The sequence below is a fragment of the Pseudomonas sp. PvP025 genome (assembly GCF_017832155.1).
In the GTDB taxonomy this organism is placed as follows: domain Bacteria; phylum Pseudomonadota; class Gammaproteobacteria; order Pseudomonadales; family Pseudomonadaceae; genus Aquipseudomonas.
This window is the reverse complement of record NZ_JAFIBJ010000001.1, coordinates 2,877,277-3,107,962: the sequence shown is the minus strand read 5'-3', so window position 1 is coordinate 3,107,962 and position 230,686 is coordinate 2,877,277. Positions and strand designations below refer to the sequence as shown.

General features: G+C 60.6%; 202 protein-coding genes, 5 tRNA genes and 3 rRNA genes (2 of these 210 running past the window's edge). 125 read left to right on the top strand and 85 right to left on the bottom strand.

Annotation, left to right across the window (positions count from 1 at the left end):
* The 12 genes from JOE32_RS13215 to dksA all read right to left on the bottom strand — a co-directional run.
* A protein-coding gene (locus JOE32_RS13215) for a DUF748 domain-containing protein (protein WP_209984900.1) crosses the window boundary here: on the bottom strand, positions 1-1,645 show its 5' portion. It extends 1,289 nt beyond the left edge of the window; 1,645 of the gene's 2,934 nt are visible here — the first part of the coding sequence; it begins with the start codon at positions 1,643-1,645; the stop codon falls past the left edge of the window.
* An 87-nt stretch (positions 1,646-1,732) separates the two neighbouring features.
* On the bottom strand, positions 1,733-2,749 hold the full coding sequence (locus JOE32_RS13210; RefSeq protein WP_209984895.1) for a class I SAM-dependent methyltransferase: 1,017 nt from the start codon (positions 2,747-2,749) through the stop codon (positions 1,733-1,735).
* A 93-nt stretch (positions 2,750-2,842) separates the two neighbouring features.
* A complete protein-coding gene (gene pgi / locus JOE32_RS13205) occupies positions 2,843-4,507 on the bottom strand; it encodes a glucose-6-phosphate isomerase (protein WP_209984893.1) in 1,665 nt (554 codons plus the stop codon).
* Between the two features lie 224 nt (positions 4,508-4,731).
* On the bottom strand, positions 4,732-5,583 hold the full coding sequence (panC, locus tag JOE32_RS13200) for a pantoate--beta-alanine ligase (RefSeq protein WP_209984890.1): 852 nt from the start codon (positions 5,581-5,583) through the stop codon (positions 4,732-4,734).
* On the bottom strand, positions 5,580-6,380 hold the full coding sequence (gene panB / locus JOE32_RS13195; RefSeq protein WP_209984887.1) for a 3-methyl-2-oxobutanoate hydroxymethyltransferase: 801 nt from the start codon (positions 6,378-6,380) through the stop codon (positions 5,580-5,582). The genes panC and panB overlap by 4 nt, the downstream gene beginning before the upstream one ends.
* Before the next feature lie 351 nt (positions 6,381-6,731).
* A complete protein-coding gene (folK, locus tag JOE32_RS13190) occupies positions 6,732-7,217 on the bottom strand; it encodes a 2-amino-4-hydroxy-6-hydroxymethyldihydropteridine diphosphokinase (RefSeq protein WP_209984884.1) in 486 nt (161 codons plus the stop codon).
* Between the two features lie 2 nt (positions 7,218-7,219).
* Positions 7,220-8,626: a polynucleotide adenylyltransferase PcnB gene (locus JOE32_RS13185; protein ID WP_209984882.1), complete on the bottom strand. Its 1,407-nt coding sequence runs from the start codon at positions 8,624-8,626 to the stop codon at positions 7,220-7,222.
* Positions 8,627-9,335: 709 nt separating this feature from the next.
* A complete protein-coding gene (locus JOE32_RS13180) occupies positions 9,336-10,763 on the bottom strand; it encodes a sigma-54 dependent transcriptional regulator (protein ID WP_209984879.1) in 1,428 nt (475 codons plus the stop codon).
* Positions 10,764-10,785: 22 nt separating this feature from the next.
* Positions 10,786-13,740, bottom strand: a complete 2,955-nt coding sequence (locus JOE32_RS13175; protein ID WP_162276121.1) for a sensor histidine kinase — start codon at positions 13,738-13,740, stop codon at positions 10,786-10,788.
* Positions 13,724-13,900, bottom strand: coding sequence for a hypothetical protein (locus JOE32_RS13170; RefSeq protein WP_003176118.1), 177 nt, complete (start codon positions 13,898-13,900; stop codon positions 13,724-13,726). Before JOE32_RS13170 ends, JOE32_RS13175 begins: the two co-directional genes overlap by 17 nt.
* A gap of 62 nt (positions 13,901-13,962) precedes the next feature.
* The gene (gluQRS, locus tag JOE32_RS13165) at positions 13,963-14,850 is read right to left on the bottom strand and encodes a tRNA glutamyl-Q(34) synthetase GluQRS (protein ID WP_209984876.1); all 888 of its coding nucleotides are present in this window, start codon (positions 14,848-14,850) and stop codon (positions 13,963-13,965) included.
* Between the two features lie 81 nt (positions 14,851-14,931).
* Entirely contained in the window at positions 14,932-15,375 is a 444-nt protein-coding gene (gene dksA / locus JOE32_RS13160) for an RNA polymerase-binding protein DksA (RefSeq protein ID WP_003235002.1), read from the bottom strand.
* 318 nt (positions 15,376-15,693) lie between these two features.
* Here dksA and JOE32_RS13155 point away from each other — a divergent pair, with 318 nt between their 5' ends.
* Positions 15,694-16,866: a pyridoxal phosphate-dependent aminotransferase gene (locus JOE32_RS13155; RefSeq protein WP_209984873.1), complete on the top strand. Its 1,173-nt coding sequence runs from the start codon at positions 15,694-15,696 to the stop codon at positions 16,864-16,866.
* Complete coding sequence (gene sfsA / locus JOE32_RS13150) at positions 16,866-17,579, top strand: DNA/RNA nuclease SfsA (protein ID WP_209984870.1); 714 nt, start codon at positions 16,866-16,868, stop codon at positions 17,577-17,579. Before JOE32_RS13155 ends, sfsA begins: the two co-directional genes overlap by 1 nt.
* On the opposite strand, the gene JOE32_RS13145 is transcribed toward sfsA, so the two are convergent.
* Positions 17,576-17,893: a Rieske 2Fe-2S domain-containing protein gene (locus JOE32_RS13145; protein WP_057008752.1), complete on the bottom strand. Its 318-nt coding sequence runs from the start codon at positions 17,891-17,893 to the stop codon at positions 17,576-17,578. The genes sfsA and JOE32_RS13145 overlap by 4 nt on opposite strands.
* Positions 17,894-18,050: 157 nt before the next feature.
* Between JOE32_RS13145 and JOE32_RS13140 the strand changes: the two genes are divergently transcribed.
* From JOE32_RS13140 to JOE32_RS13130, 3 genes are read left to right on the top strand one after another with little or no spacing between them, the layout of a single operon-like run.
* Positions 18,051-18,929: an ABC transporter substrate-binding protein gene (locus JOE32_RS13140; protein ID WP_209984867.1), complete on the top strand. Its 879-nt coding sequence runs from the start codon at positions 18,051-18,053 to the stop codon at positions 18,927-18,929.
* On the top strand, positions 18,926-19,963 hold the full coding sequence (locus JOE32_RS13135; protein ID WP_209984863.1) for an iron ABC transporter permease: 1,038 nt from the start codon (positions 18,926-18,928) through the stop codon (positions 19,961-19,963). Before JOE32_RS13140 ends, JOE32_RS13135 begins: the two co-directional genes overlap by 4 nt.
* Positions 19,963-20,730: a heme ABC transporter ATP-binding protein gene (locus JOE32_RS13130; RefSeq protein ID WP_209984860.1), complete on the top strand. Its 768-nt coding sequence runs from the start codon at positions 19,963-19,965 to the stop codon at positions 20,728-20,730. Before JOE32_RS13135 ends, JOE32_RS13130 begins: the two co-directional genes overlap by 1 nt.
* 225 nt (positions 20,731-20,955) lie before the next feature.
* Here the strand turns inward: JOE32_RS13130 and JOE32_RS13125 are convergent, their stop codons facing one another.
* The 3 genes from JOE32_RS13125 to JOE32_RS13115 form a co-directional block, all read right to left on the bottom strand.
* Positions 20,956-21,228, bottom strand: coding sequence for a TfoX/Sxy family protein (locus tag JOE32_RS13125; RefSeq protein WP_209984856.1), 273 nt, complete (start codon positions 21,226-21,228; stop codon positions 20,956-20,958).
* A 193-nt stretch (positions 21,229-21,421) separates the two neighbouring features.
* A complete protein-coding gene (locus tag JOE32_RS13120; protein WP_209984853.1) occupies positions 21,422-21,766 on the bottom strand; it encodes a pentapeptide repeat-containing protein in 345 nt (114 codons plus the stop codon).
* A 92-nt stretch (positions 21,767-21,858) separates the two neighbouring features.
* Positions 21,859-23,415: a bifunctional aminoglycoside phosphotransferase/ATP-binding protein gene (locus JOE32_RS13115; RefSeq protein ID WP_209984850.1), complete on the bottom strand. Its 1,557-nt coding sequence runs from the start codon at positions 23,413-23,415 to the stop codon at positions 21,859-21,861.
* Between the two features lie 119 nt (positions 23,416-23,534).
* Between JOE32_RS13115 and mrcB the strand changes: the two genes are divergently transcribed.
* The 14 genes from mrcB to rrf all read left to right on the top strand — a co-directional run bounded on the left by mrcB (position 23,535) and on the right by rrf (position 39,137).
* Positions 23,535-25,859: a penicillin-binding protein 1B gene (mrcB, locus tag JOE32_RS13110; RefSeq protein WP_209984847.1), complete on the top strand. Its 2,325-nt coding sequence runs from the start codon at positions 23,535-23,537 to the stop codon at positions 25,857-25,859.
* Between the two features lie 17 nt (positions 25,860-25,876).
* Positions 25,877-26,608, top strand: a complete 732-nt coding sequence (locus JOE32_RS13105) for a tetratricopeptide repeat protein (RefSeq protein WP_209984844.1) — start codon at positions 25,877-25,879, stop codon at positions 26,606-26,608.
* A complete protein-coding gene (locus tag JOE32_RS13100) occupies positions 26,608-26,937 on the top strand; it encodes a YqcC family protein (RefSeq protein WP_209984841.1) in 330 nt (109 codons plus the stop codon). Before JOE32_RS13105 ends, JOE32_RS13100 begins: the two co-directional genes overlap by 1 nt.
* Before the next feature lie 432 nt (positions 26,938-27,369).
* Positions 27,370-29,094: an acetolactate synthase 3 large subunit gene (locus JOE32_RS13095; RefSeq protein ID WP_209984825.1), complete on the top strand. Its 1,725-nt coding sequence runs from the start codon at positions 27,370-27,372 to the stop codon at positions 29,092-29,094.
* 2 nt (positions 29,095-29,096) lie between these two features.
* Positions 29,097-29,588, top strand: a complete 492-nt coding sequence (gene ilvN / locus JOE32_RS13090) for an acetolactate synthase small subunit (RefSeq protein WP_003176102.1) — start codon at positions 29,097-29,099, stop codon at positions 29,586-29,588.
* 47 nt (positions 29,589-29,635) lie between these two features.
* A complete protein-coding gene (gene ilvC / locus JOE32_RS13085; RefSeq protein WP_003234988.1) occupies positions 29,636-30,652 on the top strand; it encodes a ketol-acid reductoisomerase in 1,017 nt (338 codons plus the stop codon).
* 145 nt (positions 30,653-30,797) lie between these two features.
* A complete protein-coding gene (gene pssA, locus JOE32_RS13080) occupies positions 30,798-31,655 on the top strand; it encodes a CDP-diacylglycerol--serine O-phosphatidyltransferase (protein WP_003234985.1) in 858 nt (285 codons plus the stop codon).
* Positions 31,656-31,718: 63 nt separating this feature from the next.
* On the top strand, positions 31,719-32,732 hold the full coding sequence (gene msrP / locus JOE32_RS13075) for a protein-methionine-sulfoxide reductase catalytic subunit MsrP (RefSeq protein ID WP_209984822.1): 1,014 nt from the start codon (positions 31,719-31,721) through the stop codon (positions 32,730-32,732).
* Positions 32,732-33,352 (top strand): protein-methionine-sulfoxide reductase heme-binding subunit MsrQ, encoded by a 621-nt coding sequence (msrQ, locus tag JOE32_RS13070; RefSeq protein ID WP_209984819.1) that lies wholly within the window; start codon positions 32,732-32,734, stop codon positions 33,350-33,352. The genes msrP and msrQ overlap by 1 nt, the downstream gene beginning before the upstream one ends.
* Positions 33,353-33,896: 544 nt before the next feature.
* Positions 33,897-35,433: ribosomal RNA gene (locus JOE32_RS13065) — 16S ribosomal RNA — on the top strand.
* Between the two features lie 124 nt (positions 35,434-35,557).
* Positions 35,558-35,634 (top strand) — tRNA-Ile (locus tag JOE32_RS13060).
* 10 nt (positions 35,635-35,644) lie between these two features.
* Positions 35,645-35,720: transfer RNA gene (locus JOE32_RS13055), tRNA-Ala, on the top strand.
* Between the two features lie 237 nt (positions 35,721-35,957).
* A 23S ribosomal RNA gene (locus tag JOE32_RS13050) occupies positions 35,958-38,849 on the top strand.
* Between the two features lie 172 nt (positions 38,850-39,021).
* Positions 39,022-39,137: ribosomal RNA gene (gene rrf / locus JOE32_RS13045) — 5S ribosomal RNA — on the top strand.
* Together the 16S, 23S and 5S rRNA genes with 2 tRNA genes alongside form the textbook arrangement of a ribosomal RNA operon.
* 73 nt (positions 39,138-39,210) lie before the next feature.
* On the opposite strand, the gene JOE32_RS13040 is transcribed toward rrf, so the two are convergent.
* Complete coding sequence (locus tag JOE32_RS13040; protein WP_209984818.1) at positions 39,211-42,279, bottom strand: autotransporter domain-containing protein; 3,069 nt, start codon at positions 42,277-42,279, stop codon at positions 39,211-39,213.
* Positions 42,280-42,493: 214 nt separating this feature from the next.
* Here JOE32_RS13040 and recC point away from each other — a divergent pair, with 214 nt between their 5' ends.
* Genes recC through recD form a run of 3 tightly spaced genes read left to right on the top strand, consistent with a single transcriptional unit; the run spans position 42,494 to position 51,680 of the window.
* Entirely contained in the window at positions 42,494-45,943 is a 3,450-nt protein-coding gene (recC, locus tag JOE32_RS13035) for an exodeoxyribonuclease V subunit gamma (protein ID WP_209984816.1), read from the top strand.
* A complete protein-coding gene (gene recB / locus JOE32_RS13030) occupies positions 45,940-49,614 on the top strand; it encodes an exodeoxyribonuclease V subunit beta (protein ID WP_209984812.1) in 3,675 nt (1,224 codons plus the stop codon). Before recC ends, recB begins: the two co-directional genes overlap by 4 nt.
* Entirely contained in the window at positions 49,611-51,680 is a 2,070-nt protein-coding gene (gene recD / locus JOE32_RS13025; RefSeq protein ID WP_209984809.1) for an exodeoxyribonuclease V subunit alpha, read from the top strand. Before recB ends, recD begins: the two co-directional genes overlap by 4 nt.
* Positions 51,681-51,806: 126 nt before the next feature.
* Here the strand turns inward: recD and JOE32_RS13020 are convergent, their stop codons facing one another.
* Complete coding sequence (locus JOE32_RS13020; RefSeq protein WP_209984807.1) at positions 51,807-52,754, bottom strand: LysR family transcriptional regulator; 948 nt, start codon at positions 52,752-52,754, stop codon at positions 51,807-51,809.
* Between the two features lie 131 nt (positions 52,755-52,885).
* Between JOE32_RS13020 and JOE32_RS13015 the strand changes: the two genes are divergently transcribed.
* Positions 52,886-54,403: a CoA-acylating methylmalonate-semialdehyde dehydrogenase gene (locus JOE32_RS13015; protein WP_209984804.1), complete on the top strand. Its 1,518-nt coding sequence runs from the start codon at positions 52,886-52,888 to the stop codon at positions 54,401-54,403.
* Between the two features lie 15 nt (positions 54,404-54,418).
* Positions 54,419-55,306: a 3-hydroxyisobutyrate dehydrogenase gene (gene mmsB / locus JOE32_RS13010; protein WP_209984800.1), complete on the top strand. Its 888-nt coding sequence runs from the start codon at positions 54,419-54,421 to the stop codon at positions 55,304-55,306.
* Positions 55,307-55,626: 320 nt separating this feature from the next.
* On the opposite strand, the gene JOE32_RS13005 is transcribed toward mmsB, so the two are convergent.
* From JOE32_RS13005 to JOE32_RS12995, 3 genes are all read right to left on the bottom strand, one after another.
* On the bottom strand, positions 55,627-55,971 hold the full coding sequence (locus JOE32_RS13005; protein ID WP_003230905.1) for a cupin domain-containing protein: 345 nt from the start codon (positions 55,969-55,971) through the stop codon (positions 55,627-55,629).
* Between the two features lie 130 nt (positions 55,972-56,101).
* On the bottom strand, positions 56,102-57,502 hold the full coding sequence (locus JOE32_RS13000; protein ID WP_209984782.1) for an amino acid permease: 1,401 nt from the start codon (positions 57,500-57,502) through the stop codon (positions 56,102-56,104).
* Positions 57,503-57,590: 88 nt separating this feature from the next.
* A complete protein-coding gene (locus JOE32_RS12995) occupies positions 57,591-58,499 on the bottom strand; it encodes a LysR substrate-binding domain-containing protein (protein ID WP_209984779.1) in 909 nt (302 codons plus the stop codon).
* A gap of 187 nt (positions 58,500-58,686) precedes the next feature.
* Here JOE32_RS12995 and JOE32_RS12990 point away from each other — a divergent pair, with 187 nt between their 5' ends.
* The 4 genes from JOE32_RS12990 to JOE32_RS12975 all read left to right on the top strand — a co-directional run bounded on the left by JOE32_RS12990 (position 58,687) and on the right by JOE32_RS12975 (position 62,685).
* Entirely contained in the window at positions 58,687-59,451 is a 765-nt protein-coding gene (locus tag JOE32_RS12990) for a sulfite exporter TauE/SafE family protein (protein WP_209984775.1), read from the top strand.
* A gap of 124 nt (positions 59,452-59,575) precedes the next feature.
* Complete coding sequence (locus JOE32_RS12985) at positions 59,576-60,166, top strand: NAD(P)H-dependent oxidoreductase (RefSeq protein WP_209984773.1); 591 nt, start codon at positions 59,576-59,578, stop codon at positions 60,164-60,166.
* Positions 60,167-60,197: 31 nt separating this feature from the next.
* On the top strand, positions 60,198-61,094 hold the full coding sequence (locus JOE32_RS12980) for a LysR family transcriptional regulator (RefSeq protein ID WP_209984770.1): 897 nt from the start codon (positions 60,198-60,200) through the stop codon (positions 61,092-61,094).
* 145 nt (positions 61,095-61,239) lie between these two features.
* Entirely contained in the window at positions 61,240-62,685 is a 1,446-nt protein-coding gene (locus JOE32_RS12975; protein ID WP_209984767.1) for a SulP family inorganic anion transporter, read from the top strand.
* 21 nt (positions 62,686-62,706) lie between these two features.
* On the opposite strand, the gene JOE32_RS12970 is transcribed toward JOE32_RS12975, so the two are convergent.
* Entirely contained in the window at positions 62,707-63,087 is a 381-nt protein-coding gene (locus JOE32_RS12970; RefSeq protein ID WP_209984764.1) for a lysozyme inhibitor LprI family protein, read from the bottom strand.
* Positions 63,088-63,246: 159 nt separating this feature from the next.
* On the opposite strand from JOE32_RS12970, the gene JOE32_RS12965 reads away from it, so the two are divergent.
* A complete protein-coding gene (locus JOE32_RS12965; protein WP_209984761.1) occupies positions 63,247-63,615 on the top strand; it encodes a glyoxalase superfamily protein in 369 nt (122 codons plus the stop codon).
* 92 nt (positions 63,616-63,707) lie between these two features.
* Here JOE32_RS12965 and JOE32_RS12960 read toward each other — a convergent pair whose 3' ends face one another.
* A complete protein-coding gene (locus JOE32_RS12960; RefSeq protein ID WP_209984758.1) occupies positions 63,708-65,627 on the bottom strand; it encodes a methyl-accepting chemotaxis protein in 1,920 nt (639 codons plus the stop codon).
* 252 nt (positions 65,628-65,879) lie between these two features.
* On the opposite strand from JOE32_RS12960, the gene JOE32_RS12955 reads away from it, so the two are divergent.
* The gene (locus tag JOE32_RS12955) at positions 65,880-66,497 is read left to right on the top strand and encodes an FKBP-type peptidyl-prolyl cis-trans isomerase (RefSeq protein ID WP_209984755.1); all 618 of its coding nucleotides are present in this window, start codon (positions 65,880-65,882) and stop codon (positions 66,495-66,497) included.
* A 125-nt stretch (positions 66,498-66,622) separates the two neighbouring features.
* On the opposite strand, the gene JOE32_RS12950 is transcribed toward JOE32_RS12955, so the two are convergent.
* The 3 genes from JOE32_RS12950 to JOE32_RS12940 form a co-directional block, all read right to left on the bottom strand.
* Positions 66,623-66,880 (bottom strand): hypothetical protein, encoded by a 258-nt coding sequence (locus tag JOE32_RS12950; RefSeq protein WP_209984752.1) that lies wholly within the window; start codon positions 66,878-66,880, stop codon positions 66,623-66,625.
* A 160-nt stretch (positions 66,881-67,040) separates the two neighbouring features.
* Positions 67,041-67,382 (bottom strand): zinc ribbon domain-containing protein YjdM, encoded by a 342-nt coding sequence (locus JOE32_RS12945; RefSeq protein WP_209984749.1) that lies wholly within the window; start codon positions 67,380-67,382, stop codon positions 67,041-67,043.
* 137 nt (positions 67,383-67,519) lie between these two features.
* Complete coding sequence (locus JOE32_RS12940) at positions 67,520-68,488, bottom strand: polyprenyl synthetase family protein (protein ID WP_015372944.1); 969 nt, start codon at positions 68,486-68,488, stop codon at positions 67,520-67,522.
* Positions 68,489-68,727: 239 nt separating this feature from the next.
* Here JOE32_RS12940 and rplU point away from each other — a divergent pair, with 239 nt between their 5' ends.
* The 7 genes from rplU (at position 68,728) to JOE32_RS12905 (ending at position 74,263) form a co-directional block, all read left to right on the top strand.
* On the top strand, positions 68,728-69,042 hold the full coding sequence (gene rplU / locus JOE32_RS12935) for a 50S ribosomal protein L21 (protein ID WP_003176051.1): 315 nt from the start codon (positions 68,728-68,730) through the stop codon (positions 69,040-69,042).
* A 34-nt stretch (positions 69,043-69,076) separates the two neighbouring features.
* Positions 69,077-69,334, top strand: coding sequence for a 50S ribosomal protein L27 (gene rpmA / locus JOE32_RS12930; protein WP_003176049.1), 258 nt, complete (start codon positions 69,077-69,079; stop codon positions 69,332-69,334).
* 193 nt (positions 69,335-69,527) lie between these two features.
* The gene (gene cgtA, locus JOE32_RS12925) at positions 69,528-70,751 is read left to right on the top strand and encodes an Obg family GTPase CgtA (protein ID WP_003230855.1); all 1,224 of its coding nucleotides are present in this window, start codon (positions 69,528-69,530) and stop codon (positions 70,749-70,751) included.
* Between the two features lie 113 nt (positions 70,752-70,864).
* On the top strand, positions 70,865-71,983 hold the full coding sequence (proB, locus tag JOE32_RS12920; RefSeq protein WP_209990505.1) for a glutamate 5-kinase: 1,119 nt from the start codon (positions 70,865-70,867) through the stop codon (positions 71,981-71,983).
* A 15-nt stretch (positions 71,984-71,998) separates the two neighbouring features.
* Complete coding sequence (locus JOE32_RS12915; protein WP_032869812.1) at positions 71,999-72,463, top strand: CreA family protein; 465 nt, start codon at positions 71,999-72,001, stop codon at positions 72,461-72,463.
* A gap of 100 nt (positions 72,464-72,563) precedes the next feature.
* Positions 72,564-73,046: a glutathione peroxidase gene (locus JOE32_RS12910; protein WP_209984746.1), complete on the top strand. Its 483-nt coding sequence runs from the start codon at positions 72,564-72,566 to the stop codon at positions 73,044-73,046.
* 113 nt (positions 73,047-73,159) lie between these two features.
* Positions 73,160-74,263: an NADH:flavin oxidoreductase gene (locus JOE32_RS12905; RefSeq protein WP_209984743.1), complete on the top strand. Its 1,104-nt coding sequence runs from the start codon at positions 73,160-73,162 to the stop codon at positions 74,261-74,263.
* Here JOE32_RS12905 and JOE32_RS12900 read toward each other — a convergent pair.
* Positions 74,232-75,434, bottom strand: coding sequence for a glycosyltransferase family 1 protein (locus JOE32_RS12900; RefSeq protein WP_209984740.1), 1,203 nt, complete (start codon positions 75,432-75,434; stop codon positions 74,232-74,234). The genes JOE32_RS12905 and JOE32_RS12900 overlap by 32 nt on opposite strands.
* Before the next feature lie 54 nt (positions 75,435-75,488).
* Entirely contained in the window at positions 75,489-76,253 is a 765-nt protein-coding gene (gene cysZ, locus JOE32_RS12895) for a sulfate transporter CysZ (RefSeq protein WP_209984738.1), read from the bottom strand.
* A 281-nt stretch (positions 76,254-76,534) separates the two neighbouring features.
* On the opposite strand from cysZ, the gene trxB reads away from it, so the two are divergent.
* Positions 76,535-77,497: a thioredoxin-disulfide reductase gene (trxB, locus tag JOE32_RS12890; protein ID WP_209984735.1), complete on the top strand. Its 963-nt coding sequence runs from the start codon at positions 76,535-76,537 to the stop codon at positions 77,495-77,497.
* Positions 77,498-78,151: 654 nt separating this feature from the next.
* On the opposite strand, the gene JOE32_RS12885 is transcribed toward trxB, so the two are convergent.
* From JOE32_RS12885 to JOE32_RS12860, 6 genes are read right to left on the bottom strand one after another with little or no spacing between them, the layout of a single operon-like run.
* Positions 78,152-78,493: a HopJ type III effector protein gene (locus JOE32_RS12885; RefSeq protein WP_209984732.1), complete on the bottom strand. Its 342-nt coding sequence runs from the start codon at positions 78,491-78,493 to the stop codon at positions 78,152-78,154.
* Positions 78,486-78,782 (bottom strand): DUF1244 domain-containing protein, encoded by a 297-nt coding sequence (locus JOE32_RS12880; protein WP_057007330.1) that lies wholly within the window; start codon positions 78,780-78,782, stop codon positions 78,486-78,488. The genes JOE32_RS12885 and JOE32_RS12880 overlap by 8 nt, the downstream gene beginning before the upstream one ends.
* 16 nt (positions 78,783-78,798) lie before the next feature.
* Entirely contained in the window at positions 78,799-79,170 is a 372-nt protein-coding gene (folX, locus tag JOE32_RS12875) for a dihydroneopterin triphosphate 2'-epimerase (RefSeq protein ID WP_057007329.1), read from the bottom strand.
* A gap of 2 nt (positions 79,171-79,172) precedes the next feature.
* Positions 79,173-79,733, bottom strand: a complete 561-nt coding sequence (gene folE, locus JOE32_RS12870) for a GTP cyclohydrolase I FolE (RefSeq protein ID WP_209984729.1) — start codon at positions 79,731-79,733, stop codon at positions 79,173-79,175.
* A gap of 20 nt (positions 79,734-79,753) precedes the next feature.
* On the bottom strand, positions 79,754-80,464 hold the full coding sequence (gene folM, locus JOE32_RS12865) for a dihydromonapterin reductase (protein WP_209984726.1): 711 nt from the start codon (positions 80,462-80,464) through the stop codon (positions 79,754-79,756).
* Between the two features lie 57 nt (positions 80,465-80,521).
* Positions 80,522-81,079 (bottom strand): antibiotic biosynthesis monooxygenase, encoded by a 558-nt coding sequence (locus tag JOE32_RS12860; RefSeq protein WP_209984723.1) that lies wholly within the window; start codon positions 81,077-81,079, stop codon positions 80,522-80,524.
* A 213-nt stretch (positions 81,080-81,292) separates the two neighbouring features.
* Between JOE32_RS12860 and JOE32_RS12855 the strand changes: the two genes are divergently transcribed.
* Complete coding sequence (locus tag JOE32_RS12855) at positions 81,293-82,252, top strand: MerR family transcriptional regulator (RefSeq protein WP_209984720.1); 960 nt, start codon at positions 81,293-81,295, stop codon at positions 82,250-82,252.
* Positions 82,253-82,254: 2 nt separating this feature from the next.
* Here JOE32_RS12855 and JOE32_RS12850 read toward each other — a convergent pair whose 3' ends face one another.
* Entirely contained in the window at positions 82,255-82,860 is a 606-nt protein-coding gene (locus JOE32_RS12850) for a hypothetical protein (RefSeq protein ID WP_209984714.1), read from the bottom strand.
* Positions 82,861-82,918: 58 nt separating this feature from the next.
* On the bottom strand, positions 82,919-83,386 hold the full coding sequence (locus tag JOE32_RS12845; RefSeq protein WP_209984711.1) for a PAS domain-containing protein: 468 nt from the start codon (positions 83,384-83,386) through the stop codon (positions 82,919-82,921).
* A gap of 127 nt (positions 83,387-83,513) precedes the next feature.
* On the opposite strand from JOE32_RS12845, the gene JOE32_RS12840 reads away from it, so the two are divergent.
* The 7 genes from JOE32_RS12840 (at position 83,514) to JOE32_RS12810 (ending at position 93,554) form a co-directional block, all read left to right on the top strand.
* On the top strand, positions 83,514-83,969 hold the full coding sequence (locus tag JOE32_RS12840; RefSeq protein ID WP_209984709.1) for a flavodoxin: 456 nt from the start codon (positions 83,514-83,516) through the stop codon (positions 83,967-83,969).
* Between the two features lie 179 nt (positions 83,970-84,148).
* The gene (locus JOE32_RS12835) at positions 84,149-84,931 is read left to right on the top strand and encodes a class II aldolase/adducin family protein (protein WP_209984706.1); all 783 of its coding nucleotides are present in this window, start codon (positions 84,149-84,151) and stop codon (positions 84,929-84,931) included.
* On the top strand, positions 84,931-85,839 hold the full coding sequence (locus JOE32_RS12830) for an alpha/beta hydrolase (RefSeq protein WP_209984703.1): 909 nt from the start codon (positions 84,931-84,933) through the stop codon (positions 85,837-85,839). The genes JOE32_RS12835 and JOE32_RS12830 overlap by 1 nt, the downstream gene beginning before the upstream one ends.
* Before the next feature lie 443 nt (positions 85,840-86,282).
* Positions 86,283-87,194, top strand: coding sequence for an SDR family oxidoreductase (locus tag JOE32_RS12825; RefSeq protein ID WP_209984701.1), 912 nt, complete (start codon positions 86,283-86,285; stop codon positions 87,192-87,194).
* Between the two features lie 441 nt (positions 87,195-87,635).
* Positions 87,636-89,426, top strand: a complete 1,791-nt coding sequence (locus tag JOE32_RS12820) for a DUF1302 domain-containing protein (protein WP_209984698.1) — start codon at positions 87,636-87,638, stop codon at positions 89,424-89,426.
* 26 nt (positions 89,427-89,452) lie between these two features.
* Positions 89,453-90,811 (top strand): DUF1329 domain-containing protein, encoded by a 1,359-nt coding sequence (locus JOE32_RS12815; RefSeq protein WP_209984695.1) that lies wholly within the window; start codon positions 89,453-89,455, stop codon positions 90,809-90,811.
* Positions 90,812-91,052: 241 nt separating this feature from the next.
* Positions 91,053-93,554, top strand: coding sequence for a LuxR C-terminal-related transcriptional regulator (locus JOE32_RS12810; RefSeq protein WP_209984693.1), 2,502 nt, complete (start codon positions 91,053-91,055; stop codon positions 93,552-93,554).
* Here JOE32_RS12810 and JOE32_RS12805 read toward each other — a convergent pair.
* Positions 93,551-94,423, bottom strand: a complete 873-nt coding sequence (locus tag JOE32_RS12805; RefSeq protein ID WP_209984690.1) for an AraC family transcriptional regulator — start codon at positions 94,421-94,423, stop codon at positions 93,551-93,553. The two genes, JOE32_RS12810 and JOE32_RS12805, sit on opposite strands and share 4 nt — an antisense overlap.
* Positions 94,424-94,562: 139 nt before the next feature.
* On the opposite strand from JOE32_RS12805, the gene JOE32_RS12800 reads away from it, so the two are divergent.
* Positions 94,563-95,468, top strand: a complete 906-nt coding sequence (locus JOE32_RS12800; protein ID WP_209984688.1) for a DMT family transporter — start codon at positions 94,563-94,565, stop codon at positions 95,466-95,468.
* A 338-nt stretch (positions 95,469-95,806) separates the two neighbouring features.
* On the opposite strand, the gene norR is transcribed toward JOE32_RS12800, so the two are convergent.
* Positions 95,807-97,327, bottom strand: coding sequence for a nitric oxide reductase transcriptional regulator NorR (gene norR / locus JOE32_RS12795; RefSeq protein WP_209984685.1), 1,521 nt, complete (start codon positions 97,325-97,327; stop codon positions 95,807-95,809).
* 147 nt (positions 97,328-97,474) lie between these two features.
* Between norR and hmpA the strand changes: the two genes are divergently transcribed.
* Together hmpA and JOE32_RS12785 are read left to right on the top strand one after the other, a co-directional pair.
* The gene (hmpA, locus tag JOE32_RS12790) at positions 97,475-98,656 is read left to right on the top strand and encodes an NO-inducible flavohemoprotein (RefSeq protein WP_209984682.1); all 1,182 of its coding nucleotides are present in this window, start codon (positions 97,475-97,477) and stop codon (positions 98,654-98,656) included.
* 211 nt (positions 98,657-98,867) lie between these two features.
* Complete coding sequence (locus tag JOE32_RS12785) at positions 98,868-99,374, top strand: disulfide bond formation protein B (RefSeq protein WP_209984679.1); 507 nt, start codon at positions 98,868-98,870, stop codon at positions 99,372-99,374.
* Between the two features lie 476 nt (positions 99,375-99,850).
* Here the strand turns inward: JOE32_RS12785 and JOE32_RS25170 are convergent, their stop codons facing one another.
* The gene (locus JOE32_RS25170) at positions 99,851-100,138 is read right to left on the bottom strand and encodes a hypothetical protein (protein ID WP_307496666.1); all 288 of its coding nucleotides are present in this window, start codon (positions 100,136-100,138) and stop codon (positions 99,851-99,853) included.
* A gap of 27 nt (positions 100,139-100,165) precedes the next feature.
* On the opposite strand from JOE32_RS25170, the gene cyoA reads away from it, so the two are divergent.
* The 7 genes from cyoA (at position 100,166) to JOE32_RS12750 (ending at position 106,991) form a co-directional block, all read left to right on the top strand.
* Positions 100,166-101,107: a ubiquinol oxidase subunit II gene (gene cyoA / locus JOE32_RS12780; protein ID WP_209984676.1), complete on the top strand. Its 942-nt coding sequence runs from the start codon at positions 100,166-100,168 to the stop codon at positions 101,105-101,107.
* A 3-nt stretch (positions 101,108-101,110) separates the two neighbouring features.
* Positions 101,111-103,129 carry a cytochrome o ubiquinol oxidase subunit I gene (cyoB, locus tag JOE32_RS12775; RefSeq protein WP_057007311.1) on the top strand — a complete coding sequence of 673 codons (2,019 nt, stop codon included), beginning with the start codon at positions 101,111-101,113 and terminating at the stop codon, positions 103,127-103,129.
* A 3-nt stretch (positions 103,130-103,132) separates the two neighbouring features.
* Positions 103,133-103,765, top strand: coding sequence for a cytochrome o ubiquinol oxidase subunit III (locus tag JOE32_RS12770; protein ID WP_209984673.1), 633 nt, complete (start codon positions 103,133-103,135; stop codon positions 103,763-103,765).
* Positions 103,765-104,100, top strand: a complete 336-nt coding sequence (gene cyoD / locus JOE32_RS12765; RefSeq protein WP_003176003.1) for a cytochrome o ubiquinol oxidase subunit IV — start codon at positions 103,765-103,767, stop codon at positions 104,098-104,100. The genes JOE32_RS12770 and cyoD overlap by 1 nt, the downstream gene beginning before the upstream one ends.
* Before the next feature lie 11 nt (positions 104,101-104,111).
* Positions 104,112-104,999, top strand: coding sequence for a heme o synthase (gene cyoE / locus JOE32_RS12760; RefSeq protein WP_209984671.1), 888 nt, complete (start codon positions 104,112-104,114; stop codon positions 104,997-104,999).
* A 116-nt stretch (positions 105,000-105,115) separates the two neighbouring features.
* Positions 105,116-105,811 carry a 7-cyano-7-deazaguanine synthase QueC gene (gene queC, locus JOE32_RS12755; protein WP_209984669.1) on the top strand — a complete coding sequence of 232 codons (696 nt, stop codon included), beginning with the start codon at positions 105,116-105,118 and terminating at the stop codon, positions 105,809-105,811.
* An 85-nt stretch (positions 105,812-105,896) separates the two neighbouring features.
* Positions 105,897-106,991: a pyridoxal phosphate-dependent aminotransferase gene (locus JOE32_RS12750; RefSeq protein ID WP_209984666.1), complete on the top strand. Its 1,095-nt coding sequence runs from the start codon at positions 105,897-105,899 to the stop codon at positions 106,989-106,991.
* A 204-nt stretch (positions 106,992-107,195) separates the two neighbouring features.
* On the opposite strand, the gene JOE32_RS12745 is transcribed toward JOE32_RS12750, so the two are convergent.
* From JOE32_RS12745 to JOE32_RS12710, 8 genes are all read right to left on the bottom strand, one after another.
* Positions 107,196-107,900 carry a hypothetical protein gene (locus JOE32_RS12745; protein WP_209984663.1) on the bottom strand — a complete coding sequence of 235 codons (705 nt, stop codon included), beginning with the start codon at positions 107,898-107,900 and terminating at the stop codon, positions 107,196-107,198.
* An 86-nt stretch (positions 107,901-107,986) separates the two neighbouring features.
* Positions 107,987-109,240, bottom strand: coding sequence for an aspartate aminotransferase family protein (locus tag JOE32_RS12740; RefSeq protein ID WP_209984660.1), 1,254 nt, complete (start codon positions 109,238-109,240; stop codon positions 107,987-107,989).
* A gap of 103 nt (positions 109,241-109,343) precedes the next feature.
* The gene (locus JOE32_RS12735) at positions 109,344-110,357 is read right to left on the bottom strand and encodes a sensor domain-containing diguanylate cyclase (protein ID WP_209984656.1); all 1,014 of its coding nucleotides are present in this window, start codon (positions 110,355-110,357) and stop codon (positions 109,344-109,346) included.
* 194 nt (positions 110,358-110,551) lie between these two features.
* Positions 110,552-112,453, bottom strand: a complete 1,902-nt coding sequence (locus JOE32_RS12730; RefSeq protein WP_209984641.1) for an alkaline phosphatase family protein — start codon at positions 112,451-112,453, stop codon at positions 110,552-110,554.
* Between the two features lie 103 nt (positions 112,454-112,556).
* The gene (locus JOE32_RS12725; protein WP_209984638.1) at positions 112,557-112,736 is read right to left on the bottom strand and encodes a hypothetical protein; all 180 of its coding nucleotides are present in this window, start codon (positions 112,734-112,736) and stop codon (positions 112,557-112,559) included.
* 139 nt (positions 112,737-112,875) lie between these two features.
* Entirely contained in the window at positions 112,876-115,104 is a 2,229-nt protein-coding gene (locus tag JOE32_RS12720; protein ID WP_209984635.1) for an ATP-binding protein, read from the bottom strand.
* Entirely contained in the window at positions 115,101-115,715 is a 615-nt protein-coding gene (locus JOE32_RS12715; RefSeq protein ID WP_209984633.1) for a biliverdin-producing heme oxygenase, read from the bottom strand. Before JOE32_RS12715 ends, JOE32_RS12720 begins: the two co-directional genes overlap by 4 nt.
* A 195-nt stretch (positions 115,716-115,910) precedes the next feature.
* Positions 115,911-116,291: a response regulator gene (locus JOE32_RS12710; protein WP_209984630.1), complete on the bottom strand. Its 381-nt coding sequence runs from the start codon at positions 116,289-116,291 to the stop codon at positions 115,911-115,913.
* Positions 116,292-116,494: 203 nt separating this feature from the next.
* Between JOE32_RS12710 and JOE32_RS12705 the strand changes: the two genes are divergently transcribed.
* Positions 116,495-116,869 carry a cytochrome c family protein gene (locus JOE32_RS12705; RefSeq protein WP_209984612.1) on the top strand — a complete coding sequence of 125 codons (375 nt, stop codon included), beginning with the start codon at positions 116,495-116,497 and terminating at the stop codon, positions 116,867-116,869.
* A gap of 72 nt (positions 116,870-116,941) precedes the next feature.
* On the opposite strand, the gene JOE32_RS12700 is transcribed toward JOE32_RS12705, so the two are convergent.
* From JOE32_RS12700 to JOE32_RS12685, 4 genes are all read right to left on the bottom strand, one after another.
* Positions 116,942-117,424 carry a hypothetical protein gene (locus JOE32_RS12700; protein ID WP_245229022.1) on the bottom strand — a complete coding sequence of 161 codons (483 nt, stop codon included), beginning with the start codon at positions 117,422-117,424 and terminating at the stop codon, positions 116,942-116,944.
* 4 nt (positions 117,425-117,428) lie between these two features.
* On the bottom strand, positions 117,429-117,716 hold the full coding sequence (locus JOE32_RS12695; RefSeq protein ID WP_209984608.1) for a colicin E3-like toxin immunity protein: 288 nt from the start codon (positions 117,714-117,716) through the stop codon (positions 117,429-117,431).
* A gap of 14 nt (positions 117,717-117,730) precedes the next feature.
* Positions 117,731-118,894 (bottom strand): S-type pyocin domain-containing protein, encoded by a 1,164-nt coding sequence (locus JOE32_RS12690; protein ID WP_209984605.1) that lies wholly within the window; start codon positions 118,892-118,894, stop codon positions 117,731-117,733.
* 325 nt (positions 118,895-119,219) lie between these two features.
* Positions 119,220-119,591: a PH domain-containing protein gene (locus JOE32_RS12685; protein ID WP_057007296.1), complete on the bottom strand. Its 372-nt coding sequence runs from the start codon at positions 119,589-119,591 to the stop codon at positions 119,220-119,222.
* A gap of 154 nt (positions 119,592-119,745) precedes the next feature.
* Between JOE32_RS12685 and JOE32_RS12680 the strand changes: the two genes are divergently transcribed.
* A complete protein-coding gene (locus JOE32_RS12680; protein ID WP_209984602.1) occupies positions 119,746-120,381 on the top strand; it encodes a LysE family translocator in 636 nt (211 codons plus the stop codon).
* Positions 120,382-120,390: 9 nt separating this feature from the next.
* On the opposite strand, the gene JOE32_RS12675 is transcribed toward JOE32_RS12680, so the two are convergent.
* The gene (locus tag JOE32_RS12675; protein WP_209984600.1) at positions 120,391-120,720 is read right to left on the bottom strand and encodes a hypothetical protein; all 330 of its coding nucleotides are present in this window, start codon (positions 120,718-120,720) and stop codon (positions 120,391-120,393) included.
* A 234-nt stretch (positions 120,721-120,954) separates the two neighbouring features.
* On the opposite strand from JOE32_RS12675, the gene JOE32_RS12670 reads away from it, so the two are divergent.
* On the top strand, positions 120,955-121,851 hold the full coding sequence (locus JOE32_RS12670) for a hypothetical protein (protein ID WP_209984597.1): 897 nt from the start codon (positions 120,955-120,957) through the stop codon (positions 121,849-121,851).
* Positions 121,852-122,010: 159 nt separating this feature from the next.
* On the top strand, positions 122,011-122,259 hold the full coding sequence (locus tag JOE32_RS12665; protein ID WP_209984593.1) for a hypothetical protein: 249 nt from the start codon (positions 122,011-122,013) through the stop codon (positions 122,257-122,259).
* 82 nt (positions 122,260-122,341) lie between these two features.
* Here the strand turns inward: JOE32_RS12665 and JOE32_RS12660 are convergent.
* Positions 122,342-122,426 (bottom strand) — tRNA-Leu (locus tag JOE32_RS12660).
* A gap of 108 nt (positions 122,427-122,534) precedes the next feature.
* On the opposite strand from JOE32_RS12660, the gene queA reads away from it, so the two are divergent.
* The 6 genes from queA to JOE32_RS12630 all read left to right on the top strand — a co-directional run bounded on the left by queA (position 122,535) and on the right by JOE32_RS12630 (position 128,613).
* Positions 122,535-123,584, top strand: a complete 1,050-nt coding sequence (gene queA / locus JOE32_RS12655) for a tRNA preQ1(34) S-adenosylmethionine ribosyltransferase-isomerase QueA (protein ID WP_209984590.1) — start codon at positions 122,535-122,537, stop codon at positions 123,582-123,584.
* A 5-nt stretch (positions 123,585-123,589) separates the two neighbouring features.
* Positions 123,590-124,705 (top strand): tRNA guanosine(34) transglycosylase Tgt, encoded by a 1,116-nt coding sequence (tgt, locus tag JOE32_RS12650; protein WP_209990501.1) that lies wholly within the window; start codon positions 123,590-123,592, stop codon positions 124,703-124,705.
* Between the two features lie 44 nt (positions 124,706-124,749).
* The gene (gene yajC, locus JOE32_RS12645) at positions 124,750-125,088 is read left to right on the top strand and encodes a preprotein translocase subunit YajC (protein WP_003238439.1); all 339 of its coding nucleotides are present in this window, start codon (positions 124,750-124,752) and stop codon (positions 125,086-125,088) included.
* A 62-nt stretch (positions 125,089-125,150) separates the two neighbouring features.
* A complete protein-coding gene (gene secD, locus JOE32_RS12640; protein WP_003238441.1) occupies positions 125,151-127,022 on the top strand; it encodes a protein translocase subunit SecD in 1,872 nt (623 codons plus the stop codon).
* A 9-nt stretch (positions 127,023-127,031) separates the two neighbouring features.
* Positions 127,032-127,946, top strand: a complete 915-nt coding sequence (gene secF / locus JOE32_RS12635; protein ID WP_057007285.1) for a protein translocase subunit SecF — start codon at positions 127,032-127,034, stop codon at positions 127,944-127,946.
* A 124-nt stretch (positions 127,947-128,070) separates the two neighbouring features.
* The gene (locus JOE32_RS12630) at positions 128,071-128,613 is read left to right on the top strand and encodes a glycine zipper 2TM domain-containing protein (protein ID WP_003238445.1); all 543 of its coding nucleotides are present in this window, start codon (positions 128,071-128,073) and stop codon (positions 128,611-128,613) included.
* 217 nt (positions 128,614-128,830) lie between these two features.
* On the opposite strand, the gene suhB is transcribed toward JOE32_RS12630, so the two are convergent.
* On the bottom strand, positions 128,831-129,646 hold the full coding sequence (suhB, locus tag JOE32_RS12625) for an inositol-phosphate phosphatase (RefSeq protein WP_209984587.1): 816 nt from the start codon (positions 129,644-129,646) through the stop codon (positions 128,831-128,833).
* Between the two features lie 145 nt (positions 129,647-129,791).
* Here suhB and trmJ point away from each other — a divergent pair, with 145 nt between their 5' ends.
* The 21 genes from trmJ to JOE32_RS12520 all read left to right on the top strand — a co-directional run bounded on the left by trmJ (position 129,792) and on the right by JOE32_RS12520 (position 148,613).
* Positions 129,792-130,562, top strand: a complete 771-nt coding sequence (gene trmJ, locus JOE32_RS12620; RefSeq protein ID WP_209984585.1) for a tRNA (cytosine(32)/uridine(32)-2'-O)-methyltransferase TrmJ — start codon at positions 129,792-129,794, stop codon at positions 130,560-130,562.
* A gap of 2 nt (positions 130,563-130,564) precedes the next feature.
* A complete protein-coding gene (gene cysE, locus JOE32_RS12615) occupies positions 130,565-131,350 on the top strand; it encodes a serine O-acetyltransferase (RefSeq protein WP_209984583.1) in 786 nt (261 codons plus the stop codon).
* A gap of 300 nt (positions 131,351-131,650) precedes the next feature.
* The gene (iscR, locus tag JOE32_RS12610) at positions 131,651-132,142 is read left to right on the top strand and encodes a Fe-S cluster assembly transcriptional regulator IscR (RefSeq protein ID WP_057007282.1); all 492 of its coding nucleotides are present in this window, start codon (positions 131,651-131,653) and stop codon (positions 132,140-132,142) included.
* Positions 132,143-132,192: 50 nt separating this feature from the next.
* Entirely contained in the window at positions 132,193-133,407 is a 1,215-nt protein-coding gene (locus tag JOE32_RS12605; RefSeq protein ID WP_209984576.1) for an IscS subfamily cysteine desulfurase, read from the top strand.
* A 100-nt stretch (positions 133,408-133,507) separates the two neighbouring features.
* On the top strand, positions 133,508-133,894 hold the full coding sequence (gene iscU, locus JOE32_RS12600; protein ID WP_003175965.1) for a Fe-S cluster assembly scaffold IscU: 387 nt from the start codon (positions 133,508-133,510) through the stop codon (positions 133,892-133,894).
* 28 nt (positions 133,895-133,922) lie between these two features.
* Positions 133,923-134,246: an iron-sulfur cluster assembly protein IscA gene (gene iscA, locus JOE32_RS12595; RefSeq protein WP_003175963.1), complete on the top strand. Its 324-nt coding sequence runs from the start codon at positions 133,923-133,925 to the stop codon at positions 134,244-134,246.
* An 8-nt stretch (positions 134,247-134,254) separates the two neighbouring features.
* Positions 134,255-134,776: a co-chaperone HscB gene (gene hscB / locus JOE32_RS12590; protein WP_169896443.1), complete on the top strand. Its 522-nt coding sequence runs from the start codon at positions 134,255-134,257 to the stop codon at positions 134,774-134,776.
* A gap of 53 nt (positions 134,777-134,829) precedes the next feature.
* Positions 134,830-136,692, top strand: a complete 1,863-nt coding sequence (gene hscA / locus JOE32_RS12585) for a Fe-S protein assembly chaperone HscA (RefSeq protein ID WP_209984574.1) — start codon at positions 134,830-134,832, stop codon at positions 136,690-136,692.
* Between the two features lie 3 nt (positions 136,693-136,695).
* Positions 136,696-137,037: an ISC system 2Fe-2S type ferredoxin gene (gene fdx / locus JOE32_RS12580; protein ID WP_209984570.1), complete on the top strand. Its 342-nt coding sequence runs from the start codon at positions 136,696-136,698 to the stop codon at positions 137,035-137,037.
* Positions 137,038-137,051: 14 nt separating this feature from the next.
* Positions 137,052-137,252 (top strand): Fe-S cluster assembly protein IscX, encoded by a 201-nt coding sequence (gene iscX / locus JOE32_RS12575; protein ID WP_209984567.1) that lies wholly within the window; start codon positions 137,052-137,054, stop codon positions 137,250-137,252.
* 91 nt (positions 137,253-137,343) lie between these two features.
* Positions 137,344-137,769 carry a nucleoside-diphosphate kinase gene (gene ndk / locus JOE32_RS12570; RefSeq protein WP_003175956.1) on the top strand — a complete coding sequence of 142 codons (426 nt, stop codon included), beginning with the start codon at positions 137,344-137,346 and terminating at the stop codon, positions 137,767-137,769.
* Between the two features lie 29 nt (positions 137,770-137,798).
* Entirely contained in the window at positions 137,799-138,947 is a 1,149-nt protein-coding gene (rlmN, locus tag JOE32_RS12565; protein ID WP_003238464.1) for a 23S rRNA (adenine(2503)-C(2))-methyltransferase RlmN, read from the top strand.
* 12 nt (positions 138,948-138,959) lie between these two features.
* A complete protein-coding gene (gene pilW / locus JOE32_RS12560; protein ID WP_209984563.1) occupies positions 138,960-139,718 on the top strand; it encodes a type IV pilus biogenesis/stability protein PilW in 759 nt (252 codons plus the stop codon).
* Positions 139,718-140,704 carry a RodZ family helix-turn-helix domain-containing protein gene (locus JOE32_RS12555; protein WP_209984560.1) on the top strand — a complete coding sequence of 329 codons (987 nt, stop codon included), beginning with the start codon at positions 139,718-139,720 and terminating at the stop codon, positions 140,702-140,704. The genes pilW and JOE32_RS12555 overlap by 1 nt, the downstream gene beginning before the upstream one ends.
* A gap of 2 nt (positions 140,705-140,706) precedes the next feature.
* Complete coding sequence (gene ispG, locus JOE32_RS12550; RefSeq protein WP_209984557.1) at positions 140,707-141,816, top strand: flavodoxin-dependent (E)-4-hydroxy-3-methylbut-2-enyl-diphosphate synthase; 1,110 nt, start codon at positions 140,707-140,709, stop codon at positions 141,814-141,816.
* Positions 141,817-141,839: 23 nt separating this feature from the next.
* Positions 141,840-143,129: a histidine--tRNA ligase gene (gene hisS, locus JOE32_RS12545; protein WP_209984552.1), complete on the top strand. Its 1,290-nt coding sequence runs from the start codon at positions 141,840-141,842 to the stop codon at positions 143,127-143,129.
* A 42-nt stretch (positions 143,130-143,171) separates the two neighbouring features.
* Positions 143,172-143,813 (top strand): tetratricopeptide repeat protein, encoded by a 642-nt coding sequence (locus JOE32_RS12540; protein WP_209984551.1) that lies wholly within the window; start codon positions 143,172-143,174, stop codon positions 143,811-143,813.
* Entirely contained in the window at positions 143,806-144,957 is a 1,152-nt protein-coding gene (gene bamB, locus JOE32_RS12535; protein ID WP_209984548.1) for an outer membrane protein assembly factor BamB, read from the top strand. The genes JOE32_RS12540 and bamB overlap by 8 nt, the downstream gene beginning before the upstream one ends.
* Positions 144,958-145,091: 134 nt before the next feature.
* Positions 145,092-146,561 (top strand): ribosome biogenesis GTPase Der, encoded by a 1,470-nt coding sequence (gene der, locus JOE32_RS12530; RefSeq protein WP_209984545.1) that lies wholly within the window; start codon positions 145,092-145,094, stop codon positions 146,559-146,561.
* Between the two features lie 124 nt (positions 146,562-146,685).
* Complete coding sequence (locus JOE32_RS12525) at positions 146,686-147,834, top strand: pyridoxal phosphate-dependent aminotransferase (protein WP_209984542.1); 1,149 nt, start codon at positions 146,686-146,688, stop codon at positions 147,832-147,834.
* A complete protein-coding gene (locus tag JOE32_RS12520; protein ID WP_209984539.1) occupies positions 147,822-148,613 on the top strand; it encodes an amidohydrolase in 792 nt (263 codons plus the stop codon). The genes JOE32_RS12525 and JOE32_RS12520 overlap by 13 nt, the downstream gene beginning before the upstream one ends.
* A 162-nt stretch (positions 148,614-148,775) precedes the next feature.
* On the opposite strand, the gene leuA is transcribed toward JOE32_RS12520, so the two are convergent.
* The 5 genes from leuA to xseA form a co-directional block, all read right to left on the bottom strand.
* The gene (leuA, locus tag JOE32_RS12515; RefSeq protein WP_209984536.1) at positions 148,776-150,455 is read right to left on the bottom strand and encodes a 2-isopropylmalate synthase; all 1,680 of its coding nucleotides are present in this window, start codon (positions 150,453-150,455) and stop codon (positions 148,776-148,778) included.
* Positions 150,456-150,827: 372 nt separating this feature from the next.
* Positions 150,828-153,374: a membrane-targeted effector domain-containing toxin gene (locus JOE32_RS25015; RefSeq protein ID WP_245229021.1), complete on the bottom strand. Its 2,547-nt coding sequence runs from the start codon at positions 153,372-153,374 to the stop codon at positions 150,828-150,830.
* The gene (locus JOE32_RS25010; protein WP_245229020.1) at positions 153,371-154,762 is read right to left on the bottom strand and encodes a DUF6543 domain-containing protein; all 1,392 of its coding nucleotides are present in this window, start codon (positions 154,760-154,762) and stop codon (positions 153,371-153,373) included. Before JOE32_RS25010 ends, JOE32_RS25015 begins: the two co-directional genes overlap by 4 nt.
* 369 nt (positions 154,763-155,131) lie before the next feature.
* Complete coding sequence (locus JOE32_RS12505; RefSeq protein WP_209984533.1) at positions 155,132-155,953, bottom strand: M23 family metallopeptidase; 822 nt, start codon at positions 155,951-155,953, stop codon at positions 155,132-155,134.
* A gap of 3 nt (positions 155,954-155,956) precedes the next feature.
* The gene (xseA, locus tag JOE32_RS12500) at positions 155,957-157,336 is read right to left on the bottom strand and encodes an exodeoxyribonuclease VII large subunit (RefSeq protein WP_209984530.1); all 1,380 of its coding nucleotides are present in this window, start codon (positions 157,334-157,336) and stop codon (positions 155,957-155,959) included.
* Between the two features lie 98 nt (positions 157,337-157,434).
* Between xseA and JOE32_RS12495 the strand changes: the two genes are divergently transcribed.
* From JOE32_RS12495 to JOE32_RS12475, 5 genes are all read left to right on the top strand, one after another.
* On the top strand, positions 157,435-158,202 hold the full coding sequence (locus tag JOE32_RS12495) for a sulfite exporter TauE/SafE family protein (protein ID WP_209984528.1): 768 nt from the start codon (positions 157,435-157,437) through the stop codon (positions 158,200-158,202).
* Positions 158,203-158,343: 141 nt separating this feature from the next.
* The gene (locus tag JOE32_RS12490; RefSeq protein ID WP_209984525.1) at positions 158,344-158,892 is read left to right on the top strand and encodes a sugar ABC transporter ATPase; all 549 of its coding nucleotides are present in this window, start codon (positions 158,344-158,346) and stop codon (positions 158,890-158,892) included.
* A 105-nt stretch (positions 158,893-158,997) separates the two neighbouring features.
* Positions 158,998-160,467: an IMP dehydrogenase gene (gene guaB / locus JOE32_RS12485; protein WP_003238496.1), complete on the top strand. Its 1,470-nt coding sequence runs from the start codon at positions 158,998-159,000 to the stop codon at positions 160,465-160,467.
* A gap of 126 nt (positions 160,468-160,593) precedes the next feature.
* Positions 160,594-162,171, top strand: coding sequence for a glutamine-hydrolyzing GMP synthase (gene guaA / locus JOE32_RS12480; protein WP_003238499.1), 1,578 nt, complete (start codon positions 160,594-160,596; stop codon positions 162,169-162,171).
* Positions 162,172-162,315: 144 nt separating this feature from the next.
* Positions 162,316-166,938: an ATP-binding protein gene (locus tag JOE32_RS12475; RefSeq protein WP_209984522.1), complete on the top strand. Its 4,623-nt coding sequence runs from the start codon at positions 162,316-162,318 to the stop codon at positions 166,936-166,938.
* A 499-nt stretch (positions 166,939-167,437) separates the two neighbouring features.
* Here JOE32_RS12475 and JOE32_RS12470 read toward each other — a convergent pair whose 3' ends face one another.
* The 3 genes from JOE32_RS12470 to JOE32_RS12460 are packed head-to-tail and all read right to left on the bottom strand — an operon-like array spanning position 167,438 to position 169,171.
* A complete protein-coding gene (locus JOE32_RS12470; protein WP_209984520.1) occupies positions 167,438-167,806 on the bottom strand; it encodes a hypothetical protein in 369 nt (122 codons plus the stop codon).
* A 10-nt stretch (positions 167,807-167,816) separates the two neighbouring features.
* A complete protein-coding gene (locus JOE32_RS12465; protein ID WP_209984517.1) occupies positions 167,817-168,665 on the bottom strand; it encodes an RNase A-like domain-containing protein in 849 nt (282 codons plus the stop codon).
* A gap of 11 nt (positions 168,666-168,676) precedes the next feature.
* Complete coding sequence (locus JOE32_RS12460) at positions 168,677-169,171, bottom strand: type VI secretion system tube protein Hcp (RefSeq protein WP_003421943.1); 495 nt, start codon at positions 169,169-169,171, stop codon at positions 168,677-168,679.
* A gap of 584 nt (positions 169,172-169,755) precedes the next feature.
* Here JOE32_RS12460 and JOE32_RS12455 point away from each other — a divergent pair.
* Positions 169,756-170,001 carry a helix-turn-helix transcriptional regulator gene (locus JOE32_RS12455; RefSeq protein ID WP_209984513.1) on the top strand — a complete coding sequence of 82 codons (246 nt, stop codon included), beginning with the start codon at positions 169,756-169,758 and terminating at the stop codon, positions 169,999-170,001.
* Positions 169,994-171,229, top strand: a complete 1,236-nt coding sequence (locus tag JOE32_RS12450) for a type II toxin-antitoxin system HipA family toxin (protein WP_209984509.1) — start codon at positions 169,994-169,996, stop codon at positions 171,227-171,229. The genes JOE32_RS12455 and JOE32_RS12450 overlap by 8 nt, the downstream gene beginning before the upstream one ends.
* A 16-nt stretch (positions 171,230-171,245) precedes the next feature.
* Here the strand turns inward: JOE32_RS12450 and treR are convergent, their stop codons facing one another.
* Positions 171,246-171,950, bottom strand: a complete 705-nt coding sequence (treR, locus tag JOE32_RS12445) for a trehalose operon repressor (protein ID WP_209984507.1) — start codon at positions 171,948-171,950, stop codon at positions 171,246-171,248.
* Positions 171,951-172,203: 253 nt separating this feature from the next.
* Here treR and treP point away from each other — a divergent pair, with 253 nt between their 5' ends.
* The 5 genes from treP to JOE32_RS12420 all read left to right on the top strand — a co-directional run bounded on the left by treP (position 172,204) and on the right by JOE32_RS12420 (position 179,549).
* Positions 172,204-173,646, top strand: a complete 1,443-nt coding sequence (gene treP, locus JOE32_RS12440) for a PTS system trehalose-specific EIIBC component (RefSeq protein ID WP_209984504.1) — start codon at positions 172,204-172,206, stop codon at positions 173,644-173,646.
* 119 nt (positions 173,647-173,765) lie between these two features.
* A complete protein-coding gene (gene treC / locus JOE32_RS12435; RefSeq protein ID WP_209984501.1) occupies positions 173,766-175,424 on the top strand; it encodes an alpha,alpha-phosphotrehalase in 1,659 nt (552 codons plus the stop codon).
* Between the two features lie 60 nt (positions 175,425-175,484).
* Positions 175,485-176,705: a carbohydrate porin gene (locus JOE32_RS12430; protein WP_209984497.1), complete on the top strand. Its 1,221-nt coding sequence runs from the start codon at positions 175,485-175,487 to the stop codon at positions 176,703-176,705.
* A 34-nt stretch (positions 176,706-176,739) separates the two neighbouring features.
* Positions 176,740-179,271, top strand: coding sequence for a phosphoenolpyruvate--protein phosphotransferase (gene ptsP / locus JOE32_RS12425; protein WP_209984494.1), 2,532 nt, complete (start codon positions 176,740-176,742; stop codon positions 179,269-179,271).
* A 2-nt stretch (positions 179,272-179,273) separates the two neighbouring features.
* Entirely contained in the window at positions 179,274-179,549 is a 276-nt protein-coding gene (locus JOE32_RS12420) for a PTS transporter subunit EIIB (protein ID WP_209984492.1), read from the top strand.
* Positions 179,550-179,631: 82 nt separating this feature from the next.
* Here the strand turns inward: JOE32_RS12420 and mltF are convergent, their stop codons facing one another.
* Complete coding sequence (gene mltF, locus JOE32_RS12415; RefSeq protein ID WP_209984488.1) at positions 179,632-181,092, bottom strand: membrane-bound lytic murein transglycosylase MltF; 1,461 nt, start codon at positions 181,090-181,092, stop codon at positions 179,632-179,634.
* Positions 181,093-181,379: 287 nt separating this feature from the next.
* Between mltF and purL the strand changes: the two genes are divergently transcribed.
* The 3 genes from purL (at position 181,380) to JOE32_RS12400 (ending at position 186,740) form a co-directional block, all read left to right on the top strand.
* Positions 181,380-185,276, top strand: coding sequence for a phosphoribosylformylglycinamidine synthase (gene purL, locus JOE32_RS12410; protein ID WP_209990499.1), 3,897 nt, complete (start codon positions 181,380-181,382; stop codon positions 185,274-185,276).
* A 4-nt stretch (positions 185,277-185,280) separates the two neighbouring features.
* Complete coding sequence (locus JOE32_RS12405) at positions 185,281-185,592, top strand: NGG1p interacting factor NIF3 (protein ID WP_209984485.1); 312 nt, start codon at positions 185,281-185,283, stop codon at positions 185,590-185,592.
* Positions 185,593-185,801: 209 nt separating this feature from the next.
* Positions 185,802-186,740 carry a pectate lyase gene (locus JOE32_RS12400; RefSeq protein ID WP_209984484.1) on the top strand — a complete coding sequence of 313 codons (939 nt, stop codon included), beginning with the start codon at positions 185,802-185,804 and terminating at the stop codon, positions 186,738-186,740.
* A gap of 22 nt (positions 186,741-186,762) precedes the next feature.
* Here JOE32_RS12400 and nagE read toward each other — a convergent pair whose 3' ends face one another.
* From nagE to JOE32_RS12365, 7 genes are all read right to left on the bottom strand, one after another.
* Complete coding sequence (gene nagE / locus JOE32_RS12395) at positions 186,763-188,463, bottom strand: N-acetylglucosamine-specific PTS transporter subunit IIBC (protein ID WP_209984480.1); 1,701 nt, start codon at positions 188,461-188,463, stop codon at positions 186,763-186,765.
* A 25-nt stretch (positions 188,464-188,488) separates the two neighbouring features.
* On the bottom strand, positions 188,489-191,002 hold the full coding sequence (ptsP, locus tag JOE32_RS12390; protein WP_209990496.1) for a phosphoenolpyruvate--protein phosphotransferase: 2,514 nt from the start codon (positions 191,000-191,002) through the stop codon (positions 188,489-188,491).
* 29 nt (positions 191,003-191,031) lie between these two features.
* Positions 191,032-192,054: an SIS domain-containing protein gene (locus JOE32_RS12385; protein ID WP_209984477.1), complete on the bottom strand. Its 1,023-nt coding sequence runs from the start codon at positions 192,052-192,054 to the stop codon at positions 191,032-191,034.
* Positions 192,035-193,141, bottom strand: coding sequence for an N-acetylglucosamine-6-phosphate deacetylase (nagA, locus tag JOE32_RS12380; RefSeq protein WP_209984475.1), 1,107 nt, complete (start codon positions 193,139-193,141; stop codon positions 192,035-192,037). The genes JOE32_RS12385 and nagA overlap by 20 nt, the downstream gene beginning before the upstream one ends.
* Positions 193,142-193,151: 10 nt before the next feature.
* On the bottom strand, positions 193,152-193,910 hold the full coding sequence (locus JOE32_RS12375; RefSeq protein WP_209984470.1) for a GntR family transcriptional regulator: 759 nt from the start codon (positions 193,908-193,910) through the stop codon (positions 193,152-193,154).
* A gap of 262 nt (positions 193,911-194,172) precedes the next feature.
* Positions 194,173-194,676, bottom strand: coding sequence for a L,D-transpeptidase family protein (locus JOE32_RS12370; protein ID WP_209984468.1), 504 nt, complete (start codon positions 194,674-194,676; stop codon positions 194,173-194,175).
* A 24-nt stretch (positions 194,677-194,700) separates the two neighbouring features.
* Positions 194,701-195,252 (bottom strand): NUDIX hydrolase, encoded by a 552-nt coding sequence (locus JOE32_RS12365; RefSeq protein WP_209984465.1) that lies wholly within the window; start codon positions 195,250-195,252, stop codon positions 194,701-194,703.
* 147 nt (positions 195,253-195,399) lie between these two features.
* Between JOE32_RS12365 and JOE32_RS12360 the strand changes: the two genes are divergently transcribed.
* The 5 genes from JOE32_RS12360 to purT all read left to right on the top strand — a co-directional run bounded on the left by JOE32_RS12360 (position 195,400) and on the right by purT (position 198,633).
* Positions 195,400-196,002 carry a CoA pyrophosphatase gene (locus JOE32_RS12360; protein WP_057007247.1) on the top strand — a complete coding sequence of 201 codons (603 nt, stop codon included), beginning with the start codon at positions 195,400-195,402 and terminating at the stop codon, positions 196,000-196,002.
* Between the two features lie 35 nt (positions 196,003-196,037).
* Positions 196,038-196,562 carry a gamma carbonic anhydrase family protein gene (locus JOE32_RS12355; protein WP_209984462.1) on the top strand — a complete coding sequence of 175 codons (525 nt, stop codon included), beginning with the start codon at positions 196,038-196,040 and terminating at the stop codon, positions 196,560-196,562.
* Positions 196,559-196,774, top strand: coding sequence for a DUF1289 domain-containing protein (locus JOE32_RS12350; RefSeq protein ID WP_209984459.1), 216 nt, complete (start codon positions 196,559-196,561; stop codon positions 196,772-196,774). Before JOE32_RS12355 ends, JOE32_RS12350 begins: the two co-directional genes overlap by 4 nt.
* Positions 196,775-196,914: 140 nt before the next feature.
* Positions 196,915-197,382 carry a preQ0 transporter gene (locus JOE32_RS12345; protein WP_209984456.1) on the top strand — a complete coding sequence of 156 codons (468 nt, stop codon included), beginning with the start codon at positions 196,915-196,917 and terminating at the stop codon, positions 197,380-197,382.
* A 69-nt stretch (positions 197,383-197,451) separates the two neighbouring features.
* Positions 197,452-198,633 (top strand): formate-dependent phosphoribosylglycinamide formyltransferase, encoded by a 1,182-nt coding sequence (gene purT / locus JOE32_RS12340; RefSeq protein WP_209984453.1) that lies wholly within the window; start codon positions 197,452-197,454, stop codon positions 198,631-198,633.
* 104 nt (positions 198,634-198,737) lie between these two features.
* Here purT and JOE32_RS12335 read toward each other — a convergent pair whose 3' ends face one another.
* The 3 genes from JOE32_RS12335 to ccsA form a co-directional block, all read right to left on the bottom strand.
* Positions 198,738-200,048 carry an MFS transporter gene (locus tag JOE32_RS12335; RefSeq protein ID WP_209984450.1) on the bottom strand — a complete coding sequence of 437 codons (1,311 nt, stop codon included), beginning with the start codon at positions 200,046-200,048 and terminating at the stop codon, positions 198,738-198,740.
* 152 nt (positions 200,049-200,200) lie between these two features.
* A complete protein-coding gene (locus tag JOE32_RS12330) occupies positions 200,201-201,439 on the bottom strand; it encodes a transporter associated domain-containing protein (RefSeq protein ID WP_209984447.1) in 1,239 nt (412 codons plus the stop codon).
* A gap of 12 nt (positions 201,440-201,451) precedes the next feature.
* A complete protein-coding gene (gene ccsA / locus JOE32_RS12325) occupies positions 201,452-202,255 on the bottom strand; it encodes a cytochrome c biogenesis protein CcsA (protein ID WP_209984444.1) in 804 nt (267 codons plus the stop codon).
* 243 nt (positions 202,256-202,498) lie between these two features.
* On the opposite strand from ccsA, the gene ffh reads away from it, so the two are divergent.
* The 9 genes from ffh (at position 202,499) to thrC (ending at position 210,951) form a co-directional block, all read left to right on the top strand.
* The gene (gene ffh / locus JOE32_RS12320; RefSeq protein WP_003193965.1) at positions 202,499-203,875 is read left to right on the top strand and encodes a signal recognition particle protein; all 1,377 of its coding nucleotides are present in this window, start codon (positions 202,499-202,501) and stop codon (positions 203,873-203,875) included.
* A 251-nt stretch (positions 203,876-204,126) separates the two neighbouring features.
* On the top strand, positions 204,127-204,378 hold the full coding sequence (gene rpsP / locus JOE32_RS12315) for a 30S ribosomal protein S16 (RefSeq protein ID WP_003238923.1): 252 nt from the start codon (positions 204,127-204,129) through the stop codon (positions 204,376-204,378).
* A gap of 5 nt (positions 204,379-204,383) precedes the next feature.
* Entirely contained in the window at positions 204,384-204,920 is a 537-nt protein-coding gene (rimM, locus tag JOE32_RS12310) for a ribosome maturation factor RimM (protein WP_057007239.1), read from the top strand.
* Entirely contained in the window at positions 204,902-205,675 is a 774-nt protein-coding gene (trmD, locus tag JOE32_RS12305; RefSeq protein ID WP_209984441.1) for a tRNA (guanosine(37)-N1)-methyltransferase TrmD, read from the top strand. Before rimM ends, trmD begins: the two co-directional genes overlap by 19 nt.
* 43 nt (positions 205,676-205,718) lie before the next feature.
* The gene (gene rplS, locus JOE32_RS12300; protein WP_003175895.1) at positions 205,719-206,069 is read left to right on the top strand and encodes a 50S ribosomal protein L19; all 351 of its coding nucleotides are present in this window, start codon (positions 205,719-205,721) and stop codon (positions 206,067-206,069) included.
* Positions 206,070-206,269: 200 nt separating this feature from the next.
* Positions 206,270-207,166, top strand: coding sequence for a site-specific tyrosine recombinase XerD (xerD, locus tag JOE32_RS12295; protein WP_209984434.1), 897 nt, complete (start codon positions 206,270-206,272; stop codon positions 207,164-207,166).
* 142 nt (positions 207,167-207,308) lie between these two features.
* Entirely contained in the window at positions 207,309-208,040 is a 732-nt protein-coding gene (locus JOE32_RS12290; protein WP_209984432.1) for a thioredoxin fold domain-containing protein, read from the top strand.
* Positions 208,041-208,169: 129 nt separating this feature from the next.
* Positions 208,170-209,474 carry a homoserine dehydrogenase gene (locus JOE32_RS12285; RefSeq protein WP_209984430.1) on the top strand — a complete coding sequence of 435 codons (1,305 nt, stop codon included), beginning with the start codon at positions 208,170-208,172 and terminating at the stop codon, positions 209,472-209,474.
* Positions 209,475-209,541: 67 nt separating this feature from the next.
* The gene (gene thrC, locus JOE32_RS12280) at positions 209,542-210,951 is read left to right on the top strand and encodes a threonine synthase (RefSeq protein WP_209984428.1); all 1,410 of its coding nucleotides are present in this window, start codon (positions 209,542-209,544) and stop codon (positions 210,949-210,951) included.
* A gap of 84 nt (positions 210,952-211,035) precedes the next feature.
* Here thrC and JOE32_RS12275 read toward each other — a convergent pair whose 3' ends face one another.
* Both JOE32_RS12275 and JOE32_RS12270 read right to left on the bottom strand, forming a co-directional pair.
* Entirely contained in the window at positions 211,036-211,257 is a 222-nt protein-coding gene (locus JOE32_RS12275) for a hypothetical protein (protein ID WP_209984426.1), read from the bottom strand.
* A gap of 64 nt (positions 211,258-211,321) precedes the next feature.
* Positions 211,322-211,552 carry a hypothetical protein gene (locus JOE32_RS12270; protein ID WP_209984424.1) on the bottom strand — a complete coding sequence of 77 codons (231 nt, stop codon included), beginning with the start codon at positions 211,550-211,552 and terminating at the stop codon, positions 211,322-211,324.
* Between the two features lie 290 nt (positions 211,553-211,842).
* Here JOE32_RS12270 and JOE32_RS12265 point away from each other — a divergent pair, with 290 nt between their 5' ends.
* Complete coding sequence (locus JOE32_RS12265; protein WP_209984422.1) at positions 211,843-212,127, top strand: DUF3509 domain-containing protein; 285 nt, start codon at positions 211,843-211,845, stop codon at positions 212,125-212,127.
* 179 nt (positions 212,128-212,306) lie between these two features.
* Here JOE32_RS12265 and JOE32_RS12260 read toward each other — a convergent pair whose 3' ends face one another.
* Complete coding sequence (locus JOE32_RS12260; RefSeq protein ID WP_209984420.1) at positions 212,307-213,506, bottom strand: CaiB/BaiF CoA-transferase family protein; 1,200 nt, start codon at positions 213,504-213,506, stop codon at positions 212,307-212,309.
* A 152-nt stretch (positions 213,507-213,658) separates the two neighbouring features.
* On the opposite strand from JOE32_RS12260, the gene JOE32_RS12255 reads away from it, so the two are divergent.
* Positions 213,659-214,201, top strand: a complete 543-nt coding sequence (locus tag JOE32_RS12255; RefSeq protein ID WP_003238901.1) for a YaeQ family protein — start codon at positions 213,659-213,661, stop codon at positions 214,199-214,201.
* Positions 214,202-214,267: 66 nt separating this feature from the next.
* Positions 214,268-215,977 (top strand): single-stranded-DNA-specific exonuclease RecJ, encoded by a 1,710-nt coding sequence (gene recJ, locus JOE32_RS12250; RefSeq protein WP_209984417.1) that lies wholly within the window; start codon positions 214,268-214,270, stop codon positions 215,975-215,977.
* An 82-nt stretch (positions 215,978-216,059) separates the two neighbouring features.
* On the opposite strand, the gene JOE32_RS12245 is transcribed toward recJ, so the two are convergent.
* The 4 genes from JOE32_RS12245 to JOE32_RS12230 form a co-directional block, all read right to left on the bottom strand.
* Positions 216,060-217,340, bottom strand: coding sequence for a virulence factor family protein (locus JOE32_RS12245; protein WP_209984413.1), 1,281 nt, complete (start codon positions 217,338-217,340; stop codon positions 216,060-216,062).
* Complete coding sequence (gene mprF / locus JOE32_RS12240) at positions 217,340-219,982, bottom strand: bifunctional lysylphosphatidylglycerol flippase/synthetase MprF (protein ID WP_057007228.1); 2,643 nt, start codon at positions 219,980-219,982, stop codon at positions 217,340-217,342. The genes JOE32_RS12245 and mprF overlap by 1 nt, the downstream gene beginning before the upstream one ends.
* A 279-nt stretch (positions 219,983-220,261) precedes the next feature.
* A tRNA-Met gene (locus JOE32_RS12235) sits at positions 220,262-220,338 on the bottom strand.
* Positions 220,339-220,598: 260 nt separating this feature from the next.
* A tRNA-Met gene (locus JOE32_RS12230) sits at positions 220,599-220,675 on the bottom strand.
* Between the two features lie 279 nt (positions 220,676-220,954).
* On the opposite strand from JOE32_RS12230, the gene dinB reads away from it, so the two are divergent.
* Positions 220,955-222,013, top strand: coding sequence for a DNA polymerase IV (gene dinB / locus JOE32_RS12225; RefSeq protein ID WP_209984412.1), 1,059 nt, complete (start codon positions 220,955-220,957; stop codon positions 222,011-222,013).
* Positions 222,014-222,143: 130 nt separating this feature from the next.
* Here the strand turns inward: dinB and JOE32_RS12220 are convergent, their stop codons facing one another.
* From JOE32_RS12220 to JOE32_RS12205, 4 genes are all read right to left on the bottom strand, one after another.
* Positions 222,144-223,097, bottom strand: a complete 954-nt coding sequence (locus JOE32_RS12220; protein ID WP_003238890.1) for a hypothetical protein — start codon at positions 223,095-223,097, stop codon at positions 222,144-222,146.
* A 20-nt stretch (positions 223,098-223,117) separates the two neighbouring features.
* Positions 223,118-224,833: a proline--tRNA ligase gene (locus tag JOE32_RS12215; protein WP_209984409.1), complete on the bottom strand. Its 1,716-nt coding sequence runs from the start codon at positions 224,831-224,833 to the stop codon at positions 223,118-223,120.
* 194 nt (positions 224,834-225,027) lie between these two features.
* Positions 225,028-226,560 (bottom strand): AmpG family muropeptide MFS transporter, encoded by a 1,533-nt coding sequence (locus JOE32_RS12210; RefSeq protein WP_209984406.1) that lies wholly within the window; start codon positions 226,558-226,560, stop codon positions 225,028-225,030.
* A gap of 44 nt (positions 226,561-226,604) precedes the next feature.
* Complete coding sequence (locus tag JOE32_RS12205) at positions 226,605-226,919, bottom strand: MGMT family protein (RefSeq protein ID WP_245229295.1); 315 nt, start codon at positions 226,917-226,919, stop codon at positions 226,605-226,607.
* A 194-nt stretch (positions 226,920-227,113) separates the two neighbouring features.
* Between JOE32_RS12205 and JOE32_RS12200 the strand changes: the two genes are divergently transcribed.
* From JOE32_RS12200 to groL, 5 genes are all read left to right on the top strand, one after another.
* On the top strand, positions 227,114-228,121 hold the full coding sequence (locus JOE32_RS12200) for a DUF481 domain-containing protein (protein WP_209984400.1): 1,008 nt from the start codon (positions 227,114-227,116) through the stop codon (positions 228,119-228,121).
* 114 nt (positions 228,122-228,235) lie between these two features.
* Positions 228,236-228,967 carry a DUF2470 domain-containing protein gene (locus JOE32_RS12195; protein ID WP_209984397.1) on the top strand — a complete coding sequence of 244 codons (732 nt, stop codon included), beginning with the start codon at positions 228,236-228,238 and terminating at the stop codon, positions 228,965-228,967.
* 66 nt (positions 228,968-229,033) lie between these two features.
* Positions 229,034-229,510 (top strand): FxsA family protein, encoded by a 477-nt coding sequence (locus JOE32_RS12190; RefSeq protein WP_209984393.1) that lies wholly within the window; start codon positions 229,034-229,036, stop codon positions 229,508-229,510.
* Between the two features lie 242 nt (positions 229,511-229,752).
* Positions 229,753-230,049: a co-chaperone GroES gene (locus tag JOE32_RS12185; protein ID WP_003175874.1), complete on the top strand. Its 297-nt coding sequence runs from the start codon at positions 229,753-229,755 to the stop codon at positions 230,047-230,049.
* 50 nt (positions 230,050-230,099) lie between these two features.
* Positions 230,100-230,686, top strand: the 5' end (the start) of a protein-coding gene (groL, locus tag JOE32_RS12180) for a chaperonin GroEL (RefSeq protein ID WP_057007219.1). The gene runs 1,060 nt beyond the window's last position; the window shows 587 of its 1,647 coding nt (coding positions 1-587); it begins with the start codon at positions 230,100-230,102; the stop codon falls past the right edge of the window.

Below are 230,686 nucleotides of genomic sequence, written 5' to 3'. Positions count from 1 at the left end.
TGGTGCGGTCATCGTTGATCATGAAGCGCGCATAGGGTTGCAGCAGGTTGACCTTGTCGATCGACAGGCTGTCGCCGTGCTGATAATTCACACCTTCCAGCACCAGGCGCTGCCATTTGAGAAAATCGCGGGTTTTGAGAGTGTCGAGCGTGTGCAGTTGATCGACCTGCGCCCGGCCGGTGACCTGCAGCTTCAGCGGATCGGTGCTGGTGAGGTTTACATCCAGGTTGCTGCCGAGCATGCCGCTGCGCAGTTCCAGGCGGATGAACGGGCTGATGTAGGACTGCGCCACCCGCAGGTCGATATCCTGGGTGTTTACCTTCAACTTCGCGCTGACCGGGTTGAGATTCACCTCACCGCTGGCCTGGAGTTTGCCCTGCTTGCCCAGACCGCTGTCGAGCTTGAGTGTGAAGGGTTTCTGGTTGAGGCTGTCGAAGTTCTGCACATCGACGTTCAGCGGGCCCAGCTCCAGCGCGACGGCGGGTTGAGCCTGACGGTCAGCCAGATGCACCTGGTAGTTGCGCAGTTGCACATCCTTGAGCAGCACTTGCCACGGTTTGCTCGGTGCTGCAGGGGCAGGCTTGGGCGAGTCGGCCGTCGCCGGAGCGCTGGCGGGTTCCGGCGCCCTGGCCGGTTTGTTCGGCTGGCTGGCGAACAGTTTCTGCCAGTCCAGTTGCCCGTCGGCTTCGCGGGCGGCCCAGGTTTCCAGCTTGTTGCTGCGGATTTTGCCAACCACCACTTGCTGCCTGGCCAGGTCGACCGTGGTGTCACTCACGTCCAGACGCTCCAGGCGCACCAGCGGCCGGCCATCCGGTGCTTTGATGGCAAATGGCGCGATGCTGGCCGTGGTGTTGGTCAGTTTGAGTTCAGTTTCCTTGGCCAGGCTGAAGGTGTAATGCGTGTTGAAATTCAGCACCCCGTCTTCCAGCACCAGCGGCAAGGCATCACGCACATAGGGCCACCAGGCTTTCATCTTGCCATCGGTGACTTTCAAGGTGCCTTCAGAGGTGATGGGCACCAGGCTGAAATTGCCCTTCCAGTCGATTTGCCCGCCCGCAGGGCCGGCGGCCACCAGGGTCATGTCGGCATTGTCTTCAGGCAATGTGCTGAGGTTTTTCAGCTCGAAGTCGAGCTTGTCGTAGAGGAATTCGATGGGCTCGCTGGGACGCAGGTCCTGAAAGTGCACGTAGCCACCGGCCAGCTTGACGCTGTCGATACGCAGCGGGAAGGGCTTGGCGTCCGGGTCTGTCGGGGTGGGCTCGCTGGGCGGCAGTTTGAACAGCTGCGCCAGGTTCAATGTGCCGGACTTGTCGAACAGCAGCTCGGTCTTGGGCTGGTCCAACTGCACATCCGCCAGGTGCAGCGCGCGGGTCCACAGGCTGTCGAGTTGCAGGTTGGCATAGAGGCGTTCAAAACCGACCTGCTCCTTACCCGGTTCGCCGACTTTCAAGCCCCAGGCCGTCACTTCCAGGCTGAACGGGTTGAGTTCGATACGCTCCAGTCTTGCCGGCACCGTGGCGTAATGGGCCAGTTGCTGGTTGGCAATACGAAGCGCGATGCCCGGCAGAATCAGAAAACCCAGCAAGCTGTACAGAGCCAGTGCGGTCAGCAGTGCGCCAATGGCGCGGATCAATCCTTTGGACATGGGCGACGCCATCTATATCGAACAGGAGTGCCTTGGAGTATGGCACGGGTTATCGGTTCCGAAGCACCGAGCCTATTGGGAAAAGGACTACAACTGCAGGATCAGGGTCTTCAGGGGTGGCTGTTGATCCTGCGACGGAAAGTCGGCTCCCGGCGTCATGATTTGCCAGTCGCGTACCGGTCGCCCGGCTTTTTCGGCACAGCGCAGCACCTGCTCACGCCAATCGTCCATGCCCACTTTTGCCAGGTTGTTGCAGCAGATCAGCACGCCATTGTCGGCGGTTGCCAGCAACGCCGGCTTGAGCAGGCTCTGGTAGTCGCGCAGCAGATCGACCGTGCCGAACGCACTCTTGGCCCAGGCGGGCGGATCGAGCAGCACCAGGTCGTACTGGCGTTGCTCCAGGCGCGGGTAAGCTGGCAGTGTGTGGCCGCGCCGCTGGGCGATGGGCAGGCCGGCCAGTTGGCGAATCGCCGGAAAGTAATCGGACTGCACAAACGCCATGGTCGGCAATTGCGGGTTCAGCAGACCGTTCTCGCGACCGACCGCCAGGTTGCCCTCGGCAAAGTCCAGGTTGCACACCTCGCGGGCACCGCCGGCCGCCGCGCTCAAGCCAACACCGCAGGTGTAGGCGAACAGGTTCAGCACGCTTTTGCCGGCGCTGTGCGCCTTGACCCAGCCACGGGTGTTGCGCAGGTCCAGGAACAACAGCGGGTCCTGCCCGGCGTGGCGCCCGCGTACGCGATAATTGAGGCCCCATTCGTGGCCGACCAGGTCTTCCAGCGCCGCCGGCTCGGCGCGATACACCGTATCGTCACGGTCGATGCGCGAGTTGCCACGGGAGCGGTCGTTATACACCAGCAGCAATTCCAGGCCCATGAACTGATTGATCTGTTGATGCAGGTCCAGCAGGTCTGCGGTGTCCAGCGACTGGTGAAAGCTTTGCACCAGCAATTGCGGGCCATAGCGGTCGATAGTCAGGCCGCCGGCGCCTTCCTGGCTGCCGTGAAACAGCCGATAGCAGTCGGTGCCCTGGGCGTGCAGTTCGTTGATCAGGTCTTGGCGATGATCTAGGGCGGCGCGCAGCGCCTGGTTCAGGGGGGACATGGAGCGCGCCTTGCTGTAAATGAGGAAAACAGGGGCGGGGAGTTTAACAGCTAACCCCGGCCTGAGCAGGCCGGGGTCGCGTTGAGGCAGGTATCAGCCACGATGACGACCGCGGAAGTAGTTGATCAGGCCTTGGGTGGACGCGTCCTCGGCCGAGGTTTCTTCGGCGCCGGTGAGGCGGTTGTAAACACCCTTGCCCAGCTCCTTGCCCAGCTCCACGCCCCATTGGTCGAAGGCGTTGATGCCCCAGATCACGCTCTGCACGAACACCTTGTGCTCATACATAGCCACCAACGCGCCGAGACGACGCGGGCTGATGCGTTCGACCACAATGGTGTTGCTCGGACGGTTGCCCGGGATCACCTTGTGCGGGGCCAGCTTCTGCACTTCGTCCTCTGCGATGCCTTTGTCGCGCAACTCGGCTTCGGCTTCACTGCGGGTCTTGCCGAGCATCAGTGCCTGGCTCTGCGACAGGCAGTTGGCATAGAGCCATTGATGGTGGTCGGACACCGGGTTGAAGCTGACAATCGGCACAATGAAGTCGGCCGGAATCAGTTGGGTGCCCTGGTGCAGCAACTGGTGGTACGCATGCTGGCCGTTGCAGCCCACGCCGCCCCAGATGACCGGGCCGGTGTCGGTGGCCACGGGTGTGCCGTCCTGGCGCACGCTCTTGCCGTTGGATTCCATGTCCAGCTGTTGCAGGTGTTTGGTGATGTTGCGCAGGTAGTGGTCGTACGGCAGGATCGCATGGCTTTGCGCTCCCCAGAAGTTGCCGTACCACACGCCCAGCAGGCCCAGCAGCACCGGCATGTTCTGCTCGAACGGTGCGGTCAGGAAATGCTGGTCCATGGTGTAGGCACCCGACAGCAGTTCCTTGAAGTTGGACATGCCGATGGCGAGGGCGATGGGCAGACCAATGGCCGACCACAGCGAATAACGGCCGCCGACCCAGTCCCACATCGGGAAGATGTTTTCTTCGCGGATACCAAAGGCCACCGCCGCCGCGTTGTTACTCGACACAGCGATGAAGTGGCGGTACAGCTCGGCTTCCGAGCCACCCTGGGCCAGGTACCAGGCGCGGGCGGCCTGGGCGTTTTTCAGGGTTTCCAGGGTGTTGAACGATTTTGACGAGACGATAAACAGCGTGGTCTCGGCGCGCAGCTTCATGGTCAGCTCGTGGAACTCGCTGCCGTCGATATTCGCCAGGTAGTGGCAACGCACGCCCTTATGGGCGTAAGACAACAGCGCCTCGGAGACCAGCTCCGGGCCGAGGAACGAACCACCGATGCCGATGTTCACCACGTCGGTGATCGGCTTTTCGGTGTAGCCACGCCACAGACCGTCGTGAATGCGGCCGACCAGGTCAGTGATCTGGTTCAACACCTTGTGCACGTCCGGCATGATGTTCACGCCGTTCACCGACAGCTTGTCGCCTACCGGGCGGCGCAGGGCGGTATGCAGGGCAGGGCGGCCTTCGGAGGAGTTGACCGGTTCGCCGGCATACAGCGCGTTGATCGCGTCCTTGAGGCCCACTTCATCGGCCAGGCCCACCAGCAGGTCACGGGTTTGGCTGGTGATCAGGTTCTTCGAGTAATCGAGGAAAAGCCCACAGCTGCTCAGGGTGAACTGGGAAAAGCGCTGCGGATCGGCATTGAAGGCTTCGCGCATGCTGAAATCCTGCATGGCTTGGCGATGTTGATTGAGCGCTTGCCAGGCGGGCAGCGCGGTAACGTCATGAGGAGTGCGGTAGTACGCCATCGCTGCGGGTTTCCTTTTATTACGGGGACTGCCTTTAGGACACTTCAAAGCCCGGAACGTCCAGTCTTGTCGCAACAATTGGGTTGCGGACAGCGCTAACCTTAGCGCCGGGCGATTACATTAAACCTAGCGTGTCGATATGTCTTGGCTTTGTCTGCGCCGTGGCCGGTACTTTTTTATACCGGCACGGCGATCAGGGCAACAGGCGTGCAGCCTGGGCGGGGTCAGTTGAGGTTCAAATGCAGGTTATCGATCAACCGGGTGCTGCCCAGGAACGCCGCGACCAGAATCACAATGTCCTTGTCCTGCGTCGTGGCGGGGCGCAAATGCTCACCCTGGCGCACTTCGAGGTAATCCAGGCGCAACCCGGCGGCTTCGATCTGCCTCATTTGTTCGGCACGCAGGCTGGCGAAGTCATGGTCGCCGGCCTTGATGGCCACAGCGATGCGGCTGAGGCTGCGATACAGCACCGGGGCGATGGCGCGTTCCTGCTCGGAGAGAAAACCGTTGCGCGATGACAGCGCCAGGCCGTCTTCGGCGCGCACGGTGGACTCGCCGATGATCTGGATCGGCATGTTCAGGTCATGCACCATGGCGCGGATGACCGCCAACTGCTGGTAGTCCTTCTGGCCAAACACGGCGATATCCGGCTGCACCATGTTGAACAACTTGCTGACCACCGTGGCGACGCCTTCGAAGTGCCCGGGACGGCTGGCGCCACAGAGGCCTTCGGAGAGGTGCGGGACGCTGACGCGGGTCTGGCCGGTCATGCCGCCCGGGTACATCTCCTCCACGGTCGGTGCAAACAGCAGATTGCAGCCGGCCTGCAGGAGTTTTTCCTGGTCGGCGGCGAGGGTGCGGGGATACTTGTCCAGGTCTTCATTGGCGCCGAATTGCAGCGGATTGACGAAGATACTCGCGACCACGAAGTCGGCTTGCTGCACGGCCTTGGTCACCAGGGTGGCATGGCCTTCGTGCAGGTTGCCCATGGTCGGCACGAAGCCGATGCGCTTGCCGGCGCTGCGGGCGTGAGTTACGGCAGCGCGCAGTTCACGCAGGGTTTTTACGGTGTTCATGCAGAAAATCCGTGTTCGGCGGCGGGGAAGGTCACGCCTTTGACTTCGGCGACGTACGCGCTCAAGGCTGCGTGAATGCTGTCCTGGCCGGCCATGAAGTTCTTCACGAACTTGGGCACGCGACCGGTGATCGACAAGCCGAGCATGTCGTGCAACACCAGCACCTGGCCGTCGGTGGCGCAGCCCGCGCCAATGCCGATGACCGGCACGCTGACAGCCTGGGTGATTTCCGCGGCCAGTTCGCTGGGCACGCATTCGAGCAGGATCATGGCAACGCCGGCTTGCTCCAGGGCGATGGCATCGGCCCGCATCTGGCGCGCCTGGGCCTCGTTGCGACCCTGCACCTTGTAACCGCCGAGGAGGTTCACCGACTGCGGCGTGAGGCCCATGTGAGCGCACACCGGTACGCCGCGCTCGGCCAGCAGGCGGATCGACTCGGCGAGCCACAGCGCGCCTTCGACCTTGACCATGTGCGCACCGGCGCGCATCAACTTGCCGGCGTTGAGGAACGTCTGTTCGACGGTGGCGTAGTCCATGAACGGCAGGTCAGCGATGATGAACGCGCCTTTGTTTCCGCGCTTGACGCTGGCGGTGTGGTAGGCGAGTTCATCGGTGGTGACGGGGAGCGTGCTGTCATTCCCTTGAAGAACCATGCCCAGGGAGTCACCTACCAGCAACACTTCGACGCCTGCCTGGCAGCAGGCGTTGGCGAATGTGGCGTCATAGCAGGTCAGCATGGTGATTTTTTCACCTTTGAGCTTGAGGCTCTGCAAGGTGGTCAGGGTAATGTCTGGCATCGAAAGGGTCCTCGTTCAGGCGCTTGGAAACAGCGAGTAACGCGCGTGAGTCTTCGTTTATACAGGCGCACTGTCTTGAGAGCAGTGCTTATAAGGCCTGGATTGCGCCCTTCATTGCCGGGTTGGCGGCAGCGGGACGCCTATAGTCGTGAGGAGGACACGGGAAGTCAATTGGATGTGTTACCGCATTGTTACGAGGGCGGTGTTACCCCTGTTACTGACGCGATTCAGCAGGTTGAAGGCCGTGAAGATCACGTGTGGGAGCTGGCTTGCCTGCGATGCAGGCACCTCGGTGTTCCGTTGGGCCGGGTCGATGCCTTCGCAGGCAAGCCAGTTCCCACTTTGACCGCGTCAGTTCTGGGGAATGCGTTCCAGGCCTTCGAACGGGCAAGTTGCCAGCAACTGGCTTAAAGGCTGGCCGTCCGGTAAATGGAAATTTGCCGGGGCCAATTCGGCCAGCGGATACAGCACAAACGCCCGCAGGTGCATTTGGTAATGCGGCACCTTGAGGCGAGGCTCATCGATCAGGTGATCGCCGAACAGCAGGATGTCCAGGTCGAGTGTGCGTGGCCCCCAGCGCTCAAGGCGCTCGCGGCCCTGATCGTTCTCGATGGCTTGCAACGCATCCAGCAGTTCCAGGGGCGCAAGGCTGCTGTTCAGGGCTGCTACCGCGTTGGTGTAGCGCGGCTGGCCGGGGAGCAGGGAGTCACTTTGGTAGAAGGCGGAGACACCGGCGACGGTGGTGTCTGGCAACTGCGCCAGCGCCTCGATAGCGCTGCGCAATTGCTGATCCGGGGCAGCGAGGTTGCTGCCCATGCCAATGTAGATACGTTCCACGTTTATTCGCCTGCGGCGCCCGAGGCATCGGCGCCGCTGCGTTTGCGCTTGCTGCTGCTACTGCGCCGACGTTTTTTGGGCGCAACGCCTTCGCCATCGCCTTTGCTGCCCAGGTCACGAATCATGTCGCGGCGCCCGCTGTCGTTGGCGTCCTGGTAATCGGTCCACCATTCGCCCAGGCCGTCGGTCTGCTCGCCGGCGCTTTCGCGCAGCAGCAGGAAGTCGTAGCCGGCACGGAAGCGCGGGTTGTCCAGCAGCATGTCGGCGCGTTTGCCACTGCGGCGTGGCAGGCGCTCCTGCATGTCCCAGATCTCGCGGATGGGAATGGTGAAGCGTTTCGGAATCGCGATGCGCTGGCATTGCTCGGTGATCAGCTCGTGAGCGGCTTCCTGCATCGCCGGAATGGGCGGCATGCCACGGTCCTGCAGGCGCAGTACGCGTTTGGGCAAGGCTGGCCACAACAGCGCGGCAAACAGAAACGCCGGGGTGACCGGTTTGTTCTGCTTGATGCGCAGGTCAGTGTTGGTCAACGCTTCGCTGATCAGGGTGTGGGTGTACGTCGGGTTGTATTCCAGGGCTTCGGCGCTGGCCGGAAACAGAGGATCGAACAGTTGCAGGTCGACGAGCATCTCAAAAGTGTCGGCCGCATAACCCGAAAGGAACAGCTTGAGCACTTCTTCGAACAGCCGCGCCGAAGGGATTTCGCGCAGCATCGGGGCCAGCTCGCGAATCGGTGCGGCGGTGTGTTTCTCGATGCCGAAATTCAGCTTGGCGGCAAAGCGCACGGCCCGCAGCATGCGCACCGGGTCTTCCTGGTAGCGCTGCGTCGGTTCACCGATCAGGCGGATCAGGTTGTTGCGAATATCGGGCACGCCATTGGCGTAATCGAGGATGCGCTCGCTGACCGGGTCGTAATACAGGGCATTGATGGTGAAGTCGCGGCGCTGCGCGTCTTCTTCCAGCGTGCCATAGACGTTATCGCGCAGGATGCGCCCGCTTTCGTTGCGGGAGGACTGGTTGGTGTCTTCCTCTTCATCGTTTTGCGGATGACCGGCACGGAAGGTCGCGACCTCGATGATTTCGCGGCCGAAGTGAATGTGCACGAGCTTGAAACGGCGACCGATGATGCGCGCATTGCGAAACTCGGCACGCACCTGCTCCGGCGTGGCGCTGGTGGCGACGTCGAAATCCTTGGGCGTGATATTAAGCAGCATGTCACGTACGCAGCCGCCCACCAGATAGGCCTGGTAGCCGGCGTTCTGCAAACGTTCGACGATGTTCACCGCGTAGCGGCTGAACTGAGCGCGCTGCAATGAATGCTGATTGCTGTTAAGCACTTCAGGCGTGCTGCGAATGTGTTGCGTACGACGCACGGGAGAACGGAATGACTGGAACAACTTCTTCAGCATGGGATGCACTGTTTGAAGGAATGTTCGGCCATAACGAAGAATGACCGCATGATGGGCCGGGATTCTAGCATTTAGTCAGGGGATGGTGTAGGAACAAGCTGCAAGCGTTGCTTTGAAAGCTTCAAACGAATGCCTCAGGGGGTAAAACGCAGAAACTACAAGGGGAGCCGAAGCTCCCCCAGAAGTAGTTGCGTACTCTATTTTTATTATGGGTGTCGGGCTTTTTGTTTTTATTGATCGCCCTCGTCAGGAAGCTTCACCTTCATGACACTCCCAATCGGGAGCCAAGAGCAAACGGATTGCTTTGGTCGCTGTGTTGCTGATCTACGATCCAACCAGTTCAGGCTCTGCCTTAGGGCAGTTTTTGTTGTTCTCGGCCTGGTTGCGGGGCAAGCCCCAAATGCAACGCCTCTCCAAAAGAATCAGTTAGCTGCGCCTCCGCCGTGTTGTTTTTGTTATGCGTGAGTCGATTCGTCTTATTTTTATTGTCTTGTTCAGAGCTTGTTATTGTTTTTGTACTAAGCATATAGCAGGGTGCGTGCCAACTTTTGCGCCGCCCAGTAAAATCAGGGGGTTGAGGCGATTTCAGGGTTTTGGCGGACGAAAAAAAGCCGGGGCTTCGTTACCTTAAGCCCCGGCTTTTGTTACGCGAAATATCCGCGGTAACAGTTTTTTCACATCTGAGGGTGTTACCTGTGAGGGCGCCCCCTCAACTCTCGCTGGCAACGCCGGTCTTGCGCCGCGGAATACCCAGGCGCTGACGCCGTTCCCACAGGCATTTGCGGCTTACACCCAGCTTGCGCGCCAGTTCAGTCTCGGTCATGTGATCCTGATGCTCGAGCACGAAATGCTGAAAGTAATCTTCCAGTGACAGATCTTCAGTCGGTTCATGACTGGTGTTGCTCGCGCCCGATTGCGGCGCCAGACCGATGAAGTCGTCATCCTCCAGATCACTGAGTTCGATATCGATACCCAGCAGCTCGGCGGAAATTACCGGGCTCTCCGACAGGATGACCGCACGCTCCACTGCGTTCTCCAGTTCGCGCACGTTACCTGGCCACGAGTAGTGCCGAATCGCCTGCTCGGCGTCCGGGGCAAACGTCAGGTCGGTACGGTTGATGCGCGCACTCTGGCGCAGCAGGAACGCATTGGCGATCTCGTTGACGTCGGCGCCACGCTCACGCAGGGCCGGCAGCTTGAGGGCGATCACGTGCAGGCGGTAATACAGGTCTTCGCGGAACTGGCCGATCTTGGCCAGGCTCTTGAGATCGCGGTGGGTCGCGGCGATCAGGCGCACATCGACCTTCTGCGACTGCACCGAGCCGACGCGGCGAATCTCGCCTTCCTGCAATACCCGCAGCAACCGCGCCTGTGCTTCCAGTGGCAGCTCGCCAATCTCGTCAAGGAACAAGGTGCCGCCATCCGCAGCTTCCACCAGGCCCGCACGCCCGGCGCTGGCGCCGGTGAAGGCGCCTTTTTCGTGGCCGAACAGTTCGGACTCGATCAGGGATTCGGGGATCGCCGCGCAGTTCACCGAGATCATCGGCGCCTTGGCGCGCCTGGACAGGTTGTGCAGTGCACGGGCCACCAGTTCTTTACCGGTACCGGACTCGCCCTGGATCAACACGTTGGAGTCGGTGGGCGCCACTTTACGGATCTTGCTGTACAGATCCTGCATGGGCGGGCAGGAGCCGATGATGCCGATCTCGCCGTTGCTGTTGTCGACGCCCGGTTTTTCGGCGGTTTTGCCGGCAGGGCGCGGTTCGGCCGGTGTGCTGCCGGCCGACTGGCGGTCACGCAGGATACGCGCCACGGCCTGCAGCATCTCGTCGTGGTCGAACGGCTTGGCGATGTAGTCCACCGCGCCCATCTTCATGGAGTCTACGGCCGAACGCAGGCTGGCGTAGCTGGTCATGATCAGCACCGGAGTGCCCTGGCCCAGCTTGATCAGCTCGGTGCCCGGTGCGCCGGGCAGGCGCAGGTCGCTGACAATCAGGTCGAACGTGGGAATGCTGAATCGCTCCTGCGCTTCCTGTACCGAGCCGGCTTCGCTGACCTGATACTGATTGCGCTCGAGCAGGCGACGCAAGGCAGAGCGGATGATGGTTTCGTCTTCGACGATCAAAATGTGCGGCATTGATTCAATTCTCTCGACGGTCTCAGTTCACAGCGGACGTCGCTTCGACATGACGCGGCAAGGTCACCCGTATACGGGTGCCGCGTTGGCTTTCAAGGTCAGCCGGGCTGTCGATGGTGATTTGTCCATAATGCTCTTCAACGATGGAATAGACCAGCGCAAGGCCCAGACCGGTGCCTTCACCGGGGTCCTTGGTGGTGAAGAAAGGTTCGAACAATCGGTCCATGATGTTCTGTGGAATGCCGCTGCCTTCGTCCTCCACGATCAGGTCGACCGTATGCTCGAAAGCTTCGGTCTTGACCCGCACCGCGCCGCCGGCGGGCGTTGCATCGCGGGAGTTGGACAGCAGGTTGATCAATACCTGGGCCAAACGTTGTGAATCGCCGTCGACCCAGTGTTCCGGGTCGCACAGGTTAAAGAACTGTACCTCGAAATTGCGCCGGTTCAAGGCCAGCAGCCCAATTGCATCCTGGGCTACTTTGGCCAGGCACACCGCCTCGTCCTGATTCTGATGGGCGCCGGCATGGGCAAAGCTCATCAGCGACTGCACGATGCGCGACACGCGCTTGGTCTGCTCAAGGATCTGTCCGCTGATCTCGGTGATTTCGCCGTCTTCCTCACGCTCTTCGCGCAGGTTTTGCGCCAGGCACGCGATACCGGTAATCGGGTTGCCGATCTCGTGGGCCACGCCGGCGGCCAGGCGACCAATGCTGGCCAGGCGCTCGGAGTGCACCAGTTTGTCTTCGAGCATCTGGGTGTCGGTCAGGTCTTCCACCAGCAGCACCAGGCCGCTGTTGCCGGGGGCCAAGGGCTCGTCGATGGCGGCCTTGTGCAGGTTGAGCCAGCGGGTCTGGCCGTCGAGGGCCAGGTGCTGCTTGTGCAAGTGCTCGTCGGGCAGGTTGATAAAACCCTGCAACAACTCTTTCCACGGATCGCCGAGCGTATTGAGGCGCGAGCCCACCACCCGTTGCGCGGCAATGCCGGTGAGTTCTTCCATGGCCTTGTTCCACATCAGGATTTCCTGATCCTTGGCCAGTGAGCACACGCCCATTGGCAATTCCTGCAAGGTCTGGCGGTGGTAACGGCGCAGGGCATCGAGTTCGGCGGCAAGGCCCGTTAAACGCGAGTGGTAGTCCTCCAGCCGGCTCTCGATGAAGTGGATGTCTTCGGTCACGTAGTTTTCGCCGCCGGCCTTGTAGGGCAGGAAGGTTTCCACCATGTCCTGGGACACGCTGGGGCCCATCAGGCCGGACAGGTTGGCCTCGATACGGTCGCGCAGGCGGCGCAAGGCATAGGGGCGGCGTTCGTCGAAGGGCAGATAGAGGTCGCGCAACGCCTGTTCGACTTCCTTCTGCGCCGCCTTGGCACCCAGCGGCTTGGCCAGTTGGGTGGCGAACTCCTGGGGCGAGGCCGCGTGCAATTCGCGGCGTTGCGGGCGGCGTACGTTGTCCACCGCGCAGGCTTCGGCGGCGCTGGTTTCTTCGGGGCTGGCATTGGTGAACAGCGAGATCAGCGTGAACATCAGCACGTTGGCCGCCAGCGAGGCAATCGCCGCCATGTGCCAGCTGGTGTCGTCGAGCACGTAGATCATGTTCAGCAGCGGGATGTAGAAACCCTGCAGGTTGCCGACCAGCGGCAGCAGCATGGTCACCACCCACACGAGGATGCCCGCCAGCAGCCCGGCGATAAAACCGCGACGATTGGCGGTCGGCCAGTACAGTACCGACAACACGCCCGGCAGGAACTGCAAGGTGGCGACGAAGGCAACGATGCCCAGGTTGGCCAGGTCCTGGCCGGCACCCAGCATCAGGTAGAAGCCATAACCGGCCATGATGATCGCGACGATCAGCGCGCGGCGCGTCCACTTGAGCCAGCGGTAGATATTGCCTTCGGCCGGCGGCTGGTACAGCGGCAGCACCAGGTGATTGAGCGCCATGCCCGACAGCGCCAGGGTGGTGACAATGATCAGCCCGCTGGCCGCCGACAGGCCGCCGACATACGCCAATAACGCCAGTGCCGGGCTGTTGGCGGCGATGCCGATGCCGAGGGTGAAGTATTCCGGGTTGGTGGTGGCCCCAAGCTTGAGGCCGGCCCACAGGATCAGCGGCACCGCCAGGCTCATCAGCAGCAAGAACAGCGGCAGGCCCCAGCTGGCGCTGACCAGCGAGCGCGGGTTGAGGTTTTCGGTGAAGGTCATGTGGTACATGTGCGGCATCACAATCGCCGAGGCGAAGAACACCAGCAGCAGCGTGCGCCACGGGCCTTCCTGCAGCGGCGTGTGCAGGGCGGCGAGGGCGGTCTGGTTTTGCAGCAGCCACAGTTCCAGCTGTTGCGGGCCGTCGAATACGCCGTAGAGCGCGTACAGGCCGACACCGCCGATGGCGATCAGCTTGATCACCGACTCGAAGGCAATCGCAAACACCAGGCCTTCATGTTTCTCGCGGGTGGCGATATGCCGTGAGCCGAAGAAAATCGTGAACAGCGTGATCAGCGCACAGAAGGCGAGAGCCACGCGGTGCTGCACCGGCTCGCGGGTGAGAATGCTGATGGAGTCGGCTACCGCCTGGATCTGCAGGGCCAGCAAGGGCAGCACGCCGATCAGCATGAAAATGGTGGTGAGCGCGCCGGCCCAGGTGCTGCGAAAGCGGAAGGCGAACAGGTCGGCCAGGGACGACAGCTGGTAGGTGCGGGTGATTTTCAGGATCGGGTACAGCAGCACCGGCGCCAGCAAAAAAGCCCCGGACACCCCCAGGTAGCTGGAGAGAAACCCATAGCCGTACTGGTAGGCCAGGCCGACGGTGCCGTAGAACGCCCAGGCGCTGGCATACACGCCCAGGGACAAGGTGTAGGTCAACGGATGGCGAATAATCGCCCGCGGAATCATTCCGCGCTCACTGATCCAGGCGACGGCGAACAGCGCGGCCAGGTAGGCGGCGCTGATCAGCAGCATCTGGGTGAGGCTAAAGCTCATCGGCATCTTTTTGGCTCTGCAGGATGAAAGTCACGACGATCAGGATCAGCCACAGCAGATAAGGGCGATACCAGGCGCCCGTGGCGTCGATCCACCAATCCATGATGGCGGGGGAAAACAGGTAAATCCCGACGACCAGCAGCAGGACCAATCGATAGATGTACATGTTGGCCTCTGATTAAAAAACTGTCGCGATGGTAACGGATGCCGGGCCGGCTGCAAGCGCCTTCAACTCAATTGCGCTTCGGCCAGGGTGAGCGTGCGCGGGATCAGCAGCGGATCCCAGTGCCGGATGCCCCAATCCAGCAGTTCCCGTGGGCTGGCGTGAAGCAGTTCGTCACCGGGTTGCTGGCCGAGGGCGCGCAAGGCGCGCAGCAGCAGCGGCGTTGCCTGGTCTTGCGTCAGCGGCGGTGAACGGTAGGATTTACCCAGCTTGTTGCCGTCCGGCTGCACGATCAGCGGCACATGCAGGTAGCGCGGTTGGCGCAGGCCCAGCAGTTCCTGCAGGTACAGCTGGCGCGGCGTGGAATCGAGCAGGTCGGCGCCGCGCACGATGTCGGTCACGCCCTGCCAGGCATCGTCGAGCACCACCGCCAGTTGATAGGCGTACAGACCGTCGCGGCGGCGGATGACGAAATCGCCAGCCTCGCGGCCCAGGTGCTGTCGGAATTCGCCTTGAACGCGGTCGGTAAAATGGTAGGCAAGCTCGGGCACGCGCAGGCGGATCGCGGCGTCCTGCTGGTCGTGCCCGGCGTTGCGGCACAGGCCGGGGTAAATCCCGTTGTAGGGTTCCAGCTGTTTGCGTGAGCAGGTGCACGCGTACGCCAGGCCATGGTTGAACAGGTCGTTCAGCACCTTGGCGTAGGCTTCGTGCCGCTCGCTTTGTCGGACCAACTCGCCATCCCATTCGAAGCCATAGCTTTCCAGCGCATACAGGATCGCGGCCTGGGCGCCAGGTTCTTCGCGGGGAGGGTCGAGGTCTTCCATGCGCATCAGCCAGCGACCATGGTTGGCGCGGGCATCGAGGTAGGAGGCGAGGGCAGCGACCAGGGAGCCGAAATGCAAGTGGCCGCTGGGCGTGGGGGCGAAACGCCCTATATAGGTAGAGGCTGTCATGGGCCGGATACTACTGGAAACAGGAACGCCAGATACACAAATGGGGCGTTTGCACGCCCCATTCGTTCAGTTCGGCAGCAATTACTTGCCGACCTGTTTTTCCTTGATTTCAGCCAAGGTCTTGCAGTCTACGCACAGGTCCGCGGTTGGGCGGGCTTCCAGACGGCGAATACCGATCTCGACGCCGCAGGATTCGCACCAGCCGTATTCCTCGTCCTTGATCAGTTGCAACGTTTTGTCGATCTTTTTGATCAGCTTGCGCTCGCGATCACGGGCGCGCAGCTCCAGAGCGAACTCTTCTTCCTGGCTGGCACGGTCGGCCGGGTCAGGGAAGTTGGCTGCTTCGTCCTTCATATGGTCAACGGTACGGTCAACCTCCTGCATCAAGTCCTGTTTCCATTTGTTCAGGATCTTGGTGAAGTGCTCGCGCATGGGCTCGCCCATGTACTCCTCGCCCTTTTTTTCCACATAAGGGTCGAAGCCGCCGAGGCCTTGAGTCTGCTGTTGCTTTGCTTGGGTGGACATGAATAGACCGCCTCTCACTCTTCTAATCCATTGCGCAGGATTGCAACGTCACCGACACCTGCCGGCCCTGCGGCTGCAAGCGGGCGAACTTACCAGATAGATTCGGGGTGCGCCACTCCCGGTTGTCGAGGCATCTCGACAGGGCTGCCAACCGCTGCAGCCCGCCATGGTAAGGCGTGGAGCGCCTCGAAGGTTGATTTTAGTCGTTTTGCTGGCATGTGCTGGCCCATCTTGGGTGGCCGAACAGGCAATAGAGCATGTATTAACGCAAGGGTTCGGTAGAATCCTGACTTTGTTCTCACGCTTTAAGGAAGGCTAATGGCCCAGCCCTACAGTGCGCGCAGCCGCGCCATCGAACCGTTTCATGTCATGGCGTTGCTGGCGCGAGCCAATGAGCTGCAGGCGGCGGGCCTGGATGTGATTCACCTGGAAATCGGTGAGCCGGATTTCACCACTGCTGAGCCCATCATCCAGGCCGGCCAGGCCGCGCTGGCCAATGGCAAGACACGCTATACCGCCGCCCGTGGGTTGCCCGAGTTGCGTGAGGCCATCAGCGGGTTTTATCAGCAGCGCTACGGATTGAACGTAGACCCTGAGCGCATTCTGATTACGCCCGGTGGCTCCGGCGCCTTGTTATTGGCCAGCAGCTTGCTGGTCGATCCTGGCAAGCACTGGCTGTTGGCGGACCCCGGCTACCCCTGCAATCGACACTTTCTGCGCCTGGTGGAGGGTGCCGCTCAACTGGTGCCGGTTGGGCCGGACGTGCGTTATCAACTGAACGCCGAGCTGGTGGCCAAACACTGGGACCAGGACAGCGTAGGTGCCCTCGTCGCATCGCCGGCCAACCCGACCGGCACCCTGCTCACGCGGGATGAGCTGGCCGGGCTGTCCAGTGCGATCAAGGCGCGCAATGGGCACCTGGTGGTGGATGAGATCTATCACGGCCTGACCTACGGCACCGATGCCGCCAGCGTGCTGGAAGTTGATGATGAAGCATTTGTCCTGAATAGTTTTTCCAAGTATTTCGGGATGACCGGCTGGCGCCTCGGTTGGCTGGTGGCGCCGCCCGATGCGGTGGCGGATTTGGAGAAGCTGGCGCAAAACCTCTACATCAGCGCGCCGAGCATGGCCCAGCATGCTGCGCTTGCCTGTTTTACCCCGCAAACCCTGAGCATTCTGGAAGCGCGCCGCGCCGAGTTCGGCCGCCGCCGTGATTTCCTGCTACCGGCCCTGCGCGAACTTGGCTTTGGTATCGCAGTGGAGCCGGAGGGGGCGTTCTATTTGTACGCCGATATCAGCGCATTCGGCGGCGATGCCTTTGCGTTCTGCCGGCATTTCCTTGAGACCGAACACGTGGCGTTTACGCCCGGACTGGATTTCGGCCGCTACCAGGCCGGTCATCATGTGCGTTTTGCCTACACGCAAAACCTCGGTCGCCTGCAGGAGGCGGTGGAGCGCATCGCCCGTGGCTTGCGGAGCTGGCAAGGCTGATGCGCTTTTATCCTCCCCTTGAAGAAGCGCGGCTGATTCGCCGCTACAAGCGTTTTCTCACCGATATCGAGACCGTTACCGGCGAGTTACTCACTATTCACTGCCCGAACACCGGTTCGATGCTCAATTGCATGGTCGAGGGTGGGCAGGTCTGGTTCAGCCGCTCCGATGACCCCAAGCGCAAGTTGCCGGGCACCTGGGAAATCGCCGAAACACCTCAGGGCCGGCTGGCGTGCGTGAATACGGCGCGTGCCAATCAATTGGTCGAGGAAGCGCTGCACGCCGGGGTGATCAGCGAGCTCAACGGGTTTACCGCGCTGAAGCGAGAGGTGCCGTACGGTCAGGAGAAAAGCCGGATCGACTTTCGACTGGAGTACCCGGAGGGGGCGGCGTATGTCGAAGTCAAAAGCGTCACCTTGGGCTTTGACGGTTCGGCGGTAGCGGCGTTTCCCGACGCGGTGACCCAGCGTGGCGCGAAGCACTTGCGCGAACTGGCACACCTGGCTCGCAGCGGGGTGCGTGCGGTGCAACTGTATTGCGTGAATCTTTCCGGGATCGAAGCGGTGCGGCCTGCCGTGGAAATCGACGCCGGCTATGCTGGCGCCCTGCGTGAGGCCAAGGCGGCGGGCGTCGAGGTGCTGGCCTACGGGGTGAGGGTGACCCACGAAGAAATCGTGGTGGACCGCAGACTCCAGGTGCTGCTCGGCGATTAGAGTTGCACCCACAGGCCGTGTTCGTCTTCGCGGCCGGGCAGCGCTGTGAGGCTTTGACCTGCACAAGGCCCGGCGATGCACTCGCCACTTTCGATGAGGAATAATGCACCGTGGGTGGCGCACTGGATCAAGCTGGCGCTCTCGTCGAGGAAGCGATCAGGCTGCCATTCCAGCGGGATGCCGCGATGAGGGCAACGGTTGATATAGAAGTAGGCGATGCCATCGCGGCGCACGGCCAACAGCTTGCAACCGTCTATTTCAAAACCGAGGCTGCTGTCGGGTGCGAGGGTATCGGAGGGGCAGACGAACTTCATTTCAATTCTCAAGTGCCTTGACGTCCAAATGAAAACAATTATCAAATGCCGGCTTCGTCCGTCAGTTGATCTTGCGCTCAGTACGATGCCCGGCAGTGGTTATCTGTCACATCAACGAGTGCCGGAGCGGCTTCGTCCCTTGGAAGGAAACCCTGTTATGCGCCTGTGTACCAGCGCTATCGCGCTTGTTGTCGGACTGCTGGTCAACCCCGGGGCGCACGCCTCGGAACTGCCACAACGCTGGGTGAGTGCCGGTGGCGCGCTGACCGAGTGGGTGGCCGCCCTGGGTGGCGAGTCGACACTGGTGGGGGTGGACACTACCAGTCAGCATCCCGAGTCGGTCAAGGCGCTGCCCAGTATCGGTTATCAGCGGCAATTGTCGGCTGAAGGCATTCTGAGCTTGCGCCCGCAGGTACTCATCGGCACCGAAGAAATGGGCCCGCCGCCGGTACTGGCGCAGGTACGCGGCGCGGGTGTGCAAGTGGAGATGTTCTCCGCGCAGGCGGATTTGCCGACCCTCAAGGGCAACCTTGAGCATTTGGGCAAGTTGCTGGGCAATGAGGCCAAGGCTCGCCAATTGTTTAGCGGATACGAGCAGGCACTGAATCAGCAGAAAAGCGCGGTCGTCAAGGCGCAGACCACGCAACAGGCGCCAGGTGTATTGCTGCTGCTCGGCCACGCGGGGGGCAAGCCGCTGATCGCCGGCAAGGACACGGCGGCGGATTGGCTGTTGCAACAGGCGGGCGGGCATAACCTGGCGACCCACACCGGTTACAAGCCGTTCTCGGCCGAGTCGCTGGCGGGTTTGAGTCCGGATGTGCTGGTGTTTGCCGATCGGGCCCTGACCGTCGAGGCGGCGCGTGCGGCGTTGTTCAAGGAAAATCCGATCCTGGCCGCAACGCCTGCCGCCAAAAATGGCCGCGTGGTTGAACTGGATCCAACCCTGTTGGTGGGCGGGCTCGGACCGCGTCTGCCGCAAAGCCTGGTGAAACTGTCTGCCGGGTTTTATCCGTCTCAGGCTGAATCCGCCCCATGACGACATTGGTCAGACCCAAGACCCTGTTTATTGGCTTGGCATTGTTATGTGTCCTGGCGATCTGGCTTTCGTTGGCCCTGGGCCCTGTCAGCCTGCCGTTGCTGGATACGCTCAGGGCCGCTTTGCGTTTGATGGGCTTGCCGATTGACCCTCAAGGGTTGGAGCAGGCGGAGCTGATCCTTGGGCAGATCCGTTTGCCGCGCACCTTGCTGGGCCTGGCGGTCGGTGGCGTGCTGGCCTTGTCGGGCGTGGCGATGCAGGGTTTGTTTCGCAACCCGTTGGCCGATCCCGGGTTGGTGGGTGTGTCCAGCGGTGCTGCGCTGGGCGCGGCGGTTGCGATTGTTGGCGGTTCGTTGTTCGGCGGCTTGCCGGATGCGGTCGGCCCTTATCTGTTGTCGTTGTGTGCATTCCTCGGCGGTTTGGGCGTGACGGCGCTGGTTTACCGTCTGGGCCGGCGAAACGGGCAGACCCATGTGGCGACCATGCTGCTGGGCGGCATCGCCCTGACCGCATTGGCCGGTTCTGCGGTAGGCCTGTTCACTTATCTGGCGGACGACGCCACCTTGCGCACCTTGACCTTCTGGAACCTGGGGAGCCTGAACGGCGCCAGTTATTCTCGGTTGTGGCCTTTATTGCTGGTGAGCGCGGCGGTGGCGCTGTGGCTGCCGCGCCGCGCGAAGGCGTTGAATGCGCTGTTGCTGGGCGAGTCCGAGGCTGGGCACCTGAGTATTGATGTCGAAGGGCTCAAGCGTGAACTGGTGTTTTGTACGGCGCTCGGCGTAGGCGCGGCGGTGGCGGCGGCGGGGATGATCGGGTTTGTCGGGTTGGTGGTGCCCCATCTGGTGCGATTGCTGGCCGGTCCCGACCATCGGGTGTTGCTACCCGCCTCGATATTGGCGGGTGCGAGTCTGCTGTTGTTTGCCGATCTGGTGGCTCGCCTGGCGCTGGCACCGGCTGAATTGCCGATCGGGATTGTGACGGCGTTTATCGGCGCGCCGTTTTTTCTTTATCTCTTGTTGCGGGGTCGCGCCTGATGCTGCGAGTAGAGGCGCTGCAGGTTCGTCGGGGTCGCACAACCGTATTGGCGAATGTCACCCTGGCGCTGTTGCCGGGTGAGGTGCTCGGTGTACTTGGCCCGAATGGCGCGGGCAAAAGTACCTTGCTCGGTGCATTGTGCGGTGAGTTGCAGCCCGACCAGGGCAAGGTGTGGCTGGACCAGCAGGAGTTGAAGCACTGGAGCGGCGCGCAACGCGCCCAGCGCCTGGCCGTGCTGCCCCAGTCCTCGACCCTGGATTTTGCCTTTCGCGTCGAAGAGGTGGTTGGCATGGGGCGCCTGCCCCATCAAACCGGGCGAGTACGTGATGATGAAATCATTGAGGCCGCGTTGCAGGCGGCGGATGTCGGGCACTTGATCGGTCGCAGCTACCTCTCGCTGTCCGGCGGCGAGCGTCAGCGTGTGCACCTGGCGCGGGTTTTGGCGCAGTTATGGCCGGGTGAGACGGGGCAGACGTTGCTGTTGGACGAGCCGACATCAATGCTTGACCCACTGCACCAGCACACTGTCTTGCAGGCGATACGCACTTTTGCCGATCAAGGCGCGGCAGTGCTGGTGATTCTGCATGACTTGAACCTGGCCGCACGTTATTGCGACCGAATTCTGCTGCTGGAAAAGGGACGTCCTCATGCGTTGGACACGCCGGCGCAGGTCTTGCGGCCCGGCCCGCTCAAAGCCGTATTTGGCCTTGATGTGTTGGTGCAGCCGCACCCGGAACGTGGACATCCGCTGATAATCGCTCGCTAGCAGGACTTTCTTACGGGCAAAAAAAGACCCGGCAAGAGCCGGGTCAAATAACCGTGATTAGCCTGATGAGGAGATAATCTGAGAGTCCGAACCAATGGTCTTTCAGTTATCGGCTGATCTCGCGACCAGTTGTGATAATCATAACGATTCTCATTTGAGAGTCAACAGCTGATTTTGAACGACGCTGTGTTTTCCTCAAACGCTTGTTCGAAACAGCCCCGCGACTTAATTCTTCTGGCGCGCTGCAATGGCGTCCAGCTGGCGATTCAACGCTTCCTTGCGTTCGGCAGGGATGTCATTCCAGTGAACATTCAGCAACGCCCCCTCGATGGCATATAACAACACTTTCGAGGCACGGAAGCCGCGCGTGCGCACGGCGCGGTATGCGTCGACCGCACCCAGGCGGCGCAGGTCGGAGGCACTGTGGATGCCCACCGCATGCAGCCATTGCGCCGACGTCTTGCCAAGATTTTTCAGGAGTTGCAGCTCATCGTTCATCAAGCCTCCTTGCGACGGCCGAATGGTGCGGTGGGTATCGTGACCAGGCAAGCCTGAAAAGGAGTGTAGCGCTCAGCAGGAAAAGCGTGATTCTTTACGAGGAAACGGCCGAATGCTTATAAGAATGGCGCGAAAATTTTGACGGCAGCGTCCGTGCCACGCGTCCTGCGTGGCCGGGCGTAATAAAAGGGCGTTATCTGGTGCGATAGCGCAGGCGCGTTCCGAAGTTGACCGACATAAGGATCTCATCGGCAGTCAATTGCGGCGGAAAGTAAGTCCCGGAGATCTGCGCGTGGGCCAGGCTTGCACCTTCCAATGGGCAATCGCGCAGATCCAGGCCGCGCAAATCAGCGGAGCGGAAATACGCGTCAGTGAAATCCACACCCGCGGCGTCCAGTTCACGCAGGTCCAGCCCACGGAAATCGCCACCGCGCATGTCGATCACGCCGTCTTTGGGGCGTTCCTGATTGAAGCCGCGAATATCGTCTTTATGCAAAAGCGAGTAGAGCGGGGTATCGAGAAGCTTCGGCTGACTCATGATGGCAATACCAGCTGGAGGTAGTAAGCCATTATAGTGCCACTATTTCTGGGTCGTGCGACGAAGCCGACGACACGACCAAGAAACTTTTCTTACAGGCCCGGCAAGCGCTGACGAATATGCGCAACCAACGCATCCAGCGTGCCGCTTTCATTGGTTTCTACCCGTTGGCTGAGGATCAACTCCTCGGCTGTCAGCGGATCGCGATTGGCGTGCTGTTCGCCGATAACCGCCAGCGTAGCGTCGGAAGGATCGCTCTTATCTGCCTGACGCTGCGCCAACCAGTTGGCGATAACCGCTTGCGGTGCGTTGCAATCCAGAATCAGAAACGGCGCGCCTGTGGCTTCGGCGACCTTGGCGGCGGCTTCGCGCTGCTCGCGTTTCAGAAAGGTAGCGTCCAGCACCACCGGGAAGCCGGCGCGCAGCACGGTGTCGGCGATTTCGTTCAGGCGCGCGTAGGTTTTCGCGCTGGCATCTACCGCATAAATGCCCGCCTGTGGCGCGTTTTCAACCTGCTGCTCACCAAACAGGCGCTTGCGCTCCACGTCTGAACGCAGGCGCACGGCGCCCAGCGCTTCGACCAGACGCATGCTGACGGTGCTCTTGCCCACCGCCGACACACCGTGGGTAATCGCCAGGAAGCGCGACGGAATGGTGCTGTAGCTCTCCGCCAGGTTGGCGTAGTTGCGGTACTGGCGCAGCGTGGTGGCGCGTTGCACCGCGCTTGCTTCGCTCGGCATGCTGAACAGCGCGACCTTGGCGCGTACCAACGCGCGGTAAGCCTTGTAGAAATTCAGCACTTCCAGGCCCTGATAGTCGCCCGTCAGTTCCAGGTACTGGCTGATAAAGCGCCGTGCCAGCGACTTGAGCCCACGGTCTTCCAAGTCCATGGCCAGGAAGCCGGTGTCGGCGTACACGTCGGTGAAACGAAACGGCTCGTTGAATTCGATGCAGTCGAAAATCACCACCTGGCCATCAATCACGGTGACGTTGCCCAAGTGGATATCACCGTGACACTCACGGGTAAAACCCTCGGACTTGCGCCGGGCCAGCAGTGGCTTGAGGCGATCGAAGCTGCTTTCGGCCCAGGCTTGCAGCGCTTCGAGCTGCAGAAGGTCGGCCTTGTCGCTGAGGAAGGGACGAATTTGTTCGAAGTTCTGCCGCACTGGCGCCATCACTTCGTCCGGCGTGCCGGCCGCATGCTCCTGTGGGACTTTTGGCGCGGTGAGGTGAAAGTGCGCGATCTGCCTGGCCATCTCGTCGATGTGTGCACTGGTCAGCTCACCATTGGCCTGCAAGGTGCTGAGCATCTGGCTTTGCGGGAACTGGCGCATTTTCAGCGCGTATTCGATCACCGGTCCGTCGCCGCCCACCTGTGGAGATTCGGCAGTGCCGGTAATTGGCAACACCTCAAGATACAAATCTTTGGTCAGGCGCCGGTTGAGGCGCAATTCTTCATTGCAGAAGTGACCGCGCTTTTCCAGATCGGTGAAATCCAGGAAGCCGAAGTTCATCGGTTTCTTCAATTTATAGGCGTAGGGGCCGGTGAGGATGACCCAGGAAATATGGGTCTCAATGACGTGGAACGCTTCAACCGGATGCGGGTACAACGCCGGGTTTTGCAGGGCAGCGATCAGGGACTGGCTCACGGGCGATCCTTCAGAGTCTGGAAAAATTCATGGCGGGCATTATGGCCGCTACGGGCGGTCGTGCAAACCGCTGTCCGGCTCATGTTGATCATCAAACAAAGTGCGTATAATCCGCCGCCATGACTCGATCCCGATCTCCCCGTTCCCGTAAAAAACCTCCTTCCCGTGGCCTGCGCCCATGGCTTGGCTGGGCGCTCAAGCTCGGCCTCGTGGGCCTGGTAGTGCTCGCCGGCTTCGCGGTGTACCTCGATGCGGTGGTGCAGGAGAAATTCTCCGGCAAGCGCTGGACCATTCCGGCCAAGGTCTACGCCCGCCCGCTGGAGCTGTTTACCGGCCAGAAGCTGAGCAAGGACGACTTCCTCACCGAACTCGATGCTTTGGGCTATCGCCGCGAGCCCGTGAGCAATGGCCCGGGTTCTGCGGCGGTCAGCGGCAATACCGTGGACTTGAACACGCGCGGCTTCCAGTTCTATGAAGGGCTGGAAAAAGCCCAGCCGGTTCGCGTGCGGTTTTCTGGTGACTACGTGGCCGAGCTGTCGTCGCTCAACGGCTCGAAGCTGCCGGTGGTGCGCCTTGAACCGCTGATGATCGGTGGGATTTATCCTAAAAACCTGGAAGACCGCATCCTGATCAAGCTCGATCAGGTGCCGCCTTACCTGTTGGAAACCCTGGTCGCCGTGGAAGACCGCGATTTCTACAGCCACTGGGGCGTGTCGCCGAAGTCGATTGCGCGTGCCATCTGGGTCAACACATCCGGCGGCAAGATGACTCAGGGCGGCAGTACGCTGACGCAACAATTGGTCAAGAACTTCTACCTCACCAGTGAGCGCAGCCTGACCCGCAAGCTCACCGAAGCCATGATGGCCATGTTGCTGGAGCTGCACTACAGCAAACAGGAAATTCTCGAGGCGTACCTCAACGAGGTCTTCGTCGGCCAGGATGGCCAGCGCGCGGTGCACGGTTTCGGTCTGGCCAGTCAGTTCTTCTTTGGCCAACCGTTGTCCGAGTTGAAGCTGCATCAAGTCGCGCTGCTGGTGGGCATGGTCAAGGGGCCGTCCTACTACAACCCGCGGCGCAACCCGGAGCGCGCGTTGGAGCGCCGCAACCTGGTCTTGGATGTGCTTGAGCAGCAGGGCGTTGCCACCGCTGAACAGGTTGCCGCAGCGAAGAAAATGCCTCTGGGTGTGACGACTCGCGGCAAGCTGGCGGACAGCTCCTTCCCGGGCTTTATCGACCTGGTCAAACGCCAGTTGCGTGAAGACTACCGCGACGAAGACTTGACCGAAGAGGGCCTGCGCATCTTCACCAGTTTTGACCCGATTCTGCAGATGAAAGCCGAGGCGTCCGTCAACGACACCTTCAAGCGTCTGACCGGGCGTAAAGGCTCCGATGAAGTGGAAGCGGCCATGGTCGTGACCAACCCGGAAACCGGTGAAGTTCAGGCGATGATCGGCAGCCGTCAGGCCAGTTTTGCCGGCTTCAACCGCGCACTGGATGCGGTGCGGCCGATTGGCTCGCTGGTCAAGCCGGCGGTCTACCTCACTGCGTTGGAAAAACCGAGCAAATACACCCTCACCAGTTGGCTCTCCGATGATCCGTTATCGGTCAAGGGGGCTGATGGCCAGGTGTGGACGCCGCAGAACTTTGATCGACGCTCCCATGGCACGGTGTTCCTTTATCAGGGGCTCGCGCATTCCTACAATATCTCGACCTCGCGGCTGGGCCTCGAAGTGGGCGTGCCGAATGTGCTCAAAACGCTGGCGCGGCTGGGTATCACCCGCGAATTCCCGGCGTTCCCGTCGATCCTGCTGGGGGCGGGTGCGATGACCCCGATGGAAGTCGCGACCATGTACCAGACCCTTGCCAACGGGGGCTTCAACACGCCGATGCGGGGGATTCGCAGCGTGCTCACGGCTGACGGTGAGCCGCTCAAGCGTTACCCGTTCCAGATTCAGCAGCGCTTCGATGCAGGCTCCATTTACCTCATCCAGAACGCCATGCAACGCGTGATGCGTGAAGGTACGGGTAGCTCGGTCTATAAAGTCCTGCCATCGAACCTCACACTGGCGGGCAAGACCGGTACCAGTAACGATTCGCGTGACAGCTGGTTCGCCGGCTTCGGCCAGGATGTGCTGGCGGTGGTGTGGCTGGGCCGCGACGACAACGGCAAGACGCCGTTCACCGGCGCGACCGGTGCGCTGCAGGTGTGGACCAGTTTCATGCGCAAGGCCGATCCGCTGCCGCTGAATATGCCGCAGCCGGACAACATCGTGCAGGCCTGGATTGATCCGCACAGTGGGCAAGGTTCTGATGCCAACTGTCCGGGGGCGGTGCAGATGCCGTATATTCGCGGCAGCGAGCCACCACCCGGTCCCGCATGCGGTGGCAGTGCGCCTGCGGATGCGGATTCGGTGATGGATTGGGTCAAGGGCTGGATGCATTAAGCAAACGAGGGTTTCAAGTGAACAAGTTGTGGATTCCAGCTATTACCGTCCTGGCCTTGCTGGGCGGTTGCTCCAGCGTGCAGCGCGGCTCGATTCCCGTGGTGGATGCGAGCAGCAACGCTTCCAGCAATGACCGGATCTCGGCCAATGGCGGGTTCCGCCAGACCGTGACCAACCGCCCGGCGCAGGCCAAACCTCAGGCAATGCCTCAGGATTCCGGCGTGGTGGTGATGGTGCCGGGCAGCGGCGCCGCCACTGCGGCGCCGATCAGTGCCGAACCGTGGACACCCGGTCCGAGCAGCTCCGCACCGATCGACACCGCGCCGGTTCAGGCGGCACCGATCAATCAGGGGTCGTACAGCATGCCTTCGTCGCCCAGCGGCGTTCCGTCCTCCTCCGGCGGTGGCTTGTCTGCTGACGAACAACTGGATGGTCCGGTACTGGCCTTGCTCACCACCGCCCAGCAACAGCAGGCTGGTGGCGATTTGAACGGCGCATCCTCAAGCCTTGAACGCGCCCAGCGTGTGGCGCCGCGTGAACCGCAAGTGCTGTATCGCCTGGCGCAAGTGCGCATGGCCCAGGGCGATGCGCCGCAAGCCGAACAGTTCGCCCGTCGTGGGCTGAGTCTGGCCAACGGTCGTCCCGACCTGCAAGCCAGCCTGTGGGCCTTGATCGGTGATGCGCGTGCGGCCCAGGGCGACGCCGCCGGCGCTGCCCAGGCCCGCCAGAAAGCCAAGGTCAGCCTCTGATGGATGGGCGTTTTCCAGCGATTGCCGAACAGTTATTGCTGATTGAGCGCGAGTTGCGTGTGCAAGGCTGGTGGGATGAGCAATCCCCCAGCATGGAGGCGCTCAGCAGTGTCGAGCCTTTCTCGGTCGACACCCTGGACTTTCACCAGTGGCTGCAGTGGATCTTCCTGGTACGCATGAAGCAGATTCTTGAACAGGATCTGCCATTGCCCAACGCTTCAGGGATCCTGGAGATGGCCGAGATGGTTTATGCCGATCGGCCACGGGAAAGCCTTGGATTGCGCAATGCGCTGAAAAAGTTCGACCAATTGATCGTCGACGCTCGTTAATTGCCTGGCTGTCGGGTTTTTCGGCAGTCTTGCGCATATTTCTACCGCTTGACGACATTCAGGCGAGTTTTATCCCTCATCAAACGCCTTTCTTCTGCGTTCTCATGCGCTTAGTTGGAAAAAAGCGCAATTATTGCTTGACTTGAACGGCCTGAAACAGAAGAATCCAAAGTCCGCTGTATCGGGACTGCCAGAAGCAGGCCCGCTCGGCAGATCATGAGGCGCATATCCGCGCCGACCTGTTACACCCGCAACGCGTTACCTCGCGCTGGGTGGGAAAATCCCGCAACACTTGGGACGATCCCAATACTTGCTCAGTCAGTGCTGACGTAGTCGGCGACCACCGTCGCTCATGCTCTGTTGAGAAGTAAACCTATTAAGACCCGTCGGTTTTTCAACGGACGGTATTCTGGCGTTTTAGAGGTGAACAACGTGGAGCTTTTATCTGGCGGTGAGATGCTCGTCCGCTTTTTGCGTGACGAAGGCGTCGACTATATCTACGGGTACCCAGGTGGTGCTCTGCTTCATGTTTATGACGCACTGTTCAAGGAACCGGCTGTTACCCACATCCTGGTTCGCCACGAACAGGCCGCGACCCATATGGCTGACGGTTATGCCCGTGCCACCGGTAAAGCCGGCGTGGTCCTGGTAACGTCCGGCCCAGGCGCAACCAATGCCATTACCGGCATCGCGACTGCGTATATGGACTCCATTCCGATGGTGATCATCTCCGGCCAGGTGGCCAGCACCCTGGTGGGCACCGACGCATTCCAGGAAACCGACATGATCGGTATCTCCCGGCCGATCGTGAAACACAGCTTCATGATCAAGCACGCGTCGGAGATCCCGGAAGTCATGAAGAAGGCGTTCTACCTCGCACAGTCCGGTCGCCCGGGCCCTGTGGTGGTCGATATCCCGAAAGACATGACCAATCCGGCTGAAAAATTCGAATACATCTTTCCGAAGAAAGCCAAGCTGCGTTCCTACAGCCCGGCCGTGCGTGGGCACTCGGGGCAGATCCGCAAGGCGGCAGAAATGCTCCTGGCGGCCAAGCGCCCTGTGCTTTATTCCGGTGGTGGCGTGATTCTGGGCGGCGGCTCCGCGCAGTTGACTGAGCTGGCCAGGCTGCTCAACCTGCCGGTGACCAACACCCTGATGGGCCTCGGCGCCTTCCCGGGCACCGACCGTCAGTTCGTCGGTATGCTCGGCATGCACGGCAGCTACACCGCCAACCAGGCCATGCACCACGCTGACGTGATCCTGGCCGTGGGCGCGCGGTTCGATGACCGAGTGATCAACGGCGCGAGCAAATTCTGCCCAAATGCCAAGATCATCCATATCGACATCGATCCGGCATCCATCTCCAAGACCATCAAGGCCGACGTGCCGATCGTGGGACCTGTGGAGAGCGTATTGACCGAAATGGTCGCTGCACTCAAGGATATTGGCGAAACGCCGAACAAGGAATCCGTCGCCAGTTGGTGGAAGCAGATCGACGAGTGGCGCGGTGATCGCGGCCTGTTCCCTTACAACAAGGGCGACGGCAGCATCATCAAACCGCAAACCGTGATCGAAACCCTGTGCGAAGTGACCAAGGGCGATGCCTTTGTAACCTCCGACGTGGGCCAGCATCAGATGTTCGCGGCGCAGTACTACACCTTCGACAAGCCCAACCGCTGGATCAACTCCGGTGGCCTGGGCACGATGGGTTTTGGTTTTCCTGCGGCCATGGGCGTGAAACTGAGCTTCCCGGATGCCGACGTCGCCTGCGTCACCGGCGAGGGCAGCATCCAGATGAACATTCAGGAATTGTCGACATGCCTGCAGTACGGCCTTCCGGTGAAGATCGTCTGCCTGAACAACGGCGTGCTGGGTATGGTTCGTCAGTGGCAGGACATGAGCTACGGCAGCCGTCACTCCCATTCCTACATGGAATCGTTGCCGGATTTCGTCAAGTTGGTTGAAGCCTATGGCCACGTCGGCATGCGCATCACCGATCTGAAAGATCTGAAGCCGAAGATGGAAGAGGCATTCGCCATGAAGGACCGCCTGGTGTTCCTCGATATTCAAGTGGACACCAGTGAGCACGTCTATCCGATGCAGATCAAAGACGGCTCCATGCGCGACATGTGGCTGAACAAGACGGAGCGTACTTAATCATGCGGCACATCATCTCCCTGCTTCTGGAGAACGAACCCGGCGCTCTGTCTCGTGTTGTCGGCCTGTTTTCGCAACGCAACTACAACATCGAAAGCCTGACCGTGGCACCGACCGAAGACCCGACGCTGTCGCGCCTGACGTTGACTACTGTTGGCCACGATGAGGTGATCGAGCAGATCACCAAGAACCTCAACAAGCTGATCGAGGTGGTCAAGCTGGTCGACCTGTCTGAAAGTGCCCACATCGAGCGCGAGCTGATGCTGGTCAAGGTCAAGGCTACGGGTGCCCAACGTGCCGAGATCAAGCGGACCACCGACATTTATCGCGGGCAGATCGTCGATGTGAGCGCCAGCGTTTATACCGTTCAACTGACCGGTACCAGCGACAAGCTGGACAGCTTCATCCAGTCGATCGGGACGGCCTCGATTCTGGAAACCGTACGCAGTGGTGTCACCGGGATTGCCCGTGGCGACAAAGTACTCAGCATCTAACCCAAATTAGCGAATGGCCTTACGGCCTGGATATATAGAGGAACCTCATGAAAGTTTATTACGATAAAGATTGTGACCTGTCGATCATCCAGGGCAAGAAAGTCGCCATCATCGGCTACGGTTCCCAGGGGCACGCGCAAGCTTGCAACCTCAAGGACTCCGGCGTTGACGTCACCGTTGGCCTGCGCAAAGGCTCGGCTACCGTTGCCAAGGCTGAGGCCCACGGCCTGAAAGTGACCGACGTGGCTTCCGCTGTGGCGGCTGCCGACGTGGTCATGATCCTGACCCCGGACGAGTTCCAGTCCGCGCTGTACAAGAATGAAATCGAGCCGAACATCAAGAAGGGCGCCACCTTGGCCTTCTCCCACGGCTTTGCGATTCATTACAACCAGGTTGTACCGCGTGCCGACCTCGACGTGATCATGATCGCGCCGAAAGCACCGGGCCACACCGTGCGTTCTGAATTCGTCAAAGGCGGCGGTATCCCTGACCTGATCGCGATCTATCAGGACGCGTCCGGCAACGCCAAGAACGTTGCGCTGTCCTACGCCTCCGGCGTGGGTGGCGGTCGTACCGGCATCATCGAAACCACCTTCAAGGACGAGACCGAAACCGACCTGTTCGGCGAACAGGCCGTGCTGTGCGGCGGCACCGTCGAGCTGGTCAAAGCCGGTTTCGAAACCCTGGTTGAAGCGGGCTACGCGCCGGAAATGGCCTACTTCGAATGCCTGCACGAACTGAAGCTGATCGTTGACCTCATGTACGAAGGCGGTATCGCCAACATGAACTACTCGATCTCCAACAACGCCGAATACGGCGAGTACGTGACTGGCCCGGAAGTGATCAACGCCGAGTCTCGTCAGGCGATGCGCAACGCTCTGAAACGTATTCAGGACGGCGAATACGCCAAGATGTTCATCAGCGAAGGTGCTACCGGCTACCCTTCGATGACCGCCAAGCGTCGCAACAACGCCGCTCACGGTATCGAAGTCATCGGCGAGCAACTGCGCTCCATGATGCCGTGGATCGGTGCCAACAAGATCGTCGACAAAGCCAAGAACTAAGTCGTACGTATCAAGGGAAAACGCGGCCTAGGCCGCGTTTTTTCGTTTGGGAGGCGTGTTCTGGTATAAAGCTGCATCGTTTGCGGGCGAACACTCGCCGCAAGTATTTGTCGAATTTTTTTCACACCGTTGCAAGGTAAAGTCCATGAGCGAACGTCCCGAAGAGCCAAACCAGGCTTACGACGCCGAAAGCATGCTGCCCATCGATGAACATGTCGAAGAAGGGCATGACGCTGAAGGCCGCAAGGTCCGGCATCGTGGCATCTATCTGCTGCCGAACCTGTTCACCACGGCGAACCTGTTTGCCGGCTTCTATTCCATCATCAATTCCATGAGTGCCCAGAGCGCGCTGGCGGCAGGTGACGCGGCAAGTGCCAGCAAGTATTTCGGTTTTGCCGCCATCGCCATTTTCGTGGCCATGGTGCTGGACGGCCTTGATGGTCGTGTAGCGCGAATGACCAATACCCAGAGTGCCTTCGGCGCCGAGTACGACTCGCTGTCGGACATGGTTGCCTTTGGTGTGGCGCCCGCGCTGCTGGCATTTGCCTGGGCGCTGGGTGACATGGGCAAGGTGGGCTGGATGGTTGCCTTCATCTATGTGGCAGGCGCCGCGTTGCGCCTGGCGCGTTTCAATACGCAAGTCGGTACTGCCGACAAGCGCTACTTCATCGGCCTCGCCAGCCCGGCAGCTGCCGGCGTGGTTGCGGGGATTGTCTGGGCATTCAGTGACTACGGCATCCAGGGTTCGAAAATGTCGTTCCTGGTGGCGCTGATGGTAGCGGCTGCCGGGATGCTGATGGTCAGCAACATCAAGTACAACAGCTTCAAGGAGTTTGACCTCAAGGGTCGGGTGCCTTTCGTGGCCATTCTGGTAGTGGTGCTGGTGTTTGCAGTGGTATTCAGCGATCCGCCGCGCATCTTGCTGCTGGCTTTCCTGGTCTACGCGGCTTCCGGGCCGGTTCAGTATCTGCTGCATATGCGTCGGGACAAAACATTGTCTTAATGTAATTTCCCCCATACTCCGCAGTCTATTGGTGCATCTGTCCTCCAATGCTGCGGAGTTGCCATGTTAATCAAACTGCCTAAAGCGTCCGATTGCCACGAATCGGATGTCACGCCTGAATCCTTTTACCTCTCTCGCCGCAGCATACTCGGCGGTGCGCTTGCCGGTATGGCTGCAGCCAGCCTGCCGCGTTGGGCGAGTGCCGAGGACGCGGCCCGCTATGCCGATGTCGAGCCGGGCAGGGCGCCGAGTTGGTTCACCGAAAAGTTGCCTGGTACGCAATGGAATGCGGTCACCGTCAAGGACGAGGCCATCACACCGTTCAAGGACGCGACCCATTACAACAATTTCTATGAGTTCGGTACCGATAAGGGTGACCCGGCGAATAACGCGGGTTCACTCAAGACCGAACCCTGGAGTGTGGTGATCGATGGTGAAGTCGGCAAGCCAGGGCGCTATGCTCTGGAAGACTTCATGAAGCCCTATCAGTTGGAAGAGCGAATCTACCGTCTGCGCTGCGTTGAGGCGTGGTCGATGGTCATTCCCTGGATCGGTTTTCCAATTTCGGCCTTGCTCAAGCAGGTCGAGCCTACGTCCAAGGCCAAGTACATTCGTTTCGAAACCCTTCAAGATCCAAAAAGCATGCCTGGGCAGCGCTCGAATTTCGGCCTGATCGACTGGCCCTATGTAGAAGGGTTGCGCCTGGATGAGGCGATGAACCCGCTGGCGATTCTTGCCGTCGGCATGTATGGGCGTGAGTTGCCCAATCAGAATGGTGCGCCTTTGCGCTTGGTGGTGCCGTGGAAGTATGGCTTCAAGAGTGTGAAGTCCATTGTGCGTATCAGTCTGGTGAGTGAGCAGCCTAAGACGACTTGGCAGAGTATCGCGGCCGATGAGTACGGCTTTTATGCGAACGTGAACCCTACGGTTGACCATCCACGCTGGACACAGGCCCGGGAGCGGCGGTTGCCGAGTGGCCTGTTCAGCCCGAATGTTCGGGAGACTCAGATGTTCAACGGCTATGGGGATGAGGTCGCTTCTCTATATACCGGTCTGGATTTGCGGAAGAACTACTGATGCGCTATCCCATCTGGCGCATCGGCGTCTTTATTGCAGCGGGTGTATGGCCGTTGTTCTGGCTCTATGAGGCGTGGAGTTCTGCGCTCGGTCCGGATCCGGGTAAAGTCCTGGTTGATCGGCTTGGCCTGGGCACCTTGATTCTGTTGCTGATCACCCTGTGCATGACGCCCCTGCAAAAACTGAGTGGCTGGGCGGGGTGGATAGCCGTGCGCCGGCAATTGGGGTTGTGGTGTTTCGCTTACGTGGTGCTGCACCTGGCAGCTTATTGCGTTTTCGTGCTGGGGTTGGATTGGTCGCAGCTGGGCGTTGAGTTGCGCAAGCGGCCATACATTATTGTTGGAGCGTTGGGCTTTCTGTGTTTGCTGGTGCTTGCGGTCACGTCGAATCGCTATAGCCAGCGGCGACTGGGTAGTCGTTGGAAAAGGCTGCACCGGCTTGTGTATGGCGTTCTCGGGCTTGGGTTGCTGCACATGTTATGGATCGTACGAGCGGATCTGAAGGAGTGGGCGATCTATGCCTCTATAGGCGCGTTGCTTCTGGTACTGCGAATTCCGCCTGTGATGCGCCGTATTCCCCGGCTTATTGCAAAAAAACCAGCTTCTGCAACAAAAGTGTAATTAGTGCTTGACGGCAGATTATGGAAGTCTATAATTCGCCCCACTTCCGGCGCAGTCGAAACGGAAAACTCCTTGGTAAACAAGTAGTTATGCAAGATTCGACAGCGAGTTGCTTCAGTTCATCGAAGTCCAGAAGAAGTTGATAGTGCGGTGTTGTTTGGCGCTATTAACGTTTCGATCTTCTCGGTCGAAAGCGGAGAAAAAGAGGTGTTGACAGCAGCGTGTAACGCTGTAGAATTCTCCTCCCGCTGACGAGAGATCGGAAGCGCAAGTGGTTGAAGTTGTTGAAGAATTCTTCGAAAGCTTCTGAAAATAATCACTTGACAGCAAATGAGGCTGCTGTAGAATGCGCGCCTCGGTTGAGACGAAAGATCTTAACCAACCGCTCTTTAACAACTGAATCAAGCAATTCGTGTGGGTGCTTGTGGAGTCAGACTGATAGTCAACAAGATTATCAGCATCACAAGTTACTCCGCGAGAAATCAAAGAATAACCAACGATTGCTGAGCCAAGTTTAGGGTTTCTTAAAAACCCAAAGATGTTTGAACTGAAGAGTTTGATCATGGCTCAGATTGAACGCTGGCGGCAGGCCTAACACATGCAAGTCGAGCGGTAGAGAGAAGCTTGCTTCTCTTGAGAGCGGCGGACGGGTGAGTAATGCCTAGGAATCTGCCTGGTAGTGGGGGATAACGTTCGGAAACGGACGCTAATACCGCATACGTCCTACGGGAGAAAGCAGGGGACCTTCGGGCCTTGCGCTATCAGATGAGCCTAGGTCGGATTAGCTAGTTGGTGGGGTAATGGCTCACCAAGGCGACGATCCGTAACTGGTCTGAGAGGATGATCAGTCACACTGGAACTGAGACACGGTCCAGACTCCTACGGGAGGCAGCAGTGGGGAATATTGGACAATGGGCGAAAGCCTGATCCAGCCATGCCGCGTGTGTGAAGAAGGTCTTCGGATTGTAAAGCACTTTAAGTTGGGAGGAAGGGCAGTTACCTAATACGTGATTGTTTTGACGTTACCGACAGAATAAGCACCGGCTAACTCTGTGCCAGCAGCCGCGGTAATACAGAGGGTGCAAGCGTTAATCGGAATTACTGGGCGTAAAGCGCGCGTAGGTGGTTTGTTAAGTTGGATGTGAAATCCCCGGGCTCAACCTGGGAACTGCATTCAAAACTGACTGACTAGAGTATGGTAGAGGGTGGTGGAATTTCCTGTGTAGCGGTGAAATGCGTAGATATAGGAAGGAACACCAGTGGCGAAGGCGACCACCTGGACTAATACTGACACTGAGGTGCGAAAGCGTGGGGAGCAAACAGGATTAGATACCCTGGTAGTCCACGCCGTAAACGATGTCAACTAGCCGTTGGAAGCCTTGAGCTTTTAGTGGCGCAGCTAACGCATTAAGTTGACCGCCTGGGGAGTACGGCCGCAAGGTTAAAACTCAAATGAATTGACGGGGGCCCGCACAAGCGGTGGAGCATGTGGTTTAATTCGAAGCAACGCGAAGAACCTTACCAGGCCTTGACATCCAATGAACTTTCTAGAGATAGATTGGTGCCTTCGGGAACATTGAGACAGGTGCTGCATGGCTGTCGTCAGCTCGTGTCGTGAGATGTTGGGTTAAGTCCCGTAACGAGCGCAACCCTTGTCCTTAGTTACCAGCACGTAATGGTGGGCACTCTAAGGAGACTGCCGGTGACAAACCGGAGGAAGGTGGGGATGACGTCAAGTCATCATGGCCCTTACGGCCTGGGCTACACACGTGCTACAATGGTCGGTACAGAGGGTTGCCAAGCCGCGAGGTGGAGCTAATCCCACAAAACCGATCGTAGTCCGGATCGCAGTCTGCAACTCGACTGCGTGAAGTCGGAATCGCTAGTAATCGCGAATCAGAATGTCGCGGTGAATACGTTCCCGGGCCTTGTACACACCGCCCGTCACACCATGGGAGTGGGTTGCACCAGAAGTAGCTAGTCTAACCTTCGGGAGGACGGTTACCACGGTGTGATTCATGACTGGGGTGAAGTCGTAACAAGGTAGCCGTAGGGGAACCTGCGGCTGGATCACCTCCTTAATCGACGACATCAGCTGCTCCATAAGTTCCCACACGAATTGCTTGATTCATTGAAGAAGACGATAGAAGCAGCTTTAAGCTCCAAGCTGATAGCTCTTAGCTAATCAGTTACGCGCTCGAAATTGGGTCTGTAGCTCAGTTGGTTAGAGCGCACCCCTGATAAGGGTGAGGTCGGCAGTTCGAATCTGCCCAGACCCACCAATTTTGTTATGGGGCCATAGCTCAGCTGGGAGAGCGCCTGCCTTGCACGCAGGAGGTCAACGGTTCGATCCCGTTTGGCTCCACCATTAACTGCTTCTGCTGTTAGAGTTTAGAAATGAATATTCTGAAGTGAATATTGATTTCTAGTCTTTGATTAGATCGTTCTTTAAAAATTTGGGTATGTGATAGAAAGATAGACTGAACGTTACTTTCACTGGTAACGGATCAGGCTAAGGTAAAATTTGTGAGTTCTCTTAACTGAGAAATTCGAATTTTCGGCGAATGTTGTCTTCACAGTATAACCAGATTGCTTGGGGTTATATGGTCAAGTGAAGAAGCGCATACGGTGGATGCCTTGGCAGTCAGAGGCGATGAAAGACGTGGTAGCCTGCGAAAAGCTTCGGGGAGTCGGCAAACAGACTTTGATCCGGAGATGTCTGAATGGGGGAACCCAGCCATCATAAGATGGTTATCTTACGCTGAATACATAGGCGTAAGAGGCGAACCAGGGGAACTGAAACATCTAAGTACCCTGAGGAAAAGAAATCAACCGAGATTCCCTTAGTAGTGGCGAGCGAACGGGGACTAGCCCTTAAGTGGCTTTGAGATTAGCGGAACGCTCTGGAAAGTGCGGCCATAGTGGGTGATAGCCCTGTACGCGAAAATCTCTTAGTCATGAAATCGAGTAGGACGGAGCACGAGAAACTTTGTCTGAATATGGGGGGACCATCCTCCAAGGCTAAATACTACTGACTGACCGATAGTGAACTAGTACCGTGAGGGAAAGGCGAAAAGAACCCCGGAGAGGGGAGTGAAATAGATCCTGAAACCGTATGCGTACAAGCAGTGGGAGCCCACTTTGTTGGGTGACTGCGTACCTTTTGTATAATGGGTCAGCGACTTATTTTCAGTGGCGAGCTTAACCGAATAGGGGAGGCGTAGCGAAAGCGAGTCTTAATAGGGCGTCTAGTCGCTGGGAATAGACCCGAAACCGGGCGATCTATCCATGGGCAGGTTGAAGGTTGGGTAACACTAACTGGAGGACCGAACCGACTACCGTTGAAAAGTTAGCGGATGACCTGTGGATCGGAGTGAAAGGCTAATCAAGCTCGGAGATAGCTGGTTCTCCTCGAAAGCTATTTAGGTAGCGCCTCATGTATCACTGTAGGGGGTAGAGCACTGTTTCGGCTAGGGGGTCATCCCGACTTACCAAACCGATGCAAACTCCGAATACCTACAAGTGCCGAGCATGGGAGACACACGGCGGGTGCTAACGTCCGTCGTGAAAAGGGAAACAACCCAGACCGTCAGCTAAGGTCCCAAAGTTATGGTTAAGTGGGAAACGATGTGGGAAGGCTTAGACAGCTAGGAGGTTGGCTTAGAAGCAGCCACCCTTTAAAGAAAGCGTAATAGCTCACTAGTCGAGTCGGCCTGCGCGGAAGATGTAACGGGGCTCAAACCATACACCGAAGCTACGGGTATCACGTAAGTGATGCGGTAGAGGAGCGTTCTGTAAGCCTGTGAAGGTGAGTTGAGAAGCTTGCTGGAGGTATCAGAAGTGCGAATGCTGACATGAGTAACGACAATGGGTGTGAAAAACACCCACGCCGAAAGACCAAGGTTTCCTGCGCAACGTTAATCGACGCAGGGTTAGTCGGTCCCTAAGGCGAGGCTGAAAAGCGTAGTCGATGGAAAACAGGTTAATATTCCTGTACTTCTGGTTATTGCGATGGAGGGACGGAGAAGGCTAGGCCAGCTTGGCGTTGGTTGTCCAAGTTTAAGGTGGTAGGCTGAGATCTTAGGTAAATCCGGGATCTTAAGGCCGAGAGCTGATGACGAGTGTTCTTTTAGAACACGAAGTGGTTGATGCCATGCTTCCAAGAAAAGCTTCTAAGCTTCAGGTAACCAGGAACCGTACCCCAAACCGACACAGGTGGTTGGGTAGAGAATACCAAGGCGCTTGAGAGAACTCGGGTGAAGGAACTAGGCAAAATGGCACCGTAACTTCGGGAGAAGGTGCGCCGGTGAGGGTGAAGGACTTGCTCCGTAAGCTCATGCCGGTCGAAGATACCAGGCCGCTGCGACTGTTTATTAAAAACACAGCACTCTGCAAACACGAAAGTGGACGTATAGGGTGTGACGCCTGCCCGGTGCCGGAAGGTTAATTGATGGGGTTAGCTAACGCGAAGCTCTTGATCGAAGCCCCGGTAAACGGCGGCCGTAACTATAACGGTCCTAAGGTAGCGAAATTCCTTGTCGGGTAAGTTCCGACCTGCACGAATGGCGTAACGATGGCGGCGCTGTCTCCACCCGAGACTCAGTGAAATTGAAATCGCTGTGAAGATGCAGTGTATCCGCGGCTAGACGGAAAGACCCCGTGAACCTTTACTATAGCTTTGCACTGGACTTTGAATTTGCTTGTGTAGGATAGGTGGGAGGCTTTGAAGCGTGGACGCCAGTCTGCGTGGAGCCAACCTTGAAATACCACCCTGGCAACTTTGAGGTTCTAACTCAGGTCCGTTATCCGGATCGAGGACAGTGTATGGTGGGTAGTTTGACTGGGGCGGTCTCCTCCTAAAGAGTAACGGAGGAGTACGAAGGTGCGCTCAGACCGGTCGGAAATCGGTCGTAGAGTATAAAGGCAAAAGCGCGCTTGACTGCGAGACAGACACGTCGAGCAGGTACGAAAGTAGGTCTTAGTGATCCGGTGGTTCTGTATGGAAGGGCCATCGCTCAACGGATAAAAGGTACTCCGGGGATAACAGGCTGATACCGCCCAAGAGTTCATATCGACGGCGGTGTTTGGCACCTCGATGTCGGCTCATCACATCCTGGGGCTGAAGCCGGTCCCAAGGGTATGGCTGTTCGCCATTTAAAGTGGTACGCGAGCTGGGTTTAGAACGTCGTGAGACAGTTCGGTCCCTATCTGCCGTGGACGTTTGAGATTTGAGAGGGGCTGCTCCTAGTACGAGAGGACCGGAGTGGACGAACCTCTGGTGTTCCGGTTGTCACGCCAGTGGCATTGCCGGGTAGCTATGTTCGGAATAGATAACCGCTGAAAGCATCTAAGCGGGAAACTAGCCTCAAGATGAGATCTCACTGGAACCTTGAGTTCCCTAAAGGGCCGTCGAAGACTACGACGTTGATAGGTTGGGTGTGTAAGCGCTGTGAGGCGTTGAGCTAACCAATACTAATTGCCCGTGAGGCTTGACCATATAACACCCAAGCAATTTGACTACTCCTGACTTGGAAACAAGTAGAAGCATCAGATTGCGGTGTGTGAAGACGAGATGAACCGAAAGTTCGACGCTCACAAAACACCGACAGCTGTCACATACCCAATTTGCTGAAGCGAGGCCGTCTGGCCGCGACTCAGTACCCGAATTTCTTGACGACCATAGAGCATTGGAACCACCTGATCCCATCCCGAACTCAGTAGTGAAACGATGCATCGCCGATGGTAGTGTGGGGTTTCCCCATGTGAGAGTAGGTCATCGTCAAGATTAAATTCCGAAACCCCATTTGCGAAAGCAGATGGGGTTTTGTTTTGGGCGGTTGGAAAGTCAGGCTTTACGCTTAAAACGCCAATGTCAGCCGAGCATTCAACGACTGATCAGATGTATTGCTGCTCACCTGACCGTCATAACTCAACCCCACGCTCAAGGTATCGCTCAACCCCAGATCGACGCCCACGCCGATTATTGCTGCACTGCGAGCAATCGGTGCGCCGGCCAATTCGAAGGTGTCGCCGCCACTGAAAGCGGCACGGCTCTCTGGCGTCACGTCGCCATAGGCGCGACGCCAGCCCAGCATGGCGTTAGGCTTGACCGCGACGCTGCCAGCATTCAAATGAGTGGCTGCACGTAGGCCCAGGGTACTGAAGGTGATGTGATTGTCCTGGGACTTGTTCTCCAGCGTGATCAGGTTGCTGTTCTCATCGAAGGAGTCAGTGTCCAGTCGCACATGGGCAAGGTTGGCGAAGGGTTCCAGCAGCGCGTTACCCATTTCGATGGAGTAACCCAGTTCGCCGAAGACCTGGTTGGTCGCTGCCTTGTAATCTTCTTTGAAATGCTCGGAAGAGCCCGGCAAGTCCAGCGTGCGCTTGGCCGTCAGCTCGTGCCAGGTGCGCACCGCGCCCAGGCGCAGGCCCAGTTGGCCCCACTTGGCGCCTCCATAGACGCCCAGGTGATAGTTATCGCTGTCAGTGGAGCCGGATGCATGACGCAGGTCGAAACTGCTGCTGCTCACGCCAGCCAGCGCGCCCACGCGCCACGTATCATCGAGCGGTACATCAACGCCGAACAACAGCCCGCTGGTATGACTGTCGAGTCCCGAGACGTCACGGCTGCCGTCGGTTTTCCCGGTCGCGCCAATGGCTTGAGTCCACACCACGCCACGCGAAGCATCACCGACCAGTGTTTGCGCCGTGCTGCCGAATGCCTGCGCCGACTGCGATTGTTGCAAGCGATCATTCATGGCATTACGCACCAGTCGGCTGTCTTCAATCAATGCAGTCTGCGTTGAAGCATGCAGCTCATTGGACAACGCCTTGAACGTGGCTTGTGCCGTCGGCGCGTCATCCTGTACCACCTGACGCCAGAGCGCATTGCCAGCACCCGCGCTGTCCAGCCCTTGCGCGACAGCCCTGGCATTGCGGGTAGTCGCAAGGGTGGAGAAGCTCTGCGCGTTACGATCAAGCGTCAGGCCCACATCGGTAGCTGTGTAGTTCAACGTTGGGGTGAGGAATGCGAAGTTGGTTTGCACGGGAGCAAACGCACCGCTTACGCCGCCGGCTGCCGAGAGGATCGAGTAACGGCTCGCGGCCAGCCAGTGACCGCCTTCAACCAGCGACAATGTGCTGTTATTGATGTTTGCACGACCGCTGGCGACGATGCGATCAGCATTGCCGGCAGCGTCCGACTCCACCTGATAGACCGCACCCTGAGCAAGGTTGACGTCACCCTTGACGTTCAGTTGCCCGACCGAATTGCCCGGCGCCACCACGCCACCCTGAGCGACATTGATGCCGCCAACAATGCCGTTGCCACCCAGCGTTGCGCCTTGCTGCACACTGACGAGCGAGTTCCCCAGATTGCCGTTTACGGCCAGGCGCCCGGCTTGCACAGTCGTCGCGCCCGACAGACTGCTATTGCCGGTCAGGTTCAACGACCCCACCCCCCGTTTGATCAGCGCACCGTTGCCCGCCAGTGTGTTGCCGAGGGTATCGTTGGTTGACTGATCGACCACCAGTGTGGCGTCATCGGTGATCGCTCCGCTGCCGAACGCCTGGGCGTGACCGGTCAGAACCCCGCCATTGATCACCGTGCCGCCCGAGTAAGTGTTATTACCGGTCAGCAGCAGATTACCGCTGCCGTTCTTGATCAGCGCGCCACTGCCGCTGATATCGTTGCGCCAGGCGTCAATGGCGTTATAGCCACCGAGGCTGGCGTCCATGTTCACTGTGACGTTGGAATTGAACGCCGCGAAACCATCGCCCGCCGCGTACAGGTTCAATCGGCCATAGCCGCCTGACTGATCGATCACCGCATAGCCTGAGGCAATTTCAGTCGTCGCCAGAATCTCGCGGCGCTGGCTCGCGTCCAGATAAGGAAAGCGCGTTTCCAACAGCACTTCGGCGTTAACCGGCACTACCGGCGCCAGGTTGGTCGCGCCCACAGGATCGAATCCGTAAGTCATGCGCGACGTATACAGCGCCTTGTCCTGAGCGTGCTGAGAGGTACGGTCAGTGGCCGGGTCGATGGTCGCCAGGCAGTTATTAACATTGCCGCCGCATTGCGCAGTGAAATACGCCAGCGCCTGTGCCCGCGCATCGGCGCGCAGTTGAGCATTGGCCGGGTTGGACAAGTTATCGATGGCGAAATACGTTGCGGTAATGCGCCCACCGATCACGTCAAAAGGCGAATGCATGCCCGCTTCAATACGGTTGTCACCGATTTCCGACGCGCGCAGCATGAGTTCGCTGAAACGTTCGGGAATCGCGTAGGCCAGTGCGTAGGAAGACAAGTACGCAGCGTTGGTATGGCCGCTGGGGAATCCCGAATCGCTGGCCGGCGTCGTGCTCTTGGCCGGCCGCAGCGAAGGCTGCACCACGAACTCCAGGTTTTGACCGTCCAGGCTTTGCCGCCAGGGACGGGGATACAGATAGTGGGATTTGGCAGGCGTGGTAGACGCGTCATTACGCAACGCTCCGACCAGATCGACCACCTTGCCCAGCGCCGAAGAGGAGCTGCCGGCGCCGTTGCCTTTATCGTCGTACCTGACGGTTTTGTTGCTGTCGTCGAATTGCGTGATGGTCGTGAAAGCGCCAGCGCCTGCCTTGTAGGCAGCGCTCAACGAACCGAGCCCGCTGATGGCGCTGTAGCTCTGGTCACGGCGATCATCGAAGTAGGCGGCGGTTTCTTGCGCAACGGTACGAGCGTTGGCGCGGTCGAGCACGATTTGCAGGTTGCGCCTGAGCAATCCATGACCCAGCGCGGTCGGCGTGCCGGTATCCCAGGTCGCGCCGGTCGTCCACAGCGTGCCGAAGCCGGACAGCAGATCGACACCGTTGATGCTGTCGTCCCCCGCACGGCTCGCTGCCTGAACCGATACGGCAAGCAATGAAAGTAGCAATGAAGACGCCATTATCTGGGCCGTTTGGGTGTTGGATCGCATAGCCTTCGCCTTCACTCTATCGGGATAAGGCGCCGACCCTAGCAAGCAGGTTTTACACGCCCATGTATGCGCAGTGACACATTTGTGGCGGCTCCAGGGGGCCTAAACCATCTCAAGCCCGCCAATAACGGCCCACAGTGCTAAAGTCGCACCCCTCGATTGTGCTTTTCCCAAGGAAGCCGTTATGCCGGATGCGACGTCCCTCAGCGCTGGGTTCATGGTGGTTCACGGCAACCGCCTGGACGAGCTGCGCAGCCTGGTGGTCAGTTGGATGCGCCGTTACCCCTTGGCGCCCCTGGAAAACGAAATCGCTCTGGTGCAAAGCAACGGCATCGCCCAATGGCTCAAGCTGGCCCTGGCCGAAGATCCGCAGGACGACGACATGGGCGGCTGCGGTATTGCCGCCGCCATCGACGTTCAACTGCCCGGCAGCTTCATGTGGCAGCTCTATCGCATGGTGCTGGGCCGCGACGAAATCCCGCCCAAATCGCTGCTCGATAAGGCGCCCCTGACCTGGCGCCTGATGCGTCTGCTGCCGGAGCTGATCGACCAGCCACACTTCGAGCCGCTGCAGCGTTTTTTGACCGACGACACCGACCTGCGCAAACGCTACCAACTCGCCGAACGCCTGGCTGACCTGTTCGACCAGTACCAGGTCTACCGCGCCGATTGGCTGGAAGACTGGGCCGCCGGCCGCCATCAATTACGCAACGGTCGAGGCGAGTCCAAACCCCTCAATCCCGCCAATTGCTGGCAAGCCGAATTATGGCGCGCACTGCTGCTGGATGTGGGAGAGCAGGGCATGGCCCAAAGTCGCGCCGGTGTGCATCAGCGCTTCATCGAACGCATCAACAGCCTTGAGCAAGCGCCAAAGGGCCTGCCTTCGCGAGTGATCGTCTTCGGCATTTCATCACTGCCCGCCCAGGCGCTCGAAGCCCTCGCCGGCCTGGCCCGATTCAGCCAGGTGCTGCTCTGCGTGCACAACCCTTGCCGCCATCATTGGTCCGACATCGTTGCCGACAAGGACCTGCTGCGCAACGAGTACAAACGCCAGGCGCGCAAAGCCGGCATGCCCGTCACCCTCGACCCGCAAACCCTGCACCAGCACGCGCACCCGCTGCTCGCCGCGTGGGGTAAGCAGGGGCGCGACTACATCAGCCTGCTGGACAGTTACGACGACCCCAGCAGCTATCGCGCCGCGTTCCGCGACGGTCGCATCGACCTGTTCAGCGACAGCGAGCCCACCACGCTGCTCAACCAGCTGCAGGACGACATTCTCGAACTGCGCCCCTTGAGTGAAACCCGCGAAATGTGGCCCGCCGTCGACCTGCAGCGCGATACCTCAGTCCGCTTCCACATCGCCCACAGCGCCCAACGCGAAGTCGAAATCCTCCACGACCAACTGCTCCAGCGCTTCAGCGCCGACCCCACGCTGCGCCCTCGGGACATCATCGTCATGGTCCCCGACGTCGACAGCTACGCGCCGCATATTCGCGCGGTGTTCGGTCAACTCGAACGCAGCGATCCACGTTTCATTCCGTTCACGCTCACCGACCAGGGCCAGCGCGGCCGCGATCCGTTGCTGATTGCCGTCGAGCACCTGCTCAAACTGCCTGACAGCCGCTTCCCCGTCAGTGAAATCCTCGACCTGCTCGACGTGCCCGCCCTGCGCGAACGTTTCGCCATCAAGGAGCGCGACCTGCCCACCCTGCATCGCTGGATCGAAGGCGCCGGTATCCGCTGGGGCCTTAACGCCGAACAGCGCGCCGGCCTGGGCCTGCCGCCAGCGCTGGAGCAGAACAGCTGGCGATTCGGCCTGCGTCGCATGTTGCTCGGCTACGCGGTCGGCACCGGTATGGCCTGCGACGGCATCGAGCCCTACGACGAAATCGGCGGCCTCGATGCTGCCCTGATCGGCCCGCTGGTGGCCCTGCTCGACGCGCTCAATGACGCCCATCAAGCCCTGTCGCAAGCCGCGTCGCCGAGGGTATGGGGCGAACGCCTGCAGCGCCTGATGCAACGGTTCTTCCTGGCCAGCAGCGAACATGACGACTACCTGCTGGGCCAGCTCGAACAGTTGAGAGAAACCTGGCTGGAAACCTGTGAGTCCGTCGGCCTGCAGGACGAATTACCCCTCACCGTGGTGCGCGAAGCGTGGTTGGCCGGTCTGGATCAGGGCCGCCTGTCCCAGCGTTTCCTCGCCGGGGCTGTCAATTTCTGCACCCTGATGCCCATGCGCGCCATCCCCTTCAAGCTGGTGTGCCTGCTCGGCATGAACGACGGCGACTACCCGCGCGCGCAACCGCCGCTGGATTTCGACCTGATGGGCAGCGACTACCGTCCCGGCGACCGTTCACGCCGCGAAGACGACCGCTACCTGCTGCTCGAAGCCCTGCTCTCGGCCCGCGACCAGCTCTATATCAGTTGGGTGGGCCGCAGCATTCGCGACAACAGCGACCGGCCGGCCTCGGTGCTGATCGGCCAGTTGCGCGACCATATCGCCAGCGGCTGGCAAAACCTCCAGGACGCTCCATTGCTGGAGGCCATGACCCAGGAACACCCGCTCCAACCGTTCAGCGCCCGCTACTTCCACGAAGGCGACGCGCTGTTCAGTTACGCCCGCGAATGGCAGATGCTGCACCAGGCGACCGACGCCCCACCCATCGCAGACGCACTCGCACCGCATCAGCAGGAAGAACCCCTGAGCCTCGGCCAATTGCAGGATTTTTTGCGCAACCCGGTCAAACATTTCTTCAGCCAGCGTCTGAAGGTGTTCTTCGAAGCCGCCGAAGTACCGCTGGCGGACGAAGAACCTTTCGTCCTCGACGCCCTGCAACGCTACAGCCTGAGCGACAGTTTACTCAACGCCGCCCTGACCCGACCCGATCAGCTCGACCAGGCCCTCAGCGCCCAGGCCCTGCGCCTGCAAGGCAGCGGCCTGCTGCCCATGGTCGGTTTCGGCGAATGCCTGCGCAACGAGTTGATCGAGCCGTTGCCCGACTTGCTGCAGCGCTATCAACAATTGCTCGCGCTTTGGCCCACGCCCCACACCGGCGCAGAACCGATCAGCTTCGACTACCAGGGTATTCAACTGGACGGCTGGGTCAGCGGCCTGCATCGGCGCAGTGATGGCGGATTACTGAGCGTCACCACCATCCCCAACAGCATCGGCTCGATCAAGACACGCAAGTGGCATCGCCTGATTCGGCCCTGGGTTAACCATGTAGTGGCCTGCGCCTGCGGACTGCCATTGAGCACCGGCCTGGTCGCCAGCGACGACACCTTGCTGCTGGCCCCACTGGAAAAGGCCGCGGCCCAAGCCCTGCTCAACGACCTGCTGCTGGCCTGGCACACCGGCATGAGCAAGCCGCTGCCAGTCGCCGTCAAAACCGCGTTTGCCTGGCTGGGCCAAACCGACCCCGTCAAGGCGCAGGCGGCCGCCAGCAAAGCCTACGAAGGCGATGGCATTACCACTGATGGCGAGCGCCGTGAAAGCCCGGCACTCACCCGGCAATTTCCCGACTATGCCGCGCTCACCGCCAGCGAAGAGTTCGAAGGCTGGGCCGAAACCCTGTATCGCCCGCTGATCAATGCGTCCTGGCGATCACTCACCCGCGAGGAGGCCGGCGCATGACCCGCACACCCCTGGCCCTGGCGTTCCCGCTCAAAGGCAGCCAACTGATCGAAGCCAGCGCCGGCACCGGCAAGACCTTCACCATTTCGGCCCTGTACCTGCGCCTGGTGCTCGGCCACGGTGGCGAAACGTCCGGTTTTGGTCACGAGTTGCTGCCGCCGCAAATTCTCGTGGTGACCTTCACCGACGCCGCCACCAAGGAACTGCGCGAACGCATCCGCATCCGCCTGGCCGAAGCCGCACGCTTTTTCCGCGTTGAAATCGAACAGCCGGACGCGCTGATCGCCGACCTGCGCGACGAATACCCGCCCGAGCTATGGCCTGCCTGCGCCAATCGCCTGGACATCGCCGCGCAGTGGATGGACGAAGCAGCCGTCTCGACCATCCACAGCTGGTGCCAGCGCATGCTGCGCGAACATGCCTTCGACAGCGGCAGCCTGTTCACCCAGACCCTGGAAACCGACCACAGCGATCTGCTGGGCGAGGTGCTGCGCGATTACTGGCGGCTGTTCTGCTACCCCCTGCACGACGACGCACTCAACTGGGTGCGCAACCACTGGGGGGGCCCGGCCGCGCTCATGCCACGGGTGCGCGCGCTGTTCGGCAGCGAGCGGCCGACCGACGAGACCCGCGAGCCGGCCGAGCTGATCAACGCCTGCCTGCAGGAACGCCGTGAAGCGCTGATCCACCTCAAGGCGCCCTGGCAACAATGGGCAGCGGAATTGCGTGAGATCTGCCTGCAGGCCGTCGCCGCCAAAGCGGTTGACGGCCGCAAGATGCAGGCCCGTTACTTCGAGCCGTGGTTCGAAAAAATCAGCGCCTGGGCTGCCGACGAAAGCCTGGAGCAGTTGGACATCGGCACCGGCTTCACGCGGCTTACCCCGGACGGCATGGCCGAAGCCTGGAAGGGCGACCCGCCGCAGCATCCCGGCATCGAGGCCATGGCCGATCTCAAAGCCCGTCTTGATGCCTTGCCGACGCCCGACGCCGCCGTGCTGCAACACGCCGCCGGGTGGGTCGGCAAACGGTTTGAAGAAGAAAAACGTCGCCGCGCCGAAATGGGCTTTGACGACATGCTGATCCGCCTCAACGCCGCCCTGCAAGCCGAAGGCGGCGAGCGCCTGGCCAGTGTGATCCGCGAGCAGTTCCCGGTGGCCCTGATCGACGAATTCCAGGACACCGACCCGGTGCAGTACAGCATCTTCGACAGCATTTACCGTATCGAAGAAAACCACCTCGACAGCGGCCTGTTCCTGATCGGCGACCCCAAGCAGGCGATCTACGCGTTCCGGGGCGCCGACATCTATACCTACTTGCGCGCGCGCAAATCCACCCTCGGCCGCCATCACACGCTGGGCACCAATTTCCGTTCCAGCCATGCCATGGTCGAGGCGGTAAACCATGTGTTCCAGCGTGCGGAAACAGGCCGTGGCGCGTTTCTGTTTCGTGAGCCCAACGGCGATAACCCGGTACCGTTCCACGCGGTGCTGGCCCAGGGCCGCAAGGAACAGTTGCAGGTCAATGGTCAGACGCTGCCGGCGCTGAACCTCTGGCACCTGCCCACCGATCAGCCGATTTCCAACGTCATCTATCGCAAGCATCTGGCTGCTGTCTGCGCGACGCAGATTGTCGAGCTGCTCAACGGTGGGCAACAAGGCACGGCTGGTTTCCGGCAGCAGGATGACCGCTTCAATGGCGTGCTGCCGTCAGACATCGCCATCCTGGTGCGCGATGGCAAGGAAGCCCAGGCCGTGCGTGCCGAGTTGGCCGCCCGTGGCGTGCGCAGTGTGTACCTGTCCGATAAGGATTCAGTGTTCGCCGCTCAGGAAGCCCACGACCTGCTGGCCTGGCTCAAAGCCTGCGCCGAGCCCGACGTCGAGCGCCCACTGCGCGCCGCGCTGGCCTGCGTCACCTTGAACCTGTCGCTGGCGGAACTGGAGCGCCTGAACCAGGATGAACTGGCGTGGGAAACCCGCGTGATGCAGTTTCGTGGCTACCGCGCGATCTGGCGCAACCAGGGCGTGCTGCCGATGCTGCGTCGCTTACTGCATGATTTCAAACTGCCGCAAACGCTGATCGCCCGCAGCGATGGCGAACGGGTGCTGACCAACCTGCTGCACCTGAGCGAGTTATTGCAACAGGCGGCCTCGGAACTCGATGGCGAGCAGGCGCTGATCCGTCATTTGGCCGAACACCTGGCGCTGTCCGGTCAGGCCGGTGAAGAGCAGATCCTGCGCCTGGAGAGCGACGAGCAACTGGTCAAGGTGGTGACCATTCACAAGTCCAAGGGCCTGGAATATAACCTCGTTTTCCTGCCGTTCATCTGCTCGGCCAAACCGGTGGATGGCAGCCGCTTGCCGCTGCATTACCACGATCAACAGGGTAAGTCCCAGGTCAGCCTGCGTCCCACCGCCGAGCTGATCGCCCAAGCCGACGACGAGCGCCTGGCCGAAGACCTGCGCCTGCTCTATGTGGCCCTCACGCGCGCCAAACATGCGTGTTGGCTCGGCATCGCCGACCTCAAGCGCGGCAACACCAGCAGCTCGGTGCTGCACCTGTCGGCGCTCGGCTATCTGCTCGGTGCCGGCGCCGCGCTGGGCGAGTCTGCCGGGCTGGCGCGCTGGTTGCTGGACCTGGCGCAAGGTTGCCCGGCGGTGCACTACAGCGAGGTGCCCGACCCGCAGGGCAATGTCTTCCACCCGCCGCGCAACCAGGCCACCTTGCGGGCGCCGTTGCTGCCCACGCGCAAGGCGGCAGAAAACTGGTGGATCGCGTCCTACAGTGCCCTGCGCATTGGCGACAGCATGAGCGCCGCCCCCCTCGAAGCGCCGGAAAGCCCCCAGGCCCAGAAGCTGTTCGATGACGAACGCCTCGACCCCGATGCCCCGCGCGAAGTGGCAGCGTCCGGCGGCGATATTCACCGTTTCCCACGTGGCCCTAACCCCGGGACCTTCCTTCACGGGTTGCTCGAGTGGGCCGGTGAGGAAGGTTTCGACGTGACCCCACAGGCGCTCGAAAAAGCCGTCGGCGCGCGCTGCAATCGCCGCAACTGGGAAGGCTGGATCGTCACCCTCAGCAGTTGGCTGGGCCATCTGTTGGAAACGCCGCTGCCCCTGCATGACGATCAGGTCACGCTCAGCGGTCTGCAGCACTATCAGATCGAGATGGAATTCTGGTTCGCCAGTCACAAGGTCGATGTGCTCGCCCTCGACAGGCTGGTGTGTCAGCACACCCATCACGGCGTGTCGCGCGTGGCTGCCGAACCGGTATTGCTCAATGGCATGTTCAAAGGCTTTATCGACCTCACGTTCGAACACGAGGGCCGCTACTACGTGGCCGACTACAAATCCAACTGGCTCGGTCCCGATGATTCGGCCTACACCGTCGAGGCCATGGAACAGTCGATCCTCGAGCATCGGTACGACCTGCAATACGTCCTCTACCTGCTGGCCCTGCATCGCCAGCTCAAGGCCCGTTTGCCCGATTACGACTATGACCGGCATGTCGGCGGTGCGCTTTACCTGTTCCTGCGGGGCACCCAGGCCGCCAGCCAGGGCGCGTATTTCACCCGGCCACCGCGCGCGCTGATCGAGGGGCTTGACCTGCTGTTCCAGGGTAAATCGATACCGCCCAAGGCTGAGCCCGCGTGGGAACAAGGAGTGCTGTTATGAGCCTGTCGCCGCTACCGCTGGAGGCACTGGCGCCCTTGATCCGCGCCGCCGACCTGCTGCAACTGCTCGAACGTTGGGTCGAACGTGGCTGGCTGCGTGCGCTGGACAAAGCCTTCGTCGGCTTCCTGCATGAGCTTGATCCGCACGCCGACCCCCTGGTGTTGCTGGCGGCGGCCTTGACCAGTCACCAGCTTGGCCACGGCCATGTGTGCCTGGACCTGTTCGAAACCCTCAAGGCAGCGGATTTCGCCCTGTCGTTGCCACCCGAAGGCGACCTGCAGACCGGCGCCATGCTGCTGCCGTCGCAACTGCTCGACGGCCTTGACGGCGCCCATTGGTGCCAGGCCCTGGCGGCCAGCCCGTTGGTCGCGTTGGCCGTCGATGACAGCGAGTCCGCCCACAGCCGGCCGTTGGTGCTGGCCGGCAAACGCCTGTACCTGCGCCGTTACTGGGCCTATGAGCGGCGCATCGACACGGCGTTGCGCCTGCGCCTGGCCACCGAAGAAACCGTCTCGCCCGACTTGCCCCAACGCTTGAACGGCCTGTTCGAACACGCCCCGCCGGATGGCGTGATCGACTGGCAGAAACTCGCCTGCGCCCTGGCCACCCGCGGTGCGTTCAGCATCGTCACCGGCGGCCCCGGCACCGGCAAGACCACCACCGTGGTACGCCTGCTCGCGCTGTTGCAGGCGCCCGCCGTGGAGGCCGGCAGCCCGTTGCGCATTCGTCTGGCCGCGCCCACCGGCAAGGCCGCCGCGCGCCTGACAGAATCCATCAGCCAGCAAGTGTTGTCGCTCAATGTGCCGCAGGGCGTGAAGGACAAGATCCCGACCCAGGTCACCACCGTTCACCGCTTGCTCGGCAGCCGCCCAGGCACCCGGCACTTTCGTCATCACCTGGGCAACCCGCTGCCGCTGGATTTGCTGGTGGTGGACGAAGCCTCGATGATCGACCTGGAAATGATGGCCAACCTGCTCGACGCCTTGCCGTCTCACGCGCGGCTGGTGCTGCTGGGTGACAAGGACCAGCTCGCCTCGGTGGAGGCCGGTGCCGTGCTCGGCGACCTGTGCCGCGACGCCGAGGCCGGCTGGTACAGCCCACAGACGCGGCAATGGCTGCAAGCGGTCAGCGGCGAAGACCTCAGTGCCAGCGACTTGCAGGAAGACCTCGACGCCAGCCACCCGCTGGCGCAACAAGTGGTGATGCTGCGTTACTCGCGGCGTTTTGGCGAAGGCAGCGGCATCGGCCAGCTGGCGCGCTGGGTCAACCAGCAAAACGCCGAACAGGCACGTGCACTGTTGGCCGCGCGCAGCCACAGCGACCTGTTCTGCGTCAGCCTCAAGGGCGAGCACGACCACGCCCTGGAACGGCTGGTGCTGGACGGGCAGGGCGATGGCGCCCAGGGTTATCGCTACTACCTGAACCTGCTGCAGTCCGCGCGCCCGCCGCTCGATACCCCACGCGAAGACCCCGCCTGGACCCACTGGGCGCAACAACTGTTGCAAGCCTTCGACGCGTTCCAGTTGCTCTGCGCCGTGCGCAAGGGCCCCTGGGGCGTGGAAGGCCTCAACCTGCGTATCACCGCCGCCTTGCGCAAAGTGAAGCTGATCGAAGGCGACGAGCAATGGTACGAAGGGCGCCCGGTCTTGATGACGCGCAATGACTACGGCCTTGGGCTGATGAACGGCGACATTGGCATCGCCCTGAAACTGCCGGAAAGTGACGGCGGCCCGCAGGTATTGCGCGTGGCCTTTCCGCGCAACGACGGCCAGGGCGGCGTGCGCTTTGTGCTGCCCAGCCGCTTGAATGATGTGGAAACCGTGTACGCCATGACCGTGCACAAGTCCCAGGGCTCCGAGTTCACCCACACTGCGCTGATCCTGCCGGATGCGCTCAACCCGGTGCTCACCAAAGAGCTGATCTACACCGGCATCACCCGCGCCAAACGCTGGTTCAGCCTGATCGAACCGCGTGGCGGCGTGTTCGAAGAAGCGGTGCGGCGCAAGGTCAAGCGCTTGAGCGGGTTGATGCTGGAACTGGGCCAGGACACAGTAGAGGCTGACTGAACGGACCCTCCATTCTCAATCTGTAATGCAATCAAAGTGTGGGAGGGGGCTTGCTCCCGATAGCAGAGTGTCAGGCACTGATAGGTCACTGACTCACAGCCATCGGGAGCAATCCCACTCCCACATTTAATCGGCAAATCGCATCTCCCGCGTTTCCCCCATCAACAACCGCTGGTTCTGCTCCGTCACCTCACGGATGTAATCCCACAGCAGGGTGATCCGTTTGAGCTTGCGCAAATCCTCCCGGCAGTACATCCAGAACTGCCGCGTAATCGCAATCTGCTCCCCCAGCACTGGCAGCAAGCGTGGGTCCTGCGCCGCGAGAAAGCATGGCAATATCGCCAGCGACCGCCCTTGCTGCGCGGCCACGTACTGCGCGATTACGCTGGTGCTGCGCAAGCTGGCGCTGGCACCTGGCACCACGTTGGCGAGGTACAGCAACTCTGAACTGAACGCCAGGTCATCCACGTAGCTGATAAACGGATGCTCGGCCAGATCTGCCGGACGCTGGATCGGTGGGTGCCGGTCGAGGTAGTCCTGGGTCGCGTACAGCTGCAATTGGTAATCGCACAGTTTGCAGCACACATACGGCCCGTGTTCCGGGCGTTCCAGGGCGATGACGATGTCGGCTTCGCGCTTGGACAGGCTGATGAAGTGGGGCAGGGGCAGGATGTCCACCGAGATGGCGGGATAGGTGTCGACGAAATGGCTCAACTGCGGCGTGATGAAAAAACTGCCAAAGCCCTCGGTGCAGCCCATGCGCACATGGCCGGACAACGCCACGCCGGAGCCGGACACCTGCTCGCAGGCCATGTGCAACGTGCTTTCGATGGACTCGGCGTAACCGAGCAAACGCTGGCCCTCGGCGGTGAGCACGAAGCCGTTGGTGCGGGATTTTTCGAACAGCAGCGTGCCGAGGGACACTTCCAGCGAAGTGATGCGCCGCGACACCGTGGTGTAGTCCACTGCCAGGCGCTTGGCCGCAACGCTGGCCTTGCGGGTACGCGCCACTTCGAGAAAAAACTTCAGGTCATCCCAGTTCAGGGAGCCCAGTGAGGTGATGTTTTTTTGCATATTGGACCGGCTTTTATGTGCGTTCTTATTAGAGATTTGCACATCTATACTCCAAAAACAGTCCGAACGCCTCACTTCCCAAGGCGGTTCACGCGCCTTGTCTCTGCATAACTATAAGATTTGGAGACCACATGAACGCATCCACCGACATTTCCGTGCAACGGGTCAAGCTGCTGATCGACGGTGAGTGGGTCGAATCCGGCACCACCCAATGGCAGGACATCGTCAACCCGGCGACCCAGGAGGTGCTGGCCAAAGTCCCGTTTGCCACCGCTGACGAAATCAACGCCGCCATCGACGCCGCCCATCGCGCCTTCCAGACCTGGAAACTGACCCCGATTGGCGCGCGCATGCGCATCATGCTCAAGCTGCAAGCGTTGATCCGCGAACATTCCAAACGCATCGCCGCAGTCCTCAGCGCCGAGCAGGGCAAGACCATCGCTGACGCCGAGGGCGATATTTTTCGCGGGCTGGAAGTGGTCGAGCACGCCTGCTCCATCGGTACCCTGCAAATGGGCGAGTTCGCCGAAAACGTTGCCGGCGGTGTCGACACCTACACCCTGCGCCAGCCCATCGGCGTGTGCGCCGGCATCACGCCGTTCAACTTCCCCGCAATGATTCCGCTGTGGATGTTCCCGATGGCCATCGCCTGCGGCAACACTTTTGTGCTCAAACCGTCCGAGCAGGACCCGCTGTCCACCATGCTGCTGGTGGAGCTGGCGCTGCAAGCCGGTGTGCCGGCCGGCGTGCTCAACGTGGTGCACGGCGGCAAGGACGTGGTGGATGCGCTGTGCACCCATACACACATCAAGGCCGTGTCCTTCGTCGGCTCGACCGCCGTCGGCACCCACGTTTATGACCTGGCCGGCAAACATGGCAAGCGCGTGCAGTCGATGATGGGCGCGAAGAACCACGCGGTGGTGCTGCCGGATGCCAACCGCGAACACACGCTCAATGCTTTGGTGGGCGCCGGTTTCGGCGCGGCGGGTCAGCGCTGCATGGCCACTTCGGTGGTGGTGTTGGTGGGCGCGGCCAAGCAATGGCTACCGGACCTCAAGGCGCTGGCGCAGAAACTCAAGGTGAATGCTGGCAGCGAAGCGGGCACGGATGTCGGCCCGGTGATCTCCAGGCGTGCCAAGGCGCGCATCCTGGCGTTGATCGAAAGCGGCGTGAAAGAAGGCGCCACGCTGGAGCTGGACGGCCGCGATATCAAGGTGCCGGGCTTCGAGCAAGGCAACTTTGTCGGGCCCACCCTGTTCTCGGGCGTGACCACGGACATGCAGATTTACACCGAGGAAATCTTCGGCCCGGTGCTGGTCGTGCTGGAAGTCGCCACGCTGGATGAGGCCATCGCGCTGGTCAACGCCAACCCGTTCGGTAACGGCACCGGCCTGTTCACCCAGAGCGGCGCGGCGGCGCGCAAGTTCCAGAGCGAAATCGACGTGGGTCAGGTCGGCATCAACATTCCGATCCCGGTGCCGGTGCCGTTCTTCAGCTTTACCGGCTCGCGCGGCTCCAAGCTTGGCGACCTCGGCCCCTACGGCAAGCAAGTGGTGCAGTTCTATACCCAGACCAAAACCGTCACCAGCCGCTGGTTCGACGACGACACGGTCAACGATGGCGTCAACACCACTATCAACCTGCGCTGAGTGGGGGAGACGATCATGAAAATTGCATTTATCGGCCTGGGCAATATGGGCGCACCCATGGCCCGCAACCTGATCAAGGCCGGCCACGCGCTGAACCTGTTCGACCTGAATCAGACCGTGCTCAAGGAACTCGCCGAACTGGGCGGCACGATCAGCGGCTCACCGCGTGACGCTGCCCAGGGCGCCGAACTGGTGATCAGCATGCTGCCGGCCGCCGCCCATGTGCGCAGCGTGTGGCTCAATGAAGACGGCGTACTCGCCGGTATCGGCCACGGCGTGCCAGCGGTGGATTGCAGCACCATCGACCCGCAGACCGCACGCGACGTGGCGGCCGCTGCCGCCGAGTACGGCGTGGTGATGGCTGATGCGCCGGTGTCTGGCGGCACCGGCGGGGCGCAGGCCGGGACGCTGACCTTTATGGTGGGCGCCACGCCGCAATTGTTCGCCACCCTGCAGCCGGTGCTGGCGCAGATGGGCCGCAACATTGTGCATTGCGGTGAGGTGGGCACCGGGCAAATCGCCAAGATCTGCAACAACCTGCTGCTGGGCATCAGCATGGTCGGCGTCAGCGAAGCCATGGCGCTGGGCGACGCATTGGGCATCGACACCCAGGTGCTGGCGGGCATCATCAACAGCTCCACCGGGCGTTGCTGGAGTTCGGACACCTACAACCCGTGGCCGGGCGTGATCGAAACCGCGCCGTCATCACGCGGTTACACCGGCGGCTTCGGCGCCGACCTGATGCTCAAGGACCTGGGCCTGGCCACCGAAGCGGCGCGCCAGGCCAAGCAGCCCCTGATCCTCGGCGCGGTGGCCCAGCAGTTGTATCAATCGATGAGCCAGCGCGGGGAAGGGGGCAAGGACTTTTCGGCGATCATCAACAGCTATCGCAAGCCCAAATAGCAGGACTTTTGCGCCTTTGTGGCGAGCGGGCTTGCCCCGCGTTGGGCTGCGCAGCAGCCCCAATCCAGGCACCGCGATTTTCCGCAAAGATCGCGGTGAGAGATTTCAGGGCTGCTACGCACCCCCAACGCGGGGCAAGCCCTAATGCCGTTCAGTTAAGCGCAGATTCCCTGTGGCGAGCAGGCTTGTCCTGCGTTGGGCTGCGCAGCAGCCCCAAAGCCAGACGCTGAGCCGTATCAGGTACACCGCGTTTTGCTTGATTGGGGGCGCTTCGCACCCCAACGCGGGGCAAGCCCGCTCGCCACAACGCACTACGCGTATCAGGCAAACACAAAATACTTGCGCACCGTCTCCACCACTTCCCACGTGCCCTTCATCCCGGGCTCCACCACAAAGATATCCCCGGCGCGCAAGTGAATCGGCTCCATGCCCTCAGGGGTGATCACGCAGTAGCCTTCCTGGAAGTGGCAGTATTCCCACTTCACGTACTCCACGTACCACTTGCCCGGCGTGCAGATCCAGGTGCCCATGATCTTGCTGCCGTCTTCGCTGGTGTAGGCGTTGAGGTTGACCGTGTGGGGATCGCCTTCGAGCTTCTCCCATTTGCATGCGTCCAGGACCGGCAGGGGATGGGTGTCGCGCAGTACGGTGATGGGCTTGGACATGATGACTCCGAGGCAGGGAAGGGAAGGATGCACCCTAAGGCCTCGGGCGTTGCGTCAGTGGTCTGAACTCGACATCAGGATGTCTGTAAGCGCATGAGGTGTGGGAAGGGATGTCCCTTCCCACATCCAATCAGTGTGCTGGCGCAGCGTTTGCGTTTCTTATCCGCACCCGGTAGGCCAGGTAGATGATCCCCACCCACACCGGCATCGCGTACACCGACTCGCGAATTCCCGGAATCGCCAGCATCACGCTGATGATCATCACCATGAACGCCAGGCACAGGTAGTTGCTGAACGGGAACCAGAAAGTCTTGAACGACGGCGTCACGCCTTGCTCGCCCATGGCCTTGCGGAACTTGATGTGGGTGATGCTGATCAGCGCCCAGTTGATCATCAGCGAGGCAACCGCCAGTGCAAACAGCAGCTCCAGCGCACTTTTGGGGGCCACGTAGTTGACCACCACGCAGAGCAGCGTCACCAGCGCCGAAACCGCCAGCGCCCGCAGTGGCACGCCCTGCTTGTTGAGCTTCATCAGCGCCTTGGGCGCATCGCCCTGCTCGGCCAGGCCGAACAGCATGCGGCTGTTGCAGTACACGCCGCTGTTGTACACCGACAGCGCCGCGGTCAGCACCACGAAATTGAGGATGTGCGCGGCGGTGTCGTTGCCGATCAGCGAGAAGATCTGCACAAACGGGCTGCCGCTGTAGGCATCGCCCGAGGCGCCGAGGGTTTGCAGCAATTGGTCCCATGGGTACAGCGACAGCAGTACGGTCAGCGCGCCGACGTAGAAAATCAGGATGCGGTAGACCACCTGGTTGATCGCTTTGGGGATCACCTTGCGTGGCTCGCTGGCTTCGGCGGCGGTGATGCCTACCAGCTCCAGGCCACCGAACGAGAACAGGATGAACGCCATGGCCATCAACAGCCCCATGCCGCCATTGGGGAAGAACCCGCCGTGACTCCACAGGTTGCTGACCGACGCCTGCGGGCCACCGCTGCCGCTGAACAGCAGGTAGCCGCCGAGCATGATCATGCCGACGATTGCCACCACCTTGATGATCGCGAACCAGAACTCGGCCTCACCGAAGATCTTCACGTTCAGGGTGTTGATCAGGTTCACGGCGGCGAAGAAAACCAGCGCGCTGACCCAGGTCGGAATCTCGGGCCACCAGAACTGGATGTACTTGCCCACCGCCGTCAGTTCGGCCATGCCCACCAGCACGTAGAGCACCCAGTAGTTCCAGCCCGACAGAAAACCCGCGTAACCGCCCCAGTATTTATGGGCAAAGTGGCTGAACGAGCCGGCCACCGGCTCCTCGACGATCATCTCGCCAAGCTGGCGCATCATCAGGAACGCGATGAAACCGGCAATCGCGTAACCCAGGATCATCGACGGCCCCGCCGACTTGAGCACCCCGGCGGAACCGAGGAACAGGCCCGTACCAATCGCACCGCCCAGGGCGATCAACTGAATATGCCGGTTCTTCAGGCCACGCTTGAGGCCTACCGGGTTTACTGTGTCATCCGCCATTAAACATTACCTTCTACTTGTTGTTCCGCAGGATCGGTTGCACGCAGAACCCATCCCCGGACGCTGAGGGGGCAGATATTACAGAACCTTAAGTTGAATGAAGATCAAAATGTGGGAGCGGCTTGCTCAAGGCTTCCCACAGCGCCTTGGCATACCCCGGCAACTGCTCGAACGAGCGCGCGCACAGCAGCAACCGACGACGGGCCCACTCTTCCGCCAGCGCTTGAGCCTTGAAGGCACTCGGCACCGGCCCGCGCGCCAGCGCCGCCTGTGGCACGATCCCGATGCCTGCTCCACCGGCCACCATGCGCATCAACCCCTCGAAGCCATCGGCGCGGATGCGGGTTTGCAGGCGAAACCCTGCGTGCAGGGCCTGTTCCTCCAGGTACACCGCCAGCGCACTATGGGCGGCCAGGCCGACGTAGTCGTGTTGCAGGCTGTCGATAAAGCTGACCGGGGCGGCTGCCAAGGGATGATCCAGCGGCATGATCAGCACCAGCGGGTCATCGCGAAAGGGCAGGGTCTGCAAGCCATGGGTGTCGACCGCGTCGGAGATGATGCCCAGGTCCGCCGTGCCCTGGCGCAGGGCCTGGGTGATGCGCAGGCTCGGCAGCTCCTGCAGGTCGATATCGAGGTTGGGGTGTTCGCGTAGAAACGCCGCCAGCAGTTCCGGCAGGTATTCGCTGAGTGCGGTGGTGTTGCACAGCAGACGCACCTGGCCTTTGACGCCGTTGGCGTATGCCGCCAGGTCCTGTTGCAGGTGGTCGGCCTGTTGCAGCAGCAGCCGTGCATGGCGGGCCAGGGCTTTGCCGGCGGGCGTTGGCGCGACGCCACGGCGGCCGCGCTCAAGAAAGGCAATGCCCAGCGAAGCTTCCATGGCGCGGATACGGGCGCTGGCGGCGGCCAGGGACAGATGGCTACGGGCGGCGCCGGCGGTGATGTTGCCGGTGTCGAGGGTATGCAGGTAGAGGCGCAGGTCGATCAGGTCAAAGTGCATGGCTGGATTTCCGGTGACTGGGCTGACGCTATCGGGAGCAAGCCCCCTCCCACACTTGAAGGTATTCACACGTCATCATGTGGGCGGGGGCTTGCTCCCGATGAGGCCCTAAGCCTCACGCAAAACAAGAGGCAGCCTCAGTATATGCCGCATTTTCGATCCAGCCGGAAGCCCGCACAATCGCCCCATGACAACCTTCCTCGCGTTCTACCAAAGCCTCGGTCCCACCCTGACAATGCTGGTCATCGGCACTTTCCTGCTGGCCGGCACGGTCAAGGGCGTTATCGGCCTCGGCCTGCCCACCGTCGCCATGGGCCTGCTCGGTCTGACTATGTTGCCGGCGCAGGCTGCCGCGCTGCTGATCATTCCCTCCATGGTGACCAACCTCTGGCAACTGGCGTTCGGCGGCCACTTGAGTGCGCTGCTCAAGCGTCTATGGCCGATGCTCTTGCTGATTTTCCTCGGCACCGGGCTGGGCACGCTGTGGCTGGGTATGGGCGCCGAGCAATGGGTGGTGCGCGCACTGGGCGCGGCGTTGTTGATTTACGCGCTCAGCGGCCTGTGCCTGCCCACGTTCAAAATGGCGCCGCGCACCGAGCGCTGGCTGGCGCCGTTATGCGGTTTGATCACCGGCCTCATCACCTCGGCCACCGGCGTCTTCGTGATTCCGGCGGTGCCTTGTCTGCAGGCGCTCGGCCTGAGTCGCGACCAGTTGGTGCAGGCGCTGGGGTTGTCGTTCAGCGTGTCGACCCTGGCGCTGGCCGCAGGCCTGGCCTGGCACGGCACTCTTGGCACTGGCGAAATCAGCGCCTCTTTGCTGGCACTGCTGCCCGCGCTGCTGGGGATGTGGCTGGGGCAGGCGCTGCGCCAACGCATCAGTGGGGTGCTGTTCAAGCGGGCGTTCTTCATCGGCATGGCACTGCTGGGCGCCCACCTGCTGATCAGCGGATGAATTCAAGAATAACGTTCCATTCGTGCGTTCTGGTCAACTGTATTTTGCCGCGCCGCCGCTTATTCCGAGTGGGCGATATCGATAGCCTGACGGCCTGTATTGATAACCCTCAGGATCCCCTCCCATGAAAAAAGTACTCCTGCTCAACGGTGGCAAAAAATTCGCCCATTCCGATGGCCGCTACAACGCCACCCTGCATGACGCCGCCGTGGCCGTGCTCGACCGTGGCGGCCTTGACGTCAAGGTGACCCACATCGACGACGGCTATGACGTTGCCGAAGAAGTCGCCAAGTTCCTCTGGGCCGATGTGATCATCTATCAGATGCCCGGTTGGTGGATGGGCGCGCCATGGATCGTCAAGAAATACATCGACGAAGTCTTTACCGAAGGCCACGGCAGCCTCTACGCCAGCGATGGTCGTACCCGCTCCGATGCCTCGCAAAAGTACGGCAGCGGCGGCCTGATCCAGGGCAAACGCTACATGCTGTCGCTGACCTGGAACGCGCCGCAGCAGGCCTTTGACGATCCGGCCGACTTCTTCGAAGCCAAGGGCGTGGATGCGGTGTACTTTCCGTTCCACAAGGCCAATGCGTTTCTCGGCATGAGCGCCTTGCCGACGTTCCTCTGCGTGGATGTGATGAAACGCCCGGCCATCGAAGCCGACGTGGCGCGCTACGAACAGCATCTGGCGCAGGTGTTGGGCCTGTCGGTGTAAGCTTGCGTCGACCGATCACGAGGACAGCCCCTTGAAAGCCCGATCCGATGAGCTACAGATCTTCGTCAGCGTGATCGAGTGCGGCTCGATTTCCGCGGCGGCCGAGCAGGCCGGGCAGACGCCCTCGGCGGTCAGCCGCACGCTCTCGCGGCTGGAGGCCAAGCTCGACACCACGCTGATCAACCGCACCACGCGGCGCATGGACCTGACGGAAGAGGGCCGGTACTTCTTCGAACAGGCCAAGCGGATCCTGGCGCAGATGGATGAGCTGGAGGAGCACCTGTCGTCGCGCCAGAAAACCCCGGCCGGGCGGCTGCGGGTCAATGCAGCGGTGCCGTTCATGCTGCATGGGATCGTGCCGTACATTGCCGAGTTTCGAGCCTTGTACCCGCAGATCCAGCTGGAGCTCAACAGCGATGACCTGATCATCGACCTGCTGCAACACAGCGCCGACATTGCCATACGCATCGGTGCCCTGGCCGACTCGACCCTGCATGCGCGCGCCCTTGGCTGCACGCCGCTGCAGGTGCTGGCCAGCCCGGAATACCTCACGCGACACGGCACGCCGGCCAGTGTCGCCGACCTGGCGCGGCACACCTTGCTGGGCTTCAGCCAGACCGAGACCCTCAACCACTGGCCCCTGCGCCATGTGGAGGGCGACCGATGGCTGATCCAGCCGGCCATTGTCGCGTCCAGCGGCGAAACCGTGCGGCATCTGGCGTTGCAGGGGCAGGGCATTGGCTGCCTGTCGAACTTCATGACTGGCGAAGACATCAGCGCCGGGCGCCTGGTGCCGGTGCTGGAGGCGTTCAACAGTGGGTATCGCCAGCCGATCCACGCGGTGTTCTACCGCAACTCGCAACTGGCGCTGCGCATTCAGTGCTTCCTGGATTTTATCCAGGCCAAGCTGGCGCGCTATGCCTGCTGACCGGCGGTGAACACCGCCCAATGTGGGAGCGGGATTGCCCGCGAAAGGCGCGCTTTGGGGCACCTGTCGTCACACTTCACTGGCCCCTCCGAGCACATTTCCGTACCATCCCCCGCCTGATCCCCCGCAACTCCCTGGTACCTCCATGACCTTCACCCGTTTGCGCGCCGACGCCCTGGCCGGCCTCACTACGTCTTTCGCATTGCTGCCCGAGTGCATCGCCTTTGCGCTGGTGGCCCATCTCAACCCGCTGATGGGCCTGTATGGCGCCTTCATCATCTGCACCCTCACCGCGTTGTTCGGCGGTCGGCCCGGCATGGTGTCCGGTGCGGCAGGCTCGATGGCGGTGGTGATCGTCGCGCTGGTGGTGCAACACGGCGTGCAGTACCTGCTGGCCACGGTGCTGCTCGGCGGGTTGATCATGGTCGCCTTTGGCGTGTTGCGCCTGGGCAAGCTGGTGCGCATGGTGCCGCATTCGGTGATGCTGGGGTTCGTCAATGGCCTGGCGATCATCATTGCGCTGGCGCAACTGGAGCATTTCAAGCGGGGTGAACACTGGCTCAGCGGCACGCCGCTGTACGTGATGATCGGCCTGGTGGCGGCGACAATGGCGATTGTCTACCTGCTGCCACGCTTGACGCGCGCGGTACCGCCGGCGCTGGTGGCGATCCTCGGCGTGGGCCTGGCGGTGTACCTGCTCGGCCTGCCCACCCGTACCCTGGGCGACATGGCCCACATCGCCGGCGGCCTGCCGACCTTTGCGCTGCCGCAGATCCCCTGGACCCTGGAAACCCTCACCATCATCGCGCCCTATGCGTTCCTGATGGCGATGGTTGGCCTGCTGGAAACCCTGCTCACCCTGAACCTCACCGACGAAATCACCGAGACCCGTGGCTACCCGGACCGCGAAAGCGTGGCCCTGGGGGCTGCGAACATGGTCTCGGGCCTGTTCGGCGGCATGGGCGGCTGCGCGATGATCGGGCAAACCGTGATCAACCTCAGTTCCGGCGGGCGCGGGCGGTTCTCCGGGGTGTTTGCCGGGGTGATGATTCTGTTGTTCATTCTGTTTCTGTCACCCTTGATCGAGCGCATCCCGCTGGCGGCGCTGGTGGGGGTGATGTTCGTGGTGTCCCAGCAGACCTTCGCCTGGGCATCCTTGCGGGTGATCAACAAGGTGCCGGTCAATGATGTGCTGGTGATCATTGCGGTGACGGTGATCACGGTGTTCACCGACCTCGCCACGGCCGTGCTGTGCGGCATCGTGATCGCGGCGCTGAATTTCGCCTGGCAGCAGGCCCGTGAGTTGTATGCCGATGAGCACCTGGAGGCGGATGGCAGCAAGCTGTATCGGCTGCACGGCACCTTGTTCTTTGCCTCGACCACACCATTTCTGAACCGTTTCGACCCGGCCAACGACCCGGCTCAGGTGACGCTCGATTGCCGTCACCTGAGCTTTGTCGACTATTCAGCGATAGCCGCGCTGATGACCCTGCGCGAGCGCTACACCAAGGCCGGCAAGCATGTGCGGGTGCTGCACCTGTCGGAACGCTGCAAGAAGCTGCTCAAGCGAGCGAAGGTGCATCACGATTGAGCGTGTTTATGGCCCAACCCGTTATGGCCCAACCAGGCCTTCGAGTTCCTGGGCGCGGGTCTGGGTCATGTCCAGCACGCAGCCGGAGCCGTTGACCTGATCGATGGTGCCGCCGGTGGCGCTGCCGACGAAGGCGCAATTGGCGTCGCGGTACTGTATCCACAGGCGCTGCACGTCCTGCAGTTGCTTCTTGCGTTCACCTTCCTGAGCGCCCATTGCGGTCTTGTAGGCCCTGTTCAGGCGCGCATCCTGCACCTTGGTTTCCTTGACATTGCACGTGACCATCGCGAGGGTCGTTTCGGCGCTGTCCATGCATTTTTTCAACGCAGGATTGTCGGCGGCTGAAGCGGTGCCGCAAAGCGCCACAAGCAGGGCGCTGACGGCAAAGGATGTACGAATCATGATCGGGTTCCTGGGCTTGAGTGGAGTCGCAGTCTATGACTCGCAGACAGCGCTTGAGTTTCGGGCACGTCCGAGCGAGCTGTAAGCCCACCTCCTGGCGAATTTTCTTGGTGGGTTTTCGCCTCTATAGTGGGCGCTCTTTTACACGGAGCAGTCGCCATGCACTTAGGAAAAGTCATCCCCATCCTGCGCAGTTTCGACGAGGCCAAGGCGTTGGAATTCTACGTCGACTTCCTGGGGTTCAAGGTCGATTGGCAGCATCGGTTCGAAGCGAATTATCCGCTGTACCTGCAGGTATCGCTGGGGGAGTGTGTGCTGCATTTGTCCGAGCACCATGGCGATGCGTCGCCGGGGGCGGCGGTGCGGATTCAGGCGCAAGGGGTGGACGCTTACCAGCAGCAGTTGCAGGCCAAAGACTACCGTTTTGCCAAGCCCGGAATTGAGCAAACGCCCTGGGGCTCGCGGGAGATGAGCATCAAGGACCCGTTTGGGAATCGGCTGGTGTTTGTCGAGGAAGGCGAGGGCTGAGTTGTCAATAGCAGGCAATAAAAAACCGCCTTGGTCAGGCGGTTTTTTGTAGAGAGCCGCCTCGGTTAACCCAGAGGCGGCTTTTTGCATTGTTAAACGCGGAAGTGACTGACCATCTGCTGCAACTGGCTGCCCAATCGCGCCAGTTCCACGCTCGATTTGGCTGTCTCGTTGCTTGCCGTGGCGGTCTGTTCCGACACGTCGCGCACATTCACGATACTGCGGCTGATCTCTTCGGCCACCGCACTTTGCTGTTCGGCCGCCGCGGCAATCTGCTGGTTCATCGACTGAATGTTCGACACCGTGCGGGTGATGTTTTCCAGCGACACACCGGCCTTGCGCGTCAGCTCGACGCTGCTGTCGGTGAGGCTGCGGCTGTTGTTCATCACGTTGGCCACTTGCTGGGTACCGTTCTGCAAACCGGCAACCAGGCCTTCGATTTCCTCGGTGGATTTTTGCGTGCGTTGGGCCAGGCCACGCACTTCGTCGGCCACTACCGCAAACCCGCGACCGGCTTCACCGGCACGCGCTGCTTCAATCGCCGCGTTGAGTGCCAGCAGGTTGGTCTGTTCGGCCACGGCCTTGATCACGTCCATCACGCTGCCGATCTTGTTGCTCTCTTGTTGCAGGTGCGACATGGCGTCGGTGGAGCGTGCCACTTCGGCGGCGAGGCGTTCGATCTGGGCGATGGCTTCGGCCACCACCTTGTCGCCGGCGCGGGCCTGGCCATCGGCATCGGCGGCGGCCAGTGACGCCTGCTCGGCGTTACGCGCCACTTCCTGCACAGTGGCAGTCATTTCATGCATGGCGGTGGCGACCTGATCGGTCTCGATCTTCTGGCTGTTGACCCCGGCGCTGGTCTGTTCGGTCACGGCCGACAGTTCTTCGGCAGCGCTGGCGATCTGGGTCACACCGTCGCGAATGCCGCTGATCAGCTCACGCAGGGTGGTGCCCATGCGCTGGATGCCCTGTTGCAGCACCCCCAGTTCATCCCGGCGGGTGACCTGGATGTTGTGGCTCAAGTCGCCGGAGGCAATGCGCTCGACCACGGCAAGGGTTTCCTGCAGCGGGCGGGTGATCTGGCGAGTGATGACCAGCGCCGCAATGATGCCAACCAGCAGGGCCAGCAGCGTGCTGATCAACTGCAGGCTCCGGGCCTGGGCGCTTTCGGCGTCACGACGTTGCAGTTGAATCTCGTAGAGTTTCTCGCTGATCGTGACGATATCGGCGCCCTGGGTGGTCATCTCGGCGCGGGCGCTGACGATGTTGGCATTCGCTGCCTTGTAGCTTTGCACGGCGCTGCGATAGGCACCCAGCGCGGTTTCCAGGGAACTCAGCGCGGTTTGCTGGCTGCTGCCAAAGGCGGCGCTGAGGTTCTTCAGGCTGCTGATGGCCTTTTCGATCTGCGCGGCAGCACGGGCCTCGGTCTCTGCGTTGACGTTGTTGGTGTAACCACGCACTTCGTAACGCGCCTGCTGGAGTTCGGTCTTGGCGTTGACCACGGCCTGGTATTGGGTGAAGCGCTCGGGGCTGTCGGGCATCTGCTGCACGCCGGCTTCAAGGGCGTTGATCTGCGCGTTGGCGATGTCGGCCTTGTCCCCCATCATTTCGCGTGCAGCGTTGCCGTTGCGGTAGGCCTCGCGCATCTTGTTCAGCGACTGCTGGTAGGCGGTGATCACGGTTTTCTGCGCATTGAGCAGCTTGAGGTTTTCCGGGCTCTTGAAGCTGTCGAGCAGCTTTTGCTGCTGGGCGGTGAAGGCTTCCAGGCTGGTCTGCACGTTTTGTGCGACGGCCTCGTCACCATTGGCCAGCATATATTGCAGGCGCACGATGCGCAGTTTGGTCAGGGAGGCATTGAGCTGGGTGATATCGCTCATCCAGTTGCTGCGGTCGATCAGGCCGCCCAGGCTGGTCCAGCCGGTGAATGCCAGGATGGACGTGAGGACAAGCACCAGGCCGAAGCCCAGGCCGAGTTTGAGGTTTACGCTGATGTTACCGAACCAGCTGTTCATCGATTGCTCCGCAAGAAAAAATGTCTGTCTGCTGGACGATGTTGTTTTTTGAGCCAGCCAAGGTGTAGCTCTCTATCGGCGGCGAGAAAAAAATCTGTAGGGTTTTTATCTGCGATGCGAAGAAATAGCACTAAAAGGGTGCGACGATGCTCCGCCAGGGCGCATCCCCAGGTGCCCGTATTATGCTAGTCTGCGGGCCCTTTTAATTTGGACGGCGCGGCAAATCGCGTGGTCCTGCAGCGGAGCCTCTTCATGTCCGACGTTAATCTGTCCACCGACGAAACCCGTGTCAGCTACGGTATCGGCCGTCAGTTGGGCGACCAACTGCGCGACAACCCGCCACCGGGCGTCAGCCTGGACGCCATCCTGGCCGGCTTGACCGAAGCGTTCGCAGGCAAGCCAAGCCGCGTCGACCAGGAGCAAATGGCCGCCAGCTTCAAGGTCATCCGCGAAATCATGCAAGCCGAAGCGGCTGCCAAGGCTGAAGCGGCCGCTGGCGCTGGTCTGGCATTCCTGGCTGAAAACGCCAAGCGTGACGGCATCACGACTCTGGCGTCCGGCCTGCAATTCGAAGTGCTGACCCAGGGTGAAGGCGCCAAACCGACCCGTGAAGACCAGGTGCGTACTCACTACCACGGCACTCTGATCGACGGCACTGTGTTCGACAGCTCCTACGAGCGCGGCCAGCCTGCAGAATTCCCGGTAGGCGGCGTGATCGCCGGTTGGACCGAAGCCCTGCAACTGATGAATGCCGGCAGCAAATGGCGCCTGTACGTGCCGAGCGAGCTGGCTTACGGCGCTCAAGGCGTTGGCAGCATTGCGCCGCACAGCGTACTGGTATTCGACGTCGAGCTGCTCGACGTTCTGTAAGACCTGCTTTGGTTTCAAGTGGGAGCTGGCTTGCCTGCGATGGCATCACCTCGGTGCTTCAGACCGAGTTACCGCATCGCAGGCAAGCCCGGCTCCCACATAAAGCGCAGCATCCCGTGTCTGGCTCACGGATGAAACCTGCCATGCAGCTCCGTCGCCGGGCGCAATGCCCGCGCATAGCAGAACAGAAACAGGTTGCGCACCACTTCCTTCAACACACCCGGTTCACTCGAACTCAGGCCGTTTACGTCCAGGTCGCCCTGGTCCTGCAGCTCATTGAGCGCTTCTTCTTCCAGCACCGCACAGACTTCGCCGGTTTCCCGATGGAGGATTCGCAGGTAGGGATGTGGGCGGTCCAGCCAGGCATCGATCAAATAAGTCATGGTTCATTCTCCTTGATGGGTTTCAATGAGAATAATTCTTATTCGCTGAATAGCAAGGGCCTATTGGCAATTTGTGTGTTTTTCTGTGGGGGTATTGAGCTGAGTCAGCAAACAGGGCGAAACGCCATCCCGCAGTGGCTGCGGGATGGCGGCAGCAAGTTCAGACCTTGCGCACGAACTCGGACTTGAGTTTCATCGGGCCGATACCGTCGATCTTGCAATCGATATCGTGATCGCCGTCACACAGGCGGATGTTCTTGACCTTGGTGCCGACCTTGACCACCAGCGAGGTGCCCTTGACCTTGAGGTCCTTGATCACGGTGATGGTGTCGCCGTCCTGCAGGACATTGCCCACAGCATCTTTCTTCACCGTGTCATCGCTGGCCGCATCGGCTTCGCCCGTGGCGGACCACTCATGGGCACACTCAGGGCAGATCAGTTGGGTGCCGTCTTCGTAGGTGAATTCGGAATTGCATTTCGGGCAGGGTGGCAACGTGCTCACTAAAGCTCCTCAAGGGTCAGGGATGGCTAAAAGTCGCACATTATATAGGGTTTATTGGCGAGTGCGGGACAGTGAGTTGGCAATGGGATCTAAATGTGGGAGCGGGCTCCCACACAAACCCACTACGCCAATCGTCTTTAGTGCGTACGGGCTACCGCAAACTCGCTCAGCTCGACCAGGGCATCCCGGTATTCGCTGGCTGGCAGAGCTTCCAGGCACTGGATGGCACGGGCCACGTAGTCGCGCGCCAGCTGTGCGGTGTACTCCAGGGAGCCCGAGGCTTCTACCGCAGCACGGATAGCTTCGAGGTCTTCGATCCCGCCTTTCTGAATCGCCTTGCGCACCAGTGCCGCCTGTTCCGGCGTACCTTCACGCATGGTGTAGATCAGCGGCAGCGTCGGCTTGCCCTCGGCCAGGTCGTCACCGACGTTCTTGCCCAGGGTTTCAGCGTCGCCGCGGTAGTCGAGCAGGTCGTCCACCAGTTGGAACGCCACGCCCAGATGGTCTCCAAAGGTACGCAGGGCCTCGGCCTGTTCGGCTGTTGCACCACACAACGCCGCGGCGCTGTGGGTCGAGGCTTCGAAGAGCATCGCGGTCTTGCCGCGAATCACTTCCATATAGGTTTCTTCGGTGGTGCTGGCGTCGCGCACTTTGGACAATTGCAATACTTCGCCTTCAGCGATGATGCGCGTGGCCTGTGAAAGAATCTTCATCACCGGCATCGAGCCCAGCTCGACCATCATTTCGAACGAGCGCGAGTACAGGAAATCGCCCACCAGCACGCTCGGCGCGTTGCCCCACATCGCGTTCGCGGTCTCGCGCCCACGGCGCATGCCGGACATGTCGACCACGTCGTCATGCAGCAGGGTGGCGGTGTGCAGGAATTCAATAGTGGCGGCCAGCAGGCGCAGGTCATCGCCTTCGCGACCCAGCGCCTTGCCGCACAGCAACACTAATAAAGGACGCAGGCGTTTGCCTCCGGCCGACGTAATATAGTCGCCAATTTTGGAGACCAGCGGCACTTTCGAGGTGAGCTGCTGCTTGATGATGCCGTCGACGGCGCTAAAATCGTCCGCCACCGCGCGGTAGAAAGCTTGGGGTTGCATCAGCGACAGTCGCTCCAGAAGGGTTGCGCGGCATGCTAGGACCCTGACCCCCGGGTGTCAAGGCGCGATAGACGGCCCCTTGCAAGCCTCCTATAGCTTGCGTACAATCGCGCACCCTGAACTTCCTGGGCAGCACCTGCCTTACGCAATTGCATTCGGGACGTCCATCCCATGCAGCCATGCCAGCCAATACCTCTTCTTATAAAGCGCTGGGTGAGCAGGATTATCGGAGAAATACCATGTCGTACGCAGTAATTGTTACTGGTGGCAAGCAATACAAAGTCGCCCCAGGTGAATACCTGAAGATCGAAAAACTGGAAATCGCCACTGGCGAATCCGTGACGTTTGATCGCGTTCTGTTGGTCGCCAATGGCGATGACGTGAACATCGGCGCTCCAGTTGTTGCTGGCGCTACCGTTGTGGCTGAAGTGATCTCCCAAGGTCGTCACGATAAAGTCCGCATCATCAAGTTCCGTCGTCGTAAGCACCACATGAAGCGTATGGGCCACCGCCAGTGGTACACCGAGATCAAAATCACCGGTATTCAGGCTTAATTTCAGCCTAATTCCTCACTAGGAGAATTGACTCATGGCACACAAAAAAGCTGGTGGTAGTACCCGTAACGGTCGCGACTCAGAAGCCAAACGCCTTGGCGTGAAGATGTATGGCGGCCAGAAAATCATTCCGGGCAACATCATCGTGCGTCAGCGCGGCACCCAATTCCACGCCGGTTACGGTGTTGGCATGGGCAAGGATCACACCCTCTTCGCGAAAATCGAAGGCGTGATCAAGTTTGAAGTAAAAGGCGCGTTCAACCGCCGTTACGTGAGCGTTGTCGCCGCTTAATTGCGCGATCGCTGGAAAAGCCCTGTCTCGCGACGGGGCTTTTTCGTTTATGGGGTGAGTCTCTTGCAAAGCTGTTTGTGATGGGCTCCGGGGCTGGATTTGCGGTCGCTGATTGAGGTCGCTACGCTCATTTTTGCAAGAGTCTTATGTCTTGGTTTCTTAAGCTCGTCCGTGCGGCGAGAGGCGTTTTGTTATGAAGTTCGTTGATGAAGTTTCCATCCGAGTAAAAGCAGGCGACGGCGGTAACGGTTGCATGAGTTTCCGTCGCGAAAAATTCATTGAAAACGGTGGCCCAAACGGCGGTGATGGCGGTGACGGCGGTTCCATCTACATGATGGCCGACGAAAACCTCAACACCCTGGTCGACTACCGTTACACCCGGCACTTCGATGCCGAGCGTGGCTCCAACGGCGGCAGCACCGACTGCACCGGTAAAAAAGGCGAAGACCTGGTACTGCGCGTTCCGGTCGGCACCACCATTATCGACTCGGCCACCCAGGAAGTGATTGGCGACCTGACCAAAGCCGGCCAGAAGCTGATGGTCGTACAGGGCGGCTGGCACGGTCTGGGTAATACCCGATTCAAGTCCAGCACCAACCGTGCGCCGCGCCAGACCACGCCGGGCAAGCCGGGCGAGCAGCGCGACCTCAAGCTGGAAATGAAAGTACTGGCGGACGTGGGCCTGCTGGGCCTGCCGAACGCCGGCAAAAGTACCTTCATCCGCTCGGTCTCGGCCGCCAAGCCGAAAGTCGCCGACTACCCGTTCACCACCCTGGTGCCAAACCTGGGCGTGGTCAGCGTCGACCGCTGGAAGAGCTTTGTGATCGCCGACATCCCCGGCCTGATCGAAGGCGCTTCCGATGGCGCAGGCCTGGGCATTCGCTTCCTCAAGCATTTGTCGCGCACCCGGTTGCTGCTGCACCTCGTCGACATGGCGCCGCTGGATGAAACCAGTGCTGCGGATGCTGCCGAAGTGATCGTCAGCGAACTGACCAAGTTCAGCCCGGCGCTGGCCGAGCGTGATCGCTGGCTGGTGCTGAACAAGTGCGACCAGATCCTTGAAGAAGAGCACGAGGAGCGCGTCAAGGAAATCGTCGACCGCCTGGAATGGGAAGGTCCGGTCTACGTGATCTCGGCCATTGCCAAAGAAGGCACCGAGCGCCTGACCCGCGACATCATGCGCTACCTGGAAGACCGTGCCGACCGCCTGGCGGCCGATCCGGTGTTCAAGGCAGAGCTCGCCGAGCTCGATCAGCAGATCGAAGACGAAGCCCGCGCCCAGCTGCAGGCCCTGGACGACCAGCGTGCCCTGCGCCGCAGCGGCGTGAAGTCGGTCCATGACATCGGCGACGACGATTGGGACGAAGAAGACGTGGATGATGAGGACGGTCCGGAAATCATTTACGTGCGCGACTGATTCGTTGCGATAAACTTGAACGCCGCTCCTTATAGAGCGGCGTTTTAGTATCCGGGTATAACGTTATGGGCGGCGCTGGGTCGCGTGCAGCCCTCACTCTAAGGTTGAAGATGATGCGGAGCAAAGTGACAGGCGCGCAGCGCTGGGTCGTGAAGATCGGCAGTGCGCTGCTGACGGCGGATGGCAAGGGGCTGGATCGCGCAGCAATGAGCGTCTGGGTCGAGCAGATGGTGGCCTTGCATGAAGCGGGCGTGGAGTTGGTGCTGGTGTCCTCAGGCGCCGTTGCCGCCGGCATGAGCCGCCTTGGCTGGACCGCGCGACCCAGCGCGATGCACGAACTGCAAGCCGCCGCTGCCATCGGCCAGATGGGCCTGGTGCAGGCCTGGGAGTCGAGCTTTGCCGAGCACGGCCGTCATACGGCGCAGATCCTGCTGACCCACGACGACCTGTCCGACCGCAAGCGCTACCTCAACGCCCGCAGCACCTTGCGCGCGCTGGTGGAGCTCAAGGTAATCCCGGTGATCAACGAGAACGACACGGTAGTCACCGACGAAATCCGTTTCGGCGACAACGACACGTTGGCCGCGCTGGTCGCCAACCTGGTCGAAGCTGACCTGCTGGTGATCCTGACCGACCGCGACGGCATGTTCGACGCCGACCCGCGCAACAACCCTGACGCGCAGCTTATTTATGAAGCGCGCGCGGACGACCCCGCGCTGGACGCGGTTGCCGGCAGCGTCGGCGGCGCACTGGGCCGTGGCGGCATGCAGACCAAGCTGCGCGCCGCACGCCTGGCGGCGCGTTCCGGTGCCCACACCATCATCGTTGGCGGGCGCCTCGAACGCGTGCTGGATCGCCTCAAGGCGGGCGAGCGCATCGGCACGCTGCTGTCGCCGGAGCGCGGCATGCTGGCAGCGCGCAAGCAGTGGCTGGCGGGGCATTTGCAAACCCGTGGCACCCTGGTGCTGGACGCCGGTGCGGTCTCGGCGTTGTCCCAGGGCAACAAGAGCCTGCTGCCGGTGGGCGTCAAACGGGTGCAGGGCAGCTTCCGCCGTGGCGAGATGGTGGTGTGTGTCGCGCCTGACGGTCGCGAAATTGCTCGCGGGCTGGCCAACTACAGTGCCCTGGAAGCGCAGAAGATTATTGGACAATCGTCCGACGCCATTGTCGGATTATTGGGTTACATGGCCGAACCGGAACTGGTTCACCGCGACAACCTGATCCTGGTTTAACCAAAGGAATACACGATGCGTTTAATGAAGTGCGTACTCGGCTTGTTGTTGCTCACACCGCTGGTGGCCTCAGCCGAAGAAATCGCCCAGGTGTCGACGGTGTTCAAGTTTGTCGGCCCCAACGACCGTATCGTTGTCGAAGCCTTTGACGACCCCAAGGTCGACGGCGTGACCTGCTACCTGTCCCGCGCCAAGACCGGCGGCGTGAAGGGCGGCCTGGGCCTGGCCGAAGACCGCGCCGAAGCCTCGATCGCCTGCCGTCAAGTCGGCCCGATCCACTTCAAGGGCGATCTCAAGGATGGCGACGAGGTGTTCAAGGAGCGCACCTCGCTGGTGTTCAAGACCATGCAGGTGGTGCGCTTCCTCGACAAGAAGCGCAATACCCTGGTGTACCTGGTCTACAGCGACCGCCTGATCGAGGGCAGCCCGCAGAATGCGGTCACTGCGATTCCGATTCTGCCGTGGCCGACCGCTCAGTAACCGGCGGGCGAGTTTTGTCAGCGGTGTCTATGATTGCAGGCTCGCGGTCTGTAATCTCGAACCTGTGCAACGCAAAGAACATGGATATCTGGAGTTCGTCATGAGTGCTTTCCACGACCTGAAACTCAAAGCTTTGGACGGTCAAGAACTGCCGCTGGCACCCTTCAAGGGGCAGGTGGTGCTGGTGGTCAACGTGGCCTCCAAATGTGGTTTGACCCCGCAGTACGCGGCGCTGGAAAACCTTTATCAGCACTACAAGGACCTCGGGTTCACCGTGCTGGGCCTGCCGTGCAACCAGTTTGCGGGGCAGGAGCCGGGCACCGACGAAGAAATCAGCCAGTTCTGCAGCCTGAACTACGGCGTTACGTTTCCCCTGGGCAGCAAACTCGACGTGAACGGCCCCGAGCGTCACCAGTTGTATCGCTTGCTGGCGGGCGAGGGCGCCGAGTTTCCTGGGGATATCACCTGGAATTTCGAGAAATTCCTGTTGGGCAAAGATGGGCGCGTGCTGGCGCGTTTCTCGCCGCGTACCCCGCCGGAAGACCCGGCAATCGTCCAGGCCATCGAAAAAGCCCTGAGCTGAGTCACAGACTCCGCTCACTTCTGGCCCTCAATCACTCAGATCAATAGTGCTGTGCGGCGCACGCTCCGGACCATATTATCCACGTCATAAAGCCTTCTTTCGTGGAGTGTCCCGTGCCTGTCCAAGCCCTGTTCAAACCCTTCCAACTCGGTACTCTGCAACTGTCCACCCGCGTGGTCATGGCGCCCATGACCCGTTCCTTTTCGCCGGGCGGCGTGCCCAACGCCAAGGTTATCGAGTACTACCGTCGCCGCGCTGCTGCCGGCGTGGGCCTGATCATCACCGAAGGCACCGTGGTCGGTCACGTGGCCTCCAATGGCTACCCCAACGTCCCGCATTTTTACGGCGAAGCCGCCCTGGCCGGCTGGAAGCAGGTGGTCGACGCGGTACATGCCGAAGGCGGCAAGATCGTCCCGCAGCTGTGGCACGTGGGCAGTGTGCGCCGTCTCGGCACCGAGCCTGACGCCAGCGTGCCGGCTTACGGCCCGATGGAAAAACTCAAGGATGGCACGGTGGTCGTCCACGACATGACCGTTCAGGACATCAAGGACGTGATCGACGCCTTCGCTCAGGCCGCCAGGGATGCTCAGCGCATCGGCATGGATGGCGTGGAGATCCACGGCGCTCATGGTTATCTGGTCGACCAGTTCTTCTGGGAAGGCAGCAACCAGCGTACCGACGACTACGGCGGCAGCCTGGCCAACCGTTCGCGGTTTGCCATCGAGTTGATCCAGGCCACCCGCGCCGCCGTGGGCCCGGATTTCCCGATCATCTTCCGGTTCTCCCAGTGGAAGCAGCAGGACTACACCGCGCGGCTGGTGCAAACCCCCGAGGCGCTGGGTGAATTCCTCAAGCCGTTGTCCGACGCCGGCGTGGATATTTTCCACTGCTCCACCCGTCGCTTCTGGGAGCCGGAGTTCGAAGGCTCCGACCTCAACCTGGCTGGCTGGACCCGTCAGCTCACCGGCAAGCCGACCATCACCGTGGGCAGCGTCGGCCTGGATGGCGAGTTCCTGCAGTTCATGGTCAACACTGACAAGGTCGCGCAGCCGGCCAGCCTGGAAAAACTGCTCGAGCGCCTGAGCAACGACGAGTTCGACCTGGTGGCCGTGGGCCGCGCCCTGCTGGTGGACCCGGAGTGGGCGGTGAAGGTGCGTGAAGGGCGTGAGGGCGATATTTTGCCGTTCAGTCGTGAGGCGTTGACGACCCTGGTGTAAAGGGCGTGAGGACCGGCAACGGGTGCGGGTCCTTGCACACGCCGCGCAGTTGACGCTCGAACTGCTCGATAATCGCCGTCCACCCCTGGCGGCTCGCATGCTGGCGCGCGTTCAGGCGTGCCCTGCGCAAGGTCTCGCGCTCCTCCAGCAGCCAGATGGCTGCATCGCAAAACGCGCCCTCATCGCCAGGCATGGCCAGCACGCCGTTGTAGCCATGGCGAATATGCTGGGTGGCCGCCGCCTGGTCATACGCGACCACACCGAGCCCCGAGGCCATGGCTTCCAGCACCACATTGCCGAAAGTCTCGGTCAGGCTGGGAAACAGGAACAGATCGCCTGAGGCGTAATGGCGCGCCAGTTCTTCGCCTCGCCGGGTGCCGCAGAACACGGCGTCGGGCAGGTCGCGCTCCAGTACCGCGCGTTGCGGACCGTCACCCACGATGATCAGCTTCATGCGCCGGGTGGGGTAGCTGTCCTGCAGCCCCTCAAAGCAGCGCTTGAGCAGCCCGAGATTTTTCTCCGGAGCCAGGCGTCCCACGTGCAGCACGGCGATGTCGTCGCTCTCCAGGCCCCAGCTCTCACGCAGCGTGCAGTCTCGTTTGGCGGGATGGAACAGTTGGCTGTCGACCCCACGCGACAACATCCCCAGACGTTCGAAATGCCGGCGCTCCAGCTCCAGGCGCTGGCTGGCGCTGGGCACCAGGGTCAGGCTCGAGCGGTTATGAAACCAGCGCAGGTAATGCGTAACCATACGGCTCAGCAGGCTCAGCCCGTAGCGGTTGGTGTATTGCTGAAAATTGGTGTGAAAGCCGCTCACCACGCTGATGCCCAACCTGCGCGCCGCGCGCAAGGCCGAGAGCCCCAGTGGGCCCTCAGTGGCGATGTACAGCACGTCCGGGCGTTGGCGCGTCCAGCGTCGCAACAGCTTGTGCATCGACGACTGGCCCCATTGCAGGCCGGGGTAGCCTGGCAGCGGCCAGCCGCGGCACAGCAGCAGTTCGTCGTCGCTGGGTCGGCACTGGTCGACGCCCTGGCGCGGGCGAACCAGTTCGACCACGTGGCCACGGGCGCGCAAACCGTCGCACAGACGGCCAAGGGTATTGGCCACCCCGTTGATTTCCGGCGGGAAGGTTTCGGTGATCAGAGTGATGTGGAGCGAGGCTGTCGTCATGACCCACAGTGTCGCTGTGGGCCATGTCGTCAATGTGTCGCGCGGATGATGGATTTATGACCGAGTGATCTGCTGCGCCGCCATCGCCTCGGCCCCTTGCTCGCGCACCCAGAACAGCGTCGCGCCGGCCACCGCCGCCGGCATCATCAGCAGGTTCACCACCGGCACCAGCAGCACCAGATAGACGACCCCGCCAAAACTCATGCTCTGCCAGCGCTTCTGGCGCAGCCAGGCGAGCATTTCGTTCCAGCCCAGCTTGTGGTTGTCGGCCGGGTAGTCGATGTACTGGATCGCCATCATCCAAACGCCGAACAGCAGCCACAGCGGCGCTGCGATCAGGTTGACCACCGGAATGAATGACAGGATAAACAGCCCGATGGCGCGGGGCAGGAAATAGCCCAGCTTGCGCATTTCCCGGGCCAGGGTGCGCGGTACCATAGCGATCAACTCGCCCCAGCTGAATGCCGGGAAGTCATCGGTGCCGCGTACCACCACTTCGACCTTTTCCGACAGAAACCCGTTGAACGGCGCTGCGATGATATTGGCGAGCATGGTGAAGGTGAAAAACACCATCAGCACCACCAGCACCACGAACAGCGGCCACAACAGGTAATTCAGAAAGCTCAGCCAGCCGGGCAGCGTTGGCATCAGGTGATCGACCCACAGGCTGAACTGATGGCCGGCGAAATAGATCAAGCCGACGAACAGCACCAGGTTGATCGCCAGCGGCAGCAGCACGAACAGGCGCAGGCCTGGGCTCAATACCAGTTTGAGGCCTTCGCGCAGGTATTGCGGGCCGGAAAGAACAGGAGCGGGCATGGTGAACTCCGAGCAGGATGACGAACGCGCCGACCTTACCGACTTTGCACTCAAGTCGAAAGCGGCAACATCAGCAGTTACAAAGCCGTCGATGAGTCAAGTCGACTGCATAGAGACCACCTATGAGCTGGATTGTTAATGCGTATTTCCTTAATCTTGCCCCCCTCTATACGCTGCACCCATCATTTTCAGGATCTGCGAGTTCAAGCCTTCCCCAAGTGCTTCGCAGTCCTTTTTTATTCCAGCCGTCCTGTTCTGCGGGCGGTCGACAGGAGTGAGTCATGTCTGATACCCGTCATTCGCGAGTGATTATTCTCGGTTCCGGCCCTGCCGGTTACAGCGCAGCCGTCTACGCTGCCCGGGCCAACCTCAAGCCGCTGCTGATCACCGGCATGCAGGCGGGCGGTCAACTGACCACCACCACCGAAGTCGACAACTGGCCGGGTGACGTGCACGGCCTGACCGGCCCGGCGCTGATGGAACGCATGAAGGAACACGCCGAGCGCTTTGAAACCGAGATCGTGTTCGACCACATCAACAAAGTCGACTTCTCCAAGAAGCCTTACAGCCTGACCGGCGACAGCGGCGTGTACACCTGTGACGCGCTGATCATCGCCACCGGCGCCAGCGCCCGTTACCTGGGCCTGCCGTCGGAAGAAGCGTTCATGGGCAAAGGCGTGTCCGCCTGCGCCACCTGCGACGGTTTCTTCTATCGCAACAAGCCGGTCGCCGTGGTCGGTGGTGGCAACACCGCCGTGGAAGAAGCGCTGTACCTGGCCAATATCGCCAGCACCGTGACCTTGGTGCACCGTCGCGAGACCTTCCGCGCCGAGAAGATCCTGATCGACAAGCTGCACGCGCGTGTCGCTGAAGGCAAGATCATCCTCAAGCTCAACGCCACCCTGGACGAAGTTCTGGGCGACAACATGGGCGTGACCGGTGCACGCCTGAAGAACAACGACGGCAGCTTCGACGAGTTGAAAGTCGACGGCGTGTTCATCGCCATCGGCCACACCCCGAACACCTCGCTGTTCGAAGGCGTGCTGGACGCCAAAGACGGTTACCTGGTGGTGCAGGGCGGCCGTGAAGGCAACGCGACAGCCACCAACATCGACGGCATCTTCGCCGCCGGTGACGTGGCCGACCACGTCTACCGCCAGGCCATTACCTCGGCCGGCGCCGGCTGCATGGCGGCCCTGGACGCCGAGCGGTACCTCGATGGGTTGAAGGACGCGTCGTTTTAAACCTGTTGAACTGAAAAAACCGGCCGAGAGGCCGGTTTTTTTATGCCCAATCCAAATCACACCGCAAGGCAAATGTGGGAGGGAGCAAGCCCTAATGCCGTTCAGTTAAGCCAGCGTGATGCTCGAAGCAACGAGCGGTGCGACTTTTCGGTGTACCTATCGGTTTGTGCGGTAACGGCGGCTTAGGGTTCCGCCCTTACGGCGGCTCACTTTTGAAAAGCACAAAAGTAAGCAAAACGCTCTTGCCCCAACACTCGGCACCTCGCCCAGGCTCGGTGTGCCCTCACGCAGGCTTTGGAGCGTGGGCCGCCGCGATGGGCCATCCTTGGCCCAGCGCGGCTAACCCGGCGTCCTGCCGGGTTACCCACGCTCCAAAGCCTGCGTTCGGCCAGCGTGTTTGACGGGGCGCTTCCAGATCAAAAGCAAAAGCAAAAGCGTGGCGGCCTGAGAGCCGACCGAAATGTCTGCCGAACGCTGTACAAAATGTGGGAGGGGGCTTGCTCCCGATGGCGTCGGCCCAGCAAACATTGATGTTGAAGACCCACCGCTTTCGCGGGCAAGTCGAATCGTCGCACCGCCGTTCCCACAGGGGAGCGGCGCTTAACTGACTGGCATTAGGGCAAGCCCCCTCCCACATGTTGATCTATGTCTGGCTCAGGATTTGCGGGTCAGGGGCTGCGCGGTGAACTTCACCCCGGCCAGGCCATGCTCGATCAACGCCCGGATATTGCCATGGTCACTGCCCTCCGGCGTCGCCATCACCGACCGGTAATGCTCCCCAAACGCCAGCAATGCTTGCTGGTCGCTCAACCCTTCCAGCAACGCCAAACCCAAGGTCTTGCACGAACCTTCGTTCTGGCCGGCCGCATTTTCCACGTTGCCATTGGTGAAGGCTTGCGGCTGGTAGTCGTAACCGGCGGCGATAAACGCCAGGGTGTCGGCAAACAGGTGTTCGCCGCTGTTGAGGCTGGCGCGCAGGGTGTTCAGGTCAGTCATGGGTTTTTCCTTTGGCAAACGCGGCCTGCTGGTCGGCGCTGGCTTCTTGCTGGTACTGGGCTTTCCACTCGGCGTAGGGCATGCCGTACACCACTTCCCGGGCGTCATCCAGGCTCAGTTCGATCTGGCGCTCGTCGGCCTCGGCCTTGTACCACTTGGACAAGCAGTTACGGCAGAAGCCCGACAGGTTCATCAGGTCGATGTTCTGTACATCCTTGCGGCTGTCCAGGTGCGCCACCAGCCGGCGAAAGGCGGCGGCTTCGAGTTCGAGGCGTTGTTGGTCGTTCATAGGGCTCACTTCACTGTCAGCGGCTGGCCGCCAGGGTAATCGACACCGATTCGGCAAAGCGCAGCGCATGGGGCTTGTCCACTTCGACTTCGGCATACAGGACGGATTCATTGCCCATCACCAGGTCCAGCAGTTCCTGGGTGAGGCGTTCGAGCAAGGCAAAGCGGTTGCCTTCCACATGAGCAATGATCGCTTTGGTGATGGTGCGGTAGTTCAGGGCGTGGTCGATATCGTTGTCGCGCACGGCTGCCTGGGCGGCATACAGGATGGTCAGGTTGATCAGCACGTCCTGCTTGTTGAGGATTTCTTCCTCGTTGATGCCGATAAAGGTACGCAGGCACAGGTCCTTGACCCGGATGCGCGCCATGCCTGGTTGAAGTTGTGGCATTGCTACTTGCTCCGTCCAATCAGTTGCAGGAACTCCATGCGCGTGGTGCTCGACTCGCGAAACGCGCCGAGCATCACCGAAGTGTTCATGGTTGAATTCTGTTTTTCCACGCCGCGCATCATCATGCACATGTGCCGGGCCTCGATCACCACGGCCACGCCGGCGGCCTGGGTTACGCTCTGGATGGCGTCGGCGATTTGCCGCGTGAGGTTCTCCTGAATCTGCAGGCGCCGGGCGAACATGTCGACGATGCGCGCCAGCTTCGACAGGCCCAGCACCTTGCCGGTCGGAATATAGGCCACATGGGCCTTGCCGATAAAGGGCAGCAGGTGGTGCTCGCACAGCGAATACAGCTCGATGTCCTTGAGGATCACCATCTCATCGTTGTCGGACGCGAACAACGCACCGTTGACGATGGTTTCCAGGTTCTGCTCGTAGCCATGACACAGGTATTGCATGGCCTTGGCGGCGCGCTTGGGGGTGTCGAGCAGGCCTTCGCGTTCCGGGTCTTCACCCAGGCCCTTGAGGATCTCGCGATAGTGGTGGGGCAGGGATACAGTCATACAACATCCTCGAAAACGGCTTACTTGATATGCCGCCCACCGTTGACGGTCAGGGTGGTTCCAGTGACATAAGGGGTGTCCAGCAGGTAACGCACACTCTGGTAGATCACGTCGGGCCCGGGCTCGATGCCCAGGGCCGACTTGGCCAGGACTTTGTCGCGGTAAGCGGCATCGTCGCCCTCGTTGAACATCACCATCGCCGGCGCAATGCCGTTGACCTTGATCAGCGGCGCGAACTGCGCGGCAAACGACAGCGTGAGGCTGTCGAGCCCGGCCTTGGTGGCGCAATAGGCGATGTGCCGGTGGCTGCCCTTGCGTACCACGTCATCGCTGATATGCACGATATCGGCAGGTGTCGAGCGGTGCAGCAAGGTTGAACAATGCAGGTTGATCAGATACGGCGCAAGCATGTGCACACTGAACATGTCGGTAAACGCGCGGCTTTCGTCGCCCGGCGTTGGCGCGACCCAGGTCGAGGCGTTGTGGATGATTGCACGCAGGCAGTCGGTATGGGTCTTCAGCTCGGTGATAAATGCAAGAATCCCGGCCTCGCTGGAGAAGTCGGCAAACAGGCCTGTGGCACCGCGCTCGCGCAACGCGTGCACACCCGGGCGCTCGCTGCGGTAGCTGAAAATCACCGGCTGACCCGCGTCCAGCAGGCGCTCGGCACAATGCAGGCCGACGCGCTGGGCAGCGCCGGTGATCAGGATCGGGGCAAGGGGTGCGGTCATGGGAGGCTCAGGTCGCGGGCAGGTTGAAACTATACCAGCGACCGGCCTTCCCTGTACTCAGGCCGGAGCTTGCGTGGCCTTGGACGGCGGCGATGGGTGGAGCCAGTTGGCCAGCAGGTGGGTCGACAGAGGAATGAACCAGAACACCATCAACGGCGTAAGCGCCAGGGTGCTGATCAGAATGCGCGGGACCAGATCCAGCTCGCCCAGCAGCGGCCCCAGGCCAAAGTTGAACAGCAGCGACACCGGGAAAAACGCCAGCCAGATCGCCACCGCCTGTTTCCAGCGCGGCGGTCGCGCGCCCGCTGCGCCAAACCAGCCATCGATGCCGCGCACGCGGTGTTCGGACGGGTCGGCAAACAGCTCGCTGCCACGGCTCAGCCACGCACTGCGCGAGGCGGAAAACTCCCAGGCGTGCAGGGTGGTTTCATCGGCGAAGCGGAAGATGATCTGAAATTCATCGTCATGGGGCGGCGGGGCCAGTACGCCGGAGCCCAGGTAACCGGGGAAGTCCGTGGCCAGTTGCTCGCCTTCGCGCAGCCAGGCCATCAGTTCTTCATAGCGCCCTTTGGCCACACGGCGCGCAACCATCAAGGTGACGGGTGAGGTAGACATTGTGTATCTCCGAATGTACGGGTGCGCTGAACCGGGTAGGTGGCGCACAAACGAAGCTGCGGGGTGTTGCAGCTCTGTTGAAAAGGCAGGCAAGGATTATTCCTGTTTTGCGCGAATACACCAGCGACATTGGTCCGATAGGCACGGTCCTTGAAAAACCACGGTATAAAAGCGTTAAATAGGATCCAATTTCACGTACGTCGTGGCCGCCTGATGTCCGAAACCATTGCTCCTGTTCACGAAATCGCTCCGGTTGCCGACTCCGTTTCCGACCAGCTGTTTCCGATTCGTGAAGTCTCCAGGTTGACCGGCGTCAACCCCGTTACCCTGCGTGCCTGGGAGCGGCGCTATGCGCTGATCCAGCCCACACGCACCGAAAGTGGGCATCGTCTGTACTCCAGGGCGGATATCGACACGGTCAATCGCATCCTCGACTGGATCGAACGCGGCCTGGCCGTCAGCAAGGTCGCGAAGATCATCGCCCGTGATGACCAGCAGGCCGTGGTGGTGCGCGCTGAGCGAAACCCGGTCGAAGAGGGAGAATGGCCGAGTTGGCAGGCGCAGTTGATGCTTGCGATCAGCGCTTTTGACGATGCCCAGTTGGACACCCTCTACGGCCGGATTTTTGCGACTTACCCGGCCAGCGTAGCGTTCCAGGGCATCCTGATGCCGCTGTGGAGCGACCTGTTGCGCCATCAAGGCCGCTTCGGCCAGGCCAGTGAATGGTTGTTCTTCGATAACTTTCTGCGTGCCAGTACCTCAAAACGCTTGCGACTGGCCTGCGCTTCTCCGGCGCCGCGTGTGTTGCTGGCGGCCATTGCCGGAGAGTGTCGTGAGCTGGAATTGTTGGTGGCAGGGGTCTTGATGAGCAGCGATCAGCTCTCGGTCAAGGTGCTGGGCGTGGGCCAGCCGTTCGATGAGTTGACGCTGGTGTGCGAAAAGACCCGACCGCGCGCACTGGTGTTGTTTTCCAATCACGCGCCTGGCAGCGAATTGCCGCTGCGCCTCAAACGCCTGGCGCTGACCCTGGACTGCCCCTTGCTGCTGGCCGGAGACGCGTCGGACCTGGCCCGCGAAGGCCTGGTGGATTCCACCATCGGCTGCCTGGGCAATGACGGTAAGTTGATGCAGGCTCGCTTGCAGCAGTTTATCGGCGCGAAGCTGGATGCCTGAATTCAGGCGTGCATATGCGGGTGCACCCGGCGGTGTTCGTGCAGGATGAACTGGCGCAGGCGCTCGGTTTCATCCGCATCACCCTGGCTGAGGCGGTAGGCGAACAGGCCCCGCGCCGTCTCCCGCTCGAACGCACCGCGCAGCGAAATTCGCTCGTAGCCCGATGGGCTGAACCACAGCGAAAAACTCTTGGGCGGCTTGACCCGGCCACGCATCTCCACCAGCACGCCCTTGAATGACACCTGATGCACCCACAGTGCGCCGGGGGTGCCGCGGATGTTTTCCAGCGCCACCGGTGTATCCAGCGCCAGGCGCCACGGGCGGATCATCGGCCCGTCTTCGAAGATGCTCGGCACCCCGACTCGCAAATGCACCGCATTGAACTCATCCTCCTCCAGATGCAGCGGGAACGTGAGTTGCTGGTTGTCGAATTGCGCCTGCAGCGTGACGTGATCGTGAGCCGCCAGCCGGGTGAGCAGGTCGCGCAATTGCGCACCGCCATTGACCGTCAGGCTCGACGATGCATCCCTTAGATTGAGCTGGGGGTTGTGCTGCATGTTCTGAATGAAATCCAACTCATCCTGAGTCAGAAGCGCTTCGCGTGACATTGATCGGGCTCAATGAGGAAGAGTAAGGGGCGATTATCCATTCTAATGCCGACGTTTTCTAAACTTTATTCGATCCGGCCGCCGCCTTCAGCGCTGCGAGCTCAGCCTTGACCCCGGCCAGTTCCGCTTCAAGCTGCGCGACGCGCTGCTGAGCCTTGACCTGCAGCGTGACGTCCTTTTGCACACCGATGAAATACGTCAGCTTGTCGGCCTCGTTATACAGGGTAGAAAGCGACAGCTCATTCCAGAACAGCGTGCCGTCCTTGCGGTAGTTGCGCAGGATTTCGCGGCAGGGGCTGCCTTCTTGCATGGCTTTGCGAACTGCCATCAGGCCCGGCTGGTCGCGGTCACCGGTCTGCAGGAAGCGGCAGTCCTGATAGAGGATTTCATCGAGGGTGTAGCCGGTCAGACGCTCGAACGCCGGGTTGACGTAGATCACCGGCGTCTCTCGGCCTTCCCGTTCGGCGATCACGATGCCGTCGTTGGAAGCGTTGATCACCATTTGCATCAGGTTGGGGTTAATCATTAAGCGGTCCAAAGCGTGTTTTCAAAGGGCAGTTTATGGCACCGGCAGGATGTTGCACGGGGCGCACCGAACTATATGCCTCAACTGTTAATATCCCAGGCTTTCACTCAACCACAGGATCAGATTGATGAAAGTCGCCATCCTTTCCGGCTCAGTGTACGGCACGGCTGAAGAAGTCGCCCGCCACGCCGTCGGCATCCTCAATGCGGCCGGCTTCGAAGCCTGGCACAACCCTCGCGCCACCCTGGCAGAGGTGCAGGCATTTGCGCCCGAGGCTTTGCTGGCCGTGACTTCCACCACCGGCATGGGCGAATTGCCCGACAATCTGCAGCCCTTGTATTCGAGCATCCGTGACCAACTGCCCGCCGCCTGGCGCGGACTCCCGGGCGCCGTGATCGGCCTGGGCGACGCCAGCTATGGCGACACCTTCTGCGGTGGTGGCGAGCAGATGCGTGAACTCTTCGCAGAGCTTGGCGTGCGCGAAGTCCTGCCGATGCTGCGCCTGGACGCCAGCGAAAGCGTCACCCCGGAAGCCGACGCCGAGCCCTGGCTGAGCGAGCTGATAACGGCCCTGCGCGGCTGATTGCGGCTTTTCTGGCGGCGCTTCTCTGACGCCGCCGACCCCTGATCTGGACTATTCTTACAACTGACTCGCACGGTCATCAAGCTGGCTGCGAAGGCAACTCATCGCGCCAGGGTGTCTGACTAGACTGGCCCATCACTCAAAAAAATAATAAGAAATGCGCCAAGGAGGTCATCGCCGTGAGCCTATCCCCCGTTCTATCGCCACCGAATGTCAAAGACCAGGTCAGCGCCGCCGAATGGCAAGCGCGTGTCGATCTGGCGGCCTGCTATCGCCTGGTGGCGATGCACGGTTGGGACGATCTGATCTTCACCCATATCTCGGCCAAGGTGCCGGGCACCGAAGACTTCCTGATCAACCCCTATGGGCTGATGTTCCACGAGATCACCGCGTCGAGTCTGGTCAAGGTCGATCAGGCCGGCAATAAACTGATGGACAGCCCCTACGAGATCAACCCTGCGGGCTACACCATTCACAGCGCCATTCATGAAGTGCGGCATGACGTGGTGTGCGTACTGCATACCCACACCGCCGCCGGCGTGGCGGTGGCGGCGCAGAGGCAGGGGGTACTGCCGATCAGCCAGCAATCGTTGTTCGTGCTGGCGAGCCTGGCCTACCACGCCTACGAAGGCGTGGCGCTGAACCACGAGGAGAAGGTCCGCCTGCAGGCCGATCTGGGCGACAACGGTTTTCTGATGCTGCACAACCATGGCCTGCTGACCTGCGGCAGCACCATTGCCGATACATTCCTGATGATGTTCATCTTTCAGCGGGCCTGTGATATTCAGGTACTGGCGCAAACCGGCGGCGCAGAGTTAATCGCCATCGAACCGCAGATTCTCGCCGGCGCGAAGGCCATGGCCGCCGCCGTCACCCGCAGTGCTCAGGGCCTGGGCGGCGCGCTGGCCTGGCCTGCGCTGCTGCGCAAACTCGAGCTGCAAGACCCGGGGTATAAAACCTGATGCCACTCGCCGAGATCCCGTTGCGTGCCTGGCGCAAGCGCAGCCGCAGTTTTGACTTTCGCGGCCATACCATTCGTTACTGGGTGGCCGGCCAGGGTGAGCCGCTGCTGCTGATCCATGGCTTCCCCACCGCCAGTTGGGACTGGCACTACCTGTGGCAGCCCCTGGCCCAGCGCAACCTGGTGATCGCCTGCGACATGCTCGGCTTTGGCGATTCGGCCAAGCCGCTGGATCATGGCTATTGCCTGCTGGAGCAGGCCGATCTGCAACAGGCGCTGCTCCAGCACCTGGGGGTCGAGCAGCCCGTGCATGTGCTGGCCCATGACTACGGCGACAGTGTCGCCCAGGAACTGCTGGCACGGCATTACGAAGGCCGCTTCCAGATGGCCAGTTGCGTGTTCCTCAACGGCGGGTTGTTTCCCGAAACCCATCACCCGGCGCTGCTGCAAAAGCTTTTGCTCAGCCCGCTGGGGTGGATGATCAGCCGCGCCTTTGGGCGCAACGCCCTGTCCAACAGCTTCAGCCAGATCTTCGGCCCCCAGACCCGCCCCAGCGAAAGCGCTCTGGACGATTTCTGGAGCCTGATCAGCGCCAACGACGGCACGCGCATCCTGCACAAACTCATCGCCTACGTGCCCCAGCGCCGTACCCTGCGCGATCGCTGGGTGGCGGCCATGCAAGTGGGCGATGTGCCGTTGCGCGTGATCGATGGCGAGGTCGACCCGATCTCCGGCGCACACATGGTGGAGCGATACCATCAACTGGTGCCCCACGCCGATACCGTGCTGCTGACCAATATCGGCCACTACCCGCAGATCGAAGCGCCGGTGCAGGTGCTCAAACACTACCTGACGTTTCGCGCGCACATCGCACGCGTCACCGTGTGGGAGGGGGCTTGCTCGCGATGAAGCCTTGGGTAAGCCTATTTCAGCCAACCAATATCCCTGTGGCGAGCGCGCTCGCCATAGCCACAACAACCGGGCTTGCCCTAATGCCGTTCAGTTAAGGAAATTTTGATCGTTCCCACGCGTGGGAACGATCAAGAGGGCTCTTGTGGGCTTATTGTGGCGAGCGGGCTTGCCCCGCGTTGGGGTGCGAAGCGCCCCCAATCAAGCAAAACGCGGTGTACCTGATACGGCTCAGCGTCTGGTTTTGGGGCTGCTGCGCAGCCCAACGCAGGACAAGCCTGCTCGCCACAGGGAATCTGCGCCTAACTGAACGGCATTAGGGCTTGCCCCGCAATCATCCCGCTGCCTTATCGCGCACCATTCAGCCGCGGCCGTGTTCATTGTGACCGCACGCCCGGTGCCGGACACTCGAGCCATTGTCATTGTCGCCTGTGGAGTTCGGTATGAGTGAGTCAGTGCAGTTCCAGGATAAGGTCGTGATCGTCACCGGTGCCGGCGGCGGGTTGGGCCGCGCCCATGCGCTGCTGTTTGCCAGGCACGGGGCCAGGGTACTGGTCAACGATCTCGGCGGCTCCGCCCAGGGCGAAGGCGCCAACGCCTCGGCGGCCGATCGGGTGGTTGCCGAAATCCGCGAAGCCGGTGGCATTGCCGAGGCCAACCATGACTCGGTCACCGACGGTGACAGGATTGTGCAGAACGCCATGGACGCATTCGGTCGCATCGACGTGGTGGTCAACAACGCCGGCATCCTGCGCGACAAGACCTTCCACAAGATGGAGGACAGCGATTGGGACCTGGTTTACCGGGTGCATGTCGAAGGCGCCTACAAAGTCACCCGCGCCGCCTGGCCGCACCTGCGTGAGCAAGCGTACGGACGGGTGATCTTCACCGCGTCCACCTCGGGCATTTACGGCAACTTCGGCCAGTCCAACTACGGCATGGCCAAGCTCGGGCTGTATGGCCTGACCCGCACCCTGGCGCTGGAAGGGCGCAAGCACAACATTTTGGTCAACGCCATTGCCCCCACCGGCGGCACGCGCATGACCGAAGGCCTGATCCCGCCGCAGGTGTTCGAGCGCCTCAAGCCGGAGTTGGTCAGCCCGCTGGTGGTGTACCTGGGCAGCGAGGCCTGCCAGGACACCTCGGGCCTGTTTGAAGTCGGCGGTGGCTGGATCGGCAAGACCCGCTGGGAGCGCAGCCTGGGGGTGGGTTTTGATCCGCAGGCCGGCTTCTCGCCCGAGGATGTGGCGGCGCACTGGGCACAGATCTGCGACTTCGAAGGAGCCGCCCATCCGCAGGACAACATCGAGGCGCTGAAGGAGATGATGGCCAATTTGCAGAAGTACAGCCTCTGATCGTTGCGTGATCGTCCTTTAATCCCCAGGCAAAAAAAAGCCGCTGCAAACGCAGCGGCTGAAGTAAGACGTTGTACCAAGGAGCGGCAGATAAACGTCAATGAACACCGATAACCGATTGAATAAAAACATCAATCAAGTTGAATCCGGCTTTGCACCCTGGGGTGGGAGAGAGCGCAGTGCTCTTAAAGCCCGGCCAGAATAGTCGTTTGTTACAGAATGAGTAATACCTCATTGGGACAAGGACTATTACAAAATTGGTAACGATCCATCCATCCCTTTGATAAGACTCCATCCATCCGCTGCATGCCCGCGCCCGAAGCCCGGCCAGCGTGGCCGTTAATCCTTTCGAACGACAACACGAATACCTCCTTGGTGCGCTTATCGCTCCCCACGGGCGGCAGTAGGGTGAAGCCTTCTGTTACTCACCGGGGAAGACGCATGACAAAAACAACAATGCGCGCCATCTTCATGCCGCAGGCGCTGGCCGCTGCGGTTGCCTTGGGTTGCTGCGCCCAGGCGCAGGCTGTTTCGTTCAACATCGGCGAGATCGAAGGGCAATTCGATTCGTCGCTGTCGGTGGGCGCCAGTTGGGGCATGCGTGATGCCGACCGCAAGCTGGTGGGCACCGTCAACGGTGGCAGTGGCCAGGCTTCCACGGGCGATGACGGGCGGCTCAACTTCAAGAAAGGCGAGACCTTCTCGAAAATCTTCAAAGGCCTGCACGACCTCGAGTTGAAATACGGTGATACCGGCGTGTTCGTGCGTGGCAAATACTGGTACGACTTCGAACTCAAGGACGAAGACCGCGAGTTCAAGCCCATCAGCGATCACAACCGCAAAGAGGGCGCCAAATCCAGTGGCGCGCAGATCCTCGATGCCTTCGTGTATCACAACTATTCCCTGGGCGACCTGCCGGGCACCGTGCGCGCCGGAAAGCAAGTGGTCAGCTGGGGCGAAAGCACGTTTATCGGCAACTCCATCAACAGCATCAACCCGGTTGACGTCTCCGCGTTCCGCCGCCCGGGCGCCGAGATCAAGGAAGGCCTGATCCCGGTGAACATGCTGTTCGCCTCCCAAAGCCTCACCAGTCAGCTCACCGTCGAAGGCTTCTACCAACTGGAATGGGACCAGACGGTGCTGGACAACTGCGGCACCTTCTTTGGCGGCGATGTGGCGGCGGACGGTTGCACCAATAACTACACGGTCGGCAGCCCGGCGATCCGGCCCTTGCAACCGGTGGCAGCCGCATTCGGCCAGGGTTTCGGCGTGACCAATGAAGGCGTGATCGTACGGCGTGCCGGCGACCGCGATGCGCGCGACTCCGGCCAGTTCGGCGCGGCCCTGCGCTGGCTCGGCGACGACACCGAGTACGGCCTGTATTTCATGAACTACCACAGCCGCACGCCGACCGTGGGCACCCTTACCAACAACACCAGCCTTGCGACCCTCGGCGCCATTGCAGGTGCCGCCAACCGCCTGGCGCCCGGCTCCGGTGCGGGCCTGGTGCAAAGTCTGATGCTCGGCCGCGGCCAGTATTACCTCGACTATCCCGAGGACATCCGCCTGTTCGGCGCCAGCTTCTCCACCACCTTGCCCACCGGCACGGCGTGGACCGGGGAAATCAGCTACCGCCCCAACGCCCCGGTGCAACTCAACACCACCGACCTGACCCTGGCGCTGATCAACCCGATTGCCGGTAACACCGCCTCGCCCATCCGCAGCTCGTTCGGCGCCGATAACGTGGGTTACCGGCGCAAGGAAATCACCCAGATCCAGAGCACCATGACCCAGTTTTTCGACCAGGTGCTGGGCGCCGAGCGCCTGACCCTGGTGGGCGAGGCGGCGGTGGTGCACGTTGCCGGCCTGGAAGACAAAGCCAAGCTGCGTTACGGCCGCGACTCGGTGTACGGCGCTTACGGGTTTCAGGGTGACACCGATGGCTTCGTCACCTCCACCTCCTGGGGCTACCGCGCGCGGGCGATCCTGGACTACAACAACGCGATTGCCGGGGTGAACCTCAAGCCCAACCTGTCCTGGTCCCATGACGTCGCCGGCTACGGCCCCAACGGCATCTTCAACAAGGGCGCCAAGGCCATCAGTGTCGGCGTGGATGCCGACTACCGCAGCACCTACACCGCCAGCCTCAGCTATACCGACTTTTTTGGCGGCGACTACAACACCCTGACCGACCGCGACTTCCTCGCCCTCAGCTTCGGCGTGAACTTCTGATTTGGCTTAAAGAAGGACAAGAACTTATGCGTAAGACAATTGCAGCGTTGGCCCTGAGTCTGCTGGCCGCTCACGTGATGGCGGCGGTCTCGCCGGAAGAGGCCGCCAAATTGGGCACCACCCTCACGCCGGTCGGTGCCGAAAAGGCCGGCAATGCTGACGGCTCGATCCCGGCCTGGACCGGCGGCATCCCGAAAAACGCCGGCGCGGTGGACAGCAAAGGCTTTCTGGCCGATCCGTTTGCCAGTGAAAAACCACTGTTCGTGATCACCGCCGCCACCGTCGATAAGTACCAGAGCAAACTCTCCGACGGCCAGGTGGCGATGTTCAAGCGTTACCCCGAGACCTACAAGATCCCGGTGTACCCCAGCCACCGTACGGTAAACCTGCCGCCGGACATCTACGAGTCGATCAAGCGCAGCGCGTTGAACGTCAAGGCGATCAACGACGGCAACGGCCTGGAGAACTTCACCGGCAACCGCTATTACGCGTTCCCGATTCCCAAGACTGGCGTCGAGGTGCTGTGGAACCACATCACCCGTTACCACGGCGGCAACCTGCGCCGCATCATCACCCAGGCCACGCCGCAGACCAACGGCAGCTACACGCCGATCCGTTTCGAAGAAGAAGTGGCAGTGCCCCAGGCCATCCCCGACATGGACCCGGCCAAGGCGGCCAACGTGCTGAGCTTTTTCAAGCAATCGGTGACGGCCCCGGCGCGGCTGGCGGGCAACGTGCTGCTGGTGCACGAAACCCTCGATCAGGTGAAGGAGCCGCGCCTGGCCTGGATCTACAACGCCGGCCAGCGCCGTGTGCGGCGTGCACCGCAAGTGTCATATGACGGGCCGGGCACCGCTTCCGACGGCCTGCGCACCACCGACAACTTCGACATGTTCTCCGGCGCGCCCGACCGCTACGACTGGAAGCTGGTGGGCAAGAAAGAGCTGTACATCCCCTACAACAGCTACAAGCTCGATTCGCCGAACCTCAAGTACGACGACATCATCAAGGCCGGCCACATCAACCAGGACCTCACCCGCTACGAGCTGCACCGCGTGTGGGAAGTGGTCGGTACGGTCAAGCCCAGCGAGCGGCATATCTACGCCAAGCGCCACATGTACATCGACGAAGACAGCTGGCAGGTGGCGCTGGTGGATCACTACGACGGTCGCGGCCAACTGTGGCGCGTCGCCGAAGGTCATGCGCAGTTCTATTACGACCACCAGGTGCCGGCCTACACGGTCGAAACCCTGTATGACCTCATCGCCGGGCGCTACATCGCCCTGGGCATGAAGAACGAGGAGAAACGCAGCTTCGTGTTCGGCTTCGCCGCCAAGGCCGCCGACTACACCCCCGCAGCATTGCGCTCCGAAGGCGTGCGCTGAAGGTGAGGTGAAATGCAATCACTGTAGGAGGGGGCTTGCTCCCGATAGCGGTACATCAGCCACAAGCGAGCCGACTGACCCACCGCCATCGGGAGCAAGCTCCCTTCCACAGTGGAGTGTGTACACCCTGGCTTTTATGCATGGCCGTCAATCACCCCGCTGAATACTTCTTCAACAACCACCAACCCCAGGACTAGGGTACGCGTCAGGCTTCATCACAATAAAAACGCAGGATGCAGCAATGACCGCCATGACTCGCTGCCTGGACCGTCCCGGATTCATGCCACGGCTGTCCGCTCACCATCTGCTGCGGCCGCGACTGGCCCAGCCCTTGCTCGCGGCGCAGGCTCGGGTGAGGTTGCTGTGTGCGCCGGGCGGCAGTGGCAAGAGTGCGTTGTTCGCCGAGTGCGCCTTGCAGGCGCCAGCGGGGTGCCCGGTGTACTGGCTAGCGCTCAATGGGGTGGCCTTGAGCCCCGAGGGTCTTTGCCGCCGAGTGGCGCAGAGCCTGGGCCTGCCCTTCACCGATGAAGCCGCGCTGTTGCTCGACCTGAGTACCTGGTCAACGCCGGCCTGGCTGTTTCTCGATGACTTCTGCCGTTTTCCCGACCCCGAGCTGGATGCCTTGCTCGACCGCCTGCTCACCCTCGGCAGCCCGGCGCTGAGCTGGTGGCTCGGCACGCGGCGGCGCCCGGCGTGCAACTGGCCAAGGCTGTTGCTCGACGATGAACTGTGGGAGTGCAGCGCCAGTGAGCTGGCGTTCAGCGCTGGGGAAGTCCAGGCTTTGCTGGGCCCCGGCCAGAGCCTCGACAGCGTCATGCACTTCAGTGCCGGCTGGTGCGCCGGCGTGCGGATCGCCTTGCTGGGCGACGGCCATCCCGACAAGACCTTGCGCGACTATTTGCAGCACGAGCTGTTCAGCACCTGGTCCGCCGAGTGGGTCGAGGCCTGGCAGGTGCTGGCCCATCTGCCGAGGTTCAATGCGAGCCTGTGTGAACACCTGTTCGGCGCGGGCGACGGCGCCCGCTACCTGCGCGATCTGCAGGCGCTCGGTGCCTTTGTCCAGCCTTGGGAACACAGCGCCGACTGGCTGTGCATATTCGCGCCACTGGCCCACGTGGTGCGCGACGAACCGTGGCCGGCCCGGCGTTCCTGGCATCGGCGCGCCTGCCAATGGTTTACCACCGAGGGCGACTGGCAGGCCGCGTTCGAACAGGCATTGCTGGCCGAAGCGTTCGAAGTGGCGGTAAGCCTGTTGCAGCATTTCAGTTTCGAAGACCTGTTTCGCCAGCAGAACGCCGTGTTGGTGTTACGTCTGCACGAACAGCACGGTGATGAACTGCTGCTGTGTTCTGCGCAGTTGGTGGGGCTGGTGACGGCGGCGCTGCTGTTCGCCGGGCGCTTCGATCAGGCCGCGCAGTGCATCGATCAGTTGGCGCGCTTTACGCCGCAACCTGGCGCCGTACAGCAACGTCACCTGCTGGCGCGTTGGCAGGCGCAGTGGGGCTGGCTGTTGCATTTGAACGGCGATGCCGAATGCGCCCGCGCGCATTTTCTTGAAGCCCTGCAGGCCTTGCCCGACAGCGCCTGGACCTCGCGCCTGATGTGCCTGTCCGGGCTCACCCAGCAAGCCTTGCTGCGCGGCGAGCTGGACGTCGCCCAAACCCTCAATCGCGAAGCGCTGTGCCTGGCGCGCGCCGAGGGCTCGCTGCTGCTGGAGGCGTTACTTGAGCTGGATCACGCCCAGTTGCTCGAGCAGCGCGGCGCACCGCATCGGGCGCAGAGCTTGTTGGAGCAAGTGCAGGCGATGTTGCTCAAGCAGCAGATCGAGGCCGGCCCGCTGGTGGGGCGGATCGCGTTGCGCCGTGGCCACCTGGCCTTGCGCCAGGGCCAGGACGCACTGGCCGCCGAGTGTTTCCAGGCAGGCTTGGCGATGTGCCTGCACAGTCAGGACAAACGCGTGCTCTACGGCTTTCTGGGCCTGGCACTGCTGGCGGCCAACCAGGGCGACTACGCCCAGGCGTTTATCCAGCTGCGCGAGGCCGAGCGGTTGATGCAGCAGCGGCACGTCCCGCAGAGCGTTTACCGCGCGGTGCTGCTGTTGATCAGCGGGCATTTCTGGTTGCAGCAGGGGCGGGCCGACTTGACCGTGGAAGCGGTGCGCCGCGTGCTGCGTCACTTTCATGGGCCGCACGCCAGGCAGGCACCGCCGGCCACGCTGGAATTGATCCCGCGCCTTGAGTACCTGCTGGTGCTGGCAGAAGTGAGGCTCGGGTGCGCCGAGCAACCTCTTTCAAGGCTCAACGCGCTGCTGGAGGTCACCCGGCAACGCGGCATGCTCTGCCTGGAAACCGAGGTGCAATTGGTGCTTGGCGAGGTGGCGTGGCAGTTGGGCGACACCGCGCTGGCGCGGCGTGCGCTGCAAAGTGGCCTGGCCCTGGCGGCGCGTTGCCAGGTGCAGCAAGCGATCCGCGAGCTGCGCCTGCGCTCCCCCGGTGTGCTGAGTGAACTGGGCCTGGAGCCGCACACAGCCGCCATTGGCGCGGCGGACAATCCCTTGAGCCAGCGCGAGCTGGAAGTGCTGCGGTTGATCGCCCTGGGCAATTCCAACCTGCAGATTGCCGACCGTCTGTTCATCTCCCTGCACACGGTCAAGACCCATGCCCGGCGCATCCACAGCAAGCTCGGCGTGGAACGGCGCACCCAGGCGGTGGCCAAGGCCAAGACCCTCGGGCTGATGGTCTAGACGAAGGCCTGACGGTAGTCGCCAGGCGTTGCGCCCGTGGCCTGGCGAAAGCGCTGGTTGAAATGGCTGGCGCTGGAAAACCCGCACATCAGGGCGACCTCGCCCAGCGGCAGGGCGCCGCCGCGCAGCAGGCTGCGCGCACGGGCCAGGCGCCGCGCCAGCAGGTATTGATGGGGCGGCAGGCCGAAGCTCTGGCGAAACATCCGCGCGAAATGGTATTCCGACAAGGCGCACAAGCCCGCCAACAGCCCGAGGCTGATGGGATCCTGCAGGTGCTGCTCGATGTACTCCACCAACCGCCGCCGTTGGTAGGCCGCCAGCCCGCCTTTCAAACGCAGGCCATCGCGGGCGCCGACCTGGTTGAGCAGGGTGTGGCTAAGCATTTCATGGGCCAGGCTGCTGGTGAGCAGGCGTTCGGCCGGCTCGTGCCAATTGAGCGCGATCAGTTGATGAAAGCGTCGCGCCTGGCCTGGGTCTTCAAGAAAGGTCGCTTGCTGCAACGCGAGGGCACGCGGTTCGCGGTCCAGCAGGGTGACGCAACCGAGGGCGAATTGTTCCGGGCTGAAATACACATGGGCCAGGCGGATGTCGCCGTTGATCACCCAGGCCGACTGATGCTCGGCCGGCAGCACGCACAACTTGTCCGGGCCGCCCTTGATGCCTGGCTGGTCACGGCGAAACGTACCGGTGCCGCCGCCGATGTAGCAGGACAGCGTGTGATGGCTGGGCCCCTGGTAATCCTGGGCATCGTGGTGGTTGCTCCACAGCGCGGCCGACACGCCGTCACCCAGCTCGGCGCAGGCGTGCAGGCGTGCGTTGGGCGAGCGGTTGAGGGACTGAAAGATGTGCAGCGATTGCAGATCAGGCATGGCGTGTGTTCTCCGATGCCTGGCATCCTACCGCGCGAGGTCCGGGCTGTGATCCCTTCGCCCGACAAAAGCGCAAGAATGTGCAAGAGCGGTCCGTGGCTTGAGGCGGACACTGTGGCTCAACCTTCGGAGCCGCGCCATGAACCTTTCCCTGTATGTCCTTACCGTGCTGATCTGGGGCACCACCTGGATCGCCCTCAAGTGGCAGTTGGGGGTTGTCGCCATTCCCGTGTCGATTGTGTACCGCTTCGGCCTGGCCGCGCTGGTGCTGTTTGCGCTGCTGTTGTTCAGTCGCAGGCTGCAGGTGATGAACCGGCGTGGGCATCTGATCTGCCTGGCCCAGGGCCTGTGCCTGTTCTGCGTCAACTTCATGTGCTTTTTGACCGCCACGCAGTGGGTCCCCAGCGGCCTGGTGGCGGTGGTGTTTTCCACGGCTACGCTGTGGAACGCGCTGAACGCGCGGGTGTTCTTCGGCCAGCGCGTGGCGCGCAATGTGTTGATGGGCGGCGGCCTCGGTCTGCTGGGACTGGGCTTTCTGTTCTGGCCGGAACTGGCCGGGCACACCGCCAGCCCGCAGACGTTGCTGGGGCTGGGCCTGGCGCTGCTGGGAACGCTGTGTTTTTCGGCGGGCAATATGCTTTCGAGCCTGCAACAGAAGGCCGGGCTCAGACCGTTGACCACCAATGCCTGGGGCATGGCCTACGGCGCCTTGATGCTGGCGACCTGGTGCGGGGTGCGCGGCATTCCCTTCGAGATGGACTGGAGCGCGCGGTACATCGGCGCCTTGTGGTACCTGGTGATTCCGGGGTCAGTGATCGGGTTTACGGCCTATCTCACGCTGGTGGGGCGCATGGGGCCCGAGCGTGCGGCGTATTGCACCGTGCTGTTCCCGGTGGTGGCGCTGAACGTGTCGGCGTTTGCCGAAGGCTATCAGTGGACGCCGCCGGCATTGGCCGGGTTGGTGCTGGTGATGCTGGGCAATGTGCTGGTGTTCCGAAAGCCTAAAGTTATGAGCCCGACCTTTCAGACAAAACCAATCCAGTGAGGCTCCGCCAACGCGTCGATTCTGCTGCCGCCCTGTGGCAAGCCCTAATGAAGTTCAGTTAAGGAAAATGTGTGGGCTTATTGTGGCGAGCGGGCTTGCCCCGCGTTGGGGTGCGAAGCGCGCCCAATCGAGCAAAACGCGGTGTACCTGATACGGCTCAGCGCCTGGCTTTGGGGCTGCTGCGCAGCCCAACGCAGGACAAGCCTGCTCGCCACAGGGAATCTGCGCTTAGGGCAAGCCCGCTCTCCACAAGAAGCCCGCTCGTCACAACAGGCCCGCTTGCCACAACCAAGCCGCTCGCCACAACACGCCGGTACCCGCAGGGATGTGGTTGCCTGCTACTTCAGGCCCAGGCGTCTGGCCAGGCGGCCCAGGTTGGCGCGGTCCAGGCCCAGCTCGCGGGCGGCGCCGGCCCAGTTGTGCTGGTGGCGTTCCAGGCAGGCGTCGATTACCTGGCGCTGATACTGCTCGGTGGCCTGGCGCAGGTCACCGGTGACGGGGGCCGGCGCGGCTTGCGCTTCAATGACCGGGGCGTTGACCTCCGGCAGATCCAGGTCCCTGGCGCTCAGGCTGAGTATCTTCGGACGCTCGCGGCAGTTGCCCAGCGCCTTGAGCGCGCTGCGTCCGATCGCGTGCTCCAGCTCGCGCACATTGCCCGGCCAGTGCCAGGCCAGCAGCGCTGCCTGGGCATCGCCGCCAAGGCGCAGGCTGCCCAGGCCCATGCGTGAGCGGTTCTGTTCAAGGAAATAACCGGCCAGCAGCAACACATCGCGTCCGCGTTCACGCAGCGCCGGCACATGCAGCGGGTACACGCTGAGGCGATGGTAGAAATCGGCGCGGTAGCGGCCGCTGCGCACTTCTTCGGCGAGGTCGCGGTTGGTGGCGGCGATCAGGCGCACGTCCACCCGGTGTTCGCGGTCCGAGCCCAGGCGCTGCAGCTGGCCGCTTTGCAGCACACGCAGCAGCTTGGCCTGCACGCTCAGCGACAGTTCGCCGACCTCATCGAGAAACAGGGTACCGCCATTGGCCAGTTCAAATTTGCCTCGGCGTTCATTCAGTGCGCCGGTAAAGGCGCCGCGCACGTGGCCGAACAGCTCGCTTTCCACCAGCGTTTCCGGCAGGGCGGCGCAGTTGAGGCTGATCAGCGGTTTGTCGGCCCGCGTCGAGGCGTCATGGATCGCCTGGGCCACCAGCTCCTTGCCCACCCCGGTTTCGCCGGTGATCAGCACCGTCAGGTCGCTGCCGCCGACCAGGTTGATCTCTTCCACCAGGCGCTTGTGGGTTTTGCTCTGGCCGATCATTTCCTTGTGGGGCTGGCCGCCGGCCTGGCGGTAGATCTCGGCGCGCAGGGCCAGGCGTTCAATGCGTTCGGCGACATTGACGGTGGCGGCGGCGAGGCTGGCGAAGGCTTGCAGGGCGTCCAGCTCAACGCGTTCGAAACGCTCGGTGTCCAGCGCATCCAGGGTCAGCAGGCCCCAGGGCCGGTCATCGACGAACAGCGGGCAGCCCATACAGTCGTGCACTTCCAGTTGCCCGTGCACACCGGCGACCAGGCCGTCATAGGGGTCGGGTAACGCACTGTCGCTGTCGAAGCGGGTGGGGCCGGGGCTGCTCAGCAGCACGGCGAAGCGCGGGTGCTCGCTGACCTTGAAGCGTCGCCCCAGGGTGTCGGCGCTCAGGCCATCCACCGCCAGCGGCACCAGCCACTCGCCGTCCAGGCGCAACAGCGCGGCGGCGTCGCACGGCAGCAGGGCGCGCATGGCGTGCAGCAGGCGGCGGTAACGCTCGCCTTCGGGCAGGTCGCGGGAAAGGTCGGCGACCAGGGGCAGCAGGGTGGTAAGCAGCGAATGCGCAGTCATAACGACTCCTTGTAGTCGTTGTGACTATAAGGCGTAGCAAGTCATATTGACTAGGTATGTCGTAACCAGTTGAAAATATTGGATTTGTAGATTGGCACGAATACTGACTGCTTCAGGGCACTTGATTAACAAGCCCAGGAGTCTCCCATGCTGACGGCCCAAGACCGTGCCATCATCCAGTCCACCGTGCCGTTGCTGGAACGCGGCGGTGAAGCGCTGATCACCCATTTCTACCGCATGATGCTGTCCGAGTACCCGCAGGTGCGTCCGCTGTTCAACCAAGCCCACCAGGCCAGCGGCGATCAGCCCCGCGCGCTGGCCAATGGCGTGTTGATGTACGCGCGGCATATCGACCGGCTCGACCAGTTGGGCGACCTGGTGGCGAAGATTATCAACAAGCACGTGGCGCTGCAGATCCAGCCGGAGCACTACCCGATTGTCGGCGCCTGCCTGTTGCGTGCGATCTCTGAAGTGCTGGGCAGCGACATCGCCACGCCTGCGGTCATGCAGGCCTGGGGCGCGGCCTACGGCCAGTTGGCGGATATTCTGATCGGCGCGGAAAAAGCCCTTTATGACGAAAAAGCCAAGGCGCCGGGTGGTTGGCGCGGGGCTCGGTCGTTCAAACTGGTGAAGCGGGTGGAGGAGAGCGCCGAGATCATGTCGTTTCATTTTGCTCCGGTGGACAACGGCCCGATTCTCAACGCCGCGCCGGGCCAATACATCAGCCTGCGGCTGGTGCTCGACGGCGAAGAAGTGCGCCGCAATTACTCCCTGTCGGCACTGAGCGATGGCGGCGAATACCGCATCAGCGTCAAACGCGAAGCCGGGGGACGGGTGTCCAGCTATTTGCATAATCAACTGCAGGTCGGCGCGACGATTGAGCTGTTCCCGCCGTCGGGGGATTTCACGCTGGTGGCCAGCGACAAACCGCTGGTGCTGATCAGTGGCGGGGTGGGCATCACACCGACCCTGGCGATGCTCGAGGCGGCCCTGGCCACCGAGCGCCCGGTGCACTTTATCCACTGCGCGCGCAATGGCGGGGTGCATGCGTTTCGTGAGTGGGTGGATGCACTGGCGGCCAGGCATCCGCAGCTCAGGCGGTTTTACTGCTACGCCGAGGACGATGGTGTGAGTCCGGCGGCGGACAGTATTGGGTTGTTGAGCCAGGCGCAGTTGGCGGCGTGGTTGCCTGAACAGCGCGATGTGGATGCCTATTTCCTGGGGCCCAAGGGTTTCATGACCGCGATCAAACGTCACCTCAAGGCACTGGGCGTGCCGCAGGCGCAAACGCGCTACGAGTTCTTCGGCCCTGCAGCGGCGCTGGAGTAACGCGCGTCAACAGTGTGGGAGTGGGCTTGCTCCCGATGGCGGTGTATCAGTGACAGCCAAGCTGGCTGACCCACTCCCATCGGGAGCAAGCCCCTGCCACCGTTGGATCGGTATGCTGACTGATTAATCCCCCGTTAACCCCCCTCTGTTTAAACCATGCTCTGTGTGTAAACTTGCGCCCATTGGCACAACCAAACAAAGGGATACGGGGATGAGTGACGAATTGCGTTTAGGCAGGGAGCGGCGCTTTCTGGTGTTGCTGGGCATCATCTGCCTGGCGCTGATCGGCGGTGCGCTGTACATGCAGGTGGTGCTGGGCGAGGCGCCGTGCCCGTTGTGCATCCTGCAACGTTACGCCTTGCTGCTGATCGCGATCTTCGCGTTCATTGGCGCGGCGATGCGCACCAAGGGCGCGGTCACCCTGTTCGAAGGGTTGGTGATCCTCAGTGCACTCGGCGGTGTGGCTGCGGCGGGGCACCATGTGTACACCCAGTTCTTCCCCCAGGTCAGCTGCGGCGTCGATGTGTTGCAGCCGATCGTCGATGACTTGCCGCTGGCCAAGGTATTCCCGCTGGGCTTCCAGGTCGATGGCTTCTGCAGCACACCGTACCCACCGGTGCTGGGCCTGTCGCTCGCGCAATGGGCGCTGGTGGCGTTTGTGCTGACGGTGATCCTGGTGCCGCTGGGCATTTATCGCAATCGCCAGCGCACAGCCTGAACTTTTCGTAAAAAGCCCCGGTCACTCCTGAAGAAGGACCGGGGCTTTTTTGTGCGTCGGCAAATGTGAAAGGGCCGTGACGAACGGCGACAAATGGGGCGTGCGGCGTGCGACATGTTGTCACACGGATGCTGTCGCAGGCGCTTTCCATGCGTCGTTTTTGGCGTGCGGATTTGCACCAATCGGTCAGTTTGTGCTGTCAGTTCATCGTTTGAATCGTACCTTTGACAGGTCGCGGTCGTGGCCGTGAGGTGATGTCCCAATGCCTTGTTTTATGGGGACTTCGACGGCCTCGTCATGCCCTTACAACTTGTAAGGGATGGTCTGGAGGAACGAATAACGCGGTATTTTTTGTGGGTTTTATTGAGAATTGACCGCAATAAGATCGCGCATCCCGGCCCTGTCAGTGAAGAATTATTGCTGTAATCGATAAAAATTATTTCTTTATCAGACATGGTTTATACATCGCCAGCTAACTACAATCCCCCGCACTGAGTGTCCGATGCTGTGCAATATTTGAGCATCGCAGGGGTCGAGGGGCGATGGACGGCTCCGTGCGACCCAGGTTCCGGCAGCCTTTCAACTATCCGCACCAAATGGAATTGGTCTGTAACAAGGCCTTTAACCACGAAATCGAATAAGAACGCGCCGCAGGTCAGTGAAACGTACAGTTTTTTTGGTGTGGCGGGCAGGCTCTTATTCAATCGAAGAGAAATGCCAACCCTTGGCAGGGTGAAGTGTTGGCGATCAAAACCCAACTGCATTGCGCAAGCTGCTTTAGAGGTCGTGAGATGAGTAAAAACAGGTACCCCCGATTACTAGGCTTTTTGCCGCTGCTTGGCATGCTGTTAATGCTGGGAGGCTGCAAGTGGACCTTGCTCGACCCAAAAGGACAGGTCGGTCTGGATGAACGAAACCTGATCATCACCGCCACCCTGTTGATGCTGCTGGTCGTGGTCCCTGTGATCATCATGACCTTCGCCTTCGCCTGGAAATACCGCGCGTCCAACACCAACGCGACCTACGCGCCGAAGTGGTCGCACTCCACCAAGATCGAAATCGCGGTGTGGCTGGTCCCGATCCTCATCATCGTTGCCCTGGGTTATGTGACCTACAAGTCCACCCACGCACTGGACCCGTACCGTCCGCTGGAATCGGACGTCAAGCCGATCAACATCGAAGTGGTCGCGCTGGACTGGAAGTGGCTGTTCATCTACCCGGACCTGGGTATCGCCACCGTGAACCAGATCCGTTTCCCGGAGCACACCCCGCTGAACTTCAAGATCACCTCCGACGCCGTGATGAACTCGTTCTTCATCCCAGCCCTGGGCGGTCAGATCTACGCGATGGCAGGTATGCAGACCAAGCTGCACCTTATCGCCAACCAGAAAGCTGAAATGGAAGGCATCTCCGCCAACTATAGCGGCGCTGGCTTCACCGGCATGAAATTCAAAGCGATCTCGACAAGCCAGGAAGACTTCAACGCCTGGGTCGCCGAAGTCAAGGCCGCACCTAAACAGCTTGATCAAGCTGAATACGACGCCCTGACCAAACCAAGCCAGAACAACCCTGTCGCCCTGTACTCCTCGTACGAGCCGAACCTGTTTCAGAAAATCGTCGACAAGTACGAAGGCATGAAACCAGGCAAGCCGGTCAAGCACGAGAAGAAAGAAGTGGCCGCGGCTGAAGGTTCTGACACGGGCTCGAATTCAACTGCTGGGGCAGAGGAGTAAACGATGTTTGGTAAATTAAGTTGGGACGCGGTCCCATTCCACGAGCCGATCGTGATGGTGACCATCGCCATGATCGCGCTGGGTGGTCTGGCACTGTTTGCGGCAATCACCTACTTCAAGAAGTGGACCTACCTGTGGACCGAGTGGTTGACCTCCGTCGACCACAAGAAAATCGGTGTCATGTACGTCATCGTGGCCATGGTCATGCTGCTGCGCGGCTTTGCCGACGCCATCATGATGCGTACCCAGTTGGCCATGGCCACCGAGGGTTCGCCGGGCTACCTGCCGCCTGAACACTATGACCAGATCTTCACCGCCCACGGTGTGATCATGATCATCTTCATGGCGATGCCTTTCTTCACCGGCCTGATGAACCTTGCCTTGCCGCTGCAGATCGGTGCGCGTGACGTTGCCTACCCGTTCCTGAACTCCCTGAGCTTCTGGCTGCTGGTATCGGGCGTGGTGCTGATCAACCTGTCCCTGGGCGTCGGCGAATTCGCCAAGACCGGTTGGGTTGCGTATCCGCCATTGTCGGGCCTGCAATACAGTCCGGGCGTGGGGGTGGATTACTACATTTGGGCACTGCAGTTATCAGGGCTCGGGACGACATTGACGGGGGTCAACTTCCTGGCCACCGTCCTCAAGATGCGCGCCCCTGGCATGAAACTGATGGACATGCCGATCTTCACCTGGACCTGCACCTGGGCAAACGTGCTGATCGTGGCTTCGTTCCCGATCCTGGCCGCTACCATGGCGCTGCTGTCGCTTGACCGTTACCTGGATTTCCACATTTTCACCAATGAACTTGGTGGCAATCCGATGATGTACGTGAACCTGTTCTGGGCATGGGGTCACCCTGAGGTGTACATCCTGATCCTGCCAGCGTTCGGTATCTTCTCCGAAGTGATCTCGACCTTTACCGGCAAACGCCTGTTCGGTCACCACTCGATGGTCTATGCATCGGGCGCGATCTCGGTACTGGGCTTCATGGTCTGGCTGCACCACTTCTTCACCATGGGTTCGGGGGCCAGCGTCAACGCCTTCTTCGGCCTGGCGACGATGCTGATTTCCATCCCGACGGGGGTGAAGCTGTTCAACTGGCTGTTCACCATCTACCACGGTCGTCTGCGCATGACCAGCCAGGTTCTGTGGACCCTGGGCTTCATGGTGACCTTCGCCATTGGCGGCATGACCGGCGTACTGCTGGCCATTCCGGGTGCTGACTTCGTGCTGCACAACAGCCTGTTCGTGATCGCTCACTTCCATAACGTGATCATCGGTGGCGCGGTATTCGGCTACATCGCCGGTTTCAGCTTCTACTTCCCGAAAGCGTTCGGCTTCAAGCTGCACGAAGGTTGGGGCAAGGCTGCGTTCTGGCTGTGGATCTCGGGCTTCTTCGTCGCGTTCATGCCGCTCTATGCACTGGGCTTCATGGGCATGACCCGTCGTCTGAACGCCACCACCAACCCTGAGTGGGTGCCGTACCTGTACGTCGCCATGTTCGGTGCGTTGATGATCGCGGCCGGTATCGCCTGCCAGTTGATCCAGCTGTATGTCAGCGTGCGTGATCGCAAGCAGAACCTGTGCGAGTCCGGCGACCCGTGGAACGGCCACACCCTGGAATGGTCGACCTCGTCGCCACCACCGTTCTACAACTTCGCCGTGATCCCGACTGCGAACACCATTGATGCGTTCACCGAAGCCAAGGAAGACGGTACTGCGTACCAGAAACCTGCGCACTACGAGCCGATCCACATGCCGAACAACACCGCCACTGGCGTGGTGATGGGCGCGCTGTTGACCGTGTTCGGTTTCGCGATGATCTGGCACATCTGGTGGCTGGCAATCGTGGGCCTGGTGGGCACTATCGGTTACTTCATCGTCCACGCTGCACGTGACGATCAAGGCTACATGGTGCCGGTGGAAACCATCGAACGCATCGAAGCCGAGCAGCACGCTCGCCTGGTAGCCGAGAAGAAGATCCCGGCCAACCGTGTTGAAACCCCGTTGGAACAGGTTTAAACCATGTCGAACTTAGCGACCAATGCTGGACACGCCCATGTCGATGACCATGGGCACCACGACCACCACGACCACCACGACACCGGCCCGATAACCGTCTTCGGTTTCTGGCTCTACCTGATGACCGACTGCATTTTGTTTGCGTCGATCTTCGCGGTGTACGCGGTACTGGTAAACAACGTAGCGGGTGGCCCGTCGGGCCACGACATCTTCGAACTGCCTTACGTGCTCGGCGAAACCGCCTTGCTGTTGTTCAGTTCGATCACCTACGGCTTCGCCATGCTGGCCTTCTACAACGGCAACAAGAAAGGCGTGCTGAGCTGGCTGGCCCTGACCTTCCTGTTCGGCCTGGGCTTCATCGGCATGGAGATCAACGAGTTCCACCTGCTGATCTCCGAAGGCTACGGCCCGCACCGTTCCGGTTTCCTGTCCGCGTTCTTCACGCTGGTAGGCACCCACGGTCTGCACGTATCGGCCGGCCTGCTGTGGATGGCGGTGATGATGTATCAGGTCAATAAACACGGCCTGACCAACACCAACAAGACCCGCCTGAGCTGCCTGAGCCTGTTCTGGCACTTCCTGGACGTGGTCTGGATCTGCGTATTCACCGTCGTCTACTTGATGGGGACTCTGTAATGGCTAATGCACACTCCCATGACAGCCATGATGCGAGCCACGGCAGCGTAAAGTCTTACGCTATCGGCTTCATCCTGTCGGTCATCCTGACCCTGATTCCGTTCGGCCTGGTGATGTACCCGACCTTGCCGAAGTCGATCACCCTCATGATCGTGCTGGCATTCGCCGTGATCCAGGTGCTGGTGCACCTGGTGTACTTCCTGCACCTGGACCGCTCCGAAGCCCAGCGCGAGAACGTGATCGCGTTCGTGTTCGCAGGTCTTGTGATCGTTCTGCTGGTTGGTCTGTCGCTGTGGATCATGTTCAGCATCCACACCTACATGATGGCGAAGTGAGGTAAGACCCGATGTCGCTTAAGCACTTTATCCAAATCACCAAACCGGGGATCATTTTCGGTAACGTGCTTTCTGTGGCAGGCGGCTTCTTCCTGGCCTCCAAGGGGCATGTCGATCTGGCCATCTTCCTGGCGGCAATGATCGGCACTTCCCTTGTTGTGGCGTCCGGTTGCGTGTTCAACAACTGCATCGACCGTGACATCGACATCAAGATGGAGCGCACCAAGAATCGTGTGCTGGTGCAGGGGCTTATTTCCCTGAAACTGGCGCTGATCTTCGCGACCGTCCTGGGTATTGCCGGTGTGGTGTTGTTGTACAAGGTGGCCAACCCGTTGGCGGCGCTGTTTGCCGTGATCGGTTTTGTCATCTACGTCGGCCTCTACAGCCTGTACCTCAAGCGCAAGTCGGTTCACGGCACGCTGGTGGGCAGTCTGTCGGGGGCGATGCCGCCGGTGATTGGTTATGTGGCTGTGACCAATAGCTTCGACATGGCCGCGCTGGTGCTGCTGGTGATGTTCAGCCTGTGGCAGATGCCGCATTCCTATGCCATCGCGATTTTCCGCTTCAATGACTACCTGGCTGCGTCGATCCCGGTTCTGCCGGTCAAGCGTGGCATCCAGGTGGCCAAGAAACACATCCTGCTCTACATCCTGGCCTTCCTTGTGGCGACCTTGATGTTGACCTTCAGTGGCTATGCCGGCATGAGCTACCTCGCCGTTGCCGCCGCCATGGGCATGTACTGGCTGTACATGGCCTGGACCGGCTACAAGGCGGTGGATGACACCGTCTGGGCGCGCAAGCTGTTCGTGTTCTCGATTTTCACCATCACCGCGCTCAGCGTGATGATGTCTCTGGATTTCCAGGCACCCAAAGAGCTGTTGCTGACTTACGCTCACTGAGTCATCGAGCACCGGCTCTTTAGCCAAAATCAGCCCCGCCCTCGAAAGAAGCGCGGGGCTTTTTATTGAGCCACCCTTAAACTCTTCACCACTTCCAAGCAGGCAGGAACAAAAGCATGAGTAAAACAGCCGTTCTGGTCTTCAGTGGCGGGCAGGACTCGACGACCTGTCTGATCCAGGCCCTGGCGCGTTACGAACAGGTGCACTGCATTACCTTCGATTACGGCCAGCGCCATGTCGCCGAAATCGAAGTGGCCCAGCGATTGGCCAAACAGCTGGGCGCCACCGTGCACAAGGTGATGGATGTGTCGTTGCTCAATGAGCTGGCCATCAGCAGCCTGACCCGCGACAACATTCCCGTGCCCACCGAGAGTTCAGGCGATGGTTTGCCGAGTACCTTCGTGCCGGGGCGCAATATCCTGTTCCTGACATTGGCGTCGATCTACGCCTACCAGGTAAAGGCCGAAACCGTGATCACCGGCGTGTGCGAAACCGACTTCTCGGGCTATCCCGATTGCCGGGACGAATTCGTCAAGGCGCTGAACAAGGCGCTTGCGCTGGGCATGGATTACACACTGCGCCTGGACACCCCGTTGATGTGGCTGAACAAGGCCGAGACCTGGGCACTGGCCGATGACCTGGGCCAACTGGAGCTGGTGCGCCAGCAAACCCTGACCTGCTACAACGGCGTGATCGGCGACGGCTGCGGCAATTGCATCGCCTGCGAGCTGCGCGCGCGTGGTCTGAATGACTACCTGCAGAACAAGACGGCAGTCATGGGCAGTCTGAAGCACAAGTTGCAGTCGAGCTGAACCGCGGTTAAATCCACTGGCCGGCTTCTCGTCATACTTCCTTACACAGTGAGCATTCAGCACTCGCCTACAAGGAGTAGACACCATGGTCAGCGTCAGTCGTCGTTCCCTTCTCGCCTTTGGCGCCGCGTTGCCGGTGCTGGGGCATCTGAACTGGGCGCACGCCAGCCCTGCGCCGGAAACGTCTGACACCGTGCGGCTCAACTACAACGAAAGCCCCTACGGCCCCGCAGGTACCGCCCGCGATGCGATGCAGCGCGGGATTACAGCGGCGGGGCGTTATCCCTACCCGCACATGTACGCGCTGGCCGCGTTGTTCGCCCAGCAGCAGGGCATCGCCGAAGAACGGGTGGCGGTGTTTGCCGGCTCCATGGCCGCCCTGCGCTATGCCGTCCTGGCATTTACCAGCGCCACCCGTGGCCTGGTGATGGCCACGCCGTCGTACGAAGTCCCGTACCAGTCTGCGCAGGCGTGGCGTGCTCCCGTGCATGAGGTGAGCCTGAACGCCGACCACGCCCATGACCTACCCGCGATGCTTGCCGCCGACCCACAGGCGGGCATGCTGTACCTGTGCAATCCCAACAACCCCACCGGCACCCTCACGCCTACCGAGGCGATCCGCCATGCGCTGGCGAACAAACCCAAGGGCAGCGTGATGGTGGTGGACGAGGCCTACATCGATTTCTGCGACGCTCCCAGCTGTGTGGGGTGGGTGAACGACCACGACGACCTGCTGGTGCTGCGTACCTTCTCGAAAATCTACGGCATGGCTGGCGCGCGGGTGGGCTTGGCGATCGGGCATCCGGCGTTGCTGGAACGGCTGGCGGTGTTCGGCGGCGATAACGTTCCGGCGGGCGCAAGCCTGATGGGCGCGCAGGCCAGTCTGGAAGACATCAAACTGCTGCCGCAGCGCAAGGCCCTCAATGCCCGGGCGCGGGATGAGACTATCGCCTGGCTGAGGGCGCGCGGGTTCACCTGCACGGCGTCGCAGAGCAACTGTTTCATGGTCGACGTGAAGCAACCGGCGCAGCAGGTGGTTGAACGGCTGGCAGCCCATCACGTGCTGGTTGGGCGGGTGTGGAGCAACTGGCCGCAGTGGATGCGCGTGACGGTGGGCAACAGGCAGGAGATGGCGCGTTTTCGCGAGGTATTCGCAGCGCAGGTCAAACGGATCAGTTGAGACACCACAGTCTCAATTTGGCAAGCGGGCTTGTTGTGGCGAGCGAGCTTTATGTGGCGAGCGGGCTTGCCCCGCGTTGGGCTGCGCAGCAGCCCCAAAACCAGGCTCTGCGTAGTGTCAGGTACACAGCATTTTGTTCAATTGGGGGCGCTTCGCGCCCCAACGCGGGGCAAGCCCGCTCGCCACAACAGCTCCCGCGCATAGTTACTGCTGGGCGATGCTGTAACCGGCGAACGCCGTCTGCTGCTGCAGCGCGGTGATCACGCTCTTGCGGCTCAGCGGCTGTTCGGCGCCTGAGTTGTCCACAAAGCTCTCGACTTCCAGTTCGGCCTCATCGCCTTCACCCACGAAGCTGAACCCCAGGAACTCGAATGCCTCACGGTCGACATTGAGCCTGGAGCGCGGCGTGCGCAGCGGCAGGGTGACGCTGACGCCATCCTTGCTGATCACGAACACTTCAGCGTCTTTTTTGCTACGCGCGGACTTGCTCTTGCCGGCGCTCGGGTTGCTGATGGCCTGGTGCGACTGATTCAACACCTTGAGGGCCAGGCCGTACACCAGTTCCTGAAACTCGGGGTCGTCCTTGAAGCTGGACAAAATGCGGCTGATCGAGAACTTGCTGCTCAGGTCTTCCAGGGCGAGGTTGTCGGCCGCTTCAGCGTCCTTGAGTTGCTTGAGCCGGCCCATCAGGTCATAGGCCTTGTCATCGTCGAAGGCGTCGTGAGCCTGGCGGATGGCCACGCGCAACTCGCGGATCTGGTCGCTTTCCTTTGAGGTGTGAAACGCGTCCAGCACCATCTCGCTGATGATCTTGGCCGCTGGCACATGCTGTGAAAGATTGATGGCGTTTTCGTATTCAGCCTTGGCGTGCAAGGTGGCTACGGATTCTTCGAGGTGGGAATCAGGCATTGAAATTTCACTACTTCAGTAAACGGAGACAAAAAAGCGTCGGGCATTTTCAGGGGGGAGGGGGGTGAGGTCAAGGCGGATGCGTGCTACTCGTCCAGTTGCGCAAGACACGCTTGCAGAATATCCAGGCCCTCCTCCAGCACCGCAGGCTCGATGGTCAGCGGTGCCAGCAAGCGGATGATGTGCCGCGACTTGCCACTGGGCATCAGCAGCAAGCCGGCGTCTCGCGCCAAGCCCAGCAACTGGGTCAGTTGCCTGGAGGCAGGGGTGCCGTCGGCATTCGTCAGCTCGATGCCGCGCATGGCGCCGACGCCGGTAAGGCGCCCCAGGCAGGGCGACAGGTGCTGGCCCCGCCAGGTTTCATAACGGCTGACGATCGCGGCCGCCTGCTGTGCTCCCCAGCGCTGCAAATGGTCATCCGTCATCACGTCGAGGGTGGCCAGGGCCGCTGCGCAGGCGATGGGGTTGCCCGAATAAGTGCCACCCAGGCCGCCTTTGGGCAGGTTGTCCATCAGCGCCTTGCGGCCCACCACTGCACCGAGCGGCACGCCGCCGGCAATGCTTTTGCCAAGCAGAATGAGGTCCGGTTCGATACCCAGGCGTGAGAAGGCAAAGCGCTGCCCGGTACGGCCGAAACCGGACTGGATTTCATCGGCGATCAGCAGGATGTTTTTGGCGTCGCAGAAACGGCGAAGTGCCTGGGCGAACTCGATATCCAAGACCAGGAAGCCGCCCTCGCCCTGCACCGGCTCAATGATGAAGCAGGCGACATCGTTGACGTCGATTTCCACGCTGAACAGGCGGTCCATCGCCTTCAGCGCTTCGGCGCAGGTCACGCCGTTATCGGCACTCGGGTAGGGCAGGTGATACACCGGACCGGGCAGTACGCCGACCTTTTGCTTGTAGGGCGCGACCTTGCCGTTGAGGTTGAGGGTAGCCAGGGTGCGGCCGTGGAACGCGCCGTCGAAGGCGATCACAGCGGTACGGCCGGTGGCGCCCCGTACGATCTTCAAGGCATTTTCCGCCGCTTCCGCGCCGCTGTTGGTGAGCATGCCGCTGACCGGATAGCTCACTGGGATAAATGCGGTCAGGCGCTCCATCAGTTCGATATAGGGTGTATGCGGCGCGGCGTTGAAGGCGTAGTGGGTCAGCCGGGTGGCCTGCTCGCGTATCGCCTCGACCACGGCGGGGTGGCAGTGGCCAAGGTTGAGCACACCGATGCCACCGACAAAATCGATATAGCGTTTGCCGGCCGTGTCCCAGACTTCGGCGTTTTTACCGTGGCTGAGGCTAATGGGATGAACGATGGAAATCGACTGGCTGATCGGATCGTGGCTCATGAATCCTGGACTCGGCGGTGGCGGGCGTCTTTTTATCTAAGCTGCCCGCGTGCCCTTGCCGCAAACGAAATAAAGTCGCCGGGTCATTAATAAAAGTCGCGATCTACTCAGAAACCCTGTTCTTGCCCGCCGCTTTGGCCCGGTACAACGCCTGATCGGCGCGCCTCATCAACGCGGCTGCGGACTCACCCGGATGACGTTGCGCCACACCCAGGCTCAAGGTCACGCGAACGTCGTGCAAGATGGGCAATTGCGCGATGTGCTTACGAATATGTTCGGCCGCCCGTTTTGCCGCGTCCAGTGTGGTTTTGGGCAGCACCACCATGAACTCATCGCCGCCCCAGCGGGCCGGCAGGTCGCCAGTGCGCATGCACGCGTTCAGGCCCTCGACCACGATCATCAGGGTCTCGTCGCCCATGCTGTGGCCGTGCTGGTCATTGATCAATTTGAATTCATCAATGTCCATGGCTACCAGTGTCAGCGGCAGGCGAAAACGCTCGGCACGCTCGCATTCTTCCAGCAGGACTTTCTCCAAACGGTAGCGGTTGGCGATGTGCGTCAGGGCATCCTGTTCGGCGAGGATGCGGTTCTCGTCCAGTTGCAGCTGCAGTTGTTGATTGACCCGCGACAGTTCACGGGTGCGTTCGGCTACCAGCGCTTCAAGAGACTGGTTGCGCTTTTGCAGTTGTTCGATGGAGTGTTTGCGCGAATGAATATCGCGGTGCGCGCCGACCATGCGCCTTACCGAGCCGTCGGGGTTGCGCGCAATCACATAGCCCCGGTCTTCGATCCACAGATAGCTGCCGTCTTTTTTTCGACAGCGATATTCGGTCTGATAATGGGGCGCGCGCTGGTTGATGTAATCATCGAAAACAACCATCACAAGGGGGTAATCATCCGGATGGATGACGTTCTCCCAGGTAAACACGGTGTTTTCCAGCGAGTGGCGGGGGTAGCCGAGCATCTCGTACCAGCCGGGGTTGCGGTAGACGTAACCGGTGTCGGCGTTCCAATCCCAGACCCCGTCGCTGACCAACTCCATGACCGCATGCAGCAGGTCGGCGTTGAGGTCGGAAAAGTCATTGGCCAACGGGTTATTGCCGGATGTATCGTCCATCTGCGCGCTTCCCTGCATGTGCTGGCCCCCAGGCCAGGGTGTATTGGCGCCGATACTCCGTGGCAGATTTCACTCTACAGGGGGGGCTGTGGGGTTTGAATAGGAAGAGTGTGCTGCTTTAGTTTGATGGCGATTGGCTACTTATTTGGTGTGGATGCGCCTCTACTCGGTCGGAGTAGCGCGCACCCTGGCGCCTATAACGGTGGCTCCACCATCCTCGTCCGAGGCTTTCCATCCGCGTTGTGCTGGTAGATCGCCTCAGGCTGGCCCTGGGCATTGAAAAACACCTGGCCGATGCCCGCCGAGTTCCACAGCCGTTCCCCGGCTTCGGCATGTTCCGGGATGTGCGGTACCACCTGCATGGTGCGTCGACGAGTGAACCAGTTGAGTGGGGAGCGTGGTGAGTAGAGCCAGCGGTTGAGGCGGTCGAACCACTCCAGCAAACGCGGGGGAAACTGGTTCTTGATGCCGCTGCTGGTGATCTGCCAGAGCCTGGGGCCGCCGTTGCGGTGGCGAATCAGCACCTGGTAGACAAACGAATAGTGCACGTCACCGGAGAGAATCACGTAGTTACCCGGCGTGCGGGAGTGGCGGAAAATATTGAGGATCACCTGGGCCGCGCCGCGATGGGCCATCCAGTTTTCAGCGTCCACCAGCAGCGGGTAGCCGCACCAGCTGAAGACCTTCTGCACCGTCTCGATCAGCTTGACGCCGAACACCGGCGCGGGAGAGACGATAATCGCCGAGGGGTGGTCCAGCAGCGCCTGTTGCAGTTCGCACAAGGCTTCCCAGTCCAGCAGGCCGGAGGGTTGTTTGAGCGTGAATTCGCTGCGCCAGCGCCGCGTTCGGGTGTCGAGCACCACCAGGGCGGGAGACGTGGGCAACACGTAATGCCATTGCTGGAATTTCAGCAGCGCTTGCAGCAGGTCATCTTGCGCAGCGGCCTGCAGATGGTTGTTGTGCGGCTGGGCGGTGAGTGCCTGGGTTTGTTTCAACAGATCGCCAAACACATCCGGCTGGTTACCCCAGCCCTGGCACAGCAGGTAGGCCAGCAGGGCATTGCCGATGATGCGTTTGGAGAAAGGATGGCCATAGGCGGTTTCTTCCCATTGCGCGCTGAGGTTCCAGTCATCGGTGATGTCGTGGTCGTCGAAGATCATCAGCGTCGAGAGGTGAGCCAGGACCCTCGCGGCGCCGGGCAGGCCGTCGCGGAAGCGCTCAATCTGCACCTGCTCCCCGGCATACCGCCGTTGTTCCTCCGCGCTCAATTGCGGCGCATGTGGGCTGATCAGTGTCCAGGGCGTGGGCGACCAGACCAACAGGTACATCGCGACCACTTCGGCAAAGGTCACGAGGTGATTGTCGGCGGTGCTGCTGGTAAAAATCGGCTTTTTCACGCCGCCGAAAAACCGTTCGCGCAAGGTCTCGTTGCTGTCCAGTGCGGGCAGCAGATCGGCCCGGTGGTAATAGCTGGCGCGATGCCCGTAAAGGCTCGCGCTGTCATCCACCACGGCGCCTTCCAGGTATTCGTCGAACAACTCCAAACGCGCGATCAGCGCATGAATCGCCCGCAGCATCGGCCCGGCCACGTCGTCGGCGTAGATCTGGTCACCGCTCATCATCAGCAAGGCCGGGCGTTGTGCCGGTGTGTGTGCCTCGGCCAGCAAACGGTCGATGCACAGCAAGCCTTCGTCGGCACTGTGGTGCGGTTTGCGGCAGGAGCCATGCACCAACTGATGGATGCGGCTGTGTAATACGAAGGTCGGCAAATGGGCATCGGCATACAGCAAATGCGTGGCCCACTCGGCAATACCGGTGCCGTCGGTCAACAGGTCATAGCCAATCGCGACGTCCTGGGGCAGAGGGTTGCTGAGCGCTACGTCAACCAGGTGAATAAAGGCGTGGCGCCCCACCGGGATGACTTGGCAATGCGTCGCGTCGAGCGGGATGTCCAGTGTTTCGTCCCGAGGTAATTGCAACCTGAGGGTCAATTGCACGGCACGACTTGTCACCAACCAGATGTTCAGGCGCTGCGGTTCCAGGCGCCGCAGCAGCGGGCCGGCAAGCACGGCGGGCAGTGTGTCGGGTTGAGGCATGAAGAGGGCAGCTCACACAAGATAGAACTGGAAAGGGTAGCGCAGAGGATGTCAGTGTTTTGTTAACGGAGCGCAACGCGGGGCGCCGCGCCCCTGGCCAAGATCAGATCAGCCGGCCTTGCCCAAGAGAATCCAGGGACGAGGTGTTGTCCTGCTGCTGCGTGTTTTGCCTCGGTGCGTCGCCGTTGATAGGGGCGGTTTTTTCTACAGGCTTGGTGGCGTTCTGAATCGTTTGTAGGGCGTTGTTGAGGTTATAGGTGTGAAAGCTGTTACCGATAATCATGGAAGACCCCTTGCTCAAATGGACGATTGCTTCTCGCATCCCTGCTTTTGAGTGCGCACTGAGTCAGTGGCAGTGGCCGGGTTGAGCGTTCCCGGCCATGGGTGTCCGAATGTTTTGCAGGCCTGTGCCTGAGGGCGTTTCAGTTCGGTTTTGGTACCGTAAACCTGAACTCACTGCCGCGGCCCACTTCGCTTTGCGCCTCTATCCGCCCGCCGTGGGCCTGGACAATACCTTGGGTGATGTACAGCCCAAGCCCGCTGCCGCTGGGGTTGTTTTCGGTCTGGGTCCAGTAGCGATCAAACACATGCGGCAACTGTTCAGGCGCAATACCTTCACCGGAGTCGCGCACAGAGAACACGATCTCCTCGCCGTTGCTCATGGCGCTGATGCCGATATTGCCCTGGCGCGGGGTGAACTTGATGGCGTTGCCGATCAGGTTCGACAGCACCTGGAACAGGCGCTCCGGGTCGCCGTTGATCTGCAGGCCGGGCTCGGCATTGAACGACAAGTCGATGCCTTTCTCCATCGCTAACGGTGCGAGCAGGGAATAGGCCTCTTCGAACATCTGGCTGACGTCCAGTGCAACCGGTTTGACCACGTAACGCCCGGCCTCGATTTTTGAGGTGTCGAGCAAGTCTTCCAGCAACACATTCATGCGCGCGGCCGCCTGTTGCATGGTGTCGATAGCCGAAGAAATCCGCCGCGAAGTGTGCGGGCCCTCGGAGCTGAAGGCCTTTTGCATCATGCCGCAGAGCATCGAGATGACGGTCATCGGGTTGCGCAGGTCGTGGGACACCACCGCCACCAGCTCGTCACGCGCGCGCACCGCCTGTTGCTCGCGCAGTACCTGACGTGACAAGTCGTTTTCCAGGGCCGAGCGGCGCAGGTCATTGGCGGCGAACAGGTCGCCGTGGCTCCATTTGGTAGAGATGCCGGCCATCTCCACTTTCCAGATTTCAAACGAGGTGCGTGGGCGAAGGCGCATGCCGGCATCGGAGCTTTCCAGGTTGAGTGGTTTGCTCGGGTCGCCGCTCCAACTGATGTTTTCCTTCACCTCCGGGCGGAACCACAGCACGCCGTTGTCCACAGGCTTGGGCAGGCTCATGGCGAGCACGCCGCTGGCCACTTGCTGGAAGTCGGCCGCCGGCGGGTACAGCGCCGCCAGGTTGTGGCTGGCGAACACCGGCTCGCCGTTCTGTTGCAACCAGCGGTGCAGCGCACGGATCTGCGCCGGCTCCGGGCAGTTGCCGTAACGGTGCAGTTGCTTGTCTTCGATGATCGCCACGCCGCCGGACAAGGTCAGTTCCATCAGCAACTGGCCGCGTTGGGCGAGGCCATCGAACACATTATTTTCCGAAGATTTCATCGCCTGATCCAGCAAGGCCAGGGCGTCGACTTTTTCTTCGCGCTGACGGCTCAGGTCCAGGGCTTCCATGGCGCTGATCTGCAACGACAGCACCTGACCGATGGTCTGGCAGGCGCTACGCAACGCGTGCGGCACCAACAGCGGCTCACGGTTGCCGCAACTGATCAGGCCCCAGAGCGTGTCACCCTTCATCAGCGAAATGCTCATGGACGACAGCACGCCCATGTTCTGCATGTACTGGCAGTGAATCGGCGACACGCTGCGCAAGGTGGCGAAGCTCAGGTCCAGCGGCTGGTCGATGTCCGGGCGCAGTCTGGGCAGCAGTGGCACCGGTTCGTAGGCTGCATTGGGGATGATTCGCAGCCAGTTGGTGCGGTACAGCTCGCGGGCTTGCTCGGGGATGTCGGACGCGGGGAAGAACAGCCCGTTGAACAGCTCCATGGACGGCGCGGACGCTTCGGCGATTACCTGGCCGTGGCCTTCCTCTTCAAAACGGTAGATCAGCACGCGGTCGTAACCGGTCATGGCCTGGATTTCGGTCACGCTGATTTCGTACAGCGCCTGCAGGGTTTTCGCCGATTGCAGGCGTTGCAGCATCTTGCCCAGGTTACTGGTGCGACCATTGAGCGCCCGTGGTTTGAAATCCTCGAGCAGCGGTTCGAATTCCAGCACCAGCACGCGCTGATGGCGATGCAGCAAGCCTTCGAACTGCGCACCATTGAGGCAGACATGCAGGGGCGGCGCGTCGAAAAAAGTATTATGCGCGGCCATGCTGTGCACCGCCTCGGCATGCTCGGCGCCGATCAGCGTGTGCAGCGGCTGACCGAGCAGCGACTCGGGCGCATGGCCGAACAGGGTGCCCACGTTGGCACTGACCTGGATGATGTTCAGGTCGGGCTCCGACAGCGTCAGCAGCACGCCGTGGGGCTGAATCGCCCCGGGAAAGCGAATGGGCTCGTCGGCACAGTTGGCAAGCAGCTCTTCGAAATCTTCGGTTTTCATAGCAGTACCTCCTGGCGGTCGAGCCATTGCTCAAAGCCGCTGAATGTTGAACGGGCAGCGATCACGGCGCGTTGTTTGTCAGCCGCGTCCAGTGTCTGCCGGTCCAGGTAATCAAGAAATGCTTTCCAGCGCCGTCCGGTCTCGGCGCCATAGACATCAAGAAATGCGCCACCGTTGTCGGCATCCACGCCCAGGCGTTGAGCCATCTCCCGACGCAATACCTGGCCGCCGAGGGTCGCGCCTTCCAGCACATACAGGGCACCGAGGCAGGCTTCGGGGGTGTCGAAAGTCGGGAGGTCGGTCCAGCGGGGCAGGGCGCTGATGGCGGCGTCGTTCAGGCCGAGGGCGTGAAGGTCACTGACCAATGTCGACGTTTTCTCACGCAACGATGTGTCAAAACCTTCGGGGATCAAGCCGCTGTCGTACAGCGCTGCTTCAATCGGCGCATAAAAGCCGAAGTACGCCTGCAGCAGACGTCGATACCACTGGGCATCCAGGCGCTCGGAAAAAAACGGCATACGCTTTTCCAGTGCGACGTGCAGCAGGCCAGTCCCCGTGCGCAGCGCTTCCAGCAGAGGTGGCGCACCAACGTCAGGGGCCTGTGATTGCATTCAGTAAGCTCGAACTGTGGGCCTGTCGGCCATGAATGACGCGTGAAAATGGGCGACGATTCTACACAACTCATTGCCGTTAGCCGTGCGCACAAGGCGAAAAGCCTGACAGGCGGATCAGAAAAGTCGCTCCTTGCTGACTAGGTGACCGCAATAACGGGCTCGAAGTTCGGTCTAGGTGATATCGCGACGCTATCAATGCATCGAAGCACCTTGCTGAGTCAATGCCGTTTGCACGCATTCAATCAGGTGACTGGTGCTCCAGGGTTTGGGCAGGAAGCGTACCGAACCGCCCAGTTCCTCGGCGATCCTGGTATTGCCGGAGGTCAACAGCACCTGCACCTCGGGCCAGCGGTGCGCGACCACGCGGCTCAAGTCGTAGCCGTTGAGCAAACCGGGCATCTGCACGTCACTGACAATCAGGTCGACCGGCTCATCGCCCCGCTCAAGGTAAATCATGCCTTCATCCGCCGAAGGAAACGATGTCACCACCGCGCCGAAATCTTCCAGCACATCCACCATCAACGCCCGAATGATTTCGTCGTCTTCCAATACCAAAATCGATGGCTGAGCCATGATCCTTACTCCACCATCAGGGTTCAGTAAGATGGAGTGGGCAGGGGCCGATTAGGTTCGATTGGATGTTTTTTAAACGATGGGTGGTCGGTTGAAGGGTCTAGGTTGCGTGCTTGCGGGCAGAGGCGGCATCCGCATCGACCCACAGGCGGTGTGAACCGGCATGGGGCATAATCGCCGGTAACCGCCGATGTGGAGTCGCCATGAAATACGCGTTGATCGCTCTAGCCCTTTTCCTGAATGCCCCTTCAGCCTTTGCCGCCGGCGATGCCGAAGCAGGCGGCAAGCTCTTCGCCAAGACCTGCGGCGGTTGCCACAGCGTCGGGGAAGGCGCGCGGGGTGGGTTTGGGCCGGAGCTGAACGGCATCATCGGCAGGCCTGCCGGTACTACCACGGATTACCAGTATTCCGACGCGATGAAGAATTCGGGTGTGGTTTGGACGCGGGACAAACTCGCGGCCTATATCGAAGACCCGAAAGCGGTGGTGAGCGGGACGCGCATGATTTTCTGGGGGATCAGTGATCGGGAGAAGATTGAGAATATTCTGGCCTATCTGGAAACCTTCCAACCTAAATGATTACTTCCATAAACGTTGCGAGCATTTTGCGTAAAGCCAGGTCCAGGGAGGCAATTGAACGGTGGGCATTGCTCACCGTTTTCTCGATAACGGCTGTGCAAATACCACACCGTTGAAGGAGTGGGTGTAGTAGTCGGAGAAGGATTCCATGTGCTCAGGCGTCAGCAGTGGATTAACCTTTTGCAGTAGGCCCGCTTCGTCGACCCACAAGCCGCTGTAGTAGCTATTTTCATCTGTTCTCACGTACTCCTGCTTGTCGCTTTCATGTAAAGCAACCACCCAGAATATGGGCTCCGGACGATCCAGACGGGCGTTGGCTTCGCTGAAAACCTGATCCCACGGTTGACCGACTTTGGAAAGGAGAAAACGGAATAGAGGGGTGTAATCAAAACCGTGTCGATGGTGGCTGTGCATTGAGCCGCGGTTTGATGGTTTGTCTTTTTCGCTCTTGGTATGCCGCTCATACCGGTAGGCGAGACAACTGCCGTGGCGCACGCCATGGGTTCGGGTGTTGACTGAGCGGTAGAGCAGGGGCTTTTGCAGTGTGGGCTTCATTGCGTCAAGACGCCTTGTTGGGTTGCTTTGGGGGCGGTGGCCAGGAGCCTTGGTAGTGAAAAGAAATCTGAAAATAGAACAGATTTGGATCTATCACCCGCCGAAAGTGTGGCTGAAGAATCACTAGCCAACTTGGGAGAACATCAAATCCTCCAGCATAGATTTGTGGTTCCTCGTGTAAGTCGAGTTCGGTCAGAATACTGTCGCTGTCCTCAAAGTCTGCTGAGTATTCAGATGCCTCCAGGGTTTCTGTTTGTTTGTTGAACCATTGCAGCCGTATTTTCATTGCCATAGCGAACGCTCCGCTTATTTTTCTATACGTCTTTCATCTTTAGCCGGACCCCGCCGCTCACCGGTATAAGGGTCAAATGAACCTAGGTGTTTCACATCACTGTATCGGTAGACTTCCAGCTCTCCTTGTTCTGAATCCCACTCGAAAAGTTTCTTGCCTTTCGCGTCCTTCCAACGCTCCCGAAGGCCACCTCCATTACGTTTTCGCGTCTTTCTCTTCTGTTCTATCAAACCAGGGAAACCAGTAATGTCCTCGGTTTTTGGCGCCGGGTAGTAGCCAAAGTCTGGATTTTTCAATCCCTTCCGAGGCTCATTTACCACCACATACAGCGGCCGAACCCCCGACTCCACCGGGAACACCAGAATAAAATCCCGATACTGAGGTGGATAAATCGGGTTCACCAGAATCTGTGCGGCCTTCTCCGTTGGCGGATAAATCCAGATCACCGGCGCCTGCGGCGCAGCTTCCAATGCCGGAATACCTAACATGTCACTGGGATCAACCGCAGGCGTCCAGATCAGCTCCACGCCCTCGCCAAAATCCGCCACAAACTGATCGCCACGGCTTTGAAACTGCACCACATCAATCATCTGCCACGCGGCATGATTGCCCGTGTAAAACCCATACCCTTTGAGCGTGCCGTCCTCACGTTGCTCGATATGCAACCGCATCTGCGAACGCGCCCGTTGCATCGAACGCAACTGCTCCTCGCTGTACAGCGCGCTATCGCCCAGCGCCGAAGGCCAAGCCAGCGCCACCAAACCCGTCAGCAGGCCTGCGGCGACGGACCCAACGGCTGTGGCCGCCGACTCCCAAACTGCCGAACGCAATGCCAGCTGCCCCAAGCCCGCGGGCAATGGGCTGCCGCTGATCTTGCGCAAGGCGACTGCGCCCCGGCTGTCCACCTCACGTCCACCCAGCAGGCTTAAATGGCCGTACTCCTTGATCAACTCCAACGGGACATACCCGGCCGGGTTGAAGTAATGAGTGACGCCGTCAGGCAGCTGGCAAGGCTTGATGAAAACGCAGCCTGGAGGTCTGGCTGGCTCGGGTACTGGAGCAGGCGATGGCTCGAAAAAATCAACAGACGGCGAATACGGCACACGCGATGGCTGCGGGGTCAGGATCCGTCGCTTGCGTAAATCTTCTTCGGTGGGCGGGTAAAAGCGTTCTGACATGAAGGGCTCACTTCCTTGTGCGAGGGAGTGAGCCTACGAGGTAGGCAAAGAGGCGAATGTCGTCTTTGTTCGCTGCTGAGCGTGGGAAAAGTGGACTGATGCCCAGTCGGTGCCTTTTCTATCACCGCCGAATGCCTCTGTGGCGAGCGGGCTTGCCCCGCGTTGGGTTGCGAAGCAGCCCCAAACCCGACTCCACGGAGTATCTGATACACCGCATTCGTCTTTACTGGAGCTGCTGCGCAAACCAACGCAGGGCAAGCCCGCTCGCCACGATACCGCCGGCGCTCAAGCGTTCGATCAGCGTTGTGCAGATACTGCCTGCTGATCAGCCGAGCAAGTGCCTGGAAATCAGCCGGGAGATTTCCACGATGGAGGTCTTGCCGGTGAATTCGAATTTCACTTTGCCCAGCGACGAAAAGTAGATCTCCAGCTCCGAGTCCAGATCGAAGGTGCCGGAGGTTTCCACGGAGTACGCCACAATGTTTTTGTACGGCAACGAGGTGAAGTCCTTCTTGCTGCCGGTGATCCCCTGCACGTTCACCGCAATAATGCGCTGGGTGGTGAAGACCACGCCGTCGCGCATGGCCTTGTAGGCGTCGACCACTTCTTCGCCGTCCAGCAGCAGGGCTGATACGCGTTCGGCGTATTCGTTGTTTTGCTTGAGCTTGAAGAAGCCTTTGTTGTTGAAGTCGATCATCTGCCTGTCCTGGGTGGGTGGTGTTTCAAACGGGTGCCGGTGTATGGCGTTTTGCTTGTGGATCTGTATCTGACGCGCGGGATATGTACGCTCTACCATGGCGACCCTGGCGAAGGATTCCACGCCGGCAGAACAAAAATCCAGGAGCCAAACAATGCCCGATATGTCCAGCCTGCTTGCCTACGGTCTGATCTCACTCGGCATGGTGCTGACGCCCGGGCCGAACATGATTTACCTCATTTCCCGCTCGATCTGCCAGGGGCGCATGGCCGGGCTGATTTCCCTGGGCGGCGTTGCGTTGGGTTTTGTCGTGTACATGCTGTGCGCGGCGTTGGGGATCACGGCGTTGCTGATGGCCGTTCCCTTTGCCTACGACGCGTTGCGCCTTGGCGGCGCGCTTTATCTGGCCTACCTCGCGTGGCAGGCGGTCAGGCCGGGTGGGCGTTCACCTTTCCAAGTGCGCGACTTGTCCAAGGACAGCCCGCGAAAGTTGTTCACCATGGGCCTGGTCACCAACCTGCTCAATCCCAAGGTAGCGGTGATGTATGTGTCGCTGCTGCCCCAGTTCATCGACCCGAACGGCCATGGCAGCGTGCTTGCGCAGTCCCTGGTGCTGGGGTTTACACAGATCTTTATCAGCGTGAGCGTCAACGCGGTGATTGCCTGCATGGCGGGTTCGATTGCCGTGTTTTTCGTCACCCGGCCGGGATGGCAGGTGGTGCAACGCTGGGTGATGGGGTCGGTGTTGATGGGGTTGGCGGTGCGGATGGTGGTGGAGGGTCGGCGGTAGGCGACCACCTCACAGGATTGCTTTCAGGTACTGCTTGAGTGCGTCGAGCGGGGCCGTGAGTGCTTCAAACGTAGGCGCTTGGCGCACGTCCGTCGCCAGCCGTTGCAGTTCACGGCCCATTACCGTGTTGGCGCCGCCCAGCGCCACCAGGGCCAGCGCGATGCACTCGCTGATTTTTTGCTGAGTCGTAACGAGATCGCCCTTGCGTACGAGCAGCCCAAACACCTCCCGCTCATACCCATCCATCACCAGATCATCCCGCAAAACCGGGCTACCGCCGTCCGTCTCGTGCGCAAGCTTAAGTGCAAAGAGCGCGACCGCTTCCAGCGTCAATTCCATGGTTTTGGGTCCTGGGTTATGTGGAGGAGGGCGATGATCACTGTTCTGTGCCTGAAAAAAAAGACCCCGGCGCCGTACAACGGGCTCGCGCGCGCAAAGGGCAGTCCAAGGAACGATATTAATAAGCCATGCTCCAACTCGCCATGCATCCGGTTCTCAAAGGGCCGGCGTGCAGGGCTAACTCGCGCTGTCTGAACAGCGGCGCGTTCTCCTTCAGACAAGGACGCAACGACCATGCAGCCATCTCCCACCCAGGTACCTTCGGCCACCGGCGAACTGATCGCCAGCTTCCGCCACGGCAAGGGCTTTCTGATTTTCAGTTTGATAGTTGGCGTCGTGCTGTTGGGCCTCGCCGTGTTTGTGTTGTACCTGGGCACCCTCCTGCCCGCAGGCAGCGAAGGACCCATAGCTGGCGAGACCTCCCGCGGCCTGTCATTCAGCTTCAGCAGCCCGCAGACGCTGATCTACGCCACCAGCGCCTTGCTCGCGGTTATCGCGTTGGGCATGTTTGCGGTCTACGCCTGGCACAAAAAACTGCGCGCGCCGGTGTACAACGTGTTTGAGTTGGGCATAGAGCGCATCGTCAACGGTCAGCGCCACTACACCGCGTTCGCCGACATCGAAGACCTGTACCTGTTCGGCTCCGGGCAAACCGCAATGACCGGCCTGATCACCAACCTGGCCTATCGCCGCAACGCGTCCGAGCCGTTTCACCGCGTGATCGAAAGCCTCAAGGGCTTTTATGAATTCCAGCAACTGATGCGTGAGCGTCACGTACTCGCGCGCATGCCGGCGGTGGTCGCGACGCTGGAGGCGGGCGGGTCGGTGACGTTCAACTGCATCAACTCAGGGCAGGTCTGGGGCAAACGTGTGAGCGGCAACTTCCTGAAAGTCAACACCTCGCCGATTGCGGTCAGCCGTACGTTTTTGCAATACAAGGGCGAGAGCGTGTCGATGGCGTCCTTGCGCAGCGTTGATCTGAATGCCTGGACTGAAAACGTGGTGATCAAGGACGAGAGCGGCAAAGTAGTGCTGTCGACGGTTGCCACGGGGATCTTGAGCCATGATGTGTTTCTAAACACGCTCAATGCGTTGTTTGCCTCACAAGAGCCAGCGCGCGAGTTGGTCTGAGCCGTGTTGAAACAAACTTACCGACCGCTCGGCAGGGGACGGTCGGGTTCCGCCCCTCGTTGCAGCAAAAAAATGGAACGGCTCTTGGCGGCGTTCGCCTAATGATTAGCCTGTGGATAATTCCCCAGGCAGCGTGCCAATATCGGCATCCTTCGAGAGGTGGTCAACGTGGCTAAAGACGAGAAGAAAAGCAAAGGCGAGTCTTCAAAAGCCAGTAAGGAATTGAAAGACAAGACGTCATCACCGGCAAAAAAATCAGCAGCGGCGTCGACCCTTTCGAAGTTTTCTGAAAAGAAAGACAAGAAAAAGGATGCTGAACCGAAGAAGGTTGTGAAGAAGGCTGATAGCAAGCCGGAAAAGGCCAAGAAGGCAGAGAAGGCGGAAAAGCCTGCCAAGAAGAAAAAGTGACAGCTGGAAGGGTTTAAGGCCTCACGATTCACTTTCCTGCAGACGAAAAAAAGACCTTGAATTTCAAGGTCTTTTTTTAAGATGGTGCCCCGAGGGAGACTCGAACTCCCACTCCTTTCGAAAACGGATTTTGAATCCGCCGCGTCTACCAATTCCGCCATCAGGGCTCAATGGCGGCGAAGTATAGAGACGAGATTACCGTTGGTCAATCACGTTTCATGGTCAATTTTGACTAATTCCGCTAGACTTCCCGGCCCTGCTAGACGAACCCCATCATGCGCGTTGCTGACTTTACTTTTGAGCTCCCTGATTCGCTGATCGCTCGCCACCCATTGGCCGAGCGTCGCGCCAGTCGACTGCTGACCCTGGACGGGGTGAGCGGTGCCCTCGCACACCGTCAATTCACTGATTTGCTTGAGCATTTGCGCCCGGGCGATTTGATGGTGTTCAACAATACCCGGGTGATTCCGGCGCGGCTTTTTGGCCAGAAAGCGTCCGGCGGCAAGCTGGAAATTCTGGTGGAACGGGTGCTGGACAGCCATCGCGTGCTGGCCCATGTGCGTTCCAGCAAGTCGCCGAAACCGGGCTCAAGCATCCTGATCGACGGCGGTGGCGAAGCCGAGATGGTGGCGCGCCATGACGCGTTGTTCGAGCTCAAGTTTGCCGAAGAGGTGTTGCCGCTGCTGGAGCGCGTCGGCCATATGCCGTTGCCTCCTTATATAGACCGTCCCGACGAAGACGCCGACCGCGAGCGCTATCAGACGGTTTACTCGCAGCGCCTGGGCGCCGTGGCCGCACCTACCGCCGGGCTGCATTTCGATCAGCCGCTGCTGGATGCGATTGCCGCCAAGGGCGTCGACAGCGCCTATGTGACCCTGCACGTGGGGGCCGGCACGTTTCAGCCGGTGCGTGTGGATAATATTGAAGATCATCATATGCACAGCGAATGGCTGGAAGTCAGCCAGGACGTGGTGGATGCCGTGGCGGCGTGCAAGGCGCGCGGCGGGCGGGTGGTTGCCGTGGGCACCACCAGCGTGCGCTCCCTGGAAAGTGCCGCGCGCGATGGCGTGCTCAAGCCGTTCAGCGGTGACACCGATATCTTCATCTACCCAGGCCGCCCGTTCCATGTGGTCGATTGCCTGGTCACCAACTTCCATTTGCCCGAATCCACGCTGTTGATGCTGGTGTCGGCCTTTGCCGGTTACCGCGAAACCATGGCCGCCTACCAGGCCGCCATCGCCAACGAGTACCGTTTTTTCAGTTACGGTGATGCGATGTTTATCACCCGCAATCCGGCGCCAAGCGGCCCAGAGGAACAACTATGAGTCGTATGTCGTTTGAACTGCTGGCCACCGACGGCAAGGCCCGTCGTGGTCGCCTGACCTTCCCGCGCGGCACTGTCGAGACCCCGGCGTTCATGCCGGTCGGCACCTACGGCACCGTCAAGGGCATGCTGCCGCGCGACATCGTCGCCACCGGCGCCGAGATCATCCTCGGCAATACCTTCCACCTGTGGCTGCGCCCGGGCACCGAAGTGATCAAGAAGCATGGCGACCTGCATGATTTCATGAAGTGGCAGGGCCCGATCCTCACCGATTCCGGTGGTTTCCAGGTGTTCAGCCTGGGCGCCATGCGCAAGATCAAGGAGGAGGGCGTGACCTTCGCCTCGCCGGTCGACGGCGCCAAGGTGTTCATGGGGCCGGAAGAGTCGATGCAGGTGCAGCGCGACCTGGGCTCGGACATTGTGATGATTTTCGACGAGTGCACGCCGTACCCGGCCGATGAGGACGTGGCGCGGATTTCCATGGAGTTGTCGCTGCGTTGGGCCCAGCGTTCGAAAAACGCCCACGGCGACAACACCGCCGCGCTGTTCGGCATCGTCCAGGGCGGCATGCACGAAAGCCTGCGCAAGCGCTCGCTCGAAGGCCTCGACACCATTGGCTTCGACGGCCTGGCCATTGGCGGCCTGTCGGTGGGCGAACCCAAGCACGAGATGATCAAGGTGCTGGATTATCTGCCGGGCCTGATGCCCGCTGAAAAACCTCGTTACCTTATGGGCGTTGGCAAACCGGAAGATCTCGTAGAGGGTGTGCGCCGCGGTGTGGACATGTTCGATTGCGTGATGCCAACCCGTAATGCCCGCAATGGGCATCTGTTCATCGATACAGGCGTGCTGAAGATCCGTAACGCGTTCCATCGCCATGATGAATCGCCGCTCGATCCCACCTGTGACTGCTACACCTGCCAGAACTTCTCGCGTGCTTATCTGCATCATCTGGACAAGTGCGGGGAAATGCTGGGTAGCATGTTGAATACCATCCACAATTTGCGTCACTACCAAGTCCTGATGGCTGGTTTGCGCGAGGCTATTCAACAGGGTACATTGGCCGCCTTCGTCGATGCCTTCTATGCCAAGCGCGGGCTCCCTGTGCCGCCCTTGGACTGAGTTTTCCCGACCCTAAGATTCACTATTTGCAACTGGAGTGCTAAATGAGCTTTTTTATCTCTAACGCCATGGCTGACGCCGCTGCGCCTGCCGCTGCCGGCCCTATGGGCGGTGGTTTCGAGTGGATTTTCCTGGTCGGCTTCCTGGTCATCTTCTACCTGATGATCTGGCGTCCACAGGCCAAGCGCGCCAAAGAGCAGAAGAACCTGCTGGGCAGCCTGCAAAAGGGCGACGAAGTGGTGACCACTGGCGGCATCGCCGGCAAGATCACCAAGGTTGCCGATGCTTTCGTGGTACTGGAAGTCTCCGACACCGTGGAAATGAAGTTCCAGAAGGGCGCCATCGCTGCCACGCTGCCTAAAGGCACGCTCAAAGCGATCTAAGCAACAACCTTTACCAATCGACGGGGCGCGCAAGGCGCCCCGCGTTATAAGCGGGCGGCGTGATGCTGAACAAATACCCTCTGTGGAAATACGTACTGATCCTGGCGGTGCTGGCGATCGGTTTTATTTATTCCGCTCCCAATCTCTATCCTGATGACCCGGCGATCCAGATCACGGGCGCCAGCACTTCGCTGCAGGTCAATCAGGCCGATCTGGAACGCGCGAGCAAAGCGCTCAATGACGCGGGTATCCAGGTTAAGGCGGCAACATTGGCCGCGGGTGCCAAGGGCGGCTTGCTGCGCCTGACCAAATCCGAAGACCAATTGCCGGCCAAGGACGTCGTGCGCAAGGCCATGGGTGACGACTACGTTGTCGCGCTGAACCTGGCACAGACCACGCCACAATGGCTGCGCAGCATTGGCGCGCACCCGATGAAGCTGGGTCTGGACTTGTCCGGTGGTGTGCACTTCCTGCTGGAAGTCGACATGGACAAGGCCCTCGACGCGCGCCTGAAAGTCTATGAAGGCGATGTGAAGAGCCTGCTGCGCAAAGAGAAGTTGCGTTATCGCAGCCTGCCGCAGCTCAACGGTGCCATCCAGCTGGGCTTCTCTGATGAAGCGTCCCGCGAACAGGCCCGTGCGCTGATCCGCAAGAACTTCAATGACTTCGACATCGTGCCGGCCGACCTCAATGGTCAGGCGGTACTGCGTCTGGCGATGAGCCCGGCGAAGATCGCGGAAATCCGCGAATACTCCATCAAGCAGAACCTGACCACGGTGCGTAACCGTGTCAACGAGCTGGGTGTGGCCGAGCCGATCGTGCAGCGTCAGGGCGCCAACCGTATCGTGGTTGAATTGCCGGGCGTGCAGGACACCGCTGAAGCCAAGCGTATCCTGGGTAAAACCGCCAACCTGGAGTTCCGTCTCGCGGCCGAGCCGGGTGCTACCCGCGCCACCTCCGAAGAGTTCGAGTTCCGCGAAGGCAACCGCCCACCTGCGCTGATCGAGCGCGGCCTGATTATCACCGGTGACCAGGTCACCGATGCCAAGGCCGGTTTCGACTCGCAGCACGGCACTCCTGAAGTGAACATCCGCCTGGATGGCCACGGCGGCGACCTGATGAACCGCGCCACGCGCAGCAACGTCGGTCGCAGCATGGCGGTGATCTTCATCGAGCAACGCCCGGTGACCACCTACACCAAGCAGATGGTCAACGGTGTCGAGAAAGACGTGCCGGTGCAGACCTTCAAGGAAGAGAAGAAGATCATCAGCCTGGCGACCATCCAGTCGCCGCTGGGTGCTCAATTTCGCATCACCGGCCTGAACGGCCAGGGCGAATCCTCCGAACTGGCGCTGTTGCTGCGTGCCGGTGGTCTGGCGGCGCCGATGTACTTCGCTGAAGAACGCACCATTGGCCCGAGCCTGGGTGCCGACAACATCACCAAGGGTGTCGATGCAGCCTTGTGGGGCATGCTGTTCGTGTCGCTGTTCATCATCGCCATCTACCGCTTCTTCGGCGTGATCGCCACCGTGGCCCTCGCGGGCAACATGGTGATGCTGCTGGCCCTGATGTCGCTGCTGGGTGCAACGCTGACCCTGCCGGGTATCGCCGGTATCGTGCTCACCATGGGTATGGCGGTGGATGCCAACGTGCTGATCTTCTCGCGGATTCGTGAAGAGATCGCCGCCGGCATGACCGTGCAGCGTGCAATCAACGAAGGCTTCGGCCGGGCATTTACCGCGATTCTCGACTCCAACCTGACCACTCTGCTGGTCGGCGGGATTCTCTTTGCCATGGGCACCGGCCCGGTCAAAGGTTTTGCGGTGACCATGTCCCTGGGTATCTTTACCTCGATGTTCACGGCCATCATGGTGACCCGCGCAATGGTCAACCTGATCTTTGGCGGACGTGACTTCAAGAAGTTGTGGATTTAAGGGGCTGCCATGTTACGTACAATCAACTTCATGGGCGTTCGCAACGTTGCGTTCGGCGTCACCGTGCTCCTTACCGTTCTGGCGTTGTTCAGCTGGTTCCATAAGGGCCTGAACTACGGCCTGGACTTCACCGGCGGTACGCTCATCGAGCTGACCTACGAGAAGCCGGCCGACGTTACCCTGGTGCGCAACGAGCTGGTCAAGGCCGGCTATCACGAAGCCGTGGTGCAGAGCTTTGGTGCTACCACCGACCTGTTGGTGCGCATGCCGGGCGAAGACCCGCAACTGGGCCACCAGGTGGCCGAGGCCTTGCAGAAGGTCGGCGGCGACAACCCGGCGTCGGTCAAGCGCGTCGAGTTCGTGGGCCCGCAAGTGGGTGAAGAGCTGCGCGACCAGGGCGGCCTCGGCATGCTGATGGCGCTGGTCGGTATCATGATCTACCTGGCTTTCCGCTTTCAGTGGAAGTTCGGTGTCGGCGCCATTGTGTCGCTGATCCACGACGTGATCGTGACCGTGGGTATCCTGGCGTATTTCCAGATTACCTTCGACCTGACCGTGCTGGCGGCCGTGCTGGCGATCATTGGTTACTCGCTCAACGACACCATCGTGGTATTCGACCGGGTTCGTGAGAACTTCCGCGTACTGCGCAAGGCGTCGTTGATCGAAAACATCAACATCTCCACCACCCAGACGCTGCTGCGCACCATGGCGACGTCGATCTCCACCTTACTGGCGATTGCCGCGTTGATGATCTTCGGTGGCGACAACCTGTGGGGCTTCTCCCTGGCGCTGTTCATCGGCGTTCTGGCGGGCACCTACTCGTCGATCTACATCGCCAACGTGGTGCTGATCTGGCTGAACCTCAACAGCGAAGACCTGATTCCTCCGGCCAGCACTGGCAAGGAGGTCGACGACCGTCCTTGATGGGCGTTTGTTGACACGCTGTTACAAAAGAGGCACGAGAATTGAACTCGTGCCTTTTTTTTTGCTCCAAGGCTGGGTATAGCGCGGATCTTTCGGTCCGCTTGTGATGGTCAGGAGGTTCAACGTGAACAAGTCGTTGCTGGTTGGTGCGGTATTGGGTGCTGTCGGTGTGACTGCCGGGGGCGCTGTTGCCACCTACAGCCTAGTAAAAAGCGGCCCTGAGTATGCGCAAGTGCTGGCTGCACAGCCGGTAAAAACCCAGATTAAAACGCCGCGTGAGGTCTGCAAGGACGTCGCGGTGACTCGGCAGAAGCCGGTGCAGGATCAGCATCAGATCGTCGGCACCGTGGTCGGTGCGCTGGCCGGTGGCCTGCTGGGTAACCAGGTCGGTGGCGGTAACGGTAAGAAGCTGGCCACTGTAGCCGGTGCGGTCGGTGGCGGTTACGCCGGTAACAAGGTTCAGGAAGGCATGCAGAACCGCGATACTTACACCACCACTCAGACACGCTGTAACACCGTCAACGACATCAGCGACAAGGTTGTCGGCTATGACGTGCGTTACACCCTGGATGGCAAGGAAGGCACCGTGCGCATGGATCGTGATCCAGGCGGCCAGATTCCAGTGGATAAAGAGGGGCGTCTGATCCTGGGTCAGAACCAGCAGTAATTCAGGGGCAGATTCAAAGCCCCATGCAGTAAAAAATGTGGGAGGGGGCTTGCGCCCGATGGTGGTAGGTCAGTCAATACATCTGGCGACTGACAAGCCGCTATCGGGAGCAAGCCCCCTCCCACAGTTGATTTCTGTGTGACTGGCATGTGTGTTCATGCCAAATTCCAGGCATGAAAAAAGCACCCCGCGGGGTGCTTTTTTTTTGCCTGCTCGCTTAGCGCTTCAGCGAAGCCGGCAGGTGCGGCTGGATTGCTGTCAGCACGGCCTTGAAGCATTTGGTGTTGCCCGCAACCACATGGCCTTTCTCAAGGAAGTCGTGACCGCCGGTGAAGTCGCTCACCAGGCCGCCGGCCTCTTGAATCAGCAGTGCGCCTGCAGCCATGTCCCACTCGGAAAGGCCCGACTCCCAGAACGCATCAAAACGACCGGCAGCCACGTAAGCCAGGTCCAGGCTCGCTGCGCCGGCGCGGCGGATGCCGGCGGTCTGGCCGACCAGGGCGCGGAACATGCCCAGGTAGTTTTCCAGGTTATCCATCTGGTCGTCACGGAACGGGAAGCCGGTGCCTAGCAGGGCGCCGTCCAGGCTGGTGCGGCCGCTGACACGCAGGCGACGACCATTGAGTTGCGCGCCACGGCCACGGCTGGCGGTGAATTCTTCCTGGCGAACCGGGTCGAGTACGACGGCGTGTTCCAGGCGGCCACGGTATTTGCAGGCGATGCTCACGGCAAAGTGCGGAATGCTGCGCAGGAAATTGGTGGTGCCATCCAGTGGGTCAATGATCCACAGGTAGTCTTCGCCTTCGCCGCTGCCTTTGTGCAGGCCGGTTTCTTCACCGAGGATGCCGTGGGTAGGGTAGGCCTTGCGCAGAGCGTCGATGATTTTCTGTTCGGCGGCGCGATCCACCTCGGATACGTAATCCTTGGCGTCTTTTTCGTCGACCTTGATGGTATCCAGGCGCTCGATGGAGCGGAAGATCAATTCACTGGCGCTGCGGGCGGCGCGCAGCGCGATATTCAGCATGGGCTGCATGGATAGGTCACCTAAGGTTGTTAAAGAAAGCCGGGCAGTTTAGCAGAAACTTTCTTCAGGTGAAGGACGACGTTAGCTTTCATGGCATAACCTTAGGCTGTTCTGTAAGATTTGCTCCCCTTTTCCGTGTCCGAGAGCGCCTCCCTTGCTGCAAAACATTCGTGTCGTCCTCGTCAATACCAGTCATCCCGGCAACATCGGCGGGGTGGCGCGAGCCATGAAAAACATGGGGCTGACGCGCCTGGTGCTGGTCGAGCCACGGGTGTTTCCGCACCACGAGGCCGATGCCCGTGCGTCCGGCGCCAATGACCTGCTCGCGAGCGCCCAGGTGGTCGCCACCCTGGAAGACGCCTTGGTGGGCTGCAACCTTGTGCTCGGCACCAGTGCCCGTGACCGGCGCATCCCCTGGCCGCTGCTGGACCCGCGTGAGTGCGGCACCAAAGTGATCGAAGAGGCTGCCGGCGGCGCTGAAATCGCCCTGGTGTTCGGCCGTGAAGACTCCGGCCTCACCAATGAAGAGCTGCAGCGATGTCATTACCATGTGCACATTCCATCCGACCCCGAGTTCAGCTCGCTGAACCTCGGGGCCGCGGTGCAGGTACTGAGCTACGAGGTGCGCATGGCCTGGCTGGCGGCGGCAGGCCAGCCGAGCAAGGTCGAGAAGGATGAAGTGGCGTCGACCAAGAGTGGTGAGCTGGCCACCATGGACGAGCTGGAGCGTTTCTATGAGCACCTGGAGCACACCCTGGTGGCCATCGAGTTTCTCGACCCGGAAAAACCACGGCACTTGATGGCGCGCCTGCGTCGCCTGTATGGGCGCAGTTCGGTGAGCCGAGCGGAAATGAACATATTGCGTGGCATCCTCACGGAAACCCAGAAAGCGGCCCGTGGCGAGCTTCTTAAGCGGAAGGATTAACAATGTTCGAGCGTTTGCGAGAAGACATCCAAAGCGTTTTCCACCGTGACCCGGCGGCGCGCAATGCCTTTGAAGTGCTGACCTGCTACCCGGGCATGCACGCGATCTGGATCCACCGCCTGTCCGGCTTCTTTTGGGGCATGGGCTGGAAGTGGCTGGCACGGCTGGTGTCGAACTTCGGTCGCTGGCTGACCGGGATCGAGATTCATCCGGGCGCCAAGGTCGGGCGCCGCTTTTTCATCGATCACGGCATGGGCATTGTGATCGGCGAGACCGCTGAAATCGGCGACGATGTGACTCTTTACCAGGGCGTGACCCTGGGCGGCACCAGTTGGAACAAAGGCAAGCGCCACCCGACCCTGGAAAATGGCGTGGTGGTGGGGGCGGGCGCCAAGGTGCTCGGTCCGTTCACGGTGGGTGCCGGCGCCAAAGTGGGCTCCAACGCCGTGGTGACCAAGGCGGTGCCGGCTGGCGCCACGGTGGTGGGTATCCCCGGTCGCATCATCGTCAAGCCGGAAGCCGGCGACGAGCAGGAAGCCAAGCGCAAAGCCATGGCCGAGAAAATCGGCTTCGATGCCTACGGCGTCAGCGAAGACATGCCCGACCCCGTGGCACGCGCCATCGGCCAGTTGCTCGATCACCTGCAAGCGGTAGACGGCAAGCTGGAGGGCATGTGCGGCGCGCTCAAGGAGTTGGGCAGCAGCTATTGCGCCAAGGACCTGCCCGAGTTGCGCGAAGAAGACTTCGCCGAAATCAAGAGCGAAACCGCCACCACCAAGGCTGGCTGAAGATTCCCGGTCACTGCAAATCCCCTGTGGGAGCGGGCTTGCTCGCGAAAGCGGTCCATCAGTCAGCATTTTCGGCGACTGATACGCCGCTTTCGCGAGCAAGCCCGCTCCCACATTTGATCCTCATTGTGGCTGAGAGTGCTGGTTGTCCGTTCCCGCTGTTCGCCCCCACCCCATCCTGCTATGATTCGCGCGCCCTTTTTTCGGGCAATCCTGACTAAATTACTAGGTCTTATAGTTGACTTAAATACTCGGGAATCGCATACTTGCTCCCATTCTGAAACACCCTGGTACTTGTCCATGAGACTGACTACAAAAGGCCGATACGCGGTAACCGCCATGCTTGACCTGGCCTTGCACGCGCAGACCGGGCCGGTGTCCCTGGCCGATATCTCCGAGCGCCAAGGCATTTCACTGTCTTACCTCGAGCAGCTGTTCGCCAAATTGCGCCGCAGCAATCTGGTCTCCAGCGTTCGCGGTCCAGGTGGTGGCTATCAGTTGTCCCGCGAGATGCAGGGCATTCAGGTCGCCCAGGTGATCGATGCGGTCAACGAATCCGTCGATGCCACCAAATGCCAGGGCCTGGGTGATTGCCACGCCGGTGACACCTGCCTGACGCACCACCTGTGGTGTGACTTGAGCCTGCAGATCCATGAGTTTTTGAGTGGTATCAGCTTGGCTGATCTTGTGACTCGCCGTGAGGTGCAAGAAGTAGCCCAGCGTCAGGACCAGCGCCGTTGCAACACCAGGGCGCCGCGTCTGGACAAGATTGAAGCGTCCGCCGTCGAGTGACAGCCGAAGAGCTAACGGCACGCCAGCCAGCCTGATTTAGGAGAAAGTCCATGAAATTGCCAATTTACCTTGATTACTCAGCGACCACCCCGGTTGATCCGCGTGTTGCGCAAAAGATGAGTGAATGCCTGCTGGTTGACGGAAACTTCGGCAACCCGGCCTCCCGCTCCCACGTATTCGGCTGGAAAGCCGAGGAAGCGGTCGAGAACGCTCGTCGCCAGGTCGCCGACCTGGTGGGCGCAGACCCGCGTGAGATCGTCTGGACCTCCGGTGCCACCGAGTCCGACAACCTGGCGATCAAGGGCGCGGCGCATTTCTACGCGACCAAGGGCAAACACCTGATCACCACCAAGATTGAGCACAAGGCTGTCCTCGACACCATGCGCCAACTGGAGCGTGAAGGTTTCGAGGTCACCTACCTCGAGCCGACCACCGACGGTATCGTCACCCCGGCCATGATCGAAGCTGCGCTGCGTGAAGACACCATTCTGGTTTCCGTGATTCACGTGAACAACGAAATCGGCACCATCAACGACATCGAGGCCATCGGCGAGCTGACCCGCTCCCGGGGTATCCTGCTGCACGTCGATGCTGCCCAGTCCACCGGCAAGGTCGACATCGACCTGTCCAAGCTGAAAGTCGACCTGATGTCGTTCTCGGCCCACAAAACCTACGGCCCCAAAGGCATCGGCGCTCTCTACGTGAGCCGCAAGCCTCGCGTGCGCATCGAAGCGGCCATGCATGGCGGCGGTCATGAGCGCGGCATGCGTTCGGGCACCCTGGCTACCCACCAGATCGTTGGCATGGGCGAGGCCTTCCGCGTAGCCAAGGAAGACATGGCTGCCGAAAACATTCGTATCAAGGCCCTCAGCGATCGCTTCTACAAGCAGGTCGAGAACCTTGAAGAGCTGTACGTCAACGGCAGCATGACCGCCCGCGTACCGCACAACCTGAACCTGAGCTTCAACTACGTCGAAGGCGAGTCGCTGATCATGGCGCTCAAGGACCTGGCGGTGTCGTCCGGTTCGGCCTGCACCTCGGCCTCCCTTGAGCCTTCGTACGTACTGCGCGCCCTGGGCCGCAATGACGAACTGGCACACAGCTCGATTCGCTTCACCTTCGGCCGCTTCACCACCGAAGAGCAGGTCGACTACGCAGCGCAGAAAGTGTGTGAGGCGGTCAACAAGCTGCGCGTTCTGTCGCCGCTGTGGGACATGTTCAAAGACGGTGTCGACATCTCCAAAATCGAGTGGGCGGCACACTAAATTATAGAAGCCGCCACCCATACTCTGTAGGAACGTGGCGGAAAACGCAGGCGTTTCTACAGGGTTCCAGAGCGGCCCTGATGAGTGAGGATTGAGTACCATGGCTTACAGCGAAAAGGTCATCGACCACTACGAAAACCCGCGCAATGTCGGCAAGATGAACGCGGAAGACCCTGATGTGGGCACCGGCATGGTCGGCGCTCCGGCGTGCGGCGATGTGATGCGCCTGCAGATCAAGGTCAACGACGCTGGCGTCATCGAAGACGCCAAGTTCAAGACCTACGGCTGCGGTTCGGCCATCGCCTCCAGCTCCCTGGCGACCGAATGGATGAAAGGCAAGACCCTGGATGAGGCTGTCACCATCAGCAACACCCAGCTGGCCGAAGAGCTGGCGCTGCCGCCGGTGAAAATCCACTGCTCCGTACTCGCTGAAGACGCCATCAAGGCGGCCGTTCGCGACTACAAGCAGAAGAAAGGCTTGATCTAAGCATTTGGCGACGAGTAAGGAGTCAACGATGGCTATCAGCATGACAGAAGCGGCAGCGCAGCACATTCGCCGCTCCCTGAATGGGCGCGGTAAAGGTGAGGGGATTCGTCTGGGTGTTCGCACCACGGGCTGTTCCGGCCTTGCCTACGTGCTGGAGTTTGTCGACGAGGTGGTTGCGGAAGACCAGGTGTTCGAAAGTCACGGCGAGAAAGTGATCATCGACCCCAAGAGCCTGACTTACCTGGACGGCACCGAACTCGATTTCGTCAAGGAAGGGTTGAACGAAGGCTTCAAGTTCAACAACCCCAACGTACGCGGTGAGTGTGGCTGCGGCGAAAGCTTCAACATCTGAGGCTACTTGTGGGCACTCCTTGTCATTTCGCTTTATTCGAGCTGCAGCCGAGCTTTCGACTGAACCTCGAGCAGCTTGCCACGCGCTACCGAGAATTGGCGCGTGGGGTGCATCCGGACCGCTTTGCTGACGCTTCCGAGCGCGAGCAACGTCAGGCGCTGGAGCAATCGGCCAGCCTCAACGAGGCCTATCAGACGCTCAAGAGCCCTGCGAAACGCGCGCGCTACCTGCTCGCGATGAACGGTGGCGAGCTGCCCCTTGAAGTCACGGTGCACGACCCGGACTTCCTGATGCAGCAGATGCAGTGGCGCGAAGAACTCGAAGATCTGCAGGACGAAGCCGATGTGGCGGGTGTCGCGGTCTTCAAGCGTCGGCTGAAGGCGGCCCAGGAAGAGCTCAACGAAAGCTTCGCAGCCTGTTGGGATGATGCAGCGCAACGTGAACAGGCCGAACGCCTGATGCGGCGCATGCAGTTCCTCGACAAGCTCACCTACGAAGTGCGCCAGCTTGAAGAGCGCCTCGACGATTAACCCAGTGTGCTGCCCGTGATGCACGCCTGATAGACAGATAAGACCTGATTACCATGGCTCTACTGCAAATCGCCGAACCCGGCCAAAGCCCCCAACCGCACCAGCGTCGCCTGGCGGTGGGGATTGACCTGGGCACCACCAATTCCCTGGTCGCCGCCCTGCGCAGCGGCCTGTCCGAGCCGCTGCCCGACGCTGATGGCAAGGTGATCCTGCCGTCCGCTGTGCGTTATCACGCAGACCGTACCGAAGTGGGCGAGTCGGCCAAGCTGGCGGCCTCCACCGATCCGTTGAATACCGTGCTGTCGGTCAAGCGCCTGATGGGGCGTGGCCTGTCCGACGTCAAGCAACTGGGTGAGCAACTGCCGTACCGCTTTGTCGGCGGTGAATCCCATATGCCGTTCATCGACACCGTGCAGGGCCCTAAAAGCCCGGTGGAAGTGTCCGCCGATATTCTCAAGGTGCTGCGCCAGCGCGCGGAAACCACCTTGGGCGGCGAGCTGGTCGGCGCGGTGATTACCGTTCCGGCGTATTTCGACGACGCTCAGCGGCAGGCCACCAAGGACGCGGCGAAACTTGCCGGCCTCAACGTGCTGCGCCTGCTTAACGAGCCGACCGCAGCCGCCGTGGCGTATGGCCTCGATCAGCACGCCGAAGGCCTGGTCGCGATCTACGACCTGGGCGGCGGCACCTTCGATATTTCCATTCTGCGCCTGACCGGCGGTGTGTTTGAAGTGCTCGCCACCGGTGGCGACAGCGCCCTGGGCGGCGATGACTTCGACCACGCCATCGCGGGCTGGATTATCACCAGCGCCGGCTTGTCCGCCGACCTGGATCCGGGCGCGCAGCGTAACCTGCTGCAAACCGCCTGTGCAGCCAAGGAAGCGCTGACGGATGCTGCCTCTGTTGAAGTGTCCTACGGCAACTGGTCGGCCCAACTGACCCGCGAAGCCTTCGATGCGCTGATCGAGCCGATGGTTGCGCGTAGCCTCAAGGCCTGCCGTCGCGCGGTGCGCGATTCCGGCATCGAGCTGGAAGAGGTGGTGGCGGTGGTCATGGTTGGCGGTTCGACTCGCGTACCGCGTGTGCGTGATGCGGTGGCCGAAGCATTTGGCCGTCAGCCCCTTACCGAAATCGATCCGGATCAGGTGGTCGCCATTGGCGCGGCGATTCAGGCCGACACTCTGGCCGGCAACAAACGCGAGGGTGGCGAACTGCTGCTGCTCGACGTGATTCCGTTGTCCCTTGGGCTGGAAACCATGGGCGGTCTGATGGAGAAGGTGATTCCGCGCAACACCACTATCCCCGTCGCCCGCGCCCAGGACTTCACCACGTACAAAGACGGCCAGACGGCCATGATGATTCATGTGCTGCAAGGCGAGCGTGAACTGATCAGCGACTGCCGCTCCCTGGCACGCTTCGAGTTGCGCGGCATTCCAGCGATGGTCGCCGGCGCAGCGAAAATCCGCGTGACCTTCCAGGTCGACGCCGATGGTTTGCTCAGTGTGGCTGCGCGTGAACTCGGCTCGGGCGTTGAAGCCAGCATCCAGGTCAAGCCATCCTACGGCCTCACCGACGGCGAAATTGCCAAAATGCTCAAGGACTCGTTCCAATACGCCGGTGACGACAAGGTCGCCCGCGTGTTGCGTGAGCAGCAAGTCGACGCTCAGCGCCTGCTCGAAGCAGTGCAGGGCGCCCTTGAGGCTGACGGCGAGCGCCTGCTGGACGCCGAGGAGCGCATGGTCATCGACTTGCAGATGCAGGAACTGGCCGAACTGATGAAAGGCACCGATGGCTATGCCATCGAGCAGCAGACCAAGCGTCTGTCGCAAGTGACCGACGCCTTCGCCGCCCGCCGCATGGACCAGTCGGTAAAAGCCGCCCTGGCGGGCCGCAACCTGAATGAAATCGAGGAATAATTAATGCCGCAGGTCATTTTTCTGCCACACGCCGAGCATTGCCCGGACGGTATGGTTGTTGAGGCTGAGACCGGCAAGTCCATCCTCGACGTTGCCCATGACAACCACATCGAGATCGAAAGCGCCTGCGGCGGTGTCTGCGCCTGCACCACCTGTCACTGCATCATCCGCGAAGGGTTCAACTCCCTGGAAGAAGCGGACGAGCTGGAAGAGGATTTTCTTGACCGTGCCTGGGGCCTGGAAGCGCATTCGCGCCTGAGCTGCCAGGCCAAGGTCGGGACTGAAGACATCACTGTCGAAATTCCGAAATATTCCCTCAACCATGCAGCCGAAGCGCCGCATTGATTCAAGGAAATGTCATGAGCCTGAAATGGGTTGATGTACAAGAAATCGCTATACAACTTGCCGAAGCCTATCCTGAGGTCAATCCTCTTACGGTGAACTTCGTCAAGCTGCGCAATCTCGTAATGGAGCTGCCGGATTTTGACGACATCCCGGACCGGGGTGGCGAAAAGGTCTTAGAGGCGATTCAAGGCCTGTGGATCGAAGAAGCAGACTGAGTTGCCTTTTACGCAGTTAGGCAATACCTGATAACCCGCGTATAATTCGCGGGTTTAATTTTTCGTAAATTACCGTTTCTGGAGTTACACCATGGCTGTTCAACGTACTTTCTCCATCATCAAGCCTGACGCTGTTGCAAAAAACGTCATCGGCGAGATCACCACTCGTTTCGAAAAAGCCGGCCTGAAGGTTGTAGCTTCGAAACTCAAGCAACTGTCCAAAGCCGAAGCTGAAGGCTTCTACGCTGAGCACAGCGCTCGTGGTTTCTTCGGCGACCTGGTTGCTTTCATGATCTCCGGTCCTGTTGTTGTTCAGGTTCTGGAAGGCGAAAACGCCATCGCTCTGAACCGTGAGCTGATGGGCGCCACCAACCCTAAAGAAGCGGCTGCCGGCACCATCCGTGCTGATTTCGCTGAGTCCATCGACGCCAACGCCGTACACGGTTCGGACTCCGAAGCCGCTGCTGCTCGCGAAATTTCGTACTTTTTCGCAGCTACTGAAGTAACCGCTCGCTAAGCATCGGCTTAAAGAGTGAGGGTGAATCCATGACGACATCGACTGTTAAAACCAACCTGCTGGGTCTGACTCAGCCGGAAATGGAGAAATTCTTCGACTCAATCGGGGAGAAGCGTTTCCGTGCCGGTCAGGTAATGAAATGGATTCACCACTTTGGCGTCGATGATTTCGACGCCATGACGAACGTCAGCAAGGCCCTGCGCGACAAGCTCAAGGCCATTGCCGAGGTTCGTGGTCCGGAAGTGGTCAGCGAGGACATCTCCAGCGACGGCACCCGTAAATGGGTGGTGCGCGTGGCGTCCGGCAGCTGCGTCGAGACCGTTTACATCCCCCAGGGCAAGCGCGGCACCTTGTGCGTTTCGTCCCAGGCAGGCTGTGCCCTGGACTGCAGTTTCTGCTCCACCGGCAAGCAAGGCTTCAACAGCAACCTCACCGCCGCCGAAGTTATCGGCCAGGTATGGATTGCCAACAAATCCTTTGGCAGCGTCCCGGCAACTGTCGACCGTGCCATCACCAACGTGGTGATGATGGGCATGGGTGAGCCGCTGCTGAACTTCGATAACGTGATTGCGGCCATGCACCTGATGATGGACGACCTGGGCTACGGCATCTCCAAGCGCCGTGTAACCCTGTCGACCTCCGGCGTGGTACCGATGATCGATGAGCTGGCCAAGCACATCGACGTCTCTCTGGCGTTGTCGCTGCACGCGCCCAATGACGCATTGCGTAACCAATTGGTGCCAATCAACAAGAAGTATCCGCTTAAGATGCTGCTCGAATCCTGCCAGCGTTACATGGCGACCCTGGGCGAGAAACGCGTGCTGACCATTGAGTACACCATGCTCAAGGACATCAACGACAAGGTCGAACACGCCGTCGAGATGATCGAGTTGCTCAAGAACACCCCGTGCAAGATCAACCTGATTCCGTTTAACCCGTTTCCACATTCCGGCTACGAGCGGCCGAGCAACAACGCCATCCGCCGTTTTCAGGATCAACTGCACCAGGCCGGCTACAACGTCACCGTGCGCACCACCCGTGGTGAAGACATCGACGCCGCCTGTGGCCAATTGGTAGGGCAGGTGATGGACCGCACCCGCCGCAGCGAACGTTACATCGCCGTGCGTGAATTGAATGCCGCCGACGATCTGCCGCAAATCGCTGTGAATCGAATCTGAGAGAGGATCTCTATGCCCTTGCGCCTTGCGCTGCTGTTACTGTTTACCGGTCTTGCGGCCGGTTGTGTTTCATCGGGCCATGACAGCCCCTTGCAAACAGACAAAGGCCGTGACGAGGCGCGAGTGGCGTATGTGCAGTTGGGCCTGGGTTACCTGCAGCAAGGCATGAGCGAGCAGGCCAAGGTGCCGTTGAAAAAGGCCCTTGAGCTGGATAGCGATGACGCCGATGCCAATGCAGCGTTGGCATTGGTGTTCAAGGCTCAGGCCGAGCCTGAACTGGCCGACCGGTATTTTACCAAGGCGCTGTCCGCGCGGCCTGCTGATCCCCGGCTTTTGAACAACTACGGCAGCTTCCTGTTCGAGCAGAAACGTTATGCCCAGGCCGCCCGTTATTTCCAGCAAGCCAGCACCGATACCCTGTATCCGGAACGTTCGCGGGTATTCGAGAACCTTGGGGTCACCTCGATGCACCTCGGGCAGCGCGATTTGGCGCGCCAGCAATTGGCAAAAGCCCTGCACCTGAACGGTCACCAGCCTCGCGCATTGCTCGAAATGGCTGAGTTGTCCTACGAAGACAGGCATTATGTGCCGGCACGTGACTATTACGAGCGTTTTAGCCTGCTCAGCGGGCAAAATGCACGTAGTCTATTGCTCGGTGCGCGCCTGGCGACGGTTCATGAAGAACGCGACACGGCCGCACGTTTTGGCCAGCAACTCGAACGACTCTATCCCGGTACGCCGGAATATCAGCAATACCTGTCGGAGCAATGATGAAAGCGGCGCACCCGGAAGTTGTAGCAGCTAATCGCGTAAACCCAGGCGACACCTTGCGTCAGGCCCGCGAAAGCAATGGTTGGTCGCTGGCGGAAGTGGCCCTCAAGCTCAATTTGACGGCCACGTCCCTGGGCAACCTTGAGGCCGGCGCGTTTGACAAGCTGCCGGGGCACACCTTTGCCCGGGGTTATATCCGTGCTTATGCCAAGTTGCTCGGCATCGATCAAACCGTGCTGGTCCAGCAGTTCGATCAGTTCACCGGCACCGACTCCCAGGGCAGCAACGTCCATGGTCTGGGGCGTATCGAAGAGCCGACGCGGGTCTCCCACACGATTTTGCGGATTGTCAGCCTGCTGCTGCTGATCGCGGTGATCGGCGGTGGTTTTGTCTGGTGGCAGGACCAGGCGGCCCAGCGCACCAAGGACATGACCAGCAACGCCATGGAGCACGTCGAAGTCGAAAGCGCCGACGGCACCACCCAGATTCATCCGCTGGATGAGCCCGAAGACCAGGCCGTTGTGCAAAGCCAGACCGCGCCTGAAACGCCGCCAGCCAACGAGCAGCCGGCGGCGCAAACCTCCCCGGCTGCAACCGCTGCTGTGCCTGCGCCTACCACTCCGGCTGCGCCCGCCGCCCAGGCCCACACGCCGGCCGCTCCTGCCCAGGCACCGGCGACCACGGCTCCGGTTACGCCAGCAACTCCCGCTATTTCGGCCCCTACGACCCCCGCTTTGATCGCCGGTGACGGGCACGTACAGGTTACCTTCATCGCCGACTGCTGGACGCAAGTCACCGATGGCAACGGCAAAGTGCTGTTCAGCGGCCTCAAGCGCAAGGGCGACACGCTTGACCAGGGCGGCAAGCCTCCTCTGACGCTGCGTCTGGGCTATGCCCGTGGCGCGCAAGTGGTCTACAACGGCCAGCCTGTGGACGTGGCGCCGTTCACCAGTGGCGAGACCGCTCGCCTCAAGTTGGGACAATAGTCATGCACGGCGAATCTCCAATCAAACGTCGCGTATCGCGCAAGATCTGGGTCGGCTCCGTACCCGTGGGCGGCGATGCCCCCATTGCCGTACAGAGCATGACCAACAGCGACACCAATGATGTGGCCGCCACCGTGGCCCAGATCAACCGTCTGGAAGCAGCCGGCGTCGACATCGTACGCGTTTCCGTGCCGGACATGGACGCCGCCGAAGCCTTCGGCCGCATCAAGCAACTGGTCAAGGTGCCGCTGGTTGCCGACATTCACTTCGACTACAAAATCGCGCTGCGCGTGGCCGAACTCGGTGTGGACTGCCTGCGCATCAACCCGGGCAACATCGGTCGCGAAGACCGCGTGCGCGCCGTGGTGGATGCTGCCCGTGATCGCGGCATTCCGATCCGCATCGGCGTCAACGCCGGTTCCCTGGAAAAAGACCTGCAAAAGAAATACGGCGAGCCCACCCCGGCGGCGCTGGTCGAGTCGGCGCTGCGCCACGTTGAACACCTCGAACGCCTGAATTTCCAGGACTTCAAGGTCAGCGTAAAGGCTTCCGATGTGTTCATGGCGGTAGAAGCCTACCGCCTGCTGGCCAAGGAAATCGTACAACCGCTGCACCTGGGTATCACGGAAGCGGGCGGTCTGCGCTCAGGCACAGTGAAATCTGCGGTGGGTCTCGGTATGCTGCTCGCCGAAGGGATCGGCGACACTATCCGCATCTCCCTGGCGGCAGACCCCGTAGAGGAGGTGAAGGTCGGTTACGACATTCTCAAATCCCTGCGTTTGCGTTCCCGTGGCATCAACTTCATTGCCTGCCCGAGCTGCTCGCGGCAGAACTTCGACGTGGTGAAAACCATGAACGACCTGGAGTTGCGCCTCGAAGACCTGCTGGTGCCGCTGGATGTTGCGGTGATCGGCTGCGTGGTCAACGGGCCGGGCGAGGCCAAGGAGGCGCATGTCGGCCTTACCGGTGGTACGCCGAACCTGATTTACATCGACGGCAAGCCGTCGCAGAAATTGACGAATGACAATCTGGTGGACCAGTTGGAGAAGCTGATCCGCGAGAGAGCGGCCGAAAAGGTCGCCGCTGACGCAGCGCTGATCGCTCGCGGCTGATTGAACGAATTTAAGGATTTGATGTGAGCAAGTCTCTGCAAGCCATTCGTGGCATGAACGACATCCTGCCGGAGCAGACGCCATTGTGGCGTTACTTCGAAAGCACGGTCGCGCGCCTGTTGGATAACTACGGCTACAAACAGATCCGCATGCCGATCGTCGAGTTCACCGAGCTGTTCAAGCGCTCCATCGGTGAAGTGACCGACATCGTCGAAAAAGAGATGTACACCTTCGCAGACCGTAACGGCGACTCCCTGACCCTGCGTCCGGAAGGCACTGCCGCCTGCGTGCGTGCGGTGCTCGAGCACGGCCTCACCGGTGGCGGTCAGCCGCAGAAGTTGTGGTACATCGGCCCGATGTTCCGTCACGAGCGTCCACAGAAAGGCCGTTATCGCCAGTTCCACCAGATTGGTCTTGAGGTGTTCAACCTTGACGGCCCGGACATCGACGCCGAGCTGATCGTGATGACCTGGCGCCTGTGGGGCCAGTTGGGCATCCGTGACGCGGTCAAGCTCGAACTCAACAGCCTGGGCACCAGTGAGTCCCGGGGCCGCTACCGCGAAGCCCTGGTCGAGTACCTGTCCGCCCATCTGGATAAACTGGACGAAGACAGCCAGCGCCGTCTGAAAACCAACCCGTTGCGCGTGCTTGATACCAAGAACGCCGACACCCAGGCCGTGCTGGTAGACGCGCCGAAGATGGCCGACTACCTGGACGACGAATCCCGCGTGCATTTCGACGGCCTCAGGGCGCGTCTGGATGCCGCCGGGATTCCCTACGTCATCAATCCTAAACTGGTGCGCGGCCTCGATTACTACAGCAAGACGGTGTTCGAGTGGGTCACCGACAAGCTTGGCGCCCAGGGCACCGTGTGCGCGGGCGGCCGTTACGACGGGCTGGTCGAGCAAATGGGCGGCAAGCCCACCACCGGCGTAGGCTTCGCCATGGGCATCGAGCGCCTGATCCTGCTGCTGGAAACCCTGGAGCAGGTCCCGGAAGAAATCGCCCGGCAAGTCGACGTGTACCTGTGCGCCTTTGGCGAGGCCGCCGAACTGGCAGCCCTGGCCTTGAGCGAACAGGTGCGTGACCAACTGCCAAACCTGCGCCTGCAGATCAATGCCGGCGCAGGCAGCTTCAAGAGCCAATTCAAGAAGGCCGACAAGAGCGGTGCGCTGTATGCGCTGATCCTCGGCGATGACGAGCTGGCCCAGCAAGTGATAGGTTTCAAACCCCTGCGTGGCCAGGGCGAGCAACAGAACATTGCCTTTGATGCGCTCGCCGCGCACCTGGCCACCTGCGTTGTGCAGGGTTGAAGCTGTCGAACAGCCGAATTTAGCGATTTAAGGAGTATTGGGGTGTCGAGTATTGATGATGATCAAATGACCGAGTTCAAGGACTGGTGGCAGCGTAACGGCAAGCCTCTGGTTACTGGCGGTCTGCTCGCTTTGGTGGTGGTGTTCGGCTGGCAGGCCTGGCACAAATATCAGGCCAACCAGTCCCAGGGCGCCTCGGTTCTGTATCAGCAGTTGCTGGAAACCACGCTGACGCCGGACGGCAAGCCTGACCCGGCTCAGGTTGCAGACCTGGCCGGCAAGCTGAAAAGCGAATTTGGCGGCACCACCTACGCTCAATACGGTAGCCTGTTCGTCGCCAAGGTGGCGGTCGATACCGGCAAGCTGGACGATGCTGCGGTTGAACTGAAGGCCATCGCCGACAAACCGACCAACCCGACTCTGGGTGAAATCGCCCGTCAGCGCCTGGCTCAGGTACTGGCGGCACAGAACAAGGCCGACGAAGCACTCAAACTGCTCGACGGCGATGCGGACAAGGCATTTATAGCCACTCGCGAAGAGCTCAAGGGCGACCTCCTGGTCCAATTGGGTCGTACCGACGAAGCCAATGCTGCGTACAAGAAGGCCAAGGCTGCGCTGTCTGATGAAGCGGCGGTCGGTGGCTTACAAATCAAGCTCGACGACTTGGCCAAAGGGGATGCGTGACGTGATCCGTTGGAAACATGCAGCATTGCTGGCTCTGGCCATTCTGGCCGCGGGTTGCAGCAGCAATAGTAAAAAAGAACTGCCTCCGGCCGAGCTGACCACCTTCAAGGAAGAAGTGGTTTTGCAGAAGCAGTGGAGCCGCTCCATCGGTGACGGCCAGGGCGACACCTACAACATGTTGGTGCCGGCAATTGACGGCGAAAACATTGTGGCCGCTGACGTGACCGGCGTGGTCGTGTCCATGGATCGCATGACCGGCGACGTGAAGTGGAAAAAAGACCTTGAGTTGCCTGTGTCCGGCGCCGTCGGTGTGGGTTATGGCATGGTCATGCTCGGCACGCTCAAAGGCGAAGTCGTGGCGCTGGATTCCAGCACCGGTGAAGAGAAATGGCGCGCTCGCGTGACCAGCGAAGTGCTCGCACCGCCTGCCACCAACGGCGATATCGTCGTGGTGCAGACCCAGGATGATCGGGTGATCGGCCTGGACGCCAGCACCGGCGAGCAGCGCTGGTTGTATGACAGCACGCCGGCGGTACTGACCCTGCGCGGCACCAGTGGTCCGATTGTCACTAACAATCTGGCCGTTGCAGGCCTGTCGACCGGTAAAGTGGTCGCCCTGAACACCCAGAACGGCGTGCCGGCCTGGGAAACTCGAGTGGCCATCCCGCAAGGTCGTTCCGAGCTGGATCGCGTAGTGGACATCGACGGCGGCTTGCTGCTGTCGGGTGAAACCCTCTACGTCGCCACTTACCAGGGCCGTGTGGCCGCACTGGACCTGCAGAGCGGTCGCGTCAACTGGCAGCGTGATGCTTCCAGCTACGCCGGTGTCGCCCAAGGGTTTGGCAGCGTCTACGTAAGCCTGGCGTCCGGCACCGTTGAAAGTGTCGACGAGCGATCCACCACCGCGCTGTGGAGCAACGATTCGCTGGCTCGCCGTCAACTGTCGGCACCGGAAGTGTTCTCCAGCTACGTGGCGGTGGGCGACTTTGAAGGCTACCTGCATCTGTTGAGCCAGGTGGATGGTCGTTTCGTAGGTCGTGAGCGTATTGACAGCGACGGCCTGCGTGCACGTCCGCTGGTCGTGGGTAACATGCTTTATGTGTTTGGCAACAGCGGCAAGCTGGAAGCCCTGACCATCAAGTAAGAATCATGCTTGGGGTAACACCCAGGCGGCCCCGCTTCGGCGGGGCATGCGGCATCTGACGATGCTGCCCCGAGCACCAGCCGCTGCCTTGCAGCGGCTTTTGTATTTTCTGAAATAACGAAGTGGAGAGCCGCATGGTTCCCGTAATCGCCCTGGTGGGCCGACCTAACGTCGGCAAGTCCACCTTGTTCAACCGCCTGACCAGGACTCGCGACGCCATCGTCGGCGACTTGTCCGGTCTGACCCGTGATCGCCAATACGGTGAGGCAAAGTGGCAGGGGCGCTCCTACATTATTGTCGACACCGGTGGTATCTCCGGTGACGAGCATGGCATGGACGAAAAGATGGCCGAGCAGTCGCTGCTGGCCATTGAAGAAGCCGATGTCGTGTTGTTCCTGGTGGACGCCCGCGCGGGCTACACCGCTGCCGACCAGATGATTGGCGAGCACTTGCGCAAGCGCAACAAGCGTTCCTATCTGATCGCCAACAAGATCGACAACATCGATCCTGAGGCCGCCCGCGCTGAATTCAGCCCGATGGGCCTGGGCGACGCGATCCCGGTCGCCGGTGCCCACGGTCGCGGCATCACCCAGATGCTGGAAATCGCTCTGCGCGACTTCCCGAAGGATGACGACGGGGAAGAAGAGGGCGAAGAAGAGATCGTCGGCGAAGGTGAGGAAGCCAAGCGCATTCCGGGCCCGAGTGAAAAAGACGGTATCAAGATTGCCATCATCGGCCGCCCTAACGTGGGCAAGTCGACCCTGGTCAACCGCATGCTCGGTGAAGACCGGGTCATCGTCTACGACCAACCCGGCACCACCCGCGACAGCATCTACATCCCGTTCGAGCGTAATGACGAAAAGTACACGCTGATCGACACCGCCGGTGTGCGCAAGCGCGGCAAGATCCACGAGGAAGTTGAAAAGTTCTCCGTGGTGAAAACCCTGCAAGCCATCAAGGACGCCAACGTGGTGATCTTCGTGATGGACGCCCGCGAAGGCGTGGTGGACCACGACCTCAACCTGCTGGGCTTTGCCCTGGAGGCCGGTCGGGCATTGGTGATCGCGATCAACAAGTGGGACGGTATGACGCCCAGCGAGCGCGACTTCGTCAAGATCGAGCTGCAGCGTCGGCTGTTCTTCGTCGAGTTCGCCGATATCCACTTTATCTCGGCCCTGCACGGCACTGGCGTGGGCAACCTCTACGCGTCCGTGCAGAACTCGTTCAAGTCCGCCGTCACCCGCTGGCCCACCAACCGCCTCACCCAGATCCTGGAAGATGCGGTGGGCGAGCACGCGCCGCCGATGGTCAACAACCGCCGGATCAAACTGCGTTACGCCCACTTGGGTGGTGCCAACCCGCCGATTATCGTGATCCACGGTAACCAGATCGAGAAGGTGCCCAAGTCTTACGTGCGTTACCTGGAAAACACCTACCGTCGTGTCTTGAAGCTGGTCGGTACGCCGATTCGTATCGAGTTCAAGGGCGGCGAGAACCCATACGAAGGCAACAAGAACACGCTGACGGACCGTCAGGTGAACAAGAAGCGTCGTTTGATGACTCATCACAAAAAAGCCGACAAAAAGCGCCGCGACAAGAAATAACGCAGCGTTGAGTGGTGGCGAGAGAGGGCTCCTTTGGAGCCCTTTTTTGTGCCTGACGGTTTGCTTGCTTGACCTGCTTGCAGCTTGCAGCTTAAAACTGGCAGCTCACCCGAAGGGGGCTTCCATGATCACCAGCAAGTTGCCGAACGTCGGCACCACCATTTTCACCACGATGTCGCAACTGGCTGCCGAAACCGGCGCGCTCAACCTGTCCCAGGGTTTCCCCGACTTCAACGGCCCGCAAGCGTTGCTCGATGCGGTGGGCCAACACGTTGCCAACGGGCATAACCAGTATTCACCGATGACCGGCTTGCCGGCCCTGCGCCAGCAAGTGGCAGCGAAGATCGCCCGCAGCTATGGCGTTTCGGTCGATCCCGACAATGAAGTGACCATTACTCCGGGGGCCACCGCGGCGATTTTCTGCGCGATCCAGGCGGTGGTTCGTCGGGGCGATGAAGTGATCATCTTCGATCCCTGCTACGACAGCTACGCACCTTCGGTGGAACTGGCCGGTGGCCGTTGCGTGCATGTGCAACTGAGCCTGCAAGGCTTCGCGCTGGACTTCGAGAAGATCAAGGCGGCACTGTCACCGCGCACGCGCATGATCGTCCTCAACACGCCGCACAACCCTACTGGCGCACTGATCAGCCGCGCCGAGCTGGACCAATTGGCCGACCTGATCCGTGATCGCGATATCTACCTGCTCAGCGACGAGGTCTACGAGCACCTGGTGTTCGATGGCGTGCCCCATGTCAGCGTGCTGGCCCATGCAGAGCTGTACTCGCGCGCCTTTGTCGTCAGTTCCTTCGGCAAGACCTACCACGTCACCGGCTGGAAAACCGGCTACGTCGTCGCGCCACCCGCGCTGACGGCCGAATTGCGCAAGGTGCACCAGTACGTCAATTTCTGCTGCGTCACCCCGTTGCAGTTCGCGCTGGCTGACTTCATGGCCGCCCACCCGGAGCACGTTGACGAACTGCCGGCGTTCTACCAGGCCAAGCGCGATCTGTTCTGTGACTTGCTGGCGCCGTCGCGCTTGAGTTTCACTCGGGTGGCCGGCACCTACTTTCAACTGGTGGATTACTCACAGATTCGTCCGGACCTGGATGACGTCGCCATGTCGCTGTGGATGACCCGCGAACACGGCGTGGCGAGCATTCCCATCTCGGTGTTCTACCAGCACCCACCTCAAGGCCAGCGCCTGGTGCGCCTGTGCTTTGCCAAACGCGAGGAAACGCTGCAACAAGCAGCCGAAAAACTATGCGTGATCTGACTGCATTGCCGGACCTGAACATCGCTCTGGTCCAGACCAGCCTGGCCTGGCACGACCGCCAGGCCAACCTTGACCATTTCGAGCTGTTGCTGGAGCAGGCCAAGGGTGCCGACCTGATTGTGTTGCCGGAAATGTTCACCACCGGTTTCTCGATGGAATCGCACACCCTTGCCGAGCCGGAAAGCGGCCCCACCCACCGCTGGCTCCAGGCCCAGGCCAGAAAGTACGCTGCGGTCATCACCGGCAGCGTGATCATCCGGGCGGCCGACGGCAGCCATCGCAACCGCCTGCTGTGGGCGCGGCCCGATGGTGAGGTGCTGCACTACGACAAGCGCCATCTGTTCCGCATGGCCGGCGAACACGACCACTACACCCCGGGCGAACGCCAGGTGCAGTTCGACTGCAAGGGCTGGCGCATTCGTCCGTTGATTTGTTACGACCTGCGCTTTCCGGTGTGGAGCCGTGATGCCCAGGACACCGACCTGCTGCTGTACACCGCCAACTGGCCGGGCGCGCGGCGTCAGCACTGGAACCGTCTGCTACCGGCGCGGGCCATCGAGAACCTGTGCTACGTGGCGGCGGTGAATCGGGTGGGTACGGATGGCAAAGGTTTTGGCTACACCGGTGACAGCCAGGTGCTGGACTTCCAGGGCGAGACCTTGCTGAGTGCAGGGGAGGCGGACGGGGTGTTTCAGGTGTGCCTGGATGCGGCGGAATTGGCGGCGTATCGCACCAAATTCCCGGCGAACCTGGATGCCGATCGCTTTCAGTTTGTCTGATACACCGCTATCGGGAGCAAGCCCCCTCCCACAGGGAAATGCATTCCAAATGTGGGAGGGGGCTTGCCCCCGATGAGGCCCTCACCGACACCACAAATATAAAGCCCAACAAAAAGCCCCTGAGTTCTCACCCAGGGGCCTTTTGCATTTCAGCGATAGGCGTTACGCCGCTTTCGCTGCCTGTTGGCTCAGCGAGCGGTTCAACGCACTGAACAACGCCTTGAAGCTGGCGGTGGTGATGTTTTCATCAATCCCCACCCCATGCACCGGACGCTCCCCGTTCACTCGCAGCTCAATGTAAGCCGCCGCCTTGGCATGGGTGCCCGCGCCAATCGCGTGTTCGTTGTAATCCATGATCTCCACACCAATCGGCAGGCCGGCCACCAGGGCTTCCAGTGCGCCATTGCCTTTGCCTTTCCAGTGCAGGTTGGTTTCGCCCTGACCCTTGCCCGAGACTTCCACCTCGACATAACTGTTGCCGTTCTCTTCCTGCAGGCGATGGCTGACCAGCGCGTACGGGGTGTTGGCCTGCAGGTATTCCCGTTGCAGCAACGCGTAGATCTGCGGCGCGGTCATCTCCAGGCCCACGCGGTCGGTTTCGGCCTGTACCACCTGGCTGAACTCGATCTGCATGCGGCGCGGCAGGCTGATGTCGTATTCCTGCTCCAGCAGGTAGGCGATACCGCCCTTGCCCGACTGGCTGTTCACGCGGATCACCGCCTCGTAGCTGCGGCCGATATCGGCCGGGTCGATCGGCAGGTACGGCACTTCCCACAAGGCATCGTCTTTCTGCTGGGTAAACCCCTTGCGGATCGCGTCCTGGTGCGAGCCGGAGAACGCGGTGTGCACCAGGTCGCCTACATACGGATGACGTGGGTGCACCTGGATCTGGTTGCACTCCTCGACGACCTTGCGCACGCCGTCGATGTCGGAGAAGTCCAACTGCGGGTCGAGGCCCTGGGTGTACATGTTCAGGGCCACGGTGACCAGGTCGACATTGCCGGTGCGCTCGCCGTTGCCGAACAGGCAGCCTTCGACACGGTCGGCGCCGGCCATCAGGCCCAGCTCGGTGGCGGCCACGCCGGTGCCACGGTCGTTGTGGGTGTGCAGGCTGATGATCACGCTGTCACGGCGATTGATATGGCGACCGAACCACTCGATCTGGTCGGCATAGATGTTCGGCGTGGCGCACTCGACGGTGGCCGGCAGGTTGAGAATCATCTTGTGCGCGGGCGTCGGGTTCCACACCTCGATCACGGCGTCACAGACTTCCTTGGCGAACTCCAGCTCGGTGGCGCTGAAGGTTTCCGGCGAATATTCGAAGGTCCACTGGGTTTCCGGCTGCTGCGCGGCGTATTTGACGAACAGCTTGGCCGCGTTGACCGCGATGGCCTTGATGCCGTCCTTGTCCTGGTTGAACACGATGCGGCGAAACGACGGCGACGTGGCGTTATACAAGTGCACGATGGCCTTTTTTGCGCCGCGCAGGGATTCGAAGGTGCGTGCGATCAAGTCTTCACGGCCCTGGGTCAGCACCTGGATGGTAGTGTCCTCCGGGATGTGGTTGTCCTCGATCAGGGTGCGCACGAAGTCGAAGTCGGTTTGCGAAGCGGCCGGGAACGAGGCTTCGATTTCCTTCACGCCGACGGCCACCAGGGTCTTCCAGAAGCGCAGTTTCTTGGCGGCGTCCATCGGCTCGATCAGCGACTGGTTGCCATCACGCAGGTCGGAACTGCACCAGATCGGCGCGCTGGTGATGGTTTTCGACGGCCAGGTACGATCCGGAATATCGATGGTCGGGAACGCGCGGTATTTCGAAGACGGGTCTTTGAGCATGCTCATCGGGAAATCCTTGGTTGAGGGGCCGAAAAAAGGCGGCCTGCCGTGAAACTGTTATTGGGAATAAAGCTTTGGACGAGGCAGATCGATTCAGCCTGGCAGTCGTGCGCTGACAAGGCACAGGCTGCGGTGCTGGCGGAGCTGAATGAGGGTGTGAGAGGTTTTCATGTGCTCAACCCTAACCGCGGGGGTGAAAGATGGCAAGTCGGTGAAAAAAATTGATGGAATTACTCTTTATTTGCTTTTTTGTGATGCTTTAAAGCTGTTTTTTGTATTTTATTGATCTTTTTTTGCGGCAAGTATTCTGCGGTCGCAATTTTAATTGCAAGCGAAAGGGAAGGGCGCCATGGCGCACCTTCCCGAACCCTCCATACGTTATGCCTTCAGGTACTTATCCACAGTGTGTTCAATCTGCACGTCCCCTCCCCATAACTCCATCTCTTCAGTAAAGTCGTGGGTATGTGCAGGCACCCTGGTAGTGCTGCCGGCTCCTTTGGCCGCGTCACGTACTGAAACGCCCAACCCGCCTGTAAGCTCCGCGATACCAGGGACGGCGCCTCCGGTATAGTCGTCAACGTAAGTGTTCGTATGATTGTTGCCGACCAGCGCTACCCACTTCTCTCCTTTGGGCGTTTTTTCGATCAATTTAGTAGCGAAGTAGTTGAGTTCTTCCAGACGATCAATAGAAGAGTTTTCTCTTTGGAGGTTGGCCTCAAAATCGCGTCTGTGCACGGTCAACTCGGCGTGTTCAAGCCCGATCACCTTGAGGCCATGTTTATCCGCCGCTGCCAGTACATCGGTCATGCTCAGCGCATTGTTGCGGTATTTATCAGTGAGATGGCGCGGGAACAGGTAGTGCGCGTCGTCTGCTGTGTAAGCTGTGCCGGCAAGTGTAGGCGAACGTTCCAGGAAATAAGCGTTCTCCAGATAAAGCGTGGTAACCCCAGCGTTTTTGAAGTGCTCCATATTGGTGACCAAAAAATCCAGGCTCGCGACTTGATCATGGGGTTCCCCTATCACCCAGCCGTTGACATCAGGACGGGAAAGCGTGTTTTTAATCAGTTCACTTGCGGCTATGTCGACACTGACGGGCTCTATTGCCGGGCGTGGTGCCGGTTGCCTGGCGAAAAAAGAGTCATAAAATTCATCCATGTCACGCCTGAACCATTCCGTCAGCCTGTTGATGTCGGCCGGATCGTCGAAGTCATTTGCTGCTTCGCCCTTCAATATCCTGTCCATATAATCGTCCAGGGGCAGATCGGTTTCTCCACCTTTCAGTTTATTGAGCCTCCATTCTCCTGTGCCGGTGGATACCAGAGAAGCGAATTGTTTTCCGGAAATTGCATCGATAGCTCTGACTGAGCCGCCTTCAAGCTTATAGATCGGGCTGATTTTATAAGCGCGCTCCACGCCAGTACCGTCAGTGAAAGGAATATAGAAGTCGTCGCCGACTTGAAACGTGCCATCCGCTCGTTTTGCTCCATCAAGTACGCTTTGCGGGGCGGCGTGCTGACTGAAGTCCGGCAGGCGCGGCGGCCGTGTCTGGTTGCCGCTGATGGCCACCGTTAGTTTGCCCGCGCCGGCAGACGTTGAGGGCACGTTCAACTGAACTTGATTTGCAACGGCGCTGTTTGACGGCGCAGGAATTACCCGCGTAGCCCGGCCGGACGGCACTGCCGGGGCGCCTGTGCCAGGCGTCAGGGTTTGCGCCTGCGCGTATGGCTTGAACACGGGACGTGAAATCGGACTGGTGGGAATACGTTGGCCGGTGGCAACGACGGTGAAGTCGGAGAATGCTCTGGACAGATGGCCGGGTTTGCTGAGGGTTTTTCTAAGAGAGTTTCCCGGCATCCGCATTATCTTAATCGCTGCTTTCGTCAGCCTGGAAGCTGTCGAGACCCCTTTGCCAATGACCGGCACCAGGTCCAGAAAGACCCCCGCCAGTTCGATGCCAAACATCACTTTGTTATAACGCGATTCCTTGGCCACCTCGGCATTGCTGACCGAGCTCAAATCGGCGTTCTTGATCAGGATATCCGACACTTGCTGGTACATTGCATCTCGAAGATCCCCCTCAACGGGTCTTAGATAGGCGATTTTCGGTTCAAGCGCTTTCTGGGCGTTTTCCAGGGTGGCGATGATTTTTTTGTTGCGATAGTCTTCAATCGTTTTTTGTAGCGACTCCAGCGGTGTCGAGTTGACGCGCGCGCGCGAGTAGGCTTGCCACTCTGGTTTACTCATCAATGTCTCCAGCTCCTGCTGGCTGGCCAGCGCGCGCCATGCTATGCCGTCAGGCGCATCGGGACTGTACAAGACTCGAGATAAGTGGCTGTGGTCGCTGATCACGGTGACGCCCTGAACTGGAGCGCCGTAGAACGACATCGTGTTGGCGATGATGGTTTTCCCATCGACCTTCGGGCGTGTGGCCGGGTCGGGATGATCGATCACTGCCCTGACCCACTGGGGCGCCAGTGGTTTGCCCGCGCTGTCTGTTTCTGAAGCCGAATAGGCCGTTGGGCTCAATTTTGCCAGATAGGCATGCTTGTTCATGGTGCTGCGCAGGGCGTGTTTCCATGCTGAGCGCAATTTATGCGGCTCACCGTTGCTGGCATCCGGTGCCAATTGCGAGTGGAGCATGTCGAGGTATTTGCCCCCTACATCCGCGTCTTCCACCAATGCCAGGAGTTCTGCGGTTTTCAGCACGATGGGGTTGCCGTCACGGTCCTGCACCGGCTTGCCTTGGGCATCAAGAAGCTTGGCTTGCAGAGTGTCCTGGACGTGCTGGTTGCTGTCGCCTGCGGGAAATGCCGTCGGGTTTTTCAGTGACAGGTCGGTTAACGATACCTCCTCGGTTTTGTAGTCGGCCGGGGTGTACGCTCCGTGTCTGAAGCGTGTATGAATGCGCGACTTCGTCGTAGTCACAACTTTTGTCTTCTGGGCGTCGACGGTCGCCCCAGGGTGTTTTTTTGCAGGGCCAGGTTTAATTGCTGGTTGGCGAACTGATGCAGCGCGGGGATTTTTTCGAGCATCGGCGCCAGCCTCCCAACGCTCTTTTGCTCTACACGTTCAAGATACTGATAACCCCGGATCTGAACCGGCGTGAGACTTTTTAGCCACTGCGGCTGTTTTTTGTCGGCCAGTCGTTCGTAACGGGCGAGCATTGCGTTGTTGCCATCAAAATGCGCTGACCAGTCTGCCGCTTCATCGATAGCCGCGCCTATATCGGCGTCTTGCAGAGGCGTCGGGTGCAGGATCTGGTTTTCCGGGTAGAGGGTCTGCATGAGGGTCGCTTGAACCGCATCGGCCTGGCGCTTCAGCAATTGGGTAAACGCATCGGCAATCACGTCGCCCTCAATGGGGACAAGGCTTGCAATCAGGTCCTGGCCCTTTAAAGGGCTGTGAGTCTTTTGTGCCGACAGAGGCAGACCCTCTACGAGCAGGGTTGCGGCTGTGCCCCGTGCATTCAACCGTTGAGCCAGCGCCTGGAACGCTTGAGCGCTGTTCTCGAAGGGTTCGAGGCCCTCACTTGGCGTGCACAGCACCACAGGCCCATCGTCGTTCCCAGGTGCAGAACCTTCCTTGCTGGTGACTAGCCATGCCCCCGCCAAGCGTGCACCGCTGGCGCTGTTGTCATTGATCAAGAGCGGGTAGACGCCTGGCCTTGATTCTGGCGCGAACGCCTGGCTGCGTTCTTCACGCGTGGGGTACTGGAGTCCGGTATCCACCAGGCGTTTGGCTTGCGAACTCAGATAGCCATCCTGTTCGCCCAGTGCCGCCAGGGTTGACAGCTGTTCCTTGTGTAATGACAGCAACTGATCCTGGGGTGCGTCTTTGAGGATTTCTGTTGGATTCGGTTGGGTCCAGAAGTTTTTCACGGTTTCTGGGAACTGGGTCGCAATACGCCTGGCTATTGTGTGCAGTGAATCAGCGGCGGTGACGGACCGGGCGGCTTCGGTCGGCGCCGTCTTGAGCATGAATCGCGATGTGACGCCTGGCTCGTCGATAAAGTTTTTATCCGGGTAGGCGTAGATTTCCTGAATCGCCCGTGTCAGTGCATCCAGAAGCGATTCTTTGGACACTGCAACGGATGTGCTGCCGTCATCGGCCAGTCTGGATCGCTCGAACGACATGGTGGAGGGATCAAAGGATGTGAGCTGGGGAAATGCCTGTTTAATCTGAGCGTTTACGAAGTCTCTGAATGCAGGCTGTTTTTCTTGCAGTCGGGCCATCTTGAGGCTGAGATTGTCGTATTCAGAGGTGAGAAACTCGACGGGTCCGACTTTGAAGTGTCTTGAGAACTCGTTGGACAAGCTCGCTGGCTCTACGGATATTACCGTAGGTTTTATCAGCGCATTAAGACCGTTTCCCGAGTGCCGCGAATCAGGTTCCGAGGGCGGTTGATCTGTCTCTCTTTCGGTTGCAGGACGTGTATCAGCAAGCGTCAGAGCCGGTGCTGGCGCAGGGGGAAGTAACTGGATAGGTTGTGAACTGAGGGACGTAAGCACGGAACATGTCTCCAACTAGCCTGAAAGGATGTGGGTCACGTTCCCTGTAACTTGCTGGATAAGTGAGCTCTCGGCGTGTCGGGGTTCCGCAGTAAATGTAAGAGCATGCTGAAGCACTCCGTAGTCTGGAGAGCCCTGCTGCTTCAAGGGCTAAAAAAATGTCTCGCAGGCTGACTACGGCTCAAAGGCACCGATAAAGATCGCCGGGTCTACCCGCGCATCGTTGAGGCTGACATTCCAGTGCATATGCGGCCCGGTCGCCCGGCCCGTCGCCCCGACCTTGCCCACCACCGCCCCGCGCACCAGTTGCTGGCCGACTTTCACATCGATCTTCGACATATGGCAGAACATGCTGATAAAGCCCTGACCATGGTCGACGAACACGGTGTTGCCGTTGAAGAAATAGTTGCCCACCAGAATCACCTTGCCATTGGCGGGCGTCTTGATCGGCGTGCCGGCCGGTACGGCGAAGTCCAGGCCCGAATGGGGGTTGCGTTCTTCTCCATTGAAGAAACGGCGCACGCCGAACCGGCTGGACAGCGGCCCGTTGACCGGTTTGTCCAGTACCAGATTGCTCGGCACCGTGGGGCTGAAGCTGCGATAGGCCTTGAGCTGCACCGCCAGTTCACCCTCGATGCGCTTGAGCTGCGCGGGTTCGGGGTTGACCTGGCTTTTGTTTTTCAGGGTGATGCGCTGTTCCGGGTACTTCTTGTAACCCACGATGAACGGCAGGCTGCGCCCACCGCTGCTGATGCGCTCGTTGCCCGGCTTGACCGTCAGCGGGATGCCGACAATCGCCAGCCAGTTGTCCTGCTCCTTCACCACCAGCACCGGCTTGCCCTGGTAGCTGGCTTTCGGCGCGGCGGCCGCAGGGCCGAGGTCGACCACCGCAACGCCGCCGGGCACCGGTTTGTTCAGAGTTCGGGTGATGTAGCTGTCGGCGTGGGCGTTGCACGCGAGGCACAACAGCATCAGCAGGCTCAGAAGACGTGGCATCGATCAATCCAGTAGCGAAAGGGTGACAGGGGTGAGGTGGTTGTCTTCCACCCGCACTTGCAATTGGCCTTCACCGAGGCGTGCGGTCAGGCGCTGGCCGGTGTGGGTTTGCGCGGCATTGCGAATGGCTTGGCCGCGCTCGTCCAGAAGAATGCTGTAGCCGCGGCCCAGCGTCGCCAACGGGCTGACCACCTGCAGCGTCTGCACCTGGCTTTGCAACTGCAGACGGCGTGCCTTGAGGCCTTCGCGCATGGCGCGGGGCAGGCGTTCGGCCAGGCTGTCCAGGCGTTGGCGCAGCAGGGCCAGTTGGCGGCCCGGGTGCTGGCCGGCCAGGCGCGTCTCCAGGCGAATCAGGCGCTCGCGGCGGGTATTGAGGCTGCGCTCGAAGGCGCGCCGCAGGCGCATATCGAGGTCATCCAGACGCTGGGCCTGCTGACGCAGGCGTTCGCCGGGATGGCGCAGGCGTCGGGCCATGCCCTCAAGGCGCAGGCGGTCATGGCGCAGGCGGTTGCGCATCAGCATCACCAGGCGGCGATGCAGGTTTTCCACCTGACGCACCAGGTGGCTGGCGTCGGGGGCAAGCAATTCGGCTGCGGCGGAGGGGGTAGGGGCGCGCACGTCCGCGACGAAGTCACAGATCGACACGTCGGTTTCATGGCCGACCGCGCTGACGATAGGTGTGACGCATGCGTCCACCGCGCGTGCCACGGCTTCTTCGTTGAAGCACCACAGGTCCTCCAGCGAACCGCCGCCCCGGGCCAGGATCAGCGCGTCAAACCCGCGTGCGTCCGCGCGCTTGAGTGCACGCACAATCTGCGGGATGGCTTCGCGACCTTGCACGGCGGTGGGAATCAGGGTCAGCTCGATGTTCGGCGCCCGGCGGCGGAACACGCTGATAATGTCGCGAATCACCGCGCCGGTGGGTGAACTGATAATGCCGATGCGCCGTGGATGCATCGGCAGCGGTACTTTGCGCTCGGCACTGAACAGGCCTTCGGCGCTGAGCTTTTCCTTCAGCGCATCGAACGCCAGGCGCAACGCGCCGTCGCCGGCCGGCTCCACCGTGTCGAGAATCAACTGGTAGTCGCCACGGCCCTCGAACAGCGAGACCTTGCCGCGCACCTTCACCGCCAGGCCATCCTTCAATGCCTGGCGCACCCGCGCGGCATTGTTGCGAAACAGCGCGCAACGCACCTGCGCGCCGCTGTCCTTGAGGGTGAAGTACACATGGCCGGAGGCCGGGCGGGCGAGGTTGGAGATCTCGCCCTCAACCCAGATGTTGGTGAACACGTCTTCCAGCAACACGCGTGCGCGGCCGTTGAGCTGGCTGACAGTCAGGACTTCGCGGTCCAGGCCCAGGCGGGCAAACGGGTCTTTAATCATGGGCGGCAGTTTATAGGTATTCCCGGGGCAATCACCACGGCCTTGTGCACATGAGCGGCTGCACTATGCTGAGGGACGGCGATGAGCAAGGAGCCTGCATGACTGCAATCGAACTGTTGAACCACTGGTCTTTTAACGGGATGGACTGGTTGGTCATTGGCCTGGGTGTGGTGCTGGCCTACGTCGTGTTCGGCATCGCCGGGTTCGGCACGGCGCTCATCGCGGGGCCGATTCTGCTGCTGTTCATGCCGTTGTCGAAGATCATCCCGCTGCTGGTGCTGCTGGATTTTGTCGCCGCGTTCGGCGGTCTGCTGCACACCCGGCGCGAGGTGAACACGGCGGAGCTGTTGCGGCTGCTGCCGTGCATGGCTATTGGTTGCACACTGGGTGTGGTGTTTTTGCTCAACCTGCATTCGGATTTATTGCTGCTGTTGATGGGGCTGTTCATCAGCGCCTACGCGATTTACAGCCTCCTGGTAAAGGCGCGTCCGACGCAACTGGCGGCGGGCTGGTCGGTGCCTATGGGCACTGTCGGTGGGCTGTTCGGCGCGTTGTTCGGCAGTGGCGGCTTTTTATATGCCATCTACCTGAACAGCCGGCTGCCCAAGGAACAGGCGCGGGCCACTCAACGTGCGCTGATCAGCGCGAGTACGCTGGTGCGCTTGAGTCTGTTTCTGCTGGCCGGGGTCTATGCGGATTGGCCGCTGTTGCTGTTGGCGCTGTGTCTGTTGCCCGCGATGGGATTGGGGCTGTGGTTCGGGCGCCGGTTGACCATGCGCCTGTCCCGCGAGGCGTTTGTGAGGGGGGGGACGTGGCTGGTGCTGGCGAGCGGCCTTGCGTTGATCGGGCGGTATTTGAGCACTTGACCTGTGCGGGGCAGGGATTAAGCTGCCTGCCTTCAGGGCCTCATCGGGAGCAAGCCCCTCCCGCATTTGAATGCATTTACCGATCAACAGGTGGAGGGGGCTTGCTCCCGATGGCGTCAGCCGCCACACCGCAGGACTCCAATGAACTCCCAAAGCATCCTTGTCCCGAAAATCTCCACCTTGCCCGTCCACGAACCCCGCGCACGGGCGATCGTGCGCTGGCTGGTGCGCAAGAACATCATCAAGGAAGAACTCACCACCTGTGGCCGCACCGGCAACCGCATGGCTTACGGCCTGGCCGACGGCGCCCGCGCCGTGGTGCTGCACCCCGAAGCGCTGCCGTTCAACGAGCCGATCAACGGGCTGGAGATCATCTACAAGCGCTGTATCTATACCCCGGCCAAGGGCTTTCTCGAAGAAGCCGGTTGCCCGCAATGCCTCAAGGAAATCGGCGAGGCGCTGTTCGAGAGCCTGGAAGACTGGATGCCCGGCCACACCGACAACTTCACCTGCCCGCTGTGTGGGCATGAAGATGACATCAACGGCTTTCTGTTCCTGCAGGAATGCGGGTTTTCCAACCTGGGTTTCATCTTCAACAACTGGGCGGAGGCGGGGTTTAAACAGAGCTTTATCGATGAGTTCGCCGATTGGCTGGACCAGAAGATCGCCTGGGTCAGGGTCGAGCTGTAACCCCTCCTATCCGTATTCCCAAATATGTCAGAGTTTTACATTGAGACCTGAGGGGTGTCTGAGTATAATGGCGCGCTTCCATTTTCCCGCTCGGGAGCCCCCGCGATGCTGCGTATCAGCCAAGAAGCTCTGACATTCGACGACATTCTCCTAGTGCCCGGTTATTCCGAGGTGCTTCCTAACGAAGTCAGTCTCAAGACCCGCCTAACCCGTGGCATCGAGCTGAATATTCCCCTGGTTTCCGCTGCCATGGACACCGTCACCGAAGCCCGTCTGGCCATTGCCATGGCCCAGGAAGGCGGCATCGGCATCATCCACAAGAACATGACCATCGAGCAGCAGGCTGCCGAAGTGCGCAAGGTCAAGCGTTACGAAGCCGGCGTGGTGAAAGATCCGATCACCATCGAAGCCGACGCCACCGTGCGTGACCTGTTCGACCTCACCCGCATGCACAACATCTCCGGCGTTCCGGTGCTGCACGATGGCGACCTGGTCGGTATCGTCACCTCCCGTGACGTGCGTTTCGAGAACCGTCTTGAAGTCACCGTCCGTGAAGTGATGACGCCTAAAGAGCGCCTCGTCACCGTCAAGGAAGGCGCCGACAAGAACGATGTGCGCGAGCTGCTGCACAAGCACCGCATCGAGCGCGTGCTGATCGTCGACGACAAGTTCGCCCTCAAGGGCATGATGACCGTCAACGACATCGAAAAAGCCAAGGCTTACCCGCTGGCCAGCAAGGATGACCAGGGTCGTCTGCGTGTTGGCGCGGCGGTCGGTACCGGTAAAGACACCGGCGACCGCGTCTCGGCCCTCGTAGCTGCCGGCGTTGACGTGGTGGTGGTCGACACCGCCCACGGTCACTCCAAAGGCGTGATCGACCGCGTGCGCTGGGTCAAGCAGAACTTCCCTGACGTGCAGGTGATCGGCGGCAACATCGCCACCGGCGCTGCGGCCAAGGCCCTGGCCGAAGCCGGCGCCGACGCGGTCAAGGTCGGTATCGGCCCTGGCTCGATCTGCACCACGCGGATCGTCGCCGGTGTGGGCGTGCCGCAGATCAGCGCCATCGCCAACGTCGCCGCAGCCCTCGAAGGCACTGGCGTCCCGTTGATCGCCGACGGCGGCATCCGCTTCTCCGGTGACCTGTCCAAGGCCATCGTGGCCGGTGCGTCCTGCGTGATGATGGGCTCGATGTTCGCCGGTACCGAAGAGGCCCCGGGCGAGGTTGAGCTGTTCCAGGGCCGTTCCTACAAGGCTTACCGCGGCATGGGTTCGCTGGGCGCCATGTCCCAGGCGCAGGGCTCGTCCGACCGCTACTTCCAGGACTCCTCGGCAGGCGCCGAGAAACTCGTCCCGGAAGGTATCGAAGGCCGTGTGCCGTACAAGGGCAGCCTGAGCGCGATCATCCATCAACTGATGGGCGGCCTGCGTTCCTCGATGGGCTACACCGGCAGCGCCGACATCGAAGAAATGCGCACCAAGCCAGAGTTCGTACGGATCACCGGCGCCGGCATGGCTGAGTCCCATGTCCACGACGTGCAGATCACCAAGGAAGCGCCGAACTATCGGGTCGGCTGATGCCGACAGCTAAAAGCCACAAGTTATAAGCTGCAAGCGGGGCTGTGTTGATGCAGCTTCCGCGCAGCCCCCGATTACTTGCAGCTTGCAGCTTGAAGCTTGCAACTGCTCTTCAGAGTTTCTCCTATGGCCCTCGACATTCACGCCCACCGCATCCTGATCCTCGACTTCGGTTCCCAGTACACCCAACTGATCGCCCGCCGCGTGCGTGAAATCGGCGTGTACTGCGAATTGCACCCGTTCGACATGGATGACGACGCGATCCGCGCCTTCGCGCCCAAAGGCGTCATCCTCGCCGGTGGCCCCGAGTCCGTGCACGAAGCCGACAGCCCGCGCTGCCCGCAAGCGGTATTCGACCTGGGCGTGCCGGTTTTCGGGATCTGCTACGGCATGCAGACCATGGCCGAGCAGTTGGGCGGCAAGGTGGCAGGGTCCGAGCTGCGTGAATTCGGTTATGCCCGCGTCGACGTGGTCGGCAAGAGCCGCCTGCTGGACGGCATCGAAGACCACATCGACGCCGACGGCCTGTTCGGCCTCGATGTATGGATGAGCCACGGTGACAAGGTCACCAAACTGCCGGAAGACTTCCACATCCTGGCCAGCACCCCGAGTTGCCCGATTGCCGGCATGTTCAACGACGAACGCGGCTACTACGGCGTGCAGTTCCACCCGGAAGTGACCCACACCAAGCAGGGCGGGCGCATCCTGTCGCGCTTCATCCTCGACATCTGCCAGTGCGAAGCCCTGTGGACCCCTTCCAAGATCGCTGAAGACGCCATCGCCAGCGTGCGCGCCCAGGTCGGCACCGACAACGTGCTGCTCGGCCTGTCCGGTGGCGTCGACTCCTCCGTGGTTGCCGCACTGCTGCACAAGGCCATCGGCGACCAACTGACCTGCGTGTTCGTCGACAACGGCCTGCTGCGCCTGCACGAAGGCGAGCAAGTGATGGCCATGTTCGCCGAGAACATGGGCGTCAAAGTGATTCGCGCCAACGCCGAGGACCAGTTCCTCGACAACCTGGCTGGCGAGTCCGACCCGGAGAAGAAGCGCAAGATCATCGGCCGCACCTTCATCGACGTCTTCGATGCCCAGGCCAAGCACCTGGACAACATAAAGTACCTCGCGCAGGGCACCATCTATCCTGACGTGATCGAGTCGGCTGGCGCCAAGAGCGGCAAGGCCCACGTGATCAAGTCCCACCACAACGTGGGTGGCCTGCCCGAGGAAATGAACCTCAAGCTGGTCGAGCCGCTGCGCGAACTGTTCAAGGACGAAGTCCGCCGCCTCGGCCTGGAACTCGGCCTGCCGTACGACATGGTCTACCGCCACCCATTCCCGGGCCCGGGCCTGGGCGTGCGTATCCTGGGTGAAGTGAAAAAGGAATACGCCGACCTGCTGCGTCGCGCCGACCACATCTTCATCGAAGAACTGCGCAAGGCTGACTGGTATCACAAGGTGAGCCAGGCATTCGTGGTGTTCCAACCGGTGAAATCGGTGGGCGTGGTAGGCGATGGCCGTCGTTATGCGTGGGTTGTGGCACTGCGTGCAGTGGAGACGATCGACTTCATGACCGCGCGTTGGGCACACCTGCCGTATGAGCTGCTGGAGACGGTCAGTGGGCGGATCATCAATGAGATTGAGGGTATCTCGCGCGTGACGTATGACGTGTCGAGCAAGCCGCCGGCGACGATTGAGTGGGAGTGAGCCCACAGTGAGGCATGAAAAAACCGGCTTTTGCCGGTTTTTTCATGCCCGAGCGAATGGCTTATTCTCGCTATTGAAAGAGCCGCATTGTGTTAGTGGCAGCTCTCGTCGGTAGCTGGATATTTTCAAACACGGAAGACCAGAATGAAACTCCTCACAGATGATGAGATTGACGTTGCATACGCTCACGTCGAAGCCTTGGACGAAGGGCGCGTGGGACCAGATAGAGCAAATTATCTTGCGTTAACGGACGCTGATTTTGAGCTCCTCCTGTACAGCATCTATAGAGGGCGTGCGTCTGATTTGCCGTGGTACAGCAATGCTCGTTTGATGGTCACAGGAGCTGACCAGGGGCGGGATGTTTGGCTCACGAAGGATGAGCTGCCGGTTGGGCTTATTCAGTGCAAAAAGGTTAAAGCTGGTTTCACTCGGCCGGACACGCTCCGTGAGGTAATCAAGTTCCTTCTGAATGTCGTTCTTGAGCCGGCGCTTATGCCGGACCCGGCCGGTTTCCGATTTATTCTTGCTCTTGCTTCGGATCCTGCCAGCACTACAACCGATTTTTTCGATGCGCCACAGACTTGGCTAACCGCCAATGAAACAGAGCTTTTAGGTCTGGCTACCGATGTAATTAAAAAGTATGAAGCATTCTCGATGCTGAAGATCGAGGCTGTCATGCCAGGCATCAGGACGGCCCTGAAGAACCTGAAATATGAGCTTCTTAGACCAGTTGACCTCGACGCGTTACTTGAGTGCATCCCTGCTGTCCGTCAGCGGTTTTTCAAAGTTCAACTTGTCGTGGCTGTGGAGGATGCCGAGGCCATGATTGAAGCTAGGTTCGCTGCAGTTGGCTTGGTCTCAAAGAGCACACAAACATTCACCAGAGCTGATGTTGAGGAAGACATCACGCGCGGGTCGCGCGGTCTGGCCGACTGGCCTCAACTGATTTGGGGGCAGCATATAGAGCGACCAGAGTTCGACGATCTGATCCAGCGGATCAATCGGCATCCTTCAGGCTCCACGCTGGTCGTGGGAGGAGCAGGGACTGGGAAGTCAGCACTTCTCGCTGAGCTGTATTGTGCCCTCAAAGCCCGCGGCCAGATTGTGCTAGCGATAAAGGCCGACATGCTTAGCCCTAATATTGTGAATTTCGTCGACCTCGCTCGCGATCTTGGTATGTCAGGTGATATCGAACAGGAGCTTCTCTCGCTGGCGGTTGAAGCCCCGGTTGTGCTGATCATTGATCAGCTTGACGCTGTCAGTGAAGTGATGGACCAGAGTTCACAGCGCATGCAGGTCTTACTTCGTCTTGCGTCTCGGCTACAGGAGGCAGACGGTCAAGAGGGTAATAAACTTCCCATTCACGTCATCGTTTCTTCGCGACCATTTGAGGCGAAGTTCGACGCTCGATTTAGGTTGCTTGATGCGGATGAATTACTACTTACTCTTCCTCCGTTCGAGCGGATATCCACACTGCTTGGTGAGCTCGGTATCGACTCCAGTGTCGTGCCGGATAGTCTCAAAGAGGCGCTGCGTACACCTTTTGCTCTCGGTATATACGTTGATCTTGCCAAATCTGGCTTGAGTCCTGCGGATTTTACGGCAGCAAACTTACTTGATCGATGGCTCGACAAAAAACTACCTGTAGGGCCCGCGCGTGCTTCGTGTCTGGCGTTCTTGCGCCAGCTCGCGGCTGACATGACGCAGTATGAGAGCCTCTGGCGGCCGGCCGCTTACTATGACCCGGACTACAGCGAGATGCTGCGTTGGGCCGAGTCGATTGGCATCGTCATCCGTGAAGACGCCAGCATTGGATTCAGTCATCAGTCATGGCTCGATGATTTCCAGGCTAAGACACTCCGAACCGCACAGGAGTTGGCTGATTACGCATGGAGTCGCCAGGAAGGGTTATTTGCGCGGGGAACAGTTTTGCGCGGCCTTGAGCATATGCGACGGGTTGATATGGCTTCCTATGAGGTGTCTATTCGCTTGTTGCTACCAAACCCCAAGACACGCAGACATCTGCGCCATCTTGTGGCCGATTATTTGGCGAGTGCTGATGATCCGAGCGTAAGTGATATTGCTTGGGTCGATTGGATGGCGCGTAACGATCATGCACTTGCGAATCGGGCATTCAGGCAGGTAGCGATAAGATGGCCATGCTGGAGGTCAGGGATACTGCCGCTCCTTCCTTTTCTTCTACAGGACGAAAAGCATCGCTGGAATGCGACCATGCTGCTCGTTCGAGAAGTTGCTGAGGACTCGAGCCAAGTTATGGATCTGGTCGACCGCTATTGGTCGGATACTTCACATGACGGAGACGTGTTTAGTCTCTTTGAGCGTTCTGGTATTGCGACCGACCGTGCAATCGCCCATGTCCGTACGATCTTTAATCGAACGACGTTGGCAGATTGGGCGATATCCCATTACGCCAAGACTTTGCATGAGAACGGTAATACCCGCGTTGCTTTGGATCTCATCTCATTTTGGGCTGAGCAGCAGCCTGCGGATCGGCACAATGGCATCAAGGTGTATGGTGTTGAAAAGATTGCGGCAGCCGCACCGCTCTATTGTGCCGAACGACTCCTGCCTTGGTTTGTCGGGGTGGTATCGCGAGAGGTTGGTGATGGGCGGCCCGGGCATCGGTATCCGCAATCGATATCTGGTCCATACGATTGGAAATATGATTCTGGCGAGGGGCATTTGACGCAGCTTCTGCGGAGTGTGCTCGAAGAGTCAGCAGTTTCTGACCCGCCAGGTGTGCGCACCTTGCTTGCTACTTTTGTTGCTGTAGAAATTGACGAGGTCCAGTCGCTAGTGGCCGATACCCTGGCGGCGAACTCGGTTGTATTTGCTGAGTATGCGTTCGCGTTTCTCCTGGCCGATCAGCGGCGTCTTCATCTAGGTAGCGACACGTTCGACGATGAAAGAAGTGTCGGCCACGTGATCTGCGGTTGGTCGTCAAGCACACTGATTGCCCAGATCACTCCCTACCTCTCTCTCGCTGATATTGAGCGGATTCGCGATTACATCGAGGCTTGGGAGCCTTGGGGGGAAGAATTACAGGAAGAGCAAGATCCTGCCCATAGAAGGCAATTGCTCCGTTGGTCTGATGAGCGGAGGTTGCGTTTACTTGCCGAACTACCTGTGCACGTGCTGACGCCCCGTCGTCGTAGGCAAGTTGAGGAGTGGCAGGTCGAACAGCCCACGCTAAAAGCAAAGCGTGGCGGTCGGAGGATGGCGCAGTTCGTTGGATCACCCATGAGCCACGATCAGATGGCGAAAGCCAGTGACGATGCGATTATCAAAATGTTCGTTGCAGTAAACGACCATACTGGCCGTCATGAGCACCCGAAACACTGGCTGAAGGGCGGTGTTACTGAGTTGTCTCGGGCTTTTGCCGCGTTTGCGAAGTCGTTCCCAGATCGTGTTCTTCGTATCATTCCGCGTTTACAACCAGGTCTGCACGAGCGGGTTACGGGCGCCGCGATTAGGGAGTTGTCGGCGGTTGAGGCAGTTGACGCTCAGACACAAAAAACTTTGATTTGGGATGCCCAATCCCGTGGTTTTTCGTCGACTAGCTTTCGCCACGATGTTGCCAGCGCCATGGAGGTACTCGCTAAACGCCTGAAAGGTCTTGAGGGTCGTGACATCGAGTTGCTCAAGGGCTGGCTGCAGCGCGACCCCAATGTGCTGGCTGCAGAAACAGTACGTCATGCCGAGTTAAACAAATCCAATCGTGAGCGGAATGAGAAACCAGATCAACGCCCTGAGGCCATGCTATTCGGCCGGGGCGGCGGGCTGCATTTTCTCCCTCAGCGCAATTTCACCCTGCTGTCAGCGATCGCAGCGGGATATCTCCATCGTGACGGCGTGGATTGTGATGGTTGGCTCGCGGAATTGGAGCTACACGTTACTCATCCTGAAGATCCCGAGGTTTGGAGTGCGATCCTAATGTTCAGGTCGCATGAACTTTGGTGGGCGGACGCGGCAAGAGTGGGCGAACTGATTGAGGCGATTTGGCGGAGGTTTCCAGCGGCGTTTGAAGATGCAGCTGTAGTCCAGTCGTTGTGGCGCCTGCGCGTTCGCATGCATACGAGCGTACAGCAGGAAATTGTCAACTTCTGGCTCAGTCATAGAGATCATAAGCTTAGGCAGATTGGTGGTGAGTTCTCTGCTGCTAGCGTGATTGTCGATAGCGCTGCTTCTTGTGGGATGGGCGAGATAGTCGAAGCGGTGATGGCCGGGAATGATATTTCTGCCAGGTCTGGCGTGTTATTTGCGGCTGCAGCGGGGTGGGGTGAACTTGATCTCGATATTCGAAGCCGCTCGCATGCCTACCTCATTTATGTCGCCAGCATTGTCAGTGGGTTCGAGGCTCATGCTCTATCTACAGCTGTAGATCGTGGCGAGCGATTACCTCCCGATGAGATGACGCGAGCCCTGCTGGCTTCTGTTGCAGTAAATATTGATCTGCTCAGAGAATCGATGGGGCTGCTGTTTGTACGCTCGCTTCAGCACCTGTTGCTTTATCCAGGCTTTGAAATGCTGGTGCTTGAAATCGCAGAGGCTGCAACTGAGCTTGCACGTACATCGCCAGATAGGACCATTGGAGGGTTGTACGACGGCGAATTTATAGGGCTTGTGATTGCACTTCAGCGTTCACCAATAGAGATCAAAACTCGTGCGATGACGGTCTACGAGCGCCTGCTTGACGCTGAGGTTCACGGCGCAGAGGACGCTGCAGCATTTGCGCTGCGCTGTTAAGGCCCAAGCCGTATCCGCTCAACCCGTCCGCTTCCTGGCCTCCCACAGCTTGGATGAGACGATATCCCAATCGGTCGCCCGATTCGATTATGGGCTGATGTTCTCCGGATTCCGGTGTTGATGCGGCAGCTTTATACCGGCGTTGCCCTGGGTAGGTGTTTCCTAGCGATATCACCCTCAAGAGAGTTTCCCGTATGGTATTTCTCATGGTCTCGAAATAGAATTTTCTTTAAAAAGTGCGGTTCCAAGGGTTTATATGTGCCTATTGATAATAGAGTGGGAGTAGGGCTTATTGTCATCTATTTGATTTTTTGTGAAAAATAAAACTAGATAGTGATGCTTACTAGGTCATCAATCTCGTTTTTCATGGTGCGCATGGTTGGTATCAGCAGAGAAGTGCCTCGATACCATGTTCGGCATTAGTAATGCCGGCATGGTATCGAGAGTGTTAATTTTGCAGATGTGGTCAGGAGCTGAATTGCCGGTATGGAACACTTTCTCAACCCTGCCTTGTAAATTTTGATAAAAATTTTTGTGCGCGGACTTCGTATTCTTTATCAAACAAACTTACAACATTCGTTAAAAATACATGCAGATCTCCATCAAAATAATCTTCAACGAAAGATGTTTCTTGCCCGAACGGGGGGTCTACATATTCCAAACCTTCCGAGGTCATGTGATTTTTGATATATCTTTTGATTTGTCTCTTTAGGAAGAAGACATTAAGCAGGTTGCGTTCATCAATGTAGCTCTTAACTATTTGGTCCAGGCTCAAAGGCGTAAACTGCGCCTTCTCATCATCTGGTAGGAACTCCCCGACACCCTCACCCACATCATAAATGAAGTCAATTATTAACCCGTATGCCATAACTCTAGTCTCATATTGATGGAAAGGCAGTTACTATGAAGTATGGCATATGGTTGTACTCAACAAATTTAATCACTACTGTTACTTTTGACATGTTTATTGTGGTGTTGGGCGCTTCTCTTTTTATACCCCAGCCAATGGGTTTTTCCAAAGTTGTCGAAAGCTCAAGTCGCTTTTCTTTAAGGATAAGCCTGGCTTTAGATTGCATTAATATTTTAAGTCTGTTTCTTTGTAGAACTTGGCTTACCGCCCACTCTGCCGTTTCTAGATCATAAAATGTAGATGAGATGTGAACTTTTTTTGATGCAAATCGTGTTTTCAAATTTTCTATATTTTTATCGACGTGCTTTAAGATTGTATGCCCACCGCCCAGTTTTTTAGGCGCTTGAAGTGGTTTTTCACTAGTAATAACGGATATGCGTCCTGCTCTTACTGATGAAGCTCGAAAAGCGTTATAAAGCGAAGCAGTGGTAAGAGGAACCGCAAACTCGGTGGCCAAGCCAATTACTTGACCAGTTGTTCTTGAAGCCCCCAATACCTCTGCAACAGTTGCCCCGGCTTTGAATGCATATGAATCGGTTTGCCTGCCCGTAACGATTTGCGTGGTAGCTGCAGAAAGCTGGTCAGATGCATGAACGCCCATGGCCACGCACCCGACTTTTGAAATCATCGTTGGCTCAGGTAATGCACATAATACGCCAGAACCAGCAAGTTCAATGATTCCGCCGACCAGCCGAAGGCTTCCAAATATACGATTTGACCTTATCTCCGCAGGCGTAAGCGACTCTTGCGTTAAGATAGCAGCTAGTTGTGCGAAGCTGAGGGCAACGCGAAAATCTCCATCCTCAAAGTCAGACATGACGCGTTTCCTTACGCAAAAGGCTTTTTAGCGGTCCGGTCCCAACCGCCCGAGACGATACCGGCACTGCCGCCATCTGAACGTCTTTGCTGCGTGTATTCGAATTTAATGCGCCCGTAATTCAGGGTTACGACTTCGACAGGGAAGCCGGAGTTTTCTGCGCCTTGTCCGCTGACCAATGCGATCAGCACCTCTTCAAGCACGATGTCCAAATACTTGAATTTTTCTGTTCCTGCCCGATGGACTCGAATTGTCACGGTTTTGATATGCGAGCCTGTGCAGCAAAGCTCAAATATCTTAGGAGTGGCACGGTCAATGTACTTGCTGATCTGAAAATCCCCGAGGGAAACACCTCCAGCGGTAGCACCGCCACTGGAGCTGGCTGTCTGACTGATGGACTGCATGGCGTCGTAGTGATAGGAAAGCAGCTCAATCCAACCTTTGTGCCCATCGTCCAGCGACTCACCCTCAACCCCATCAACCTTCATAAATGCATCAAATGACATGCTTAGCTCCCTGCTTTTCAAAAAATCAGGTCAGAACACTAACTGAATTTCAGCTCGAACTGCCAGCCCGGCATGTGCTTGGGCTGTCGGACGTTGAAGGGTGATCATGAGCCTTGCCAATCGACCGGCGTTTCTGATTTGGAGACGTGCGAGCATCATTCATACACTGGATGGTATATTTCATGGTGTGTGAATTTTATTTATTTATAACTGGTTGATTTAAATGGGATTTAATCTTCCATTGATAATAGAGTGGAAATGATCCTGCGCTAGCAGGTGAGTGTTGATGACAAAACCCCGGTCTGGTGCCGCAATGCTGTTCACTTAAGCCACAGACCGAAGGTTTTTGATCTTTGGTACTGAGGTGAAGCTCAAGAAAACGGCGCTTTCCCATTTCGGGGTAAGCGCCGTTTTTTCTTAAGTGAACAGCATTGCGGCCTGGTACCGGGGTTTTGTATTTTCGGGATGTCAGCCTTCAATCGAGAAGCGTATCAACATAAAGCGCTATTCGAAGTTTTTTGCATCGTATATAGTGCATTAACTCGCTATTTTTTATTTTTGCATTGTATGGGATGCATTTTGATATGGCCGATTTAGGTACGCTGATCAAAAGTCTGCGCAAGGCCGCCGGTCTTTCACAGGCCCAACTCGCGCAGCGGCACGGCATGAGTCGCGCCACTATCTCGGGAATCGAGAACGACACCATCCCGGAAGTCGGGATTCGTAAGGTCGCGGCGATCCTGGAGGGATTGGGCTATGAGTTGACTGCCGTACCAAGGCATCATCGCAAGACTCTCGATGAACTGAAATCAGGGGGCATCCATGACTAGTCAACGTGACCGGTTGTATATCGGCGCTGGTGGCATGTCTGCTGGAACGCTCGGGCGCGGTGAAGAAGACCGGCGTGATTCAGTGTTCTCGTATAACGAAGAGGTTGCTCAAGAGAATGCTGTTTCCTTGACCATGCCCGTGCGCTTGGAGAGCTACAACTGGAAGTATGGAGTCCACCCGTTGTTCGAGATGCATATCCCCGAAGGGCATCTCAAGAACGAACTTGTGCGACGTTTCAACAAGTCGGTACGCGGCTTTGACGACTTTACCCTGCTGGGTATCGTGGGTCCGCACCAGCTTGGTCGTATCAGCGTTGCCCACGGTGCGGGTGACGAGTCTCTGCCTGGGGTCAAGCTCTCAGAGTTGCTGGTCTATGACGGGGCGAAAGACCTGTTTGATGATCTTCTGAAAACCTATGCGGCCTATTCCGGGGTGTCGGGTGTTCAACCCAAGGTGCTGGTACGTGATTTTGACGATACAACCTCTGGCATTGAGCGTCTCACGCACAAGGGCGCCACGCATCTGGTGAAGGCGTTCAATGAATCTGACTTTTCACAATTGGCTGCCAATGAGTTTTTCTGCATGCGGGCCGCGTTTCATTGCGGCCTGGAGGTGCCTGAGTTTCAGCTCAGCCAGCAGGGGAAGTTCCTGGTGGTGAAACGGTTCGACATTGGTGCAAGCGCCTACCTCGGATTTGAGGACATGTGCGTTCTATCGGGATGGGGAACCGCCAGGAAATACGACGGCAGCTATCAGGGGTGTGCGAAGCTGATCAGGTCATTTGTCACGCCCAGTCGTGTCACCAGGGCACTGGAAGATTTCTTTCTGATGGTGGCGCTTTCTGCCGGGATCCAGAACGGCGATGCGCCCCTGAAAAACTTCGGTCTGTTGTATGAGAATTGCGCCGAGGACGCGGACGTTTGGCTCGCCCCTGCTTACGATCTGGTGACCACCACGGTGTACAGCAACAACGACATCATGGGGTTGCTGCTCGGCGGTTCCAAGGCCTGGCCAAAGCGCAAGATGCTGGTCCAGTTCGGGCGAAGTTCGTGCGGGCTGACAGAGTCTCGGTGCAACCAACTGTTGGCCAGGGTGCATGACGGCATGACCCGCGCGATGTCGGAGCTTTCCGAATACCGACGCACTCACCCAGAGTTCGAGGTGGTAGGGGAGAGGATGAGCGCTGCCTGGGCAGCAGGACTGGCGAAGAGTATCGCAGTGCAGTGATCCTCCCGGGTTACGCTCACCGCCGCGCCACATCCGAAAAATAAAACTTATCCAACGTATGCCGCGACTCGGTGTACTCAAACTGCCGCCCATCCTGCAAAAACGTCTGGTTACTCACCACAATCACATGACTCTGCCCATCAAGGTCCAGGTGCGCCTGGTCGTCCTTGCTGCGGGGCAGGGCTTCGATGGTGCGCTGCGCGTAGCTGATCTGCAGCTGTAACTTTTCTTCGATAAACGCATAGATCGACTGTTCGGCAATCGAGCGATCCAGCCCCGGGATCAGGTCGGCGATGAAGTGGTTGATATCGAGGATCACCCGTTTGCCGCCGATGCGCCGTACCCGTTTGATGCGGGTGATCAACGTGCCGGGTTCGGCTTCGAAGTGTTGCAGCAGTGAGCCTTCAAGCGGCAACTGGGTGAACTCGACGACGTCGGTGTGCACGTCATCGCCCAGATCGGCGTGGGTTTCATGGAAGCTGACGATGCCGCCCAGTTGAAACTCGATGGGGTTGGGCGAGAGCACGAACGTGCCCTTGCCGTGGATTTTTTGCGCGAATCCGCGCTCCTGCAATTGCTCGATGGCGCGGCGCACGGTACCTCGGCTGGCCTGGTAGCTGTCCATCAATTCGGTTTCGGAGGGAAGGCGCGTGCCGCGCTGCAGGCGTTCGGTGGTGATGCTGGCAAGCAGATCCGTATAGATCTGGTTGTATTTGCTCATGGGGATGGCTCTGTGCCGGCTTTATGAAGATGAACGGCGCGTTCAAGGCAGGAACCTTAGTGGCAGAGGTGGGGTTTGTCCATTGGGCGCGGGCGGATGATCAGAAATGCCTGACTACAAATTCGGAAAATCAAACATTATGTAACTCGTACAGACGAGTTATTGCTATAACTCGTCTGTACGAGTAGGTTTGTTCTCGGCGTGCTGCCAATGGCTGCCCCCCAATAAAAAAATCAAAGTGGATACCACAAGCATGAGCCACGACTATTCCAGCATCGCCCGCGAGATCCTCGACAACCTCGGCGGGCGCGACAATCTTGAGCAAGCCGCCCACTGTGTGACGCGCCTGCGCCTGGCGCTCAAGGACCCCGCCCTGGTCAAGGTCAGCGCCTTGAACCAGGTCGATCTGGTCAAGGGGTCGTTCTTCACCGGCGGCCTGTTCCAGGTGGTGATCGGCCCCGGCGAAGTGGAAAAGGTCTACGCCGCCCTGCGCGAACTGACCGGCCTGGCGGCGTCGACCATCGCCGACGTGAAGAAGGCCGGCGGCGACAAGACCAACCCCATGCAGCGTCTGGTGCGGGTGTTCTCCGATGTGTTCATGCCGATCCTGCCTGCGCTGATCATCGCCGGTCTGCTGATGGGCATTAACAACCTGATGGGCGCCAAGGGCATGTTCATCGAGGGCCAGACCCTGCTCGAGGCCTACCCGAACCTGGACGGGCTGTGGAGCCTGATCAACCTGATGGCCAACACCTCGTTCGTGTTCTTGCCGGCGCTGGTCGGCTGGTCGGCGGCCAAGCGGTTCGGCGGCAGTGAAATTCTCGGCATCGTGCTCGGCCTGATGCTGGTGCATCCCGATCTGCTCAACGCCTGGAACTACGGCAAGGCCGTCGCCGGGCTCGACGGCCAGAGCCTGCCGTACTTCGATATTTTCGGCTGGTTCCGGATCGAAAAGGTCGGTTACCAGGGGCAGATTCTGCCGATCCTGATGGCGGCCTTTGTGATGAGCGTGATCGAAAAATGGCTGCGCGCGCGGGTGCCGAATGCCATTCAACTGCTGGTGGTGCCGATCACCACCATCGTGGTGACCGGCGTGCTGGCCCTGGCGATCATCGGCCCGGTGACGCGTCACCTCGGCATCCTGATCACCGAAGGCCTGGTCACCCTGTTCGAGATCGCGCCCATGCTCGGCGGCGCGATTTTCGGCCTGCTCTATGCGCCGCTGGTGATCACCGGCATGCACCACATGTTTCTCGCCGTCGACCTGCAGCTTATCTCCACCCAGGGCGGCACCTTTATCTGGCCGATGATCGTCATGTCCAACCTGGCCCAGGGCAGCGCCGCGCTGGCCGTGTTCTACATGACCCGCAACGCGCGAGACAAAAGCATGGCCTCGACCTCGGCGATTTCCGCCTACTTCGGCATCACGGAGCCGGCGATGTTCGGTGTGAACCTGCGCTTCAAGTTTCCGTTCTATGCAGCGCTGCTGGGCTCGGCCCTGGGCAGCATTTTCCTCGCGCTGAACAAGGTCCAGGCGTCGGCCATCGGCGTGGGCGGGTTGCCCGGGTTTATCTCGATCGTGCCGAGTGCCATCCCGGTGTTTGTGGTGGGCATGGTGATCGCGATGGTCGTGCCGTTTGTTTTGACCTGCGTGTTGAGCATGAAGATCGTTCGGCCCGGGTACAGGGTTGCCTGACCTGCCGCTATCGGGAGCAAGCCCCCTCCCACAGTTGGAATGCAGTTCAAGTGTGGGAGGGGGCTTGCTCCCAATGAGTCCCTCATCTACGGCACAAAATTCTACTGAAGGAACCCACCATGCAAAACTGGCAACACTCGGTGATCTATCAGATCTACCCCAAAAGCTTCCACAGCCACGCGGGTAACGCCACCGGGGACCTGCTCGGCATCGTGGACAAGCTCGATTACCTCCAGTGGCTGGGCGTCGACTGCCTGTGGATCACCCCATTCCTGCGCTCGCCGCAACGCGACAATGGCTACGACATCAGCGATTACTACGCCATCGACCCCAGCTACGGAACCATGGCCGACTGCGAGCTGCTGATCGGCGAAGCGGCCAAACGCGGCATCAAGTTGATGCTCGATATCGTGGTCAACCACACCTCCATCGAGCACGAATGGTTCCAGCAGGCGCGCAGCAGCCTCGACAATCCGTACCGCGACTTCTACATCTGGCGCGACCAGCCGAACAATTGGGAATCCAAGTTCGGCGGCTCGGCCTGGGAGTACGAGGCGCAGACCGGGCAGTACTACCTGCACCTGTTCGACCACACCCAGGCCGACCTCAATTGGGACAACCCCAAAGTGCGCGCCGAGGTGTTCAAGCTGATGCGCTTCTGGCGCGACAAGGGCGTGGGCGGTTTCCGCCTGGACGTGATCAACCTGATCTCCAAGCCCGCCGACTTCCCCGAAGACAGCAGCGACGGCCGGCGCTTCTACACCGACGGCCCGAACGTGCACCAGTACCTGCAGGAAATGCACCGCGAAGTCTTCGAAGGCCACGACCTGATCAACGTCGGCGAGATGTCATCCACCAGCCTCGAGCACTGCATCCGCTACTCGCGGCCGGAGTCGAAAGAACTGTCGATGACCTTCAATTTTCATCACCTGAAAGTCGACTACCCCAACCTGCAGAAGTGGGTGCAGGCCGACTTCGATTTTTTGCAGCTCAAGCGCATTTTCTCCGACTGGCAACTGGGCATGCAGGCCGGCGGCGGCTGGAACGCGCTGTTCTGGTGTAACCATGATCAGCCGCGGGTGGTCTCGCGCTTTGGTGACGACGGCGAACATCGCGTGGTCTCGGCGAGGATGCTCGCCACCGCGCTGCACTTTTTGCAGGGCACGCCGTTTGTGTACCAGGGCGAAGAGCTGGGCATGACCAATCCGGGGTTCGACCGGATCGAGCAGTATCGCGATGTGGAGACCCTGAATATCTTCCGCCTCAAGCGTGACGCCGGTGAGTCCGAGGCGTCGAGCATGGCGGCGATCATGCAAAAGTCCCGCGATAACGGGCGCACGCCAATGCAATGGAGCAGCGCGGCGAACGCCGGCTTCAGCAGCGGCGAACCGTGGATCGGCATCCCGGCCAATGCGGCGCAGATCAACGTCGACTGCCAGCGGGATGACCCGCACTCGGTGCTGCATCATTACCGCGCACTCATCGCCTTGCGCCGCCGCGAACCGCTGATCCAGGAAGGCGTTTACTGCGAGTTGCTGCAAGGCCATCGGCAAGTCTGGGCCTACCTGCGCGAAGGCCACGGCGAACGCCTGCTGGTGGTCAACAATTTTTACGGCCAGCCCTGCGACATCCAGTTGCCTGAGTACGTGATCAATGCGGCGTGCGAGCAACGCCTGCTGATCAGCAACTACCCCGATTGCCCGGCGCTTACGGGCTCTGTGGCGTTGCGTCCTTATGAATCCTTTGTGCTGCACCTCAAGGAATCAGCCTCGTTGTAACCCCTGCATGGGCATGCGGGGGCGCTTCAAAACCATAATAAAAAATGAGTGGAGTGCGTCATGAAAACAACCATAAAGCTGGGCCTCGTTGCTTCCTGTCTGGGCCTGCCGTTCGGCGCCGAGGCGCTGGAATTTTCCGGTTATTTGCGCAGTGGCGTGGGGACGTCTACGGGCAGTGGCAAGCAGCAATGCTTCCAACTGCCGGGTGCGCAGACCAAATACCGCTTGGGCAACGAATGCGAGCAATACGGCGAACTGGAACTGCGCCAGGACCTGCTGACCTTCGACGATGGCTCGGTGCTCAGCGTCGATGCGATGGCGTCGCTGTACAACAAATATGACCGCGCCCTCACGTTTCAGGGCGAAGACAACGGCTCGGCGCGCATGCCGCAGTTGTATGCGCAGTGGTCCAACCTGCCCGCCCTTAACGGCGGATCACTGTGGGCCGGGCGGCGTTACTACAAACGTAACGACATCCATATTTCCGACTTCTACTACTGGAACCAGAGCGCCACCGGCGGCGGTATCGAGGACGTGCTGATCGGCGGCCTCAAGTACAGCTACGCGCTGTCGCGCAAGGACAACCTGTACCAGAAGGAATACGCCACCCGCCACGACTTCAACGTCGCCGGCTTCAACACCAATCCCGGCGGCGAGCTGGAGTTGGGCTTGAGTTACATCGCCAGGGCCGGTGGGCGCGACACCAACAGCGGCTGGGCCTTGACGGCGCAGCATGTGCAAACGGGCTTTCTGGGCGGCAAGAACAAATTAGCCCTGCAATACGGCGAAGGCCCCGGCACGGGCCTGGGCTACACCGGCAACACCTTTCTCGACAAGAGCAGCAAAAGTTACCGCGCCGTCGAGTTCTTCGACTGGCAGGTGACTCCGCGTTTCGGTGGGCAGGTCGAGGCGGTGTACCAGAAGGACATTCGCCCCGGCAGCCAGGACCAGACCTGGATGTCCATCGGCGTGCGCCCCGCGTATGCGCTCACTGAACAATTCAAACTGGTCACCGAACTCGGCCATGATCAGGTCGACGCCGCCGGCGGGACGCGCAAGCTGAGCAAATTCACCTTCGCCCCGACCTGGTCGCCCAAGGGCCCGGAATTCTGGGCGCGGCCGGAGGTGCGTTTGTACTACACGTATGCGACCTGGAACGCGGCGGCCAAGCGTGCGGCGAATGAACTGGCGGCCGGTTCGGCGTTGTCCGACACCGGTGCCTACGGCAGCGCGCAGCATGGTTCGAACGTGGGGGTGCAGGTTGAATACTGGTGGAAATGAACGCGGACCCACTCAAAAAACAACAGGTGAAGGCATGACCCTATCCAAACCCCTGGAACTGCTGGCGCCCCTGTCCGGGGTGCTGCTGGCGCTGGAGCAGGTACCCGACCCGGTATTTTCCAGCCGCATGATTGGCGATGGGCTGTGCATCGACCCTACTTCGCAAACCCTCTGCGCGCCGTTCGCCGGGGTCATCAGCAATATCCAGGACACCGGGCACGCCGTCAGCGTCACCGACGACAACGGTGTGCAGGTACTGATGCATATTGGCCTGGACACGGTGCACCTGGCCGGGAAGGGTTTCACCCGGTTGGTCGTGGAGGGCCAGCGGGTGGAGGCCGGGCAAGCACTGATCGAGTTCGATGCCGATTACGTGGCGCTCAATGCCCGCAGTTTGCTCACGCTGGTGCTGGTGGCGAGCGGCGAGCCGTTTGTGCTGCTGGCGCCGGACGCCGACACGGTCGCGGTGGGACAGCCACTGATGCAGGTGTCGCCCGCCGACGCAGATGAGGTAATCGGCAGGGACGAGGGCAATGCCGTGTTCTCCGAGCCGCTGGCCCTGCCCAATGCCAACGGTCTGCACGCGCGCCCGGCGGCGGTGCTGGCGCAGACGGCCAAAGGCTTCAAGGCCACCGTTCACTTGCACAAGCAAACCCAAAGCGCCAACGCCAAGTCCCTGGTCGCGATCATGGCGCTGCAAACCGTGCAGGGCGATACCTTGCAGGTCAGCGCGACAGGGGAGGATGCCGACGCGGCGATCAAGGCGTTGGTCACCTTGTTGGCGCAGGGTTGCGGCGAGACCGTCAAGACTGCGCCGCAGCCAGCGCAAGCGGCCACGCCCGATGCGTCGGCGACCTTGCTGCGCGGCGTGTGCGCGTCACCGGGTTCGGCGTTTGGCCAAGTGTTTCAAGTGGCTGAACCGGCGCTGCACATCACCGAAAACGGCGCCGGCACCTCGGCCGAACACGCAACGCTCACCCGTGCGCTGCTGGCCGCCGCCGAAGCCTTGCAGGCGCTCCAGGACAAGGCGGCCGGCAGTGCCCAGGCGCAGATTTTCCGCGCCCATCAGGAACTGCTCGACGACCCCACCCTGCTGGAGCAGGCCCATGGTCTGCTCACCAAGGGCAAAAGCGCCGCGTACGCCTGGAACTACGCCACCACCTCAACCGCCAGACTGTTCCTCGGCATGGGCAATGCGCTGCTCGCCGAGCGGGCGACGGACCTGGCCGATGTCGGCCGGCGTGTGCTGAAGCTGATTCTGGGCGTTCAGGACAGCGCCTGGGAATTGCCCGAGCGCGCCATCCTGATCGCCGAGCAGCTCACCCCGTCGCAAACCGCCAGCCTGGATACCGGCAAAGTGCTGGGTTTTGTCACCGTCGGCGGCGGTGCCACCAGCCATGTCGCGATCCTGGCCCGCGCCCTTGGCCTGCCGTCACTGTGTGGCGTGCCGATGCAGGTGCTGGCCCTGGCCAACGGCATGCAGGTGTTGCTCGACGCCGACAAGGGCGAGTTGCACCTGGCGCCTGACCTGGCCGAAATCGAAGCACTGCAAACCGAGCGCGAACAGCAACTGCAGCGGCGTGAGCGGGACATGGCGCAGGCGTCAGCGCCTGCCACAACACGTGATGGGCACCGCATCGACATCACCGCCAACGTCGCCTCGTTGCAGGAGGTACAGCAGTCCCTGACGCTGGGCGGCGAGGGCGTCGGCCTGCTGCGCTCGGAGTTTCTCTACCTGGACCGCAACCGCGCGCCCGGCCCCGAGGAACAGGCGGACACCTACAGCGCCATCGCCCGTGCCCTGGGTTCCGAGCGCAGCCTGGTGGTGCGCACCCTTGACGTTGGCGGCGACAAACCGCTGGCCTATGTGCCAATGGAAGCCGAGGCCAATCCGTTTCTGGGTTTACGCGGCATTCGCCTGTGCCTGGAGCGTCCCGAGCTGTTGCGCGAACAGTTCCGAGCGATCCTCGCCAGTGCCGGGCTGGCGCGGCTGCATATCATGTTGCCGATGGTCAGCCTGCTGTCGGAGCTGCACCTGGCGCGCAAGATGCTGGAGGAGGAGGCGCAGGCGCTGGGCCTGAGTGAGTTGCCCAAGCTGGGCATCATGATCGAAGTGCCGTCCGCCGCGCTGATGGCGGATGTGTTTGCGCCGCATGTGGATTTTTTCTCCATCGGCACCAACGACCTGACCCAGTACACCCTGGCCATGGACCGCGACCACCCCCGGCTGGCCCGCCAGGCCGACAGCTTTCACCCGGCAGTGCTGCGCCTGATCGCCAGCACCGTCAAGGCCGCCCATGCCCACGGCAAGTGGGTAGGCGTGTGCGGCGCATTGGCGTCCGAAGTGTTGGCGGTGCCGCTGTTGATCGGCCTGGGGGTGGACGAGCTGTCGGTCAGCGTGCCGCTTATTCCCACCATCAAGGCCACGGTGCGTGAGCGGGCGCTGACCGACTGCCAGCTTATCGCCCGCCAAGTGCTGGGCCTGGAAGAGGCCGCCCATGTGCGCGAGGCCCTGCGCCAATTTCACGCGGACAGCGTCGACACCTCACCTGTGCGGGAGAACTGAGCATGTTGGATAAACTGAAGCAGGCGTTCTGGAAGGCGCTGACCCCGGACCTGATCGCCGAGACGGACGCCGCGCCGGTACCGGGGCTGTTGTCGGCCGAGGTGCTGAGTGCATTGGGCGGGGCCGATAACCTCAAGTCGCAGCAACGGGTGGCGCTGACGCGGGTGAGGGTGCAACTGCAGGAGGCGGGGCGGTTGGATGAGGCGGCGTTAAAGGCAGCAGGGGTGCCAGCGGTGGTGTTGTCAGACGGTGTCGTACACCTGATCACCGGCCTTTAAGCCCGAATGCAGATCCAGCCAGCAATGGAGATCCAAGTGTGGGAGGGAGCAAGCCCCCTCCCACATTGGTTTTGTACTGTGCTCAGAGTTTGGGGTTGTCTTCCGGCGGCTTGCTCTTGTCCACGCCCGGCACATGCAGGTCGCCTTCCACCACCTGGTTGCCCTCAAGCTGCGGCTGGGTCACCCAGGTGAGGATGTCGTAGTAACGCCGGATGTTCGCCACGAAGTGCACCGGTTCACCGCCGCGGGCATAACCGTAGCGGGTCTTGCTGTACCACTGCTTTTGCGCCAGGCGCGGCAGCATTTTTTTCACGTCCAGCCACTTGTTCGGGTTCAGGCCTTCCTTCTTCGCCAGGATCCGCGCGTCATCCAGGTGGCCGGTGCCCACGTTATAGGCGGCGAGGGCGAACCAGGTACGGTCCGGCTCGGCGATCTTGTCGTCCAGCTCATCCTTGATCCGGGCCAGGTACTTGGCGCCGCCCATGATGCTCTGTTTGGCGTCCAGGCGGTTGGACACGCCCATCGCCTGGGCCGTGTTCTGCGTCAGCATCATCAGGCCGCGCACGCCGGTTTTGGAGGTGACGGCCGGCTGCCACAGCGATTCCTGATAGCCGATGGCCGCCAATAGCCGCCAGTCGACCTTTTCTTCCTTGGCATAGGCCCGGAAGTGTTTCTCGTATTTGGGCAGGCGTTGCTGCAAGTGCTGGGCGAAGGTGTAGGCGCCGACATAGCCGAGTACATCCACATGCCCGTAATAACGGTCTTTGAGACGCTGCAGGGTGCCGTTCTTTTCCACCTTGTCGAGGTAGCTGTTGATCTCGTTAAGCAGGCTGTTGTCGGTGCCTGCGGCCACGGCCCAGCTCTGGTTGCTGGCATCGCCAAGGTCGAAGGCCACGCGCACATTGGGGAAGTACACCTGGTTCATCGCCACTTCGTTGGAGTCCACCAGGGTCAGGTCGATTTGCCCCTCGTCCACCATGCGCAACAGGTCGACCACCTCGACGGCGTCGGATTCTTCATATTCGATGGCAGGGTTCTGTTTTTTCAGCGCCGCCAGTTGTTCGGCGTGGGTGCTGCCCTTGAGCACCATGATCTTCTTGCCCACCAGGTCCGCCGCGTTGGTCGGGCGTGACTGACCATTGCGATAGATGACCTGCGGGGTCACTTCCAGGTACGGATGGGAGAAGCGCACCTGCTGCTGGCGCGGCTCGCTGCGCACCAGGCCTGCGGCGGCGAGCACCGGGCCGTTGGGCTTGCCCAGTTGGCCGAACAGGTCATCGAGGTTGTCGGCGGTCTCGATCTCGAGCTTCACGCCCAGGTCATCGGCAAAGCGCTTGACCAGTTCGTACTCGAAACCGGTTTCACCGTTGCGGTCCTGGAAATAAGTAGCGGGGCTGTTCCGGGTGATCACCCGCAATACGCCATCCTCCTTGATTCGTTCGAGCGTGCTGGGTTTGTCAACACAGGCGCTGAGCATCAGGAAGAGTCCGGTTGCGAGCAGCCATTTGGCGCATCGCGGGCGCAAAGCAGTTGGGGAGAACATCTGCGCAGTATACGCAAACGGCCCGTGGCGCCATATCTCGACAGCGGCGCACTTGTCTGCTAGCGCCGCAAAAACTGTGCTGCAGCCCGCAGAAACGCGGGTTGGCGCACGATTGTGACGGTTAAAATAACTGCGCCCAACGCCAGGGATTTTGCCCCGATAGGGTGCAATCGCGGCCAACTGACGTTCGGCGGCGGCCAGCGGTGCCGTTTCGGGTGCCGTTGGCGAAGGTTTACGCTAGAATGCACGGCCTCAAAGCACACCCCCTTCCCGAGGCTGTCCCGAAGATGTTGATCCTGCGCGGCGCTCCTGCCCTTTCTGCCTTTCGCCACAGCAAACTCCTTGAGCAACTGAGCCAGAAGGTTCCAGCGGTTACAGGCCTGTATGCTGAATTTGCTCATTTCGCCGACGTTAACGGCGTCTTGACCGCCGACGAACAGCAAGTGCTGGCACGCCTTCTGAAGTACGGTCCCAGCGTTCCCGTTCAAGAGCCCGCCGGGCGCTTGTTCCTGGTTCTGCCACGGTTCGGCACCATCTCGCCCTGGTCGAGCAAGGCCAGCGACATCGCCCGCAACTGTGGCCTGGACAAGATCCAGCGCCTGGAACGCGGCATCGCCTTCTACGTCGCCGGGCAGTTCAGCGACGCCGAAGCCGAGCTGATTGCCAGCAGCCTGCACGACCGCATGACCCAGATCATCGTCAGCCAGCTGGAACAGGCCGCCGGCCTGTTCAGCCACGCCGAGCCCAAGCCGCTCACCGCGATTGACGTGCTCGGCGGTGGCCGCGCCGCCCTCGAGAAAGCCAACACCGAACTGGGCCTGGCGCTCGCCGAAGATGAGATCGACTACCTGGTCGACGCCTTCAACGGCCTGCAGCGCAACCCCCACGACATCGAACTGATGATGTTCGCCCAGGCCAACTCCGAGCATTGCCGTCACAAGATCTTCAACGCCAGTTGGGACATTGACGGCCAGAGCCAGGAAAAAAGCCTGTTCGGCATGATCAAGAACACCTACGTGATGCACAGCGAAGGTGTGCTGTCGGCGTACAAGGACAACGCCTCGGTGATCGTCGGCTCGGTCGCCGGTCGCTTCTTCCCGGACCCTGAGACCCGCCAGTACGGCGCGGTGCAGGAACCGGTGCACATCCTGATGAAGGTCGAGACCCACAACCACCCGACCGCGATTGCCCCGTTCCCGGGCGCCGCCACCGGTTCGGGCGGCGAAATCCGCGACGAAGGCGCCACCGGCCGTGGCGCCAAGCCCAAGGCGGGCCTCACCGGTTTTACCGTGTCCAACCTGCAGATCCCGGGCTTCGAACAGCCCTGGGAAGTGCCCTACGGCAAGCCTGAGCGCATCGTCACCGCGCTGGACATCATGATCGAAGGCCCGCTGGGCGGCGCCGCGTTCAACAACGAATTCGGGCGCCCGGCGCTCACCGGTTATTTCCGCACCTTCGAACAGTCCATCACCACCCCGCGTGGCGATGAAGTGCGCGGCTACCACAAGCCGATCATGCTGGCCGGCGGCATGGGCAACATCCGTGAAGAACACGTCAAGAAAGGCGAGATTCTGGTCGGCTCCAAGCTGATCGTGCTCGGCGGCCCGGCGATGCTGATCGGCCTGGGCGGCGGTGCAGCTTCCTCCATGGCCACCGGCACCAGCTCGGCGGACCTGGACTTCGCTTCCGTACAGCGCGAAAACCCGGAGATGGAACGTCGCTGCCAGGAAGTCATCGACCGTTGCTGGCAGTTGGGCGACAAGAACCCGATCAGCTTTATCCACGACGTGGGCGCCGGTGGCTTGTCCAACGCCTTCCCGGAACTGGTCAACGATGGCGAGCGGGGCGGCCGTTTCGAACTGCGCAACATTCCAAATGACGAGCCGGGCATGGCCCCGCACGAAATCTGGAGCAACGAATCCCAGGAGCGCTACGTACTCGCCGTCGGCCCTGAAGATTTCGCGCGCTTCCAGGCTATCTGCGAACGCGAGCGTTGCCCGTTTGCCGTGGTCGGCGAGGCCACGGCCGAGCCGCAACTGACCGTGACCGACAGCCACTTCGGCAACAGCCCGGTGGACATGCCGCTCGAAGTGCTGCTGGGCAAGGCCCCGCGCATGCACCGTTCGGCGGTTCGTGAAGCCGAGCTGGGCGATGATTTCGACCCGCGCGCGCTGGAGCTGGCCGACAGCATCGAGCGCGTGCTGCACCACCCGGCCGTGGCCAGCAAAAGCTTTCTGATCACCATTGGCGACCGTACCATCACCGGCCTCGTGGCCCGTGACCAGATGGTCGGCCCGTGGCAGGTGCCGGTGGCCGACGTTGCCGTCACCGCCACCAGCTTCGACGTGTACACCGGTGAAGCCATGGCCATGGGCGAGCGCACGCCGCTGGCCCTGCTGGACGCTCCGGCGTCGGGCCGCATGGCGATTGGTGAAACCCTCACCAACATCGCAGCTTCGCGCATCGGTAAATTGTCCGATATCAAACTGTCGGCCAACTGGATGTCGGCCGCCGGCCATCCCGGTGAAGACGCGCGCCTCTACGACACCGTCAAGGCCGTGGGCATGGAGCTGTGCCCGGAGCTGGGCATCACCATTCCGGTGGGCAAGGACTCCATGTCCATGGCCACCCGCTGGAACGAGGACGGCACCGACAAGAGCGTCACCTCGCCGCTGTCGCTGATCGTCACCGGTTTTGCCCCGGTCACCGATATCCGCCAGACCCTTACCCCGCAACTGCGCATGGACAAGGGCACCACCGACCTGATCCTGATCGACCTGGGCCGTGGGCAGAACCGCATGGGTGCCTCGATCCTTGCGCAGACCCACGGCAAGCTCGGCAAGCAGGCGCCGGACGTCGACGACGCTGAGGACCTCAAGGCCTTCTTCGCCGTGATCCAGGGCCTCAACGCCGACGGCCACCTGCTGGCTTATCACGACCGTTCCGATGGTGGCCTGCTCACCAGCGTTGTGGAAATGGCCTTTGCCGGTCACTGCGGTCTGAACATCGTGCTCGACAGCGTTGCCGAGGATGCCTCTGAAATCAACGGCATCCTGTTCAACGAAGAGCTGGGCGCCGTGATCCAGGTACGCCAGGACGCAACCCCGGACGTACTCGCCCAATTCAGCGCCGCCGGCCTGGATGACTGCGTGGCCGTCATCGGCCAGCCGATCAACAACGGTGAGATCAACATCTCGTTCAACGGCGACACCGTGTTCTCCGGCCAGCGCCGCCTGCTGCAACGCCAATGGTCCGAGACCAGCTACCAGATCCAGCGCCTGCGTGATAACGCCGATTGCGCCGAGCAGGAATTCGACGCGATCCTGGAAGAAGACAACCCGGGCCTGAGCACCATGCTCAGCTTCGACGTCAACCAGGACGTGGCCGCGCCCTACATCAAGAAAGGCATCCGGCCACAGGTTGCCGTGCTGCGTGAGCAGGGTGTCAACGGCCAGGTGGAAATGGCGGCCGCGTTCGACCGTGCCGGCTTCAATGCGATTGACGTGCACATGAGCGACATCCTCGCCGGTCGCGTTGACCTCAATGAGTTCAAAGGCCTGGTCGCCTGTGGCGGTTTCTCCTACGGCGACGTGCTGGGGGCCGGCGAAGGCTGGGCCAAGTCGGCGCTGTTCAACAGCCGCGCCCGCGATGCGTTCCAGGGCTTCTTCGAGCGCAACGACAGCTTCACGCTGGGCGTATGCAACGGTTGCCAGATGATGTCCAACCTCAGCGAACTGATCCCCGGCAGCGAGTTCTGGCCACACTTTGTGCGCAACCGCTCCGAGCAGTTCGAAGCGCGCGTTGCCATGGTGCAGGTGCAGGAGTCCAACTCGATCTTCCTGCAGGGCATGGCCGGTTCGCGCATGCCGATCGCCATCGCCCACGGTGAAGGCCACGCGGAGTTCGCCAGCGAAGAAGCGCTGCTCGAAGCCGACCTGTCCGGCACCGTGGCCCTGCGTTTCGTCGACAACCACGGCAAGGTCACCGAAGGCTACCCGGCCAACCCGAACGGCTCGCCGCGCGGGATCACCGGCCTCACCAGCCGCGACGGCCGCGTGACCATCATGATGCCGCACCCGGAGCGCGTGTTCCGCGCCGTGCAGAACTCGTGGCGCCCGGAAGAGTGGGACGAAGACGGCGGCTGGATGCGCATGTTCCGCAACGCCCGCGTGTGGGTGAACTGAGGCGGTGTACAAGCTCGCCTTCTTTGTACCCGCAAGCCATGTGGAGACGGTGAAAACCGCCGTCTTCGCCGCCGGCGGCGGGCGCATCGGCAACTACGACAGCTGCGCCTGGCAAGTGCCGGGCCAGGGCCAGTTTCGCGCATTGGACGGCAGCCAGCCGTATCTTGGGCAGGTGGGTCAGGTTGAAGTGGTTGAAGAATGGAAGGTTGAGCTGGTGGTGGCGGATGCGTTGATTATGGCTGTTGTGGCTGCTTTGAAGCTGAGCCACCCGTATGAAACACCGGCTTATGAGGTATGGCAGTTGGCGGATTTTTGATTCGACGGCTGTAAAAACAGGAAACCCGCTGGGCCGGTTTGGTCAGCGGGTTTTTTATCGTCGGTTGAAACTTGCTCGCGAAGGCGGCGTCCCGGACAGCCTGGATTTGAATAGGGGTTGACGATAATAAATTTATAAAGCACTGTTTGCATGTACAGTATTTGTACCCATGACCAGGACGGTCATGTTTCTTTAGAGAGGGAACTCACATGTCTTATCCAGAAAGCAAACTCAACGGCATCACAGGCTTTGCCAAGGCTGCCAAGGTTACCGGCGGCTGGGCAGGCCCCGTGGTCAGCATTACCAACCTGGATCAACTCAAGGCCAATATCGGCGACGCGATCCCTCGCGTGCTGGTGATCAACAGCAACCTTTCGGCTTCCAGCCTGACCAAAGTGAACCTGGGCTCCAACAAGACCCTGGTGGGCTCGTTCCAGAACCGCACCCTCACCAACATCCACCTGCGGGCAACCTCAGCGTCGCAAAACATCATTTTCCAGAACATCGTTTTCCAGCACTCGGCTGGCATCAAAGACAACGACGACATCCAGCTGTACCTCAACCACGGCAGCAAGTACTGGATCGACCATTGCTCTTTCGTCGGTCACACCTGGTCCGTCAACGACGGCAGCCTCGACAAGTTGCTCTACATGGGTGACAAGGCCGACTACGCGACCATCAGCAACTGCTTCTTTGGTAACCACAAGTACGGCTTGATCCTCGGCCACCCGAGCGATGACAACAACACGGCGTTCAACGGTTTTCCACGGCTGACGATCTGCCATAACCGCTTCGACAATCTGGAAGTGCGCGCACCGGGGCTGATGCGCTATGGCTACTTCCATGTCTATAACAACTACATCAACAAGTTCCACCTGGGCTTTACCCTGGCGCAAAACGCCAACATTCTTTCCGAGTACAACCACTTTGGTGAGGGCAGCGCCAGCAACGGCATGTTGGACGACAAAGGCAACGGCACCTTCACCGATATCGGCAGCGTGCCTGCGATCACTAACCAGAAGTCGCCGAAGGCGCAGTGGACGGCCAATTCCAACTATGACTACGCGTTGAAGACCGCCGTGCAAGCCAAGGACTTTACGGTGAAAAACGCGGGGGCTCAGTCGGCCAACCTGGTCTTTGGTGGCTAAGGCCAATGGAACCACTGTGCTTCTAAACTCTGGAACCGACCTCACGGTCACCGACCAACCGCTCCAGCGCTTCACCCAGGCCCAGGGCCTTGTCGCCAATCAACAAGTGCCAGACACCGCTTTCCAGCCGGCTGACACCCTGACAACCCAGCGCGGTCAGGGCCGTTTCGGACAACCCCGAGTCATCCCCCAATTCCACCCGTAACCGCGTCATCGCCACAGCCTCCAACTGCTGCACATTGGCTCGTCCGCCCAGTGCACTCAGCCATTTCTCGGCCTCCTGCACATTCACCGCCGCTGGTTTATCCACAGGCGCAACCGGCGCACTGGCAACAAACGACGGCATCGCCAGGCGAATTTCATCAGCAATGCTGTCGGCCAGCGGCCCGACCACCACCTGCAAACTCCCGCCATTACCCGGCCGCACCACCGCCATGGCGCCCAGCGCTTTCAACTCCGCATCCACTGCCTTGTTGCGATCGACCATGTCCAGGCGCAACCGCGTGGTGCAGGCGCCCACACTCAGCAGATTGTCCGCACCGCCCAGCGCGCGGATATAAGCCGTGGCACGCTGGTTGTCGTTCATCACCTCAGCCTGCGCCACCTGGATATCTTCCCGGCCCGGTGTCTTCAGGTTGAAACGGCGAATGCAGTAGCTGAACACGCTGTAGTAAATCAACGCGTAGGCCAGGCCAACCGGGAATATCAGCCAGCCATTGGTGGACTTGCCCCAACCCAGCACCATGTCGATAAACCCTCCGGAGAAAGTAAACCCGAGGTGGATATTCAGCAGGTTGGTCACGGCCATCGACAGGCCGGTCAGCACCGCGTGGATCAGGTACAGGAACGGCGCCAGAAACATGAATGCGAACTCGATCGGCTCCGTCACGCCGGTCAGGAACGAGGTCAGCGCCATCGACAGGAAAATCCCGCCCATCACTTTGCGCCGTTCCGGCAGCGCATTGCGGTACATCGCCAGACACGCGGCCGGCAGGCCGAACAGCATCACCGGGAACATGCCGGTCATGAACTGGCCGCCTTTGGGGTCGCCGGCGAAGTAACGGGTCAGGTCACCGGTGACGACCGCGCCGGTGACCGGGTCGGTAAAGGTGCCAAACACAAACCAGGCCATGTTGTTGAGGATATGGTGCAGGCCGGTGACGATCAGCAGCCGGTTGAACACACCAAACACGAAGGCGCCGAGGCTGCCGCTGTCCATCAGCAACGCGCCGAAGCTGTTGATGCCCTGTTGGATCGGCGGCCAGATCAGCCCGAAGATCACGCCAAGGCCAACCGCGCTGAACCCGGTGACAATCGGCACAAACCGTCGCCCGCCAAAAAAGGCGAGGTACTCCGGCAACTTGATGTCCTTGAAGCGGTTATACAGTCCGCCTGCCATCAAGCCACTGGCGATACCGGCGAGCATGCCCATGTTGATGGTGGTGTCCATCACCTTGAGAGTGGAGATCATCACCAGGTAACCAATCGCACCGGCCAGACCTGCCGTGCCGTTGTTGTCGCGGGCAAAACCCACGGCAATGCCGATGGCGAAGATCAATGCCAGGTTGGCGAAGATCGCTTGCCCGGCGTCGTGCATCACCGCGATGTTCAAAAGGTCGGTATCGCCCAGGCGCAGCAGCAGGCCGGCAATCGGCAGAATCGCGATCGGCAGCATCAAGGCGCGGCCCAGGCGTTGCAGGCCTTCGATGAAATGTTGATACATGGCGTGTCTCCTTTTGTTGTTGTTATCAGCTCAGCGGCCAGTGGTGTTGACAGGCCTGGCGAACGGCTCGGGCGCTGCTCAGGTCGAGCAGGCCCTGGCTCAGTTGCCGGCAGTGCGCCGCATCCAGGTGGCGGACGCGGTCCTTGATTTCGCCGATCTGCAGCGGGCTCACCGACAGCTCGCTGACGCCCAGGCCGATCAGCACCGGCGTGGCCATTGGGTCGCAGGCCAGGGCGCCACATACGCCAACCCAACGCCCATGTTTCGCCGCCCCCGCGCAGGTCTGGGCAATCAGCCGTAGCAGCGCCGGGTGCAACGCATCGACCCGCGCCGCCAGACCGGCGTGATCGCGGTCCATGGCCAGGGTGTACTGGGACAGGTCATTGGTGCCGATGGACAAAAAGTCTGCATACAGCGCGAGCTGCTCGGCCATCAGTGCAGCGGCGGGCACTTCGATCATCACGCCCAGTTCCGGACGCCGGGTCAGTTCCAGCTCGGCGCATAGTTGAGCCAGGCGCTGGCGGATCTGCAGCAGTTCATCCACCTCGCTGACCATCGGCAGCAGGATGCGGCAGCGTTCGAGCGGCGCTACTTGCAGCAGCGCGCGCAGTTGCTGGTCGAGCACATCGGGGCGCACCTGGGCCAGGCGAATACCGCGCAGGCCCAACACCGGGTTGGCCTCGGCGGGCAACGGCAGGTAGTCCAGTTGCTTGTCGCCGCCCACATCGATAGTGCGGATGATCACCGACTTATCGCCCATGGCATCCAGTACGGCTTGATAGGCCTGACGTTGCTCCTGTTCATCGGGCGCGGTGCGACGGTCGACGAAGAGGAATTCGGTACGCAACAGGCCGACGCCGTCGGCGCCGTTTTCAAAGGCCACCTCGGCTTCGGCGCTGGAGGCGACATTGGCAGCGACTTCAACGCTCACGCCGTCGGTGGTGTGTGCGGGTAATTGGGCCTGGGTCTGTTGCTGCTGGCGGCGCAGCTTCTGCGCGTCGCGAATCTGGTGCACTTGGGCGTGCCGGGCGTCGCTGGGCGCCAGTTCCAGGCGACCATTGGCCGCGTCCAGGACCACACGCTGGCCCTGCGGCACATCCAGGAGCTCGGTGCCCAACGCCACCACGCAGGGCAAGCCCTGACCCCGGGCCAGGATCGCCACGTGGGACGTCGCGCCACCTTCGGCCATGCAGATGCCGACGGCGTTTTGCGCGCTCAGTTGCAGCAGGTCGGACGGTGTCAGCTCATGGGCGCTGACAATCGCACCCGCCGGCAATTCGACATGCCAGGCGTCACCGAGCAAGGCGCGCAACACGCGTTGTTGCAGGTCACGCAGGTCGTTGGCGCGTTCGGCGAACAGCGGCTTGCCCAGCGCCAGCAACACCGCGCATTGGGCCTGGATTGCATCGCGCCAGGCATGGGTGGCGGCGCTGCCGTGTTCGATGGACGCGGTGGCCGCGTCAAGCAGCGCCGGGTCTTCCAGCAGGGCCTGGTGGGCGGCGAAGATGTCTTCTTCCTCGGCATTTTTGCGCTGCCGAGCGTGGGCCAGCGTGTCGCGGATTTCGCCGCGCACCTGTTCCAGCGCCGCGTCCAGGCGTTTGAGTTGTTCATCGACGCGATGGCCGCCGGTATCGGCTGGCAGCTCAACGCCGCTGAGACGGATCAACGGTCCGCACACCAGGCCGGGCGCAGCGCACACGCCTTGCAGCACGTCGGCTTCGACGCGGACTCGAGGTGGCGCAGCGGTAACGGCCGGGGGCTGATGGGCTTCGCTGATTGCCACGGACAGGGCGGCCACCAATGCCTGCAACGCCGCGTCGGCGTCGTTGCCGCGACAGCTGACGCGTACTTCATCGCCCTCGCCAATGCCCAAGCCCATCAGGCCAATCAGGCTGTCGCATGCCGCCGATTTACCCGCGAAGTGCAACTGTGCCTGGCTGCTGAAGCCCTGGGCGGTTTTGCGGATCAGCGCAGCCGGACGTGCGTGCAAACCACCACGGTGAGTAACGCGCACACGGGCGCTGGCCTCGACCGTTGAGTTATCCACAGCGGTTTGAACGCAGGCGGCTGAACGCACGGCGACCTGCATCAACGGCTCGCCGACTTTCACGGTTTTCAATGACCGAGGCGTCAGTTCAAAGCGTTCGCTGTTGGTCAGAATGATCGGGCTCACCAGGCTCTTGCACCGCCGCGCGATGCGGTCCAGGTCAAAGCGCACCAGTGCCTGCCCGTTGCTCACCTGCGCACCGTGCTCGACCAGCAGCTCAAAGCCTTCGCCACCCAGCTCCACGGTGTCGATGCCCAGGTGCATCAGCAGTTCGGCGCCGTTTGCAGCGCGAATCGTCAATGCATGCCCGGTGCGGGCGACATGGATGATCACACCGTCGCACGGCGCATGCAGGCAGTCATTCAACGGGTCGATGGCAATACCGTCGCCCATGGCGCCGCTGGCGAACACGTCGTCGGGGACGTCGCCCAGGGCCAGCAGCGGCCCGCTGAGGGGAGCGCTGAGGGTCAATACATTATTGTTGTTGGACATGGGCACGGTACTCATCAGGAAAACACCACTCAGTGAGTGCGGGTGACTTTGCTCAGGTGGCGCGGCTGGTCCGGGTCCATGCCCCGGGCTTCAGCGAGACCTGCGGCCATCACGTAGAAACTCTGGATGGCCAGGATCGGATCGAGGCTCGGGTGCTCGGCGCGGCTCAGGGTCAGGTCGCGTTCGGCGATATCGTCCGGCGCGGCCAGCAACACCCGGGCGCCGCGCTGGCGCATATCGGCGGCCAGGCTCAACAGGCCGGCCTGTTCGGCACCGCGTGGGGCGAATACCAGCAGCGGGTAGTTTTCGTCGATCAGGGCCATCGGGCCGTGGCGCACTTCGGCGCTGCTGAAGGCTTCGGCCTGGATCGCCGAGGTTTCCTTGAGCTTGAGCGCAGCTTCCTGGGCGATGGCAAAACCGGCGCCACGGCCAATCACCATCAGGCGCTGGCTGCCTTTGAGGGCGTCGATGGCGAGTGTCCAATCCTGCTTCGCGGCGGCACGCAGCTCGTCGGGCAGGGCGCGGCAGGATCGCAGCAAATCGGCTTCCTGGCTCCAGTGCCCGATCAACTGCGCGCTGGCGCTGAGGGTGGCGATAAAGCTTTTGGTCGCCGCCACGCTGAGTTCCGGCCCTGCGCACAGTGGCACGTGGAATTCGCAGGCGGCTTCCAGCGGCGAGTCCTCGGCGTTGACCAGCGAGATACTCAAGGCCCCTCGCTTGCGCAGCAGGCGCAGGCTGTCGACCAGGTCCGGGCTCTGCCCCGACTGCGAGAAACCGAACGCCACCTGGCCGCTGACCTGCAACGGCGCCTGCAACAGGGTCACCACCGACATTGGCAGCGACGCCACCGGGATGCCCACATGCTGCATGGCGAGGTAGGCGAAGTAGCTGGCGGCATGGTCGGAACTGCCGCGGGCGATGGTCAGCGCCACCTGCGGCGGCTGGCGGCGCAGGCGCTCGGCGATGTTCTCCAGTGGCACGCCGAGGCGTTGCAGTTGCGCGGCGACGGCATCAGCGGAGGCCAGGGCCTCTTCAAGCATTTTTGAAGTCAATGGTTTCTCCTTCGACCATTACGTCGGTGAGGGTCAGGGCGCGGTCCAGGCGCACGCAGTCGGCAAAGCTGCCGGGTTGCAGGCGGCCGCGCGCCTGCAGGCCCAGGTAGTCCGCCGGAAATTGCGACAGGCGTTGTGAGGCTTCGCTGATGGGCAGGCCGATTTTCACCAGGTTGCGCAGCGCCTGATCCATGGTCAGCGTGCTGCCGGCCAGGGTGCCGTCGGCCAGGCGCACGCCGCCCAGGCATTTGGTCACGGTGTGGCTGCCCAGCTTGTATTCGCCGTCGGGCATGCCGGCGGCGGCGGTGGAGTCGGTCACGCAGTACAGGCACGGGATCGAACGCAGGGCCACGCGCATGGCACCGGGGTGCACGTGCAGCAGGTCCGGGATCAGCTCGGCGTATTGGGCGTGGGCCAGCGCCGCGCCGACGATGCCGGGTTCACGGTGATGCAACGGGCTCATGGCGTTGTACAAATGGGTGAAGCTGGTGGCGCCGGCTTCGAGGGCGGCCACGCCTTCTTCATAGCTGCCCAGGGTGTGGCCGATCTGCATGCGCACGCCGCGTTCGCTGAGCGCGCGGATCAACGCCGCGTGGCCGGCGATTTCCGGCGCGATGGTGATCACGCGGATCGGCGCCAGGGCGAGGTAGGCCTCCACTTCGGCGATCAAGGCGGTATGGGCGAAGTTGGGCTGGGCGCCGAGTTTGCCCGGGTTGATGTAGGGCCCTTCCAGGTGTACACCGAGCACCCGTGCGCTGCCGGTGGGGCGTTGCTCGCAGAAGGTGCCGAGCTGGCCGAGTACGCGGGAAATCTCCTCCACCGGCGCGGTCATGGTGGTGGCCAGCAGTGAGGTGGTGCCAAAGCGCACGTGGGTGCGGGTGATGGTCTCGAAGGCGCTTGCACCTTCCATGATGTCGGCCCCGCCGCCGCCGTGCACATGCAGGTCGATAAAGCCCGGCAGCAGGTAAGGCAGGTCATTGTCGGCGGGGTCACAGGGCGTGCCTTCGATGGCGCTCACCCGGCCGTTTTCGTGCACCAGGCGGCCGCGAATCCAGCCCTGGGGTGTGAGGATGTTGTCTTCGGACATGGGCAGTTCTCTAGAGTCGCAGTTCAGCGGAGTAGTCATGACGGCGCAGCTCTGCGACAAAGTCGTAGTAGTCGTTGCGGCAGTAGGTGTCGGTGATCTCAATCGGCGTGTTGTCGGCGGTGTAGCCAACCCGCGACATCAGCAGCATGGCGGTGCCGGGGGCGATGCCCACGAGGGCGGCGAACTCGTCCGACGCATTGATTGCCTGCACATGCTGCAGGGCGCGCACGATGGGCTTGCCGATGCCTTCCAGGTATTCGTAGAGCGAGTTGCCCAAGGTGTGTGGCTGTGGCAGCACCGAGGCGGGGAGGGTGGTCATCTCGATGGCCATGACCGTGTCATCGGCTTTGCGCAAACGCTTGAGGCGCGCGACCTTGTCGGTGGGTGACAGGGCGAGACGGATCAGCTCTTCGTGCGTTGGCGGGGTGACCTCGCGCTCCAGCCAGTGCGAGCTGGGCACAAAGCCCTTGAGGCGCAGCATTTCGCTGAAGCCCGAGAGGCGCGACAGCGGTTGTTCCAGGCGCGGCGTGATAAAGGTGCCGGAACCCTGACTGCGGCGGATCAGGCCCTGGGCAAACAGCACTTGCAGGGCTTTGCGTGCAGTGACCCGCGAGATACTCAACTGCTCACTGAGTACGCGTTCGGAGGGCAAGGCCTGTTCGGATTTCCACTCGCCGGCATGGATGGCCGCTTCCAGGTTACGGGCCAGTTGCAGGTACAGCGGCGTGGATTGCGTGTCGTCAGGGCGCAGGGCCAGGATGGGATTCATGGGTGAGTGTCCGATGCGTTATTTGGAATGTTGTCGCCCGGTATTGGCCGGAAACTAATACCACTTAGATACCATGTCAATGCACCCAAAACCGTGCAGGCAACGGTTTCAGAGCCCTGTATTGGGGCTTGGCATCAAGTGGTATTAGAGAGGTCTTTATGGCGCGCAGAACGACGCAAGCCCGCGCGGTGAACTGGTATTCACCGGCAGGCGCTGTCAGGGGCGGGAAAATATTTCGAATTATTTTACGGGCGATTGAAGATCAGGGCCGGATCTCGATCAGGGTGCCGTCCTTGACCAGGTTCCAGACCTCGCGCATGTCGACGTTGCGCATGCCGATGCAGCCATCGGTCCAGTCCAGGGTGTGGAACCACTGCTCCGGGTAGTCTGCGGTGTCAGGCGTGCCGTGGATCATGATCATGCTGCCGGGCTTCACGCCTTCGCGGCGGGCGCGGGCGGCGTCGCTGATATTGGGATAGGAAATGTGCATGGCCAGGTTGTAGCGGTCGCTGACTTTGCGCCAGTCGAGCCAGTAAAAACCTTCCGGTGTACGGCGGTCGCCCTCGATCAGCTTGTGGCCCTTGGGGTTCTTGCCCAGGGAGATGCGGTAGGTCTTGAGGGGCTTGCCGTCGTTGATCAACTGCAATTGGTGGGCAGACTTGAGCACCAGGACCTTCTCCACCGGTTTGCCGCCCAGGGTTTCCAGGGTGGACGCCGATGACAGCGAGGCGAACGACAGGCAGAGCAGAGCGAGCAACCAACGCATTGACACGATTTCCTGGGGGCCGGATCAGGACCGGGCGGTGTTGGACATGGGCGGTACCGCTTCGCTGCGCACGGGGAAAGCCTGTTGCCGACGGTCGGCAAAAAAGCATTCCAGGGTACGCCCTACCGTGCGGAAAGCCAGTTCGGACCAAGGGATATCGGCCTCGTCGAACAGCTTCACCTCAAGGCTTTCGATACCGGCGGCAAAGTCCAGGTCGACGAGTTCTGCGCGGTAGAAAATATGCACCTGGCTGATATGCGGCACGTCGATCAGGGTATAGATCTGCAGGTTGCGGATGCGCGCGCAGGCTTCCTCGAAGGTTTCGCGCACGGCGGCCTGTTCCACGGTCTCGCCGTTTTCCATGAAGCCTGCGGGCAGGGTCCAGTAACCCAGGCGCGGCTCGATGGCGCGGCGGCACAGCAGCACTTTGTCGCCCCAGACCGGCAGGGTGCCGGCCACGATATTGGGGTTCTGATAGTGGATGGTGTGGCAGTGATCGCACACATAACGCAGGTGCGCGTCGCCATCGGGGATGCGTTGGGTGACCGGTTTACCGCACTGGCTGCAGAAGTTCATGCTCGGGTTCCTGGAGATTGCGTGCATCTTGGCTTGGTGCCGGGCGTTCCTGCAAGTTGTCGTTTCACGACACGCCTGCGGTTTTGGGGTTGGGCGCCCGCACGCTTTGGTGCATGATGCAAGGTAGCCAACAGACCGAGATGACTCATGCTGGACGAGCTACTTCGCCGGGTAAGCAATCACACGCCGCACACGCTGGAGACCGACGGGCGGTTCCCCGAGGCCGCGGTGCTGGTGCCCATTACCCGCAGCGACGAACCCGAACTGATCCTGACCCTGCGCGCCAGCGGGCTGTCGACCCATGGCGGCGAAGTCGCGTTTCCCGGCGGGCGCCGTGACCCCGAAGACCCGGACCTGATCTTCACCGCGCTGCGCGAAGCCGAAGAGGAAATCGGCCTGCCGCCGGGCCTGGTGGAAGTGATCGGCCCCTTGAGCCCGCTGATTTCCCTGCATGGCATTCGCGTTACGCCTTACGTGGGGGTGGTTCCCGATTACGTCGAGTACCTGGCCAACGACGCCGAAATTGCCGCTGTTTTCAGCGTGCCGCTGGATTTTTTCCGTCAGGACCCGCGCGAGCACACCCATCGCATCGATTATCAGGGCCGCAGTTGGTACGTGCCTAGCTACCGCTTTGGCGAGTACAAGATCTGGGGACTGACCGCCATCATGATCGTCGAGCTGATCAACCTGCTGTATGACGACGCCAGGATCAGCCTGCACCAGCCGCCCAAGAGCTTCATCAATATCTAAGCCATCACCTGAATGGCAAGCCGCGAGGACACACCATGAAATACCGCCTGGGCGACGCCCGCGTCGAGACCCACCCTGACAGCTGGGTGGCACCCAATGCCACACTCGTGGGCAAGGTCAAGCTGGAGGAGGGCGCCAACGTCTGGTTCAACGCGGTGTTGCGGGGCGACAATGAACTGATCCTGATCGGCAGGAACAGCAATGTGCAGGATGGCAGCGTGATGCACACCGACATGGGCTACCCGCTGACCCTGGGCACCGGCGTGACCATCGGCCATAACGCCATGCTGCACGGCTGCAGCGTCGACGATTACAGCCTGATCGGCATTAACGCGGTGGTTCTCAATGGTGCCAAAATTGGCAAGCACTGCATCATCGGCGCCAATTCGCTGATCGGTGAGGGCAAGGAAATTCCCGACGGCTCGCTGGTAATGGGCTCGCCGGGCAAGGTGGTGCGTGAGCTGACCGAGGCGCAGAAGCGCATGCTCGAAGCCAGCGCCGCGCACTATGTGCATAACGCCCAGCGGTATGCGCGCGACCTGGCCGAGCAGCAGGCATGAACCCGGCTGAACGTCCCGTCGCCTCGCCGTGTGTGAGCATCTGTGCATTGGATGATGACGATATCTGTACCGGCTGCCAGCGCACGGTGGCCGAGATTACGCGCTGGAGCCGCATGGACAATGCCGAGCGCCGGGTGGTGCTGGGGTTGTGTCATGAGCGGGCGGTGGCCGGTGGGTTGGTGTTTATGATGCCGGGCAAGTCCGGCGCCTGAACCACCGCCATCGGGAGCAAGCCCCTCCCACATTTGAATGTATTCACACATCCAACTGGGTGAACCCGATCAAATGTGGGAGGGGGCTTGCTCCCGATGAGGCCTTCTCTGACAACCTAATTACCCACAGGCTCTACCCCATGCTCTTCCTGATCGCCTACATCGGCAGCGTCGTGCTGATCAACTTCGCCTTCTCCACCGCCCCGCACCTGGACGTCATCTGGTCCGCCTGGGGCGGACTGGTGTTCATCCTGCGCGACATGGTGCAAACCCGCTTCGGCCACGGTGCGATCATTGCCATGCTGGCCGCGCTGGTGCTGTCCTACATCACCTCCGACCCGTCCATCGCGCTGGCCAGCGCCACGGCGTTCGCAGTGTCCGAATGCATCGACTGGCTGGTGTTCAGCATCACCCAGCGGCCGTTGCATGACCGCCTGTGGATCAGTTCGGCGCTGAGCATTCCTCTGGATACCTTTATCTTCTTCGGTCTGATCGGCGCGCTGACCCCGGCCGTTGCAGGTACGGCGCTGGTGTCGAAATTCGCCGGCGTCACGGTGGTGTGGTTGATCATGGCCTGGCGTCTGCGTAAACGGGCTGTCGCCAACTGAGGCCAATTTTTACAGTTCATGTAAAATGCCGGCCTTTCTCCCCATGATCCGCTCCCCTGAGGACCTGAGATGACCCGAATCGGAACTCCATTGTCGCCGACCGCGACCCGCGTAATGCTGTGTGGCTGCGGTGAGCTGGGCAAGGAAGTGGTGATCGAGCTGCAACGCCTGGGCGTTGAAGTGATTGCCGTGGATCGCTACGCCAACGCGCCGGCCATGCAGGTGGCGCATCGCAGTCACGTGATCAACATGCTCGACGGCGCCGCCCTGCGCGCGGTGATCGAGGCGGAAAAACCGCACTTCATCGTGCCGGAAATCGAAGCCATCGCCACCGCCACCCTGGTCGAGCTGGAAGCCGAAGGCTTCACCGTGATCCCGACCGCGCGTGCCACCTCGCTGACCATGAACCGTGAAGGCATCCGTCGCCTGGCTGCCGAAGAACTGGACCTGCCGACCTCGCCGTATCACTTTGCCGATACCTTCGAAGACTACAGCAAGGCCGTGCAGGACCTGGGCTTCCCGTGTGTGGTCAAGCCGGTGATGAGTTCGTCGGGCAAGGGCCAGAGCCTGTTGCGCAGCGCCGAGGATGTGCGCCAGGCGTGGGATTACGCGCAGGAAGGCGGGCGTGCCGGCAAGGGCCGGGTGATCATCGAGGGCTTTATCGACTTCGACTACGAAATCACCCTGCTGACCGTGCGCCACATCGGCGGTACCACGTTCTGCGCGCCGGTCGGTCATCGTCAGGAGAAGGGCGACTATCAGGAATCCTGGCAGCCCCAGGCCATGAGCCCGGTGGCCCTGGCCGAATCCGAGCGCGTTGCCAAAGCGGTGACCGAGGCCCTGGGCGGTCGCGGTCTGTTTGGTGTGGAGTTGTTCATCAAGGGCGATCAGGTGTGGTTCAGCGAAGTGTCGCCGCGCCCCCATGACACTGGCCTGGTGACCCTGATTTCCCAGGACCTGTCGCAGTTTGCCCTGCACGCGCGCGCCATTCTTGGCCTGCCGATTCCGTTGATTCGTCAGTTCGGCCCGTCGGCGTCGGCGGTGATTCTGGTGGAAGGGCAATCGACGCAGACCGCATTTGCCAACCTCGGTGCCGCGTTGAGCGAGCCGGACACGGCATTGCGGTTGTTTGGCAAGCCGGAGGTGAATGGCCAGCGCCGCATGGGTGTGGCGTTGGCGCGGGATGAGTCGATTGAAGCGGCCCGAGCCAAGGCGACCCGTGCTTCGAAGGCTGTTGTTGTAGAGCTCTAAAAGCATCGGGAGCAAGCCCCCTCCCACATTTGAATGTATTCACACATCCAACCCTGTGAACCACGATCAAATGTGGGAGGGGGCTTGCTCCCGATAGCGGTCTATCAGGCCACCTTGTTCAAGTCGTTATCCCGCGTCTCTTTCAGGCACAGCACCGCAATCAAGCTGATCAGCGCCGCCGCCGACACATACCCGCCCACATAACTCAGCCCGCCCATCGCCACCAGCTTGGTCGCGAAGAACGGCGCCGCTGAAGCCCCCACGATGCCACCCAGGTTATACGCAGCCGAAGCGCCGGTATAACGCACGCGGGTCGGGAACAGCTCCGGCAGCAGTGCGCCCATCGGGGCGAACGTCACCCCCATCAGGAACAGCTCCAGGGCCAGAAACAAGGCGACCCCCCAGGTCGAACCCTGGGTCAGCAGCGGTTCCATGGTGAAGCCCGACAGCATCGTCAGGATTGCGCCGACGATCAGCACCGGCTTGCGCCCGTAGCGATCACTGGCCAGCGCCGCCAGCGGTGTCGCCAGCCCCATGAACAGCACCGCAAAGCACAGCAGACCGAGGAAGGTTTCGCGGCTGTAGCCCAGTGTCGACACCCCGTAGCTCAGGGAAAACGCCGTGGTGATATAGAACAGCGCATAGCACACCACCATCGATGCAGCGCCCAGCAGCACCGGCAGCCAATGTTGGCTGAACAGTTCCACCAGGGGCACTTTCACCGGCGCCTGTTTGGCGACGGCATTGGCGAACACCGGGGTTTCATGCAGCTTCAGGCGGGCGTACAGGCCGACCATCACCAGCACCGCGCTGAGGATGAATGGAATGCGCCAGCCCCAGCTGCGGAACTGCTCGTCGTTCAGGCTCATCGCCAGAATCAGGAACAGACCGTTGGCCGCCAGGAAGCCGATGGACGGACCCAGTTGCGGGAACATGCCAAACCAGGCGCGCTTGCCCTTGGGAGCGTTCTCGGTGGCCAGCAACGCCGCGCCGCCCCATTCCCCGCCAAGGCCCAGGCCCTGGCCGAAGCGCAGCACGCACAGCAGAATCGGCGCCCAGGCACCGATGCTGTCGTAACCGGGCAGCAAGCCGATCAGCGTGGTGCATACGCCCATCAGCAGCAGCGACGCGACCAGCGTGGACTTGCGGCCAATGCGGTCACCGAAGTGGCCGAACAGCGCCGAGCCCAGTGGACGGGCGATAAAGGCGATGCCGAAGGTCAGGAACGACGCGAGCATCTGTGCGGTGCCGGAGGTCTGCGGGAAGAACACCGGACCGATCACCAGCGCAGCTGCGGTGGCGTAGATGTAGAAGTCGTAGAACTCGATGGCGGTGCCGACGATGCTTGCGGTGGCAACCCGTGCGGTCGAATTGCTCGGGGCGGCAGGCGCTGCCTCGCTATACGTGGTGGTCATGAGGTATCCCTGGCGGTCGTTGTTATTGGTCGAACACCCATAGGACTGGGTGGGCGGGGCTCGCGGGGATTATAGGAACAACAGCGTGGCATCAGCTACCGCAAATCCAGTGCGGGAGGGGGCAGGCCTCCCACAGGGTAAGCTGTGTTTTGTCAGATCGCGACAGGCACGCGGCTGGTGTGCCAGATCAGCACCTTGCTGACCCGGTTGTCCTCGGTCTCGAGGATCTCCAGGCGGTACCGGCCGATCTTCAGGCATACCGCGCAATCCGGAATGGTCTCCAGTGCTTCGGTCACCAGGCCGTTGAGGGTCTTGGGGCCGTCGCTGGGCAGGTGCCAGGTCAGGCTCTTGTTCAGGTCGCGGATCGAGGCGGCGCCGTCAATGATGTAGCGGCCATCGGTCTGGGCCTCGATATGCGGGTTGTCCGAGCTTTGCTCGTTCTCGAACTCGCCGACAATTTCTTCGAGGATATCTTCCAGGGTGACGATGCCCATCACTTCGCCGTACTCATCCACCACCATGCCCAGACGCCGCTGTTGTTTGTGGAAGTTCAGCAACTGGAGTTGCAGTGGCGTGCTTTCCGGGACGAAGTAGGGTTCGTGGCAGGCGCTCAGCAAGCCGTCTTTGGTGAGGCGGGCATCGGGCAGCAGGTGCTGGATCTGCCGGGTATTGAGCACGGCTTCGACCTGGTTGATGTCGCTGTGAAACACCGGCAGTCGGGTGCGCAGGGTATTGCGCAGTTGCTCGATGATCTCGTCGATCGAATCATCCAGGTTGATGCCGTCCACTTCACTGCGCGGCACCAGGATGTCATTCACCGTGATGTTGTCCAGCGCATGGATACCGGGCATGCCAGGCGTGCGGTCTTCATCGGTGTCGGCTTGCGGCTCGTCGTCATGATCGGGCAGTGGGTCATCGCTGTGTTTCACCACGCCGGGTTTGCGCGCAAACGGGCGCAATAGCAGCAAGCTCAAGGCATTGAGCAGCCAGGCCAGGGGGTAGAGGAGTTTCAACGGCAGGCCCAGCAGCACATTGCCAAACCCCAGCACCGCCTGAGGGTGGCGGGTGGCCAGGGCGCGGGGCAGGTAGTCGGCCAGCACCAGCAGCAGGGCGCTGGAGATCGCCCAGCCCAGCCAGGGGCCGTTTTGCGCCCACGCATAAATCGCCAGCAGGGTGCAGAGAATCACCACCACGCCCCGGCACAGGGTGTTGCACAGGATCAGGCTGTTGCGCGGGAAGTTCAGGCGTGCGGCCGCCTTGTCACCCTGGCGCGTGCCGGGACGCAGGGCCAGCAGGTGCTGCTGGGCGGCTTCGATGGCGGTAAACAGCGCCGCCCATAACACCAGCAGGGCGATTACCGCGAGCATCGGCCCCAGGGGCAAGTTGTCCATGTGTGCTGCCCGTCAGATATGCAGGATGTATTCGCGAACCAGCTTGCTGCCGAAATAGGCCAGCATCAGCAGGCAGAAACCGGCCAGGGTCCAGCGGATTGCCTTGTGCCCGCGCCAGCCGAGGCGGTTGCGGCCCCACAGCAGCACGCTGAACACCACCCAGGCCAGGCACGCCAGCAGGGTTTTGTGCACCAGGTGCTGGGCAAACAGGTTCTCGACGAACAGCCAGCCGGAAATCAGCGACAGCGACAGGAGCGTCCAGCCGGCCCACAGAAACCCGAACAGCAAGCTTTCCATGGTTTGCAGCGGCGGGAAGTTCTTGATCAGGCCAGAAGGGTGTTTATGTTTGAGCTGGTGGTCCTGCAGCAGCAGGAGCAGGGCCTGGAACACCGCGATGGTGAACATGCCGTAGGCGAGGATCGACAGCAGGATATGCGACAGGATGCCCGGCTCTTCATCGATCACCTGCACCGTGCCGGTGGGGGCGAACTGCGCCAGTAGCACCGTGAGCACGCCCAGCGGGAAGAGCAGCACCAGCAGGTTTTCCACCGGGATGCGCGTGCAGGCGATCAGCGTCAGGCCGATCACGGCCGCCGCGATCAGGCTGGCGGCGCTGAAAAAATCCAGGCCCAGGCCGATCGGCGTCATCAGGTGGGTAAACAGGCTGGCGACGTGCGCCACCAGGGCGAGGCCGCCAAGGCCTGCGAGCAGGCGTTTGTCGGCCTTGACGCATTTGGCCAGGCGGGTGCCCTGGTAGAGGGTCGCAGCGGCATACAGGATGGCGGCGGCGAGGCTGGGTAGCAAACTGGGTGACAAGGGAAGCATAAATCCTGAAAGGAAAGCCCGAAAGGCGCTGAGTTTGGCATACACAGACGTTGCACGAAAGACTCCCGGGCCAGACAGCGGGTGTGCATGGGCGCAGTCTTCGCTATAATCCGCGACCTGCCCACGCCGCAGGCTCGCCGAGCGCTGTTTTTAATAGCGATTTACCACAGCCTGGGCCGTCATTACCTCGGTCTACCAAAGCATTTCGATGAATGGGGCCTGAAAGGATCGCGCATGTTTGAAAACCTGACTGACCGTCTCTCGCAGACGCTGCGCCACGTTACCGGCAAGGCCAAGCTGACCGAGGACAATATTAAAGACACCCTGCGCGAAGTGCGCATGGCGTTGCTGGAAGCCGACGTCGCCCTGCCGGTGGTCAAGGACTTCGTCAACTCGGTCAAGGAGCGTGCGGTCGGCACTGAGGTGTCGCGCAGCCTGACCCCGGGCCAGGCGTTCGTGAAGATCGTCCAGGCCGAACTCGAAAGCCTGATGGGCGCCGCCAACGAAGACCTGAACCTCAGCGCCGTGCCGCCGGCCGTCGTGCTGATGGCCGGTCTGCAGGGCGCGGGTAAAACCACCACGGCCGGCAAACTGGCGCGCTTTCTTAAAGAGCGCAAGAAGAAGTCGGTAATGGTGGTGTCGGCTGACGTTTACCGTCCGGCCGCCATCAAGCAGCTGGAAATGCTCGCGGGCGAAGTGGGCGTGACCTTCTTCCCGTCGGACCTGAGCCAGAAGCCGGTCGACATTGCCAACGCAGCTATTAAAGAAGCCAAACTGAAGTTCATCGACGTGGTCATCGTCGACACCGCCGGTCGCCTGCACATCGACGAAGAGATGATGGGCGAGATCAAGGCGCTGCATGCCGCGATCAATCCGGTCGAGACGCTGTTCGTGGTCGACGCCATGACCGGCCAGGATGCGGCCAACACCGCCAAGGCCTTCGGCGACGCGCTGCCGCTGACCGGCGTGATCCTGACCAAGGTCGACGGCGATGCCCGTGGCGGTGCCGCGCTGTCGGTGCGTGCCATCACCGGCAAGCCGATCAAGTTCATCGGTATGGGCGAGAAGAGCGAAGCGCTCGAGCCGTTCCACCCTGAGCGTATCGCTTCGCGCATCCTCGGCATGGGCGACGTGCTCAGCCTGATCGAGCAGGCCGAAGCCACCCTCGACAAGGACAAGGCCGACAAGCTGGCCAAAAAGCTGAAGAAGGGCAAGGGCTTCGACCTCGAAGACTTCCGCGACCAGCTGCAGCAGATGAAGAACATGGGCGGCCTCGGTGGCCTGATGGACAAGCTGCCGAACATCGGCGGTGTGAACCTGGCGCAGATGGGCAATGCCCAGGGCGCGGCAGAGAAGCAGTTCAAGCAGATGGAAGCCATCATCAATTCCATGACCCCGGCCGAGCGCCGCGACCCTGAGCTGATCAGCGGTTCGCGCAAGCGTCGGATCGCCATGGGCTCCGGCACTCAGGTGCAGGACATCGGTCGCTTGATCAAGCAGCACAAGCAGATGCAGAAGATGATGAAGAAATTCTCCGCCAAGGGCGGAATGGCCAAGATGATGCGCGGCATGGGCGGTATGTTGCCCGGCGGCGGCATGCCGAAAATGTAAAGTATTCGAGCGCAGGCACAGCGTGCGCTCCGACCCACAGGGATGTGGGATCTCCAGCAAACCCGCCGTTGGCGGGGGCTGACTCGCCGTTTTTAACGACGGCTCTATAGCAGATCTGAATGGCACGCGGGCAGGCGCCGGAAAAAGACATTTGCAAAAGTCCGGATATTCCTTAGAATATGCGGCCTTTCGGGCACCTATGCCCGCTGTGCATTTAGATTTGCAGCACCGACTACAGGAACGATGTTCACATGCTAACAATCCGTCTTGCCCTTGGCGGCTCCAAAAAGCGCCCGTTTTACCACTTGACCGTAACCGACAGCCGCAACCCGCGCGACGGTTCGCACAAGGAACAGGTTGGTTTCTTCAACCCGATCGCTCGTGGTCAAGAAGTTCGTCTGTCCGTGAACCAAGAGCGCGTAGCCTACTGGCTGAGCGTGGGTGCACAGCCATCCGAGCGCGTTGCAAAGTTGTTGAAGGACTCGGCTAAGGCCGCAGCCTGAGCAATATGAACGCGACGCCAACTGTTGCTGATGATTTGATCGTTATCGGCAAGATTTACTCTGTTCATGGCGTTCGCGGCGAAGTGAAGGTGTATTCCTTTACTGATCCGACTGAAAACCTGTTGCAGTACAAGACCTGGACGCTCAAGCGCGAAGGTAGTGTGAAACAGGTCGAGCTGGTCAGTGGACGCGGGAGCGACAAGTTCCTGGTCGCAAAGCTCAAGGGTCTTGATGATCGTGAAGAAGCTCGTCTTCTGGCCGGTTATGAGATCTGCGTGCCGCGCAACCTGTTCCCTGAATTGACCGACGGCGAGTACTACTGGTACCAGCTGGAAGGTCTGAAGGTTATTGATCAACTGGGGCAATTGCTCGGGAAAATCGATCATCTTCTGGAAACCGGCGCCAATGATGTAATGGTGGTCAAGCCTTGCGCTGGCAGCCTGGATGATCGCGAACGGCTGTTGCCCTATACCGGGCACTGCGTGTTGGCCGTCGACCTTGCCGCAGGCGAGATGAAGGTGGAATGGGATGCGGACTTCTAGGCGTGGCTAATTTGCGCATTGAAGTGATCAGTTTGTTTCCCGAGATGTTTTCCGCCATCAGCGAGTACGGCATCACCAGTCGGGCGGTGAAACAGGGGCTGTTGCAGCTCACCTGTTGGAACCCGCGAGACTACACGACGGATCGGCATCACACTGTGGACGACCGCCCATTTGGCGGTGGCCCGGGCATGGTGATGAAGATCAAGCCCCTGGAAGACGCACTGGTTCAGGCCAAGGCAGCTGCAGGGGAGAAGGCGAAGGTAATTTACCTGTCCCCTCAAGGCCGTCAGCTGAAACAGGCTGGGGTCCGCGAACTGGCGAATGAGGAAGCATTGATCCTGATTGCCGGTCGCTATGAAGGCATTGACGAGCGTTTTATTGACGCTCATGTCGATGAAGAGTGGTCGATTGGGGACTATGTCCTGTCTGGCGGTGAGCTGCCGGCGATGGTCCTGATAGATGCGGTTACACGGCTGCTGCCTGGAGCTTTAGGGCATGCGGACTCCGCGGAGGAAGATTCCTTCACGGATGGTTTGCTGGATTGCCCGCACTACACCCGCCCGGAGGTGTATGCGGATCAGCGTGTTCCCGACGTGTTGCTAAGTGGCAATCACGCACACATCCGGCGTTGGCGTTTACAGCAGTCCCTTGGTAGGACCTATGAACGACGCGCCGATCTTCTGGATAGCCGCTCGCTTTCTGGAGAAGAGAAGAAGCTGCTCGAGGAATACATCCTCGCGCGGGACGATAGTTAAACGTATCGATGGTAGGTCCATTGACTTACCTTAGGAGCACAGCATGACTAACAAAATCATCCTTGCACTCGAAGCAGAGCAGATGACCAAAGAGATCCCTACCTTTGCCCCGGGCGACACCATTGTCGTTCAGGTGAAAGTGAAGGAAGGCGACCGTTCGCGTCTGCAAGCGTTCGAAGGCGTGGTAATCGCCAAGCGTAACCGTGGTGTGAACAGTGCTTTCACTGTTCGTAAAATCTCCAACGGTGTTGGCGTAGAGCGTACTTTCCAGACCTACAGCCCGCAGATCGACAGCATGGCCGTCAAGCGTCGCGGTGACGTACGTAAAGCCAAGCTGTACTACCTGCGTGACCTGTCCGGTAAAGCAGCTCGCATCAAGGAAAAACTGGCTTAAGTCCAGCGTTCCGATGCAGAAAAAAGCAGCCTTCGGGCTGCTTTTTTGTGCGCGGGATTTGTTGACTGGCCCAAAGCCGAGTTGCAGCTATCGCGGGCAAGCCAGCGCCCACATGTTGATGTGTAAACATATTCAAGTGTGGGAGCTGGCTTGCCTGCGATAGGATCTACCCGACACCACCGCCACCAGCCTGAGCCCCCATGCCCGCCATCGACCACCCTCTGATCGACCGCTTCCTCGACGCCCTCTGGCTGGAAAAAGGCCTGTCGGACAACACTCGCCAGGCCTACCGCAGCGACCTGGCCTTGTTCAACGGCTGGCTGCAGGAAAAGCAACTCGAACTGATCAACGCTGGTCGCGAGCTGATTCTCGATCACCTCGCCTGGCGCCTGGAGCAGCATTACAAGCCGCGTTCCACCGCACGATTTCTCTCGGGCGTGCGTGGCTTTTACCGTTATTTGCTGCGGGAAAAGCTCATCGCCCTCGACCCGACCCTGCAGATCGACATGCCGCAACTGGGCAGGCCATTGCCCAAATCGCTGTCGGAGGCCGACGTCGACGCTTTGCTCGCCGCCCCCGACCTGAGCGAAGCCATCGGCCAGCGTGACCGGGCCATGCTGGAGGTGCTCTACGCGTGCGGCCTGCGGGTGACCGAGTTGATCAGCCTGACCCTGGAGCAGGTCAACCTGCGCCAGGGCGTGTTGCGGGTAATGGGCAAGGGCAGCAAGGAGCGGCTGGTGCCCATGGGCGAGGAGGCGATTGTGTGGGTGGAGCGCTACATGCGCGATGCGCGCCATGAACTGCTCGGCGGGCGTCCCAGCGATGTGCTGTTCCCCAGCCAGCGCGGTGAGCAGATGACGCGACAGACCTTCTGGCATCGGATCAAGCACCAGGCCAAAGTCGCCGGGATCGGCAAGGCCCTGTCGCCGCACACCTTGCGCCATGCTTTTGCTACCCACTTGCTCAATCACGGCGCCGATTTAAGGGTGGTGCAAATGCTGCTCGGCCACAGCGACTTGTCCACCACCCAGATCTACACCCACGTTGCGCGGGCACGCCTGCAGGATATGCATGCCAGGCACCACCCGAGGGGCTGAAAACGCCCAATTTATGCCGCCACGGGCTGCCCTGCGGCCCAACTGTGGTAGGCTTTGCCGGTTAGCAAAGGCGACGGTCCACCCCCCGAGTTTCCAATCGGCATAACTGTACCGTCCCTGCATCTGCCCCTCAGGAGTTTCCATGCGCTTGATCCAGATTATTGCCGCCGCAGCCATTGCGTTGGTTTCCAGCGTTGCCTTCGCCGATGACGCCGCCGAGCAGGCCATTCGCAAGAGCCTGGCCAACCTGCAGCTCGACACACCCATCGAAAGCATCGGCGCCAGCCCCATGGCCGGCCTGTATGAAGTCAAGCTCAAGGGCAGTCGCGTGCTGTACGCCAGTGCCGACGGCCAGTACGTCGTCCAGGGCTACCTGTTCCAGCTCAAGGACGGCAAACCGGTCAACCTGACCGAGAAAGCCGAACGCCTGGGCGTGTCCAGGTTGATCAACGGCATTCCGGTGGCTGAGACCGTCGTGTACCCGGCGATCGGCGAGACCAAGACCCACATCACCGTGTTCACCGATACCACCTGCCCTTACTGCCACAAGCTGCACGCCGAAGTGCCGGCGCTGAACAAGCTGGGTGTGGAAGTGCGTTACGTCGCCTTCCCGCGTCAGGGCCTGGGTTCGCCGGGTGACGAGCAGTTGCAGGCGGTATGGTGCTCGGCCGACAAGAAAGCTGCCATGGACAAGATGGTCGATGGCAAGGAAATCAAGGCCGCCAAATGCGCCAACCCGGTTTCCAGGCAGTTTGCCCTCGGTCAGTCCATCGGCGTGAACGGTACACCGGCCATCGTTTTGGCTGACGGTCAGGTGATTCCGGGCTACCAGCCGGCACCACAAGTTGCCAAACTGGCTTTGAATGCCAAATAAACCCGCATCGTCGATGCTTCGACGATCAGGGCTCGCCGCCAAACCTGCGGGCCACTAATTGAAAGCCGCAGTTGTGCGGCTGTTTTCCACGGCCGACCTAGCGTCGGCCGTTTCATGGGGAGTTCTTCAGTGAAACCGGTCAAAGTAGGCATTTGTGGGTTAGGGACCGTCGGTGGCGGTACCTTCAACGTACTTCAGCGCAATGCTGAGGAAATTTCCCGCCGTGCAGGTCGCGGGATTGAAGTGGCGCAGATTGCCACGCGTTCGCCAAAGCCTCAGTTCCAAACGACCGGTATTGCGATGACCAACGATGTCTTCGCCGTGGCCAGCAACCCTGAAATCGATATCGTCATCGAGCTGGTGGGCGGCTACACCGTGGCCCGCGAGCTGGTGCTCAAAGCCATCGAAAACGGCAAGCACGTGGTCACCGCCAACAAGGCGCTGATTGCCGTGCACGGCAACGAAATCTTCGCCAGGGCGCGGGAGAAGGGCGTGATCGTAGCGTTCGAAGCCGCCGTGGCCGGTGGCATCCCGGTGATCAAGGCGATCCGGGAAGGCCTGTCCGCCAACCGCATCAACTGGGTGGCGGGCATCATCAATGGCACCGGTAACTTCATCCTTACCGAGATGCGCGAGAAGGGCCGTACCTTTGAAGACGTGCTCGCCGAAGCCCAGGCCCTGGGTTACGCCGAAGCCGACCCTACCTTCGACGTGGAAGGCATCGACGCTGCCCACAAGCTGACCATCCTGGCCTCCATCGCCTTTGGTATCCCGCTGCAGTTCGACAAGGCCTACACCGAAGGCATCACCCAATTGACCACCGCCGACGTGAATTACGCCGAAGCCCTGGGCTACCGCATCAAGCACCTTGGCGTGGCGCGCAGCACCCCGGCAGGTATCGAGTTGCGTGTACACCCGACGCTGATCCCGGCTGATCGCCTGATCGCCAACGTCAACGGCGTGATGAACGCCGTGATGGTCAACGGCGACGCCGCTGGCTCCACCCTGTTCTACGGCGCCGGTGCTGGCATGGAGCCGACCGCTTCGTCGGTGATCGCCGACCTGGTGGATGTGGTTCGCGCCATGACCAGCGACCCGGAAAACCGCGTGCCGCACCTGGCCTTCCAGCCGGACTCGCTGTCGGCCCATCCGATCCTGCCGATCGAGGCGTGCGAAAGTGCCTACTATCTGCGTATCCAGGCCCAGGATCATCCGGGCGTGTTGGCCCAGGTCGCCAGCATCCTGTCGGAGCGCGGGATCAACATCGAGTCGATCATGCAGAAGGAAGTCGAGGAGCAGAACGGCCAGGTGCCGATGATCCTGCTGACCCACCGTGTGCTCGAACGGCATATCAACGAAGCCATCGCCGCCATGGAAGCCCTGCAAGGCGTGGTGGGGCCGGTGGTACGGATTCGTGTCGAACACTTGAATTAACCGATCTGTTCCAGGGGCCCCGTGAGCACGGCGGCCTCTGTTCGAGAATGTTGTAGAGGAGCCAGTCATGCGTTATATCAGCACCCGCGGCCAGGCACCGGCCCTGAACTTCGAAGACGTTTTACTGACAGGCCTCGCCACCGACGGCGGCCTGTACGTGCCGGAAAACCTGCCACGTTTCACCCAGGAAGAAATCGCTTCGTGGGTGGGCCTGCCATACCACGAGCTGGCGTTCCGGGTGATGCGCCCGTTCGTCACCGGTAGCATCCCGGATGCGGACTTCAAGAAGATCCTGGAAGAAACCTACGGCGTGTTTTCCCACAGTGCCATCGCACCGTTGCGCCAATTGGACGGCAACGAGTGGGTGCTTGAGCTGTTCCACGGTCCGACCCTGGCGTTCAAGGACTTTGCCCTGCAACTGTTGGGTCGTCTGCTTGATTACGTGCTGGCAAAGCGCGGCGAGCGCGTGGTGATCATGGGCGCCACCTCCGGTGACACCGGTTCGGCGGCCATCGAAGGCTGCAAGCACTGCGAGAACGTCGACATTTTCATCCTGCACCCGCATCAGCGTGTGTCGGAAGTACAGCGTCGGCAGATGACCACGATTTTTGGCGAGAACATCCACAACATCGCCATCGAAGGCAACTTCGATGACTGCCAGGAAATGGTCAAGAACAGCTTTGCTGACCAGAGTTTCCTCAAAGGTACGCGTCTGGTGGCGGTGAACTCGATCAACTGGGCGCGGATCATGGCCCAGATCGTCTACTACTTCCATGCCTCGCTGCAGCTGGGCGGGCCGGCGCGTTCGGTGTCGTTCTCGGTGCCGACCGGCAATTTCGGCGACATCTTCGCCGGCTATCTGGCGCGCAACATGGGCCTGCCGATCAACCAGTTGATCGTCGCCACCAACCGCAACGACATCCTGCACCGCTTCATGAGCGGCAACGGGTATGTGAAGGAAACCCTGCACGCCACGCTGTCACCGTCGATGGACATCATGGTCTCGTCGAACTTCGAGCGCCTGCTGTTCGATATGCACGGTCGCAACGGAGCTGCTATTGCCGACCTGATGAGCAACTTCAAGAGCGGTGGCGGTTTCAGCGTCGAGCAGGAGCGCTGGACCGAAACCCGCAAGCTGTTCGATTCCCTGGCCGTGGACGACGCGCAAACCTGCGAAACCATCGCTGAAGTCTATGCCCGGACCGGTGAACTGCTCGACCCGCACACTGCCATCGGCGTAAAGGCAGCGCGCGAATGCCGTCGCAGCCTGGATATTCCGATGGTGATCCTCGGCACCGCGCACCCGGTCAAATTCCCGGAAGCGGTGGAGAAGGCCAGCGTTGGCAAGGCGCTGGAGTTGCCCAAGCACATGGCCGACCTGTTTGAGCGTGAAGAGCGCTGCACAGTGCTGGCCAATGACCTGAAGGCAGTGCAGGCGTTTGTCAGCCAGCATGGCAATCGAGGCAAGCCTTTGTAAGGCATCCCGCGAGAATCGAAACGCCGCTTTCCCATCCCTGGGGCAGCGGCGTTTTTGTATGTGGCAGGCCCGGCAGTGTCCTGATTACATAAGCAGTTTGATCGCCACTCCGGTGATTGAAGCGATGGTTGCCACTACGGCCATCGCCACCCCCATGGGGTACCAGAACGTTTCACAGGTAATCTTCAGTGACTCGGACTTGAGCTTGTCTCGCTCTGCCTGCATGCGTGATATCTCGGCGTAGATACGCCTTATATCGGCATGCATCCTCTCCATTGTTGCCTGCTCCTCTTTGTTTTCCACCATCGTAATCATCCTTCGCAACAGGGGCCTTTGACATGCGCTCTTTTGCCCGGCAAAAACATCAGCGTCACGAGAATAGTTTCTGTGCCACTACTATTACCGTGCCAACAGCGGCGTAAAAGCCCGTCGCGATAGCCACTGGGTACCAGAACGTTTCACAGGTTATCTTCAAGGATTCCTTGTTGAGTTTGTTCTGCTCCGCGTTCATCCGGGCAATCTCGGCAAAAATGCGTGACACCTCCGCATGCATTCTGTCTGTTGAGTTCTGCTGTTCATTGGGTTCCACCGTCGTAATCATCCTTCGCAATCAGGGCCTTTTGACATGCGCTCAGTCGTGCAGCGCTCACCGAGTATAGGATTCACCTCCAGCCTCAACGCCCGGCAAACCCCAAAACAGCAGCCCATTGCGTAAGCAGGTATGTGCCGCCGTTTTTTACTTGTCATGTTGCGAGCGCATGCTGGTCTCGTCATCCCCCTGCAACCGTTGAAAGACGAAAAAGCGAACTTTCCTACGTCAGAACCAGTCACTTAGGATAGATGCAGCACCCGTTAAGACGATTGTTCCCGAACTATTGAGTGGTGATCGAGATGGAAAGTATCAGCCTATTGCTCGACGAAGCACTGAGCCCTTATCAGGTTACGCTGACCACCTCTGGTGTGCAGGGCGAGAGCCTGGTGACCGTGAAGAATCCTGCCGGCGCCATCGTGGTCGAGCGTGAAGTCGACCAGGTGCAATTGATGGATAAACGTTTGCTGGTGGATGTGGTGGATTGCCTGCTGCGCGACATCAAGATTGCCGAAGGGCGCCTGGAGCCCTCGGTCATCGCAGCCCTGCGCAGCGCGGCCCAGACACGTGGCGCCGTGCTGGCATGAAGAATTGTTTATTGATGGAAACTTCCCACAGCATGCTCGGTCAGATTTTGTAACAGCAAGAGCAAACATTGTGCTCCGGTGTTTGTGGCTTGTTGTACTGGTCATTGTAAGGCCACGTTTAACCCTGAAGTGTCTCCCCACGCTTCGGGGTTTCTTTTTGCCCGCGATTTGTCACGGCGTCAGATCGCGCCTTGTTCGCGCAGGCGAACAATCGCCGCCGCGTCATAGCCCAACTCGGTCAGCAACACGCCATTGTGCTCGCCCAATTGCGGCCCGACCCATTCGCAGCTGCCCGGCGTGTCCGAAAGCTTGGGCACGATGCCCGGCATCTTGAAGTCCTTGCCGCCCGGCAATTGGGCCTTGAGGAACATCTCCCGCGCGAGAAACTGCGGATCGCCGAGCATGTCTTCGGCACTGTAGATTCGGCTGGCGGGTACGTCGGCCTTGTTCAACTGCTCCACCACCTGCTCCAGCGGCAGGGAATTGACCCAACGATCAATCACGCCGTACAGCTCATCGCGACGGCTGTCACGCCCGTCATTGCTGGCCAGTTGCGGATCGTTCGCCAGGTCTTCACGGCCGATGGCCGACATGAAACGCTTGAAAATCGCGTCGCCGTTGGCGCCGATCTGCACGTGCTTGCCGTCGGCGCTGGTGTGGATCGAGGACGGTGTTATACCGGGCATGATGTTGCCGGTGCGCTCGCGGATAAACCCGAATACGTCGAATTCCGGGATCATGCTTTCCATCATGGCGAAGATGGCTTCATACAGCGCCACATCCACCACCTGGCCCAGCCCGCCATTGACCTCACGATGACGCAGCGCCATCAATGCGCCGATCACCGCCCACAGTGCGGCAATCGAATCGCCGATGGAGATGCCCGTGCGCACCGGCGGGCGGTCCTCGAAGCCGGTGATATAGCGCAGCCCGCCCATCGACTCGCCCACCGCGCCGAACCCTGGCTGGTCTTTCATCGGGCCGGTCTGGCCAAAGCCCGACAGGCGCACCATCACCAGTTTCGGGTTCAACGCATGCAGGGTTTCCCAGCCCAGGCCGAGCTTTTCCAGCACGCCGGGGCGGAAGTTTTCGATCAGGATGTCGGCGTCTGCCAGCAACTGCTTGAGAATCGCCAGGCCATCGGGATGCTTGAGGTTCAGCGTCAGCGACTTCTTGTTGCGCGCCTGCACGAACCACCACAGCGAAGTGCCTTCATACAGCTTGCGCCATTTGCGCAGCGGGTCGCCGCCGTCCGGTGACTCGACCTTGATCACTTCGGCACCGAACTCGGCGCAGATGCGCGAAGCAAACGGGCCGGCGATGAGGGTGCCGAGTTCGATGACTTTGAGGCCGGCAAGCGGCTTGGCATTAAACGACATAATGATCCTTGTCTGCGCTGGGCGGGGAGGGGATGTGATGCTTTTAACATAGGCGCGCCGCTCAGGGATAAGGATGATGCAGCGCAGGATTCGTTGAATGAGCGCTCCATCGGTTAGACTGGCCGCCTTTCCCTGTCTCTAGAAGCCCGTTCATGGCCCAGCCGTCCACGACCTACAAATTCGAACTCAACCTCACCGACCTTGATCGTTCGGTGTACGAGAGCGTCAAACAGACCATCGCCCGCCACCCTTCGGAAACCGAAGAGCGCATGACCGTACGCCTGCTGGCCTACGCCCTCTGGTACAACGAGCAACTGGCGTTCGGGCGCGGCCTGTCGGATGTGGACGAGCCCGCCCTGTGGGAAAAAAGCCTGGATGACCGTGTGTTGCACTGGATCGAAGTCGGCCAGCCGGATGCCGACCGTCTGACCTGGTGCTCGCGCCGAACCGAACGCACCAGCCTGCTGGCCTACGGCAGCCTGCGTGTGTGGGAAGGCAAGGTGGTCCCGGTGGCCAATAACCTGAAGAACGTGCACATCGCCGCCGTGCCCCAGGAAATCCTGGAGGTGTTGGCCAAGGACATGCCACGGGTGATCAAGTGGGACGTGATGATCAGTGAAGGCACCATTTTTGTCACCGACGACCGTGGTCAGCATGAAGTGCAATTGCAGTGGCTGGTTGGCGAGCGCGGTTGAAGAGTTGCAGCCGCAAGCTTGAAGCTTGAAGCTAAAATCCCCCCCATAGAGATCCCATCCCGTCCCATGCGTATCGATCCCCGCCCGTTGCCCGCTGTCTTGCCGTTTCTCGGTGATCTGCCACCGCTGTTGACCCGCCTTTACGCTGCGCGCGGGGTACGCTCCGAGGTCGAGCTGGATAAAAGCCTCAAGCAGTTGATTCCCTATCAGCGGCTCAAGGGCATCGACGCGGCGGTGGACTTGCTGGTGGTCGCCCTGGAGCAGCGCCAGCGCATCCTGATCGTCGGTGACTTCGATGCCGATGGCGCCACTGCCAGCACCGTAGGCACCCTGGGCCTGCGCTTGCTCGGCGCGGCCCATGTGGATTACCTGGTGCCCAACCGTTTCGAGTATGGCTACGGCCTGACCCCGGAAATCGTCGCCGTGGCGCTGCAGCGTGAGCCGCAGTTGCTGATCACCGTGGACAACGGCATTTCCAGCGTCGAAGGCGTGGCGGCGGCCAAGGCGGCCGGGCTCAAGGTGCTGGTCACCGACCACCACTTGCCGGGTGACGAACTGCCGGCGGCCGACGCGATCGTCAACCCGAACCAGCCGGGCTGTGAATTTCCCAGCAAGGCCCTGGCGGGCGTCGGCGTGATCTTCTATGTGCTCATGGCCCTGCGTGCGCGCTTGCGCGACCTGGGTTGGTACGCGGACAAGCCGCAGCCGAACATCGGTGATCTGCTCGATCTGGTGGCCCTGGGCAGCGTCGCCGACGTGGTGCCGCTGGATGCCAACAACCGCATCCTGGTGCATCAGGGCCTGGAACGCATTCGCGCCGGTCGCGCCCGGCCGGGGATCAAGGCGATCCTGGAAGTGGCCAAGCGCGACGCGGCGCGCATCACCTCCACCGACCTGGGGTTTATCCTCGGCCCACGGCTCAACGCTGCCGGTCGCCTGGACGACATGAGCCTGGGCATTGAATGCCTGCTCACCACCGACATTGCCGCCGCCCGGGAAATGGCCGCGCAACTGGACGGCATGAACCAGGACCGCAAGTCCATCGAGCAAGGCATGCAGCGCGAGGCCCTGGCCCAGCTCAAGGACCTGCCGTTGGAGTCGATGCCCTACGGTTTGTGCCTGTTCGACCCGGAGTGGCACCAGGGCGTGATCGGCATCCTGGCCTCGCGCATGAAGGAGCGCTATTTTCGCCCGACCATCGCGTTCGCCGATGCGGGCGATGGCTTGCTCAAGGGCTCGGGCCGTTCGGTGCAGGGCTTTCATATCCGTGACGCGTTGGCCGTGGTTGCCAGCCAGCATCCCAACCTGATCGCCAAATACGGCGGCCACGCCATGGCGGCGGGGCTGACATTGCCCGAGGCGAACTTCCCGTTGTTTGCCCAGGCGTTCGATGCCGAAGTGCGTCGGCAACTGCGCGAAGAAGACCTCACCGGTCGCCTGCTGACCGACGGCACCCTGGCCGTGGAAGAATTTCACCTGGAACTGGCCCGCGCGCTGCGTCATGCCGGGCCATGGGGGCAACACTTTCCCGAGCCGGTGTTCCATGGTGTGTTCCAGTTGGTGGAACAGCGCGTGGTGGGCGAGCGGCACCTGAAGGTGGTGCTCAAGAGCGAATGCGGCTCGGTGAAGCTCGACGGCATTGCATTTGGGGTGGACCGTGAGGTCTGGCCGAACCCGACGGTGCGTTGGGTGGAGTTGGCCTACAAGCTGGATGTGAACGAGTTTCGTGGCAATGAAACCGTGCAGCTGATGATTGCCCACATCGAACCGCGATAAATTTCAGCCTCACCACAAACACATGTGGGAGGGAGCAAGCCCCCTCCCACATAAACCCGCTTCTACATTGGGTTTTGCGTCATTACTCGGCTTTGGCCTGGTGCTTGACGATGATCTCCACCAGGCGCTTGGCCAGCGCCGGGTAGTTTTCATCAAAGTGATGCCCGCCCGGCAATTTCAACGCCTCACCCACCGCCGTCTTGTCGGTGCAGCCGCTCTCGTCGACTTCTTCGGCGCCATAGATGCACACCACTTTCTCCGGTGGCAGCTTGGCCATTTCCGGACCGGTGGCGGCCTCTTTGCCGGCGTTGCCCAGCCAGCCTTCCACTTCGATTTCAAAGCTGCCGGTGCGGGCGAATGCCAGCAGGATGATTGCATCGACCCGTTGCTGTTCGTTTTCCGGCAGGCGGTTGTAGATCGCCGGCAGTACGTCGGCGCCGAACGAATACCCCGTCAGCACGAAGCGCTTGGTGCCCCATTTCTGCCGGTAGTGCTGCATCAGCTCGGTGAGGTCCTTGGCGCTCTGTTCCGGGCTCTTGTGCTGCCAGTAGTAGCGCAGGGTGTCGATGCCCACGACCGGGTAGCCGATCTTGGCCATTTCACCGGCCACGTCGCGGTCCAGGTCGCGCCAGCCGCCGTCACCGGAGAGGAACAGCGTGACGGTATCCTTGGCTTGACCGGCGGGCACTTCGACCACCGGGATGGCCAGACCGCCGTTGTCCGAACCCACCAGTTGCTTGCGCAGTTCGTTGTTCAGCACTTGCGGGTAATGGATGTCGTAGTCGCTGATGCTGGTGGTGGCGCGCGGTGTATCGCGTACGAAGCTGGCGCTTTCATCGTCAGGGTTATCGTTCCACGCCACCAGCCAATTGCCATGGGCGGCGGTTTTCGGCAGCGGGTCCTTGCAGCCTTCCTGCACCAGGGCGAAGCCGACGGAGATGGCGTTGGCCTTGTCGTCGTTCTGAGTGGCCAGCCAGCGCCAGGCGAGGGCGGCGCCAGGGCCAATGCCGCTGACCAGGGTCGCGGGGCCCTTGAGCTGGCCCAGGGCGTTTTGCAGCGCCTGTTCCTGCAGCTTGCAATCGTCCTTGGGCAGGATCACCTGAACGATCTGCGCCTTGCCGCCCTGGCTCAGGGCGATCAACTGGCTGTCGGTGAGGGTGTCGTCCGCCGGCACGGCCACGGCCACACGGGCTTTGGCAGCGGTGGCGGGGGTCACAAGGGTCATCACCGTGCCATCGGCCTGGGGCATCTGCTCCAGCACCGGCTGCGGTGCAGGGCGGGTCCAGTACCAGAAGCCGCCACCTGCGATCAGAGCGAGCAGCACCACGATGGCCAATACATACCGCCAGGAACGTCGAATCATCAGCGTTTCACCAATCCAGTCAAGCCGCCCGCGATCAGGGCGGCGGTATCGGCCAGTGCCACCAGCGGATCAAGTCCGGCGGGCACGGCCATATAACGAGGTTCCCAGTCAGGCTGGAATTTGTCTTTGAAACGGCGCAAGCCTTGGAAGTTATACAGCTGCTCGCCACGGCGGAACACCATCGAACCCAGGCGCTGGGTCAGCGGCGCGCCACGGCGGGGTTGCAGGCCCGACAACGGCACCATGCCGAGGCTGAAGCGGGCGTAGCCGTGGTTCTTATAATGCTGGATCAAGCCGACCATCATGAATTCCATGGTCAGTTTCGGCGCGTCGGGGTGCGCGCGCATCAGGTCGAGGCTGGCCAGGTCGTGGTTGTAGGTCTCGAGCAAATTGGCGAAGGCCACCGGGCGCCCTTCGAAGCGAATGATCGCGATGCGAAAGTGCTTGAGGTAGTCGTCGCTGAAGCGTCCCAGGGAAAACCCTTTTTCGCGCACATTCTTGCCGGTCAGCCAGGCATCGGAGATGACCTTGAGCTCGTCCATTGGCGCCTGGCCCGGTTCGAAGATCTCCAGGGACAAGCCATCGCGAGTGCCGCGGTTCCAGGTGTAGCGCAGGTCCTTCATCTCCTTGCCCTTGGCTTCCAGGTCAAAGCGTTTGAGGTCGACCCGGGCTTCTTCGCCCAGCTTGATCGCGGTGAGGCCGATGTCCATGTAGTACGGCAGGTTTTCAGCGCGCACCTGATAGAACACCGGTCGTGCGTGGTGGATATCGCACAGGTCGCGGAACTGCCAGATCATTTCGGCGCGCGGCTGGGTCGGGCCGATGGGGTCGTACAAGGCCACCAGGCTGCGCCCACGACGGGCATACATGAGGAAGGCTTCGTCGTTGGGGTGGAACAGCAGGGCTTTATCGCCGGTCAGTGCCAGGCCGCCGTCGGGTTGCGATGAGGCCATCAGGATTCGAGTGGCGCGCTCCAGTTCGTCCGGAGTCGGCAGGTGAATGATCGGGCGGGCGGTGCGCAGCAGCCAGGTCAGCGAAACGATCACCAGCAGCACCGCGGCGCCCAGCAGCGAGCGCAGGCCGCGCGGCGCGTTGGCATCGAGGGTGAACTGCCACCACAGCTGATGGCTGTAAGGCACATCCTGATAGGCAAACAGTAGCAGCCAGATCGACGCGCCCAGTACGCACACGCTGGCCACCAGGTAAAGCGGCGAGAACGGCAATTCGGTGAGGCGGCTGGCACGGTAGAACGAGCGTCGGAAGATCGCCAGCAGCACTGCTGTCATGGTCATCAGGCTGGCTTCTTCCCAGTCGAAACCCTTGAGCAGCGAGAGCAGGGCGCCCGTCAGCAACAGCACCATGGTCAGCATCCAGGCGGCCGACAAGCGCCGACGCAGGCCCTGGGCCAGCAACAGGCAGAGCACGCCGATCAGGCTGGCGCCAAAGTGCGAGGCATCAATCAGGCGGTGGGGAATCAGGAAGCCGATGTTTTCCAGGCGTGAGTCGATTTCGGGCGTGGCGCCGGAGAACAGCAGGACCACGCCGGACAAAAAAACCAGTACGGCCAACACTGGCGCCGCCAGCCCTGAAGCAACCCGCAGACTCTGCTGGGTCTGGAACAGGCGCTGGGCTTCATTGACCAGCAGGAACACACAGGCGATCAGCAGCGGCAGCACCACGTAGATCATGCGATACAGCAGCAGCGCGGCAGCCAGGGGGGCAGCGCCGAGCTTGTCGGCAAACGCCGCCAGCAGGATCGCCTCGAACACCCCGACCCCGCCCGGTACATGGCTGAGTACGCCAGCGGCCAGGGCCAGCAGGTACACCAGCAGGAACGGGCCGAAGGGCGGCGCTTCCGGCAGCAACAGGTAAAGGACGGTGGCGGCTGCGGCCACATCCAGTGCGGTGATGATCAACTGCAGGAACGTCAGGCGACGACCCGGCAGGCGCAGGGTGCGGCGTCCGGCCCTGACCAGCAGGTTGTCCGGGTAAGGCTGTTCCGGCAGGCGACGGCGGTAGATGCCGATGCACAGCGCGGCCGACAACAGCAGCACGGCGCCGGCCACACCGCCGAGCAGGCTTTGCGGCAAATGCAGGTAGGTCGAAGCCGCCGGCAGGTTGCTCAAGGTGGCCAGGGCGGCCAGCGGTGGCAGTGCGCAGCCCAGGGCAAGGCTGGCGAACACGGTCATGTGCGCGACTTCCGAGGCGCCGACGCCGTGGCGTGCATATAAACGGTAACGCACCGATCCGCCGGAGAGCATCGACAGGCCAATCGCGTTGCCGATGGCAAAGGCGGTGAAGCCGCCGAGGGCCAGGGTCTTGGCAGGCAGCTTCACCCCGGCGTAGCGTGCGCCGGAAAACTCATAGCCCAGCAGAATGATAAAGCCGGCGACGGCCGCGCCGAACGCACCGAGCAGGGCGGGCCTGGGCACTTCCAGAATCGAATCATGAAGTGCGTAAAGGTCCAGCTCCAGCAGCAGATGCCGACAGGCGATCAGAGCGATAGCGAACAGCAGCAAGGTCACGGCCAGCCCGATGGGCTGACGGTATTTGCTCAACAGGTCCAGCCAGCGCAAACGGCCGGGAGCGATCGGTTGTTCTGCTGTGACGGTCTCTTGTGGTTCAGACGAGTTGGCGCGCATCAATCACCTCGTGGATTGTGCGCGACAGGATGGAGGTATCCAGCCAAGTTACCAATCCCTATGGACAAAATAAGTACGAATATTAACGCGGAACACCGGGGGCGGCGACAGCGGCCATTGGTCGTAGAGGGTAATGCTTGAACATTGAGCATAGCGTGCAATGAGATGGACTCAACAAACCGTGGAGGGTTTCATGAAAGATGCCAGGTCATTGTTTAAGAAGAGCTTTTTCACCGCATACAAAAAAGGCCACTCTTTCGAGCAGCCTTTTCTGATGTTTGGTTGCGGGAGCCGGATTTGAACCGACGACCTTCGGGTTATGAGCCCGACGAGCTACCAGACTGCTCCATCCCGCGTCTGTGGGCGGCATTCTACAGCCCAGCGACGAGGTGTCAACCGTTAATGGGCGGATGCGGAAAATAAGTGTGATTAATCCACTCATATCGCCTAAGTGCTCGATTGAAAACACTTTTATGGAAAGCGGGGGTGTGTGGCGAGCGGGCTTGCCCCGCGCCGGGCTGCCAGGCCGTCCGTTTCGAATAACGCGCGGTCCAGTTGTTGATAAAACAGACACGCACAAAAAAGGCCACTCTTTCGAGTAGCCTTTTTTGATGTTTGGTTGCGGGAGCCGGATTTGAACCGACGACCTTCGGGTTATGAGCCCGACGAGCTACCAGACTGCTCCATCCCGCGTCTGTGTGTCGGCATTCTACAGAGGAACGCGAGTGTGTCAACCCGTAAATTGAAGAAAAGCGCTTGTGGTTCAATTGGTTAGCTCTCCATTGGGGCGCTGTGGGCCGCGCTGGGCCAGCGTGGCCGGGGCTCTAAGCTCTATCGCTGGCCCTGATTCGATTGAGAAAACACATTCATCGGGTAAATTTCCTACCGCTCAGGCGGAAGAATCAAACTACTGGTGCTATATACAGGGGTGAGTGCGATACTGGCCACCCGTTGAAATACACCCCTGTTTATATGACGCAGCGCAAAATCATCCACGTCGACTGTGATTGCTTCTACGCCGCCATCGAGATGCGCGATGACCCGAGCCTGGCGCAAAAACCGTTGGCGGTGGGTGGCTCGGCGGATCGACGCGGGGTGATCGCCACCTGCAACTATGAAGCGCGGGCCTACGGGGTGCGCTCGGCGATGTCGTCACGCCACGCCCTGAAACTGTGCCCGGACCTGACCATCGTCAAGCCGCGCATGGACGCCTATAAAGAAGCCTCGAAGGAAATCCAGACGATCTTTCGCGACTACACCGATCTGATCGAACCGTTATCGCTGGACGAAGCCTACCTGGACGTGTCCGACAGCCCGCACTTTGGCGGCAGCGCCACCCGAATCGCCCAGGACATCCGCCGCCGCGTCTCCAATCAACTGCATATCACCGTGTCCGCCGGGGTGGCGCCGAACAAGTTTCTGGCCAAAATCGCCAGTGACTGGAAAAAACCCAACGGCCTGTTTGTGATCACCCCGGACCAGATCGAAGACTTCGTCTCCCAGTTACGCGTGAGCAAACTGCACGGTGTGGGCAAGGTCACTGCCGACAAGCTTGCGCGCCTGGGAATCGAGGACTGCCTGCAACTGCGGGAGTGGAACAAGCTGGCGCTGGTGCGCGAATTCGGCAGCTTCGGTGAGCGCTTGTGGAGCCTTGCCCGTGGGATCGATGACCGTGCGGTGCACAATGACAGTCGGCGGCAGTCCATCAGCGTGGAAAATACCTTTGATACGGACCTTCCCGATCTTGCCAGTTGCCTGGCCAAACTGCCCGAACTGATGGAAACCCTGGCCGGGCGCATGGCGCGCATCGACAGCAGCTACCGCGCGGGCAAGCCGTTCGTGAAGGTGAAGTTTCATGACTTTACCCAGACAACCCTGGAGCAGGCCGGGGCAGGGCGGGACCTGGAAAGTTATCAACAGCTGATGACGCAGGCGTTCAATCGTGGGGGCAAGCCAGTGCGGTTGTTGGGGATTGGGGTGCGGTTGCTCGACCTCAGCAATGGCAATGAACAACTCGAGTTCTCCTGGTAGAAACTCGGAGCAAACTGTAGGAGGGGGCTTGCTCCCGATTACGGTGGGTCAGCTATATATAAGCTGACTGATCCACCGCTATCGGGAGCAAGCCCCCTCCCACATTTAGATCCTCAGTGTTCCTGAAAGATTAGCGAGCGCCAGGATCCGCCACCAGCCGCCCCGCCTCCTTGGTCAGCGCCTGCAGAAACTCCTGCTGCAACTCCGGATCATTGCGGGTCAGTTCGATCAGGCTCTGCTCCAGCTCACTGGCCTCTTCTTCCAGGCCCAGTTCCGACAGGCGCTTGACCCGGTGCACCCACTGGCTCACTTCGTCATCTTCCAGGTCGTCGAAAATCAGCCCGTGGGCTTCCAGCAACTTGCCGCGCAGGCCACTGCTGACCGCCAGGGAAGCATCCGAATGCACATCGTCCTGGCCATCCTGCACGCTGATCAGCAGGGTGGTGATGTGGTTCAGGTCCTGCTCGGCGAACGGGCTGTCCAACAGGTTCAGGCGCAGCACGCCATTGCGGTCGGTGGTCAGCTCGTGGGTTTGTCTGCCGGCGGTGACCTGCACCGGGCGCTCGCTCCACGGCAGGCTCGAATACTCCAGGCGCTTGTCGCGCTGGACTTCATCGATGCCGGCGAGGTTTTGCTGCGCACGGCCATGGGATTGCACGTTCATGAACGGGTTGAGCCCGTCCACGCCGTAGATCAGCCAGTCGTGGGTCATGCTGTCAGGCAGGTTGCCGAGGGCGAAGATGTTCGCCACGTTGGCGCCCGCGCCCGCCACCAGGGCGACCGCGCCCAGGGGCATCTCATAGAGTTTGCGCCAGGGCTGGTAGGGCGTGTAGCGGTCGTAACGGCGGGTGACTTCGAACTCGGTGACTTCGAAGGTCTTCTGTTCGTGAATGCGAACCCGGCGCTGCGGCAGCTCCAGCACTTTGGGCTCGCCTACATCGATCTGCAGGCTGTGATCGAGCAATTTGCGCTCGACCCGCTCCTCGTGCTCACTGCGTTGTGACATCTGGTTGGCGCAGCCGCTGACCAGCAGCGCGCCGCACAAGGCGGCGCCCCCCAGGGCTCTGGTGTTTCGCTTGAACATGACTTCTCTTGATCTGGTTTTCAGCGACGAATACGCGCCTGAAGGAAAGACAGCACGTCAGCCACCGGCAACGGTTGGGCTTCGGCTTCGGTCCGGCTCTTGTATTCCAGATTGCCATCGGCCAGGCCGCGGTCACTGACCACGATCCGGTGCGGGATGCCAATCAGTTCCATGTCGGCGAACTTGATGCCCGGGCTGGTCTTCTTGTCCCGATCATCCAGCAGCACTTCGAAACCGGCGGCCGTGAGTTCGGCATACAGTTTGTCGGTGGCTTCGCGTACTTGCTCGGTTTCATAGCGCAGCGGCACCAGGGCAACCTGGAACGGCGCCAGGGCGTCACTCCAGATGATGCCCTTGTCGTCGTTGTTCTGCTCGATGGCAGCCGCCACCACGCGGGAAATCCCGATGCCGTAGCAGCCCATTTCCAGGGTGATCGGCTTGCCGTTCTCGCCCAGCACTTCGCACTTCATCGCCTTGCTGTACTTGTTGCCCAGCTGGAAGATGTGCCCGACTTCGATGCCGCGCTTGATTTCCAGGGTGCCCTTGCCATCCGGGCTCGGGTCGCCGGCCACCACGTTGCGCAGATCGGCCACGGTCGGAACCGGCAGGTCACGTTCCCAGTTCACGCCGAAGTAGTGCTTGTCGTCGATGTTGGCGCCGATGGCGAAGTCGCTCATCAGTGCAACGGAACGATCGATGATGATTGGCAGCGGCAGGTTCAGCGGACCGAGGGAACCGGCGCCGGCACCAATGGCGTCGCGCAGTTCGGCATCGGTGGCCATCACCAGCGGGCTGGCCACGCCAGGTTGCTGGGCAGCCTTGATTTCGTTGAGCTCGTGGTCGCCACGGATCACCAGGGCGATCAGCTTGCCTTCTTCCTCGGCACGCACGATCAGGGTCTTGATGGTCTTTTCAATCGGCAGATTGAATTTGTCCACCAGGGCCGCGATGGTCTTGGTCTCGGGCGTATCCACCAGGCGCAGCTCTTGCTCCGCCGCCGGGCGCGAGGTTTCCCGTGGCACGGCTTCGGCTTTCTCGATGTTCGCCGCGTAATCGGAACCGTTGCTGAAGGCGATATCGTCTTCACCGGATTCAGCCAGTACGTGGAACTCGTGGGAGCCGGCGCCGCCGATGGAGCCGTTGTCCGCTTCAACCGGGCGGAATTTGAGGCCCAGGCGCGTGAACACGTTGCAATAGGCCTGGTGCATGCGGTCATAGGTGACCTGCAGCGAGGCCTGGTCGGCGTGGAACGAATACGAGTCCTTCATGATGAATTCACGGCCGCGCATCAAGCCGAAGCGCGGGCGGATTTCGTCACGGAATTTGGTCTGGATCTGATACAGGTTCAGCGGCAGCTGCTTGTAGCTGCTCAGCTCGTTGCGCATCAGGTCGGTGATCACTTCTTCGTGGGTCGGGCCGGCGCAGAAATCGCGGCCGTGACGGTCCTTGAAGCGCAGCAGCTCAGGGCCGTACTCTTCCCAGCGCCCGGATTCCTGCCACAGCTCAGCCGGTTGGGTGCTCGGCATCAACACTTCCAGAGAGCCGGCGGCGTTCATCTCTTCGCGAACGATGGCCTCGACCTTGCGCATCACCTTCAAGCCCATGGGCAGCCAGGTGTACAGGCCCGAGGCCAGTTTGCGGATCATGCCGGCGCGCAGCATCAGCTGATGGCTGATCACAACCGCGTCGGAAGGCGTTTCTTTCTGTGTGGCGAGCAAATATTGACTGGTACGCATGGTAGGCCGTTGTCGGTTGCTTGGACTTGAAATGACTTGGGATTGTACGGGCGCTTGCTGCCGGAGTACAGGCATCAGAACTGAAGGGATTCAGGTGGGCGCTGGCTTGCCTGCGATGGCGTCAACGCGGCGTGCCTGATGTACCGAGGTGTCTGCATCGCAGGCAAGCCCGCTCCCACATTGATCGAGGCGTGTCACTCTTCGGCGGGAGGATTCAACCGCGCCCGCTGATTCTCCTGATACCAGTGCAGCGCAATCAGCAGCAGCGTCGGTACCCCCAGCATGCAGGTGATCAGGAAGAAACTGTGATAGCCGAACTTCTCCACCATCACGCCCGAGTACCCGCCGATCAGGCGTGGCAGCAGCAGCATGATCGAGCTGAGCAGGGCGTATTGGGTGGCGGAGAACTTGAGGTTGGTCAGGCTCGACAGGTAGGCCACGAACGCCGAGGTCGCCAGGCCCGAACTGAAGTTATCCAGCGAGATGGTGAAGATCAGCATCTGCAGGTCGGGGCCCATGTCGGCGAGCATCACGAACAGCAGGTTGGTAGCGGCCGAGGCCACGCCGCCGATGAACAGGATCGGCAGGATGCCGAACCGCACAATCAGCAGCCCGCCCATGCCGGCGCCGAGCAGCGTCATGATCAGGCCGAAGATCTTGCTGACGCCGGCAATCTGGTCCTTGGTGAAGCCCTGGTCGATGTAGAACACGTTGGCCATTACGCCCATCACGGTATCCGACATGCGATAGCTGGCGATCAGCCCGAGCAGCAGTAATGCCTGCCAGCGGTAGCGCAGGATAAAGTCGTTGACCGGCGTGAGCACCGGCGCCAGGCCTCGGCGGCCCATGGCCGACAGGCACAGTGCAGTCAGGGTGATGTAGAGAATGGCGCGCAGGAAGGCGCGGTCTTCCATCAGCAATTGCCACAGGCTTACGCCCTGGAACAGCACGCTGGCGAAATCGGTGTTGTACAACTGGGTGAACATCGCCGGCACCGACACCAGCAGCACGATCAACACAAAGACCGAGACCAGTTGATGCGCAAAACTGTAGCGCCCCGCCTGCAACTGCGTGCGCAGCGGTACGTTGGGTTCACGCATGAACAGGGTGGTCAGCAGCGCCGGCACCATCAGCGCGCCGAACAGCACGTAGGTGCCGGTCCACGCCGAATGCTTATAGTTGAAACCCGTTGAGCCGAAACCCTCGGCAAAGAACAGCGCACCTGCGGTGGCGAGCAGGGCAGCAATGCGATAACCGGACATATAGCTGGCAGCCAGGGCGGCCTGGCGGCTGTCGTCGGCGATTTCCAGGCGATAGGCATCCACCGCGATATCCTGGGTGGCCGATGCAAACGCCACCACCACCGCAATCGCGATCAGCCACGACAAATGTTTTTGCGGGTCGCAAAAGCCCATGCCGATCAATCCGAGGATCACCAGCGATTGGGCCAGGACCAGCCAGGAGCGACGACGTCCGAGTTTGCCGAGCAGTGGCAGGCGCCATTGGTCGAGCAGCGGCGACCAGACCCATTTAAAGGCATACGCCAGGCCGATCAGGCTCGCATAGCCGATGGTCTCACGGGCCACTCCGGCCTCGCGCAGCCACACCGACAGCGTTGAAAACACCAACATGTAAGGCAGGCCGGCGGCAAAGCCAAGCAACAACAGGACAAGCGTCGAAGGGCTGGCATAGGCGGCGAGCGCGGCGCGCCAGGTTTTACGGGGCATGGGCTGGAGTCTGCCTCAGATTCACGGGAAACAAAGCGCGCACTCTAACCGCTGTGCTCTACCGGGCGCCAGCCATGGCGCTGAATATCCACACGATTGTTGCGCACCGTGACGCCCTCAGCGCGTAATCGCGCGCGTTGCTCGTCGCCCGAGGCGCTGCCTGCCGGCAAGCTTATCCGACCACCGGCACCCAGCACCCGATGCCAGGGCAGGCGCGTGTCGCCCGGCAACTGGCTGAGGGTGCGCCCCACCCAGCGTGCAGCGCGGCCCAGCCCTGCCAGGTGCGCCAGTTCGCCATAACTCACCACGCAGCCTTCGGGGACTTGCGCCAGAGTCAGGTATAACGCCGTGCGACGCATGTCGGCGGGGCTTTGCGGGGTGTCGGCAGCTTGGTTCACTGTGGGCCTATCCGTTGAGATCGTCTGTCTGTTTGTAAGAAACGTCTGTAAAAATAAGGGCATTGGTTGAACTGAACATTCATACTTGAGTCAGTGCTAGCTATCTAACACGATAACCGTCCTTTTTTCGCCAACCCTGAGCCCCGAATCCGCTTATGTTGTCCAGAACCCTGCTGTGCCTCGCTATTTTCAGCGCCTCAACCCCCGTGCTCGCCGATACCGTCTGGTTGAAGAACGGTGACCGCCTGACGGGCAAGATCAAGGTCTTCGATGGCGGCAAACTGCTGATCCAGACCAGCTATGGCGGCGCCATTCCGGTGGACTGGAAACAGGTGAAAACCCTGGAAAGCGACCAGGAACTGCTGGTCAAACAGGACGCCTACAGCGGTGAGAAGGCCAAGTCCCTGAAGCCTGCGGATGACGGCAAAGTGATACTGGCCAATGGCGAAGCGCCCAAGACCGTCGAGCTGGCAAGCATCCAGCAGATCCTCACGCCCAAGCCTGTGATCCAGGACCTGGTGTGGAAAGGCAACGTCGACATGGCCCTGGACTACAAGCGCGCCGAACGGGACACCAACGACTACGACATCGATTTCAAGACCACTGCGCGCCATGGCCAATGGCGTCATACCGGGCAGGGCGAATACAACCGCGAGTTTCAGGACGATGTCACCACCACCGATAACTGGGCCCTGGAATACGACCTGGACCGCTTCATCACCGAACACTGGTTCTGGCAGGGGCGCCTGACCTACAAGCGCGACAAGGTTGAAGAGCTGGCGCGCCAACGCACCGTCGGTACCGGCCCGGGCTATCAGTTCTGGGATGACGAACTGGGCGCGTTCTCTCTCGGCTCGCTGGTCAACCGCACCGATTACGAATATGCCAACGGCGGCAAGGACAACTTCTATTCCCTGGCCATGAAGTGGAACTACAACCGCTACCTGATTGGCAAGACCGTGGAGTTCTTCACCAACGGCGAATTGGGCAAGCCGATCGACGCGCCGGCCGACTACTCGCTGGATGCGGAAATCGGTCTGCGCTACAAGGTCACCGAATGGGCGTCGCTCAACCTCAAGGCCGAACGCGATGTGGTCAGCGGTGAAGAGCAAAGCGACTTGAGCAAAACTCGCTACACCGCAGGCTTTGGCGTGGCCTGGTAATAAAGTCGAGCACACTGCGGGATCGTTGCTGGCAACCGGCGCGTAGATTGATTACCTTGTGTTGAGATCCATTCCCATAAACCATGGGCAGCGGAATACATGAGGAGTCATACGTTGAGCGCGCAGGTTGCCAAAAATGCCCGAGAGCTGTTGCTCAAGGAATACCGTGGGGCTCTCTCCACCCTGTCCAAAGCCATGCCCGGCTTTCCGTTCGGCTCGGTCGTGCCGTATTGCCTGGACGAGCAGGGCCGGCCGTTGATCCTCATCAGCCGGATTGCCCAACACACCCATAACCTGCAAAAAGACCCCAAGTGCTCGCTGCTGGTGGGTGAGCGCGAGGCGGATGATGTGCAGGCCGTGGGGCGTCTGACTTACCTCGGCGAAGCCGAAAAGCTCGAAGACGCCGCTGCCATCGAGGCCGCTGCCGAGCGCTATTACCGCTACTTCCCTGATTCTGCCAACTATCACAAGGCCCACGATTTCGACTTCTGGGTACTCAAGCCGGTGCGCCACCGTTATATCGGCGGGTTCGGCGCGATTCACTGGGTCGACCAACTGACCCTGGCCAATCCGTTCGCCGGCAAGACCGAACGCAGCATGATCGAGCACATGAACAGCGATCACGCCAAGGCCATTGCCCACTACGTGCAACTGGGCGACTTGCCGACCCGCGAGCCCGCGCAATTGGCCGGCATCTACAGCGAAGGCCTGCACCTGCGTATCGGCCAATCGCTGCACTGGTTGCCGTTTGCAACGCCTTGCAACACGCCGACACAAGTGCGCGAGGCCCTGGTTTCACTGGCCCATGCCCAGGCCTGGCCGAAAAAAGAGCCTGCCAGCGCTTGAATTCACACAATTGCGACGTCATCTAGGGTGGACTGGCAAGGCATTCTTGCGTTGAGGAACCATTTGATGCGCCCTTTTTTATTGCTCTTTCTGCTGTTCCCGGTGTTGGAGCTGTTCGTCTTCGTTCAAGTCAGCAGCGCAATCGGGTTTTTCCCGGCCCTGTTGCTGATCATTCTCGGCTCGATGCTCGGCGTACTGGTGCTGCGCGTCGCCGGCCTGGCCACGGCGCTGCGCGCCCGTGAAAGCCTGAACCGCGGCGAACTGCCGGCCCAGACCATGCTGGAAGGCCTGATGATGGCCCTGGCGGGCGGCCTGTTGATCCTTCCCGGCTTCATCAGTGATGCAGTCGGCCTGGTGATGCTGCTGCCGTTCACTCGCAAACGTCTGGCCGGCAAGATGCGCCAGCGTGCCGAAGAGGCTGCGATGCGCCAACGCGCGTTCGCCGACGACCTGCAACCCCGAGGTGGCCCGGCACCGCGCCAGCCTCTTGGGCGTGAAGGCGACGTGATCGAAGGCGAGTTCGAACACCGCGACAACAAATAACGCTTCACTGACACGGCACCCTCGGGTGCCGTGTTGCTTTGGGCCGCAGATGCAAAAAAAACCGTCTCGGCCCCTTGTAATAAGCTTATGCGCCCTTATGTATCGGTCACCGAAAGGTTTTCTGGTGGCAACGCCAGACAGACTTCCGCGTCTTGCCTGGCGAGACGCGACCGGCATAGCCGGATTACAACCCGCCGGTACTGATACCGGCCGATGAAAAACACAATTAGGAGAGATCGACAATGAGCAAGCTTCGTCCTCTGCACGACCGCGTCGTAATCCGTCGCAGCGAAGAAGAAAAGAAAACCGCTGGCGGTATCGTTCTGCCAGGTTCGGCTGCTGAAAAAGCCAACCACGGTGTGATCGTCGCTGCAGGCCCAGGCAAGACTCTGGAAAACGGTGACGTCCGTGCGCTGGCCGTTAAAGTCGGTGACAAGGTTGTATTTGGCCCTTACTCGGGCAGCAACACTGTGAAAGTCGACGGCGAAGACCTGCTGGTTATGGCTGAGAACGAGATTCTCGCTGTTCTGGAAGACTGATTTCCCCGCTCATTTTCCCGTTACTACAAAGTATTTAAGGAATATCGATCATGGCTGCTAAAGAAGTTAAATTCGGCGATTCCGCCCGCAAAAAAATGCTCACCGGTGTCAACGTCCTGGCTGACGCAGTAAAAGCGACCCTGGGCCCTAAAGGCCGTAACGTGATCATCGAGAAGAGCTTCGGCGCTCCGACCATCACCAAGGACGGCGTTTCCGTCGCCAAGGAAATCGAGCTCGAAGACCGTTTCGAAAACATGGGCGCGCAGCTGGTCAAAGACGTTGCCTCCCGTGCCAACGATGACGCAGGCGACGGCACCACCACCGCTACCGTGCTGGCTCAGGCAATCGTCAACGAAGGCTACAAGGCCGTCGCTGCCGGCATGAACCCGATGGACCTCAAGCGCGGCATCGACAAGGCGACCATCGCCGTTGTTGCCGAGCTGAAAAACCTGTCCAAGCCATGCGCTGACACCAAGGCTATCGCTCAGGTCGGTACCATTTCCGCCAACTCCGACAGCTCCATCGGCGACATCATTGCCGAAGCCATGGAAAAAGTCGGTAAAGAAGGCGTGATCACCGTTGAAGAAGGCAGCGGCCTGGAAAACGAACTGTCGGTTGTAGAAGGCATGCAGTTCGA

Bases quoted from the DNA above. Each gene is read 5' to 3' on its own strand.
- pssA (WP_003234985.1), top strand. From the start codon at position 30,798: ATGAGCGAACGTCCCGAAGAGCCAAACCAGGCTTACGACGCCGAAAGC.
- purT (WP_209984453.1), top strand. From the start codon at position 197,452: ATGACCCGAATCGGAACTCCATTGTCGCCGACCGCGACCCGCGTAATG.
- JOE32_RS13040 (WP_209984818.1), bottom strand. From the start codon at position 42,279: ATGGCGTCTTCATTGCTACTTTCATTGCTTGCCGTATCGGTTCAGGCA.
- JOE32_RS12675 (WP_209984600.1), bottom strand. From the start codon at position 120,720: ATGGAATTGACGCTGGAAGCGGTCGCGCTCTTTGCACTTAAGCTTGCG.
- JOE32_RS12275 (WP_209984426.1), bottom strand. From the start codon at position 211,257: ATGGTGGAAAACAAAGAGGAGCAGGCAACAATGGAGAGGATGCATGCC.
- JOE32_RS12880 (WP_057007330.1), bottom strand. From the start codon at position 78,782: ATGAACGACCAACAACGCCTCGAACTCGAAGCCGCCGCCTTTCGCCGG.
- tgt (WP_209990501.1), top strand. From the start codon at position 123,590: ATGTCGTTTGAACTGCTGGCCACCGACGGCAAGGCCCGTCGTGGTCGC.
- iscA (WP_003175963.1), top strand. From the start codon at position 133,923: ATGGCTATCAGCATGACAGAAGCGGCAGCGCAGCACATTCGCCGCTCC.
- JOE32_RS12245 (WP_209984413.1), bottom strand. From the start codon at position 217,340: ATGATTCGACGTTCCTGGCGGTATGTATTGGCCATCGTGGTGCTGCTC.
- JOE32_RS12430 (WP_209984497.1), top strand. From the start codon at position 175,485: ATGAAAACAACCATAAAGCTGGGCCTCGTTGCTTCCTGTCTGGGCCTG.
- JOE32_RS12805 (WP_209984690.1), bottom strand. From the start codon at position 94,423: ATGCCTGATCTGCAATCGCTGCACATCTTTCAGTCCCTCAACCGCTCG.
- mprF (WP_057007228.1), bottom strand. From the start codon at position 219,982: ATGCGCGCCAACTCGTCTGAACCACAAGAGACCGTCACAGCAGAACAA.
- treP (WP_209984504.1), top strand. From the start codon at position 172,204: ATGAGCCACGACTATTCCAGCATCGCCCGCGAGATCCTCGACAACCTC.
- cyoD (WP_003176003.1), top strand. From the start codon at position 103,765: ATGGCTAATGCACACTCCCATGACAGCCATGATGCGAGCCACGGCAGC.
- JOE32_RS13210 (WP_209984895.1), bottom strand. From the start codon at position 2,749: ATGTCCCCCCTGAACCAGGCGCTGCGCGCCGCCCTAGATCATCGCCAA.
- JOE32_RS12680 (WP_209984602.1), top strand. From the start codon at position 119,746: ATGCCCGATATGTCCAGCCTGCTTGCCTACGGTCTGATCTCACTCGGC.
- JOE32_RS12190 (WP_209984393.1), top strand. From the start codon at position 229,034: ATGCGCCCTTTTTTATTGCTCTTTCTGCTGTTCCCGGTGTTGGAGCTG.
- JOE32_RS12215 (WP_209984409.1), bottom strand. From the start codon at position 224,833: ATGCGTACCAGTCAATATTTGCTCGCCACACAGAAAGAAACGCCTTCC.
- cyoA (WP_209984676.1), top strand. From the start codon at position 100,166: ATGAGTAAAAACAGGTACCCCCGATTACTAGGCTTTTTGCCGCTGCTT.
- pgi (WP_209984893.1), bottom strand. From the start codon at position 4,507: ATGGCGTACTACCGCACTCCTCATGACGTTACCGCGCTGCCCGCCTGG.
- guaB (WP_003238496.1), top strand. From the start codon at position 158,998: ATGCTGCGTATCAGCCAAGAAGCTCTGACATTCGACGACATTCTCCTA.
- JOE32_RS13120 (WP_209984853.1), bottom strand. From the start codon at position 21,766: ATGAGTCAGCCGAAGCTTCTCGATACCCCGCTCTACTCGCTTTTGCAT.
- JOE32_RS12330 (WP_209984447.1), bottom strand. From the start codon at position 201,439: ATGGACAACTTGCCCCTGGGGCCGATGCTCGCGGTAATCGCCCTGCTG.
- norR (WP_209984685.1), bottom strand. From the start codon at position 97,327: ATGACTGCGCATTCGCTGCTTACCACCCTGCTGCCCCTGGTCGCCGAC.
- cyoE (WP_209984671.1), top strand. From the start codon at position 104,112: ATGTCGCTTAAGCACTTTATCCAAATCACCAAACCGGGGATCATTTTC.
- dinB (WP_209984412.1), top strand. From the start codon at position 220,955: ATGACGCAGCGCAAAATCATCCACGTCGACTGTGATTGCTTCTACGCC.
- JOE32_RS12960 (WP_209984758.1), bottom strand. From the start codon at position 65,627: ATGAACAGCTGGTTCGGTAACATCAGCGTAAACCTCAAACTCGGCCTG.
- rplU (WP_003176051.1), top strand. From the start codon at position 68,728: ATGTCGTACGCAGTAATTGTTACTGGTGGCAAGCAATACAAAGTCGCC.
- JOE32_RS12185 (WP_003175874.1), top strand. From the start codon at position 229,753: ATGAGCAAGCTTCGTCCTCTGCACGACCGCGTCGTAATCCGTCGCAGC.
- JOE32_RS12420 (WP_209984492.1), top strand. From the start codon at position 179,274: ATGTTGGATAAACTGAAGCAGGCGTTCTGGAAGGCGCTGACCCCGGAC.
- JOE32_RS12730 (WP_209984641.1), bottom strand. From the start codon at position 112,453: ATGCCTCAACCCGACACACTGCCCGCCGTGCTTGCCGGCCCGCTGCTG.
- gluQRS (WP_209984876.1), bottom strand. From the start codon at position 14,850: ATGACAGCCTCTACCTATATAGGGCGTTTCGCCCCCACGCCCAGCGGC.
- queC (WP_209984669.1), top strand. From the start codon at position 105,116: ATGAGTAAAACAGCCGTTCTGGTCTTCAGTGGCGGGCAGGACTCGACG.
- JOE32_RS12820 (WP_209984698.1), top strand. From the start codon at position 87,636: ATGACAAAAACAACAATGCGCGCCATCTTCATGCCGCAGGCGCTGGCC.
- cysE (WP_209984583.1), top strand. From the start codon at position 130,565: ATGTTCGAGCGTTTGCGAGAAGACATCCAAAGCGTTTTCCACCGTGAC.
- JOE32_RS12450 (WP_209984509.1), top strand. From the start codon at position 169,994: ATGACTAGTCAACGTGACCGGTTGTATATCGGCGCTGGTGGCATGTCT.
- iscX (WP_209984567.1), top strand. From the start codon at position 137,052: ATGAGCCTGAAATGGGTTGATGTACAAGAAATCGCTATACAACTTGCC.
- JOE32_RS12825 (WP_209984701.1), top strand. From the start codon at position 86,283: ATGAGTGAGTCAGTGCAGTTCCAGGATAAGGTCGTGATCGTCACCGGT.
- JOE32_RS13100 (WP_209984841.1), top strand. From the start codon at position 26,608: ATGGATGGGCGTTTTCCAGCGATTGCCGAACAGTTATTGCTGATTGAG.
- JOE32_RS12465 (WP_209984517.1), bottom strand. From the start codon at position 168,665: ATGTCTGACTTTGAGGATGGAGATTTTCGCGTTGCCCTCAGCTTCGCA.
- guaA (WP_003238499.1), top strand. From the start codon at position 160,594: ATGGCCCTCGACATTCACGCCCACCGCATCCTGATCCTCGACTTCGGT.
- rpmA (WP_003176049.1), top strand. From the start codon at position 69,077: ATGGCACACAAAAAAGCTGGTGGTAGTACCCGTAACGGTCGCGACTCA.
- JOE32_RS12800 (WP_209984688.1), top strand. From the start codon at position 94,563: ATGAACCTTTCCCTGTATGTCCTTACCGTGCTGATCTGGGGCACCACC.
- panB (WP_209984887.1), bottom strand. From the start codon at position 6,380: ATGCCAGACATTACCCTGACCACCTTGCAGAGCCTCAAGCTCAAAGGT.
- JOE32_RS12270 (WP_209984424.1), bottom strand. From the start codon at position 211,552: ATGATTACGACGGTGGAACCCAATGAACAGCAGAACTCAACAGACAGA.
- JOE32_RS12265 (WP_209984422.1), top strand. From the start codon at position 211,843: ATGGAAAGTATCAGCCTATTGCTCGACGAAGCACTGAGCCCTTATCAG.
- JOE32_RS12975 (WP_209984767.1), top strand. From the start codon at position 61,240: ATGACCTTCACCCGTTTGCGCGCCGACGCCCTGGCCGGCCTCACTACG.
- JOE32_RS12850 (WP_209984714.1), bottom strand. From the start codon at position 82,860: ATGTCACGCGAAGCGCTTCTGACTCAGGATGAGTTGGATTTCATTCAG.
- msrQ (WP_209984819.1), top strand. From the start codon at position 32,732: ATGCGCTATCCCATCTGGCGCATCGGCGTCTTTATTGCAGCGGGTGTA.
- ptsP (WP_209990496.1), bottom strand. From the start codon at position 191,002: ATGTCCAACAACAATAATGTATTGACCCTCAGCGCTCCCCTCAGCGGG.
- folM (WP_209984726.1), bottom strand. From the start codon at position 80,464: ATGACCGCACCCCTTGCCCCGATCCTGATCACCGGCGCTGCCCAGCGC.
- suhB (WP_209984587.1), bottom strand. From the start codon at position 129,646: ATGCAGCCCATGCTGAATATCGCGCTGCGCGCCGCCCGCAGCGCCAGT.
- JOE32_RS12705 (WP_209984612.1), top strand. From the start codon at position 116,495: ATGAAATACGCGTTGATCGCTCTAGCCCTTTTCCTGAATGCCCCTTCA.
- JOE32_RS12490 (WP_209984525.1), top strand. From the start codon at position 158,344: ATGAACTCCCAAAGCATCCTTGTCCCGAAAATCTCCACCTTGCCCGTC.
- trxB (WP_209984735.1), top strand. From the start codon at position 76,535: ATGTCTGATACCCGTCATTCGCGAGTGATTATTCTCGGTTCCGGCCCT.
- xerD (WP_209984434.1), top strand. From the start codon at position 206,270: ATGCCCGCCATCGACCACCCTCTGATCGACCGCTTCCTCGACGCCCTC.
- hmpA (WP_209984682.1), top strand. From the start codon at position 97,475: ATGCTGACGGCCCAAGACCGTGCCATCATCCAGTCCACCGTGCCGTTG.
- JOE32_RS12525 (WP_209984542.1), top strand. From the start codon at position 146,686: ATGATCACCAGCAAGTTGCCGAACGTCGGCACCACCATTTTCACCACG.
- msrP (WP_209984822.1), top strand. From the start codon at position 31,719: ATGTTAATCAAACTGCCTAAAGCGTCCGATTGCCACGAATCGGATGTC.
- JOE32_RS12745 (WP_209984663.1), bottom strand. From the start codon at position 107,900: ATGCCTGATTCCCACCTCGAAGAATCCGTAGCCACCTTGCACGCCAAG.
- bamB (WP_209984548.1), top strand. From the start codon at position 143,806: ATGCGTGACGTGATCCGTTGGAAACATGCAGCATTGCTGGCTCTGGCC.
- cysZ (WP_209984738.1), bottom strand. From the start codon at position 76,253: ATGCCCGCTCCTGTTCTTTCCGGCCCGCAATACCTGCGCGAAGGCCTC.
- JOE32_RS12720 (WP_209984635.1), bottom strand. From the start codon at position 115,104: ATGAAAACCGAAGATTTCGAAGAGCTGCTTGCCAACTGTGCCGACGAG.
- nagA (WP_209984475.1), bottom strand. From the start codon at position 193,141: ATGTCCGAAGACAACATCCTCACACCCCAGGGCTGGATTCGCGGCCGC.
- pilW (WP_209984563.1), top strand. From the start codon at position 138,960: ATGCCCTTGCGCCTTGCGCTGCTGTTACTGTTTACCGGTCTTGCGGCC.
- yajC (WP_003238439.1), top strand. From the start codon at position 124,750: ATGAGCTTTTTTATCTCTAACGCCATGGCTGACGCCGCTGCGCCTGCC.
- JOE32_RS12205 (WP_245229295.1), bottom strand. From the start codon at position 226,919: ATGCGTCGCACGGCGTTATACCTGACTCTGGCGCAAGTCCCCGAAGGC.
- JOE32_RS12475 (WP_209984522.1), top strand. From the start codon at position 162,316: ATGAAACTCCTCACAGATGATGAGATTGACGTTGCATACGCTCACGTC.
- JOE32_RS12210 (WP_209984406.1), bottom strand. From the start codon at position 226,560: ATGCCCCGTAAAACCTGGCGCGCCGCGCTCGCCGCCTATGCCAGCCCT.
- JOE32_RS12335 (WP_209984450.1), bottom strand. From the start codon at position 200,048: ATGACCACCACGTATAGCGAGGCAGCGCCTGCCGCCCCGAGCAATTCG.
- JOE32_RS12940 (WP_015372944.1), bottom strand. From the start codon at position 68,488: ATGCAACCCCAAGCTTTCTACCGCGCGGTGGCGGACGATTTTAGCGCC.
- JOE32_RS13145 (WP_057008752.1), bottom strand. From the start codon at position 17,893: ATGAAGTTCGTCTGCCCCTCCGATACCCTCGCACCCGACAGCAGCCTC.
- rimM (WP_057007239.1), top strand. From the start codon at position 204,384: ATGAACGCGACGCCAACTGTTGCTGATGATTTGATCGTTATCGGCAAG.
- leuA (WP_209984536.1), bottom strand. From the start codon at position 150,455: ATGAGCATGCTCAAAGACCCGTCTTCGAAATACCGCGCGTTCCCGACC.
- panC (WP_209984890.1), bottom strand. From the start codon at position 5,583: ATGAACACCGTAAAAACCCTGCGTGAACTGCGCGCTGCCGTAACTCAC.
- recJ (WP_209984417.1), top strand. From the start codon at position 214,268: ATGCGTATCGATCCCCGCCCGTTGCCCGCTGTCTTGCCGTTTCTCGGT.
- JOE32_RS12810 (WP_209984693.1), top strand. From the start codon at position 91,053: ATGACCGCCATGACTCGCTGCCTGGACCGTCCCGGATTCATGCCACGG.
- JOE32_RS12495 (WP_209984528.1), top strand. From the start codon at position 157,435: ATGACTGCAATCGAACTGTTGAACCACTGGTCTTTTAACGGGATGGAC.
- JOE32_RS12985 (WP_209984773.1), top strand. From the start codon at position 59,576: ATGAAAAAAGTACTCCTGCTCAACGGTGGCAAAAAATTCGCCCATTCC.
- thrC (WP_209984428.1), top strand. From the start codon at position 209,542: ATGCGTTATATCAGCACCCGCGGCCAGGCACCGGCCCTGAACTTCGAA.
- secD (WP_003238441.1), top strand. From the start codon at position 125,151: ATGCTGAACAAATACCCTCTGTGGAAATACGTACTGATCCTGGCGGTG.
- JOE32_RS12965 (WP_209984761.1), top strand. From the start codon at position 63,247: ATGCACTTAGGAAAAGTCATCCCCATCCTGCGCAGTTTCGACGAGGCC.
- JOE32_RS12990 (WP_209984775.1), top strand. From the start codon at position 58,687: ATGACAACCTTCCTCGCGTTCTACCAAAGCCTCGGTCCCACCCTGACA.
- JOE32_RS13185 (WP_209984882.1), bottom strand. From the start codon at position 8,626: ATGCTGAAGAAGTTGTTCCAGTCATTCCGTTCTCCCGTGCGTCGTACG.
- fdx (WP_209984570.1), top strand. From the start codon at position 136,696: ATGCCGCAGGTCATTTTTCTGCCACACGCCGAGCATTGCCCGGACGGT.
- JOE32_RS12350 (WP_209984459.1), top strand. From the start codon at position 196,559: ATGAACCCGGCTGAACGTCCCGTCGCCTCGCCGTGTGTGAGCATCTGT.
- JOE32_RS13000 (WP_209984782.1), bottom strand. From the start codon at position 57,502: ATGGCGGATGACACAGTAAACCCGGTAGGCCTCAAGCGTGGCCTGAAG.
- JOE32_RS12670 (WP_209984597.1), top strand. From the start codon at position 120,955: ATGCAGCCATCTCCCACCCAGGTACCTTCGGCCACCGGCGAACTGATC.
- JOE32_RS13170 (WP_003176118.1), bottom strand. From the start codon at position 13,900: ATGTACATCTATCGATTGGTCCTGCTGCTGGTCGTCGGGATTTACCTG.
- JOE32_RS13015 (WP_209984804.1), top strand. From the start codon at position 52,886: ATGAACGCATCCACCGACATTTCCGTGCAACGGGTCAAGCTGCTGATC.
- JOE32_RS13140 (WP_209984867.1), top strand. From the start codon at position 18,051: ATGCGCCTGTGTACCAGCGCTATCGCGCTTGTTGTCGGACTGCTGGTC.
- JOE32_RS12260 (WP_209984420.1), bottom strand. From the start codon at position 213,506: ATGTCGTTTAATGCCAAGCCGCTTGCCGGCCTCAAAGTCATCGAACTC.
- recC (WP_209984816.1), top strand. From the start codon at position 42,494: ATGCCGGATGCGACGTCCCTCAGCGCTGGGTTCATGGTGGTTCACGGC.
- cgtA (WP_003230855.1), top strand. From the start codon at position 69,528: ATGAAGTTCGTTGATGAAGTTTCCATCCGAGTAAAAGCAGGCGACGGC.
- JOE32_RS12830 (WP_209984703.1), top strand. From the start codon at position 84,931: ATGCCACTCGCCGAGATCCCGTTGCGTGCCTGGCGCAAGCGCAGCCGC.
- JOE32_RS12370 (WP_209984468.1), bottom strand. From the start codon at position 194,676: ATGCGTTGGTTGCTCGCTCTGCTCTGCCTGTCGTTCGCCTCGCTGTCA.
- JOE32_RS13005 (WP_003230905.1), bottom strand. From the start codon at position 55,971: ATGTCCAAGCCCATCACCGTACTGCGCGACACCCATCCCCTGCCGGTC.
- cyoB (WP_057007311.1), top strand. From the start codon at position 101,111: ATGTTTGGTAAATTAAGTTGGGACGCGGTCCCATTCCACGAGCCGATC.
- JOE32_RS12740 (WP_209984660.1), bottom strand. From the start codon at position 109,240: ATGAGCCACGATCCGATCAGCCAGTCGATTTCCATCGTTCATCCCATT.
- JOE32_RS12845 (WP_209984711.1), bottom strand. From the start codon at position 83,386: ATGATTAACCCCAACCTGATGCAAATGGTGATCAACGCTTCCAACGAC.
- iscR (WP_057007282.1), top strand. From the start codon at position 131,651: ATGAGACTGACTACAAAAGGCCGATACGCGGTAACCGCCATGCTTGAC.
- folX (WP_057007329.1), bottom strand. From the start codon at position 79,170: ATGCCACAACTTCAACCAGGCATGGCGCGCATCCGGGTCAAGGACCTG.
- JOE32_RS12220 (WP_003238890.1), bottom strand. From the start codon at position 223,097: ATGTTCAAGCGAAACACCAGAGCCCTGGGGGGCGCCGCCTTGTGCGGC.
- JOE32_RS12455 (WP_209984513.1), top strand. From the start codon at position 169,756: ATGGCCGATTTAGGTACGCTGATCAAAAGTCTGCGCAAGGCCGCCGGT.
- mmsB (WP_209984800.1), top strand. From the start codon at position 54,419: ATGAAAATTGCATTTATCGGCCTGGGCAATATGGGCGCACCCATGGCC.
- JOE32_RS12840 (WP_209984709.1), top strand. From the start codon at position 83,514: ATGAAAGTCGCCATCCTTTCCGGCTCAGTGTACGGCACGGCTGAAGAA.
- sfsA (WP_209984870.1), top strand. From the start codon at position 16,866: ATGCGCTTTTATCCTCCCCTTGAAGAAGCGCGGCTGATTCGCCGCTAC.
- queA (WP_209984590.1), top strand. From the start codon at position 122,535: ATGCGCGTTGCTGACTTTACTTTTGAGCTCCCTGATTCGCTGATCGCT.
- JOE32_RS12915 (WP_032869812.1), top strand. From the start codon at position 71,999: ATGCGTTTAATGAAGTGCGTACTCGGCTTGTTGTTGCTCACACCGCTG.
- JOE32_RS12725 (WP_209984638.1), bottom strand. From the start codon at position 112,736: ATGATTATCGGTAACAGCTTTCACACCTATAACCTCAACAACGCCCTA.
- JOE32_RS12785 (WP_209984679.1), top strand. From the start codon at position 98,868: ATGAGTGACGAATTGCGTTTAGGCAGGGAGCGGCGCTTTCTGGTGTTG.
- mrcB (WP_209984847.1), top strand. From the start codon at position 23,535: ATGACTCGATCCCGATCTCCCCGTTCCCGTAAAAAACCTCCTTCCCGT.
- mltF (WP_209984488.1), bottom strand. From the start codon at position 181,092: ATGTTCTCCCCAACTGCTTTGCGCCCGCGATGCGCCAAATGGCTGCTC.
- treC (WP_209984501.1), top strand. From the start codon at position 173,766: ATGCAAAACTGGCAACACTCGGTGATCTATCAGATCTACCCCAAAAGC.
- ndk (WP_003175956.1), top strand. From the start codon at position 137,344: ATGGCTGTTCAACGTACTTTCTCCATCATCAAGCCTGACGCTGTTGCA.
- JOE32_RS12690 (WP_209984605.1), bottom strand. From the start codon at position 118,894: ATGTCAGAACGCTTTTACCCGCCCACCGAAGAAGATTTACGCAAGCGA.
- rplS (WP_003175895.1), top strand. From the start codon at position 205,719: ATGACTAACAAAATCATCCTTGCACTCGAAGCAGAGCAGATGACCAAA.
- JOE32_RS12400 (WP_209984484.1), top strand. From the start codon at position 185,802: ATGTCTTATCCAGAAAGCAAACTCAACGGCATCACAGGCTTTGCCAAG.
- der (WP_209984545.1), top strand. From the start codon at position 145,092: ATGGTTCCCGTAATCGCCCTGGTGGGCCGACCTAACGTCGGCAAGTCC.
- recD (WP_209984809.1), top strand. From the start codon at position 49,611: ATGAGCCTGTCGCCGCTACCGCTGGAGGCACTGGCGCCCTTGATCCGC.
- JOE32_RS12855 (WP_209984720.1), top strand. From the start codon at position 81,293: ATGTCCGAAACCATTGCTCCTGTTCACGAAATCGCTCCGGTTGCCGAC.
- ilvC (WP_003234988.1), top strand. From the start codon at position 29,636: ATGAAAGTTTATTACGATAAAGATTGTGACCTGTCGATCATCCAGGGC.
- hscA (WP_209984574.1), top strand. From the start codon at position 134,830: ATGGCTCTACTGCAAATCGCCGAACCCGGCCAAAGCCCCCAACCGCAC.
- JOE32_RS12735 (WP_209984656.1), bottom strand. From the start codon at position 110,357: ATGGACGATACATCCGGCAATAACCCGTTGGCCAATGACTTTTCCGAC.
- ispG (WP_209984557.1), top strand. From the start codon at position 140,707: ATGCACGGCGAATCTCCAATCAAACGTCGCGTATCGCGCAAGATCTGG.
- JOE32_RS12910 (WP_209984746.1), top strand. From the start codon at position 72,564: ATGAGTGCTTTCCACGACCTGAAACTCAAAGCTTTGGACGGTCAAGAA.
- proB (WP_209990505.1), top strand. From the start codon at position 70,865: ATGCGGAGCAAAGTGACAGGCGCGCAGCGCTGGGTCGTGAAGATCGGC.
- JOE32_RS12710 (WP_209984630.1), bottom strand. From the start codon at position 116,291: ATGGCTCAGCCATCGATTTTGGTATTGGAAGACGACGAAATCATTCGG.
- nagE (WP_209984480.1), bottom strand. From the start codon at position 188,463: ATGTATCAACATTTCATCGAAGGCCTGCAACGCCTGGGCCGCGCCTTG.
- JOE32_RS12605 (WP_209984576.1), top strand. From the start codon at position 132,193: ATGAAATTGCCAATTTACCTTGATTACTCAGCGACCACCCCGGTTGAT.
- dksA (WP_003235002.1), bottom strand. From the start codon at position 15,375: ATGTCCACCCAAGCAAAGCAACAGCAGACTCAAGGCCTCGGCGGCTTC.
- treR (WP_209984507.1), bottom strand. From the start codon at position 171,950: ATGAGCAAATACAACCAGATCTATACGGATCTGCTTGCCAGCATCACC.
- JOE32_RS12885 (WP_209984732.1), bottom strand. From the start codon at position 78,493: ATGACTGACCTGAACACCCTGCGCGCCAGCCTCAACAGCGGCGAACAC.
- recB (WP_209984812.1), top strand. From the start codon at position 45,940: ATGACCCGCACACCCCTGGCCCTGGCGTTCCCGCTCAAAGGCAGCCAA.
- JOE32_RS12460 (WP_003421943.1), bottom strand. From the start codon at position 169,171: ATGTCATTTGATGCATTTATGAAGGTTGATGGGGTTGAGGGTGAGTCG.
- JOE32_RS12950 (WP_209984752.1), bottom strand. From the start codon at position 66,880: ATGACTTATTTGATCGATGCCTGGCTGGACCGCCCACATCCCTACCTG.
- JOE32_RS12860 (WP_209984723.1), bottom strand. From the start codon at position 81,079: ATGTCTACCTCACCCGTCACCTTGATGGTTGCGCGCCGTGTGGCCAAA.
- JOE32_RS12345 (WP_209984456.1), top strand. From the start codon at position 196,915: ATGCTCTTCCTGATCGCCTACATCGGCAGCGTCGTGCTGATCAACTTC.
- ilvN (WP_003176102.1), top strand. From the start codon at position 29,097: ATGCGGCACATCATCTCCCTGCTTCTGGAGAACGAACCCGGCGCTCTG.
- iscU (WP_003175965.1), top strand. From the start codon at position 133,508: ATGGCTTACAGCGAAAAGGTCATCGACCACTACGAAAACCCGCGCAAT.
- JOE32_RS12955 (WP_209984755.1), top strand. From the start codon at position 65,880: ATGTCCGACGTTAATCTGTCCACCGACGAAACCCGTGTCAGCTACGGT.
- ffh (WP_003193965.1), top strand. From the start codon at position 202,499: ATGTTTGAAAACCTGACTGACCGTCTCTCGCAGACGCTGCGCCACGTT.
- rlmN (WP_003238464.1), top strand. From the start codon at position 137,799: ATGACGACATCGACTGTTAAAACCAACCTGCTGGGTCTGACTCAGCCG.
- JOE32_RS12355 (WP_209984462.1), top strand. From the start codon at position 196,038: ATGAAATACCGCCTGGGCGACGCCCGCGTCGAGACCCACCCTGACAGC.
- JOE32_RS13180 (WP_209984879.1), bottom strand. From the start codon at position 10,763: ATGCCGCACATTTTGATCGTCGAAGACGAAACCATCATCCGCTCTGCC.
- JOE32_RS12290 (WP_209984432.1), top strand. From the start codon at position 207,309: ATGCGCTTGATCCAGATTATTGCCGCCGCAGCCATTGCGTTGGTTTCC.
- JOE32_RS12360 (WP_057007247.1), top strand. From the start codon at position 195,400: ATGCTGGACGAGCTACTTCGCCGGGTAAGCAATCACACGCCGCACACG.
- JOE32_RS12200 (WP_209984400.1), top strand. From the start codon at position 227,114: ATGTTGTCCAGAACCCTGCTGTGCCTCGCTATTTTCAGCGCCTCAACC.
- JOE32_RS12365 (WP_209984465.1), bottom strand. From the start codon at position 195,252: ATGAACTTCTGCAGCCAGTGCGGTAAACCGGTCACCCAACGCATCCCC.
- JOE32_RS12815 (WP_209984695.1), top strand. From the start codon at position 89,453: ATGCGTAAGACAATTGCAGCGTTGGCCCTGAGTCTGCTGGCCGCTCAC.
- trmD (WP_209984441.1), top strand. From the start codon at position 204,902: ATGGGATGCGGACTTCTAGGCGTGGCTAATTTGCGCATTGAAGTGATC.
- ptsP (WP_209984494.1), top strand. From the start codon at position 176,740: ATGACCCTATCCAAACCCCTGGAACTGCTGGCGCCCCTGTCCGGGGTG.
- JOE32_RS12700 (WP_245229022.1), bottom strand. From the start codon at position 117,424: ATGAAGCCCACACTGCAAAAGCCCCTGCTCTACCGCTCAGTCAACACC.
- JOE32_RS12995 (WP_209984779.1), bottom strand. From the start codon at position 58,499: ATGCACTTTGACCTGATCGACCTGCGCCTCTACCTGCATACCCTCGAC.
- JOE32_RS13125 (WP_209984856.1), bottom strand. From the start codon at position 21,228: ATGAACGATGAGCTGCAACTCCTGAAAAATCTTGGCAAGACGTCGGCG.
- JOE32_RS12685 (WP_057007296.1), bottom strand. From the start codon at position 119,591: ATGATCGACTTCAACAACAAAGGCTTCTTCAAGCTCAAGCAAAACAAC.
- JOE32_RS13175 (WP_162276121.1), bottom strand. From the start codon at position 13,740: ATGCCGATGAGCTTTAGCCTCACCCAGATGCTGCTGATCAGCGCCGCC.
- folE (WP_209984729.1), bottom strand. From the start codon at position 79,733: ATGACTGTATCCCTGCCCCACCACTATCGCGAGATCCTCAAGGGCCTG.
- JOE32_RS12255 (WP_003238901.1), top strand. From the start codon at position 213,659: ATGGCCCAGCCGTCCACGACCTACAAATTCGAACTCAACCTCACCGAC.
- JOE32_RS12520 (WP_209984539.1), top strand. From the start codon at position 147,822: ATGCGTGATCTGACTGCATTGCCGGACCTGAACATCGCTCTGGTCCAG.
- rpsP (WP_003238923.1), top strand. From the start codon at position 204,127: ATGCTAACAATCCGTCTTGCCCTTGGCGGCTCCAAAAAGCGCCCGTTT.
- JOE32_RS12505 (WP_209984533.1), bottom strand. From the start codon at position 155,953: ATGCCACGTCTTCTGAGCCTGCTGATGCTGTTGTGCCTCGCGTGCAAC.
- JOE32_RS13020 (WP_209984807.1), bottom strand. From the start codon at position 52,754: ATGCAAAAAAACATCACCTCACTGGGCTCCCTGAACTGGGATGACCTG.
- JOE32_RS12970 (WP_209984764.1), bottom strand. From the start codon at position 63,087: ATGATTCGTACATCCTTTGCCGTCAGCGCCCTGCTTGTGGCGCTTTGC.
- JOE32_RS13130 (WP_209984860.1), top strand. From the start codon at position 19,963: ATGCTGCGAGTAGAGGCGCTGCAGGTTCGTCGGGGTCGCACAACCGTA.
- JOE32_RS12555 (WP_209984560.1), top strand. From the start codon at position 139,718: ATGAAAGCGGCGCACCCGGAAGTTGTAGCAGCTAATCGCGTAAACCCA.
- JOE32_RS12900 (WP_209984740.1), bottom strand. From the start codon at position 75,434: ATGACGACAGCCTCGCTCCACATCACTCTGATCACCGAAACCTTCCCG.
- JOE32_RS12770 (WP_209984673.1), top strand. From the start codon at position 103,133: ATGTCGAACTTAGCGACCAATGCTGGACACGCCCATGTCGATGACCAT.
- JOE32_RS25170 (WP_307496666.1), bottom strand. From the start codon at position 100,138: ATGCAGTTGGGTTTTGATCGCCAACACTTCACCCTGCCAAGGGTTGGC.
- JOE32_RS12715 (WP_209984633.1), bottom strand. From the start codon at position 115,715: ATGCAATCACAGGCCCCTGACGTTGGTGCGCCACCTCTGCTGGAAGCG.
- JOE32_RS13135 (WP_209984863.1), top strand. From the start codon at position 18,926: ATGACGACATTGGTCAGACCCAAGACCCTGTTTATTGGCTTGGCATTG.
- JOE32_RS12375 (WP_209984470.1), bottom strand. From the start codon at position 193,910: ATGAATCCCATCCTGGCCCTGCGCCCTGACGACACGCAATCCACGCCG.
- xseA (WP_209984530.1), bottom strand. From the start codon at position 157,336: ATGATTAAAGACCCGTTTGCCCGCCTGGGCCTGGACCGCGAAGTCCTG.
- JOE32_RS12695 (WP_209984608.1), bottom strand. From the start codon at position 117,716: ATGGCAATGAAAATACGGCTGCAATGGTTCAACAAACAAACAGAAACC.
- JOE32_RS12470 (WP_209984520.1), bottom strand. From the start codon at position 167,806: ATGGCATACGGGTTAATAATTGACTTCATTTATGATGTGGGTGAGGGT.
- purL (WP_209990499.1), top strand. From the start codon at position 181,380: ATGTTGATCCTGCGCGGCGCTCCTGCCCTTTCTGCCTTTCGCCACAGC.
- secF (WP_057007285.1), top strand. From the start codon at position 127,032: ATGTTACGTACAATCAACTTCATGGGCGTTCGCAACGTTGCGTTCGGC.
- JOE32_RS12750 (WP_209984666.1), top strand. From the start codon at position 105,897: ATGGTCAGCGTCAGTCGTCGTTCCCTTCTCGCCTTTGGCGCCGCGTTG.
- JOE32_RS13155 (WP_209984873.1), top strand. From the start codon at position 15,694: ATGGCCCAGCCCTACAGTGCGCGCAGCCGCGCCATCGAACCGTTTCAT.